Source organism: Marinobacter koreensis (assembly GCF_023156285.1).
Taxonomy (GTDB): Bacteria; Pseudomonadota; Gammaproteobacteria; order Pseudomonadales; family Oleiphilaceae; genus Marinobacter; species Marinobacter koreensis.
On sequence record NZ_JAKZAJ010000005.1, the window covers coordinates 1 to 227,009 of the forward strand.

The 227,009-nt window shown below is 59.2% G+C and carries 220 protein-coding genes, 3 tRNA genes, 1 other RNA gene and 1 pseudogene (1 of these 225 running past the window's edge); 132 read left to right on the forward strand and 93 right to left on the reverse strand.

All coding sequences use genetic code 11. The features are described from left to right. The first annotated feature begins 208 nt into the window (after window positions 1-208). The 12 genes from MLD04_RS13765 to MLD04_RS13820 all read left to right on the forward strand — a co-directional run bounded on the left by MLD04_RS13765 (window position 209) and on the right by MLD04_RS13820 (window position 10,606). On the forward strand, window positions 209-1,759 hold the full coding sequence (locus tag MLD04_RS13765; protein ID WP_248159534.1) for a 2-isopropylmalate synthase: 1,551 nt from the start codon (window positions 209-211) through the stop codon (window positions 1,757-1,759). A 15-nt stretch (window positions 1,760-1,774) separates the two neighbouring features. Continuing rightward, on the forward strand, window positions 1,775-2,575 hold the full coding sequence (locus MLD04_RS13770; RefSeq protein WP_248159536.1) for a hypothetical protein: 801 nt from the start codon (window positions 1,775-1,777) through the stop codon (window positions 2,573-2,575). Next, complete coding sequence (gene rimI, locus MLD04_RS13775; protein ID WP_248159538.1) at window positions 2,575-3,060, forward strand: ribosomal protein S18-alanine N-acetyltransferase; 486 nt, start codon at window positions 2,575-2,577, stop codon at window positions 3,058-3,060. The genes MLD04_RS13770 and rimI overlap by 1 nt, the downstream gene beginning before the upstream one ends. A 97-nt stretch (window positions 3,061-3,157) precedes the next feature. Next, complete coding sequence (gene prfC, locus MLD04_RS13780; protein WP_248159540.1) at window positions 3,158-4,738, forward strand: peptide chain release factor 3; 1,581 nt, start codon at window positions 3,158-3,160, stop codon at window positions 4,736-4,738. Window positions 4,739-4,761: 23 nt separating this feature from the next. Next, complete coding sequence (locus MLD04_RS13785; protein WP_248159542.1) at window positions 4,762-5,547, forward strand: TatD family hydrolase; 786 nt, start codon at window positions 4,762-4,764, stop codon at window positions 5,545-5,547. A 204-nt stretch (window positions 5,548-5,751) separates the two neighbouring features. After that, window positions 5,752-6,180 carry a 50S ribosomal protein L13 gene (rplM, locus tag MLD04_RS13790; RefSeq protein WP_008937175.1) on the forward strand — a complete coding sequence of 143 codons (429 nt, stop codon included), beginning with the start codon at window positions 5,752-5,754 and terminating at the stop codon, window positions 6,178-6,180. 12 nt (window positions 6,181-6,192) lie between these two features. After that, window positions 6,193-6,585: a 30S ribosomal protein S9 gene (gene rpsI / locus MLD04_RS13795; protein ID WP_008937176.1), complete on the forward strand. Its 393-nt coding sequence runs from the start codon at window positions 6,193-6,195 to the stop codon at window positions 6,583-6,585. Window positions 6,586-6,831: 246 nt separating this feature from the next. Beyond that, the gene (petA, locus tag MLD04_RS13800) at window positions 6,832-7,425 is read left to right on the forward strand and encodes a ubiquinol-cytochrome c reductase iron-sulfur subunit (RefSeq protein WP_008937177.1); all 594 of its coding nucleotides are present in this window, start codon (window positions 6,832-6,834) and stop codon (window positions 7,423-7,425) included. Further along, window positions 7,425-8,657: a cytochrome b gene (locus MLD04_RS13805; RefSeq protein WP_248159544.1), complete on the forward strand. Its 1,233-nt coding sequence runs from the start codon at window positions 7,425-7,427 to the stop codon at window positions 8,655-8,657. Before petA ends, MLD04_RS13805 begins: the two co-directional genes overlap by 1 nt. After that, window positions 8,657-9,412, forward strand: a complete 756-nt coding sequence (locus MLD04_RS13810; RefSeq protein WP_248159546.1) for a cytochrome c1 — start codon at window positions 8,657-8,659, stop codon at window positions 9,410-9,412. The genes MLD04_RS13805 and MLD04_RS13810 overlap by 1 nt, the downstream gene beginning before the upstream one ends. Window positions 9,413-9,519: 107 nt before the next feature. Further along, the gene (locus MLD04_RS13815) at window positions 9,520-10,149 is read left to right on the forward strand and encodes a glutathione S-transferase N-terminal domain-containing protein (RefSeq protein ID WP_008937180.1); all 630 of its coding nucleotides are present in this window, start codon (window positions 9,520-9,522) and stop codon (window positions 10,147-10,149) included. 49 nt (window positions 10,150-10,198) lie between these two features. After that, entirely contained in the window at window positions 10,199-10,606 is a 408-nt protein-coding gene (locus tag MLD04_RS13820) for a ClpXP protease specificity-enhancing factor (protein WP_227497915.1), read from the forward strand. Window positions 10,607-10,658: 52 nt separating this feature from the next. On the opposite strand, the gene MLD04_RS13825 is transcribed toward MLD04_RS13820, so the two are convergent. Genes MLD04_RS13825 through MLD04_RS13835 form a run of 3 tightly spaced genes read right to left on the reverse strand, consistent with a single transcriptional unit; the run spans window position 10,659 to window position 13,547 of the window. After that, window positions 10,659-11,249 carry an SIS domain-containing protein gene (locus tag MLD04_RS13825; protein ID WP_008937182.1) on the reverse strand — a complete coding sequence of 197 codons (591 nt, stop codon included), beginning with the start codon at window positions 11,247-11,249 and terminating at the stop codon, window positions 10,659-10,661. Window positions 11,250-11,257: 8 nt separating this feature from the next. Further along, window positions 11,258-11,623 (reverse strand): YraN family protein, encoded by a 366-nt coding sequence (locus MLD04_RS13830; protein ID WP_248159548.1) that lies wholly within the window; start codon window positions 11,621-11,623, stop codon window positions 11,258-11,260. Between the two features lie 28 nt (window positions 11,624-11,651). Next, window positions 11,652-13,547, reverse strand: coding sequence for a penicillin-binding protein activator (locus MLD04_RS13835; protein WP_248159549.1), 1,896 nt, complete (start codon window positions 13,545-13,547; stop codon window positions 11,652-11,654). 131 nt (window positions 13,548-13,678) lie between these two features. Here MLD04_RS13835 and rsmI point away from each other — a divergent pair, with 131 nt between their 5' ends. The 18 genes from rsmI (at window position 13,679) to lpxC (ending at window position 33,388) form a co-directional block, all read left to right on the forward strand. Further along, window positions 13,679-14,575 carry a 16S rRNA (cytidine(1402)-2'-O)-methyltransferase gene (rsmI, locus tag MLD04_RS13840; RefSeq protein ID WP_248159556.1) on the forward strand — a complete coding sequence of 299 codons (897 nt, stop codon included), beginning with the start codon at window positions 13,679-13,681 and terminating at the stop codon, window positions 14,573-14,575. Window positions 14,576-14,635: 60 nt separating this feature from the next. Further along, window positions 14,636-14,985, forward strand: an RNA gene (gene rnpB / locus MLD04_RS13845) — RNase P RNA component class A. Between the two features lie 300 nt (window positions 14,986-15,285). Beyond that, on the forward strand, window positions 15,286-15,738 hold the full coding sequence (gene mraZ, locus MLD04_RS13850; protein WP_008937187.1) for a division/cell wall cluster transcriptional repressor MraZ: 453 nt from the start codon (window positions 15,286-15,288) through the stop codon (window positions 15,736-15,738). Beyond that, a complete protein-coding gene (rsmH, locus tag MLD04_RS13855) occupies window positions 15,735-16,688 on the forward strand; it encodes a 16S rRNA (cytosine(1402)-N(4))-methyltransferase RsmH (protein WP_248159558.1) in 954 nt (317 codons plus the stop codon). Before mraZ ends, rsmH begins: the two co-directional genes overlap by 4 nt. Window positions 16,689-16,707: 19 nt before the next feature. Beyond that, window positions 16,708-17,112 (forward strand): cell division protein FtsL, encoded by a 405-nt coding sequence (ftsL, locus tag MLD04_RS13860; RefSeq protein ID WP_248159560.1) that lies wholly within the window; start codon window positions 16,708-16,710, stop codon window positions 17,110-17,112. Between the two features lie 41 nt (window positions 17,113-17,153). Continuing rightward, window positions 17,154-18,893, forward strand: a complete 1,740-nt coding sequence (locus MLD04_RS13865) for a peptidoglycan D,D-transpeptidase FtsI family protein (protein WP_248159567.1) — start codon at window positions 17,154-17,156, stop codon at window positions 18,891-18,893. A gap of 4 nt (window positions 18,894-18,897) precedes the next feature. Next, window positions 18,898-20,382, forward strand: coding sequence for a UDP-N-acetylmuramoyl-L-alanyl-D-glutamate--2,6-diaminopimelate ligase (locus tag MLD04_RS13870; protein ID WP_248159569.1), 1,485 nt, complete (start codon window positions 18,898-18,900; stop codon window positions 20,380-20,382). After that, complete coding sequence (locus tag MLD04_RS13875; protein ID WP_248159571.1) at window positions 20,379-21,770, forward strand: UDP-N-acetylmuramoyl-tripeptide--D-alanyl-D-alanine ligase; 1,392 nt, start codon at window positions 20,379-20,381, stop codon at window positions 21,768-21,770. The genes MLD04_RS13870 and MLD04_RS13875 overlap by 4 nt, the downstream gene beginning before the upstream one ends. Further along, a complete protein-coding gene (mraY, locus tag MLD04_RS13880) occupies window positions 21,755-22,840 on the forward strand; it encodes a phospho-N-acetylmuramoyl-pentapeptide-transferase (protein ID WP_248159573.1) in 1,086 nt (361 codons plus the stop codon). The genes MLD04_RS13875 and mraY overlap by 16 nt, the downstream gene beginning before the upstream one ends. 15 nt (window positions 22,841-22,855) lie before the next feature. Next, window positions 22,856-24,196, forward strand: coding sequence for a UDP-N-acetylmuramoyl-L-alanine--D-glutamate ligase (gene murD, locus MLD04_RS13885; RefSeq protein ID WP_248159582.1), 1,341 nt, complete (start codon window positions 22,856-22,858; stop codon window positions 24,194-24,196). After that, entirely contained in the window at window positions 24,196-25,395 is a 1,200-nt protein-coding gene (gene ftsW / locus MLD04_RS13890) for a putative lipid II flippase FtsW (RefSeq protein WP_248159584.1), read from the forward strand. The genes murD and ftsW overlap by 1 nt, the downstream gene beginning before the upstream one ends. Continuing rightward, window positions 25,388-26,473 carry an undecaprenyldiphospho-muramoylpentapeptide beta-N-acetylglucosaminyltransferase gene (gene murG / locus MLD04_RS13895; RefSeq protein ID WP_248159586.1) on the forward strand — a complete coding sequence of 362 codons (1,086 nt, stop codon included), beginning with the start codon at window positions 25,388-25,390 and terminating at the stop codon, window positions 26,471-26,473. The genes ftsW and murG overlap by 8 nt, the downstream gene beginning before the upstream one ends. Next, window positions 26,466-27,911 (forward strand): UDP-N-acetylmuramate--L-alanine ligase, encoded by a 1,446-nt coding sequence (murC, locus tag MLD04_RS13900; protein WP_248159595.1) that lies wholly within the window; start codon window positions 26,466-26,468, stop codon window positions 27,909-27,911. The genes murG and murC overlap by 8 nt, the downstream gene beginning before the upstream one ends. Then, entirely contained in the window at window positions 27,904-28,878 is a 975-nt protein-coding gene (locus MLD04_RS13905) for a D-alanine--D-alanine ligase (protein WP_345799623.1), read from the forward strand. The genes murC and MLD04_RS13905 overlap by 8 nt, the downstream gene beginning before the upstream one ends. Beyond that, window positions 28,871-29,710, forward strand: a complete 840-nt coding sequence (locus MLD04_RS13910) for a cell division protein FtsQ/DivIB (RefSeq protein WP_248159597.1) — start codon at window positions 28,871-28,873, stop codon at window positions 29,708-29,710. Before MLD04_RS13905 ends, MLD04_RS13910 begins: the two co-directional genes overlap by 8 nt. 35 nt (window positions 29,711-29,745) lie before the next feature. Further along, window positions 29,746-30,981: a cell division protein FtsA gene (ftsA, locus tag MLD04_RS13915; protein ID WP_248159599.1), complete on the forward strand. Its 1,236-nt coding sequence runs from the start codon at window positions 29,746-29,748 to the stop codon at window positions 30,979-30,981. A gap of 96 nt (window positions 30,982-31,077) precedes the next feature. Then, window positions 31,078-32,238: a cell division protein FtsZ gene (ftsZ, locus tag MLD04_RS13920; protein ID WP_008937201.1), complete on the forward strand. Its 1,161-nt coding sequence runs from the start codon at window positions 31,078-31,080 to the stop codon at window positions 32,236-32,238. Window positions 32,239-32,470: 232 nt separating this feature from the next. After that, the gene (gene lpxC, locus MLD04_RS13925; protein WP_248159601.1) at window positions 32,471-33,388 is read left to right on the forward strand and encodes a UDP-3-O-acyl-N-acetylglucosamine deacetylase; all 918 of its coding nucleotides are present in this window, start codon (window positions 32,471-32,473) and stop codon (window positions 33,386-33,388) included. An 11-nt stretch (window positions 33,389-33,399) separates the two neighbouring features. Here the strand turns inward: lpxC and MLD04_RS13930 are convergent, their stop codons facing one another. Further along, on the reverse strand, window positions 33,400-33,822 hold the full coding sequence (locus tag MLD04_RS13930) for a DciA family protein (RefSeq protein ID WP_248159603.1): 423 nt from the start codon (window positions 33,820-33,822) through the stop codon (window positions 33,400-33,402). 256 nt (window positions 33,823-34,078) lie between these two features. On the opposite strand from MLD04_RS13930, the gene MLD04_RS13935 reads away from it, so the two are divergent. The 6 genes from MLD04_RS13935 to ribA all read left to right on the forward strand — a co-directional run bounded on the left by MLD04_RS13935 (window position 34,079) and on the right by ribA (window position 41,556). Continuing rightward, on the forward strand, window positions 34,079-35,014 hold the full coding sequence (locus tag MLD04_RS13935; protein ID WP_248159605.1) for a M23 family metallopeptidase: 936 nt from the start codon (window positions 34,079-34,081) through the stop codon (window positions 35,012-35,014). A 182-nt stretch (window positions 35,015-35,196) separates the two neighbouring features. After that, complete coding sequence (secA, locus tag MLD04_RS13940) at window positions 35,197-37,938, forward strand: preprotein translocase subunit SecA (RefSeq protein ID WP_248159607.1); 2,742 nt, start codon at window positions 35,197-35,199, stop codon at window positions 37,936-37,938. Window positions 37,939-38,048: 110 nt separating this feature from the next. Then, entirely contained in the window at window positions 38,049-39,266 is a 1,218-nt protein-coding gene (gene argJ / locus MLD04_RS13945) for a bifunctional glutamate N-acetyltransferase/amino-acid acetyltransferase ArgJ (RefSeq protein ID WP_248159609.1), read from the forward strand. A gap of 1 nt (window position 39,267) precedes the next feature. Continuing rightward, on the forward strand, window positions 39,268-40,251 hold the full coding sequence (locus MLD04_RS13950) for a Nudix family hydrolase (RefSeq protein WP_248159611.1): 984 nt from the start codon (window positions 39,268-39,270) through the stop codon (window positions 40,249-40,251). A gap of 79 nt (window positions 40,252-40,330) precedes the next feature. Continuing rightward, window positions 40,331-40,810 (forward strand): cyclic pyranopterin monophosphate synthase MoaC, encoded by a 480-nt coding sequence (moaC, locus tag MLD04_RS13955; protein ID WP_248159613.1) that lies wholly within the window; start codon window positions 40,331-40,333, stop codon window positions 40,808-40,810. A 134-nt stretch (window positions 40,811-40,944) separates the two neighbouring features. Continuing rightward, the gene (gene ribA / locus MLD04_RS13960) at window positions 40,945-41,556 is read left to right on the forward strand and encodes a GTP cyclohydrolase II (RefSeq protein WP_248159615.1); all 612 of its coding nucleotides are present in this window, start codon (window positions 40,945-40,947) and stop codon (window positions 41,554-41,556) included. A 70-nt stretch (window positions 41,557-41,626) separates the two neighbouring features. Here ribA and dxs read toward each other — a convergent pair whose 3' ends face one another. From dxs to MLD04_RS13980, 4 genes are all read right to left on the reverse strand, one after another. Next, complete coding sequence (gene dxs / locus MLD04_RS13965) at window positions 41,627-43,549, reverse strand: 1-deoxy-D-xylulose-5-phosphate synthase (RefSeq protein ID WP_248159617.1); 1,923 nt, start codon at window positions 43,547-43,549, stop codon at window positions 41,627-41,629. Between the two features lie 76 nt (window positions 43,550-43,625). Beyond that, complete coding sequence (locus tag MLD04_RS13970) at window positions 43,626-44,522, reverse strand: polyprenyl synthetase family protein (protein WP_248159619.1); 897 nt, start codon at window positions 44,520-44,522, stop codon at window positions 43,626-43,628. Continuing rightward, window positions 44,522-44,776: an exodeoxyribonuclease VII small subunit gene (locus MLD04_RS13975; RefSeq protein WP_008937212.1), complete on the reverse strand. Its 255-nt coding sequence runs from the start codon at window positions 44,774-44,776 to the stop codon at window positions 44,522-44,524. The genes MLD04_RS13970 and MLD04_RS13975 overlap by 1 nt, the downstream gene beginning before the upstream one ends. A gap of 52 nt (window positions 44,777-44,828) precedes the next feature. Next, a complete protein-coding gene (locus tag MLD04_RS13980) occupies window positions 44,829-45,602 on the reverse strand; it encodes an NRDE family protein (protein WP_248159621.1) in 774 nt (257 codons plus the stop codon). Window positions 45,603-45,700: 98 nt separating this feature from the next. Here MLD04_RS13980 and MLD04_RS13985 point away from each other — a divergent pair, with 98 nt between their 5' ends. The 4 genes from MLD04_RS13985 to MLD04_RS14000 all read left to right on the forward strand — a co-directional run bounded on the left by MLD04_RS13985 (window position 45,701) and on the right by MLD04_RS14000 (window position 48,981). After that, the gene (locus MLD04_RS13985) at window positions 45,701-46,498 is read left to right on the forward strand and encodes a sulfite exporter TauE/SafE family protein (RefSeq protein ID WP_248159622.1); all 798 of its coding nucleotides are present in this window, start codon (window positions 45,701-45,703) and stop codon (window positions 46,496-46,498) included. A 10-nt stretch (window positions 46,499-46,508) separates the two neighbouring features. Beyond that, a complete protein-coding gene (gene lgt / locus MLD04_RS13990; protein ID WP_248159624.1) occupies window positions 46,509-47,297 on the forward strand; it encodes a prolipoprotein diacylglyceryl transferase in 789 nt (262 codons plus the stop codon). Further along, window positions 47,294-48,133 (forward strand): thymidylate synthase, encoded by an 840-nt coding sequence (locus tag MLD04_RS13995; RefSeq protein WP_248159626.1) that lies wholly within the window; start codon window positions 47,294-47,296, stop codon window positions 48,131-48,133. The genes lgt and MLD04_RS13995 overlap by 4 nt, the downstream gene beginning before the upstream one ends. 335 nt (window positions 48,134-48,468) lie before the next feature. Continuing rightward, window positions 48,469-48,981, forward strand: a complete 513-nt coding sequence (locus tag MLD04_RS14000; protein ID WP_248159634.1) for a dihydrofolate reductase — start codon at window positions 48,469-48,471, stop codon at window positions 48,979-48,981. Here the strand turns inward: MLD04_RS14000 and MLD04_RS14005 are convergent. Further along, window positions 48,978-50,489: a DEAD/DEAH box helicase gene (locus MLD04_RS14005; protein ID WP_248159636.1), complete on the reverse strand. Its 1,512-nt coding sequence runs from the start codon at window positions 50,487-50,489 to the stop codon at window positions 48,978-48,980. The genes MLD04_RS14000 and MLD04_RS14005 overlap by 4 nt on opposite strands. 148 nt (window positions 50,490-50,637) lie before the next feature. After that, the gene (locus tag MLD04_RS14010) at window positions 50,638-51,111 is read right to left on the reverse strand and encodes an Lrp/AsnC family transcriptional regulator (protein ID WP_248159638.1); all 474 of its coding nucleotides are present in this window, start codon (window positions 51,109-51,111) and stop codon (window positions 50,638-50,640) included. A 158-nt stretch (window positions 51,112-51,269) separates the two neighbouring features. On the opposite strand from MLD04_RS14010, the gene MLD04_RS14015 reads away from it, so the two are divergent. The 3 genes from MLD04_RS14015 to MLD04_RS14025 are packed head-to-tail and all read left to right on the forward strand — an operon-like array spanning window position 51,270 to window position 57,400. After that, window positions 51,270-54,791 (forward strand): indolepyruvate ferredoxin oxidoreductase family protein, encoded by a 3,522-nt coding sequence (locus tag MLD04_RS14015; RefSeq protein WP_248159641.1) that lies wholly within the window; start codon window positions 51,270-51,272, stop codon window positions 54,789-54,791. Continuing rightward, window positions 54,784-55,965, forward strand: coding sequence for an amino acid aminotransferase (locus MLD04_RS14020; protein WP_248159642.1), 1,182 nt, complete (start codon window positions 54,784-54,786; stop codon window positions 55,963-55,965). The genes MLD04_RS14015 and MLD04_RS14020 overlap by 8 nt, the downstream gene beginning before the upstream one ends. A 49-nt stretch (window positions 55,966-56,014) precedes the next feature. Continuing rightward, a complete protein-coding gene (locus MLD04_RS14025; protein WP_248159644.1) occupies window positions 56,015-57,400 on the forward strand; it encodes a sodium-dependent transporter in 1,386 nt (461 codons plus the stop codon). A gap of 25 nt (window positions 57,401-57,425) precedes the next feature. Here MLD04_RS14025 and paaX read toward each other — a convergent pair whose 3' ends face one another. Next, a complete protein-coding gene (paaX, locus tag MLD04_RS14030; protein WP_248159645.1) occupies window positions 57,426-58,394 on the reverse strand; it encodes a phenylacetic acid degradation operon negative regulatory protein PaaX in 969 nt (322 codons plus the stop codon). Window positions 58,395-58,798: 404 nt separating this feature from the next. Here paaX and MLD04_RS14035 point away from each other — a divergent pair, with 404 nt between their 5' ends. The 6 genes and pseudogenes from MLD04_RS14035 to MLD04_RS17725 all read left to right on the forward strand — a co-directional run bounded on the left by MLD04_RS14035 (window position 58,799) and on the right by MLD04_RS17725 (window position 64,063). After that, window positions 58,799-59,959, forward strand: a complete 1,161-nt coding sequence (locus MLD04_RS14035; RefSeq protein ID WP_248159648.1) for an ABC transporter substrate-binding protein — start codon at window positions 58,799-58,801, stop codon at window positions 59,957-59,959. A gap of 84 nt (window positions 59,960-60,043) precedes the next feature. After that, window positions 60,044-60,919 (forward strand): branched-chain amino acid ABC transporter permease, encoded by an 876-nt coding sequence (locus MLD04_RS14040; RefSeq protein ID WP_008937224.1) that lies wholly within the window; start codon window positions 60,044-60,046, stop codon window positions 60,917-60,919. Next, complete coding sequence (locus MLD04_RS14045; protein WP_248159650.1) at window positions 60,919-61,926, forward strand: branched-chain amino acid ABC transporter permease; 1,008 nt, start codon at window positions 60,919-60,921, stop codon at window positions 61,924-61,926. Before MLD04_RS14040 ends, MLD04_RS14045 begins: the two co-directional genes overlap by 1 nt. Next, window positions 61,923-62,681, forward strand: coding sequence for an ABC transporter ATP-binding protein (locus tag MLD04_RS14050; protein ID WP_008937226.1), 759 nt, complete (start codon window positions 61,923-61,925; stop codon window positions 62,679-62,681). Before MLD04_RS14045 ends, MLD04_RS14050 begins: the two co-directional genes overlap by 4 nt. A 38-nt stretch (window positions 62,682-62,719) precedes the next feature. Beyond that, window positions 62,720-63,148: pseudogene (locus MLD04_RS17720) on the forward strand (hemerythrin domain-containing protein); the annotation flags it as partial. A 210-nt stretch (window positions 63,149-63,358) separates the two neighbouring features. Continuing rightward, window positions 63,359-64,063 carry an ABC transporter ATP-binding protein gene (locus MLD04_RS17725; protein WP_008937227.1) on the forward strand — a complete coding sequence of 235 codons (705 nt, stop codon included), beginning with the start codon at window positions 63,359-63,361 and terminating at the stop codon, window positions 64,061-64,063. A 123-nt stretch (window positions 64,064-64,186) separates the two neighbouring features. Here the strand turns inward: MLD04_RS17725 and paaZ are convergent, their stop codons facing one another. From paaZ to paaG, 11 genes are all read right to left on the reverse strand, one after another. Continuing rightward, entirely contained in the window at window positions 64,187-66,232 is a 2,046-nt protein-coding gene (gene paaZ, locus MLD04_RS14060) for a phenylacetic acid degradation bifunctional protein PaaZ (RefSeq protein WP_248159653.1), read from the reverse strand. A 96-nt stretch (window positions 66,233-66,328) separates the two neighbouring features. Continuing rightward, window positions 66,329-67,408, reverse strand: a complete 1,080-nt coding sequence (gene paaE / locus MLD04_RS14065; protein ID WP_248159655.1) for a 1,2-phenylacetyl-CoA epoxidase subunit PaaE — start codon at window positions 67,406-67,408, stop codon at window positions 66,329-66,331. A 13-nt stretch (window positions 67,409-67,421) separates the two neighbouring features. Further along, a complete protein-coding gene (gene paaD, locus MLD04_RS14070; RefSeq protein ID WP_248159658.1) occupies window positions 67,422-67,991 on the reverse strand; it encodes a 1,2-phenylacetyl-CoA epoxidase subunit PaaD in 570 nt (189 codons plus the stop codon). After that, window positions 67,975-68,739 (reverse strand): 1,2-phenylacetyl-CoA epoxidase subunit PaaC, encoded by a 765-nt coding sequence (paaC, locus tag MLD04_RS14075; RefSeq protein ID WP_248159660.1) that lies wholly within the window; start codon window positions 68,737-68,739, stop codon window positions 67,975-67,977. The genes paaD and paaC overlap by 17 nt, the downstream gene beginning before the upstream one ends. A gap of 11 nt (window positions 68,740-68,750) precedes the next feature. Then, window positions 68,751-69,032: a 1,2-phenylacetyl-CoA epoxidase subunit PaaB gene (gene paaB, locus MLD04_RS14080; RefSeq protein ID WP_008937232.1), complete on the reverse strand. Its 282-nt coding sequence runs from the start codon at window positions 69,030-69,032 to the stop codon at window positions 68,751-68,753. A 17-nt stretch (window positions 69,033-69,049) separates the two neighbouring features. Continuing rightward, window positions 69,050-70,042 carry a 1,2-phenylacetyl-CoA epoxidase subunit PaaA gene (gene paaA / locus MLD04_RS14085; protein WP_248159669.1) on the reverse strand — a complete coding sequence of 331 codons (993 nt, stop codon included), beginning with the start codon at window positions 70,040-70,042 and terminating at the stop codon, window positions 69,050-69,052. Between the two features lie 325 nt (window positions 70,043-70,367). Then, window positions 70,368-71,681 carry a phenylacetate--CoA ligase PaaK gene (paaK, locus tag MLD04_RS14090; RefSeq protein WP_248159671.1) on the reverse strand — a complete coding sequence of 438 codons (1,314 nt, stop codon included), beginning with the start codon at window positions 71,679-71,681 and terminating at the stop codon, window positions 70,368-70,370. Between the two features lie 56 nt (window positions 71,682-71,737). Further along, window positions 71,738-72,985, reverse strand: a complete 1,248-nt coding sequence (pcaF, locus tag MLD04_RS14095) for a 3-oxoadipyl-CoA thiolase (RefSeq protein ID WP_282451936.1) — start codon at window positions 72,983-72,985, stop codon at window positions 71,738-71,740. After that, complete coding sequence (paaI, locus tag MLD04_RS14100; RefSeq protein WP_248159673.1) at window positions 72,982-73,428, reverse strand: hydroxyphenylacetyl-CoA thioesterase PaaI; 447 nt, start codon at window positions 73,426-73,428, stop codon at window positions 72,982-72,984. The genes pcaF and paaI overlap by 4 nt, the downstream gene beginning before the upstream one ends. Further along, a complete protein-coding gene (gene paaH, locus MLD04_RS14105; protein ID WP_248159675.1) occupies window positions 73,425-74,948 on the reverse strand; it encodes a 3-hydroxyacyl-CoA dehydrogenase PaaH in 1,524 nt (507 codons plus the stop codon). The genes paaI and paaH overlap by 4 nt, the downstream gene beginning before the upstream one ends. Window positions 74,949-74,951: 3 nt before the next feature. Further along, window positions 74,952-75,743 carry a 2-(1,2-epoxy-1,2-dihydrophenyl)acetyl-CoA isomerase PaaG gene (gene paaG, locus MLD04_RS14110; protein ID WP_248159677.1) on the reverse strand — a complete coding sequence of 264 codons (792 nt, stop codon included), beginning with the start codon at window positions 75,741-75,743 and terminating at the stop codon, window positions 74,952-74,954. A gap of 411 nt (window positions 75,744-76,154) precedes the next feature. On the opposite strand from paaG, the gene paaY reads away from it, so the two are divergent. Next, window positions 76,155-76,748: a phenylacetic acid degradation protein PaaY gene (gene paaY / locus MLD04_RS14115; protein WP_248159685.1), complete on the forward strand. Its 594-nt coding sequence runs from the start codon at window positions 76,155-76,157 to the stop codon at window positions 76,746-76,748. 42 nt (window positions 76,749-76,790) lie between these two features. Here paaY and MLD04_RS14120 read toward each other — a convergent pair whose 3' ends face one another. From MLD04_RS14120 to MLD04_RS14130, 3 genes are all read right to left on the reverse strand, one after another. Continuing rightward, complete coding sequence (locus MLD04_RS14120) at window positions 76,791-77,690, reverse strand: haloalkane dehalogenase (RefSeq protein ID WP_248159687.1); 900 nt, start codon at window positions 77,688-77,690, stop codon at window positions 76,791-76,793. 123 nt (window positions 77,691-77,813) lie between these two features. Further along, window positions 77,814-78,062: a hypothetical protein gene (locus MLD04_RS14125; RefSeq protein ID WP_248159689.1), complete on the reverse strand. Its 249-nt coding sequence runs from the start codon at window positions 78,060-78,062 to the stop codon at window positions 77,814-77,816. A 76-nt stretch (window positions 78,063-78,138) separates the two neighbouring features. Further along, entirely contained in the window at window positions 78,139-78,492 is a 354-nt protein-coding gene (locus MLD04_RS14130; RefSeq protein ID WP_282451937.1) for a hypothetical protein, read from the reverse strand. A gap of 136 nt (window positions 78,493-78,628) precedes the next feature. On the opposite strand from MLD04_RS14130, the gene MLD04_RS14135 reads away from it, so the two are divergent. Both MLD04_RS14135 and MLD04_RS14140 read left to right on the forward strand, forming a co-directional pair. Next, on the forward strand, window positions 78,629-79,750 hold the full coding sequence (locus tag MLD04_RS14135) for an AI-2E family transporter (protein WP_248159690.1): 1,122 nt from the start codon (window positions 78,629-78,631) through the stop codon (window positions 79,748-79,750). Window positions 79,751-79,834: 84 nt separating this feature from the next. Further along, window positions 79,835-80,266: a peptidoglycan-binding domain-containing protein gene (locus MLD04_RS14140; RefSeq protein ID WP_248160345.1), complete on the forward strand. Its 432-nt coding sequence runs from the start codon at window positions 79,835-79,837 to the stop codon at window positions 80,264-80,266. A gap of 70 nt (window positions 80,267-80,336) precedes the next feature. Here the strand turns inward: MLD04_RS14140 and ilvD are convergent, their stop codons facing one another. Continuing rightward, window positions 80,337-82,172: a dihydroxy-acid dehydratase gene (ilvD, locus tag MLD04_RS14145; RefSeq protein WP_248159692.1), complete on the reverse strand. Its 1,836-nt coding sequence runs from the start codon at window positions 82,170-82,172 to the stop codon at window positions 80,337-80,339. A 157-nt stretch (window positions 82,173-82,329) separates the two neighbouring features. Here ilvD and MLD04_RS14150 point away from each other — a divergent pair, with 157 nt between their 5' ends. Both MLD04_RS14150 and MLD04_RS14155 read left to right on the forward strand, forming a co-directional pair. Then, window positions 82,330-83,583 (forward strand): HDOD domain-containing protein, encoded by a 1,254-nt coding sequence (locus MLD04_RS14150; protein WP_248159694.1) that lies wholly within the window; start codon window positions 82,330-82,332, stop codon window positions 83,581-83,583. Between the two features lie 14 nt (window positions 83,584-83,597). After that, a complete protein-coding gene (locus tag MLD04_RS14155) occupies window positions 83,598-84,176 on the forward strand; it encodes an LON peptidase substrate-binding domain-containing protein (protein WP_345799624.1) in 579 nt (192 codons plus the stop codon). Here MLD04_RS14155 and MLD04_RS14160 read toward each other — a convergent pair. The 3 genes from MLD04_RS14160 to MLD04_RS14170 are packed head-to-tail and all read right to left on the reverse strand — an operon-like array spanning window position 84,133 to window position 87,652. Further along, a complete protein-coding gene (locus MLD04_RS14160) occupies window positions 84,133-85,647 on the reverse strand; it encodes a bifunctional DedA family/phosphatase PAP2 family protein (protein ID WP_248159703.1) in 1,515 nt (504 codons plus the stop codon). The two genes, MLD04_RS14155 and MLD04_RS14160, sit on opposite strands and share 44 nt — an antisense overlap. Then, window positions 85,644-86,642, reverse strand: coding sequence for a GGDEF domain-containing protein (locus MLD04_RS14165; protein ID WP_248159705.1), 999 nt, complete (start codon window positions 86,640-86,642; stop codon window positions 85,644-85,646). Before MLD04_RS14165 ends, MLD04_RS14160 begins: the two co-directional genes overlap by 4 nt. Beyond that, window positions 86,639-87,652, reverse strand: coding sequence for a GGDEF domain-containing protein (locus MLD04_RS14170; RefSeq protein WP_248159707.1), 1,014 nt, complete (start codon window positions 87,650-87,652; stop codon window positions 86,639-86,641). The genes MLD04_RS14165 and MLD04_RS14170 overlap by 4 nt, the downstream gene beginning before the upstream one ends. A 146-nt stretch (window positions 87,653-87,798) precedes the next feature. Between MLD04_RS14170 and MLD04_RS14175 the strand changes: the two genes are divergently transcribed. From MLD04_RS14175 to lipB, 10 genes are all read left to right on the forward strand, one after another. After that, window positions 87,799-89,055 carry a glutamate-5-semialdehyde dehydrogenase gene (locus MLD04_RS14175; RefSeq protein ID WP_248159709.1) on the forward strand — a complete coding sequence of 419 codons (1,257 nt, stop codon included), beginning with the start codon at window positions 87,799-87,801 and terminating at the stop codon, window positions 89,053-89,055. A gap of 5 nt (window positions 89,056-89,060) precedes the next feature. Then, on the forward strand, window positions 89,061-89,711 hold the full coding sequence (nadD, locus tag MLD04_RS14180; protein ID WP_248159711.1) for a nicotinate-nucleotide adenylyltransferase: 651 nt from the start codon (window positions 89,061-89,063) through the stop codon (window positions 89,709-89,711). 70 nt (window positions 89,712-89,781) lie between these two features. Then, window positions 89,782-90,132 carry a ribosome silencing factor gene (rsfS, locus tag MLD04_RS14185; RefSeq protein ID WP_248159713.1) on the forward strand — a complete coding sequence of 117 codons (351 nt, stop codon included), beginning with the start codon at window positions 89,782-89,784 and terminating at the stop codon, window positions 90,130-90,132. 2 nt (window positions 90,133-90,134) lie between these two features. After that, complete coding sequence (gene rlmH / locus MLD04_RS14190) at window positions 90,135-90,605, forward strand: 23S rRNA (pseudouridine(1915)-N(3))-methyltransferase RlmH (protein ID WP_248159720.1); 471 nt, start codon at window positions 90,135-90,137, stop codon at window positions 90,603-90,605. A 9-nt stretch (window positions 90,606-90,614) separates the two neighbouring features. Next, entirely contained in the window at window positions 90,615-92,510 is a 1,896-nt protein-coding gene (gene mrdA / locus MLD04_RS14195) for a penicillin-binding protein 2 (RefSeq protein WP_248159728.1), read from the forward strand. Next, window positions 92,510-93,652 carry a rod shape-determining protein RodA gene (rodA, locus tag MLD04_RS14200; RefSeq protein ID WP_248159730.1) on the forward strand — a complete coding sequence of 381 codons (1,143 nt, stop codon included), beginning with the start codon at window positions 92,510-92,512 and terminating at the stop codon, window positions 93,650-93,652. The genes mrdA and rodA overlap by 1 nt, the downstream gene beginning before the upstream one ends. 63 nt (window positions 93,653-93,715) lie before the next feature. Then, entirely contained in the window at window positions 93,716-94,660 is a 945-nt protein-coding gene (locus tag MLD04_RS14205) for a septal ring lytic transglycosylase RlpA family protein (protein ID WP_282451939.1), read from the forward strand. Between the two features lie 43 nt (window positions 94,661-94,703). Beyond that, window positions 94,704-95,870, forward strand: coding sequence for a D-alanyl-D-alanine carboxypeptidase family protein (locus MLD04_RS14210; RefSeq protein WP_248159732.1), 1,167 nt, complete (start codon window positions 94,704-94,706; stop codon window positions 95,868-95,870). Between the two features lie 30 nt (window positions 95,871-95,900). Next, window positions 95,901-96,170 (forward strand): HP0495 family protein, encoded by a 270-nt coding sequence (locus MLD04_RS14215; RefSeq protein WP_248159734.1) that lies wholly within the window; start codon window positions 95,901-95,903, stop codon window positions 96,168-96,170. 5 nt (window positions 96,171-96,175) lie between these two features. Continuing rightward, complete coding sequence (gene lipB, locus MLD04_RS14220) at window positions 96,176-96,814, forward strand: lipoyl(octanoyl) transferase LipB (RefSeq protein WP_248159736.1); 639 nt, start codon at window positions 96,176-96,178, stop codon at window positions 96,812-96,814. A gap of 5 nt (window positions 96,815-96,819) precedes the next feature. On the opposite strand, the gene MLD04_RS14225 is transcribed toward lipB, so the two are convergent. Further along, complete coding sequence (locus MLD04_RS14225) at window positions 96,820-97,902, reverse strand: GGDEF domain-containing protein (RefSeq protein WP_248159738.1); 1,083 nt, start codon at window positions 97,900-97,902, stop codon at window positions 96,820-96,822. Window positions 97,903-98,153: 251 nt separating this feature from the next. Between MLD04_RS14225 and MLD04_RS14230 the strand changes: the two genes are divergently transcribed. After that, window positions 98,154-99,605, forward strand: a complete 1,452-nt coding sequence (locus MLD04_RS14230; RefSeq protein ID WP_282451940.1) for an ABC1 kinase family protein — start codon at window positions 98,154-98,156, stop codon at window positions 99,603-99,605. Here MLD04_RS14230 and MLD04_RS14235 read toward each other — a convergent pair. Then, window positions 99,539-99,988, reverse strand: a complete 450-nt coding sequence (locus MLD04_RS14235) for a YqaA family protein (protein ID WP_248159742.1) — start codon at window positions 99,986-99,988, stop codon at window positions 99,539-99,541. The two genes, MLD04_RS14230 and MLD04_RS14235, sit on opposite strands and share 67 nt — an antisense overlap. Before the next feature lie 170 nt (window positions 99,989-100,158). Here MLD04_RS14235 and MLD04_RS14240 point away from each other — a divergent pair, with 170 nt between their 5' ends. Continuing rightward, entirely contained in the window at window positions 100,159-100,413 is a 255-nt protein-coding gene (locus MLD04_RS14240) for a GrxA family glutaredoxin (protein ID WP_248159744.1), read from the forward strand. A 79-nt stretch (window positions 100,414-100,492) separates the two neighbouring features. Here MLD04_RS14240 and MLD04_RS14245 read toward each other — a convergent pair whose 3' ends face one another. Next, a complete protein-coding gene (locus MLD04_RS14245; RefSeq protein WP_248159746.1) occupies window positions 100,493-101,755 on the reverse strand; it encodes a 6-phosphofructokinase in 1,263 nt (420 codons plus the stop codon). Window positions 101,756-101,910: 155 nt separating this feature from the next. Between MLD04_RS14245 and mpl the strand changes: the two genes are divergently transcribed. The 3 genes from mpl (at window position 101,911) to MLD04_RS14260 (ending at window position 105,257) form a co-directional block, all read left to right on the forward strand. Then, on the forward strand, window positions 101,911-103,326 hold the full coding sequence (mpl, locus tag MLD04_RS14250) for a UDP-N-acetylmuramate:L-alanyl-gamma-D-glutamyl-meso-diaminopimelate ligase (protein ID WP_248159754.1): 1,416 nt from the start codon (window positions 101,911-101,913) through the stop codon (window positions 103,324-103,326). A gap of 18 nt (window positions 103,327-103,344) precedes the next feature. Next, on the forward strand, window positions 103,345-103,998 hold the full coding sequence (locus MLD04_RS14255; protein WP_248159756.1) for a flavin prenyltransferase UbiX: 654 nt from the start codon (window positions 103,345-103,347) through the stop codon (window positions 103,996-103,998). A gap of 119 nt (window positions 103,999-104,117) precedes the next feature. Further along, the gene (locus MLD04_RS14260; RefSeq protein ID WP_248159758.1) at window positions 104,118-105,257 is read left to right on the forward strand and encodes an acyl-CoA dehydrogenase family protein; all 1,140 of its coding nucleotides are present in this window, start codon (window positions 104,118-104,120) and stop codon (window positions 105,255-105,257) included. Window positions 105,258-105,309: 52 nt separating this feature from the next. Here the strand turns inward: MLD04_RS14260 and MLD04_RS14265 are convergent, their stop codons facing one another. Genes MLD04_RS14265 through atpD form a run of 9 tightly spaced genes read right to left on the reverse strand, consistent with a single transcriptional unit; the run spans window position 105,310 to window position 112,456 of the window. Continuing rightward, entirely contained in the window at window positions 105,310-106,275 is a 966-nt protein-coding gene (locus MLD04_RS14265; protein WP_248159759.1) for an LOG family protein, read from the reverse strand. After that, window positions 106,272-107,150 (reverse strand): F0F1 ATP synthase subunit gamma, encoded by an 879-nt coding sequence (locus MLD04_RS14270; protein WP_248159762.1) that lies wholly within the window; start codon window positions 107,148-107,150, stop codon window positions 106,272-106,274. The genes MLD04_RS14265 and MLD04_RS14270 overlap by 4 nt, the downstream gene beginning before the upstream one ends. Beyond that, window positions 107,134-108,636 carry a F0F1 ATP synthase subunit alpha gene (locus MLD04_RS14275; protein ID WP_248159764.1) on the reverse strand — a complete coding sequence of 501 codons (1,503 nt, stop codon included), beginning with the start codon at window positions 108,634-108,636 and terminating at the stop codon, window positions 107,134-107,136. The genes MLD04_RS14270 and MLD04_RS14275 overlap by 17 nt, the downstream gene beginning before the upstream one ends. Beyond that, window positions 108,629-109,375, reverse strand: coding sequence for a F0F1 ATP synthase subunit delta (locus MLD04_RS14280; protein WP_248159766.1), 747 nt, complete (start codon window positions 109,373-109,375; stop codon window positions 108,629-108,631). Before MLD04_RS14280 ends, MLD04_RS14275 begins: the two co-directional genes overlap by 8 nt. A 28-nt stretch (window positions 109,376-109,403) precedes the next feature. Then, window positions 109,404-109,682, reverse strand: coding sequence for an ATP synthase subunit c family protein (locus MLD04_RS14285; protein ID WP_248159768.1), 279 nt, complete (start codon window positions 109,680-109,682; stop codon window positions 109,404-109,406). A gap of 25 nt (window positions 109,683-109,707) precedes the next feature. After that, on the reverse strand, window positions 109,708-110,373 hold the full coding sequence (locus tag MLD04_RS14290) for a F0F1 ATP synthase subunit A (RefSeq protein WP_248159770.1): 666 nt from the start codon (window positions 110,371-110,373) through the stop codon (window positions 109,708-109,710). 10 nt (window positions 110,374-110,383) lie between these two features. Then, complete coding sequence (locus tag MLD04_RS14295) at window positions 110,384-110,653, reverse strand: AtpZ/AtpI family protein (RefSeq protein ID WP_248159772.1); 270 nt, start codon at window positions 110,651-110,653, stop codon at window positions 110,384-110,386. A 7-nt stretch (window positions 110,654-110,660) separates the two neighbouring features. After that, window positions 110,661-111,065, reverse strand: coding sequence for a F0F1 ATP synthase subunit delta/epsilon (locus MLD04_RS14300; RefSeq protein WP_248159773.1), 405 nt, complete (start codon window positions 111,063-111,065; stop codon window positions 110,661-110,663). Beyond that, on the reverse strand, window positions 111,062-112,456 hold the full coding sequence (gene atpD, locus MLD04_RS14305; protein WP_248159775.1) for a F0F1 ATP synthase subunit beta: 1,395 nt from the start codon (window positions 112,454-112,456) through the stop codon (window positions 111,062-111,064). The genes MLD04_RS14300 and atpD overlap by 4 nt, the downstream gene beginning before the upstream one ends. Before the next feature lie 318 nt (window positions 112,457-112,774). Between atpD and MLD04_RS14310 the strand changes: the two genes are divergently transcribed. Further along, complete coding sequence (locus MLD04_RS14310) at window positions 112,775-114,541, forward strand: hypothetical protein (RefSeq protein WP_248159777.1); 1,767 nt, start codon at window positions 112,775-112,777, stop codon at window positions 114,539-114,541. 147 nt (window positions 114,542-114,688) lie between these two features. Here the strand turns inward: MLD04_RS14310 and MLD04_RS14315 are convergent. Then, a tRNA-Leu gene (locus MLD04_RS14315) sits at window positions 114,689-114,775 on the reverse strand. Between the two features lie 258 nt (window positions 114,776-115,033). Here MLD04_RS14315 and rnr point away from each other — a divergent pair. The 8 genes from rnr (at window position 115,034) to alr (ending at window position 123,212) form a co-directional block, all read left to right on the forward strand. After that, window positions 115,034-117,550, forward strand: a complete 2,517-nt coding sequence (gene rnr, locus MLD04_RS14320) for a ribonuclease R (protein ID WP_248159779.1) — start codon at window positions 115,034-115,036, stop codon at window positions 117,548-117,550. Between the two features lie 23 nt (window positions 117,551-117,573). Next, the gene (gene rlmB / locus MLD04_RS14325; protein ID WP_248159781.1) at window positions 117,574-118,311 is read left to right on the forward strand and encodes a 23S rRNA (guanosine(2251)-2'-O)-methyltransferase RlmB; all 738 of its coding nucleotides are present in this window, start codon (window positions 117,574-117,576) and stop codon (window positions 118,309-118,311) included. Window positions 118,312-118,549: 238 nt separating this feature from the next. Then, the gene (gene rpsF, locus MLD04_RS14330) at window positions 118,550-118,966 is read left to right on the forward strand and encodes a 30S ribosomal protein S6 (protein WP_008937281.1); all 417 of its coding nucleotides are present in this window, start codon (window positions 118,550-118,552) and stop codon (window positions 118,964-118,966) included. A 25-nt stretch (window positions 118,967-118,991) separates the two neighbouring features. Continuing rightward, complete coding sequence (rpsR, locus tag MLD04_RS14335) at window positions 118,992-119,222, forward strand: 30S ribosomal protein S18 (protein WP_008937282.1); 231 nt, start codon at window positions 118,992-118,994, stop codon at window positions 119,220-119,222. Window positions 119,223-119,247: 25 nt separating this feature from the next. Continuing rightward, window positions 119,248-120,114, forward strand: a complete 867-nt coding sequence (locus MLD04_RS14340; protein WP_248159783.1) for a YybS family protein — start codon at window positions 119,248-119,250, stop codon at window positions 120,112-120,114. Between the two features lie 20 nt (window positions 120,115-120,134). Continuing rightward, window positions 120,135-120,581 carry a 50S ribosomal protein L9 gene (gene rplI / locus MLD04_RS14345; protein ID WP_248159785.1) on the forward strand — a complete coding sequence of 149 codons (447 nt, stop codon included), beginning with the start codon at window positions 120,135-120,137 and terminating at the stop codon, window positions 120,579-120,581. 130 nt (window positions 120,582-120,711) lie between these two features. Further along, on the forward strand, window positions 120,712-122,118 hold the full coding sequence (gene dnaB / locus MLD04_RS14350; RefSeq protein WP_008937285.1) for a replicative DNA helicase: 1,407 nt from the start codon (window positions 120,712-120,714) through the stop codon (window positions 122,116-122,118). Next, the gene (alr, locus tag MLD04_RS14355; protein WP_248159787.1) at window positions 122,118-123,212 is read left to right on the forward strand and encodes an alanine racemase; all 1,095 of its coding nucleotides are present in this window, start codon (window positions 122,118-122,120) and stop codon (window positions 123,210-123,212) included. Before dnaB ends, alr begins: the two co-directional genes overlap by 1 nt. On the opposite strand, the gene MLD04_RS14360 is transcribed toward alr, so the two are convergent. After that, window positions 123,187-123,543, reverse strand: a complete 357-nt coding sequence (locus MLD04_RS14360; protein ID WP_008937287.1) for a hypothetical protein — start codon at window positions 123,541-123,543, stop codon at window positions 123,187-123,189. The two genes, alr and MLD04_RS14360, sit on opposite strands and share 26 nt — an antisense overlap. A gap of 162 nt (window positions 123,544-123,705) precedes the next feature. On the opposite strand from MLD04_RS14360, the gene MLD04_RS14365 reads away from it, so the two are divergent. Further along, window positions 123,706-124,587 (forward strand): sugar nucleotide-binding protein, encoded by an 882-nt coding sequence (locus MLD04_RS14365; protein WP_248159789.1) that lies wholly within the window; start codon window positions 123,706-123,708, stop codon window positions 124,585-124,587. 27 nt (window positions 124,588-124,614) lie between these two features. Here MLD04_RS14365 and fnr read toward each other — a convergent pair whose 3' ends face one another. Together fnr and fabB are read right to left on the reverse strand one after the other, a co-directional pair. After that, a complete protein-coding gene (gene fnr / locus MLD04_RS14370; RefSeq protein ID WP_248159791.1) occupies window positions 124,615-125,361 on the reverse strand; it encodes a fumarate/nitrate reduction transcriptional regulator Fnr in 747 nt (248 codons plus the stop codon). A 100-nt stretch (window positions 125,362-125,461) separates the two neighbouring features. After that, window positions 125,462-126,670 carry a beta-ketoacyl-ACP synthase I gene (gene fabB / locus MLD04_RS14375; protein ID WP_248159793.1) on the reverse strand — a complete coding sequence of 403 codons (1,209 nt, stop codon included), beginning with the start codon at window positions 126,668-126,670 and terminating at the stop codon, window positions 125,462-125,464. 191 nt (window positions 126,671-126,861) lie between these two features. On the opposite strand from fabB, the gene MLD04_RS14380 reads away from it, so the two are divergent. After that, on the forward strand, window positions 126,862-127,392 hold the full coding sequence (locus tag MLD04_RS14380) for an Mpo1 family 2-hydroxy fatty acid dioxygenase (protein WP_248159795.1): 531 nt from the start codon (window positions 126,862-126,864) through the stop codon (window positions 127,390-127,392). 66 nt (window positions 127,393-127,458) lie between these two features. Then, a complete protein-coding gene (locus tag MLD04_RS14385) occupies window positions 127,459-128,223 on the forward strand; it encodes a helix-turn-helix domain-containing protein (protein WP_248159797.1) in 765 nt (254 codons plus the stop codon). Here the strand turns inward: MLD04_RS14385 and ylqF are convergent. Next, on the reverse strand, window positions 128,189-129,124 hold the full coding sequence (gene ylqF, locus MLD04_RS14390) for a ribosome biogenesis GTPase YlqF (protein WP_248159799.1): 936 nt from the start codon (window positions 129,122-129,124) through the stop codon (window positions 128,189-128,191). The genes MLD04_RS14385 and ylqF overlap by 35 nt on opposite strands. Before the next feature lie 240 nt (window positions 129,125-129,364). Between ylqF and MLD04_RS14395 the strand changes: the two genes are divergently transcribed. Further along, window positions 129,365-129,826 (forward strand): Spy/CpxP family protein refolding chaperone, encoded by a 462-nt coding sequence (locus tag MLD04_RS14395; RefSeq protein WP_248159808.1) that lies wholly within the window; start codon window positions 129,365-129,367, stop codon window positions 129,824-129,826. An 81-nt stretch (window positions 129,827-129,907) separates the two neighbouring features. Here the strand turns inward: MLD04_RS14395 and MLD04_RS14400 are convergent, their stop codons facing one another. From MLD04_RS14400 to MLD04_RS14430, 7 genes are all read right to left on the reverse strand, one after another. Beyond that, entirely contained in the window at window positions 129,908-131,125 is a 1,218-nt protein-coding gene (locus MLD04_RS14400; RefSeq protein ID WP_248159811.1) for a methyl-accepting chemotaxis protein, read from the reverse strand. Between the two features lie 8 nt (window positions 131,126-131,133). Further along, entirely contained in the window at window positions 131,134-132,180 is a 1,047-nt protein-coding gene (gene lipA / locus MLD04_RS14405; RefSeq protein ID WP_248159818.1) for a lipoyl synthase, read from the reverse strand. 130 nt (window positions 132,181-132,310) lie between these two features. Continuing rightward, a complete protein-coding gene (locus MLD04_RS14410; protein ID WP_248159828.1) occupies window positions 132,311-133,588 on the reverse strand; it encodes an O-acetylhomoserine aminocarboxypropyltransferase/cysteine synthase family protein in 1,278 nt (425 codons plus the stop codon). Window positions 133,589-133,712: 124 nt separating this feature from the next. Then, a complete protein-coding gene (locus MLD04_RS14415; protein ID WP_248159830.1) occupies window positions 133,713-134,927 on the reverse strand; it encodes a serine hydrolase domain-containing protein in 1,215 nt (404 codons plus the stop codon). Between the two features lie 91 nt (window positions 134,928-135,018). Then, a complete protein-coding gene (locus MLD04_RS14420; RefSeq protein WP_248159838.1) occupies window positions 135,019-135,201 on the reverse strand; it encodes a hypothetical protein in 183 nt (60 codons plus the stop codon). A gap of 89 nt (window positions 135,202-135,290) precedes the next feature. After that, window positions 135,291-135,509, reverse strand: a complete 219-nt coding sequence (locus MLD04_RS14425) for a hypothetical protein (RefSeq protein ID WP_248159840.1) — start codon at window positions 135,507-135,509, stop codon at window positions 135,291-135,293. Window positions 135,510-135,664: 155 nt separating this feature from the next. Further along, entirely contained in the window at window positions 135,665-136,063 is a 399-nt protein-coding gene (locus MLD04_RS14430; RefSeq protein WP_248159842.1) for a hypothetical protein, read from the reverse strand. A gap of 231 nt (window positions 136,064-136,294) precedes the next feature. On the opposite strand from MLD04_RS14430, the gene MLD04_RS14435 reads away from it, so the two are divergent. The 3 genes from MLD04_RS14435 to MLD04_RS14445 all read left to right on the forward strand — a co-directional run bounded on the left by MLD04_RS14435 (window position 136,295) and on the right by MLD04_RS14445 (window position 138,943). Then, a complete protein-coding gene (locus tag MLD04_RS14435; protein ID WP_248159844.1) occupies window positions 136,295-137,935 on the forward strand; it encodes a methyl-accepting chemotaxis protein in 1,641 nt (546 codons plus the stop codon). 142 nt (window positions 137,936-138,077) lie between these two features. Next, complete coding sequence (locus tag MLD04_RS14440) at window positions 138,078-138,710, forward strand: type 2 periplasmic-binding domain-containing protein (protein ID WP_248159846.1); 633 nt, start codon at window positions 138,078-138,080, stop codon at window positions 138,708-138,710. 32 nt (window positions 138,711-138,742) lie between these two features. Next, window positions 138,743-138,943 carry a hypothetical protein gene (locus tag MLD04_RS14445; RefSeq protein WP_248159848.1) on the forward strand — a complete coding sequence of 67 codons (201 nt, stop codon included), beginning with the start codon at window positions 138,743-138,745 and terminating at the stop codon, window positions 138,941-138,943. Window positions 138,944-139,498: 555 nt separating this feature from the next. Here MLD04_RS14445 and MLD04_RS14450 read toward each other — a convergent pair. After that, the gene (locus MLD04_RS14450) at window positions 139,499-139,897 is read right to left on the reverse strand and encodes a hypothetical protein (RefSeq protein ID WP_248159850.1); all 399 of its coding nucleotides are present in this window, start codon (window positions 139,895-139,897) and stop codon (window positions 139,499-139,501) included. Window positions 139,898-140,467: 570 nt separating this feature from the next. On the opposite strand from MLD04_RS14450, the gene MLD04_RS14455 reads away from it, so the two are divergent. Then, window positions 140,468-141,609 (forward strand): IS3 family transposase gene (locus MLD04_RS14455; RefSeq protein WP_248159852.1). Its coding sequence is split into 2 segments (ribosomal slippage): window positions 140,468-140,720 and window positions 140,720-141,609, totalling 1,143 coding nucleotides; the frame shifts between segments, so codons are not numbered across the junction. Between the two features lie 330 nt (window positions 141,610-141,939). On the opposite strand, the gene MLD04_RS14460 is transcribed toward MLD04_RS14455, so the two are convergent. From MLD04_RS14460 to MLD04_RS14515, 12 genes are all read right to left on the reverse strand, one after another. After that, window positions 141,940-143,207 (reverse strand): IS3 family transposase gene (locus tag MLD04_RS14460; RefSeq protein WP_248159854.1). Its coding sequence is split into 2 segments (ribosomal slippage): window positions 141,940-142,853 and window positions 142,853-143,207, totalling 1,269 coding nucleotides; the frame shifts between segments, so codons are not numbered across the junction. Between the two features lie 90 nt (window positions 143,208-143,297). Next, complete coding sequence (locus MLD04_RS14465; RefSeq protein WP_248159856.1) at window positions 143,298-143,435, reverse strand: hypothetical protein; 138 nt, start codon at window positions 143,433-143,435, stop codon at window positions 143,298-143,300. Then, window positions 143,432-143,752, reverse strand: a complete 321-nt coding sequence (locus tag MLD04_RS14470; protein WP_248159858.1) for a hypothetical protein — start codon at window positions 143,750-143,752, stop codon at window positions 143,432-143,434. Before MLD04_RS14470 ends, MLD04_RS14465 begins: the two co-directional genes overlap by 4 nt. Before the next feature lie 276 nt (window positions 143,753-144,028). Next, window positions 144,029-144,105 (reverse strand) — tRNA-Met (locus MLD04_RS14475). A gap of 92 nt (window positions 144,106-144,197) precedes the next feature. Continuing rightward, window positions 144,198-145,289 (reverse strand): redox-regulated ATPase YchF, encoded by a 1,092-nt coding sequence (ychF, locus tag MLD04_RS14480; RefSeq protein WP_248159872.1) that lies wholly within the window; start codon window positions 145,287-145,289, stop codon window positions 144,198-144,200. 83 nt (window positions 145,290-145,372) lie between these two features. Continuing rightward, window positions 145,373-145,963 carry an aminoacyl-tRNA hydrolase gene (pth, locus tag MLD04_RS14485; RefSeq protein WP_248159874.1) on the reverse strand — a complete coding sequence of 197 codons (591 nt, stop codon included), beginning with the start codon at window positions 145,961-145,963 and terminating at the stop codon, window positions 145,373-145,375. A 21-nt stretch (window positions 145,964-145,984) separates the two neighbouring features. Beyond that, window positions 145,985-146,629 carry a 50S ribosomal protein L25/general stress protein Ctc gene (locus tag MLD04_RS14490; RefSeq protein WP_248159876.1) on the reverse strand — a complete coding sequence of 215 codons (645 nt, stop codon included), beginning with the start codon at window positions 146,627-146,629 and terminating at the stop codon, window positions 145,985-145,987. Between the two features lie 152 nt (window positions 146,630-146,781). Beyond that, entirely contained in the window at window positions 146,782-147,732 is a 951-nt protein-coding gene (locus MLD04_RS14495; protein ID WP_008937348.1) for a ribose-phosphate diphosphokinase, read from the reverse strand. A gap of 52 nt (window positions 147,733-147,784) precedes the next feature. Beyond that, window positions 147,785-147,859 (reverse strand) — tRNA-Gln (locus MLD04_RS14500). 19 nt (window positions 147,860-147,878) lie between these two features. Continuing rightward, window positions 147,879-148,742 (reverse strand): 4-(cytidine 5'-diphospho)-2-C-methyl-D-erythritol kinase, encoded by an 864-nt coding sequence (gene ispE / locus MLD04_RS14505; RefSeq protein ID WP_248159878.1) that lies wholly within the window; start codon window positions 148,740-148,742, stop codon window positions 147,879-147,881. Then, window positions 148,739-149,380, reverse strand: a complete 642-nt coding sequence (gene lolB, locus MLD04_RS14510) for a lipoprotein insertase outer membrane protein LolB (protein WP_248159880.1) — start codon at window positions 149,378-149,380, stop codon at window positions 148,739-148,741. The genes ispE and lolB overlap by 4 nt, the downstream gene beginning before the upstream one ends. After that, window positions 149,380-151,134 (reverse strand): tetratricopeptide repeat protein, encoded by a 1,755-nt coding sequence (locus MLD04_RS14515; protein ID WP_248159882.1) that lies wholly within the window; start codon window positions 151,132-151,134, stop codon window positions 149,380-149,382. The genes lolB and MLD04_RS14515 overlap by 1 nt, the downstream gene beginning before the upstream one ends. Before the next feature lie 234 nt (window positions 151,135-151,368). Here MLD04_RS14515 and hemA point away from each other — a divergent pair, with 234 nt between their 5' ends. The 4 genes from hemA to MLD04_RS14535 are packed head-to-tail and all read left to right on the forward strand — an operon-like array spanning window position 151,369 to window position 155,373. Then, a complete protein-coding gene (gene hemA, locus MLD04_RS14520) occupies window positions 151,369-152,658 on the forward strand; it encodes a glutamyl-tRNA reductase (protein WP_248159884.1) in 1,290 nt (429 codons plus the stop codon). Further along, on the forward strand, window positions 152,655-153,743 hold the full coding sequence (prfA, locus tag MLD04_RS14525) for a peptide chain release factor 1 (RefSeq protein ID WP_248159886.1): 1,089 nt from the start codon (window positions 152,655-152,657) through the stop codon (window positions 153,741-153,743). Before hemA ends, prfA begins: the two co-directional genes overlap by 4 nt. Continuing rightward, window positions 153,733-154,596, forward strand: coding sequence for a peptide chain release factor N(5)-glutamine methyltransferase (gene prmC, locus MLD04_RS14530; RefSeq protein WP_248159888.1), 864 nt, complete (start codon window positions 153,733-153,735; stop codon window positions 154,594-154,596). Before prfA ends, prmC begins: the two co-directional genes overlap by 11 nt. A 15-nt stretch (window positions 154,597-154,611) precedes the next feature. Further along, window positions 154,612-155,373 (forward strand): molybdopterin-synthase adenylyltransferase MoeB, encoded by a 762-nt coding sequence (locus tag MLD04_RS14535; RefSeq protein ID WP_248159890.1) that lies wholly within the window; start codon window positions 154,612-154,614, stop codon window positions 155,371-155,373. A 1-nt stretch (window position 155,374) separates the two neighbouring features. On the opposite strand, the gene phrB is transcribed toward MLD04_RS14535, so the two are convergent. Next, entirely contained in the window at window positions 155,375-156,778 is a 1,404-nt protein-coding gene (phrB, locus tag MLD04_RS14540; protein ID WP_248159892.1) for a deoxyribodipyrimidine photo-lyase, read from the reverse strand. A gap of 148 nt (window positions 156,779-156,926) precedes the next feature. Between phrB and MLD04_RS14545 the strand changes: the two genes are divergently transcribed. From MLD04_RS14545 to MLD04_RS14590, 10 genes are all read left to right on the forward strand, one after another. After that, a complete protein-coding gene (locus MLD04_RS14545; protein WP_248159894.1) occupies window positions 156,927-157,739 on the forward strand; it encodes a hypothetical protein in 813 nt (270 codons plus the stop codon). 17 nt (window positions 157,740-157,756) lie between these two features. Then, entirely contained in the window at window positions 157,757-158,677 is a 921-nt protein-coding gene (locus MLD04_RS14550; protein WP_248159896.1) for a mechanosensitive ion channel family protein, read from the forward strand. Beyond that, the gene (locus tag MLD04_RS14555) at window positions 158,628-159,125 is read left to right on the forward strand and encodes an ATP-dependent zinc protease family protein (protein WP_248159898.1); all 498 of its coding nucleotides are present in this window, start codon (window positions 158,628-158,630) and stop codon (window positions 159,123-159,125) included. Before MLD04_RS14550 ends, MLD04_RS14555 begins: the two co-directional genes overlap by 50 nt. Continuing rightward, window positions 159,122-160,027: a 30S ribosomal protein S6--L-glutamate ligase gene (gene rimK / locus MLD04_RS14560; protein ID WP_248159900.1), complete on the forward strand. Its 906-nt coding sequence runs from the start codon at window positions 159,122-159,124 to the stop codon at window positions 160,025-160,027. The genes MLD04_RS14555 and rimK overlap by 4 nt, the downstream gene beginning before the upstream one ends. Beyond that, a complete protein-coding gene (locus MLD04_RS14565; protein WP_008937361.1) occupies window positions 160,024-161,094 on the forward strand; it encodes a succinylglutamate desuccinylase/aspartoacylase family protein in 1,071 nt (356 codons plus the stop codon). Before rimK ends, MLD04_RS14565 begins: the two co-directional genes overlap by 4 nt. Before the next feature lie 18 nt (window positions 161,095-161,112). Further along, window positions 161,113-161,538 (forward strand): secondary thiamine-phosphate synthase enzyme YjbQ, encoded by a 426-nt coding sequence (locus MLD04_RS14570; protein ID WP_248159902.1) that lies wholly within the window; start codon window positions 161,113-161,115, stop codon window positions 161,536-161,538. A 249-nt stretch (window positions 161,539-161,787) separates the two neighbouring features. Next, window positions 161,788-162,765, forward strand: coding sequence for a TAXI family TRAP transporter solute-binding subunit (locus MLD04_RS14575; protein WP_248159904.1), 978 nt, complete (start codon window positions 161,788-161,790; stop codon window positions 162,763-162,765). A gap of 84 nt (window positions 162,766-162,849) precedes the next feature. Next, window positions 162,850-165,036, forward strand: a complete 2,187-nt coding sequence (locus MLD04_RS14580) for a TRAP transporter permease (RefSeq protein WP_248159913.1) — start codon at window positions 162,850-162,852, stop codon at window positions 165,034-165,036. A 116-nt stretch (window positions 165,037-165,152) separates the two neighbouring features. Continuing rightward, complete coding sequence (locus MLD04_RS14585) at window positions 165,153-166,931, forward strand: sensor histidine kinase (RefSeq protein WP_248160347.1); 1,779 nt, start codon at window positions 165,153-165,155, stop codon at window positions 166,929-166,931. Next, complete coding sequence (locus tag MLD04_RS14590) at window positions 166,928-168,280, forward strand: sigma-54-dependent transcriptional regulator (RefSeq protein ID WP_248159915.1); 1,353 nt, start codon at window positions 166,928-166,930, stop codon at window positions 168,278-168,280. Before MLD04_RS14585 ends, MLD04_RS14590 begins: the two co-directional genes overlap by 4 nt. A 15-nt stretch (window positions 168,281-168,295) precedes the next feature. Here MLD04_RS14590 and MLD04_RS14595 read toward each other — a convergent pair whose 3' ends face one another. Both MLD04_RS14595 and MLD04_RS14600 read right to left on the reverse strand, forming a co-directional pair. Continuing rightward, entirely contained in the window at window positions 168,296-168,817 is a 522-nt protein-coding gene (locus MLD04_RS14595; protein ID WP_248159921.1) for a cytochrome b, read from the reverse strand. Window positions 168,818-168,829: 12 nt separating this feature from the next. After that, a complete protein-coding gene (locus MLD04_RS14600; RefSeq protein WP_248159923.1) occupies window positions 168,830-169,171 on the reverse strand; it encodes a hypothetical protein in 342 nt (113 codons plus the stop codon). A 253-nt stretch (window positions 169,172-169,424) separates the two neighbouring features. Here MLD04_RS14600 and MLD04_RS14605 point away from each other — a divergent pair, with 253 nt between their 5' ends. From MLD04_RS14605 to MLD04_RS14615, 3 genes are all read left to right on the forward strand, one after another. Continuing rightward, window positions 169,425-170,150: a response regulator gene (locus tag MLD04_RS14605; RefSeq protein ID WP_248160348.1), complete on the forward strand. Its 726-nt coding sequence runs from the start codon at window positions 169,425-169,427 to the stop codon at window positions 170,148-170,150. Beyond that, window positions 170,134-171,585 carry a sensor histidine kinase gene (locus MLD04_RS14610; protein ID WP_248159925.1) on the forward strand — a complete coding sequence of 484 codons (1,452 nt, stop codon included), beginning with the start codon at window positions 170,134-170,136 and terminating at the stop codon, window positions 171,583-171,585. Before MLD04_RS14605 ends, MLD04_RS14610 begins: the two co-directional genes overlap by 17 nt. A gap of 146 nt (window positions 171,586-171,731) precedes the next feature. Next, on the forward strand, window positions 171,732-173,426 hold the full coding sequence (locus tag MLD04_RS14615; RefSeq protein ID WP_248159927.1) for a methyl-accepting chemotaxis protein: 1,695 nt from the start codon (window positions 171,732-171,734) through the stop codon (window positions 173,424-173,426). Here MLD04_RS14615 and MLD04_RS14620 read toward each other — a convergent pair. From MLD04_RS14620 to MLD04_RS14635, 4 genes are all read right to left on the reverse strand, one after another. Then, window positions 173,407-175,359 (reverse strand): alpha/beta hydrolase, encoded by a 1,953-nt coding sequence (locus MLD04_RS14620; protein ID WP_248159929.1) that lies wholly within the window; start codon window positions 175,357-175,359, stop codon window positions 173,407-173,409. The genes MLD04_RS14615 and MLD04_RS14620 overlap by 20 nt on opposite strands. A gap of 130 nt (window positions 175,360-175,489) precedes the next feature. Further along, window positions 175,490-176,875 carry a PhoH family protein gene (locus MLD04_RS14625; RefSeq protein WP_379883517.1) on the reverse strand — a complete coding sequence of 462 codons (1,386 nt, stop codon included), beginning with the start codon at window positions 176,873-176,875 and terminating at the stop codon, window positions 175,490-175,492. Between the two features lie 24 nt (window positions 176,876-176,899). After that, window positions 176,900-177,391, reverse strand: a complete 492-nt coding sequence (locus MLD04_RS14630; RefSeq protein ID WP_248159937.1) for a CBS domain-containing protein — start codon at window positions 177,389-177,391, stop codon at window positions 176,900-176,902. A gap of 39 nt (window positions 177,392-177,430) precedes the next feature. Further along, complete coding sequence (locus MLD04_RS14635; RefSeq protein ID WP_248159939.1) at window positions 177,431-178,198, reverse strand: START domain-containing protein; 768 nt, start codon at window positions 178,196-178,198, stop codon at window positions 177,431-177,433. Between the two features lie 138 nt (window positions 178,199-178,336). On the opposite strand from MLD04_RS14635, the gene MLD04_RS14640 reads away from it, so the two are divergent. Next, entirely contained in the window at window positions 178,337-179,341 is a 1,005-nt protein-coding gene (locus tag MLD04_RS14640; protein WP_248159941.1) for a DUF2804 domain-containing protein, read from the forward strand. A gap of 12 nt (window positions 179,342-179,353) precedes the next feature. Here MLD04_RS14640 and minE read toward each other — a convergent pair whose 3' ends face one another. The 5 genes from minE to MLD04_RS14665 all read right to left on the reverse strand — a co-directional run bounded on the left by minE (window position 179,354) and on the right by MLD04_RS14665 (window position 181,899). After that, window positions 179,354-179,605 (reverse strand): cell division topological specificity factor MinE, encoded by a 252-nt coding sequence (minE, locus tag MLD04_RS14645; protein WP_008937377.1) that lies wholly within the window; start codon window positions 179,603-179,605, stop codon window positions 179,354-179,356. 3 nt (window positions 179,606-179,608) lie between these two features. Further along, window positions 179,609-180,421, reverse strand: a complete 813-nt coding sequence (gene minD, locus MLD04_RS14650) for a septum site-determining protein MinD (protein ID WP_248159943.1) — start codon at window positions 180,419-180,421, stop codon at window positions 179,609-179,611. Between the two features lie 64 nt (window positions 180,422-180,485). Beyond that, a complete protein-coding gene (gene minC, locus MLD04_RS14655; RefSeq protein WP_248159945.1) occupies window positions 180,486-181,241 on the reverse strand; it encodes a septum site-determining protein MinC in 756 nt (251 codons plus the stop codon). After that, a complete protein-coding gene (locus tag MLD04_RS14660) occupies window positions 181,238-181,621 on the reverse strand; it encodes a HopJ type III effector protein (RefSeq protein ID WP_248159947.1) in 384 nt (127 codons plus the stop codon). The genes minC and MLD04_RS14660 overlap by 4 nt, the downstream gene beginning before the upstream one ends. Further along, window positions 181,618-181,899 carry a DUF1244 domain-containing protein gene (locus MLD04_RS14665; RefSeq protein WP_248159954.1) on the reverse strand — a complete coding sequence of 94 codons (282 nt, stop codon included), beginning with the start codon at window positions 181,897-181,899 and terminating at the stop codon, window positions 181,618-181,620. Before MLD04_RS14665 ends, MLD04_RS14660 begins: the two co-directional genes overlap by 4 nt. 111 nt (window positions 181,900-182,010) lie before the next feature. On the opposite strand from MLD04_RS14665, the gene dinB reads away from it, so the two are divergent. Then, complete coding sequence (gene dinB, locus MLD04_RS14670; protein WP_248159961.1) at window positions 182,011-183,075, forward strand: DNA polymerase IV; 1,065 nt, start codon at window positions 182,011-182,013, stop codon at window positions 183,073-183,075. Here dinB and MLD04_RS14675 read toward each other — a convergent pair whose 3' ends face one another. Both MLD04_RS14675 and MLD04_RS14680 read right to left on the reverse strand, forming a co-directional pair. Then, entirely contained in the window at window positions 183,076-183,636 is a 561-nt protein-coding gene (locus MLD04_RS14675; protein ID WP_248159964.1) for a phosphatase PAP2 family protein, read from the reverse strand. Beyond that, on the reverse strand, window positions 183,602-184,837 hold the full coding sequence (locus MLD04_RS14680) for a glycosyltransferase family 4 protein (protein WP_248159966.1): 1,236 nt from the start codon (window positions 184,835-184,837) through the stop codon (window positions 183,602-183,604). Before MLD04_RS14680 ends, MLD04_RS14675 begins: the two co-directional genes overlap by 35 nt. A 98-nt stretch (window positions 184,838-184,935) precedes the next feature. On the opposite strand from MLD04_RS14680, the gene MLD04_RS14685 reads away from it, so the two are divergent. The 4 genes from MLD04_RS14685 to MLD04_RS14700 all read left to right on the forward strand — a co-directional run bounded on the left by MLD04_RS14685 (window position 184,936) and on the right by MLD04_RS14700 (window position 189,352). After that, window positions 184,936-185,973: an NADP(H)-dependent aldo-keto reductase gene (locus MLD04_RS14685; RefSeq protein WP_248159968.1), complete on the forward strand. Its 1,038-nt coding sequence runs from the start codon at window positions 184,936-184,938 to the stop codon at window positions 185,971-185,973. 227 nt (window positions 185,974-186,200) lie between these two features. Further along, complete coding sequence (locus MLD04_RS14690) at window positions 186,201-186,527, forward strand: hypothetical protein (RefSeq protein ID WP_248159970.1); 327 nt, start codon at window positions 186,201-186,203, stop codon at window positions 186,525-186,527. Window positions 186,528-186,674: 147 nt separating this feature from the next. After that, complete coding sequence (locus MLD04_RS14695; RefSeq protein WP_248159972.1) at window positions 186,675-188,882, forward strand: acetyl-CoA hydrolase/transferase C-terminal domain-containing protein; 2,208 nt, start codon at window positions 186,675-186,677, stop codon at window positions 188,880-188,882. Beyond that, on the forward strand, window positions 188,882-189,352 hold the full coding sequence (locus MLD04_RS14700; RefSeq protein WP_008937388.1) for an FKBP-type peptidyl-prolyl cis-trans isomerase: 471 nt from the start codon (window positions 188,882-188,884) through the stop codon (window positions 189,350-189,352). The genes MLD04_RS14695 and MLD04_RS14700 overlap by 1 nt, the downstream gene beginning before the upstream one ends. Here MLD04_RS14700 and MLD04_RS14705 read toward each other — a convergent pair. Together MLD04_RS14705 and MLD04_RS14710 are read right to left on the reverse strand one after the other, a co-directional pair. Then, complete coding sequence (locus MLD04_RS14705; protein WP_248159973.1) at window positions 189,270-190,136, reverse strand: lysophospholipid acyltransferase family protein; 867 nt, start codon at window positions 190,134-190,136, stop codon at window positions 189,270-189,272. The two genes, MLD04_RS14700 and MLD04_RS14705, sit on opposite strands and share 83 nt — an antisense overlap. Before the next feature lie 16 nt (window positions 190,137-190,152). Beyond that, on the reverse strand, window positions 190,153-190,902 hold the full coding sequence (locus tag MLD04_RS14710) for a GNAT family N-acetyltransferase (RefSeq protein ID WP_248159975.1): 750 nt from the start codon (window positions 190,900-190,902) through the stop codon (window positions 190,153-190,155). Between the two features lie 243 nt (window positions 190,903-191,145). Between MLD04_RS14710 and MLD04_RS14715 the strand changes: the two genes are divergently transcribed. From MLD04_RS14715 to glpK, 3 genes are all read left to right on the forward strand, one after another. Next, window positions 191,146-191,883 carry a response regulator gene (locus MLD04_RS14715; protein WP_248160350.1) on the forward strand — a complete coding sequence of 246 codons (738 nt, stop codon included), beginning with the start codon at window positions 191,146-191,148 and terminating at the stop codon, window positions 191,881-191,883. A gap of 68 nt (window positions 191,884-191,951) precedes the next feature. Next, the gene (locus tag MLD04_RS14720) at window positions 191,952-193,526 is read left to right on the forward strand and encodes an ATP-binding protein (protein WP_248159977.1); all 1,575 of its coding nucleotides are present in this window, start codon (window positions 191,952-191,954) and stop codon (window positions 193,524-193,526) included. A gap of 261 nt (window positions 193,527-193,787) precedes the next feature. After that, the gene (gene glpK / locus MLD04_RS14725; protein WP_248159979.1) at window positions 193,788-195,272 is read left to right on the forward strand and encodes a glycerol kinase GlpK; all 1,485 of its coding nucleotides are present in this window, start codon (window positions 193,788-193,790) and stop codon (window positions 195,270-195,272) included. Window positions 195,273-195,278: 6 nt separating this feature from the next. On the opposite strand, the gene MLD04_RS14730 is transcribed toward glpK, so the two are convergent. Together MLD04_RS14730 and argF are read right to left on the reverse strand one after the other, a co-directional pair. Next, window positions 195,279-196,352, reverse strand: a complete 1,074-nt coding sequence (locus tag MLD04_RS14730; RefSeq protein ID WP_248159981.1) for an ABC transporter ATP-binding protein — start codon at window positions 196,350-196,352, stop codon at window positions 195,279-195,281. Between the two features lie 3 nt (window positions 196,353-196,355). After that, window positions 196,356-197,270, reverse strand: a complete 915-nt coding sequence (gene argF / locus MLD04_RS14735) for an ornithine carbamoyltransferase (protein WP_248159983.1) — start codon at window positions 197,268-197,270, stop codon at window positions 196,356-196,358. A gap of 220 nt (window positions 197,271-197,490) precedes the next feature. Here argF and grxD point away from each other — a divergent pair, with 220 nt between their 5' ends. Further along, window positions 197,491-197,817, forward strand: a complete 327-nt coding sequence (grxD, locus tag MLD04_RS14740) for a Grx4 family monothiol glutaredoxin (protein WP_248159985.1) — start codon at window positions 197,491-197,493, stop codon at window positions 197,815-197,817. Window positions 197,818-197,833: 16 nt separating this feature from the next. On the opposite strand, the gene MLD04_RS14745 is transcribed toward grxD, so the two are convergent. The 4 genes from MLD04_RS14745 to MLD04_RS14760 form a co-directional block, all read right to left on the reverse strand. Further along, window positions 197,834-198,268, reverse strand: a complete 435-nt coding sequence (locus MLD04_RS14745; RefSeq protein ID WP_248159987.1) for a TonB family protein — start codon at window positions 198,266-198,268, stop codon at window positions 197,834-197,836. A gap of 377 nt (window positions 198,269-198,645) precedes the next feature. Continuing rightward, window positions 198,646-200,853, reverse strand: coding sequence for a DUF1631 domain-containing protein (locus MLD04_RS14750; RefSeq protein ID WP_248159989.1), 2,208 nt, complete (start codon window positions 200,851-200,853; stop codon window positions 198,646-198,648). 135 nt (window positions 200,854-200,988) lie between these two features. Continuing rightward, window positions 200,989-202,278, reverse strand: coding sequence for an HlyC/CorC family transporter (locus tag MLD04_RS14755; RefSeq protein WP_008937399.1), 1,290 nt, complete (start codon window positions 202,276-202,278; stop codon window positions 200,989-200,991). Between the two features lie 81 nt (window positions 202,279-202,359). Continuing rightward, on the reverse strand, window positions 202,360-203,169 hold the full coding sequence (locus tag MLD04_RS14760) for a cytochrome C assembly family protein (RefSeq protein ID WP_248159997.1): 810 nt from the start codon (window positions 203,167-203,169) through the stop codon (window positions 202,360-202,362). Window positions 203,170-203,349: 180 nt separating this feature from the next. Between MLD04_RS14760 and ffh the strand changes: the two genes are divergently transcribed. The 13 genes from ffh to ung all read left to right on the forward strand — a co-directional run bounded on the left by ffh (window position 203,350) and on the right by ung (window position 216,784). Next, a complete protein-coding gene (ffh, locus tag MLD04_RS14765; RefSeq protein ID WP_248160004.1) occupies window positions 203,350-204,735 on the forward strand; it encodes a signal recognition particle protein in 1,386 nt (461 codons plus the stop codon). Window positions 204,736-204,898: 163 nt separating this feature from the next. Next, on the forward strand, window positions 204,899-205,138 hold the full coding sequence (gene rpsP, locus MLD04_RS14770) for a 30S ribosomal protein S16 (protein WP_248160006.1): 240 nt from the start codon (window positions 204,899-204,901) through the stop codon (window positions 205,136-205,138). 25 nt (window positions 205,139-205,163) lie between these two features. Next, on the forward strand, window positions 205,164-205,691 hold the full coding sequence (gene rimM / locus MLD04_RS14775; RefSeq protein WP_248160016.1) for a ribosome maturation factor RimM: 528 nt from the start codon (window positions 205,164-205,166) through the stop codon (window positions 205,689-205,691). Window positions 205,692-205,694: 3 nt separating this feature from the next. Beyond that, window positions 205,695-206,441, forward strand: a complete 747-nt coding sequence (gene trmD / locus MLD04_RS14780; protein ID WP_008937404.1) for a tRNA (guanosine(37)-N1)-methyltransferase TrmD — start codon at window positions 205,695-205,697, stop codon at window positions 206,439-206,441. Window positions 206,442-206,478: 37 nt separating this feature from the next. Continuing rightward, on the forward strand, window positions 206,479-206,835 hold the full coding sequence (rplS, locus tag MLD04_RS14785) for a 50S ribosomal protein L19 (RefSeq protein ID WP_008937405.1): 357 nt from the start codon (window positions 206,479-206,481) through the stop codon (window positions 206,833-206,835). A 67-nt stretch (window positions 206,836-206,902) separates the two neighbouring features. Then, on the forward strand, window positions 206,903-207,811 hold the full coding sequence (gene xerD, locus MLD04_RS14790; protein WP_248160018.1) for a site-specific tyrosine recombinase XerD: 909 nt from the start codon (window positions 206,903-206,905) through the stop codon (window positions 207,809-207,811). Between the two features lie 106 nt (window positions 207,812-207,917). Beyond that, window positions 207,918-208,664, forward strand: coding sequence for a DsbC family protein (locus tag MLD04_RS14795; RefSeq protein ID WP_248160020.1), 747 nt, complete (start codon window positions 207,918-207,920; stop codon window positions 208,662-208,664). Window positions 208,665-208,813: 149 nt separating this feature from the next. After that, complete coding sequence (locus MLD04_RS14800) at window positions 208,814-210,115, forward strand: homoserine dehydrogenase (RefSeq protein ID WP_248160028.1); 1,302 nt, start codon at window positions 208,814-208,816, stop codon at window positions 210,113-210,115. An 11-nt stretch (window positions 210,116-210,126) separates the two neighbouring features. Next, window positions 210,127-211,527, forward strand: coding sequence for a threonine synthase (gene thrC, locus MLD04_RS14805; RefSeq protein WP_248160030.1), 1,401 nt, complete (start codon window positions 210,127-210,129; stop codon window positions 211,525-211,527). A gap of 6 nt (window positions 211,528-211,533) precedes the next feature. After that, the gene (gene recJ, locus MLD04_RS14810) at window positions 211,534-213,264 is read left to right on the forward strand and encodes a single-stranded-DNA-specific exonuclease RecJ (RefSeq protein WP_248160032.1); all 1,731 of its coding nucleotides are present in this window, start codon (window positions 211,534-211,536) and stop codon (window positions 213,262-213,264) included. Window positions 213,265-213,352: 88 nt separating this feature from the next. Further along, a protein-coding gene (gene prfB, locus MLD04_RS14815) for a peptide chain release factor 2 (RefSeq protein ID WP_248160034.1) occupies window positions 213,353-214,448 on the forward strand; the annotation gives its coding sequence in 2 pieces (ribosomal slippage) (window positions 213,353-213,424 and window positions 213,426-214,448; 1,095 coding nt in all). Between the two features lie 58 nt (window positions 214,449-214,506). Beyond that, entirely contained in the window at window positions 214,507-216,048 is a 1,542-nt protein-coding gene (lysS, locus tag MLD04_RS14820) for a lysine--tRNA ligase (RefSeq protein ID WP_248160036.1), read from the forward strand. A 4-nt stretch (window positions 216,049-216,052) separates the two neighbouring features. Continuing rightward, complete coding sequence (ung, locus tag MLD04_RS14825) at window positions 216,053-216,784, forward strand: uracil-DNA glycosylase (protein ID WP_248160038.1); 732 nt, start codon at window positions 216,053-216,055, stop codon at window positions 216,782-216,784. Window positions 216,785-216,789: 5 nt separating this feature from the next. Here the strand turns inward: ung and MLD04_RS14830 are convergent, their stop codons facing one another. The 5 genes from MLD04_RS14830 to nadB form a co-directional block, all read right to left on the reverse strand. Continuing rightward, complete coding sequence (locus MLD04_RS14830) at window positions 216,790-217,623, reverse strand: HDOD domain-containing protein (protein WP_248160040.1); 834 nt, start codon at window positions 217,621-217,623, stop codon at window positions 216,790-216,792. 108 nt (window positions 217,624-217,731) lie between these two features. Next, window positions 217,732-218,700, reverse strand: a complete 969-nt coding sequence (gene ygfZ / locus MLD04_RS14835) for a CAF17-like 4Fe-4S cluster assembly/insertion protein YgfZ (RefSeq protein ID WP_248160042.1) — start codon at window positions 218,698-218,700, stop codon at window positions 217,732-217,734. Between the two features lie 12 nt (window positions 218,701-218,712). Beyond that, on the reverse strand, window positions 218,713-219,177 hold the full coding sequence (locus tag MLD04_RS14840; protein WP_248160044.1) for a hypothetical protein: 465 nt from the start codon (window positions 219,175-219,177) through the stop codon (window positions 218,713-218,715). Then, the gene (locus MLD04_RS14845; protein WP_282451943.1) at window positions 219,161-219,433 is read right to left on the reverse strand and encodes an FAD assembly factor SdhE; all 273 of its coding nucleotides are present in this window, start codon (window positions 219,431-219,433) and stop codon (window positions 219,161-219,163) included. The genes MLD04_RS14840 and MLD04_RS14845 overlap by 17 nt, the downstream gene beginning before the upstream one ends. 33 nt (window positions 219,434-219,466) lie before the next feature. Beyond that, window positions 219,467-221,074 (reverse strand): L-aspartate oxidase, encoded by a 1,608-nt coding sequence (gene nadB / locus MLD04_RS14850; protein ID WP_248160046.1) that lies wholly within the window; start codon window positions 221,072-221,074, stop codon window positions 219,467-219,469. A gap of 132 nt (window positions 221,075-221,206) precedes the next feature. Here nadB and rpoE point away from each other — a divergent pair, with 132 nt between their 5' ends. The 6 genes from rpoE to MLD04_RS14880 all read left to right on the forward strand — a co-directional run. Next, on the forward strand, window positions 221,207-221,896 hold the full coding sequence (gene rpoE, locus MLD04_RS14855) for an RNA polymerase sigma factor RpoE (RefSeq protein WP_282451944.1): 690 nt from the start codon (window positions 221,207-221,209) through the stop codon (window positions 221,894-221,896). Between the two features lie 11 nt (window positions 221,897-221,907). Next, complete coding sequence (locus tag MLD04_RS14860; RefSeq protein ID WP_248160048.1) at window positions 221,908-222,453, forward strand: sigma-E factor negative regulatory protein; 546 nt, start codon at window positions 221,908-221,910, stop codon at window positions 222,451-222,453. Window positions 222,454-222,473: 20 nt separating this feature from the next. Beyond that, complete coding sequence (locus MLD04_RS14865) at window positions 222,474-223,496, forward strand: MucB/RseB C-terminal domain-containing protein (RefSeq protein ID WP_248160057.1); 1,023 nt, start codon at window positions 222,474-222,476, stop codon at window positions 223,494-223,496. Next, window positions 223,493-223,942, forward strand: coding sequence for a SoxR reducing system RseC family protein (locus MLD04_RS14870; protein ID WP_248160064.1), 450 nt, complete (start codon window positions 223,493-223,495; stop codon window positions 223,940-223,942). The genes MLD04_RS14865 and MLD04_RS14870 overlap by 4 nt, the downstream gene beginning before the upstream one ends. A 148-nt stretch (window positions 223,943-224,090) precedes the next feature. Then, the gene (locus tag MLD04_RS14875; RefSeq protein ID WP_248160353.1) at window positions 224,091-225,503 is read left to right on the forward strand and encodes a DegQ family serine endoprotease; all 1,413 of its coding nucleotides are present in this window, start codon (window positions 224,091-224,093) and stop codon (window positions 225,501-225,503) included. Window positions 225,504-225,625: 122 nt separating this feature from the next. Next, window positions 225,626-227,009, forward strand: partial view of a bifunctional diguanylate cyclase/phosphodiesterase gene (locus tag MLD04_RS14880; protein WP_248160066.1) — the 5' portion only. The gene runs 1,343 nt beyond the window's last position; 1,384 of the gene's 2,727 nt are visible here — the first part of the coding sequence; the start codon lies at window positions 225,626-225,628; its stop codon lies off the right edge, out of view.

The window sequence follows — 227,009 nt, forward strand, 5'->3', positions numbered from 1 at the left end:
CGTGAAACAGACCAGCGCCGATGGTAGTGTGGCATGGCCCATGCGAGAGTAGGTCATCGTCAGGCTCCTAACCCAAAACCCCAGCATCTCCGGTGCTGGGGTTTTTTATTGCCTGAAATTCCGTTAAAAGCCTGCGCCACTACATGCCGGGCATCGGTGATATACTGGCTCAAAATAATCCTCTCCAATGTCTGATGGGAGCGCATCGATGTCGGCAACCGAACACCTTGTGATTTTTGACACAACCCTTCGCGACGGCGAGCAAAGCCCGGGCGCCACCATGAACAAGGCGGAAAAGCTCCGCATTGCCAAGGCCCTGGAGAAGCTTCGCGTCGACGTGATCGAGGCAGGGTTTGCCATCGCGAGCCAGGGTGACTTTGACGCCGTCAAGTCGATCGCAGAAACCATCACCGAATCGACTGTCTGCAGTCTGGCGAGGGCGCTGGATAATGATATCGATCGGGCTGCGGAAGCCATCCGGCCGGCTGAGCGGGGACGGATACATACGTTTATTGCGACGTCGCCGATCCACATGAAGCACAAGCTCCAGATGGAACCTGCCGAGGTGGTCGAGCAGGCGGTTCGCGCGGTCAAGCGGGCTCGAAGTCACGTTGACGACGTCGAATTTTCCTGTGAAGACGCCGGGCGCTCGGAGCTGGATTTTCTTTGCCGGATCATAGAAGCGGCCATCGATGCCGGCGCCCGCACGATCAACATCCCTGATACTGTGGGTTACGCGATTCCGGAACAATTCGGTGAAACCATTCGCCAGATCATGAATCGTGTGCCAAACGCCGATAAGGCCATTTTCTCCGTGCATTGTCACAATGATCTGGGGCTTGCCGTTGCCAACTCCCTGGCAGCCGTTACCCAGGGTGCCCGCCAGGTGGAATGCACCATCAATGGCCTGGGCGAGCGGGCCGGAAACGCCGCGCTCGAAGAAATCGTCATGGCCGTGCGTACCCGACAGGATCTGTTCAACATCGATACCCGCATCGACACCCAGCATATTGTGCCGGCATCAAGGCTGGTGTCGACGATTACCGGGTTCCCGGTCCAGCCCAACAAAGCTATCGTCGGAGCGAATGCGTTCGCACACGAATCAGGTATCCACCAGGATGGCGTGCTGAAACATCGTGAAACCTACGAGATCATGCGGGCGCAGGATGTGGGCTGGCACACCAACAGTCTCGTCCTTGGCAAGCACTCCGGCCGGAATGCGTTCCGGACCCGTCTGCTGGAGCTGGGCATACAGTTCGATACTGAAACGGAGCTGAACGAAGCGTTTACCCGTTTCAAGGCACTGGCTGACCTGAAGCATGAGATCTTTGACGAGGACCTGCAGGCCATTGCCAGTGATACCCGTCAAAAGGAGGAGGAAGGTCCCTATGGCCTGGTCTGCATGCAGGTATGTTCCGAGACCGGCGTTGTGCCCCGGGCCAGCCTGACTATCTCGGTTGAGGGCAAGGAGCACAAGGTCGAGGCAGAGGGTAGCGGGCCGGTGGACGCCACGTTCAAGGCCATCGAATCCCTGGTTGATTCCGGCTGCAATCTCCAGCTGTATTCCGTCAATGCCATCACCAGTGGCACGGACGCACAGGGCGAGGTTACCGTTCGGTTGGAGCGGGGTGGCCGGATCGTCAATGGTGTTGGCTCCGATACCGACGTGATTATCGCCTCAGCAAAAGCCTATATCGAGGCTCTGAATCTGATCAGCCGGGGTGGCATTCGCCAGCACCCTCAGGTTGCGGATGTCTGAGTTGCAGGTAGCCTGATGACGAGAACCGAAGCCGAGCGTCAGTTTTATCTGGGCGTAACGGGCGTGCGACTCTGGTACGCCAGAGAGCCACTGCCCGGAGCTGCACCAAGTCCGGATTTTGATTTTGGCGATACCGCCCCGGCCCCTCAGCCCGCCAGGGATTTGGAGTTTAAGGAGCCGGTGCAGCGTGAGAAGCCGGAAAGCTCTCCGGCCCGCACGGTCAATCTCAGGGCCCTTATGGATGGTGCGCCCCAAGACGCTTCAGAGGTTGGCGGGGGCGAGGCCTCGTCTTTGCCGGTCAACCGTGCTCTGGCTGAGACCACAGTGAGCGAGTCGCCCGCAGAGACCAGTGACGATGAAGGTGTTGAGGCGTCAGCAGATCGGTTGTTGATCCGGCTTGAACTTCAGGTCTGGCTGGGTCGGCAGTTCGCGCTGGTCTCCGATGTTTCGTCGGACGCGAGTCTTCGCCTGCAGGACACCCTGGCCCGGAACATTCTCAGGAGTGTGGGCGATGAGGTTGTCCAGGTCCTCGGTCCTTTACACTGGCCTGTTTTCAATAATCCGGTGGTGCCCGGTAGTCGCATGGAAGAGCTGCTCGAGGTAGCCCGGGCGATGCTTGCCCCGTCTGCGGACCAGCGTCCATTGATTCTGGGAGTGCCCGGGCCAGACGTAGCTGAAGGAGAGGTTCACTGGCTCTCCTCTGCCGCCAGACAGAAGCCGGCACTGGAGTTCTCCCATTCGCTCGCCCAGATCGCCGGCGATCCCGCCCTGAAGCGTCAGCTCTGGTCCTGCCTGAAACCGCTAGTACGAAACTGATGGACGGGACGCGCTCTTACAGGGCAATGCAGGGCATTGATTTCCTGCTCAGGCCGCTGCGGCAAGGGGATCTTCCCGAGGTGCTCGAAATAGAGCGCCAGGGATATGCTCGTCCCTGGTCCGAATCCGTCTTTCTGGACTGCTTCAGGGACAATTACCGGCTGTGGGCGATCTGTCATGGGGACCGGTTGGTCGGCTATGCCATCGTTGCCTATCAGTTCGATGAGGCCCATCTGCTGAACCTCTGCGTGGGGCGGGCATCCCGCGGTCAGGGTGCGGGGCGTGAGCTGCTGAGATACCTGGTGGCGCAGTCCATTCACGATGGCATGCGTCAGGTCCTTCTGGAGGTTCGAAGGAGTAATGAGGGAGCTGCGGCGTTGTATTCGAGCGAAGGGTTCGAGGAAATTGGCGTGCGCCCTGGCTATTACCCGGGTGTTGATGGTGCCGAGGATGCCCGCGTCATGAAGCTCGATCTTCATACCTGAACGCGTTCCCGCGGCCTGCGCCGGTTCACGCAGGCGGTGCTTAACCTTTATACTTGTACGCTTTTCAAATCCTTTTATTCCGGGTGCCATTCAGACTATGTCCAATCTTTCCCAGGAAGTGGCCAAACGCCGTACGTTCGCCATTATTTCACACCCTGATGCCGGTAAAACGACCATCACGGAAAAGGTGTTGCTGTTTGGTCAGGCGATTCAGAAGGCCGGGACCGTCAAGGGCAAGAAATCGGGACAGCACGCAAAATCCGACTGGATGGAAATGGAAAAGGAGCGGGGGATTTCCGTAACGACCTCGGTCATGCAGTTTCCCTACAATGATCGGCTGGTCAATCTGCTGGATACTCCGGGGCACGAGGACTTTTCCGAAGACACCTATCGGACACTGACGGCGGTGGATTCCTGCCTGATGGTTATCGACAGTGCCAAGGGCGTCGAGGAACGGACCATTAAACTGATGGAAGTGACGCGGCTCCGGGATACGCCGATTCTGACCTTCATGAACAAGCTGGACCGGGACACCCGCGATCCGGTCGAATTGATGGATGAGGTGGAGGACGTTCTCAAGATTGCGTGTGCCCCGATCACCTGGCCCATCGGCATGGGCAAGAATTTCAAGGGCGTGTATCACCTCCTGCGTGATGAGGTGATCCTGTACCAGTCGGGCCAGGGCCACACAATCCAGGAGAAGCGGGTAATCAAGGGTCTGGACAATCCGGAACTCGACGAGGTTATCGGAGCCTACGCCTCTGATCTTCGGGATGAGATCGAGCTGGTCAAAGGCGCTTCCCACGAATTCGATATTGACGCCTTTCTGGCCGGCCAGTTGACGCCGGTGTTTTTCGGAACGGCTCTGGGCAATTTCGGCGTCGACCATATGCTGGATGGCCTGGTGGAATGGGCGCCCACGCCCCAGCCCCGCGAGACGGATCAACGCCCGGTTCAGCCTACCGAAGACGGGTTCTCAGGCTTTGTGTTCAAGATCCAGGCAAACATGGATCCCCAGCACCGCGACCGCATTGCCTTCCTTCGCATTGTGTCAGGGAAATATGCCCAGGGAATGAAAGCCCGTCATGTTCGTATCGGCAAGGATGTCCGGTTTTCCGATGCCCTGACTTTCATGGCCGGTGATCGTGAGCACGCCGAAGAAGCATTCGCCGGAGATATCATCGGGCTGCATAACCACGGCACCATCCAGCTTGGCGATACCTTTACCGCCGGTGAGGATATGAAGTTTACCGGGATTCCCAACTTCGCGCCGGAGCTGTTCCGCAGAATCCGCCTCAAGGATCCGCTCAAGGCCAAGCAACTGCAAAAGGGGCTGATTCAACTGTCGGAAGAAGGGGCGGTCCAGGTATTTCGGCCGCTCAAGAACAACGATCTGATCGTGGGCGCGGTTGGCGTACTGCAGTTTGATGTGGTTGTTGCCCGGTTGAAGAGCGAATACAAGGTGGATGCCGTCTACGAGCCCATCAATGTTGCCACGGCACGCTGGGTCGGCTGTGACGATGAGCGGAAACTGGACGAGTTCGAGCGCAAGAACAACGACTATCTGGCCCTCGACGGCAGTGATCGGCTGGCCTACATTGCGCCGACGATGGTCAACCTCAATCTGGCCCAGGAACGTTATCCGGATATACGCTTCCAGAAAACCCGCGAGCACTGAGCCGGTTGCGGGCGGAGGCAGGCATGAGAATGATCGACGCCCATTGCCACTTTGATTTTCCCCGTTTTGATGGGGAGCGCGACGAAGAGTTGCGCCGGGCCCGAGCCCTTGGCGTGCTTGGTGCCGTTATACCCGGAGTTCGCCGGCCCGACTGGGAGCGGGTTCGTCGGGTAGCGAACGCACATCCGGGCCTCTGGTATTGCCTGGGCATCCATCCCTGGTTCGTAGAGGAGCATTCGGAAGGGGATCTTCAGCGACTGGAAAGCCAGCTTGCGTCGAGAGAGTCCGCTTGCGTGGCACTCGGGGAGTGCGGACTTGATCGTTTACACGGATCTCTGGCCGAACAGTTGCCGTGGTTCGAGCAACAGGTGGCCCTGGCAGCCAGGCTGGAGTTGCCCCTCATTGTTCACTCGGTCAGGACCCATGACGAGATCCATGGCGCACTCCGCCGCGCCAACTGGTCCGGGCGTGCGTTGATTCACGGGTTTTCCGGCAGCTATGAACAAGCCGCCAAGCTGGTGGGCCTGGGTTGTTATATCGGTATCGGCGGAGTGATTACCCACGAACGGGCCCGAAAAACCCGTGAGACCGTTGCACGCCTTCCGGCGAGTTGTCTGGTTCTGGAGACGGATGCCCCGGACATGGCCCCGGCCGGGGTCGCATCGGGCCGGAACTCGCCGGTGTATCTGCCACGGATTCTTGAGACGCTCGCGGAACTGCGGGGCGTGGAGACATCGGCGCTCGCGCCGGATCTTCTCGCCAATGTGTGCTCGCTCTATGGTTGGGAGGAGGGGGATCTCCCGTCATAAGGGAATAACGAAACACCGTCGGACGGGGTTGGTTTTCCCTGGGGGTTGGAGTATACTTCGCGCCCTGGCTTTTCAAGGCGATGGTGCTATCTCAGCCCCGAATGGTACCACTGCCAACATTACAGGTACGAACCTCCTCCGGATGCCTTGCATTTACCGGTGGTGGTTTTCAACGTTTCTTTTATAGCGTTCAAGGCGGAATCAATGAAGACTCTGAGTGCGAAACCAGAAACAGTAAAACGTGACTGGTACGTTGTAGACGCAGCCGGCAAGACGCTGGGTCGTCTGTCAACAGAAATCGCCCGTCGTCTGCGGGGCAAGCATAAGCCTGAGTACACCCCTCACGTGGACACTGGCGACTACATTGTTGTGATTAATGCCAGCCAGGTGCAGGTTACCGGCAAGAAAGCATCTGCAAAGATGTACTACAGCCACACCGGCTTTCCGGGTGGAATCAAGTCCATCAATTTCGAGAAGCTGGTAGACAAGGCTCCCGAGCAAATCATTCAGAAGTCTGTCAAAGGCATGCTTCCGAAAGGCCCGCTCGGTCGTGCCATGTTCAAGAAGCTGAAAGTCTACGCAGGCGCTGAGCACCCTCACGCAGCCCAGCAGCCCAAAGAACTCGACATTTAACGGAAGGCGGATATGTCTGTAGCACAAAATTACGGTACTGGTCGCCGCAAGAACTCCACGGCTCGCGTCTTTATCAAGCCGGGTAGCGGTAACATCACCATTAACGGTCGCACCATCGAGCAGTTCTTCGGTCGTGAGACTCTGCGCATGATCGTTCGTCAGCCGCTCGTGGTTGCCGAGTCCACCGATCGTTTTGACATCAACATCACCGTCAAGGGTGGTGGCACCAGTGGCCAGGCCGGCGCAATTCGCCATGGTCTGACCCGTGCACTGATGGATTACGACGAGACCCTGCGTCCGGCATTGCGCAAGGCTGGTTACGTCACTCGCGATGCTCGTGAGGTTGAGCGTAAGAAAGTCGGTCTGCGCAAAGCGCGTAAGCGTCCGCAGTACTCCAAGCGTTAATTCTGCGTCGCAGAAGCGCTCAAAAAACCCGGCCATCGAGCCGGGTTTTTTTGTGTCTCAGAGAATTGTCAGCAAATTGATCTGGAGCAGAGAAGCGCCGCCCCGGGCACCTTTCCGACTTGTAAGGTTCTGGTAATTTCATTACCATTTGGGCGCTTACATTTTTGGGTTGTGAAGTCCTTTTAGATGCCTGCAGTCAGCCTCTTTGAAGCGGTTGGGGGCATCTCCTGATGGGAGAAAACCATAATGAATAATGGCGACGTGAGCCAAGGCCGGCGCCGATTCCTGATCGGTGCCACGTCTGTGGTGGGAGGAGTCGGCGTCGTCGGTGCGGCCGTTCCGTTCGTGGCATCCTGGAATCCCAGTGCCAAGGCCGAAGCTGCCGGTGCACCGGTAACCGTCAATATCAGCAAGATTGAGCCGGGCCAACAAATTACCGTTGAATGGCGCGGTAAGCCGGTGTGGGTCGTCCGTCGTACGCCGGAAATGCTGGAAAACATCAAGAAGATGAATGATGAGGTCAAGGATCCTGAGTCCAAAGAGCCCCAGCAGCCGTCCTATATCGAAGGCATCTACCGCTCGCTGAAGCCCGAAATCGTTGTGCTGGTTGGTATCTGCACCCATCTGGGGTGTGTGCCTACTTACCGTCCGGAAGTTGCCCCTGAAGACCTGGGCGAAGACTGGCTGGGTGGTTTCTTCTGTCCGTGCCACGGTTCTCATTACGATCTGGCCGGTCGGGTATGGCAAGCTCAGCCTGCTCCCCTGAACCTTGAGGTGCCGCCTTATCGTTACGACGATGAGTCGACCCTGACGATTGGTCTTGATCCGGAGGCAGCGTAATGCAAAAGCTAATTCAATGGGTAGACGACCGTCTTCCAATCGTCGACGCCTGGAACAAACACCTTGCCAAGTATTACGCGCCGAAAAACTTTAACGTGTGGTACTTTTTTGGGTCACTCGCGATGCTGGTTCTGGTCAACCAGCTGGTGACCGGTATCTGGCTCACCATGAGCTACAACCCGACCGCTGAAGGTGCCTTCGCGTCCGTTGAATACATCATGCGGGATGTGGAGTGGGGCTGGTTGCTTCGCTATCTGCACTCAACCGGTGCTTCCGCCTTCTTCATTGTCGTATACCTGCACATGTTCCGCGGCCTCATGTACGGTTCGTACCAGAAGCCCCGCGAGCTGATCTGGCTTTTCGGCATGCTGATCTACCTCGTGCTGATGGCCGAGGCTTTCATGGGGTACCTGCTGCCCTGGGGTCAGATGTCCTACTGGGGTGCCCAGGTTATCGTTAACCTGTTTGGTGCTATCCCGGTAATCGGAGACGATCTGTCACTGTGGATTCGCGGCGACTATCTCATTTCAGGTATCACGCTCAACCGATTCTTTGCCCTCCATGTGGTTGCTCTGCCGATCGTGTTGCTTGGTCTGGTGGTACTGCACATCCTTGCGTTGCATGAAGTGGGTTCCAACAACCCCGACGGAATCGATATCAAGAAGAACAAGGACGAAAACGGTATCCCGAAAGATGGTATTCCGTTCCACCCCTACTACAGCGTGCACGACCTGCTCGGTGTTGCTGTTTTCTTCTTCATCTTCTTCGTGGTGGTGTTCTTCTTCCCGGAGATGGGCGGTATCTTCCTTGAGAAGCCCAACTTCGAGCCCGCGAACCCGCTCAAGACGCCAGCCCACATTGCGCCGGTCTGGTATTTCACGCCCTTTTACGCCATGTTGCGGGCGGTTACCGTGGATCTCTTCGGTCTGCCGGCCAAGTTCTGGGGTGTGGTCGTGATGGGCGGTGCCATTGCGATCCTGTTTGTCCTGCCCTGGCTGGACCGGAGCCCGGTTCGCTCCATCCGTTACAAAGGATGGTTGAGCCGGATTGCGCTGGCGATCTTTGCCATCAGCTTCGTTATCCTGGGCTATCTCGGCCTGGTCCCGGCGACAGAGGGGCGCACGACCGTCGCTCAGATTCTGACGGTGTTGTACTTCCTCTATTTCATTCTTATGCCGTTCTACACGCGTATGGAGAAAACCAAGCCAGTTCCAGAGAGGGTGACCGGATAATGAGAAAGCTGATTCTTGCTCTTGTTTTCACAGTCCTGCCGGCTCTCGGGCTGGCAGCTGAAGGAACGGTTCCCATGGATCACATGGAACCGGATCATGCCGACAAGGCATCTCTGCAGCGGGGTGTCACCCTGTTTACGAACTACTGTATGGGGTGTCACTCTATGGAATACTCGCGTTACAAGCGGGTGGCGGAAGATCTGGGTATTCCTGAGGATCTGTACGAGAACAATCTGATCTTCACCGGTGCCAAGATTGGCGAGCTGATGAAGAACTCCATGAAGAAGGATATGGCGGCTGATTGGTTCGGTGCGCCACCGCCCGATCTTACCCTCGAGGCCCGTCTTCGTGGTGAGTCCTGGGTTTATTCCTACCTTCGTGGGTTCTACAAGGATGATACCCGGCCGACAGGTGTCAACAATGTGGTGTTCCCGAACGTTGGTATGCCGCATGTCCTGGTCAGTCTGCAGGGGCTGTGTGGCGTGAAGCCGAACGTGGGTGTCCCGGCCTCGGTCGAGCCGCTCAGTGGCAACATCAACAATGGAGAGCTCTGCCCGAGTTATGTGTCTGAGGGTTCCATGTCCGAAGCAGAGTTTGATCAGGCCATGTACGACCTGACCAACTTCCTGTCTTACACGGCCGACCCGGTGAAGCTGGAGCGTGAGCGTCTGGGGATCTTTGTTCTGATCTTTGTGGCGATCTTCTTCGTCTTCGCTTATCTGCTCAATCGTGAGTACTGGAAGGACGTGCACTGAGAAATAGGGTATAATCCCGTTTCCTGAATTCCAGCGGGCACGTAAGGGTCCGCTGGAATTTTGCATTTTCAGGGTTTTTTCGGTTTGTTTACTCGTGAGGTAGTTCTATGGGCGTTGTGACCAAGCGGTCATCAATGACGTTTTTCTCGGACCCGGCCAGTCATTACAGCCACCGGGTACGCATTGTCCTGGCTGAGAAAGGGGTCACCGTTGATATTGTCGATGTCGATCCCGACAACCCGCCTGCGGAACTCGCAGACCTGAATCCCTACAACGCGCTTCCGACTCTGGTTGACCGGGATCTGGTGCTGTATGAGCCCAACATCATGATGGAATATCTTGATGAGCGCTTCCCGCATCCGCCTCTGCTTCCGGTGTATCCGGTCGCCCGAGCAAACAGTCGACTGATGATTCATCGTATCCAGAAGGACTGGTGCGGGCTGGTGGACCAGATTCTGGCCCAGCCGAATGCCAAGGCTTCTGAAGCGGCCCGCAAGGAACTTCGTGAAAGCCTGTTGGCGGCGGCTCCACTGTTCGGGGAAATGCCGTTTTTCATGTCAGAAGAGTTCACCATTGTGGATTGCTGCATTGCTCCGATCCTGTGGCGGTTGCCGGCACTGGGCATCGAGCTGAATGAGAAGCAGGCCAAGCCATTGTTGAAATATATGGAGAGCATCTTCGGCCGTGAAGGTTTCAAGGCCAGCCTGTCGGATCTGGAAGAAGATATTCGCAGCTGAATTCTCGCCCATCAGCAGGAGTTAGGCAGTGTCGGAAAACAAACCTTCCATGACATCCAGTCGGCCTTATCTGGTCCGGGCTTTCAATGAGTGGATTCTGGATAATGACTGTACGCCCTACATTGTTGTAGATGCAGGGGTTCAGGGAGTTCAGGTTCCGACGGAGCACGTGGCCAATGGCCAGATTGTTCTGAACATCAGCCCGGGCGCCGTAAGAAGTCTTGTCATCGGCAACGGAGCGCTGGAATTCAGCGCCCGTTTTGGAGGAGTGCCGATGCAGGTGTTCATTCCTTTGCAGGCGGTGATGGCGATTTACGCCAAGGAAAATGGTGAGGGGATGGTGTTTGGCAGTGAGCCTGGTACGCCCGATCCGGACGGCCCGGGAGAGGACGGTGATGGTTCCGGCTCTTCTGAAGAGCGGCCATCGGGACGACCGACCCTCAAAGTCGTCAAATAGACGAGATTCGATTGATACTGAAAAAGCCGGCATTTGCTGGCTTTTTTTCTATCTAGCCGCCGAAGATTTTCTGGTCGATCAGGCGACACAGCGTGTTGAGCACGAGCAGCATCAGTGGAGGGGCGTCGACAATCCCAAGATTGTTGAGGGCAATTTCGTGGTCTTCCGGGTGCAGCAGTGAGGTAATGTCTGACTTTTCTCTCGCGCTTACGACCACGACCTGCATTTCCCGGTCGTGGGCTGCCTGGATGGCCTGAATCAGGTTGGCCTTGTGGCCATCCTCGACGATCACCAGAAGGAGGTCCCCGGGCTTCCCGATGGCGCGGACCTGCCGGGAAAAGGTGTCGTTGAACCGGTTGTCCCTGCAGATGGCGGAATAGGTGGTTGCGTCGGCCCCCAGGTTGATAGCCGGCAGGGCCGGGCGGTCGTGCTCCAGGCGATTAAGCAGAGTGGTGCAGAAATACTGGGTGAGAATGTTGGCGCTGCCATTGGCGCAGGCGATCAGCTTGCCGTCCTGCAGCAGGGCATTCACCATCGCGTCCGCCACCGGTTCTATCTGGGGTAGTGCGGTACTTGCCGTCTGCGCGGTCAGCTCCATGTGGGTCGCAAACCATTGGCTGATTTGTTGTTCAGTGTCTGTCATTGCCTGTTTTAACCTGCCTGGATAGCATTTTTGATCCACTGTATCCGATATTTGCTGGTGGTTCCCGGGGTAATGCCGATGACATCGATACGGCTCGCGCAATCCCACAATCCGTGACGGTGCAGATAAAATGCCGTGGCGCGAATCAGCTTCCGTTGCTTGGGGTAAGTAATCGATGTCAGTGGATCGACCAATCGACCCTCCCCACGGAAACGAACCTCGAAAAAGACCAGGGTACTTCCGTCACGGCCAATGAGGTCGATTTCTCCGCCCCGGTTGTATACATTCTGGTCGGTTATGATGACGCCCCTGCTTTTCAGGTATCGGGCAGCGACCCCTTCATAATGACTCCCAATGCCTCTTTTGCCTTCCATGGCTCAGCATCCCGTTTAAAGTGTTTGTTCAGGGAGTGCTTTCCCCGGTGACGCCCCTGGTCACGTCGTTGGGTTGTCCGTCTCCGGCAGGCTGCTCGTCGGATCCGGTTTCCGGCTCGGACAGCACGACAGGCACGCCGTTTTTGAACTGTGCCCAGAGCTGTTCTCGCTGGATGCTGCCCTGGCGGTTCATGGTGAGCGTGCCGGTCTGACCCTGGATGGCCGCGTCGTCCACCTGGCGCAGCAAAGGCAGGCGCTTGCCCAGTTGCCACGCATCGGCGCCCATCGCAAACAGGCGGCCGAGCTGGCCTCGGGTGCCCTTCAGGTATCGGGTTGCCTGATCCCTGAATTCGTCATTGTCGTCGAGGACCCAGGGAATGTCAGTAAAGGTCACATCATTCAGATCCCGGTCGCGCGTTGGGTCCGGCGTGCCCTCGTAGACAATGGAGGGCGAATAGACAGGTAGATCGCCTCCATAGTAGAAGGCGAAGAGGGGTTTGAACTGTCGGGCGATGGTGGGGAGCGCGACCATGACAATGGCGTCGGCATCCTGCCGCCGACGTGGTTCAAACTCCACGTTCAGGCCGATGGTCCGTTCCACCTGAATGGCCCGGTCCCGTGAAGCATTGATGCCCAGAAGTGCAGCGGTGACGGCCCGGAGATTATCCTCCGGAAAAAAGCGCTCAACATCCAGCGCCGTGGCGTCGTTCTTCGACAATCTGTTCAGCAGCGCTTTTTCGACACGGTCACCCCAATCTCCCTGGGGAATGAGCGCGAGAACCTGATTCAGTCCTTTCGCCGCGAGCTGGTCGGCGATCTGTCGGGCTTCGTCCTCTGCTGACAGCCCGAACTGGTAAAGGCCCTCTGGTGCCTTGGCGTCTTCGGGCAGATAATTCAGGCCAAGAACGGGGACCGGCAGCGTGTGCAGTGCACTGAGGCTGGACAGTGCCGATTTTTCAAGTGGGCCAACAATCAGATCGAAGTCCTTGGACGACAGGTCCTGGTAAAGTTGGCTGAAGGACTGTTTGGCCGTGTTGAAGATCCGGATCTCGGTTTTGCTGCGATCAACCGACTGGTCGAGGTAGAAAGCGGACAGGAAGCCGTCACGGATTGCGCGTCCAGCATTGCCCAGGTCGCCGTCCAATGGCAGCGCAAGGGCTATCTTTTCAGGGCGACTGGTGGCGAGCGTGGCGATCAGCTGCAATTCCGAGGGCAGGACCTGGGCTGCAGGGTGCCCGGGCCAGTTGTTCTGCCATCGGCGCACGATCCTGCCCTGTTCGTCCAGGTTGGCACCCGGCGAGCGGAGAAGGGCGGCCAATTCGAGCCAGCCCTGGCTTTCATAACCGATGGATTTGGCGTTTGCCTCATCAAGTGCCTGGTCTGGTACTTTTTTCAACAGTTGCCAGATCCGGTCATGAAGCGTCTGGATGTCTGCGGTGGCATCGGCCTGGGTCAGCAGGATGAGCGTCAGTGCGGCGTCCAATGGCTTGCCTGCGAGCTCGAATGTCTTTGCCTGGAGGTTGGCCGCCCGGGACAAAAGCTCGGCAGAATACCCGGTAAAGCTCTCTGGTGACAGTTGGCCGGCCAGCGTTTGCGCCCAGGGACGGTCGTCCAGAGCGACGGCGCTGTCCATGGCCAGTAATTGCCTCTGTTGCTCCAGTTCCGGGCTCAGCTGGCTTAACTGCTGGCTCTGGAGTATCGTTCGGGCGCCGGTATGATTGCCCTGTTTCTGCAAGTGGTTCGCGCTTTTCAGCAGGAATCGCACCGCCGTGTCGCGATTGTCCTCCTGGCTGGCGAGATTAATGGCCTCGTCTGCCGTTTGCGCAACGCGGGACTGGAGGTTGACGGTGGCGCATCCCGATAAAGCAAGGACGAACAGCAAAACGCTGGCCACGGCGGACTGGTTGATTGACTTCTTGATCATGACAAGCTTGGCTCACTCCGGATCGTTGGGCTTGTGGCGCCGCATTAACGGTGGCAAGTTTAACAGCTCCGGGGGCAATTCACATGACGTTGCTTTCACGGAGCACCGATTCTGCAAGTGGAGTAAGACGATTGAGTAAATCTGTGGCCGAACCATCCTCGCCGAACCCGGACTGTGGTTCCGGTCCTGGCACTCTTTATATCGTGGCGACGCCCATCGGTAATCTTGAAGATCTGTCCCCCCGTGCAGAGCGCGTGCTCTCGACTGTTGATCTGGTCGCGGCTGAAGATACGCGTCATACCGGCCGTCTGCTTCAACACTTCGGAACCCGCAAGCCGATGATTGCTCTTCACGATCACAATGAGCGGGAGCGCTATCAGAGAGTGCTCGATGAGCTGCAAGCGGGTAAGAGTGTGGCTCTGGTGTCTGATGCCGGGACGCCGTTGATTTCGGATCCGGGGTACGTGCTGGTCCGGGAGGCTCGGGCCCTGGGGGTGAAGGTGAGTCCGGTGCCGGGTGCCTGCGCGGCAGTGACGGCGCTCAGCGCTGCTGGCCTGCCAACCGACCGTTTCCTGTTTGGTGGCTTTTTGCCGGCCAAGCGGTCCGCCAGAAAAGCCGGGCTTGAGTCCCTGCGACGTGAGCTGGCCACTCTGGTGTTCTACGAGTCGCCACACCGTATCCTCGAGGCGTTGGCTGATATGGCCGAGGTCCTGGGCGATACTCGAGAGGTCGTTCTCGGGCGGGAGTTGACCAAGACATTCGAAACCTTCTATAGCGGCTCCCTGGCAGAGGTTATCGAAGTGCTGCAATCGGATGCTCATGGGACCCGTGGTGAATTTGTTGTCATGGTGCGTGGCTATGAGCCTTCCGGCGAGCCCCAATCCGAATCCGCGCTGGACGAAAACCGGTTGCTGGAGTTGTTGCTTCGGGAGTTGCCGGTCAAAAAGGCCGCAAGGGTGGTTGCGGACCTGACGGGTGGATCGAAAAACGAGCTTTATCAGCGGGCCCTTTCGCTCAAGGATCGTTGAGGCCTTTCCGCGGATGAGGTTTTCCTTGCAAGCAGTCAGGGGCGGGAGTATCGTCACGCCCGAGCTCGCCAGACAGTCGCCGCCGGTTATCCGGGGGAGGAAAGTCCGGGCTCCGCAGGGCAAGGTGCCAGGTAACGCCTGGGCGGCGCGAGCCGACGGAAAGTGCAACAGAAAGTATACCGCCTAAGCGCCTTCGGGCGCCGGTAAGGGTGAAACGGTGCGGTAAGAGCGCACCGCGTGGCTGGCAACAGTCCACGGCGATGGTAAACCCCACCTGGAGCAAGACCAAATAGGAATCCAATGGCGTGGCCCGCGCTGGATTCGGGTAGGTTGCTTGAGACCTGTGGTGACGCAGGTCCTAGATGAATGACTGTCCAAGACAGAACCCGGCTTATCGGCGAGCTCATTTTTTTCGATCTGTGATAGCCTTCATTATCAGTTCCTTCCTGTTATAGCCAAAAAATCTTAAACCTCATTTCAAGTATTCAGAACTCCCTGCAGGTATTTGATTTTCTTTCTTTTCTTATCTGTAACCTTTCTCTCTGGTCGATCCACCCTCTGTAACCTCTTGTCATAAAAGGAAGTTTTGTCACTGTGGCGCCGTTTGCGGCGCTTGCATTGTGTATTGCGTGTTTCTATAGTGTGCAGAAGTGGGAAAAAGTGGATAGAAGTGGTTTTTTGTGGATTCCAGGCACTTTGAGACGGCGTAAATGAGCAATTTTCTGGGCAGTCATGCCATCAACATGGATGCGAAGGGTCGCCTGGCGATCCCCGCGAAGGTCCGCGAGTCGCTCTCGCAGATCTGCGATGGCCGCATCGTGGTGACTGCCAATGCCGATGAAGAGCGCTGTCTGTTGGTCTATCCCGAGCCCGAGTGGGAAGCGCTCAGGCCCAAAATTGAGGCCTTGCCGAACATGCACAAGGCCGTAAAGCGCCTTCAGCGTCTGTTGCTGGGGAATGCGGCTCCGATGGAGCTGGACTCCGCGGGCCGGATTCTGATTCCGCCCACGCTGAGAAGCTACGCGCACCTCGAGAAAAAGCTGATGTTGATCGGCCAGGGGAAAAAGCTGGAGCTCTGGAGCGAAGAGCGCTGGTTTGCCTGGCTGGATGAGTCCTCCGGGGATGACGATATGCCGCCCGAAATGGAGGCTCTGTCGCTATGACATCCGAAGACAGAAAAGCGTTCGCGCACCGTTCGGTTCTGCTGGATTCGGCCGTGGATTATCTGGTGACCGATCCCCAGGGGCGGTACATCGACGGAACATTCGGGCGGGGAGGTCATAGTCGGCTGATCCTCGGCCGGTTGGGTGATCAGGGTCACCTGCTTGGTTTCGACAAGGATCCCGAGGCCATCAAGGTGGCCGAATCCCTGGCTGCTGAAGATGCCCGCTTTTCCTGGTTTCACGGTTCCTTTGCCGAAGTTGCTTTGGCGATGGCCCGCCGAGACTGGGAGCAGGTGGATGGCGTTCTGCTTGATCTGGGGGTGTCATCTCCGCAGCTGGACGATCCCGCCCGGGGATTCAGTTTCATGCGGGACGGTCCGCTCGATATGCGGATGAATCCGCATCAATCGCCCAGCGCCGCAGAATGGCTCGCGCAGGCGGATGAGCAGGACATTGCCAATGTGATCTGGCGATACGGAGAGGAACGATTTTCCCGCCGTATCGCCCGTTTGGTTGTGGAGCGCCGACAGGAAGCTCCGATCGAGACGACTCGTCAGCTGGCCGAACTGGTCAGTGAGGCGGTGCCAAAAAAGGAAAAGCACAAGCATCCGGCTACCCGGACGTTTCAGGCCATCCGGATCTTCATCAATCGGGAGCTCGAAGACCTTGAGGTCTGCCTGAATGCCGTTGCAGAGAGGCTCGCCCCGGGTGGGAGGCTGGTGGTTATCAGTTTTCATTCCCTGGAGGACCGTCTGGTCAAGCGGTTTATGCGGGATCTGGCACGAGGGCCGAAATTGCCCAAGGGGATACCGGTTACGGCCGATCAGGAACGATCCGCATTTCGCCTGGTTGGTAAGGCGAGCAAGGCGGGCGACGAAGAAGTCAATGAAAACGTTCGGGCTCGCAGTGCAGTGATGCGGGTGCTGGAGCGGATTGACGTTAACGAATGAACGCGAGGAGCGCGTAACCATGGGCGCGGTAGCCATAGAACAGCCAGTCAAAACGGCGAAATCGAATAAACGCAGAGTGCGGGAAAGTGTTGCGACCGCTGTCAGGTTGTCCCGACAGGTCTTCGATGCGCTGGGTCAGAAGCAGGTGATGATTTCCCTGGTTCTGGTGGTCGTGTTGGTGGCGTCGGCGATCGGTGTGGTTGTCAGCGTTCACCAGAACCGGGATCTGTTTAATACATTGGCCCAGTTGCAGAGCAAGCGGGATCAGTATCACCGGGAATGGAGCCAGTTGTTGCTGGAGCAGAGTGCTCTGAGTGCGCACGGACGAGTGGAGAAGCTGGCATCCGAGCGATTCGGGATGGTGGTTCCGGGGCGGGAAGATATCGTCCTGGTACCGATGATGTCTCCGTCTTCCGTGCAGTGAAACGATAACAAGAACATTCACAAACCGTCAGGGTGAACGATTTGTCCGGTCAGGGAGCGAAATCCACACGGAGCCAGAAAGCGGCTGTCAGCCAGAAAGGCTGGCGGTTCGGCGCCGTGCTGGGCGTTTTCCTGGTGGTGATGGCAGCCCTGGTCTGGCGTCTGGTCGATCTGCAGGTCGTTGACCATGAATTCCTTCGCCAACAGGGAGACGTCCGTACCATCCGGGTTGAAAAAATCGACGCCCACCGTGGTGTGATTACTGACCGTCATGGCGAGCCGTTGGCCGTGAGTGCGCCGGTTCAGACGATCTGGGCGAATCCCTCCCAGACCGATCCGGATGAGCCGAGGCTGGCCAATCTCGCCCGTCTGATGGGGACAAGCGAGGCGCGGTTGAGACAGCGTCTTCGGGACTACTCTGGTCGCGAATTCATCTATTTGCGCCGAAAGGTCCAGCCGGACCTGGCCCGGCGGATCATGGATCTGGACATCAACGGCGTCTACAGCCGTCAGGAATATCGGCGTTACTACCCCGCCGGCGAGGTGACGGCCCACGTTGTCGGCTTTACCAATATCGACGAGCAGGGTCAGGAGGGGATGGAACTCTCCTACAACGAATGGCTTTCCGGTAAGCCGGGCAGCAAGCGGGTACTCAAGGACAACCGCGGGCGTGTCATCAAGGACCTTGCACTGATTCAGGACGCGGAACGGGGGCACGATCTGGAGCTCAGTATCGACCTGCGTCTCCAGTACCTTGCCTACCGTGAGTTGAAGGCAATGGTCAGCGCCCAGAACGCAAGGGGCGGCACCCTGGTCATGCTGGATGTCGATACCGGCGAAGTTCTGGCCATGGTGAACCAGGGCTCCTACAACCCGAATGACCGGAGCCAGCTGGATCCTGCCAATCTTCGCAACAAGGCGATCACCGATCTGTTCGAGCCCGGTTCCACCATGAAGCCCATTACCATGGCTGCTGCGCTGGAATCGGGCAAGTATTCGGTCGGTGATGTGGTCGACACCAATCCCGGGTACCGGCGCTTCGGGCGTTTCACGATTCGGGACCACCGGAACTATGGGGTGCTTAGTCTGACGGACATCATTGTGAAGTCCAGCAACGTCGGCATCAGCAAAATCGCCACCGAACTCGGTGGCGATACCATAAGGGATCTATACAGCCGTGTCGGGTTGGGTGAGCCCACCGGCGTCGGCTTCCCCGGCGAGGCGGTCGGTGTTCTGCCGGCCCCGCCGAAATGGCATCCGGTCGATGAAGCAACACTCTCCTATGGATACGGTATGAGCCTGAACGCATTGCAACTTGCACAGGCCTACATGGTGCTGGCGAACGGGGGCATAAAATATCCCCTGAGCCTGCTCAAGGTGGATAAGAAACCGAAAGGGCATCGGGTGTTGTCGGAACACGTCACTGCGGAAATCCGGAAAATGCTGCACGGCGTGGTCGAACGCGGAACCGGCACGCGGGCAGACCCGGGCCTTTATTCCGCGGGCGGCAAGACGGGAACCGTTCACCTGGTTGGCAATCAGGGTTATGAGAACAATCAGTACAAGGGCATTTTTGCCGGCATGGCGCCCATGGATAATCCGCGAATTGTGACTGTTGTGGCCGTTGATGCGCCGCAGTCCGGGGAATACTACGGAGGCGAAGTGGCTGCCCCGGTATTTGCCCGGGTAATGAGTGACGCTCTGCGACTGCTGAATGTGAAGCCAGAACTGGAAGTGTCGGGTTCCCACTCCGGATCCCGGCCGACCGGGGAGCGAGGTTAGACCTATGTGCATCGCATCTCTCAGCACGTTGTTACATGGCATCGTTGAAGTGCCGTCGGTATTTGACGTCACTATCCACGGTCTGCAGACAGACAGCCGAACGGTTCGATCCGGGGACGCGTTCGTGGCGCTGTCCGGTGCCCGAACGCCGGCTGACCACTATGTCGATAAGGCCATCGAGGCCGGTGCGACGGTCGTGTTGCTCGAGTCCGATGACCATTCGCAGTGCTCGGAACACCACGGCGCCCTCATCGTCCCGGTTGTAGGTTTACGTCGTGAGTTGGGCAGAATTGCCGATCGGTTCTTCGAGCATCCGTCACAGCGTCTTCGACTGATCGGTGTGACCGGTACCAACGGCAAAACGTCCGTCTCGCAATATATTTCGCAGTTGCTCAAGGAGACCGGCACCCCGTGCGGTCTGATGGGGACCCTGGGCTATGGCATGCCGGGCGCGCTCCAGCCAGCGACGCATACCACGCCGGATGTGGTTCAGGTCAACCGGGTACTTGCGCAGATTCTGCGCCAGGGCGGTCGGGCAGCGGTCATGGAGGTATCTTCCCATGCCCTGGATCAGGGACGCGTGGATCGGGTTGCCATGACGGGAGCGGTGTTCACCAATCTCACCCGGGATCATCTGGACTATCACGGCACCATGGAAGCCTACGGCGAGGCCAAAGCCAAGCTGTTCTTACGTGAGGGTCTGCACTTTGCCGTGATCAACTTCGACGATCCGTTCGGGCGGCAGCTTTATGAGCAGCTGGAAGGAAAATGCGATCGGGTGCGGTACAGCCTCCACGAAGCGCAGACCGAACTGTGGTTGAAGGAATTCACGCCCACCGACGAAGGGTTCGTTGCATCGGTCGATGGCCAGTGGGGTGCTTTCGAGATTCATGTGCCGATCATGGGCAGCTTCAACGCCAGTAATACGCTGGCCGCCATGGCCACCGTCATGGCCCTGGGCGTTCCTCTGGAGCGGGTCCGGACGGCCGTCAGTCGCCTGCAGCCGCCTCCGGGGCGTCTTGAGTGCTTTTCGGGGGCAGATGGCGTCCGCGTCGTCGTGGATTACGCCCATACCCCCGATGCCTTGTCGAATGCCTTGTCTGCCCTGCGCATGCATGTGGCAGGGCGCCTGATCTGTGTCTTTGGCTGTGGCGGCGATCGGGATAGCGGAAAACGGCCCGAAATGGCCAGGGAGGCCGAAGCCCTCGCCGATCAGGTGATTGTGACCGATGACAATCCCCGGAGCGAAAATCCGGATGCCATTACCCGGGACATTATGGCCGGGTTTGTCCATCCGGAACGGGTACGGGTGATTCACGACCGGGCACAGGCGATTGCAGAGGCTATTGATCTGGCTGGTAAGGACGATCTGGTCCTGATTGCCGGAAAGGGGCATGAGGCCTATCAGGAAGTGGCGGGCCAGAAGTTGCCGTTCAGTGACACCGAACAGGTACGACACCGCTTGAACCTGAATGGGGGTGTGGCATGATGCGCGCCTTTTCACTGGCAGAGGCCAGCGCCTGGACCGGTGCTTCAAGCCATGCAGCGGACCTGTCTGGTATCCGTTATACGGGCGTGTCAACGGATACCCGTTCGTTGTCTCCCGGCGACCTGTTTGTGGCCTTGCGGGGCGAAAATTTTGACGGCCACCGATTCCTGTCAGCGGCCTGTGATGCCGGAGCCGTAGCGGCGATGGTGGATGTCGAGGACAGCAGCGTTGACCTGCCACAGTTGGTGGTCGGTGACACCGTACAAGCCCTGGCTCGTCTGGCTGCCGGCAACCGGGATGCCAGCGCGGCGGAGCTGGTGGCGGTCACGGGCAGCAGTGGCAAGACCACGGTCCGGGAAATGGCCGGTGCCATTCTTTCCGTTATGGGGCCCACGCTGGTTACCGAGGGCAACCTGAATAACCACATCGGGGTGCCGCTCACGCTCTTCCGTCTCGCGCCGGAGCACCGTTACGGCGCCATAGAGCTGGGTGCCAGCGGGCTGGGTGAAATTGCCCACACCGTCGCGATCACCCGCCCCCAGGTCGTGATCCTGACCAATGCGGGGCAGGCGCACCTGGAAGGATTCGGCAGTTACCAGAACATCGTTCTGGCAAAGGGCGAAATCATCGAGGGTGTGACCGAGGGTGGTCTGGTCGTTCTCAATCATGACGATCCGGCCTTTGACCAGTGGCTGAATCGTGCCGGTGATCGTCGAGTTGCCAGTGTCAGTCGGCTGGGTCATCCGGAAGCCGATTACCGTTTGACGGATGTGTCAGTGACGCCCGATGGTCAGGTTCTGACCGTGGCTGGCCCGGACAACTGGGAGTGTCGCCTGACGGTGCCGCTGCCTGGCGACCATAACCAGATCAACGCGCTGCTGGCGATTGCCGCAACCCGGGATCTGGGGGCGAGCGATACGCAGATACGGGAAGGGCTGGAACATGTGCGCCCGGTTTCCGGGCGGTTGCAGAGCCTCGAACTCAGCGATCGTCTGACGGTGATTGATGACAGTTACAACGCCAACCCGGCGTCCATGAAAGCCGCATTGGCGGTGCTCGCGGGCAGGGACGGCCAGCTGGTTGCAGTCTTTGGCGCGATGGCCGAGCTGGGGGCGCAGGCCAGGGAACTGCATGCCGAGGTTGGTGCCTGCGCCAGAGACCTGGGGATTGACCGGTTGCTGGTGGTTGGTCCCGGGTGTGAGGGCTATGCCGACGGGTTTGGACAGAAAACCGAACTATTTGAGGATCACGAAACAGCCGTCAATGCAGTGGTCAAGGGGCTGAACGAGCCGACGACTGTCCTGGTGAAGGGTTCTCGCAGTTCCGCCATGGATCGCGTGGTGGAGGGAATAAAAGAAAAGGTGAATGACGCATGCTGCTCTGGCTGACAGAGGTACTATCCCAATATTTTTCCGAACTGACGGTGTTTCAGTACCTGACGCTGCGCGCGATTCTGGGAATCCTGACGGCGCTGCTGATCTCCCTCGTGATCGGACCGATGATGATCCGCAAGCTCAGCCAATACCAGATCGGCCAGGCAGTGCGTGACGACGGCCCACAGACACATCTGAGCAAGGCCGGAACCCCAACCATGGGTGGTGCACTCATCCTGGTCGCCATCGCTGTCAGCACTCTGCTCTGGGCCGACCTCAGCAATCGCTATGTCTGGATTACCTTGCTGGTCACGTTGCTGTTCGGTGCCATCGGCTGGGTGGATGACTATCGCAAGGTGGTTGAGCGCAACCCGCGTGGTTTGCCCGCGCGCTGGAAATATTTCTGGCAATCCGTCATTGGTGGTGGGGCTGCCGTGTTCCTGTATTTCAGCTCATCGCTGCCACAGGAGACTTCTCTGTACCTGCCCTTCATCAAAAACGTTTCGCTGACGCTCGGGCCCGTTCTGTTCATTCTGCTGACCTACTTCGTCATCGTGGGCAGCAGTAACGCGGTGAATCTGACCGACGGTCTGGATGGGCTCGCCATCATGCCCACGGTGATGGTGGCCGGTGCCCTGGCCATCTTCGCGTATGTGTCTGGCCACGCCCAGTTTGCCAACTACCTGCTGATTCCCCACCTGCCTGGCACCGGGGAGCTGATCATCTTCTGTGGTTCGCTGGTCGGTGCCGGGCTGGGGTTCCTCTGGTTCAACACCTATCCGGCACAGGTGTTCATGGGAGATGTCGGTGCGCTTGCACTGGGCGCTGCGCTGGGCGTGGTGTCGGTCATCGTCCGGCAGGAAATCGTGCTGTTCATCATGGGCGGCGTTTTCGTGATGGAGACGGTCTCGGTCATCCTGCAGGTGGCGTCGTTCCGCCTGACCGGTCGCCGGATTTTCCGGATGGCCCCTCTTCACCACCACTTTGAATTGAAGGGTTGGCCAGAGCCGAGAGTCATCGTGCGGTTCTGGGTCGTTACGGTTGTTCTGGTACTGATTGGCCTGGCCAGTCTGAAGATACGATAGGACTTTGCTTCTGCTATGAGTGTCATCGCATCGGATCGTCGCACATTGGTGGTAGGGCTCGGTAAAACCGGGCTCTCCTGCGTGCGTTACCTGTCGGCTCAGGGCAGGGAGATCGTTGTGGCTGACAGCCGGGACAATCCGCCGGGAATCGACGAACTTCGCACCAGCTATCCCGAGGTGCCGGTGCACCTGGGGCCGTTCAACGCTGAGCAGTTCGCCACATTCAATGAGCTTGTCGTCAGCCCGGGTATTGCAATTGCAGAGCCGGCGATCGCCTACGCCGCGCAGCAGGGGGCCCGCATCCGAGGCGATATCGACCTGTTTGCCGAGGCCGCTGATGCACCGATCATTGCTATCACCGGGTCCAACGGAAAGACCACCGTCACCACGCTTGTGGGCGAAATGGCCCGCGCTGCGGGCCGGAATGTGCAGGTCGGCGGCAATATAGGGACGCCGGCGCTGGATCTTCTGGGCCAGGGCGCGGATCTTTACGTGCTGGAATTGTCCAGTTTCCAGCTTGAAACCACGGAAGAACTCAATGCGCTGGCAGCGACCGTTCTGAATGTCAGTGATGATCACATGGACCGCTATCCGGACAAGATGGCGTATTTCCAGGCCAAGCAGAGAATCTTCCGGGGGGCGAAAAACGCCATCGTCAACCTCGACGATGCGCTCAGTACCCCGATGGCCCGGGATACCCTGAGGTTCCTGTGTTTCGGTTTTCATCGCGTGAACCCGGATACATTCAGCACCCGGGACGACGATCAGGGCACCTGGATTACCTTCGGGCTGGATAACCTGCTGTTGACCAGTGAGCTCAAATTGATGGGCCACCACAACGTCAGCAACGTCATGGCGGCACTGGCCCTGGGCCATGCGGCGGACTTCCCGATGGCCGTGATGCTGGACGTTGTCCGGAACTTCCGGGGGCTACCGAACCGGTGTGAATTTGTCCGTTCGCTGGATGACGTTGACTACATCAACGACTCCAAGGGAACCAACGTCGGCGCGACCGTTGCCGCGATCGAGAGTCTTGTGCCGGATCAGGGCAAGGTGGTGTTGATTGCCGGCGGCGATGGTAAGGGCGCTGATTTCTCTCCGCTGGAGGCGCCAGTCACGCTGCACTGCCGCGCTGTGATCCTGATCGGTCAGGATGCAGAGCGAATCGCCGAGGTCATCGGTTCGTCCGTTCCGGTAAAGCGGGCGACAACCCTGGCCGAAGCGGTGACGGAAGCCCGGGCGGCGGCCCGGCCCGGTGATCGGGTGCTGTTGTCACCGGCCTGTGCCAGTTTCGATATGTTCCGTGATTACAACGATCGCGGAGATCAGTTCCGGCAACTTGTGGAGGGGCTGTGATGTCGCTTGAAGCCAGCCTTCCCATCCAGGACCGGTGGTTTGCCCGGGTGGAACCGTTGCCGATGCTGATGATCAGCGCGATCGCCCTGATGGTGATTGGCATCGTTATGATTTCTTCCGCCTCGATGGATATGGCGGCAGAGACCGTCGGCAACAGTTACCACTATGTGATTCGTCAACTGCTGTTTGCCGTGATGGGCTGTGGCCTGGCTCTCGTGGCCGTGAATGTGCCGGTCAGTTGGTGGGAACGCAGCGGCTGGCTGTTGCTATCGATTGGCCTGGTCGTACTGGTGCTGGTGCTTACGCCGCTTGGGCGCACAGTGAATGGCTCAACGCGCTGGATACCGTTCGGCCTGTTCAATGTCCAGGTGTCCGAAGTGGCCAAACTGTGCCTGATTGCCTATCTGGCGGGATACGTGGTCCGGCGCCGGGAAGAGTTGCTGAACACATGGCCGGGCTTTCTCAAGCCATTGCTCATCCTGGGCGTTGCCTCTTTCCTGCTGGTCACGGAGCCGGACTTCGGGGCCACGGTGGTTCTGGTCTCGGCGTCCGCCGGCATGATTTTTCTCAGCGGCGTCCGTCTCAGCCGGTTCGTGCCCCTGATCATCACGCTGATTGTACTGGGTGCGTTGCTGGTCCTGACCCAGCCCTACCGGATCAAGCGCGTCGTGAGTTACCTGGATCCCTGGAAGGACCAGTTCGACAGTGGCTATCAGTTGACCCAGTCGCTGATTGCCTTCGGTCGTGGCGAGTGGTTCGGGGTCGGCCTGGGCAATTCGATTCAGAAGCTGTTCTATCTGCCCGAGGCCCACACGGATTTTATCTTCGCCATTGTTGCGGAGGAGTTCGGCCTGATCGGATCGCTGATTGTGCTCGGTCTGTTCACGGTTCTGGTGACGTCCGGACTGGTGATCGCCCGTCGCGCGGAGAAGGCGGGGATGCCGTTCGGTGCGTGTTTTTCCTACGGCCTGAGCCTGCTCATTGGATTGCAGGCGGGCATCAATATGGCCGTAAGCACAGGCCTGCTTCCGACCAAGGGTCTGACGCTGCCGCTGGTCAGTTACGGCGGATCAAGCCTCATGGTCAGCTGCATCTGCATCGGGGTCCTGGCTCGGGTCGAGATGGAGCGCCTGGACAGGGTACGGCTGGATCGAGAGAAAACAGGGTCGTCCAAACGGGGAGGTGCGCGCTATGAGTAAGGCCCGGCGCTTCCTGATGATGGCTGGCGGCACTGGTGGTCATGTGTTTCCGGCACTGGCGACGGCCCGCGCGCTCCAGGCCCGCGGACACGAGGTGCATTGGCTTGGAGCCAGGGGGGGAATGGAACAGCGGCTGATCGGTGACACCGAGATTCCCCTGTCCCTCATTCATATTTCCGGACTTCGGGGCAAGGGCAGGCTGGCGCTGTTGCTGGCACCGTTCCGACTGATGCGCGCCCTCGGTGAGGCTTTTACCATCGTTCGGCGGGTAAAGCCGGACTGTGTGGTGGGAATGGGTGGCTTTGTGACTGGCCCGGGCGGTCTGGCGGCCTGGATTACCCGCACGCCCCTGGTGGTTCACGAACAGAACGCCATTGCCGGTATGACCAACCGGATCCTTGTACGGTTCGCGAACACGGTATTGGAGGCCTTTCCAGGGAGCTTTGGTGCCGGCGTCGTTACCCGGTGCACCGGAAACCCGGTGCGTCAGGACCTGGCGGACCTGCCGGCTCCGGAAGCCCGCATGGGCGATCGGAGCGGCCCGCTCCGTGTGTTGGTCGTCGGTGGCAGCCTGGGGGCTCAGGTGTTCAATGAGCGCCTGCCCGAAGCTCTGGCCTTGATTCCGGAGGATCGACGTCCGGAGGTGCGCCACCAGTGTGGCGAGAACAAATACGAAGCTACCGCCGAAGCCTATGAGGCGAGTGGGGTCTCAGCCCGGGTGGATCGGTTCATCAAAGACATGGCGGAAGCCTACAGTTGGGCCGATGTTGTGGTGTGCCGCTCGGGTGCGCTGACGGTGTCGGAGCTGTGTGCCGCGGGGATTGGTGCCGTACTCGTGCCTTTCCCGCACGCAGTCGATGATCACCAGACGGCCAATGCCCGGCAGATGGTTGATGCCGGAGGCGCGATCCTGATACCTCAGCCGAAGCTGACAGCGGCTGTGCTGGCGGAAACCCTTGAAGACCTGGCAGGTAACCGGCCCCGGGTCATGAATATGGCGAAGGCCGCGCGCACGCTGGCCCGCCCGGATGCAACGGAGAGAGTCGTGAATTACTGTCTGGAGGCCGCCAATGGCTGATGCAACGAATCCGCCGCTGGTCTATCAGGTGCCTGAAATGCGCCGGATCCGTCATATCCACTTTGTGGGTATTGGCGGCGCCGGCATGAGCGGCATTGCCGAGGTGCTGAAAAACCAGGGCTACGAGGTTTCCGGTTCGGATTTGAAAGAAGGTCCGGTCACCGATCGCCTCAAGGCTCTGGGTGTCGATGTTCAGATCGGTCATCGAGAGGAAAACAGTGCCCGGGCAGACGTGGTCGTCGTGTCCTCGGCGGTTGCCTCGGACAACCCTGAGGTTGTCTCCGCACGCAGCCGACGGGTACCGATTGTTCCCCGTGCCGAAATGCTGGCGGAGATCATGCGTTACCGCCACGGAATCGCGGTCGCCGGTACCCATGGCAAGACCACGACAACCAGCCTGATTGCCTCGGTCCTGGGCGAGGCAGGTCTGGACCCGACGTTCGTGATCGGTGGCAAGCTCAATAGCGCCGGCACCAATGCGCAGCTGGGAGGTTCTCGCTATCTGGTTGCGGAGGCGGACGAAAGCGATGCGTCATTCCTCCACCTCACGCCTGTGATTTCCGTGGTGACCAACATCGAAGCGGATCACATGGACACCTATGGCGGTGACGTCGAGAAGCTCAAGCAGACGTTTGTGGATTTTCTCCACAACCTGCCTTTCTATGGTGTGGCTGTCATGTGCGTTGACGACGGCTACGTGCAGGAAATCATTCCCCGGATTTCCCGGGCGATCATCACCTACGGCATCGAGAATCCGGCGGCGGACTACCGCGCCGAAGACATTGTTTCCGATGGTCTGAAGACCCGCTTTGTTGTGAAGCGTCCCGGCGGTCGCAGCGACCTGTCGGTGGAACTCAGGATGCCCGGGCGCCACAACGTGCTCAACGCCCTCGCGGCGATTGCGGTGGCGACCGACGAGGGTGTTGATGACGATGCCATCTGTAACGGTTTGTCCGGATTCGCCGGTGTTGGCCGGCGCTTCCAGGTATACGGCGATTATCAGACGCCCAAAGGCACCGTGACGCTCATCGACGATTACGGTCACCATCCCACCGAGGTGGAAGCCGTGATCCGGGCTGCCCACGATGCCTGGCCGGACCGTCGCCTGGTGATGTTGTACCAGCCTCATCGTTATACCCGCACCCGGGACCTCTACGAGGACTTCGTACGGGTCCTGTCCGAGGTGGATGCGCTTTTGCTCATGGATGTGTATCCGGCGGGCGAACCGGCGATTCCGGGTGCCGATGGGCGATCCCTGTGCCGCAGCATCCGGCAACGGGGCAAGGTGGAGCCGGTGTTCATTGAGGACAACCGGGAAATAGAAAGTCTGTTGGCCAATGTGCTTCAGGACGGTGACCTGCTGATTACCCAGGGCGCCGGCGATATTGGTGGTGTAGCTGCGCGTCTGGCCGCAGCGGGAGTCATTTCCGGTGAGTGATACGCACCATAACGACATTGCAGCGTACCAGGCGGATCCTGCCCTGGTGCGTCGATTTGGCAGGGTAGCCGTGTTTATGGGCGGGGACTCGGCCGAGCGGGAGGTATCCCTCAAGAGTGGGAAGGCCGTGCTGTCCGCCCTGCAATCGGCAGGCGTCGATGCCTTTGGCGTGGATGTGCGGGGTTGCCTGCTGAAAACCGTTGAAGATCCCGACTTCGACCGGGTGTTCATCGCGCTGCATGGCCGCGGTGGCGAGGACGGTACGATTCAGGCCATTCTCGCCCAGGCCGGCATTCCCTATACCGGGAGTGAGATGCTGGCATCGGCTCTGGCAATGGACAAGCTTCGCACCAAATACGTTTTTGAAGGTTGCGGCCTGCCAACCCCACGGTTCCGGGCGATGGCGTCGGTTGATGAAGCGAAGAGCATCATCCGTGACCTCCGGGCCCCCCTGAGTGTAAAGCCGGCTCATGAAGGCTCCAGCATCGGGATTCGCAAGGTGAACACGGAGGCGGAACTGGTCGAGGCTTACAACGAGGCCGCTGCCATGGATGATCTGGTGCTGGTGGAGGAGTGGATCGAAGGGCCGGAATTTACCGTCAGCCTGCTGCAGGATCGGGCTTTGCCCGCGATCGGTCTGAGTACCGACCACGTGTTTTACGACTACGACGCAAAATACCTGGCGGACGACACCAATTACCGGATCCCCTGTGGGCTGGCGCCGGACGACGAGGTCCGCCTGCAACAGCTGGCCCTGGATGCGTTTCGGGTGGTGGGATGCCGGACCTGGGGCCGCGTGGACATCATGCAGGATGCCGACGGCCAGTTCTGGTTGCTCGAAGTGAACACCGTGCCGGGCATGACGGACCACAGCCTGGTGCCTATGGCGGCACGTGCTGCTGGCATCAGCTTTGAGGAACTGGTGGTGCGCATACTCCGTGACACCCTGGAGGACGCGAATGATTGAGAACCTGCTGATCCGGAGCCGGGCGATACCGTCCGAGCCGCCTCGGCGTCGGGGCGCGACCTCCGTCGGACCCGAGCGGGACCGGTTTGGCGCGGTTCGGGCGGTTCTGCAGGCGGTACCCTGGCTGCAAGTCGGGCTGGGCGCAGTGATTGTCCTGCTTGCCGGCCTGGTGCCCTGGGGCACCGGCAAGGTTCTGGGTGCGATGGATCAGCAGATCATGGCCATTGATGTGAACGGCGATTTTATCGGCGACAGCCGAACCGCCATCGAGCGTCAGGCGGGAAGGTGGATTGGCAAGAGTTATTTCGCGACGGATCTGTCGGATATCAAGGCGGATCTGGAGCAGCGGCCCTGGGTCGAGTCGGCGGCGGTTCGGCGCGTGTGGCCGGACCGGCTGGTGGTCGATATCCGGGAGAAGAAGCCTCTGGCGTACTGGACGGATGGTCGCCTGGTCAGTCGCAAGGGCGAACTGTTCCGCCCACCCAATCCGGAGGTTGCGGGATCGCTTCCCCGGCTTTCCGGACCGGATGAGCGGGTCCGGGATGTGATCAAGATGGGGCAGACGATCAGTGACCAGCTGGTCGCCCACGGCCTGGGCTTTGCCGGGCTGTCCCTGGAAGCACGCGGCGCCTGGAGCCTGAAGTTGGCCAACGGCATCGACGTCGAGCTCGGTCGCGATCAGGTCAGGGACCGGTTTGATCGGTTCCTGACAGTGTATGAAACCCGACTGGCGTCCCGGTCGGACGAAGTCAGTCGGATTGATGCCCGTTACACCAATGGCGTGGCGGTGCAGTGGAAGCAGGCAAAGGCCGCTTCCGGACCGAATTCTTAGCAACTCAACGACAGACCCTAGGTTTGGTGGAACACATGTCATCGGTTGAAACGGAAAACATGATAGTTGGACTCGACATCGGAACCTCGAAGGTGGTTGCGATCGTGGGCAAGCGCAAGATGGACGGCACCATTGAGGTTGTTGGCATCGGCTCCCACCCTTCGCGGGGGCTCAAGCGCGGCGTCGTGGTGAATATTGAAACCACCGTTCAGGCTATTCAGCGCGCCGTCGAAGAAGCCGAACTGATGGCAGGCTGCCGTATTCACTCGGTCTACGCGGGAATCGCGGGGAGCCACATCAAGAGCCTCAACTCCCATGGGATTGTAGCGATCCGTGATCGGGAAGTGACCCAGGCTGACATCGATCGGGTCATCGACGCGGCCCAGGCGGTGGCGATTCCGGCTGATCAGAAAATCCTGCATATCCTGCCCCAGGAATTTGTCATTGACAGTCAGGAAGGCATCAAGGAACCCATGGGGATGTCCGGGGTCCGGCTGGAAGCCAAGGTGCATCTGGTGACCTGCGCGGTGAATGCTGCCCAGAACATTGAAAAATGCGTGAAGCGCTGTGGCCTGGAGGTCGATGACATCATTCTCGAGCAGCTGGCTTCCAGCCACGCGATTCTCACCGAAGACGAGAAGGAACTCGGGGTCTGTGTCGTGGACATCGGTGGCGGTACCACGGACATCGCCGTGTTTACCGGAGGCGCTATTCGCCATACCGCGGTCATTCCGATCGCCGGCGACCAGGTGACCAACGACATTGCCATGGCGCTGCGTACACCGACCCAGAATGCCGAGGAAATCAAGATCAAATATGCCTGTGCGCTGACCCAGCTTGCAGGCGCCGATGAAACCATCAAGGTGCCCAGTGTCGGGGATCGTGCCCCACGGGATCTGTCCCGGCAGGCGCTCGCCGAAGTTGTCGAGCCCCGTTATGAGGAGCTGTTTACTCTGGTCCAGTCAGAGCTTCGCAGGTCCGGATTCGAGGACATGATTCCCGCAGGCATCGTGATGACCGGCGGCTCCTCCACCATGGAAGGTGTGGTGGAGCTTGCTGAAGAGATCTTCCACATGCCGGTTCGGCTCGCTTCTCCGCAGGCGGTCTCCGGTATGACGGAAGTGGTCAACAACCCGATCTACGCCACTGGCGTCGGGTTGCTGATCCACGGCTTCCGCCAGATGGATCTTGGGCGGGCGCCAGTGCTCAAGGGGGAGGACGCCCCCTCGCTGTTGGAGCGCATGAAGGCCTGGTTTACCGGTCACTTCTGACGGGCCGGGCAGGTAGTACACGAAGGTATCTCGAAAACACAAATCTCGAATAAACGGCCTGTAAAAGGCCGAAAACAGCACGAAGGAGTAGGGGAAATGTTCGAACTAGTCGATAATGTCCAGCAAAATGCTGTCATTAAGGTCGTTGGTGTTGGTGGAGGCGGTGGAAACGCCGTTCGTCACATGCTCAGCAGCGACATTGAAGGCGTGGAATTTATCTGCGCCAACACGGATGCCCAGGCTCTCACCGATATGGATGCTCGCCAGATCATCCAGCTGGGCGGAAATATCACCAAGGGTCTTGGCGCCGGTGCCAACCCGGAAGTGGGTCGTCAGTCGGCTCTCGAAGATCGCGACCGCATCGCCGAAGCTCTGCAGGGTGCTGACATGGTCTTCATTACCGCTGGTATGGGCGGTGGAACCGGGACCGGTGCCGCGCCTATCGTGGCCGAAGTGGCTCGGGAGCTCGGCATCCTGACGGTTGCTGTGGTCACCAAACCCTTCATGTTCGAGGGCGGCAAGCGGATGAGTGTCGCCGAGGCCGGTTTGCAGGAACTCGAGGAAAGCGTCGACTCACTGATCACCATTCCCAACGAGAAGCTGCTGGCGGTGATGGGCAAGAAAACCAGCCTGCTGGATGCTTTCGCAGCCGCCAATGACGTGCTGCTGGGTGCTGTTCAGGGCATCGCTGACCTGATTACCCGCAACGGCATGATCAACGTCGACTTCGCCGACGTGAAAACCGTGATGTCCGAAATGGGCATGGCAATGATGGGTACGGCTCGGGCCACCGGCGAAAACCGTGCGCGCGAAGCGGCCGAAGCCGCGGTACGCAGCCCGCTGCTGGAAGACATCAATTTGCAGGGCGCCAAGGGTATCCTGGTCAATATCACGGCAGGCATGGATCTCAACCTGGGCGAGTTTTCCGAGGTTGGCGATATCGTGCGCGAATTTGCGTCCGATTCCGCGACGGTTGTCGTGGGCACTGTCATTGATCCTGAAATGACCGACGAGCTGAAGGTAACCGTTGTGGCTACCGGCCTCGGTGGTGATCGTGGTGAGAAGCCGACCAAGGTGGTGGACAACACCCGTACCCTGGATGGCAAGACCGATTACAACCAGCTGGATCGGCCGGCAGTGCTGCGTCGTCGTGCAGTGTCGAACGGTAACGTGGCGATCGATCAGAGCAAAGAAAGCGAGGAGCAGGGCGTGGACTATCTCGATATTCCCGCATTCCTTCGTCGCCAGGCTGATTGATAATCTGTCGCACTTGAGGTTTGGCCTGAATAGCGTGGGATCCATTTCGCGATTCTGAGCGAAAAATGGAACCGCACAGGCGAAAACTGCGTGCGCTGAGTGCCGATTGTTGGCTTTGTGTAAATCCGGGGCCGGTGGGTCCTGGTTAAATGGTACTCAGTCTTATTTTCTGGTATTCTCCGGGCGGATTTTTGCCCAGAATATCGCCATTTTGTGACGGAATGATGAACCGATGATCAGACAACGGACACTCAAAAACACCATCCGGGCTACCGGCGTGGGCCTGCATTCGGGGGAAAAGGTGTACCTGACGCTCAAGCCGGCACCGGTTGACTCAGGCATCATCTTCCGCCGTACCGATCTGGACCCGATGGTCGAGATCCGTGCCTGTGCGGAGAATGTGGGTGAGACCATGCTGTCCACGACGCTGGTAAAAGACGGTGTCCGTGTGGCAACAGTAGAGCATCTGCTGTCGGCCATGGCTGGTCTCGGTATCGATAACTGCTTTGTGGAATTGAGCGCTTCTGAAGTGCCGATCATGGATGGCTCCGCCGGACCGTTCGTGTTCCTGCTTCAGTCCGCCGGTATTGCCGAGCAGGAAGCTGCCAAGCGCTTCATTCGCATCAAGCGTGAAGTCAGCGTGGAAGAAGGCGACAAGAAAGCGACGTTCATGCCGTTCGAAGGCTTCAAGGTCAGCTTTGGAATCGACTTCGACCATCCTGTTTTCAAGGGACGGGCGCAGACTGCCACCGTGGACTTTTCCAGCACGTCGTTCGTGAAGGAAGTGTCCCGGGCGCGCACCTTCGGCTTCATGCGCGATATCGAGAAGCTTCGGGCAATGAATCTTGCTCTGGGCGGGTCTGTCGACAATGCCATCGTGGTCGATGACTACAAGATCCTCAATGAGGACGGTCTTCGTTACGACGATGAGTTCGTCAAGCACAAGGTGCTCGACGCCATTGGCGATCTGTACCTGCTGGGCAACAGCCTGATCGGCGAATTCCACGGCGTGAAATCCGGTCACGATCTGAATAACAAGCTGCTTCGCAAACTCAGGGCAGAAGAGGATGCGTGGGAAGTAGTGACCTTCGATGATGAAGCCACAGCTCCCATCTCCTATATGAAGCCCGTCCTTGCGGCGCAGGGCTGAGGCGGGAAGCCTCAGTCCCTGACGTGGCTTGCGAGTTTTTCGAGAACCTCGCGTAAAGCTTTATCCTTCGTGTGCCCGGCTTCTTCCTCTAGGAGCCGGGCATTTTCTTTACTCAAAGGCTGTTTCCTGGCCTTTCGATGCTCCAGGAACCTTGGCGGCGCAACTTTGACCTTGAGTTTCCAGACGAAACGGAACAACTCCTGGTGTCGAACGTTTTCCATGATCTCGTGCTGACGGAAGCGGATCTGGCTCGCCCTTGAACTGTTTTCTGCCGAAAGCACCAGCTCTCCCTCCTCGCAACTCAGAAATCGGACACCGGCTCTCAGGTCCTCCGGCAGTGCCTCCAGAATCTGGCATTCGGCACGGCGATGCAGCTCCGCCCGGGCAAACAGGGATTTGAGAGCAGGGGATCCCTCAAATTTGTCAAAGCTCATTTTTTGCTCACTTTTTGTCCGTCCTGTCGTGTTTTTGCTCGACGCTCAGGTTAACGATTGGTTACACTTCGGCACGGTTTGTGCGTAGTGCCGGTATGTCATTCGTTCTACATTGACAGTATCGTGTATGTCCAGCGGGCGCTACGATCATTTGACACGTAGCTGTTGCCAGGGATCGGCAGCCCTTCGGAGATTCCGGGTCGCAACACTACAGGATCAGGCGTGCGACTCCCCGATGAAAACATCAGAAGACACTATGAACATTATCCTCGTTGGCAAGCACCACGGTAAATCCCGGGTGTTGGCCCTGAACGGTAAACTGGCAGTTGGATTGGGCGGGCTCGCGCTGGGTTTGCTGATCGCTGCCGGCTGGGGAGGGTACCAGGCCGCGGTAAGTCAGGCCGAGGCAGCCCAACCGACGCCCTCCGAGTTGGTCGAGCATTGGCAGTCGAAGCTCAGTGACCAGAAGCAGGAGCTTGCCCGGGTCCGTGAGAACGCCCAACAGCAGATTGATGCGCTGACACTCCGCCTTGGCGAAATGCAGGGGCGTCTGCTGCGCCTGGATGCCCTGGGGCAGAGGTTTGTCGAGTCCGGGCTGGTGGCCAGCGAGGAGTTCGATTTCAGTGAGCCGCCGGCGGTAGGTGGCCCGGAAAGTCCCTCGCTCAAGGATTCCTACTCTATTCCGGCGCTGACCGACATGATCGACCGGCTGGACAACCAGCTTTCCGATCGGGAGCAGCAATTGCGGTTGCTGGACAAACTGGCCTCGCGTAAGAAGATCGAGGACGAACGGTATGTCGAGGGGCGTCCGATCACCTGGGGTTGGCTGTCATCCAACTATGGGTATCGTACCGATCCGTTTAACGGCAAGCGTGCCTGGCACGATGGTGTGGATCTGGCCGGCAAGGAAGGCAGTGACATTATCGCAGTCGCCGCTGGTGTCGTGACCTGGGCGGGTGACCGTTATGGTTACGGCAATCTGGTGGAAATCGACCACGGCGATGGCCTGACCACACGTTATGGGCATTGCAAGGAAGTGGAGGTCAAGGTCGGTGATGTTGTCCAGAAAGGGCAGGTTATCGGTCTGATGGGCAGCACCGGCCGGTCGACAGGCCCCCATGTGCATTTTGAAGTGCGGAAAAACGGTCGTTCCACCGATCCGAGCAAGTATATCGCCCGGGCCGATCACTGATCGGCCCGGCTCCTTCGCCCTCCCGACATTCGCGCGGCACAGGGCAGTTTTGGCCCGTAGATGGGCAAGTCGTTGGCATTCCATGAGTTATAACATCGCACTTGAGATGTGCGCCTTTTGTCCTGTCGGAAAATAAGGTTAGAATGCCGGCTTCCTTCGTTTAATTAAAGAAGCAGTGGTCTATGTTCACAAAGCTTGCAACCAAGATGTTCGGCAGTAAAAATTCCCGTGAAATCAAGAGGATGCGAAAGTCCGTCGCGCGCATCAATGAACTTGAAGAGCAGTTCGGGAATTTCTCCGATACAGAGTTGCAAGGAAAGACCGCTGAGTTTCAGCGTCGAATTGCCGACGGTGAGAACCTGGATGCCATCCTGCCCGAGGCATTCGCCACAGTCCGGGAAGCCAGTCGCCGGGTCATGGGCATGCGGCATTACGATGTCCAGTTAATCGGTGGTATCACCCTGCATGAAGGGCGTATCGCCGAGATGAAGACCGGGGAAGGTAAGACCCTGGTGGCGACCGCTTCGGTTTACCTCAACGCATTGGCGGGGAAAGGCGTCCATGTGGTGACCGTAAACGACTACCTGGCACGCCGTGACGCGGAATGGATGGGCAAACTCTACCGCTTCCTGGGACTCCAGGTGGGTGTGGTGGTCGCCGGGCAGTCGCCCGAAGAGAAACGAGCGGCCTACCAGGCGGATATCACCTACGGTACCAACAACGAATTCGGTTTTGACTACCTTCGCGACAACATGGCGTTCAGCACCGACGACAAGGTGCAGCGCGGTCTGAACTACGCGATCGTGGATGAGGTAGATTCCATCCTGATTGACGAGGCCCGGACTCCGCTGATCATTTCCGGTGCGGCCGAGGACAGCTCCAAACTTTACCAGGCGATCAATGCCCTGGTGCCGAATCTGAACAAGGGCGAGGCTCCGGAGGACGGTGAGCCCACAGGCGACTTCACCATCGATGAGAAAACCCGCCAGGTAGAGCTGACAGAGGCGGGACACGAGAAGGTGGAAGAACTGTTGCTCAGCCGAGGTCTGCTGAATGAGGGCGAGAGCCTTTATTCCGCGTCCAATCTCAGCCTTCTGCATCACGTCCACTCCGCGCTCCGTGCTCACCACCTGTTCCAGAAAGATGTGGATTACATCGTCCAGGGTGATCAGGTGGTCATTGTTGACGAACACACCGGCCGGACCATGCCGGGTCGTCGTTGGAGCGAAGGCCTTCACCAGGCCATCGAGGCCAAAGAGGGTGTGAAGATCCAGGCCGAAAGCCAGACACTGGCTTCCACCACCTTCCAGAACTATTTCCGTCTTTACGACAAGCTGGCGGGCATGACCGGTACCGCGGATACCGAGGCGTTCGAATTCCGGGAAATCTACGGACTGGACGTGGTGGTGATTCCGCCCAACAAGCCGATCCAGCGGATTGATTACAACGACCTGGTCTACCTGACCCAGGAAGAAAAATTCCACGCCATTATTGATGAAATCAAGGATGTGACGGCGGAAGGTCGCCCGATCCTCGTGGGCACAGCCTCGATCGAAGCGTCCGAGCTTTTGTCCATGCTCCTGAAAAAGGCGCGGATTGATCACAAGATCCTGAACGCCAAGCAGCACGAATCGGAAGCTCTGATTGTTGCCCAGGCGGGCCGGCCGGGAGCGGTCACCATTGCCACCAACATGGCGGGACGTGGTACCGATATCGTCCTTGGCGGTAACTGGGAGTTCGAAGCCGCAGCGATGGAGAATCCCTCCGACGAGGACGTTGCACGACTGAAGGCGGAATGGACCGAGCGTCATAATCAGGTCCTCGAAGCGGGCGGCCTGCATATCGTCGGCACCGAGCGCCATGAATCCCGCCGGATCGATAACCAGCTGCGTGGCCGCGCCGGTCGTCAGGGGGATCCGGGTTCTTCACGCTTCTTCCTCTCGCTGGAAGACAACCTCATGCGGATTTTTGCCCCGGACCGGGTGAAGAGCCTCATGCAGGCCATGGGCATGAAGAAGGGCGAAGCCATCGAGCACCGGATGGTGACCAATGCCATCGAAAAGTCGCAGCGTAAGGTCGAGGGTCGCAACTTCGACATGCGTAAGACCCTGCTCGAGTACGATGACGTAGCTAACGACCAGCGTACCGTGATCTACGATCAGCGTAACGAAGTCATGTCGTCTGACGACATTTCCGATATGGTCAAAACCATTCGTGAAGATGTGGTCAATGAGGTGATCAGCGAGTACATCCCGCCCCAGAGCATGCCCGAGCAGTGGGACGTATCCGGCCTGGAAGCCCAGCTGCAGTCCGAAATGGCGATCGACCTGCCGATTCAGCAATGGCTTTCCGAAGACAGCAAGCTCTACGAAGAAAGCCTGCGGGAGAAGATTCTGGCCGAGGTGGTGGCCGCCTACGACGCCAAGGAGGAGATTGCCGGGCCGGAGGCAATGCGCAAGTTCGAGAAGCAGGTCTTCCTGCAGGTTCTCGACACACTCTGGAAAGAGCATCTCTCCAATATGGATCACCTGCGTCGCGGGATCCATCTTCGTGGCTACGCCCAGAAGAACCCCAAGCAGGAATACAAGCGCGAGGCCTTCAACCTGTTTGAGGACATGCTTGAGACCATGAAGCGGGATGTGACCCGTATCCTCTGTCACGTCCGGGTTCAGACTCCGGAAGAGATGGAAGAGGTCGAGCGTCGTCGGAAAGAGGAACTTGAGAGAGAGCTTGCGCGCGCCCGTCTGCGCCATGATGAAACCAGCGCCACGGCGGAAAGCGAGAACGAGCTGGCCGGTGAGGGGCGTGAGCAGGGCGCCACTCCGGAGACCTTCGTTCGCCAGGAGCGCAAGGTCGGACGCAATGAACCCTGTCCCTGCGGGTCCGGCAAGAAGTACAAGCAGTGCTGCGGCAAGGTTAGCTGACGCCAAGGCACGATCAGACAGCTGCATTGGCCCGCAACCCGGTTTCAACCGGGCTGCGGGTTTTTGCGTTATAAACGTTTTGTATCCGTATTCAGAGAAGGAGATGCGCCATGGCGGTAGGTCCAGGTACCCTGCCTGAGTTTTTCCCGGTTGCGGGAGTCCGGTTGGGCATTGCCAGCGCCGGTATCAAAAAGCCGGGCCGAAAGGATCTGGTGGTGTTCGAGCTCGCTCCTGGAAGCCGGGTGGCCGGAATTTTTACCCGTAACCAGTTCTGTGCGGCACCGGTGACCCTCAGCCGTCGTCATCTGTCTCTGGTCTCGCCCCGCTACCTGCTGATCAATACCGGCAATGCCAACGCCGGAACCGGCGCGCAGGGCATGGAAGACGCGATTGCCTGCTGTCAGGCCCTGGCCGATCAGGCCGGCATCAGCCCGGAGGAGGTCCTGCCGTTCTCCACCGGCGTGATTGGTGAACCCCTGCCCGTTACAAAAATCGTCAATGCTCTGCCGCAGGCGATGGAGGGTGTGTCGGAGGATCGCTGGGCGGAAGCGGCCAGCGGCATCATGACAACCGATACCCGTCCGAAAGGGGCAACTCGCCAGGTGGAGGTGAACGGGCACACGGTCACGATCTCCGGAATCAGTAAAGGCGCGGGGATGATTCGTCCGAACATGGCGACCATGCTGGGTTTCATCGCCACAGATGCGCTCATCGCGCCGGATCTCCTGCAGTCCCTGGCTTCTGGCCTTGGCGAGAAATCCTTCAACCGGATCACGATTGATGGCGATACATCCACCAACGATGCCTGTATGTTGATGGCGTCCGGCCAGTATGGCGGCCCGGAAATAACCGCTGACTGCGCGGATCTGCCAGCATTGCGGGATGCGCTGGAGCAGGTTTATCTGGAACTGGCTCATGCGATTGTGCGCGATGGCGAGGGTGCCACCAAGTTCGTGACCATTGATGTGAGCGGTGCGGCCAGTCAGCAGGAGGCGCTGGATGTGGCCTACACGGTTGCCCATTCGCCACTGGTGAAAACGGCCCTTTATGCCTCTGATCCGAACTGGGGCCGGATTCTGGCAGCCGTGGGACGAGCCGGGGTTTCCGGTCTGGATCTCAACGCTCTGGAAATCTATCTGGGCGACGTTTGTCTGGTGCGACATGGCGGCCGGGCCGACGACTATTCCGAGGAGCGGGGGCAGGCGGTGATGGATCGCGAAGAAATTACCATTGCCATCGATCTCAAGCGGGGCGAGGTCCGTGAAACGGTGTGGACCTGCGATTTTTCCCATGATTACGTCACCATCAATGCGGAATACCGGACCTGACATGACGAAAGCCAGTTCGTCCGGGCGCGAGGTCCATGTGGCGGTTGCCGTTATCGAGCGGCGTGGTCGAATACTGATTGCGCGCCGACCGGATCACGCCCACCAGGGCGGTCTGCTGGAGTTTCCCGGGGGGAAGGTCGAGCCAGGAGAGACGGTTCAGACGGCCCTGATCCGGGAAATCGCAGAGGAAACGGGCCTGAAGGTCCCGGAAGACTCCCTGACACCGGTCATCGGGATCCGTCACAACTATGGTGACAAGCGGGTCTTTCTGGACGTGTGGCACACCCGGGATGCCATTGGCGAGGCCGAGGGCCGGGAAGGCCAGCCTGTTGACTGGCTCACTCCCGCGGAACTACGGGATGATCAGTTCCCGGCTGCCAATCGGCCCATTATCCGGGCCCTGCGCCTCCCGCCTTTTCTGGCGATCAGTGGCCCATTCACTGATCCGGGCAACGGGTTGGAGATACTTGAAAACAGTCTGGATAGGTTCAACCCCGGTGGGCCGGCCATGGTGGTGCTGCGTGCGCCCGGTTTGAGCGAGCATGCCTACCTTGCGTTTGCCGAGCAGGCCGTCGGACGTTGTCGTGAACTCGGACACCTGCCACTGCTTCATGGCCCATCCGGACGTTATACCCGAATGCCGTCGGCGGCCGGAATTCACCTTCCCTGGCGGGAGGCTGAGACCCTCGAGTCGCGCCCGGTGCCGGTCTCTGTCTGGTTCGGCGTTTCCTGCCACGACGAAGCGCAGCTGGCTCATGCCGCAGCCCTCGGCGCGGATTTCGCCACCCTTGGCCCGGTCTTGCCGACAGACAGTCATCCTGGCCGGCCGGCCCTTGGCTGGCCCCGGTTCCAGTCACTGGTTGCCAGTGCCACGCTGCCGGTCTACGGACTCGGAGGCCTCGGGCCGGAAGATGTGCTCCGGGCCCGAGAGCTTGGCGGTCAGGGTGTCGCCGGGATCCGGTACTGGTGGCGTGAATCCGATTGATATCAAGGCCTGAACCCCGAGTTCCGTTACACTGGACATCACTGTCCTGTCATTTCCTGAATGCCAATCTGGAGGCACCATGAGTCAACTGACCCATCTCGACGACAAGGGCGAAGCCCGAATGGTGGATGTCACCGATAAGGCTGTTACGGAGCGGGAAGCCCGGGCTGAAGCCACGATTCGTATGGCGCCGGAAACCCTGAGGATGATTATCGAAGGCGAGCACCCCAAGGGTGATGTCTTTGCAACGGCCCGGATCGCCGGCATCATGGCTGCGAAAAAGACCCACGAGCTGATTCCCCTCTGCCACAGCCTGAACCTCACGTCCGTGAAAGTCGAACTGGCGCCTGGCGATGACGGCGCGTCGGTACATATCCTGACCCGCTGCAAACTCTCCGGACAGACGGGGGTGGAGATGGAGGCGTTGACTGCGGCCAGCGTCGCGGCCCTGACGCTCTACGATATGTGCAAGGCGGTCGACCGCGGCATGACGGTGGACGGTGTGCGTTTGCTGGAGAAAAAAGGGGGGCGTAGCGGACATTGGGTCGTCAGTCCGTGATCCGGGATTCCCGATCCCGCGTACCAAGCCCTGCATTGATCGGCGCCGCGGAACTCTACTGGCCGGGACTACGCCAAATTGGCGGCTCCGTGGTAGAATGCGCGCCCCGATTGACTGAACCACGAGGATAGACTGTGGCTGTTCGTTACATCCAGACCTGCCGGCTACCGACCCCGTTCGGGGTGTTTGATATGCACGGTTTCGAGGAACCGGATACCGGTAAGGAGCATATCGCCCTGACCCTGGGCGATCTGGAGAGTGACGAGCCGATGCTGGCCCGGACCCATTCCGAGTGCCTGACCGGCGATGCCCTGTATAGCATGCGATGCGACTGTGGTTATCAACTGGAAGAGGCCTTGCGAAGTATTGCCCGGGAAGGCCGGGGTGTTCTGCTCTACCTTCGCCAGGAAGGTCGCGGTATCGGGTTGCTTAACAAGATCCGGGCCTATCATCTGCAGGATCAGGGGGCCGACACCGTGGAGGCCAATGAGAAACTCGGATTTGCCGCCGACCTGCGAGACTACAGCATGTGTCGGGATATGCTGGAGCATCTCGGGATTCGAAGCCTCAGGCTGATGACGAATAATCCCAGGAAGGTGAAAGCCCTGGAGTCATACGGTATCAATATCGCCCAGCGGGTCCCGCTGCATGTCGGTCGTAACCCGCACAATGAAAATTACCTGAACACCAAACAGAGCAAGCTCGGCCACTGGCTGGAAACGCATCAGGACGATGACCCTGAGTGACCGGGATTGACGGCTCAGACCTTATCAAAAAAGCCCGCACTCAGTGCGGGCTTTTTTGATGGGAGGCTGATTACTTCACGGCCTTGAGCCGGACGTGTTGAAGTCGCTTGGCGATTCGTTCACGGATGCCCTCTGCATCCAGGCCGCAATCCGAGAGCAACTCGGTGTGTTTTCCGTGGTCGATAAACGTGTCCGGCAAGCCCAGTTGCAGAACAGGCTGAGAAACCTCCCGGCTGTTCAGGAACTCGGTCACGGCGCTGCCCGCACCACCGGCGACGACATTTTCCTCGAGCGTCACCAGCAGGTCATGCTGCTCGGCCAGCTCAAGGACCAGTGCTTCGTCCAAGGGTTTGACGAATCGCATGTCCGCTACGGTGGCGTCGAGAGCCTCGGCGGCCTCCAGCGCAGGGGCCAACAGCGTGCCGAAGTTGAGAATGGCAACGGTGGTGCCGTCCCGCACCCGACGGCCCTTGCCCAGCGGGAGAGGGGCAAGGGTCGGTTCTATCTCGGCGCCGGGCCCGGTTCCGCGGGGGTAACGGACAGCGGCTGGACCTTCGAACAACATGCCGGTATGGAGCATCTGCCGGGTTTCATTTTCGTCCGACGGCGTCATGACCACCATGTTCGGAATGCATCGCAGATAGGAAATATCGAATGCGCCGGCATGGGTGGGTCCGTCCTCACCCACCAGGCCCGCACGATCGATTGCAAACAGAACGTCGAGGTTCTGGATCGCCACGTCATGAATCAGCTGGTCGTAGCCGCGCTGGAGGAACGTGGAATAGATGGCAACCACGGGTTTGGCTCCGTCGCAGGCCAGCCCTGCGGCGAGGGTGACCGAGTGTTGCTCGGCGATGGCGACGTCGAAGTAGCGGTCCGGGAAACGCTGTGAAAAGGCCAGCAGATCCGAGCCCTCACACATCGCCGGCGTAATACCGACAATCCGTTCGTCCTGTTCCGCCGCGTCGCAAAGCCACTGGCCAAACACATTGGCGTATTTGGGGCGTGACGGCGTGCTCTTGACCGGCTCTGGCCGGGTTGGTGGCACCGGTTCGATCTTGTTGATGGCATGGTAGCCGATCGGATCGGCTTCGGCCGGAGCAAACCCCTTACCCTTGGTGGTAACCACGTGCAGGAACTGGGGACCATCCAGCTCACGGATGTTTTCCAGCGTTTCCACCAGCAGGGGCAGATCATGACCGTCGATCGGTCCGATGTAGTTGAAACCGAGTTCTTCGAACAGCGTTCCCGGAGCGATCATGCCCTTGAAATGCTCTTCGGTCTTCTTCGCCAGTGCCATCAGGTGCGGCGCACCCTGAAGCACCTTCTTGCTGCCATCCCGAACCTGGTTGTAGGTCCGGCTGGAGAGGAGCTTGGCAAAATAGTTGGACAGCCCGCCCACGTTCCGGGAAATGGACATGTCATTGTCATTGAGTACCACCAGCATATTGGCGTGCAGGTGGCCCGCGTGATTCAACGCTTCGAACGCCATGCCGGCGGTCATGGCGCCATCGCCGATGACGGCTATGCTCTTGCGACCGGTATTCTGCATGCGGGCCGCGATGGCCATGCCCAGGGCTGCGCTGATGGACGTGCTCGAATGCCCCACGCCAAAGGTGTCGTATTCGCTCTCGGCCCTTTTCGGAAAGCCGGCCAGCCCACCTTTCCTGCGGATGGTGCCCATCTGTTCCCGGCGTCCGGTCAGGATCTTGTGAGGATAGGCCTGATGGCCGACGTCCCACACCAGGCGGTCTTCCGGGGTGTTGAATACGTAGTGCAGGGCCACGGTCAGTTCCAGAACGCCGAGTCCCGCACCGAAATGGCCACCGGTCTGGCCGACCGACCAAAGCAGAAAGGCCCGGAGTTCACGGGCCAGCTGGGTCAGCTGCTCTGCCGGCAGCTCACGCAACTGCGCCGGTACCTCGATCCGGTCCAGCAGCGGCGTGTTCGGCCGCTGCAAGGGAATTTCCCTGAATGTGTATGTATCCTGCATTTGCTCGGGTCTTTTGGGGTCGTCCAATGAGTTCAAGAATCAGTACCGCAAGTGTGCGCCTTTGGCGCCGGGTGGTTCAATGGGTTCGTGCCACCACAAAGTCCGCCATCGCTCTCAGTGGGTCCGCCTCCGGCCCGAACGCCCGCAGGCTTTCGTGGGCGTCGGACAGCAGGTCCGCCAGGTGGCGGCGGGCGCCTTCCTGCCCCAGCAGCGCCGGGTAGGTCGGTTTTGCGCGTGCCTCGTCGGAGCCCTGGGGTTTGCCGATGACCTCAGTCGCTCCCTCGATGTCCAGAAGGTCATCCTGAACCTGAAACGCCAGCCCGAGTGATTTCGCGAAGGCGGTGAGGGCGTCGAGCGCTCGCTCGTCCAATTCTGGGGAAACCAGCGCCCCCATGCGAACACTGGCCTGAATAAGCGCTCCGGTCTTGTGGCGATGCATGGTTTCAAGCTGGGCCAGGGTCAGTGTTCGACCCACCGACTCGAGGTCGATCGCCTGGCCGCCAACCATACCCCGGTGACCGGCGGCGGCCGCCAGTTCGCCGATCATGGCTAGCCGAGCGTCGGAGCCCAGCGTGGCGCTCTCTGACAGCATGCCGAACGCCAGGGCCTGCAGGGCGTCACCGGCAAGAATCGCGGTGGCCTCGTCAAAGGCGATATGGGTCGTGGGGCGCCCGCGCCGAAGCTCATCGTCATCCATGGCCGGCAGGTCATCGTGGATCAGCGAGTATGCGTGTATGAGTTCTACCGCACACGCCGGCACCAGCGCCGACTCAAAGGAACCACCAACGGCCTTGGCGGCCGCCAGGCAGAGCGCTGGCCGGATTCGTTTGCCGCCACCAAGCACGCTGTAGCGCATGGCCTCCTGAAGCCGTTCCGATGCGGCATTCCGGTCGATACAGCGATCCAGCTCGGCATCAACCCGGTCACGGCAACTGTCGAGGAAGCGAGTGGCGTCCAGGGTCTGTTCGCTCATCAGTCAGCGTCATCCGCAGAGAAGGGGCGGGTTTCCAGAGTGCCGTCGCTGTTCTCGACCAGCTGATCGACTCGTTGTTCGGCACTTTTCAGCGCCTGCTGGCACTCCCTGGTCAGTTTGACCCCGCGCTCGAAGGCAGTCAGAGACTGCTCCAGCGACAACTCGCCCTGTTCCAGATCCCGGACCAGCTTTTCCAGCTCATCCAGTGATTTTTCGAAGTCGGCAAGGGATGTGGTGTCTTTTTCACCGGCCATCAGGCCCTCCGGTCGGGTGCAGAATTTCGCGGATTATATCAGAGCCGGAACGCTATCGCTGCCAGTCAAAGCGTTGGCAGCCGCCTTTTGCCGCGCCTGGTCCCCAATTCTGTTCGGTCACCCGGATATTCCCGCTGCGGGAGACGGTAACGACGGTCGTGGCCCGGGTGCCGTAGTCGTCGCCCACGATAAACGGGGACGACAGGAAGCGTTCCGTGGCAAGACCAACCCCGGTGTCCGGGAGAAAGCGGTCCGGCGCAGGCTCGGAATCCTGGAGTTGCGCAATCAGTTGCTGATGAAGCGCGTCTGCGTCTTCATTGGCGGTTTCCACAATCCGGTCCACGGCCTGTCGCAGCCTTAGCAGTTTGGGCCAGGGTGTCTGCAGCAGATGATTACTCAGGCCGTAGGTGCCCCGGTGCAGGTGCCGGCCGGGGTGCGCGTCCCGGTTGCTGAAATACCAGCCGCTCTGCGGATTCAGGTGAATCAGGTTGAAGCCGGCATAGCGGTCGGGATCACTTGCCAGCGAGCGGAACAGCTCTGAATGCGGCTCTGCCAGCGCCCTCAGTGGAAGTTCGCCGCGGGTGGATCGCCCCGCCTCCGGCGTGCCCTCACGTACGTTGGTTACCGCCGATACGGCTCCATCCGGGGTAATCGCCAGCCAGGTTCCTCCGGCCTGACGATCGCGCCCGGCAAGAATCCGCAGCCCCGAGTCTGATGTCCACCAGGCCATCGGATCTGTCGGGCGATGAAAGAATTCGTCCCGGTTGGCGGCCACCACGAGTGGAAAATGGGGGCTCTGGCCCAGGCAGAATGCGATCAGACACATGAACGGAGTCGACTCCAGAGAACGTGAGGTTGGGGAATGAACTTGCCACGAACGGTGTGTATCATACCAGCCTTGTTTTCTTCTGGGCGTATATGACGATGACCCTGGTAACCGTATTCGCATTGTACATGGCGCTTGGCGCACTGGCCGGGATCATGGCGGGCCTGTTCGGCATCGGGGGCGGCCTGATTATTGTGCCGGTCCTCATCTTCAGTTTCGGTGTGCAGGGGGTCAGCCCGGACGTTGCAGCGCATCTGGCTGTCGGTACCTCGCTGGCGACCATCGTCTTCACATCGCTCTCGTCAATCCGCTCCCATCACAAGCATGGCGCGGTGCGCTGGGATATCTTCCGGCCCATGACCGTTGGCATCGTTCTGGGTGCGATCGCCGGGGCCTGGACGGCCGCCTTCCTCAGTGGCCGCGCGCTACAGTTGATTATCGGCGTGTTTGCCATCCTGGTGGCGCTGAAAATGTACCTGGAAGTGAACCCGAAGCCCTCCCGCGACATCCCGGGAGCGGGCGGGCTTGGAGCCGCTGGTGTCGGCATCGGCTGGGCCTCTGCCATCTTCGGCATCGGCGGCGGTACGCTGACGGTGCCCTACCTGAGCTGGTGTAACGTGCGTATGCAGAACGCTGTCGGTACCTCTGCTGCCTGTGGGCTGCCGATCGCCCTGTCCGGGGCGCTGGGCAACGTCTGGACCGGCTGGCAGGATCCGAACCTGCCGGACTACAGCGTCGGATTCATTTATCTGCCGGCGCTGGTTGGTATTATCCTCACCAGCGTGCTCTTCGCACGGGTGGGCGCAAATCTTGCCCACCGCCTGAATGCCAGAATTCTCAAACGTATTTTTGCCACCGTGCTCCTGATCGTGGGGCTCCGTTTCCTCCTGAGTTGACAGGTCTCTGATGATCAAATATCCGCAGTTCGATCCCATTGCCGTCTCCATCGGCCCGCTGAAGATCCACTGGTACGGGTTGATGTATCTGCTTGGCTTCCTGGCCGGCTGGTGGCTCGGGCGGTTACGTACCCGAAAGCCCTGGTCTCCGATCAACGAAGAACAGATGGGGGACCTCCTGTTTTATCTGGCACTCGGCGTGATTCTCGGTGGCCGTGTGGGCTATGTCCTGTTCTACAATTTCGACCTGTTCCTCGCGGATCCGCTCTGGTTGTTCCGGGTCTGGGAAGGCGGGATGTCGTTCCACGGCGGGCTGCTCGGGGTGATGCTCGCCATGTGGTGGTATGGCCGCAAGGTCGATGCCGGATTCTGGCGCATTGCCGATTTCGTCGCGCCACTCGTCCCTATCGGCCTCGGCGCGGGCCGGATCGGCAACTTTATCAACGGCGAGCTCTGGGGCAAGCCCACGGATGTACCCTGGGCGATGGTCTTCCCCAAGGCGCCGGACGCCCTGGCAAGACATCCATCCCAGCTCTATCAGTTCGCGCTTGAAGGGGTCGCCCTGTTCCTCATCCTCTGGTGGTTCTCCGCCAAGCCAAGGCCCCGGATGGCGGTATCGGGTCTCTTCCTGCTTTGCTACGGCATCTTCCGTTTTCTCGTGGAGTTCGTCCGGCAGCCGGATCCCCAGCTCGGATACCTGGCCTTCAACTGGCTGACCATGGGGCAGGTACTGTCGTCACCAATGATCCTCGCCGGCGCCATTCTCATTGCTATCGCTTACCGGAGACATTCGGCATGAAAGCCTACCTTGACCTGATGCAAGACGTTGTCGATAACGGTTTCGACAAGGGCGATCGCACCGGTGTGGGGACCCGCTCGGTGTTCGGGCGTCAGCTGCGCTTCAATCTGCAGGAGGGTTTTCCTCTGGTGACGACCAAGAAAGTCCACCTGAGGAGCATCATCTACGAGCTGCTGTGGTTCCTCCGTGGATCGACGGATAACAACTGGCTGAAAGATCGGAAAGTGTCCATCTGGAACGAGTGGGCACTGGAAAACGGAGACCTGGGTCCGATCTACGGCAAACAGTGGCGAAGCTGGCAGTGTCCGGATGGCCGGGTGGTGGATCAGATCAGCGAGGTAATCGACCAGATCCGCAACAAGCCCAATTCCCGGCGCCTGATCGTCTCCGCCTGGAACCCGGCGGAACTGCCGGACGAGTCCATCAGTCCACAGGACAATGTCCGCGAAGGCCGGATGGCACTGGCTCCGTGCCATTGCCTGTTCCAGTTCTACGTGGCCGACGGCAAACTCTCCTGTCAGCTGTACCAGCGCAGTGCCGATCTGTTCCTCGGTGTGCCCTTCAATATTGCCTCCTATGCCTTGCTGACCCACATGATCGCCCAGCAGTGTGACCTTGGTGTGGGGGAATTTGTGCACACCTTTGGCGACTGCCATCTCTACCAGAATCATCTGACCGACGACATCGTCTTCGAGCAGCTCAAGCGCGAGCCGCGGTCGTTGCCGAAACTGATCATCAAGCGCAAGCCCGAGAGCATCTTTGACTACGAACTCGAGGACTTCGAGTTCGAGGGTTATGAGCCGTATCCTGGGATCAAGGCGCCCATTGCGATCTGATGCGGAATGGCGGGAAGTGAACGGGCGGGCAGGGTTTTCCGAAAAACGCCTCAAGACGTCCTGTGCGGCTTGGGCTCCGCCATCCATGGCTCCGCACATTTTCGGAAAACCCTGCCCGCCCGTTCACCCGATCTTTGAGTAATCGCTACCCCGCGGTTTCTGTAAAACTTCAAGAACTACAAACTCCCGGAGTCAGGTTGTGATGGGGGGAGGCAGGCAGCCAAAACTGTGCGGAGCCACGGATGGCTCCGCTCAAGCGTCACATGGACGTGCTCGAGCGGGTTTTGGCTGCCTGCCTCCTCTCATCACAGCCGCCGTAATCTAGAGGACCGGAGATGAGAACAGCTCTGATCGTGGCCATGTCCCGAAACCGGGTCATCGGCCGGAACAACAAGTTGCCATGGTATCTCCCCGGCGACCTGCGTTACTTCAAGCAGGCGACCATGGGCAAACCCATCATCATGGGGCGCAAAACCTGGGATTCCATCGGGCGGCCGCTGCCGGGCCGGATGAATGTGGTGATCTCCCGTAATCCGGACTGGGAGGCCCCGGCTGGTACCGTTGCCGCCGCGTCGCTGGATGACGCGCTGGTGAAAGCGAAAGCCCAGGCTGAGCTGGAAGGGGGAGACGAGGTGATGATCATCGGGGGTGGGCAAATTTACGCCGAGGCGTTGCCGCTGGTCGACCGCATCTACATTACCCAGGTCCACGCTGAGGTGGACGGGGATGCGTTCTTTCCGGAAGTGAACTGGGATGAGTGGGAGGAAATCGGACGGGAGGATTTCTCCGCGTCCGATAACAACCCATACGACTACAGTTTCGTCGTTTATCAGCGCCGCGCCGTTTAGCGGGCGGGACGCTTGCTCGGGGGCTTGCCGCCTTTGCCGGCGGGCTTGCCCTTCGGGCCACCTTTTCGGTGGCCGGGCTTGGCGTCTTTCTTGAACCCCTTGCCGGGGCCCTTGCGGAAGCTCTTCTTGCCCGGAGGCGGGCCCTTGCGATCACGGCGGGGCGCTGTGGAAATCTCCGGCAGGGCTTCCGGTGTTTCCAGCGGCAATGCGCCCGGCTGGGCCATTTCCATCCAGCATGCCATGGCACCGGCGATCATTGCCATGTCCATATCGTTGCGCTCGGCAATCTCATCCAATAATGCCATCGCCTTGGGCAACTTGCCGTCTTCGGCGAACGCCAGCAACTGGGTCTCGAACTGTTGTACCCGCATCTTCTGGAGATCCGCGGGAGAGGGCAGCTGATAGGACTCCATGGGCGAGTTGGTGGCCCGTTCCAGGGTGCGCAGCCAGCTGCGTTCACGCGGTGTTACCAGCAGGATGGCCTTGCCCGTGCGGCCGGCGCGGCCGGTGCGACCGACCCGGTGAATGTAGGCTTCGGTGTCGTAGGGCACATCGTAGTTGATCACGTGGGTGATCCGGGGCACATCGAGGCCGCGGGCGGCGACGTCGGTGGCGATGATGATGTCCTTCTTGCCCCGCTTGAGGTCTTCAACCGTCTGTTCCCGCTGGCGCTGGTTCAGATCGCCATTGAGCGGCGCGACCGCGTGGCCGCGTGCTGACAGCTTTTCAGCCAGCAGTGTGGTCTCCGCCTTGGTGCGTACGAAAATAATCGACGCGTCGAACGGTTCCACTTCCAGGATGCGGGTGAGGGCGTCCAGCTTGCGTTCGGCGTAGACCGGCAGCACAAACTGGGAGATCCGCTCCACAGTGCGGGTCTCGCTCTCGATTCTGACTTCGGCTGCATCCCTCAGATAGGTCTGGGCGACTTTCTTGATCTGCGGCGGCATGGTCGCGGAGAACAGCGCGCGCTGGCAGTTCTCAGGGGTTTTCGCCAGGATTGCTTCGACATCGTCGATAAAACCCATTCGCAGCATTTCGTCGGCTTCGTCCAGCACCAGCGCCTTGAGGCTGTTGAGCTTCAGCGTGCCTTTGCGCAGATGGTCCAGCAAACGACCCGGGGTTCCCACGATCACCTGGGCACCACGACGCAGACCCTTGATCTGGGGGCCGAAGTCCTGGCCGCCATAGATCGGGAGGACATGGAACTGCCGGAATTTGCTGGCGTAGGTTGTGAACGCTTCAGCGACCTGGATGGCCAGCTCCCGCGTTGGGGCCAGCACCAGGATCTGCGGCTCTGCGGTTGAGGCATCGATTCGGCTCAGCAACGGCAGCGCGAAGGCCGCCGTTTTACCGGTGCCGGTCTGGGCAACCCCAAGAAGGTGGCGGCCGGCGAGCAGAGCCGGAATGGATTTCGCCTGGATGGGCGAGGGTGTTTCATAGCCAACGGCGGTGACAGCTTCGAGAACGGCTGCATCCAGCCCCAGGTCGGCAAAGGACGTTTCTGACATTGATTTACTCGGAATTCGGAGGGCAGGGCATCGCGGCGCGATGCATGACAAAGGTCACAGTATAGTCACTTTACAACGCCTTGGATACGCGCAATGGCGATGCGGGGGTATGCAATTCCCCTGACTCGGGCGGTACTGTCCTGATCCATCACTCGCTGACCGGCAGGGTATGGGTATTCTTGATCTCGCGCAGGGCGAAGTTGGAGTTCACCTGGGCAATTCCCTTTAACGTGAAGATCTTTTCGTTCAGGAACTGGTCGTAGCTGGCCATGTCTGGCACCACAACCCGCAACACGAAGTCGGCGTTGCCGGTCACCGCAAAGCACTGCAGGACCTCTGGATAGCTGCTGACCTCACGCTCGATTTCCGCCGTGCTGTCGATGGTGTGGCGTTGAAGCGAGAGATTTACCAGCACGCACAGACCCTGGCCCATGGCTTCCGGGTCCAGCCGGGCGCTGTAGCCGACAATGACGCCGGCTTCTTCCAGGGTCCGTACCCGGCGCCAGCAGGCGGCGGGGGACAATCCGACCTGTTCGGCGAGCATCTGGTTGCTGATGCGTCCATCCTGCTGCAAAACATCCAGAATGCGACGGTCCAGTTTGTCGAGGTTGACCTGTTTCATTTGGTAACACCCCAAAATATCAAAATAATTTTTCTAAATATTGTCATTTATCAAAGAATATTGCACGTGGTCTCGTCTGTCCGCACGAAGAAGCAAGCACCTTTGACGCCCTTCCATCTAGAATATTGATTATAAAATCAACAACCGGAGGGGCGATCATGACCGCCAGTACACCTCAACTCGACGACTACCGGCTCGAGGATCGATATCTTCGGGAAACCGGCCGGGTTTTCCTCACCGGCACCCAGGCACTGGTGCGAATCCCGCTGATGCAGGCCGCCCTGGACAAGAAGCTGGGCCTGAACACCGCCGGGCTGGTCAGTGGCTACCGGGGCTCTCCGCTGGGAGCCTACGACCAGGCACTCTGGCAGGCGAAGGATCTGCTGGACCAGAACCGCATCGACTTCGTACCGGCGATTAACGAAGACCTGGCCGCGACCATCATGTTGGGCACCCAGCAGGTCGAAACCGACGACGATCGCCAGGTCGACGGGGTTTTCGGGCTCTGGTATGGCAAAGGGCCGGGCGTTGACCGGGCCGGTGATGCGCTCAAACACGGCACCACCTATGGTAGCTCCCCTCATGGCGGTGTGCTGGTCGTGGCCGGCGACGACCATGGCTGCGTGTCGTCGTCCATGCCGCATCAATCCGATGTGGCGTTCATGGCGTGGTTCATGCCGACGATCAACCCGGCAAACATTGCCGAGTACCTGGAGTTCGGCCTCTGGGGCTATGCGCTGTCCCGTTACAGTGGTTGCTGGGTTGGTTTCAAAGCTATCTCGGAAACCGTGGAGAGCGCGGCATCCGTTGAGCTGCCGCCGCTGCCCGAGTTCCAGATTCCTGACGACTTCACCCCACCGGCTGACGGTCTTCACTATCGCTGGCCGGACCTGCCCGGTCCCCAGCTGGAGACGCGGATTGAACACAAGCTTGCCGCCGTGCAGGCGTTCGCCCGTGCCAACCCGATTGACCGCTGCCTGTTCAATAACCCGGAGGCCCGCTTTGGCATCGTCACCACCGGCAAGGGACACCTGGACCTGCTGGAGGCGCTGGACCTGCTGGGTATCGATGAAGCCAAAGCGGCTGAGATGGGGCTGGACATCTACAAGGTGGGCATGGTGTGGCCGCTGGAGCGTCGAGGCATCCTGAATTTTGTCCATGGCAAGCAGGAAGTGCTGGTCATCGAGGAAAAGCGGGGCATCATCGAGAGCCAGATCAAGGAATACATGTCCGAACCGGATCGCCCGGGCGAAGTTCTGATCACCGGCAAACAGGACGAATCCGGGCAACCGCTCATTCCGTACGTGGGCGAGCTCAGCCCGAAGCTGGTGGCCGGATACGTCGCGGCACGGCTGGCCCGGTTCTTCGGTGTGGATTTCAGCGATCGTCTGGGCACCATCAACCAGATGACCGATGCCAAGGACCCGGGAGGCGTGAAGCGACTGCCGTATTTCTGCTCCGGCTGTCCCCACAACACCTCCACCAAGGTTCCGGAGGGCAGCAAGGCGCTGGCCGGCATCGGGTGCCACTTCATGGCGTCCTGGATGGGCCGTAACACCGAGTCGCTCATCCAGATGGGCGGTGAAGGTGTCAACTGGATCGGCAAGAGCCGGTACACGGGCAACCCCCACGTGTTCCAGAACCTCGGTGAGGGAACCTATTTCCACTCCGGGTCCATGGCGATTCGCCAGGCCATTGCGGCCGGCATCAACATCACCTACAAGATCCTCTTCAACGACGCAGTGGCGATGACCGGTGGTCAGCCGGTGGACGGTCAGATTACCGTGCCGATGATCGCCCAGCAGGTGAAGGCGGAAGGCGTTCGCCGGGTGGTGGTGCTCAGTGACGAGCCGGAAAAATACAAGGGCCATGAAGCCCTGTTCCCGTCGGATGTCACCTTCCACGACCGTTCCGAGCTGGATCAGGTACAGCGGGAGTTGCGCGACATTCCGGGCTGTACCGTGCTGATCTACGACCAGACCTGCGCCGCCGAGAAGCGTCGGCGCCGCAAGCGTGGTCAGTTCCCGGATCCGGCCAAGCGGGCCTACATCAATCCCCATGTCTGTGAAGGTTGTGGTGATTGTTCGGTACAGTCCAACTGTCTGTCCGTGGTGCCACGTAAGACTGAACTGGGGAGCAAGCGCAAGATCGACCAGTCTTCGTGCAACAAGGACTTCTCCTGCGTGTCCGGTTTCTGTCCGAGCTTCGTGACCGTCGAGGGCGGTCAGCTCCGCAAGTCCCGGGGGATGGATACCGGATCCGTGCTGGCGGACAACCTGTCCAGCCTGCCGGAACCCTCTCTTCCCCCGCTCAATGGCTCCTACGATCTGCTCGTTGGCGGTGTTGGTGGTACGGGGGTGGTCACTGTCGGTCAGGTCATCACCATGGCTGCGCACCTGGAATCCCGCGGTGCTTCGGTTCTGGACTTCATGGGGTTCGCTCAGAAGGGCGGTACTGTCCTCAGCTACGTGCGCATGGCCCCCTCCCCGGATCGGCTCCACCAGGTTCGAATCAGCAACGGCCAGGCCGATGCGGTGATTGCCTGTGACATGGTTGTCGCCTCGTCCCAGAAAGCCCTCAGTGTGCTGCGGCCGAATCACACCCGTGTGGTGGCGAACCAGGCCGAACTGCCCACGGCGGATTATGTGTTGTTCCGGGATGCTGACATGCAGGCGGACAAGCGTCTGGGTGTGATTCGGGATGCCGTTGGTGAGGACCATTTCGCCGCGCTGGACGCCAATGCCCTGGCCGAAAAGCTGATGGGGGATACCGTGTTCTCCAACGTGATGATGCTCGGGTTCGCCTGGCAGAAAGGGCTGCTGCCGCTCTCCAAGGACGCGCTGATGAAGGCGCTTGAGCTCAACGGTGTCGCGGTTGATCGCAACAAGGAAGCCTTCGGCTGGGGGCGGGTTGCCGCCGAGCGCCTGGAGGTCGTTACCCGGCTGGCGGACAGCAACGGTGAACAACCGGACGTGGTGGAAGTAGAGCCCTCCCTGGATGCATTGATCCAGACCCGGTGTGCCCACCTGGAGCAGTACCAGAACCGTCAGTGGGCGGATCGGTATCGGGATCTGGTCGGTCAGGTGCGCCAGGCCGAGGAAGAACTCGGGTCGGACAGTCTGTTGCTCACGCGGGCCGTCGCCCAGCAGCTGTATCGGTTCATGGCCTACAAGGACGAATACGAAGTGGCCAGGCTGTTCACGGAAACCGATTTCATGAAAGAAATCAGCGAAACCTTTGAGGGGGACTACAAGGTTCACTTCCATCTCGCACCGCCGATCCTGAATCGGGGGCTGGATGCCCGTGGCCGTCCGAAGAAGCGGCAGTTCGGGCCCTGGATGTTCCGGGCGTTCAAGCTGCTGGCCAAGCTCCGTGGTTTGCGGGGAACCGCCCTGGATCCGTTCCGCTATTCCGCGGATCGTAAGCTGGATCGGTCTCTGTTGAACGACTATCGCACGCTGGTTGACCGGATCGTTCGGGAGCTGAACTCAGACAACCATGAAACCTTCCTGCAGCTGGCCGAGTTGCCCGCAGAGGTTCGCGGTTTTGGCCCGGTTCGCGAGCAGGCGGCCGAAGCTATCCAGGAGAAGCAGGCACAACTGTTCAAGGCACTGGATACCGGTCGGCCGACATTGATCCGGACCGTCCAGGCCGATGTGAAGGAGGAAAACCATGTTTGAAGGGCTCAAGCCGTTACCTCAGGATCCGATCCTGCAGCTGATGCAGACGTTCCGGGACGATCCCCGTGACGACAAGATTGATCTGGGCATCGGGGTGTACAAGGACGACTCGGGCAATACGCCGATCATGGCGGCGGTTCATGAGGCCGAACGCCGCCTGCTGGAACAGGAAGTGACCAAAAGCTATGTCGGCCCGGCCGGCTCTGCCGGCTTCAACCAGGCCATCGCCGATCTGGTGCTGGGTGCCGACAATGCGCTGATCCGGGATCAACGGGTATCGGTGGTACAGACTCCCGGTGGTTGCGGTGCCCTGCGCATGGCGGCGGAATTTCTGCGCCTGTGCCATTCGGACACCACCGTCTGGGTCAGTACGCCCACCTGGGGCAACCATCTGCCGCTGCTGGGCGGCGCTGGACTGGCCATCCGCGAGTATCCCTACCTTGACCGCCAGACGCTTCAGGTCGATTTCGACGGCATGATGGGCGCTCTGGAGCAGGCCAGCGCCGGTGACGTTGTGCTGCTGCACGGCTGTTGCCACAACCCTTCCGGCGCGGACCTGACCTTCGATCAGTGGCAGCAGGTTACTGATCTGATGCTGAGGAAAGGTCTTCTGCCGTTTGTCGATATGGCCTATCAGGGCCTCGGTGACGGACTGGATGCCGACGCCGCAGGGCTTCGGCACGTGGCAAGCCGCGTTCCCGAAATGGTGGTTGCCTCTTCCTGTTCCAAGAATTTCGGTCTCTATCGGGAGCGCACCGGCGCCCTGATGCTGATCGGGGAAACGGCGGACGCCCAGAAGGCGGCTACCAGTCAGCTCCTGAGTGTGATCCGTTCCCACTACTCCATGCCGCCTGCCCATGGGGCGGCGATCGTCGAGACCATCCTGGGTGACGAAGGGTTGCGCAGCCAGTGGCAGGGCGAACTGAACGGCATGTGTGAGCGGATTCTCCATCTGCGTCACGCCTTTGCCACCGCGCTCGCGCCGGCCGGCGACTTCGGATTCATCGCCCGTCAACGGGGCATGTTTTCGTTCCTCGGTGTTGCCCCGGAGCAGGTCCGTCAGCTCAGGGAAGAGTTTGGTATCTACATGCTCGATTCCAGTCGGGTCAACGTGGCAGGTCTGAATGACCAGTTAATGCCGCGAGTGGCGGAGGCTATCCGGTCCGTGCTGTGACCCCCCTCTGTCCGCGTTTTCCGACAAAAACAACTAACCGGAGATCTCAATGAGTAACCAAGCTGTTCAACCGCACCAGCAGGCGTCGAGCCTCTGGTCGTCGCGCCTCGCCTTCATTCTTGCTGCCGCCGGTTCGGCGGTGGGGTTGGGGAATATCTGGAAATTCCCCTACATCACTGGTGAGAATGGTGGCGGCGCCTTTGTGATTGTCTATTTGATCTGTATCGCCGTCATTGGTGTGCCGGTGTTGATTGCAGAGACGATGATTGGCCGCCGTGGCGGGCAGAGCCCGGTGGGCACCATGCGCTCGCTGACCGATTCCGAGGGCGTGTCCCGTGGCTGGCGTGCCATTGGCTGGAACGGGGTGATCGCTTCCTTCCTGGTGCTGTCCTTCTATTCGGTGATTGGCGGCTGGTCGTTGGTCTACATTGGCAAGGCCGCCGCAGGGGCCTTTGTCGGAGCCGACGCGGATGCCATCGGTGCCCAGTTCGGTGGCCTTCTTGGCAACCCCTGGGAGTTGCTGGCCTGGCACGGTGTCTTTATGGCGATCGTGATCTTTATCGTGGCGAAAGGCATCCGCTCAGGGCTGGAGCGGGCCGTAAACCTGTTGATGCCGTTGTTGTTCGTGCTGCTGATTGCGATGGTGATCTACGCGATGAATACCGACAGTTTCGGTCGCGCCGTCAGTTTCATGTTCTCGCCGGACTTCAGCAAGCTCACGACGCAGGGTGTGTTGACGGCCCTGGGCCACGCGGCGTTCACCCTGAGTATCGGTATTGGTGTCATCATGGCGTACGGCTCCTATCTGCCCAAACGGGTCAATATTGCCGGTACCGCCATGACGATCGCGGTGATCGATACCAGTGTCGCTCTGCTGGCGGGCCTCGCGATCTTCCCGCTGGTGTTTTCCAACGGCCTGGAGCCAGGTGCCGGTCCGGGACTGATCTTTGTCACCTTGCCCCTGGCGTTTGGCAAAATGGGCGGTGGCATCGTTTTCGGGGCCATTTTCTTTACCCTGCTGCTCGTAGCAGCGGTGACTTCGGCGATCTCCATGCTGGAGCCGGTGGTGGAATGGCTGGAAGAGCACAAGGGCGTGAGCCGGGTCAAAGGCGCACTCTTCGGTGGCCTGGCCATCTGGTTCATTGGCCTGGGGACAGTGCTTTCCTTCAATGTGTGGTCCGATGTGCACCCGCTGGGATTCATCGGCTATTTCGAAGGCAAGACGGTTTTCGATCTGCTGGACTTCCTGGTGTCCAATCTCATGATGCCGCTTGGTGGGTTGGCGATTGCGCTGTTTGCCGGCTGGGCAATGAAGCGGGAAGGCCTGTCGGACGACATCGGCCTGAGAGGTGGAATCTACACGACGTTCATGGTGGTTCTGCGCTACCTGACGCCGGCGGGTATCGTTGTCGTGTTCCTGTACAACTTTTTCTGATCCCTCCGTATACCGAACGAAAACCTCACAGCGGTTCCGCCGCTGTGAGGTTTTCTGCATTTGAGGCCGCCTCTTCCAGTCCGCCGAACCGGCGGTAGAACTTGTCATTGGGCCCTGGCAGAGGGCCGGAGGCATTCTCGAGATTGTCATCCAGCCACTGTTCCGCACGGGCGGAAATCTGTCGGTAAAGATTGCGGCAAAGCTGCTTGGCGCTTCGGCCCTCCCAGTCTCCGGGCAGCAGTTCGTCCGGGAGCAGGGGATCACGCAGCAGTATCTTCCGGTACTCGTGAATCAGCAGGATCCGAAGTGTCAGACACTCGGCCGGGGTGAGGTCGTCGGTGTTCTGAAGCTCACGCCAGACTGGTCGGAACTGGGCCAGAAAACGGCGATAACGTCCGCCCAGCTCGTCCAGATTCCAGCTTTCGCGCACCTGAAGCCGCAGTGCCTTTGAACTCTTCTGCTCGATCGGAACGGTTTCCATCACGATGGTGTCGTCCAGGGCGCCCCATTCCTGCAGCAGTGGCAGCAATTCGTTTCGGGTAAAGCGCGGGTGTTCCATGACGCCGGGCGCCATGCTGCCGAAGCTGTGCCATTTGAGTTCTTCCCGAACCTTCTGTTTCAGCTCAGGGGACAGCTGGTTCAGGAATACCAGGCACCAGCTGCCACTCCACTCCTTGGTGGACAGGCTGTAGACGTGCTGGAACGCCTGCTCGAAACGACGCAGGCCGGGGCCTGTGAGACTGTAGTAGCTGCAGCGTCCGACTTTCTCCGTCTGCAGCCAGGATTCCTGGACGAGCCGGTATACCGAGGTGCGAACCAGGCGCTGGCTGATGCCCATGGGCTCCACGAGTTTCATGAGGCTGCCCAGCCAGACGGTACCGCCTCTGGGAACAATGGCGTCGCCGTAGATGGTAATGATCAGAGAGCCGGCGCGCAGCGGCCTTTTCTTCTGGAAATTCGCGACGAGCTCTTCGAGCTGATTTTTTGCGGACATACTTCGAGTGCCAGTTATGAGTGAGCGAAGTCAATAAACGGTATCGTTATTATGCGGTTCCTGAGTGTCAGGTAAAGCGCTCTCTCTGATTGCGCCGTACTGGCGCTTGCAGCCAAAGTCGACTTTACTCTATGAGTGCGTCAGGAAGTCACCTAAAACCGGTTGACAGTCTGGTTATGATACAATAACGTCTTTTGATATTCGTCAACGGTATCGAATTATATCGAAGGCGAAAAGATAGGATGGTTGCAATCACGGATGAGTTCGCAAAAAACAAACTGACAATGAACGAAAGCAAACGTCATATGACACAAGACACATTGACCTGCTTTCGAACGCTGTTTTACTTCTGAGCAATGATCGGGGGTAACTCAGGCCCCACTCAATTCGGGAGAACAAAAACAATGCTTAAGACATTTATGCGTCGAGCTGGAAAATTTGCGGCCATCGCGGCCGCCGGCCTGGTGATGAGCGCCAGCGTCCAGGCTGCCGAGCCGATCAAGATCGGTTCTTTCCTGTCTGTGACCGGTCCCGCCTCATTCCTGGGCGATCCGGAACTGAAAACCCTCCAGATGTATGTTGACAAGATCAACGAAGACGGCGGCGTCCTGGGGCGTCAGCTGGAACTGATTCACTACGATGACGTGGGCAATGCCTCATCCGCCCGTAACTTCGCCAGTCGTCTGATCCGTTCAGACCAGGTGGATATTATCGTTGGCGGCAGCACCACCGGTGCGACCATGGCGGCCGTGCCGCTGGTCGAGCAGGCAAAAGTGCCGTTCATTTCCCTGGCGGGCGCCGTGGTCATCACCACACCGGTCAAAGAGTGGGTCTTCAAGATACCGCAGACCGACCGCATGGCGGCCGAGCGTATCCTGACCGATATGAAGAATCGCGGCTTCACCAAAATCGGTCTGATCTCCGGTACCGGTGGCTTCGGTGCTTCAGGCCGCAAGCAGACGCTGGAAGTTGCGAAAGATATGGGTATTGAGATCGTGGCGGACGAGACCTACAGCGGCTCCGATACCGATATGACGGCCCAGCTCACCAACATCCGCAATACCGACGGTGTCCAGGCTGTCCTGAACTTCGGGTTCGGCCAGGGTCCGGCGATCGTGACCCGGAACTATGCCCAGCTGGGTATCAAGCTGCCGTTTTACCAGTCCCACGGTGTGGCATCTGACAGCTTCCTGAAGCTGGCCGGAGACTCTGCAGAAGGTCTGCGCCTGCCGGCATCGCCGCTGCTGGTTCCGAATGCCCTGCCGGATAATGATCCCCAGAAATCTGTGGTCCAGAACTACAAGTCTGAATACGAAGCCCGTTGGGATTCCAAGGTCTCCACCTTCGGTGGCTATGCGTATGACGGCCTGATGCTGGCGGTGAAAGCCATTGAAGCGGCCGGCAGCACGGATCATGAAGCGGTTCGTGAAGCGCTTGAGAACATCAAGGGCTATGTCGGTGTGACCGGTGAGTTCAACATGTCACCGGAAGACCACAATGGCCTCGAAGCGGATTCCTTCCGCATTCTGGAAGTCCAGAATGGCGACTGGAAACTGATCGACTAAGTTCTCATTTATCTGTTCTATGGCTGACCGTGCTCCCCGGCTCCGGGGAGGACCGTCAGCCAGTGTCTGACCGGTACCACGGCTATGCTCTCTGAATTCTTACAATACCTCTTTACCGGGATTACTATTGGTGCCACTTATGCGCTGATTGCTCTCGGGTTCACCCTGATTTATAACGCGAGCCACGTCATCAACTTTGCCCAGGGCGAATTCCTGATGATTGGCGGTATGACCACCGTATCTCTCACCGCCATGGGCGTCCCCATGTTGCTGGCGATTATCCTGGCGGTCCTGCTCGCGGGCGTCTTCGGCATTCTGCTGCAGCGCTTTGCCATTGCTCCGGCCAAACAGGCGGACGTGGTGACGCTGATCATCATCACCATTGGCGCGTCAATTTTTATCCGTGGTCTGGCCCAGCTGGTCTGGGGCAAGGAATACCATGTCATGCCCAATTTCAGCAGCGACGAACCGATCCGGATTTTCGGGGCGGTGCTGAACAGCCAGAGCCTGTGGGTACTGGGTATTGGTGCCGTTCTGGTCGTGGCGTTGGTGCTGTTTTTTACCCGCACGCTGATCGGCAAGGCCATACTGGCCACCTCTATGAACAAGGAAGCCGCCCGACTCGTCGGTATCCGTACCCAGCTGGTGCTGATGCTGGCCTTCATGGTGTCGGCGTTGCTTGGTTCCATCGCTGGTGTGGTCGTCGCGCCCATCACGTTCACCTCCTATGACATCGGCATCATGCTGGGACTCAAAGGCTTTGTTGCCGCCGCGATCGGTGGTCTGGGCAGCGGCGTGGGCGCTGTTGTGGGTGGCCTTCTGCTGGGTGTCGTCGAGGCGATGACCGCTGGCTACATCTCATCCGATTACAAGGACGCCGTTGCGTTCTCAATGATTCTGGTCGTGCTGTTCTTCATGCCACGCGGCTTGTTCGGCGCCAAGGTAGTGGAGAGGGTCTGATGCTCAACCAGTTCATGCAATCCCGTTTGCGGGGTCTGATTATCCTCGCCGTTATCCTTTATGCGCTTCCGGCGTTTCTGAGCAACCCATTCCATTACGACCTGGCCACCCAGATGGCGATCATTGCCGCCACCGTGGTCGGGTTGAACCTGTTGGTTGGCTTCGCTGGCCAGATCAGCCTGGGACACGCCGGCTTTTTCGGTCTCGGCGCCTACTTCACCGGGATCATGACCGGTAACTATGGCTGGTCCGCCATTCCCGCACTGGTGGTCGGAGGGATCCTGGTGGGCATCCTGGCCTGGGTGGTCGGTCGTCCGATTCTTCGGCTCAAGGGGCACTACCTGTCGATGGCGACCCTGGCCGTCGGTTTCATCATTGCGATCGTCATCAACAACGAAAGTCAGATTACCGGTGGCCCCGATGGCATGCCGGTGCCGCCGTTCGATGTGTTTGGCTGGGAGCTGAGTCCCTTTGGAACCTATTCGCTGTTCGGCATTGAGCTGAACGGAAGTCAGGCCTGGTACCTGTTTGCAGCAGCTGTGCTTCTGGTGGCGGTCTGGCTGGCCCAGAACCTCATCGATTCGCCCATCGGACGCGCACTGCGCTCGGTGCATGGATCTGAAGTGGCGGCTCGGGTGGTGGGCGTGAATACGGCCCGGTACAAAAGCCTCGTGTTCGTGATATCCGCGATCTATGCCAGCGTGATGGGAGGGCTCTATGCCCACTTCCAGGGGTTCATTACCCCGGCCGTGGCCAGTTTCGATTTCTCCATCGTGCTGATCACCATGGTGGTACTCGGTGGCATGGGATCGACCATGGGCGTCATTCTGGGGGCAGTCGTTCTCAAGCTGCTGCCACAGATACTGACCCACTTCCAGGAGATGGAAGCCGTGATGTTCGGCCTGATCCTGATGCTGACCATGATCTTCATGCCGAAAGGCCTGTTACCGACCTTGCAGTTGGCAGTGAGCAAGCGGTTGAAGAAACGGGCAGGAGGTCAGGCATGAGCGCATTGATTGAAGTCAGCGGCCTGGACAAGGCTTTCGGTGGGGTTCACGCGGTCGAGGGCGTCAGCTTCTCGGTGGAAGCGGGGCAGGTTTACTCGGTCATCGGCCCGAACGGTGCCGGGAAAACCACACTGTTCAACCTCATATCCGGTATCTACACGCCCACGAAGGGTGAAATCCGTCTCAATGGCGAGAGTACCGACCGGCTGGAACCGAACCAGCTCGCGGAGCGGGGCATGTGCCGGACGTTCCAGCAGATGCAGATCTGCATGAACATGACGGCCATCGAGAATGTCATGCTCGGTCGTCACCTCAAACTCAAGAGTAACCTGTTCAGCACCCTGTTCCGGTTGCCGTCACTGCTGCGGGACGAAAAGTCCTGTCGTCAGCACGCGCAGGATCTGATGGAGTTTGTCGGTTGTGGCGAGTATCTCGATACCGAGGCATCGGCGATGTCCTACGGCGCCCTCAAGCGGCTGGAAATCGCCCGGGCACTGGCGGCCGAGCCGAAGGTCATCCTGCTGGATGAGCCGGCGGCGGGCCTGAACGGTACAGAGACCGCGGCGCTGGAAGACCTGATCCGCAAGATTGCCGATCAGGGCACCACGGTGATGCTGGTTGAGCACGACATGAAACTGGTCATGGGTATCTCCGATCGATTGCTGGTGCTCAACTACGGTCGAGTGCTCGCCGAAGGTACCCCCGAAGAAATCCGGAACAATCCGGATGTGATCGCTGCCTATCTGGGTGGCTGAGCCAGGAGACATTTCAAATGACAGAGCAACACAACGAAATGGCGCCTGCCCAGTCCCGCAGTGAGCAGGCCATTCGCACCATCGTACAGGAGCATCAGGCCCTGTGGCGGATCCTGGATCTGCTGGACCAGCTCCTGAGCGACATGAACGTCAACGAACAGCGTCCGGATGAGCGGCTGCTCGACCGGATCTTTGACTACATTCAGCATTTTTCCCAGCGGGTGCACAGCACCCCGACCGACATCGAGCTGTACAAGCGCCTGGGAGAGAAATCGCCGGAGACGGTGCCGCTGCTGGAAAAGCTGGCGCGGGGCTACGTGATTGGTCACGAGAAGCTTCTGGAGCTGCGCAGCTTGCTGGCGTTCTGCATGGAAAACTGGCCGCAAGGCCGGGAAGAGTTCAGTCACGCGCTGGCTCGATTCACCGAGGCGCTGCGCAAGCATATCCGCAAGGAAGAGGGTGTGGTGATTCCCCGCGCCCGAAAACTGCTGTCTGCCGAGGATTGGGAGCAGATTGTCGAAGCACGGGACGTGGAGAACGATCCTCTGTTTGGTGAACGGGTCCGCGAGGAATTCCGGGAATTACGTCACCAGATCATCAGTTACACCCCGGAACGTCTCGGCGGCCTGGGCCTGAAGCACGAGGAGCGTGTCAGTGCGCCCCATGCCCGGCAGGAAATGCTGGCGATCAAGGGCCTGGCTACGTCCTACGGCCAGATTGAAGTGCTTCACGACATCGATGTCCACATCAACAGTGGCGAGATCGTATCGCTGGTGGGCGCTAACGGTGCCGGCAAGTCGACCCTGTTGATGAGCATTTCCGGGCTCCAGCCGATGGAGCGCGGCAGCATGGTGTTCGAGGGCAAGGATCTGGGCAAGGTCTCGGCGGACCAGCGGGTAGCGCAGGGGATTGTCCAGGTGCCGGAAGGGCGCCAGGTGTTCAAGGATCTCTCGGTGCAGGATAACCTGCTGCTGGGCGCCTACACCCGCGGCCGCTCCCCCGAGGTGATGGACGATCTGGAGCGGATGTACACCAAGTTTCCGATCCTGCGCCAGAAGCGCCATAATCTGGCGGGTGAGCTGTCCGGCGGTCAGCAGCAGATGCTGGCGATGGGGCGTGCACTGATGGCCCGGCCGCGCCTGCTTCTGCTGGACGAACCGAGCATGGGACTGGCTCCGCTGATCATCGAGGAGATCTTCGATATCATCAAGGAGCTCAAGGAAGAGGGCATCACCATTTTCCTGGTGGAGCAGAATGCCTCTCAGGCCCTGGCGCTGGCGGATCGAGGTTACGTGCTGGAAACCGGTCAGGTGGTGATCGAGGGTACAGGACGCGAGTTGCTGAGCAACGAGAAGGTCCGCGAGGCTTATCTCGGGATGTAGTCGAGCCTCGGAAGGAATCGTCTGGAAGAAAAAAGGGGGACAGGCCAAAAGCCTGTCCCCCTTTAGTTTGCCTCCGCTCCGGCCTCCCGGGTCCAACAGGAGGCAGGCCGGATAAGCCCCGGTTTACTGGGGCTTTTTGGCAACCAGTGTCAGGATGTCGTAGCTCGCGACCAGTTCGTCGTTCTGGTTGTGAACCTGAACATCCCAGACCACCACACCCTGCGGGTGGCCGTCCGGTGATGTCCGACCCTGATCGATCTTGCGCTTGCAGGTCAGGCGAGCCTGGATGGTGTCTCCGGGCGCGACCGGCTCGATGAAACGCAGCGTGTCCAGGCCGTAGTTCGCGAGGACCGGACCTTCGCCCGGCGAAACGAACAGGCCAGCGGCTGCGGACAGCACGAAGTAGCCGTGGGCGATGCGCTTGCCGAACTGGGAATTCCGCGCAGCGATTTCATCGAAATGCATGTAGAAGTGATCGCCGGACAGGCAACCAAAGTTGACGATGTCCGCTTCGGTTACGGTGCGCCGATGCGTCAGCAGGGACTCGTTGATCTGCAGGTCCTCGAAGTGACGACGGAACGGGTGCACTTCGGTCTCGATCACGTCGGCGCCGCGCACGTATTCGCGGGTAACGGCGGCCAGCATGGTCGGGGAGCCCTGGATGGAGGTCCGCTGCAGGTAGTGATGGACCGCACGGATACCACCGAGTTCCTCACCGCCACCAGCGCGGCCCGGGCCACCATGCTTGAGCATGGGCAGGGGCGAACCGTGACCGGTGGATTCCTTCGCAGCTTCAGCGTCCAGCAGATGCAGACGGCCGTGGAAGGCGGCCAGCAGGGGCGCAATCCTGCCGGCAGTGGCCGGATCGCGAGTGGTCAGGGTGGTAACCAGTGAGCCCCGGCCTTTGGAGCAGAGCTCAACGGCATCCTCGATGGTGTCATAGGGAATGACGGTGGCCACCGGGCCGAAGGCCTCGATGTCGTGGGCGCCGCAGCCGTTTTCCGGGTTCCGGCACAGCAGCAGGTGCGGTTCGATGAACGCGCCTTTGTCGGTGCCTTCGCCGGTCGGCTGGAAACTGCCATCACCGCCAACAACCAGCTCACTGGTCTTCAGCAGTTCCTGAATGTTCGCCTTGACGTCTTCCAGCTGATCGATAGAGGCCAGGGCACCCATGCGAACGCCTTCCACCGAAGGATCGCCGACGGTCACTTTCGACAGCCGTTCTTTCAGCTTCTCACAGACCGCCTCCACCCGATCTTTCGGTACCAGTACCCGACGGATAGCGGTACATTTCTGACCGGCCTTGGCCGTCATTTCGCGACCCACTTCCTTCACGAAAATATCGAATTCTTCGTGCTCGGGGGTCACGTCCGGTGCCAGGATGGCGCTGTTCAGCGAGTCCGCTTCCGCATTGAAGGGAATGGACTTGTTGATGATGTTCGGATGGTTGCGCAGTTTGCGTGCCGTGGCTGCAGAACCGGTGAAGGTGACCACGTCCTGCTCTTCGAGGTGATCGAACAGATCGCCTGTGCTGCCGATGATCAGCTGCAGGCTGCCTTCGGGCAGAGCGCCGGAATCCTGCATCAGGCGAACCGCCAGTTCGGTCACATAGCAGGTGGATGTCGCCGGCTTGACGATGGACGGCATGCCCGCCAGGAAGGTCGGCGCGAATTTCTCGAGCATACCCCAGACCGGGAAGTTGTAGGCGTCAATGTGCACGGCGACGCCGCCGCGAGGAACCAGGATGTGGGTTCCGGCAAAGTGGTTGTTCTTGCCCAGCGGCATGACGGGGCCTTCGTGTACCACGTTGCCGGACGGCAGCTCCCGGCGGCCCATGCTGGCGTAGGAGAACAGCGTGCCGATGCCACCGTCGATATCGATGCCGTTATCGCCCTTGCTGGCACCGGTGTGCATGGAGAGGGCGTAAAGTTCCTTCTTGTGTTCCTGCAGGTACAGGGCCATGGCCTTCAGGGCCAGGGCGCGCTCCTGGAAATCCATGGCCATCAGACTCTTGCCGCCAACTTTCCGGCCGTATTCGGCGGCTTTCTTGAAGTCCAGGGTATCGTCGTGGGTGTGAGCCACGATCTCGCCGTTGACGGCGCTGGGCAGGGCCTTGGCGGGTTTTTCACCGACCCACTGGCCGGCAATGAAACTTTTCAGGACTGACATGGGAAACTCCGTTCGTTTCTGAAAACGCTAAGGCAAGTCCTGCGGTAACAGGACTTGCCTTTGTCGGGTCATACTGGGTGGTCGTCAAAAAACGAGTTACATCTCGTCGTAGTCGAGAACCACTTTGTCGCTGATCGGATAGCACTGACAGGAGAGCACGTAGCCGGCTTCGACCTCGTAATCTTCCAGCGCAAAGTTCTGGTCCATCTCCACTTCGCCTTCCACCACCTTGGCGCGGCAGGTCGAGCAGACGCCCGCCTTGCACGAATAGGGCAGGTCTGCACCTTCTTCGTTACCGGCATCCAGGATGCTCTTGGTGTCGCGTACCAGCGGGAAGGTCAGGGAACGGCCATCGGCGATCACAGTCACTTCACTGACGGACTTGGGGTCGACATGGGACGGGTCCCGATCCTTCCGGGGTGCGGGCGCGCCACCAACCGGCGTGAACAGCTCGTAGTGGATCTTGCTCTTGTCCAGACCGTGGCGCTCCAGGGAATCACGCACATCTTCGGTCATCAGCTGGGGGCCGCAGATGAAGGCTGCGGTGAGTTCCTTGGCGTTGATCCAGTGATCAAACAGGGCATCGCACTTGTCGTGGTCAATCCGGCCGTTGTACAGGTCAATGTCCTGTTCTTCGCGGGTGAAGATATAGACCAGGTTCAGGCGGGACATGTACTCGTTCTTGAGATCCTGCAGCTCGTCCCGGAACATGGTGCTGCTGGTGGCCTTGTTACCGTAGAAGAGGGTGACCTCGCTCTTCGGTTCGGTTTCCAGAGTGGTCTTCACGATTGACAGGATCGGGGTGATACCACTGCCGGCGGCAACCGCCAGATAATGGCCTTCACGCTCCGGGTCCAGGTCGATGGAGAAATGGCCCTGCGGGGGCATGACTTCCAGGGTCTGGCCGGGCTTGAGCTGCTCGTTGGCAAAGGTGGAGAACCGGCCTCCGGGCACCTGCTTGATCGCAATGCGCAGTTCCTGATCGTTGACGCTTCGACAGATCGAGTAGGAACGGCGGACTTCTTCACCATTGAGTTTGGTTCTGACAATCAGGTGCTGGCCCTGCTTGTAGCTGAATTTGTCCGCCAGGTCTCCCGGCACGTCAAAAGCAAGTGATACGGCGTTTCTTGTTTCCGGTCTGACCTCTTTGAGGGTCAGTGAGTAAAATTTGTTCATGATCGTATCGGCTCTAGATGCATTTGAAATAGTCGAAGGGCTCGAGGCATTCCTTGCAACGATAAAGGGCTTTGCAGGCGGTGGATCCGAACTCGCTGACCCGTTCGGTATCTTTGCTGCCACAGTGGGGGCAGGCAATGACCTCCGGTTCGCCGAGCAGGCTCATCTTGCTGGAGCTGCCCTCGGGCGGCGCGATGCCGAATGCCCGAAGCTTCTCTTTGCCTTCGTCTGTGATCCAGTCGGTGGTCCAGGCAGGGGTCAGCACCTGATTGATCTTCGGATCGCGAAAGCCCGCAGCGCGCAGGGCTTCGGCAATCAGTTCCTCGATCAGTTCGGTGGCCGGGCACCCGGAGTAGGTCGGGGTCACATCAATGGACAGTTCTTTTCCATCCCAGTGAACCGCCCGGACAATGCCGAGCTCCACGACACTGACTGCCGGCACTTCAGGGTCTTTGACCTCTTCAAGCAGTGCCCAGATGTCGTCCTCTGTCAGCAGATCAGGGCGGGCGTTTGCCGGCACCCGATCGCTGGCGATCAGGATATCGACGGCTGACCGGTTGTCTGAATCACCATGTTGTGGCATCGGGATAGGCCCTCTGCAGAAACTGCATTTCTGCCAGAATGAAACCGAGATGTTCGGTGTGTTCGCCGTGCTTGCCGCCCATGTACATCCAGGCATCGTCCGGCTGCGGCGTCAGTGTGGCTTCCTGAAGAACCTCTTTGACCAGTCCCCGCCAGTCTTCCTTCAGCTGCTCCGGATCCGGGCCAATGCCGGCCTGGGCCATCAGCTGGTCGGTCTCATCCGGTGTGATGAGCTCACCGGTGAAGCGCCAGAGGATATCGACCGCGTCCTGCATCCGACGATGGCTTTCCTCGGTACCGTCACCCAGGCGCTTGACCCACTCGGAGGACCGGCGCAGGTGGTAGGTCACTTCCTTCAATGCCTTTGCGGCAATGCCGGCAACGCGCTCGTCGCTGGCGTTCACAAGGCTTTTCAGGGTGAAGTAGTGCCAGACATCGAAAAAGAACTGGCGACCCATGGTCACGGCGTAGTCCTCGTTCGGCTGCTCGGTCAGCAACAGGTTGCGGTAATCGTGGGCATCCCGGCGATAGGCCAGCTTGTCCGCATCGCGACCGTCATCGATCAGATCGGAGGCATATTCGTACCAGTTACGGGCCTGGCCGACGAGATCCAGTGCCACGTTCATCAGCGCCATTTCTTCTTCGAGCGCCGGCGCCTTGCCGCACAGCTCGCACAGGCGCTGGCCAAGGATCATGTCCGAATCGGCCAGGCGCAGCAGGTATTCCGTGAGTGCTTCTTTCTGATTCATGGAATCACTCCTTACATGTGTCCGACTTCGTCGGGCAGCTCGTAAAAGGACGCGTGGCGGTACACCTTGTCCTCGGACGGATCAAACAGCACCTCTTTCTCGTCGGACGCGGAAGCGGTGATCATGTCGGAAGGAACCACCCAGATGCTCACGCCCTCGTTGCGGCGTGTGTACAGGTCACGGGCGTTTTCCATGGCCATTTCGGCATCGGCAGCGTGAACGCTTCCCACGTGTTTGTGGTTCAGGCCGTGCTTGCTGCGAACAAAAACTTCGTAAAGACGCCATTCAGACATGTTGTATTCCTCCGATATCAGGCAGCTGCTGCGCGCTGCTTTTGTTTTTTGGCATAGGCGACGGCCGCTTCGCGAACCCAGGCGCCTTCTTCAATCGCTTTCTTGCGGGTGTTGATCCGCTCGCGGTTACAGGGGCCGTTGCCCTTGAGAACGTCGTAGAACTCCTGCCAGTTGATTTCACCGAAATCGTAGTGGCCGGTTTCCTCGTTCCATTTCAGATCCGGGTCCGGTGCGGTGCATCCCAGGTACTCAAGCTGCGGAACAGTCTGGTCGATAAACATCTGACGAAGTTCGTCGTTACTCTTGCGCTTGATCTTCCAGGCCATGGACTGCTGGGAGTTCGGGGATTCGTCGTCGTGCGGACCGAACATCATCAGTGCCGGCCACCACAGGCGGTTGATGGCGTCCTGCACCATCTGCTTCTGCTCATCGGTACCTTCACGCATCATGTCCAGCAGGATCTGGTAGCCCTGACGCTGGTGGAAGCTTTCTTCCTTACAGATGCGGATCATGGCGCGGGAGTAGGGGCCATAGGAGGTCCGCTGCAGAACCACCTGGTTCACGATGGCGGCACCGTCTACCAGCCAGCCGACCGCACCCATGTCCGCCCAGTTCAGGGTCGGATAGTTGAAGATGCTGGAGTATTTGGCTTTGCCCTGGTGCAGCTTCTCGATTTCTTCGTCCCGGTCGGCACCCAGGGTTTCCATGGCGCTGTAGAGGTACAGTCCATGACCCGCCTCGTCCTGGATCTTGGCCATCAACTGGAGCTTGCGCTTCAGGGTTGGAGCACGGGTGACCCAGTTGCCTTCCGGCAGCATACCGACCACTTCGGAGTGGGCATGCTGGGAAATCTGGCGAATAAGGGTCTTCCGGTAGCCTTCCGGCATCCAGTTCTTCGGCTCGATTTTGGTTTCTGCATCAATCTTTTCCTGGAACGCGCGCTCTTCGGGCGACATTTCGTCCAGGGATTTGACGCGCTTGGCTCCGGTTTCAACGAGCTGGGCGTACATACAATACCTCCGGTTCGGGCTTGTTGTTCTGTTGGTCTGTGAACAGCCGAGCCCTGACAGTGTTTGTTGGGCTATACACTCAATATTAAATGATACTGAATAAATATCAAGTTTTGGCTTTGTGTGTCATGTTAGTTTTTTCGAATGGCCTTTAATTCATTAACAGACTGATTTAAATGGCCAAAAATATGATACGTGACGAAAAGCTATTGAGATTGGTTTAGAGAGAGTGAAATTAAATCGACATCCGGTACGGCAGCGGATGTCTCCGTTTTAAACGGGCAGCGGACCGGAAAGGGGACCGGCCCGCTGCCAAAACCGGGATTTACTGGTTACGCCGGTCAATGACCCGCTTGGCTTTGCCCTCAGAGCGGGCCAGCCGGTTCGGCTCCACAACCTGAACACGGGTGCTGATGCCAATGTAGGACTTGATGTGGTGAGTCAGTTCCTTCGCGGCATTGGCGCGAACGTCATCGCTGGTGCCGGCTTCCGGCTTCAGCTCGGCGCGGATATCCACGCAATCCAGGTTGCCTTCCTTATAAACCTCGATCTCGTAGTGCGGCGCCAAGGCTTCGCACTTGAGAACCTGTTCCTCGATCTGGCTCGGGAACACGTTGACGCCCCGGATGATCAGCATGTCATCGCTACGACCGGTAATCTTGTCGATACGGCGCATTGGTCGAGCAGTGCCCGGCAGCAGACGGGTGAGATCCCGGGTCCGGTAACGCAGGATCGGCAGGGCCACCTTGGTCAGGGAGGTGAAGACCAGCTCGCCGTACTCGCCATCGGGCAGGACTTCACCGGTGTTGGGATCGATGATTTCCGGATAGAAGTGGTCTTCCCAGATGGTGGGGCCGTCTTTGGTTTCGATGCACTCCATGCCCACGCCGGGGCCCATGACTTCGGACAGGCCATAGATATCCAGTGCCTGGATACCGAGCCGCTCCTCCAGTTCGGTCCGCATGCTGTTGGTCCAGGGCTCAGCACCGAAAATGCCCAGGCGCAGCGGCAGTTTGTGCGGATCGATGCCCTGACGGTCCAGTTCGTCAGCGATATTAAGCATGTAGGACGGGGTCACCATGATGATGTCCGGCTGGAAGTCCTTGATCAGCTGGACCTGCTTCTCGGTCTGTCCACCGGACATGGGGATGACCGTACAGCCGAGCCGTTCGGCACCGTAGTGCGCGCCCAGGCCACCGGTGAACAGGCCGTAGCCATAGGAGACATGGACCTTGTCGCCCCGGTGACCGCCGCCGGCCCGGATGCTGCGGGCTACGATGTCGGCCCAGGTGTTGATGTCACTCTGGGTGTAACCGACAACGGTCGGCTTGCCGGTGGTACCACTGGACGCATGGACGCGGACGACCTGATCCATAGGGGTGGCAAACATGCCGAATGGGTAGTTGTCCCGCAGATCCGCCTTGGTGGTGAAGGGAATCTTGGCAAGGTCCTCCAGCGAATTGATATCCATCGGCTTCAGGCCGATCTCGTCAAAGGCGTTGCGATAGAAAGGGACATTGGTATAGGCATGAACCACACTCCAGCGCAGGCGCTGGAGCTGTTCGTGGCGCAGCTCATCAATGCTGGCGGTTTCCATGCGGTCGAGTTTGCCGATTTTTTGCAGTGGTAAATTGCTCATGATGTTGTCCTGCGTTGTTCTTGTACCGTGTTTTCAGTCTAGATCCTGTTGTGCAATCAGGCGGCGCTATCGGTTCTTTCGATGATCAGGGCAATCCCCTGACCAACACCGATGCACATGGTGCAAAGCGCGTAGCGGGCTTTTTGTCCGGCCTGGTGACGACGTTCGAGTTCGTTCAGCGCGGTGGTGATCAGGCGCGCACCGCTCATGCCGAGCGGATGGCCGAGGGCAATGGCACCGCCGTTCGGGTTGACGTGCTCGGCATCGTCCGGAAGTCCCAGATCCCGGGTGACCGCCAGGGCCTGCGCTGCAAATGCCTCGTTCAGTTCGATCACATCCATGTCGGCCAGTTCCAGCCCGGCGGTCTTGAGGACCTTGCGGGTGGCCGGGGCAGGGCCAAAGCCCATGATGCGCGGCTCAACGCCGGCAGTCGCCATGGCAATCACCCGTGCCCGGGGTTTGAGGCCATACTGGCTCAGGGCCTCGGAGCCGGCCAGCAACAGTGCGCAGGCGCCGTCGTTGACGCCGGAGGCGTTGCCGGCGGTCACACAACCGTTCTCGCGGAATGGCGTGGGAAGTGACGCAAGCTTGTCCAGGCTGGTCTCGCGAGGATGCTCATCGGTGTCGACCACCAGCGGATCCTGCTTGCGCCGGGGAATGGTGACCGGTGTGATTTCATTGGCGAAAAAGCCTGCGGCCTGGGCCGCTGCAGTCCGCTGTTGGCTGCGCAGGGCAAAAGCATCCTGATCTTCCCGGGACACCTTGAACTGCTCGGCCACGTTTTCTGCGGTTTCCGGCATGGAATCGATGCCGTACTGCTTTTTCATCACCGGATTCACGAAACGCCACCCGATGGTGGTATCGAACATTTCCGCTTTGCGGCTGAAGGCGTTTTCCGCCTTGCCCATCACGAAAGGCGCCCGGGACATGGACTCAACGCCGCCAGCGATCATCAGGCCGGCTTCGCCGGTGCGAATGGCGCGGGCAGCACTGCCGACGGCATCCATTCCGGAGCCGCACAGCCGGTTGATGGTGCTGCCCGGTACGTCCACCGGCAGCCCGGCCAACAGCAGGGACATGCGGGCAACGTCCCGATTGTCTTCACCGGCCTGGTTGGCGCAGCCGTACAGGACGTCGTCCACTTTCGACCAGTCCAGGTCGGGGTGGCGTTCCATCAGGGCCTTGATCGGAATGGCGCCGAGATCGTCGGCTCTGACTGCCGAAAGGGCGCCGCCGTAACGGCCAATGGGGGTGCGAATGGCGTCGACGATGTAAGCGTCTTTCAGGCGGATGTCAGTGCTCATGATGCGTTCTCCGAATGGCGGACGGTGCCGCGTACTTCATAGGAACGGCCGCGGAACAGTGCCACGGTGCGTCCGTCCTGGTTGGTCAGGGTGATGTCGTAAACGCCGGTCCGGCCGCCGCGGGAGCGCTCCTCCGCTGTGGCGGTCAGCCGATCGCCCTCCTTGGCACCGGACATGAAGTCGATGCTGCAGCCCGAGGCAACCGTCGCACGGTCGTAGGTGTTGCAGGCGAACGCGAATGCCGAGTCAGCAAGGGTGAACAGATAGCCACCATGGCAGGAGCCGTGGCCCTGGACCATATCGCCGGTGACGGTCATGGTCAGGACCGCCTTGCCCGGCGCGACGGACTCGATTTTCATGCCGAGCTTCTGGCTGGCGCGATCCCGGGCAAACATGTGCTCTGCGCACTGTTCGGCCAGAATCTGTGGGTCGGTGTCAGTCATGCGTAGAACCCCTTGTTGGCGTAATGATTTTTTCTCAGCAGCAGCGCCGGCCGATACCGGTCTTCACCGTAGCTGTTCTGAAGGTTGGTCAGGACCGTGAAGACGCAGCCGGCTCCGAGTCGGTCGCTCCAGCTGAGGGGGCCTTCGGGATAGTTCAGGCCGGCCTTCATGGCCAGGTCGATGTCTGCCACCGTTGCAACACCGTGCAGGTGGGCATCGGCCGCTTCGTTGGCCAGCATGGCGACAGTGCGCATGATGACCAGTCCGGGGCGGTCCGCCAGACGGCTGACCGCGATACCGGCTGCCTGCAACAGGGCACAGGCATCCTTGATGGCTTGTCCGGAGGCCTGATCCGCTGCGGCAATGGCCAGGCGTGTGGTGCTGGCGAAATCGAATGCCAGATCGAACACGATGGTATTGTCGATGCCTTCTGCGGCGGCACGCTCTGACGCCATGCGGCCGTCAGTCAGCACGAGGACTGCATCGCCGAAACGGATCCGGCCGTTGCCGTCACGTTCCTCGATCTCAAGGCCGGCCTCTTGCCAGCGCTGAACCAGCGCTCTGGCCGGGCCCAGGTCGCCCTCTACGGTCACCGTCTTGTGGGTGTTTCCACCCTGTTCGGCTTCGGTTTGCGCTGCGGGACGTTCATCGCCCTCGCCGTAGCGGTAGAAACCCTGACCGCTCTTGCGGCCCAACCGGCCTGCTTCCACCAGTTCCTGCTGGATGAGGGACGGGAGAAACCGGGTGTCCTGGTAATAGGCGTTGAACACGGAATTGGTCACCGCGTAGTTGACGTCGTGCCCGATCAGGTCGGTCAGCTCGAAAGCCCCCATCCGGAAGTTGCCTGCCTCGCGCATCAGGGCGTCGAGGGTGGCCGGATCCGCCGCCTGTTCCTGGACGAGTCTCAGGCTCTCGGCGTAGAAGGGGCGGGCAACGCGATTGACGATGAAGCCAGGCGTGGAGGTCGCGTACACCGGCTTTTTGCCCCACTGGAGTGCGGTTGCATGCACCGTTTCAGCGACCGTGCTGTCGGTAGCCAGACCAGACACCACCTCCACCAGGGCCATCAGAGGCGCCGGATTGAAAAAGTGCATGCCCACCAGCCGCTCTGGCTTCTGCATTTTCGCACCCAGGGCGGTGATGGAGATCGAAGAGGTGTTGGTGGCCAGAATCGTCTGGTCGCTGCACAGAGATTCGAGGTCCGCCAACAGGCCTTGTTTGATCTCGAGGTTCTCGATGATCGCTTCGATGACCAGGCCGGCGTCGGCAATGTCGGACAGTTTGTCGACCGGCTGGATCCGGCCGACGATGGCATCGACGTCCTGCTGGTTCATTTTGCCTTTATCAACACGGCGCTGAAGAATCTTGGCGGTGTTGTCACGACCGGCCGCGGCTGCACCCTCCCGCTGATCGTGGAGGTAGACGGTATGGCCAGCCTGTGCGGCAACCTGGGCGATGCCGGAGCCCATGGCACCCGCACCGATGACGGCTACGTTAATACTGGAATCCAGTGCCGGCATGCTTTATTTCCCCTTGAAATCCGGTGTGCGCTTTTCCATGAACGCGGCGACGCCTTCGCGGTAGTCGTCGGTCTGGCCGGCCTGGCGTTGCAGATCCCGTTCAAGTTCCAGTTGCTCGTCAAAGCTGTTGGTGGTGCTGGCATGCAGGGCCTGCTTGATCAGTGCCAGGCCTTTTGTGGGTTGGACGGCAAAATGGCGGGCCAGTTTCATGGTTTCGTCCATCAGTTGCTCGTCGTCAACACACCGCCAGATCATGCCCCAGCTCTCGGCCTGCTCGGCCTTGATCTTGTCTCCCAGCAGTGCCATGCCCTTGGCCCGGGCCATGCCCGCTACGCGAGGCAGAGTCCAGGTGCCACCGGAATCCGGTACCAGGCCGAGCTTGCAGAAGGCCTGCACAAAGCTGGCCGAGCGGGCAGCGAGCGTAATATCGCAGGCGAGCGCAATGTTGGCACCGGCGCCGGCCGCGACACCGTTGACTGCGCACAGAACCGGCATCGGCAGATCACGAAGGCTGCGCATCAGCGGGTTGTAATAATTCTCCAGGGAAGCACCCAGATCCGGCATTTCCTGATCCGGCGAGACGCTGCGATCGGACAGGTCCTGGCCGGCACAGAAGCCACGGCCGGCACCGGTAATGACCAGAACGCGGACGCTATCGTCGTTGCGGATGGTCGTGATGGCCTCGCGCATGCGTTCGTGCATTTCCACGTTGAAGCTGTTGAGGTTGTTCGGGCGGTTCAGGGTGACTGTGGCAATGCCCTGATCGATCTCCAGAAGGATGCTTGACTGGGTCATGATGTTGTCCCATTTGTTGTAATAACAGGAATGGCCGGGACGACACTGGGTGTCCCGTGACAGAGAATTCTTAGTAGCGCCTTGCTCGGGGCGCAGGGTCGATCGGACTGTGGGCAACCGGTGCCCTCCGATGCAACGTCCGAAATTGAGTATATCTAAGAATTGATACCCGTCAAGGATTCATGGTATCGACTTCTGTATCACTTTATAATTTTGCTTGTTGGCTGATTCGCTAAGGGGATGATTTTTATTGAAAATATGGCTTAAGGCTGGTTCTTCTGGAGCGTTTTAACGGGGTTCTGTGCCGTTTGGTGTTGCCAATTCTCGTGAAATTTCCGGGCGAAAAATATAATGTGATACAAAAAATCGCTAACAAAAAATATTTTGGTCCCATTCCTGCAGGAGAACGTTATGCCCGTTTACAGCATTGAAGGTGTTGTCCCGGTTGTCCACCCGTCCGCCTATGTCCATCCCAGTGCCGTCCTGATCGGCGACGTCTGGGTCGGGCCGGACTGTTACGTCGGCCCTGCCGCCTCGTTACGAGGTGATTTCGGTCGGATTGTCCTCAAGGAAGGTTCCAACATTCAGGACACGTGTGTCATGCATGGGTTTCCCGGAATGGATACGGTGATCGAGAAGAATGGCCATGTCGGCCACGGAGCCATCCTTCACGGGTGTATCGTGGGTGAGGATGCCATGGTGGGGATGAATGCGGTGGTCATGGACGAAGCGCACATTGCACCGAAGTCGATCGTCGGCGCCGGAGCCCTGGTGAAGGCCGGATTTACCTGCGAGCCGGGTTCGCTGATCGTGGGTGCGCCCGCCAAGGTTCTGCGAACCCTGAGTGACAAGGAACTTGCCTGGAAAAAGAAGGGGACCGAGGAGTATCAGCGTCTTACCCGGCGCTCGCTGGCCAGCCTTCAGGAATGCGAGCCGCTTGCCGAGGCGGAGCTGGATCGTCCCCGGGTGGATTCCGGAACCTACCAGCCGAAACATCAATCCTGAATCGCGTCAGGCCGTGTGTTTTTGCTCGGCAGAGATGGTGGCTCAGGCCGCCATCTCTGCTTTCAGGGCGTCGATGATGATCCGTGCGAAGGCCTCGGGTGAATCTTCCTGAAGGAAGTGGCCACCCCTGAGAGTGATGTGGGGTTGCCCGTGCGCGCCGGGAATGCGCCTCTGCATGTAACGGTCACCGCCCCGGGTGATCGGGTCGCCGCTGCTGAAGCAGGTTATGAAAGGCTTGCGCCATTTCTCCAATGCTTTCCAGGTTGCCTGATTGGCAGCGCTGACCGGGTCGTCCGGCGACAGTGGCACCAGTCTCGGGAATGCACGAGCGCCGGCCTTGTAGTCTGTTGAGGGAAACGGCGCCTCATACGCGGCCAGTTCGGCCTTCGAAAGTGTTCGCTCTGTGCCCAGTTGGACAATTCGTGCGACCGGGAACCAGGGGCTATGGGCGGCAAATGTCTTCCACAGCGTAAAGACCGTGGGAACCCGGCTTTCACCCGTGGGAAGCATGCCATTGCCGACGATAATCCGGCTGAACCGGTCTGCATGTTCTGCGGCCAGTCGCAGGCCGAGCAGGGACCCCCAATTCTGGCACACCAGGGTAATGTTCCGGAGGTCGAGCGTATCCAGCCAGGTGGTCAGCCACTCCATGTGCCGGTCGTAGCTGTAATCGTCAGCATCGGCCGGTTTGTCCGATTTCCCGAAGCCGATCAGGTCTGGTGCCAGCACCCGGTGCCCCGCATTGGCCACCATGGGGATCATGTGCCGGTAGAGGAACGACCATGAGGGTTCCCCATGAAGCATGAGCACGGGTGAGGCATCACTCCGCCCTTCGTCGACGTAGTGCATCCTCAGGTTGGGGGCTACGTCGAGATAGTTGGGAGTGAAGGGGTAGTCCGGAAGGTCCCTGAAGCGAGCTTCGTCGGTTCTCAGAATACGCATGCCATCGACTGTCCTGACTGATAGGTTGCGTGATCGTCACTTACGACGATCGTCAAAGTTCAGGATAAATCAGATGGCGATCTGGTGTGTTTGAGTTGCGTAACAGAGCGTTGCCCGTTTGAATCAGCAGGCCAGCCCGAACAGGCGCTCCGGGTTGTCAATGTGACGCATGGCATCATCGCAGCAGTTGACAGCACCGCAATCGTCAGCCGAACACAAGCCAATGGTCCGGCACTCGATGGACTGCTGGTTATCGCCTTCGTTAAGAAAAATGCGCGACCGGGAAAGAATGGAATGACAGTGGCCGCAGAGCAGGGTGGGAACGGCACAGCCCTCGGCAAGAATAGCGTTGTAATGATTTGGTTCTCTCATAGATATCCTCCTGATACGTACAACCTAGGGGCAGTGTGTGACAATAAAAAGTCCTCCTGCGTTCACTGCCCGTGATTTATACGGAATCCTTGTCCGTATCGACCATCGGCCTGCGATTGGAACGTTTGTCCTCCCAGTCGAGTTCTTTGGGATCGTACCAGCCGATGGCGTCCAGCACCCGTTGCCGGGTTCGTGGCGACAGCGTCGGCCACAGTTCCTCGAAATCCTCCAGGCCGGCGTCTCTCTGTCGCTGCTGCTTGCTCTGGAGCCGGTTGATGATTCGGGGAAGGTTCAGCGCCTCACCGAGCTGTCCGGGCACCAGCACCTCCTGCCCCATCACCTTTCGACGATGAGTCCGTGCTGCCAGGACTCTTTGCAGTTCCCGGGCAGCGTCCAGGGCGGTTTCTGTGGTAAAGGTTTCCAGATCCAATACTATGACCCGTTCAAACTGTGATCACCAACCAGCCACTATAACCTGAAGCGGGCGCCAGTGGCCAAACTCCCGTGATAGGCTGGTATTATCCAAAGCCTTCGTTACTGCTCTTTGCGCCGGGATACCCTGACTTATGTACGCAAAACTTGAAACACGGACTTTTCTGGCAATGCTGGTCGGGGTCTCCCTGGCGTTCGTCCTGCTGATGAAGCCCTTCTTCGGGCCGATTTTCTGGGCCGTAGCCATTGCGCTGATTTTCCATCCGGTCCAGAACCTGGTGGCGAAGTGGCTCGGCCCCAGGCCTAATGTGAACGCCCTGGTCACTCTCACGGTCTGCATGGTGATCGTCATTATTCCAGTCCTGCTGCTGGTGACATCGCTGATCGCGCAGGGGGTGGAGCTGTACCAGCAGATCCAGAGCGGCGAGATTCGCCCCGGCGAGTACATCGATCGAGTGAATCAGTCGTTCCCGGCCATCCAGGCTTTTCTCGCGCAATTCGATATCAACTTCGCCGAGATCCGTGACAAAGCCGTCAGCCTGTTTGTTGGCGGCAGCCAGTTCATGGCCAAACAGGCCCTCGGCATCGGGCAGAACACATTCCAGTTCTTCATGGGGCTGGCCCTGATGGTCTACCTGGCGTTTTTCCTGCTTCGTGACGGTAATCAACTGGTGGAATTGCTGATCCGGGCCCTGCCACTGGGGGACGAGCGCGAGCGTCTGCTGTTTGCCAAGTTCGCGGAGGTGACCCGGGCAACGGTCAAGGGCAACCTGCTGATCGCGATTATCCAGGGCGCCCTGGGTGGCCTGATCTTCTGGATTCTCGGCATTTCCGGGGCGTTGCTGTGGGGCGTGGTGATGGCTATTGTCTCGCTGCTTCCGGCCATTGGCGCTGCCATTGTCTGGGTGCCCGTGGCCATCTACCTGGCGGCGGTGGGGCAGCTTGTGTCCGCGACGGTGCTGACGATCTTCGGGGTGCTGGTCATTGGGCTGGCGGACAACCTGCTTCGACCGGTTTTCGTCGGTCGCGACACCAAGCTCCCGGATTACATTGTGTTGTTGTCAACGCTGGGCGGAATTGTCATGTTCGGAGTCAACGGCTTTGTCATGGGGCCTCTGGTGGCGGCCCTGTTCATGGCCTTCTGGGGGATCTTCATCCGGGAGTTCGGACACGAGGCCCAGACGGTTCGCCATCCGGGAACCGGTCCGATGCCGGAGGATGAGAACCGGAGCGGTCCCGTTGATCGCAAAGTGTGATAGTCTTTTCAGTGTTTGCCCCAGCCCGTGGAGATTGGCGCCACATAATAAAAAAGAATCGATGTCGGTTTGGCATCAGGAGTAATGCAGGTGAGTACCATGAAGAACCCGACCAGGAATCTGGGTCGCCTTCTGGCTGCAGCCGGTGCGGCGGCTTTGTTAGGGCTTGCCCCTCTGGCCCAGGCCAATGAGACCGTAGCTCTTAAGAACGCGCTTTATGGAGCGGGCTACGATATTTCCAATGTCAGCCCGGATATGGATGATGCCACCCGTTCGGCGCTGACCAGCTTCCAGAAAGACCACGGATTGCAGGCAACAGGTATTCTGGATGATGAGACCAAGAAAGCCCTTGGTATGATTTCGATGAAGGTTGCTGCGGCAGCGCCGGCAAAGGCCAGTGCGAAGACGGCTGAAAAGGCCGATAAAGCCGCTGCCAAGGCAGATCAGCCGGCCGAGGCCAAGAAAGAGGACAAGACGATCGAAGAGGACGACGACGGTGGTTGGTCGCTCTGGTAAGTGCATCGTATGCCCTGACGCAAAAAAGCCCGCCAGAGTAACCTGGCGGGCTTTTTTTGTGGCCGGATGTTCAGTCCAGCTTGGTCAGGTCACGGACCGCCCCTTTATCCGCACTGGTCGCCAGCAGCGCGTAGGCTTTGAGTGCTGCCGACACCTTGCGGTCGCGGGCGAGTTCGGGCTTCCAGCCCTTGGCGTCCCGTGCCTCCCGGCGCCGGTCCAGCTCTGACTGATCTACCTGGACATTGATCGAGCGGTTCGGAATGTCGATCAGAATCGTATCGCCGTTCTCGATCAGTCCGATAGCGCCGCCTGCTGCAGCCTCCGGCGAGGCGTGGCCGATCGAAAGTCCGGAGGTTCCGCCGGAGAAACGTCCATCCGTAAGCAGGGCGCAGTCCTTGCCCAGGCCCTTGGATTTGAGATAGCTGGTCGGGTAGAGCATTTCCTGCATGCCCGGGCCACCTTTCGGTCCCTCGTAGCGGATAATGACCACCTCTCCCGGTTTTACTTCGTCATTGAGGATGCCCGCCACGGCGGAATCCTGGCTTTCGAAGACGCGGGCCTTGCCCTCGAAGACGTAGATGCTCTCGTCCACACCGGCGGTCTTGACCACACAGCCATCCCGGGCAATATTGCCGTAGAGTACCGCGAGCCCGCCCTCAGAGGAGTAGGCATTCTCGACGGAGCGGATGCAGCCGGCCTCGCGATCGCCGTCCAGGCTGGGCCAACGGGTGTTCTGGCTGAAGGCGGTCTGGGTCGGGATGCCCGCCGGTCCGGCCTTGTAGAATTCCACCACTTCCGGGGTGGGAGACTGCATGATGTCCCAGGTCTCCAGGGCTTCCTTCATGGTCTTGCTGTGAACGGTCGGCAGATCCGTGTTGATCAGGCCGCCGCGCTCCAGTTCCCCAAGGATGCCCATGATGCCACCGGCCCGGTGAACGTCTTCCATGTGGTATTTCGGCGAGTTGGGCGCCACCTTGCACAGCTGAGGCACATGGCGAGACAGTCTGTCGATGTCCGCCATGGCGAAATTAACCCCACCCTCCTGGGCGGCCGCCAGCAGGTGCAGGATGGTGTTGGTCGATCCGCCCATGGCGATATCCATGGTCATGGCGTTTTCGAACGCGGCCAGAGAGCCGATGCTGCGGGGCAGCACGCTGGCATCGTTTTCCTCGTAATAGCGACGGGCGTTCACCACAATCTGTCGACCGGCATCCAGGAAGAGTTGTTTCCGGTCCGCGTGGGTCGCCAGCAGGGAACCGTTGCCGGGCAGCGCCAGGCCGATGGCCTCGGTAAGACAGTTCATGGAGTTGGCGGTGAACATGCCGGAGCATGAACCGCAGGTCGGGCAGGCGCTCCGCTCGTATTCCTCGACCTGTTCGTCGCTGGCATTCGGGTCGGCGGCGATGACCATCGCATCCACCAGGTCCAGCTTGTGTTCGGACAGTTTGGTCTTGCCGGCCTCCATCGGCCCGCCGGACACGAAAATGGTCGGGATGTTGAGGCGCATGGCGGCCATCAGCATTCCCGGTGTGATCTTGTCGCAGTTGGAGATGCACACCAGGGCATCGGCACAGTGGGCGTTGACCATGTATTCCACGGAATCGGCAATGATCTCCCGGGAGGGCAGTGAATACAGCATTCCGTCGTGACCCATGGCAATGCCATCGTCCACGGCAATCGTGTTGAATTCCTTGGCGACACCGCCGGCGGCTTCTATCTCACGACAGACCAGCTGCCCCAGGTCTTTCAGGTGCACGTGACCGGGCACGAACTGGGTAAACGAGTTGGCTACCGCAATGATCGGTTTGCCGAAGTCGTCGTTTTTCATACCGGTGGCGCGCCAGAGGGCGCGGGCGCCGGCCATGTTCCGGCCGGCTGTGGATGTCCGCGAACGATACTGAGGCATGGTGTCTTGGTCTCTCTTGTCTGTTGCCGGGAAAAGTGCAGCCCTAAAGGATACCAGATTAGACCGTAGGCGCATGGTTGTTTTCCAGGGCGGTGGTTACAATACTTAACAGTTATGATCGGACTATCCTAAGGTTCTATGAACAAGGAGTTTGCTTATGGCCGGGCCGGACAGCCTGCCGTTGCGTCGCCTCAAGAGTTTTCAGCCGCTGAATCGCTTAACGGATGATCAGCTGGTGCTATTGGCCAGCCGAGCCGAACGCCGGACCCACGGGCCGGGTCAGCGGGTTGCGGAGAGAGGCGTCCGTGATGGTCTCGATATCTTTCTGGTCTCCGGCGCGGTGGAGTTGCAGGCTGTGGACGGGCGTAAGTCGATTATTGAGGCGGAAACCGACAAGGCGCTCAACCCCATTGCCCGTCTGCAGCCGCGCATGTACGACGTGGTCGCTGTCAAACCGTCGGAATTCCTCGTGATTGAACAGGATGTGCTGAATCAGCTGCTCCGGTCGGCTCCGGTCAACCAGGTGGAAATGGGTTCCGAGGACGGTGTGTCCGGAGGCGACGAGGAACATCAACTGTTGATGGAGTTCTATTCCGAGCTCCGATCGAACCAGGTCAAGTTGCCCAGTGTGCCCGATGTGGCCTGGAAGGTTCGCCGGGCGGTGGATCGCGACGATTCGTCAGCAGAACAGGTGGCGGCTGTTGTGTCTGCGGACCCGGCCATGGCCGCCAAGCTTGTCCGTTCCTGCAACAGCCCCCTCTATCGTGGCTTCAGCGACGTTCGCAATGTTCGTGAGGCGGTGGTTCGGCTGGGTATGCGTACGACGCGCCAACTGGTGTCGGTCTTTGCGTTGCGAGAGGTGTTCAAGACCCGTCAGGCGTCGCTGCAGAAAGAGATGGAGAAGCTCTGGACCCACTCCCGTGAGGTTGCTGCGCTGTGCTGGGTGCTGGCGGACCAGGCGACCCGAATCGACCCCGAAGAGGCCCTTCTGGCGGGACTGTTGCACGATATCGGCGTAGTGCCGGTGCTGGTTCAGGCCGAGCATCACTCGGCACTATTCTCCAATGAAACCAATCTGGGCCACGCCATCCGCGAGTTGCGTGCCGATGTCGGCACCGCGGTGCTGGAGAACTGGGCCTTCCCGGCTGCATTTCTCGAGTCGGTCAGGCATGCCGAAGACTGGCACTATGAATGCCGGGAGACCGAGCCGCAGTTGGTAGACGTGGTGATCGTGGCCCAGTTGCATTCGATGATCGGATCGAGCCAGAACGACAGTCTGCCAGCGTTTGATGAAGTCCCAGCCTACAGGCGCCTGGGAGAACTGGAACTCAATGCCTCCCGCAGTCTTCAGTTGCTTACCGAAGCCCGCGCGAGGGTCCAGGAAGTTCAGCAGTTGTTGTCGATTCGGTGAAGAGCAGCATGACCGTGACCGTGCCCCTGTTTCCGCTCAACTCCATCGTCCTGCCCGGCGGTCGTATCCCGCTTCAGCTGTTCGAACCCCGTTACATCGACATGCTGACCCGGTGCCTGAAAGACGACGAGGGGTTCGTCGTGGTGCTGCTTCGCGAGGGGGCGGAAGCCGGATCGATGGCGAGTTTCTATGAGGTGGGTACCTACGTCCGCATCATTGACTTCCAACAGCTGGAGAATGGCCTGCTCGGCATTACCGTCGAGGGTGAATCGAAAGTGGCCGTTCTCCGGAGCTGGCGTGAGCCGGACGGGCTCAACGTCGGCGATGTCGAGCACCTCGCGGGCGAGACGCAGAGCGCGGTGCCCGCTCAGCACATCGAACTTCAGTCGGTTCTGGAGGCCCTGTTTCGCCATCCGGTCGTTCGCGATCTGAAAATGCAGGTGGACTATGACGACGCCCGCCATGTGGGTTGGCGACTGACAGAGCTTCTGCCGCTCGACAAGCAGGAAAAGCAACGGCTGGTGGAACTGCAGGACCCCCTCGAGCGCCTCAATCGATTGCAGGAACTTCTTGAAGCGCTTGAGCCGGGGTGACGACCCGGGCCGACGCCGAGTGGCTGGCATCGGGCGTATACCGGTAACTGGCCTCCGGCCACTGGTGCAGGATATAGGCGACCGAAAAGACCAGCCACACCGCCACGCCCAGGCAGGTCAGCGCGTCCATCGGGATGGGCGTGCGATCATATCGGCTGTAACTGGCCCGCACGAAACCGGTCACCGCGAGCCCCAGCAGGATGCCTCCGATAATGTCCGAGAACCAGTGTACCTCCAGGTAGAGTCGGCTTACGGCGACAGGCAGTACTGGCAATGAGAGGAATACGTAGGTGCGCCAGCGCCGACGCTGACCGAATTCTGCCGCAACGAAGCTGGCCAGAAGGGTTACCAGCACGGTGATGCCGGCGGCGTGACCGCTGGGAAAGGCGCCGGAGGCCGGAGGCTGGTTGACCACCGCCGGTCGGGGCAGGTCGAGCCCGGTCTTCAGGCCCCATACCAGGCTCCACGTCAACGCCAGCGCCATGGCAATGTGCAGTGCAGCGGCGTAATATCCGCGAAACGCCAGGACCAGGATGGACAGCCCCGCTGCCACGACCAGAACCAGTGGGTCGCCGATCAGGGTCGCCGCCAGAGCGGGACCGTCGATCAGCGGGTGACGGAGTTGTTCGAACCAGAGCAATACGGTCTGATTGAATGGGGCCAGAGCGCCGCTGATGACCAGTTGCTCCCAGATCAGGAACAGACCACAACAGGTGACGGAGAGCATCAGGGAGGCAAGCGGGAATTCGCCAGCGCGGGCCGGTCGCTGGTTGCTGTAAAGTCGCCAGAATCGATGGGACAGTTCGTACCGTGCAACGCGCTCTTCGAGCCATCGGTAAAAACGCCCGCCACCGCCGAGGCCCAGCTGGAACTGCACCAGAACATAGTACACCACCAGCAGCGCCAGCACGCTGACGCCGGTAACCGCGTAGAAATGAGGGGGCAGTTCGATGCCCGTCTGTAGAGCGCTGCCCACCAGGAATCCGGGAATGACGTATGCCGGGGCCCAGGCGATGGCCGACAGGATGTTGATGCCGAGGAAACGCTGCCAGGGCATGTGGAGTGCGCCGGCTACCAGCGGAATGACTGGACGGATTGGTCCGATAAAGCGCCCGATAACCACACTCTTGCCCCCGTGTTTCCGGAAGAAGGTTTCTCCCTTGCCGATCAGGATGGGGTAGCGTTTGAACGGCCAGACGGATGTCAGTCGCCCCTTCAGTGTCTGCCCGATAACGAAACTGATGCCGTCGCCTACGACCGCCCCCAGAAAGGCCCAGGTCAAGGCCTCGGTCAGCGGCATGCCGGTCTTGCCCGCCAGTGCGGCGATGGCAAACAGGATGGCAACACCCGGTACAATCAGGCCGGCAATGGCCAGGGATTCCACGAAAGCAGTGAGGAACAGTGCGAACGCCAGCCATCCGGGGTTCGATGACAGCCAGGCGGTGAGGTCAGAGAGCCAGGCGCCAGTCATGCCTCAATGGTCTCTCCCGGACTGAACCAGATGGAGTCGGCGCCCCGTTTGCGTGCTTCTTCCATCGCGCCGTGGGCCCTTTTGCGGAGGGTGTCCGTTCGGGTATCGCCATTTCCGCGTGTCGTGCAGCCCAGGCTTACGGTGGCCTTGCCGACGACTGGCCACTGATGTTCTCCAATGGTCCTGCGGATGCGCTCGGCAATGACCCGGACGCCTTCCTCCGGCGTAAACGGCAGGATCAGGAAGAATTCGGATTCGTTCAGCGTGTAGAGGGTATCGCCCGCCCGGATAACGCCGAAAAGATGTTGGGTCATGTCCCGAAACAGTGTCTGGAGTGCCGCATTACCATGCAGGTCCTTGGCTTCCGCCGCGTAGTCGATGCCCAGATGCACCACGGACAGGGAATGCCCGGTTGCAATGGCTCGACTGATTTCCTTCTGCAGGGTTTCATCCAGGAACCGGGCGTTATGGGCGCCGGTCACCGGATCTGTGATGGCCAGGTCCTCCGCCGACTGCGCCATGTGGTCGTAATGCCAGGTATACAGAGCGGTTGTGACGAGCAGAATGACCAGTCCTGTGGTGGTGACCATGGCGTCATCGACCGGATGGCTGAGGAACAGAACCACCGACATGGGCGTGATCAGAAGCAGGGACAGCGCCAGCCCCTGGCGCAGCGGGAGGATCAGAAGGTTCAGTATCAGCAGGGGCATCGCCCAGTGGCTGATGCCCGGTCCGTTCATGCTGATCAGTGCCGCCAGCAGCCCGCTGTTGAGCGCAGACAGGATGATCAGGTGCCCCGGGGCCGATAACTGGTGTCGCCGGCAGATGACGGTATAGGCCAGCCCCGCGACGCTCAGTATGGCCATCCCGGAGGCCAGGTAGAACAGATCGTAGAAGCCGTACCTCAGGTTCTGTATGGCCAGGGCAGCGATGAACACGGCCGCCAGGGCGTAGCCTGCACTGTGAGTGATCGTGCGTAGCCTTGTTTCGGTCATGATGCCGGCCCCCCGTGCTCGGTAGTGGATCGAGCCGTATGCGACCAGGCGCTATAGGTCTGGGTACGGTTGCCACCCTGTTGCTGGGCCCGACGCAATGCGTGGGCGGCACTCTGCTGGAGGCTGTCGGCATCGTCGCCGATATTGAGCCCGGCGATGCCTGTGCTCACCGTGAGATTCAAACCGTGTGATTCCAGCAGGGTGCGGAGTCCGCTGCGAATGATATCCGCCCGATTTCCTGCATCACCGGTGGAAATTCCGGGAAGGATGATCAGGAACTGAAGGTCTGCGACCCGGTAATAGGTGTCGAAATCGCGGATCTGGGAGTGCAGGAAACGGCCGATTCGGGGCAGGATTGACCGGATATCTTCGGCCGGTTCATGATCGCTCACATGGGTGTCCAGTCCGACCATGATGACCGACAGGTCGGTGCCTTCCCGTTCGCTGCGCTGGATTTCCTTGTGCAGGTCGGCGGACAGGTATTCGCGGCTGGCGGCCTGGGTCAGCTCGTCCGTGCGTCGAAGGGGGGCCAGCTGCCGGTTCTTGTATTCCCTGAGAAAGACCAGCAATCCGGAGAGCATCAGGGTCAGCAGGAACGCGCTCACCAACTGGTGGCGGTCCGGGAGCCCCGTCATCCATTGGGTTCCTGCCATGACCAGCACGCAGACCGCCAGCGAGAGGCTGGCGGCAATGACTGGCTGAAACAGGGCAAAGGCAATCAGTGGCACCGCATAAAGCCAGTACGTCATTGACCAGGGTCCCAGCAGGAATGCCGACAGGGTCAGCCCGGTCGCGACGACGAAGAAAAGACGCTGAATGGCTGGCCAGGGTTGTTTTTTACGGGCTGGATGGAAGTTCCGGCCGCTGATAACGACGCCTGCTGCAGCCGCCGCCACGGCTGACATGAGCGGGTCACCCAGCAGGGCGCTGGCGATGGCAATGATGATCAGTCCCGCGAAACCGGCCCGTGACAGCCTGCTCAACAAGAATTTTTCGGCCGTCTGGGCCATGGTGTGTCCTTCCTCTCCCGGCGCATCCATTGAGTATTAAGCATAGCGCAGCGGTATAATAATGGTTTGGGGTGCGTACTTGAAACGGGAAAGGTAAAGTTAGGCCCTTATTACGTATTTTGATGTCGAACTGACAAGGTAACAGGATGGATATTGCAGGATACATGGCCGAGGTTGGTCAGCAGGCCCGGGCCGCCGCCACGCTGGTGGCAAAGTCCACCACGGCTGTACGCAACAGGGCACTGCTGGCGACCGCGGACGCACTGGACGCCGCGCGGGGCGAGTTGGCGGTTGCCAACAGCAAGGATCTCGAAAAAGGACGGGAGAATGGTCTGGACGCGGCGATGCTGGATCGTCTGGAGCTCACGCCGGAACGGATCGACGCCATGATCGAGGGCCTGCAGCAGGTTGCCTCCCTTCCGGACCCCATTGGCGAGATTACCGACATGACCTATCGCCCCTCGGGCATCCAGGTCGGAAAGATGCGGGTTCCCCTGGGCGTGATCGGGATCATCTACGAATCCCGTCCGAACGTGACGGTTGAAGCCGCAAGCCTGTGCCTGAAGTCCGGAAATGCCACCATTCTCAGGGGCGGATCCGAAGCCATCCATTCCAACCAGGCGATTGCCCGCTGCCTTGCCATCGGCCTGGCCGAGGCAGGTCTGCCCGAGAATGCCGTACAGGTGATCAAGACCACCGATCGTGCGGCAGTGGGGGAGCTGATCACCATGCCGGCTTACGTTGATGTGATCGTGCCCCGCGGCGGCAAGGGATTGATCGAACGGATCAGCCGGGATGCCCGTGTGCCGGTCATCAAGCACCTGGACGGCGTGTGTCACGTCTACATCGACAGCCACGCGGACCCCGAGAAGGCCCTGCGGGTGGCGGTGAATGCCAAGACCCAGCGGTACGGAACCTGCAATACCATGGAAACCCTTCTGGTGGACCAGGAAATTGCTGAGGATATCCTGCCGCTGCTGGCGGACGCCTTTGAGGAGAAAGGCGTGGAGTTGCGGGGGTGCCCGGCAACCCGTGCGGTGGTCCCCTCGGCCAAAGAGGCGGTGGACGCAGACTGGGAAGCGGAATATCTGGCCCCCATCCTGGCGGTGCGCGTGGTGGACGGTCTGGATGGGGCGATCGCGCATATCAATCGCTACAGCTCCCAGCACACCGACAGCATCGTGACCGAAAACTATACCCGGGCCCGGCGCTTCCTCACGGAAGTGGATTCCAGCTCTGTGATGGTCAATGCCTCGACCCGTTTTGCCGACGGATTCGAGTACGGTCTGGGCGCGGAGATCGGCATCTCTACCGACAAGATCCATGCCCGCGGTCCCGTGGGGCTGGAAGGTCTCACGTCCCAGAAATACGTGGTGTTCGGCGACGGTCACATCCGGACCTGATGTCCATGCATGTGATCTACGGCGGAACTTTCGATCCTGTGCATCATGGGCACCTGAGGCTGGCCATCGAGCTGTGTGATCGGCTGGGTGTGCCGAATGTCAGCCTGGTGCCCTGCCATATCCCGCCGCATCGTGGCGACACCGGCGCCAGTGCCGGGCAGCGGCTGACGCTGCTGGAACTGGCGATTCGCGACGAAGCCGCTCTGCGGATTGATGACCGGGAACTCCGGCGGGCCGGCGCTTCCTATACAGCGGATACCTTGCGCCAGCTCCGGGCCGAGCTGGGCCCGGAGGAGCCGCTCGTAATGGTGGTCGGTACCGATGCCTTTGCCGGCTTTGATCGCTGGCGGGAGTGGCAAATGATTCCCGAGCTGGCCCACATCGTTGTGGTGCAGCGTCCTGGACCGGCTCTGGATCCGGACGGTCAGCCGGCAAAGCTGCTGGCTGAACGCGAAGTCAGTGATCCGGCCCGTCTACGTGAGAGGCCAGCTGGCCTGGTGCTGGCCCTGGACCCGCCGCTGCTGGATATTTCCGCCACCGGTATCCGCGATCGAATTGCCAAGGGGCGTTCTCCCCGATACCTGATCCCGGATGGGGTCTGGGCGGAGATTCGACGGCAGGGGCTTTATGGCGCCTGCCCGGACGGGAACTTTTAGTGCTACAATTCCGTCTCATTGAGACTTTTCGGGCAGGCAATCCGGCCGATGTCCGATTAACAGGGTGATTATGCAGGCAGAAGAACTGAAAGATTTGGTGGTCACGGCACTGGAAGACGTGAAGGCGCAGGACATCAGTGTGATTGATGTGCGCGATCGGACCAGTGTCACGGACTACATGGTGCTGGCATCCGGCACTTCCAACCGTCACGTCAAATCCCTCGCCGATTCGGTGGTGGTTGAAGCCAAAGAGCAGGGAGTTCGGGCCAGCAATGTCGAGGGCGCGACTGCCAGCGACTGGATCCTGGTCGACCTCGGCGATGTTGTTGTTCATGTGATGATGCCCGCTACCCGCGAGTTCTACGATCTGGAGCGACTCTGGCGCGATGCTCCGGATCTTGGTGCCGCGGGCAGCGAATAAGCATGCGGTTACGTCTGATCTGTGTCGGGCAGAAGATGCCCGACTGGGTCAGCAGCGGGTATCAGGAGTATGCCCGTCGGATGCCCCCGGAACTTCCCCTGGAACTGGTTGAAATTCCCATGGCCCACCGTGGGAAGAATCCGGATATTCCCCGACTGATGCAGAAGGAAAGCGATGCGATTCTCGGGGCACTGGGTGCTCGCGATCGCGTTATCGCCCTCGAGGTGGGCGGCCGTCCCTGGTCCACGGAGAAGCTGGCGAGCCAGCTTGAATCCTGGCAGCAGGATGGGAATGACGTGAGTTTCCTGGTGGGAGGGCCGGACGGTCTGGCCGATGCCTGTCGCCAGCGAGCGGATCAGCAGTGGTCCCTGTCGCCTCTGACATTGCCTCATCCGCTGGTGCGTATTCTGCTTGCAGAGCAGCTGTACCGGGCCTGGACGATCACCCGAAACCATCCGTACCATCGCGCCTAGAGGTTGTCCATGCCGTGGGGTGAATTCAAGGATACCGCAGCCGAACGCCGCCTGTTCCAGCGCCGCGCGCTGGTTATGCTGACGGTGGTCGTGCTGGCGCTGGGCGGCCTCATGGCCCGCATGTATCAGCTCCAGATCGTCGAGAACGATACCTACACCACCTTGTCCGACAAAAACCGCGTTCAGGTGCAGTCGGTCCCGCCTCCACGCGGCCTGATCTACGACCGAAACGGTGAGCTTCTGGCCGAAAACCGGCCGGTTTTCAGTGTCACCGTTGTGCCCGAACGGGTGGAGGGTATGGACGAGACCCTCAGCGAACTTGAGGGCATCATCAATGTCTCCGACCAGGATCTGGAACGGTTTGAGCGCAGGCTGCACGAGCCCCGTCGCCCGTATCAGGAAATCCCGCTGCGATACGACCTGACGGAAGAGGAGATCGCCAAGCTCGCGGTTCACCGGCACGAGTTGCCGGGCGTCGAAGTCAAGGCGGAGCTTGTGCGCTATTACCCCCACAGTGTCCTGACATCCCACGTACTCGGGTACGTGGGTCGGATCAACCGAGAAGAACTGCAGAATATCGACGCCGTCAACTATGCCGGTACCAACTACATCGGCAAGTCCGGTATCGAGAAGTTCTACGAGAAGACGCTGCACGGCAAGGTCGGTTACCAGCACGTTGAAACCAATGCCCGAGGGCGAATCCTTCGGGTTCTGGAGCGGGAGAACCCGGTGCCCGGGGAGGACCTCCAGTTGCAGTTGGACCTTCGCTTGCAGAAAAAGGCATATGAACTGCTCGACGGCCGCCGGGGTGCCGTTGTCGCGATCGAACCGAAAACCGGGGGGATACTGGCGCTGGCCAGCGTGCCGGGATTCGATACCAACAAGTTTGTCACCGGTATCAGCGTGGACGATTACCGGGAACTGCGGGAAAGCAAGGACAAGCCACTGTTCAACAGGGCACTTCGGGGCCAGTACCCGCCAGGGTCCACTCTGAAACCCATGCTGGCGGTTGCCGCACTGGACAGTGGTGCGACTACCCGGACCAAGAAAATCTGGGACCCGGGCTACTTCCAGCTCAACGATACCGGGCGGCGCTATCGGGACTGGAAACGCTGGGGACACGGTTGGGTTGATCTGAAAAAGGCCATCGCGCAGTCGTGCGATACCTATTTCTACGGCGTTGCCGTGGATATGGGGGTGGATACCATGTCTGGTTATCTCTCCAGTTTCGGGTTTGGCGAGGATGCCACGCTGGATGTCTCAGGTGCCCTGAGCGGTCTGTTGCCATCGAGGGAGTGGAAGCGTGCCGCGCGCAAGGAACCCTGGTATCCGGGAGACTCTGTAAACCTGGGTATCGGACAGGGATTCATGCTGGCCACGCCGCTGCAACTGGCTACCGCAACCGCCCTGATTGCGAACCGTGGGCAATGGGTTGAACCCCGATTGCTCAAGGATGTCCTGGGTGACGATCCGGTCAATAAAGTCCTGCCTCCGGAAACCCATGAACCGCTGAAACTGAAAAATCCCAGCGATTGGGAGTATGTCGTCGACAGCATGGCGGAGGTGATGGAAGGCGCGCACGGTACTGCCCGTCGTGCCGCCCAGGGGGCACCCTATCGGATGGCCGGGAAAACCGGGACCGCCCAGGTATACAGCCTTGAGGAAGATGAGGAGTACGACGCGAATGAAATCCGTGAACGGCTGCGGGATCACGCACTGTTCGTTGGCTTTGCGCCTGTGGACGACCCCAAGATTGTCGTCTCCGTCATCGTCGAGAATGGCGGTAGCGGAAGTGGAACGGCCGCTCCGGTGGCCCGGGCAATGTTTGATACCTGGCTGCTGGACCTGAAACATGGTGAGGATTCCGGCAAGGTGAGTATGGCCAATACAACGGGGGCAAACTGATGGCCCTGAAAGATCTGATGGACTCCGGTTCTGCCAATCCCCTCGGGCGCCCCCGAAGCATCTGGACGACCCTGCATCTGGATCCGGTGTTGCTGATACTGCTGCTGTTACTGATCTGCAGTGGCCTGTTCGTGCTCTACAGTGGGGCTGACCGCAACATCGAGGTGGTCAAGGCGCAGGGCATCCGGATGACCATTGCCTTTGTGGTGATGCTGGTGTTTGCCCAACTGGATCCGGCCGTGTTCCGTCGCTGGGCGCCCTGGCTGTATGTGGTCGGGCTGATTGCGCTCGCCGCCGTTCTGGTGGCAGGTGTCGGCGCCAAGGGCGCTCAGCGTTGGCTGGCCATTCCGGGATTGCCGCGTTTCCAGCCATCGGAACTGATGAAACTGGTGGTGCCAATGATGGCGGCCTGGTACCTGTCGAGGCATTATCTGCCCCCGAGGTTTTCCCATGTGGTGGTCGGGCTGGGGATCGTGCTGCTACCCATGGGCATGATTATCGAACAGCCGGATCTCGGAACGTCGCTGCTGGTGGGGCTCGCCGGCATCTTCGTAGTGTTTTTCGCCGGAATGAGCTGGAAACTCATTTCTGCGGTTTTTGCCCTGGTGTCGGTCTCCGCGCCACTGATGTGGTTTTTCGTGATGCGGGATTACCAGAAGCAGCGTGTGCTGACGCTGCTGGACCCCCAGAGCGATCCGCTGGGAGCCGGGTGGAACATCATCCAGTCCAAAACAGCCATCGGATCCGGTGGTCTTGAAGGCAAGGGTTGGCTGCTGGGAACCCAGTCGCACCTGGAATTTCTCCCGGAGAGTCACACCGACTTCATTGTCGCGGTTCTGGCCGAAGAGTTCGGCTTTATCGGGATGGCGCTGTTGCTGACCACCTATTTCCTGATCATTTTGCGCTGTCTCTATATTGCGGCCACGGCCCAGGATTCGTTCAGCCGGCTGGTCGCGGGTGCTTTGACCATGACCTTCTTCATTTACGTGTTTGTGAACGTCGGAATGGTCAGCGGTCTGCTGCCAGTGGTAGGCGTGCCCCTGCCGCTGATCAGTTACGGGGGTACGTCCAGCGTGACGCTGATGGCCGCGTTTGGTGTCCTTATGTCGATACACACCCATCGCCGAATGCTGGCTGCCTGACCAACCATGGAAGCCGGGTAATGGTGATTGGGTGAAAGAACCCGTTACAATGAAGAAAAGAATATGTGGTTTTTACGCGGCAAGCGTATGGCAGGGGGATTGCCCACGGTGAACGCAAAACGTCATTGGGCCGCAGGATTGGTCGTCCTGTTGCTTCTGGGACTGGGTGGATGTGCTTCATCCCCCCAGACCAGCAGTTCCCGTTATGCTCTGGCGCAGGACCGTGCGCCGTCGAAAGATATCGATGTGTCTGGTCTGCCAGATGCCCGTCCCCGCTATGAGAAGGGACGGAGTGCGGGTAACAAATCGCCTTACTCGGTCTGGGGCAAAACCTACCGGGTTCTGGATACGAACGATGGCTACGTCGCCCGTGGCACCGCCAGTTGGTACGGTGAAAAGTTCCATGGCCACAGGACGTCCAACGGCGAAACCTTCGACATGTATGAAATGTCGGCCGCCCACAAGACCCTGCGAATCCCGACTTATGCCCGGGTGACCAATCTGGACAACGGGCGGTCGGTCATCGTTCGGGTCAATGATCGTGGGCCCTTTCACAGCGACCGGCTGATTGACCTGTCCTACGCCGCGGCGAAAAAACTGGGATATCAGTCGAAAGGAACGGCACACGTTGAAGTGGCTGCCATCACGGTCCGGCCGGACGGCTCCATGTACCTTGCCGGTCAGCCGTTTCGGCCGGGTCAGCAAAGCGGGCCGGTTGCCGAATCCGGAGAAGCACGGAGTGCTGAAAGCGCATCAAATGGAACCGGTGAAGCGCTGTTTGTCCAACTGGCCTCGTTCAGCAGTCGTGGCCCTGCCGAAGCCCTGTTGAAGCGGGTTCGCAGTGTCCTGCAGAATCCGATGCGGGTTCGGGCGATCGACACCCAGTCCGGCCGCTATCATCGGGTACAGGTCGGTCCTTTCGAGACAGAGGCAGCGGCGAGGAAAACCCAGGGGCTACTCGAGGCCCGTGGCTTTGCACAGACGATTCTGTTGACCGATTCGCGTTGATCAACCAAAACACCGAAAACACACCTGACGAATGAATGGACCCATGGCTTTAAACAACCTTTTGCGTTCCCTTTCCGTGGTACTCATGCTTGTCTTTGCCCTGACCGGCAAAGTGATGGCGCAGTCGGTACTGATTCCCTCGCCACCGCAGATTGCGGGGAGCTCCTACGTACTGATGGACCCCAAGAGCGGCAGCATCATCATGGACGAAAACAGCCACGAACGGCTTCCGCCGGCGAGTCTGACCAAGATGATGACGGCCTACCTCGTGGAACGGGAAATGGCGGAAGGCCGCATTTCCATGGACGATATGGTGCCGATCAGCGTCAAGGCCTGGAAAACACCAGGCTCCCGAACGTTTGTCCGTGAGGGGACGTCGGTACCGGTGGAGACCCTGCTCCACGGTATGATCATCCAGTCCGGAAACGACGCCACGGTGGCACTGGCAGAGTATGTGGCCGGCAGTGAGGACGCCTTTGTCGACATGATGAACCAGCAGGCCAAGATTCTCGGCATGAAGGACACGCATTTCGAGAATGCCACGGGGTTGCCACACGATAACCACTATTCGACCGCCTACGATCTGGCGTTGCTCGCTCGTGCCATCATCAACGATTACCCCGAAAATTATTCGATCTACGCCAAGAAGCACTTCACCTATAACAACATCCGTCAGCCGAACCGAAACAGCCTGCTGTGGCGTGACGATAGCGTGGATGGCCTGAAAACAGGCCATACCGAGGAAGCTGGTTACTGTCTTGTGGCCTCGGCCAAGCGCGATAACACCCGTTTCATCGGGGTGGTGATGGGAACACACAGCGCCGATGCCCGGGCCCAGGAAGTTCAGAAAATGCTGAACTACGGCTTCCGGTATTACCAGAGCGAGCGCCTGTTCCAGGCGGGGCAGGAATTGATGCAGGCACCGGTGTGGGGCGGCAAGGCCGATCAGGTATCGGTCGGTATGAACAAGGATGTCTATGTGACCATTCCCCGGGGCTCCCGCGACCAGCTTGAATCCACCGTGGACCTTGATTCTGTGATCAAAGCCCCCACCAAGGTGGGAGATGAGCTCGGTCGTGTAAAAGTTGCCCTCAATGGCGCGGTACTGGTGGATCAGCCGGTACTGGCCCTGAACGATGTACCCGAGGGCGGATTCTTCAAGCGTATCTGGGATGCGATCAAGCTGTTCTTTGTTCAGTTGTTTCAGTAAGGGCGATCCGAGTCCCGGGAGTAGTGTGGCATGAGTGAACCGAAAGCACCGAAAATAGAGTTCCCCTGTGATTACGTGATCAAGGTGATCGGTAACTCTGCGCCCGATTTCAGCGAATTTGTCGTTGAAGTGGTGGAGCAGCACGCCCCGGGGATCACCGAGGCAGACATCTCGGTCACCGAAAGCAGCAAGGGCCGGTTTTCCTCCGTCCAGCTCAAAATCGTGGCGACCGGCGAAGCACAACTCAAGGCCCTGTTCGAAGAACTCAAGGCCAGTGGTCGTGTTCATATGGTGCTGTGACGTCCATGCCAGACCTTATCGTCCGTCGTCTGGGCGAACAGCCCTACCAGGAAACCTGGGATGCCATGAAACAGTTCACGGCGGATCGGGACGGCGCCACGGCCGACGAAATCTGGTGCCTGGAGCACCCCAGGGTGTTTACCCAGGGGCAGGCCGGCAAGGCCGAGCACCTGTTGTTCCCGGGCGACATTCCGGTGATCAAGGTTGATCGAGGTGGCCAGGTGACCTATCACGGGCCCGGTCAGCTCGTGGTCTACCTGATGCTGGATTTGCCGCGGAAAAAAATGGGTGTTCGATCCCTGGTGGATACCATCGAGCAGGGAATTGTCGGCACCCTTGGCGATCTGGGTGTCGAAGCCGCTGCCCGCCCCGATGCGCCGGGCGTCTATGTCGGTGATGCCAAGATCGCTTCACTGGGTCTGCGGGTGCGCCGGGGATGCTCGTTCCATGGACTTGCCCTGAACGTGGCCATGGACATGGAGCCGTTCAGCCGGATCAATCCGTGTGGCTATGCCGGCATGGCCATGTGCCAGGTGACGGACTTCGTTCCCGGGAAGACCGTCGCCGACCTCGAAACACTTCTCGTCCGACACCTGGTCGATGCCTTGTCGTATTCGTCGGTCAGTTACCGGGACGGTTGGTAAGTCCCTCAGTTTCCCGCCGGGAGGGCCAGGTTCCTGCCCCCTTCCTTGGCTCTGTAGAGTGCCTCGTCGGTTCTTTGCAGAAGTCGGTCGATAGATTCGTCGCCCTGGATAGTGCCGACACCAATGCTGACTGTGGCGCCGACAGTGCGATTATCCACTGTGACCGAGGCCGATTCGATCGCGCAGCGGATCCGGTTTGCGGTCTGTAATGCGTCTGTGCTCCCGGTTTCCGGGAGCAACACCAGAAACTCCTCGCCACCCCACCGGGCCGGCGTATCCACCCGCCGACACTGTTCCCGCAAACACTGCGCAACCAGCACGATCAGCTCGTCGCCCGCCTGGTGGCCATAGGTATCGTTGATGCTCTTGAACAGGTCGATGTCCATCAGCAGCACTGAAAACGGTCGCTGGGTCCGCCGATACCGTTGAAATTCGTTTTCCAGTTGTTCGACTGCTTCCCGACGGTTGGCCAGGCCCGTCAGTGCATCGTGCTTGGCGGCGTGCTCGAATTCTGCAGCGAGTCTGAGCAGTCCCAGTTTGCTGCGGCGACGGCTCTGGTCAAGGATGTAGCAGGACACCATCTCGAAACTCAGGACGATGATCATGGATATTCGAAAACTGGTGCTGTAGGGGGAATTGAACAGCGCATCGCCGAGGGGGCTGAATAGCAGGATGAGGCCGGCGATGCCGCCGACGCAGGCGATCACACCCACCCGGGCCTGGCTGATGTAGAAGATGATCGGCGGGTAGGCAAACAGCCAGATGATGGCCGAGCCGTCTTCCACCGCTCTTATCGCAAGAAAGGTGAACAGGGCGATAATCAGGACAATAAAACCGCGGCGCTGCAGCGTCTGGTTGCCAAGCACGAAATAGAGCAGGGCATTGACGCCGAGAAGCACGGCGGAGATCGTCAGGAACGTGGGGACCAGAGCTGCGCTGTCCTGTCTGACGGCGCGCCAGGCAAAGAACGTCAGCAAGGGGATGGCCGCAGCCGTCAGCCAGTTGATCAGGACCGGAACCGGGATTTCACCCCGGACGCGAAACTGGGACAGTTCCTCATCGGGTGTGCGTGTGCCTGCGTGACTCATTGTAGGATCTTGTTATTGTGTTCAGATCAAGGAAGCCGTTCAGAGTTCCATACTAGTCCGTTATGCGATCACGGACTGTGTAAAATCGTAAACGGTCAAGGAAGACAGGTTTAAACCGGACGCTCACGGCAGACATTGGCCCTCAGGCCTCAAAATCGGGGTCGAATCGGTGAGGTTAGGTCGCTAGAGTATCCGTATAATGGATTCATCAGTGGGCGAAAGCCCGAATTCTCTGCACTCACAGGTTGTCCATGTCATCAAGACGTTCAGGATCCACAGTGTCCCGCATCAAAACCGGCAGTTTCGAGCGTCGCCTCAGTCTGACCCGGGCAGGCCTGACGGCAGGAACGCGCATGGCCTCCCACATGGCGACCAACTGGTTCAGCAGCCGGGAAAAGCGCGAGGAGCGCCATCGGGCCATGCTATCGAGCCAGGCGCGTTTTCTGGTCGATGAGCTGGGACGACTGAAAGGCAGCGTGGTGAAAATTGGCCAGGTCATGGCGCTCTACGGTGAGCATTTCCTGCCGGAAGAGGTAACCGAGGCGCTGCATACACTTGAGGACCAGACTACGTCGCTGGAGTGGTCAGCCATCGAGCGGGTATTGAAGGACGAGCTGGGCGCCGACCGGCTCACCGAGCTGGAGGTTGACCCGGAGCCCATCGGCGCTGCCTCGCTCGGGCAGGTTCACAGGGCGGTGCGCCGCAGTGACGGGCTGGAACTGGTGCTCAAAGTCCAGTATCCGGGAGTGGCCGATGCCGTGGACAGCGATCTGAACGCGGTGGCCCAATTGCTCAAGGTGGCGCGCCTGGTGAGCTTTGGCCCGGAATTCAACGACTGGCTGGAAGAAGTCCGTCAGATGATGCATCGGGAGGTGGACTATCGCCTTGAAGCCCGGACCACCGAGAAATTCCGGACCATGCTGGCGGACGATCCGCGGTTCATCGTTCCCCGTGTTCTAAAGGAGTATTCGTCCGAGCACGTGATCGCATCCACCTACGAACATGGGCATTCGGTCGGCTCGTCGGCGGTCCGGGAACTTCCCCAGGATCGCCGGAGTGCGCTGGGCAAAGCGGCCCTGGAACTGTTTTTCCGGGAACTGTTCGTCTGGGGAGAGATCCAGACCGATCCGAACTTCGGCAATTACCGGATCCGGATTGCCGGTGAAGAGGGTGAGGATCCTGGCTATGACCGGATTGTGCTGCTGGATTTCGGGGCCGTACAGTCATACTCCGACGAGTTTCTCCAGCCGGTTATCCAGATGATACGGGCGTCGTACGAGGATGATCTGGACGCGGTCATCGATGGCGGGGTGGCCCTGCGATTCATGAGCATGGACTGGCCGCAGGAGGTGCGCGAAAAGTTCGGCCGGGTCTGCATGTCGGTGCTGGAGCCGCTGGCCCGGGAGCAGGGACAATGGCCGGATTACGCGGTCAACAGCGCCGGCCAGTACCGGTGGAAGCAGAGCGATCTGCCATCCCGAGTCGCTCGACAGGCAGCCCGCTCTGCCATCAGCCGCTATTTCCGGGTGCCGCCGAAAGAATTTGTGTTCCTTAACCGGAAGCTGATCGGCGTGTACACCTTTATTGCCGTGTTGCACTCGGAGTTCAACGGCGAACCGCTCCTTCGGAAGTATCTTTATGGTGCCGGAGAAGGCCCTGACACGCCCGATGCTTCTGCCACCAGCCAGAGTACAAAGGCGTAGCGCAGGCCCTTGCCAATGGCAACCAGAACGACAAAGTTCAGCCAGGGCACGCGCATGATTCCGCCGACCAGTGTCAGTGCGTCTCCGCCGAGTGGCAGCCAGCCCAGTAACAGTGACCATTGACCGTATCGATTGAACCGGTTGCGGGCTTTGTGGAGCTGCATGTCACTGATCGGGAACCATCGCTTGTGCTTGAACCGATCGACCTGCCGGCCAAGGATCCCGTTGACGACGGAACCCAGGGTGTTGCCTGCGGTTGCCCAGAACCAGAGCCACCACAGGCTGAACCCCTGGGTGACCATCCCGCCAAGCAGAACTTCCGAGTAGGCGGGAAGCAATGTTGCTGCGGCAAATGCAGTCAAAAACAGCGTCAGGTATGCCACGGTTTCTCCGGTCTTGATCGATTGCAAGGTCGGGGGCTGCCCATGTCAGTATGGTCACCTACTATGGTTGCCATTCAAAGCATCAATTTTTGTCGGCGGCCCTCTTTCCAGTATCCTGTTCACCAAACAGGTTCACAACACGGTGCGGTGCGCCGTTTCAGGAGGTAATAATGGATCAGGTCACCATCTACGGCCGTTCTTCCTGCGGATTCTGCATGCGGGCCAAAATGCTGTGTGAGTCCATGCAACTGCCCTACACCTGGGTCGATATGGTGGCGGAAGGGATGTCCAAGGCGGATGTTGCGGAAAAGATCGGCAAGCCGGTTCATACGGTTCCCCAGATTCTCGTCGGGCAGCAGTACATTGGCGGCTACGACGAGTTTTCTGTCTATGTCCGGGAACACGCGGCGGAGCTTGCCCGCTGATCACTCCGTCGTTGCGGGCATAAAAAAACCGCCGAGCTCCCTCCCGGGGGCCGGCGGTTTTTTATTTGCTGCCAAAAAGTCAGAGACTGAACTCGGTTTTCAGCTTCTTGTCCACCAGTTCGTTCTTCAGTTTTGCCACCTTTGGCAGTCCGTTCTCGAACGGCGGGAAGCTCTCACCATTGATCAGCGGTGACAGGTAGTCGCGACAGTCCTGGGTGATGCCGAAACCATCATCGGTGATGTAGTGGATCGGCATTTTCTTTTCCTGGTTGGCCACTTCGCTGAGCTGGGCTTCGCCGATCGACCACTGGTAGGGCTTGGCTTGCTCGCGGACGATGGTTGGCATGAGGGCCTGCTTGCCTGCAATGGCCATTTCCACCGCAGCCTTACCCACCGCATAAGCCTGCTCTACGTCAGTCGCAGAGGCGATGTGGCGCGCGCTTCGCTGGAGATAGTCGGCGACCGCCCAGTGGTATTTGTGACCCAGCGCCTGTTTGACCATGTTGGCCAGCGCCGGAGCCACACCGCCGAGCTGGGTGTGGCCGAAGGCATCCTTGGCACCGGCATCTGCCAGGAATCGACCGTCTTCGTACTGGGCGCCCTCGGACGCGACCACGACGCAATAGCCGTAGTCCTTCACGCACTGATCCACCCGGGCAAGGAATGCTTCGCGATCGAACGGAATCTCCGGGAACAGGATAATATGCGGCGGTTCGCCTTCTCCTTGGCCGGCCAGTCCGCCAGACGCCGCGATCCAGCCGGCGTGGCGGCCCATAACCTCAAGGATGAAGACCTTGGTTGAGCTCTCACACATGGACTTGATGTCGAGGCTCGCCTCAAGGGTGGAGGTGGCGATGTACTTGGCAACCGACCCGAAGCCAGGGCAACAGTCCGTGAAGGGGAGATCGTTGTCGACGGTCTTGGGAACCCCGATACAGGTAATGGGGTAGCCCATCTTGTCGCCAATCTGGGACACCTTGTAGGCCGTGTCCTGGGAATCACCGCCGCCATTGTAGAAGAAGTAGCCGATGTCGTGGGCCCGGAACACTTCGATCAGTCGCTCGTACTCGCGACGGTTCTCGGAGATGTTCTTGAGCTTGTGGCGGCAGGATCCAAAGGCGCCACCCGGGGTGTGGATCAGCGCCTGGATGGCGTCGTCAGTTTCAAGGCTGGTATCGATCAGTTCCTCTTTCAGCGCCCCGATAATGCCGTTGCGACCGGCGAATACCTTGCCGATCTTGTCCGGGTGCTTGCGGGCCGTCTGGATGACGCCGCAGGCGCTGGCATTGATGACGGCGGTAACACCGCCGGACTGGGCGTAAAAAGCGTTCTTGATGGCCATCTTGGGCTGGAGCCTCCTGCTGGTTCGACAATGGCGCAGATGATACGCCAAACGTCCCGGATTTTCATGAGCAGGATTGCGGATGGGCCGGGCCTTGACGCCTTCCAGCGTATAGGGGAGGCTTGGCAGGTTTCAACGGAGAGGTCGAATCCAGAATGCACATTCACATCCTCGGAATCTGTGGCACGTTCATGGGCAGTCTCGCGGTACTGGCCCGAGAACTCGGGCACACGGTAACCGGGTCGGATCAGGGCGTGTATCCGCCCATGAGCACCCAGCTGGAGCGTCAGGGCATCAGCCTGATGGAGGGATACCATGAATCGCACCTGGAGCCGGCGCCGGATCTGGTTCTGATTGGCAATGCCATGTCCCGGGGAAATCCCGAAGTCGAAGCGGTGCTCAATCGCAATATCGACTATATGTCAGGCCCTGAATGGCTTTCCCGAGAAGTGCTCCGGCATCGCTGGGTCATGGCGGTTGCCGGCACTCACGGTAAAACCACAACCACCTCCATTCTTCTGTGGATTCTGGATCAGGCCGGTTTCGACCCCGGTTATCTGGTCGGCGGCGTGCCGCTGGATTTCCCCGTATCGGCCAGGTTGGGCAGCAGTGATTTCTTCGTGATCGAGGCCGATGAGTACGACAGTGCGTTTTTCGACAAACGGTCGAAGTTTGTTCACTACCGGCCGCACACGCTGATCCTGAACAACCTGGAGTTCGATCATGCCGATATATTCGATTCGGTCGAGGCCATCGAACGGCAGTTCCATCATCTGGTCCGCACCGTCCCCTCCCAGGGCCTGATTATCCGTCCGGCAGTGGACGCCCACCTCGACACGGCGCTCGCCATGGGCTGCTGGAGTCCGGTTCAGGATACGGCCATCGGCAGTGAGGTGGCACGTATGGCCGACTGGCGTGCAGAACTGCTCGCGGAGGATGGCAGCCGGTTCATGGTGATCCACCATGAGCAGCCGGTGGCCACCCTCACCTGGGATCTGACCGGCCTCCACAACGTGCGCAATGCCCTGTCGGCGATCGCCGCGGCCCGCCATGTTGGCGTTACGCCGGATCATGCCGTCGCTGCGTTGTGTCGGTTCTCCGGGGTAAAGCGGCGGATGGAGTTGCTGGCAGATATTGATGGCGTCCGGGTTTACGATGATTTTGCGCATCACCCGACCGCCATCGAGACAACCCTGCAGGGGCTGCGCAACCGGGTGGGCGAGGAGCCGATCCTGGCCCTGATCGAGCCCCGTTCCAATACCATGAAGCAGGGCGTCCACCGGGACCGCCTGCTGGAGAGTGCCGAGCTGGCAGATCGGGTGCTGTGGGCCAATCTCAATGACATGGAGTGGCTGGAGTCGCTGATCGCCGAATGGCAGGCAGGCCACCAGCACAGCGGACACCATGGTATCGCGGCTTCCGTCGAGGACCTGATTCACACCACGCTGACGGATCTGCCTCGCCCCTGCCATATTGTGTTGATGAGCAATGGCGGCTTCGGCGGCCTTTCCAGCAAACTGGTGGCTGAACTCGAGCGTATCAGTTCCGGTCCGGCGCAACCGGATCAATGACTGACGGGAAACTTCTCCATGACTGACCCAGTATCGACCGGAAAAACCATAAATCTGGCCTTCACTGGCGCCTCCGGAGCTCAATACGGCCTTCGGCTCTTGCAGTGCCTGGTGGCGTCCGAGTGCCGTGTGCATGTGATGATCAGTCGGGCGGCCCAGGTGGTGATCGCGACAGAAACCGATCTGAAGCTGCCTGGATCGCCGCCGGCGATGGAGCAATGCCTGTCGGACTTTGCCAATGCTGAACCGGGGCAGGTGCGCGTGTTCGGTCGTGAGGACTGGTTTGCGCCGCCGGCGTCCGGCTCGGGAGAGAAAGCCCCGCTCGTGGTCTGTCCGTGCAGCACCGGAACCCTGTCGGCTCTGGCGACCGGCGCCAGCAATAATCTGATTGAACGGGCGGGGGATGTTGCCCTCAAGGAGCGACGGCCCCTGATCCTGGTAACCCGGGAGGCGCCGCTCTCCGAAGTCCATCTTGAAAACATGCTGCGTCTGACCCGTATGGGCGCGGTGGTCATGCCGGCCAGTCCGGGGTTTTATCACGACCCGAAAACCATCGACGACCTGGTGGACTTTATTGTTGCCCGCATCCTGGATCATCTGGATCTGCCCCAGCGACTGATGCCCCGGTGGGGGGAAGCACGAGCGGGCAGGAAAGGCCAATCCGGAGACTGATCCCTCGCCCGATGGTTTTGGCCAGCGCGTTTGATGGTTTTCATCATTGAGCGAGGGCGGGCATCGACAGAGACTGGGTGAACGACAACCACAACCGATGTCATTCACCGAGGTTCACCATGATTCCACGCACCCTTTTCGATGCCGACCTGGAAGGATTCCGCGACTCCGTGCGCAAATTCCTGGAGCAGGAAGCGGCACCCTACCACGACCAATGGGAAAAAGACGGCCAGGTCAGCCGCGAACTCTGGACCAAAGCCGGTGAGCTTGGCTTTCTGTGCCCCACCATGCCGGAGGAATACGGCGGTGTCGGGGCGGACTTCCGTTACAGTGCCGTTGTGATCGAGGAGATATCCCGGGCAGGGCTATCCGGGATCGGCTGGGGGCTGCATTCGGACATCGTGGCACCCTATATCCTGAACTACGGTTCTGAAGAACAGAAACAGACCTACCTTCCGAAACTGGCGTCCGGCGAAATGATCGGGGCCATCGCCATGACCGAACCGGGAGCCGGTTCCGACCTGCAGGGCGTGAAGACTACCGCCGTCAAAAAGGACGATCACTATCTGCTGAACGGTTCCAAGACGTTTATCACCAACGGTCAGTTGGCGGATCTGGTGATCGTGGTTGCCAAGACCGATCCCCGGGAAGGCGCCAAGGGGACCAGCCTGCTGTTGGTGGAAACCGCATCGGAGGGGTTTGAGAAGGGTCAGAACCTGAACAAGGTGGGCATGAAGGCCCAGGATACTTCCGAACTCTTCTTCCAGGACGTCAAGGTGCCGGTTGGCAACCTGCTCGGCTCGCTCGAGGGGCAGGGGTTCTTCCAGCTGATGCAGGAACTTCCGGCGGAACGTCTGCAGGTAGCCCTGGCTGCCGTGGCTGCGGCCGAATCCGCCTGGCAGTGGACGCTGGACTATGTCAAAGAACGCAAGGCTTTTGGCAAACCAGTGATCTCCTTCCAGAATACCCGCTTCAAGCTGGCGGAAATGAAGGCGGAAATCACTGCAGCCCGGGTGTTCTGTGATCGATGCCTGGAACTGCACCTCGACAAGAAACTGGATATCCCCACTGCCGCGATGCTCAAGCAGTGGACCACGGACCTCCAGTGCAAGGTCATGGATGAATGCGTTCAGCTCCACGGCGGCTACGGCTACATGTGGGAATACCCGATTGCCCGGGCCTGGGCCGATTCCCGGGTACAGCGGATCTACGCGGGCACCAACGAGATCATGAAAGAGATCGTTGCCCGGTCATTCTGATGGGGAGTGCCAGCGGGGAGACCTCGTTTCCCCGCTGGCAGGACGCCCGCGCTCAGTCTGCGAACAGATCCGAACCGTTGGACTGGTGCCACTGGATAATCCCGTTCCAGATGTCGTCGGCGGTCTCTGCATACCAGAAAAGATCCCGATCCTCCTCGTCGATCACACCCTCATCTACCAGAAAATCCACGTCAAACACACGGCGCCAGTATTGCTCGCCCACCAGGATCACCGGAATTGGCTGGATCTTCCGGGTCTGCGCCAGTGTGAGAGTCTCGAACAGCTCGTCCAGGGTGCCATAGCCGCCGGGGAACACGACCAGGGCCCGGGTGCGCAGCAGGAAGTGCAGCTTGCGGAGCGCGAAGTAGTGAAACCGGAAACAGAGGTTCGGAGTGATATAGGGGTTCGGATACTGCTCGTGGGGCAGGGTGATGTTGAGCCCGATGGACTTGCCCTGGACGTCAAAGGCGCCCCGGTTGGCGGCTTCCATGATGCCCGGACCGCCGCCGGTCATGATCACCAGCTCGCCATCGCCAAGCGTCTTCCCGGCCTTTCCGACTCGCTGCCCGAACGCCCGCGCTACTTCGTAGTAGTGGCTTTTGGCAAGAATGCGCTCGGCAACCCGCAGGTGCCGAACCAGCTCCGGATCGTCCGGTGAGGCCGCCAGCTCCTCCTTGAGGGCCCTGACCCTCTGGCGGGCGGTTGCCGGTTCCGTGATCCGGGTGCTGCCGAACACCACGATCGTGTGGGAAATGTTGTGTTGCTCCAGCAGGAATTCCGGCTTCTGGTAGTCAATCTGAAGGCGGACCCCCCGGGTTTCATCCAGATTCAGGTAGTCGATGTCCTGATCGGCCTGGCGATAGCCGGGACTTTCCGTCAGTATCCGGATCCGTTCCGGTGCCGAGAGATCCTCGCTTGCCGCCTTGGGCTGACACTCGGGCAAAGGCTGTCGCCGGAAATGGGGGTGCGGAGGCGTCGGAATTCCGGGCACTGCGGTCGTGGACTTTTTTTCTGTCATGACGGGGCCTTCTTCGCGAATGGGTGGTCATCGCCGGTGTCGCCCTTCACGGCGGAGGCGTTGAGCAGGATGACCTCAATTTCTTCGATGATTTCTTCCTGCCGAAGTGCATTGGCGCGGCGGGTCAGTTCCGAGGCTTTCTCGTCGAGTTTCCTGACCGCCCCGTCCAGGTGCGTTACCCGGTTCAGGTTCTCGGCGTTGAGGGACGTCGAGAAAATTTCGTGCAGCTCCGAAAGAAGATACTGCTCGGAGAGTTCTTTCAGAAGTGCTTCTGGCTCCATGTGGATCAGGGGTTCGCCGGTGTTATCGGGCGCTGAGGGGGCCAGCTCACGGAATGACGGCAGAAGCTGCCGCAGATCGATCTTATCCGGTTCCGTGTGGTAGAGGCAGGAAAGGTTCAACGCACCGTGCTTTGCCTGCAACGCTGTCAGGTGTTCAACCAGTCGATTCAGTAATTCCGGGATATCCTCACTGACGGTTGCGCCAGCCAGGGAAACTTCCACTCCGGGGTGGTTGCCCATCGGAGTCAGCAGTTTGTGACCAATAATCACCAGGAGTGGTGCCGGAGCGTCGGCCTCCATCATGGAATCGATGTGGCGCGCAAGTTTCTGGTTGAAGTTGCCGCAAAAACCACGCTCAGTGCCAACCACGACCAGCACGCTCTTCGCACGGTGGTCTGCCGGCAGAAGGTCGGGAAAATGGGCCAGAAGGTCTGCCGCCGCCTCCTCGATGTTGCGACTCAGCGCCTGCTGGGAGGCGAGAAGGCGTGCCAGCTTTCGATTCTCCATGTAGGCCAGTGTCTTCATGGAATTCATGATATTCCGGATGTCCGCAAGGCTTTCCCGGTGAAGCTCGAGATCATGCCGGTTGCTCATTGTCTGCCTCCCCGGTATCAGGTAACAGCCACTGGGCAACGGCCGAACTCCAGTCCTCCCTCGGGCTTTGCAGGTCCAGAGCCGATTCTGTTGCGGCTCGATCAAGGTACTCCAGCCTGGTGGCAATCCTGTCGAGTTCAATGTGTTCGAAGCAACGGTCGTTGAAGGCGATCAGCCAGGCCAACTGGGCCTTTTCATTCAGTGGGCTCAGGCGATCCTGCTTGAGGATTTCCCGCAGTACCTGGCCACGACGGATGGCCGCTTCCATGGTCGCCTCCAGCCGCGCGCCGAACCGGGTGAAAACCTCCAGTTCCAGAAATTGGAGGTAGTCCAGTTTCATCCGTTTTGCCTCGTCCTTGATACAGCTGTGTTGGGCCTGACCGCCAATCCGTGACACAGATCGACCGATGTCGATCGCGGGTCGAAAGCCACTGGCGAACAGAGTGCGGTCGAGATAGATCTGGCCATCGGTGATCGAGATCAGATTGGTGGGTATGTAAGAGGCGATTTCCCCCTGTTGGGTCTCTACGATGGGAAGCGCCGTCATGCTGCCGCCCCCCAGAGTGCCCTGCAGACAGGTGGCACGTTCCAGCAACCGCGCGTGCATCGAGAAAATGTCGCCTGGGTAGGCCTCTCGCCCCGGCGGTCGACGGAGCAGCAGTGACAGCTCGCGATAGGTTTTCGCGTGAGTCGAGAGATCGTCGTAGATTACCAGGACGTCGTGGCCCTGCTGCATCCAGAACTCGGCAACCGCGCATCCGGCAAAAGGCGCCAGATGCTGCAAGCCGGGGAGGCCGCTGGCTTCGGCCACCACAACAGTGGTGTAGTCCAGGGCCTGATATCGTTGGAGCGTTTCGATGGTATTGACGACCGTGGATCGTTTCTGGCCGATCAGCACATACACGCAGTAGACGTGCCTATCACGCTGGTTGATCACCGTGTCGATAGCAATGGAGCTGCGCCCCAGCCCTTCATCACCGATCAGGAGCTGCCGCTGGCCCTTGCCGATGGGGATCATGGTGTCGATGGTTCTTATGCCCGAATACAACGGCTCTTGAACGAAGTCCCTCGAGGTAATTGGCGGCGAGGGCGCTTCCAAAGGCTGGTAACTGCTTGGGATGGGCGGCGGTGCATCGTCCAGGGGAATGCCCAGTGGATCGATGACCCGGCCAAGAAGGGCGTCGCCCACCGGTACCGACAAGCCCCGTCCGGTACGGTGGACCGAGGTGCCAGCCGTCAGGCGATCGGTGTCGTGGAGCAGTATTGCGCCAAGAAGATCTTCGTTGATGTCAAAAACCATGGCCCGGCTGCCATCGTCGAACTCCAGCACATCGTCCATCGCGGCTGAGGGCAGGCCGGCAATCCAGGCGATGCCGTCGCCTACGGAAATGACGGTTCCCCGTTCGCGGATACGCAGGGTGGGTTGATAGTGGTCCAGCCAGCGTGACTGCTCGGCCAGAGGACCCGGTTTTTCCGTTTCAGACATCGCTATGAAATTCCGTGAAGCCTTTCAGTTCATCTTGCACATTGGCAGCCAGCGTCCAGGCCCCGAGTGTCACCCGGATCCCGGCAACCAGATCCGGATCAACCCGGAACTCGGGCGGTTTATCCGATCCCGATATCCTGGCCAGGTGATCTGTCAGGTGCTCCTGCGTCTGTTCATTGAGTGGATAGGCTGAAAGCACCGTCACGGCCGGTGTCGCGTTGGCCTGTTGACGATGGATGCTTTCGAGTTTTTCCGGAGGCAATTGCGACAGCTGCGTCGTGAACAGGTCGATCAGACGGGACTCGAGCTCCGGCCCGGCTGCCTGCTCAAGAAGGTGCGTGGCGAAACGGGCCCCTTGTTCCAGTGCGGCTGATTCCATCGCCCTGGTTGCCACTGCCTGCCGGTTTTCCTCCGTTGCCCGCAGTTTTTCCCGGGCCTGCCCGAGTTCCTGCTTCAATGCGTCCAGACGACGGGCCCGCTCGGTCTCCAGTTCCCTGGACAGTGCATCCCTTGCCTGCTGCCGCTCCTCTCGCCAGGCACTAATACGGCCCTCGTACTGTTCGCGCAGATGCTCGGCTTTCTCTTCCAGGGCCCTGGCATCGGTCATGGTTTTTTCGATCTCGGCCCGGCGCTGGGCGATTACCTGCATAACCGGCCGGTAAAAGAAACGCTTGAGGACCCAGACCAGGACCAGAAAATTGATGACTTCGAGAATGAACGTGCTCCAGTTCAGTTCCACGCCGGGATCCTTTTCTTCGGTTCAATAATCAGCTTGAGGTGCCAGGCAACAGATATTCGAGAAGGGGGTTCCGGAACAGCACAATCAGCACGATGACCAGTACATAGATCGCCAGCGATTCGATCATTGCCAACCCGATAAACAGGGTGCGCATGATTGAACGTTCCGCCTCAGGTTGACGGGACAGCGCTTCCATCGCACGGCTGATCGCCCAGCCCATGGCAACGGCGGGCAGCATCACGCCAAGAGAGATACCCAGCACAGCCACCACAGTGGAAGCCAGAGCAAAGGTGGAAAGATCCGACATAGCGTTACTCCTTGTCAGGCAAAGCTCAATGTTGTGACTGGATGCCTCCAGCCACGTAAATCAGGGCCAGCATTCCGAAAATATAAGCCTGAACCAGCGCTTCCACGATATGCAGCATCAGTATGGGTACCGGTGCGAGAAAACCGGCCACCACAAGGATCAACAGTGCCGCCATCTCCAGACTCATCATGTTGCCGAAGAGCCGGATCGCGAGTGCGACGGTTCTTGTGATTTCGCTGATCAGGTTGAAGGGGAGGAGTATGGGGCTCGGGCTGAGATAATGCTTCAGATAGCCTCGGAAGCCCCGAACCCGGATGCCGAACCAATGGGTCGATAGAAATACCAGCAACGCCAGCGCGGCGGTTGCTGAGAGATCCCGGGTGGGGGAGTGAAAGCCTGGAACCAGACCCGCAAGGTTGGCGATCACCAGAAAAATCCAGAGGCTGCCGACAAATGGCAGTAGCTGGCGGGCATGTTGTGGCGCGACTTCGGCGACTGCACGCTCAATGGTCAGGACAACGCCCTCGGCGGCGGTTTGCAGAGGCCCGGGATCCAGTTTGAGTCGTCTGGACAGTAGCCATCCGCATACTGCCAATGCCAGTGTGATCACCCAGGAAGTGACGACCGTACTGGTGATGTCCAGGGGGCCAAGCGAAAACACCGGGGCGATGGTCAATGATTGGTCCGCCATGATTGCCCTTCTACTCCCGCAGAAACAGATATACGTTGATTGCCCCGACCATGACCCCGACCAGAATAAGACTGATGGTCCATCGGGTGGAGTAGCCCGCCAGCTGACTGTCGAGCCAATGCCCGAGGTAGGCGCCTCCTACGGTGGGAAGCACGAACAGCAGTCCGAGGGTGCCAATGTAGATGGTTTGCGCCATGAGCGTGGGTTTGTCCGCTTCTGCCTGTCGCATTCGACGGGCCTGGCGTTCGACCTGCTTCTTCAGATTGTTTTGCCGTGTCATGGTGCCGTCATCCGATCTCTTTTCGTCCCAACTCCCACAAGCGCCGGAACACCGCGTTTTCCATGTTGTGCAGGCTTTCCTTTACTGAGTGTAGTTTCTCTTCTTCCTCCACGAGTTGTTGCTGCAACGCCTCACTGATTCGATCGTAATCGTCATCGACGATAAAACGTCGGGTGCTGATGGTCAGTTGGTCTTGATGGAAGTAGAGCACGGCTGCGGGCATGGCGACATACCGCCAGTTCTGGTCCTGTATCCGAAAACGGGCGAGGCCGATCGTCAACACAGAGATTGTCCGGCAGTGTCCCGCCATGATGCCGAAACTGCCGGACACGTCCTCGCCGACAAAGGACCGCACTCCGGAAATCGTCTCTGCGTGGGTGGCATCCTGAAGCCGCAACTGAAAGGTTTTCATGATACCCCTCCGGACATGGTGCCCCGCATATAGCAGTGGTCCTCGGGTACCTCGTCAAAGCGACCGGTCAGGAACCCGTCGCAGTCGGTCAGGGTCTGCTCCACCGGTACCGAAACGCCGGTCATACCGGTGTGTGAGGCGGTTGCCCAGAAGGGTTGGGTCAGATATCGCTGAAGCTTCCTGGCCCGCATCACGATTTTCTGATCGTTCGCGGAGAGTTCCTCGATGCCCAGCATGGTGATGATATCTTCCAGTTCCTGATAGCGCGCCAGATGTTCCCGGACGCCCTCGGCGATTTCGAAATGTCGCCGCCCCAGGGTCTGTCGATCCATGAAGCGGCTGCTCGACTGCAGGGGGTCGACGGCCGGGTAGATGCCCTTGCCGGCCTGGGTGCGGGACAGTATGACCGTGGTATCGAGATGGCTGAGGATGGCTCCCACGGCCGGGTCGGTCATATCGTCGGCAGGCACGTACACCGCCTGGACCGAGGTGATGGCACCCTCGGATGTGGAGAGGATCCGATCCTCCATTTCCGCCACTTCGGTGGTCAGTGTGGGTTGGTATCCCACGGTGGCCGGCATTCTGCCCAGCAGGCTGGACACTTCACTGCCGGCTTGCACGAAGCGGAAGATGTTGTCCATGACGAAAAGGACTTCTTTCTGGAGGCTGTCCCTGAGGTATTCCGCATAGGTAAGGGCCGAGAGCCCGACACGGAAGCGAACGCCCGGCGATTCGTCCATCTGGCCAAACACCATGAGTGTTTGCGGAAGAACACCGGCATTGCGGATTTCATGCCATAGCTCGTGGCCCTCGCGGATCCGTTCGCCCACGCCTGCAAATACGGAGACTCCCTGGTGCAGGGTGGCAACGGCGTGCATGAACTCCATGATCAGCACGGTTTTCCCGACACCGGCGCCTCCGAACAGGCCTGTCTTCCCGCCGCGGAAGAACGGGCAGAGCAGGTCTATCACCTTGATGCCGGTCGGCAGGACCTCGCCGGCTCCGACCGACTGGTGTAGCGGTGGGATGCGGCTGTGGATGTTGCGAAAATCACTGGCGGGTAACGGCGGGCCATCATCCAGGGGCGCGCCAAAAATATTCAGCAGGCGCCCGAGACACCCGGGCGCCACCGGAACATGCAATGGGGCTCCTGTGTCGAATACCGGCATGCCCCGGTAGAGCCCGCTGGTACGGTGCATGGTGATGGCTCGAAGATGTCGCTCGTCCAGATGCTGATGCACCTCGAACAGGTAGTGCTCGTGGTCCACCCGGGCCTTTAACGCCTGTCGAAGCGGCGGAAGGCGGTTAGTGGCAATAATGACCACGGGACCGTGTACTTCCGTAATGAAGCCGATCGGAGACGCATCTGTCGGGGCTGCAGTTTCTGTCATCGCCAAACTCACCGGAACCCGGGCAAAGCCTGCCCGGCTATCCCGATAGTAGAACAACCCGGGGCTTTCCGCTCCGATCGCCCTGTGTTCTCTTGATCTGGCTCAGCGAGCGTTACCTAACTTTACAATTTGCCAAGCCTATCAAGGTTCAGTCTCGCCACATCCCATAAAGTAACTGATCAGATTCCACGATGACGGACCACGGTTACCGACATGATGCGACGACTCGCTGTTTCCCTTTCTCTGCTGCCAGTCATTCTTTCCGGATGTGGCAAGGACTCCACCGAGTTGCCTGTCGATGGTCGGGATTTCGATGGAGTGGCCTACAGTGAACCCGCGCCGTACATGGGGCGGGTGATCGACGGCTACCTGGAAAACGCCCGGGTCTGGCTGGACATGGATGGGGACGGGCAGTATACGGCAGGCCCGCTGAGCCTGGAGTTGAGCAACGGAAACACCGCGGTGCTGGATTCCGGCGAACCGACCGCCATGACGGGGGCAGGCGGGCGATTCTCTCTCGACATATCCGAACTGGCGTTGCCCGCAGAGATCGGGCCCGATCTGGACCCGGGTGATTATCCGCTGTATGCCGTCGCGTTGCCGGGAAAGACGCTTGAGCAGACTCCCGGTGGCCCGGTTGCGGTCGAGCACGCTTACCTGCTGTCCGCGCCTCCCGGCGTTCGGAATGTGACGCCGCTGACCATGCTGGCCCGTTATCGCACGCTGGCTGGGTTAGGATCATTCCTGGAAGTCTCGGAGAAACTTTCCTCCAGCCTGGATAACATCAATTTGCTTCGGGACTATGTGCTGGCAGGGGATGAGCGCGCCCATGCTTATGCGCGAGCTCTGGCTAGATTTACTGCTAGTCAAATGCCGACTAAGTACAACAGCTTGCTTTCCAAGGCCGATAGTGATGGAACTGAGCGTTATCCCAAAACTGGTCTTAATACTCAGGCAATTTTCATGCTCGGTGTTTCTCTGGTCCAGAATGCCGCTGACGTTATCGCAGTGGTAGATCAGGCGGCCCCCGGTGATTACGGCAGTGTGGATGTCGACAGCCTGAATCTTCCGTATGTACCGCTGAAGTTCGAGAATCCCAAACTCCTCACCAATCAGCGCATCTACGCTCAGGCCGATACTTTGCCAACAAATAGATCGAACCTTGTTCTATCGGCCGAGCTGCATTTTGACTACGCGGAGGACGGCCGGTTGATCGGCATCTCGTCTGATGGTTGCATGAACCCCTCCATGCCGGAACTGGCCCGCCTGATTGACGTGAACGGTGACATGAGCTTGCTCGATGCCCAGTGGCTGCCGTCGGTGTCACTCTCCGTGCAAAGCCGCAATTTCTATGAGAGCCCGGGCATCGATGAGCGCCTGATCTTTGACTGGGACAACGCGCGCATCTATTTCGAAACGGCCACCACCTGCCATGAAGCGGAGGGGATTTCTGCAGGTTCCTCCGAGCTGTCTGGCAGTCCTGAAGTGACCTATCGCTGGACCCGGAGTGGTGGGGAGTTGTCCGAGCTGATTGCGGAAATCCCGCAGAGTGGTTCCACTCTGATGAGGACGCTGGTTCCGCGAGCTGTGCAATCCAATCTTTCTCATTTTCGTGGCTATACGTTGAAAGAGAACGGCAATGTCATCGCCGACCTCTCATTCGATGGAACAGAAGTGCCCCTGGATCTCTGCAGTTCTTCTTCGGCAGATGCTGGACAGGTTTCGACTACCCAGTTCCCTTACGCCTATTCCGGTGATATCAGCGGTGATTACTCAGACGTGCTGCAGGTTGAGGCGGAGTATGACAGGCGAGTTTCTGGTGGAATCGCTCTGAATCGCTTGTTGCATTACGCGTTCAGGGACACGTCCATGGCAGATCTGGCGTCGGGATTTGAGTGGGTAATGTTCTATCCGTCTGTGCTTGATCCCGAGAATCCGAACCTGATTGCAGATGCCTACCTCAAGGCTTATGACGGTACCCGAACTTGCGGCCTCAGTTACGATGAGCCGCCATATTCCGTGTATGCTCGAGTCCAATACAACTATCAGACACTGTCGGATTATCTGGTGGGATTGCTGAACTGATGCGGGGCGTGTCGGGTCTGCAAGCGCGGGCCCGGCGACAGGTCTGTCAGATCGTCAGCGTGGCTTGGGCGAACGTAGTTTGATCGCGGGTTATGGGGCGAACGATTTAAGAGGGGATTCGATAATGCCATTTCCTGGGGGAGGAAATGGTGCCGAGGAGAGGACTTGAACCTCCACGGGGTTGCCCCCACTAGCACCTGAAGCTAGCGTGTCTACCAATTTCACCACCTCGGCAGGTGATATGCAGTGATCTTATCTTGATGAATTCTAAAGCGAATTCAGTCTGATCATTGCTGGCTGAGGGGTGCCCCTCAACCGATGGCGCGTACTTTAATAATTCCCGTTGGGGCTGTCAAACATTTTTTGCAAAAAAGTGTCGGCGGTAATTGTGCCTATTATAAGCCCCTTGTTAGGCAGGTTAGCCGCACCAACGTTATACTGCAGCAAATCACACATTCCGCACGCCAGTGCGGCGATGAGACAAGGATCCGAATGGCTTCCAGAAAAAAAGGCAATGTTGATCCTCACGCTACCCGTGAGGCTCAAAAGTACGAAAACCCTATTCAGAGCCGGGAGTTCATCCTCAAGCACCTGAAAGACCGAGGTGCGCCTGCCACGCATGAAACTCTCTGCCAGGAACTCGGGCAGACTGAACCCGAGGGTATCGAGGCGCTCCGCCGCCGCTTGATTGCGATGTGCCGCGACGGCCAGCTCATCTGCAACCGGCGTAACGCGTTCCTCCCGATCGACGAAGCCCAGCTCGTTACCGGAAAGGTGACCGGTCATAAGGACGGCTTCGGCTTCCTGATTCCGGACGACGGCAGTTCCGATCTGTTCCTCACGGCGCGGCAAATGCGCCAGGTCTTCCACGGCGACCGTGTTGCCGCCCGGGTCGACCGGATCGATGACCGGGGGCGTCGGGAAGGCAAGATCGTGGAGGTTCTTGAGCACAACACCCATCAGACGGTAGGTCGGTTTTTCCGCGAGAGCGGCATCAGCTTTGTGGTGCCTGAGAATGCGCGGATAAACCACGAAATCCTGGTGCCCGAAGAGCACGCCGGCGAGGCCAGTCATGGTCAGTACGTGGTCGTGGACATCATTCGTCAGCCGACGGTCCGGACCCAGCCCACGGGGCGGGTTGTCGAGATTCTGGGCGAACACATGGCTCCGGGAATGGAAATCGACGTGGCCATCCGCTCCTATGATATTCCCCACAGCTGGCCCGACGAAGTCGGGGAGCAAACGGCCGCGATCGCCGAGGAGGTCCGGGAAGCGGACAAACAGAATCGTGTCGATATCCGGGATCTGCCGCTGGTAACGATCGACGGCGAGGACGCCCGGGATTTTGACGACGCCATCTACTGTGAGCCGCGGTCCAGGGGCGGATATCGTCTGCTGGTTGCCATCGCGGACGTATCGCATTACGTAAGGCCCGGAACGCCTCTGGACGAGGAAGCGCTCAAACGGGGCAACTCGGTGTACTTTCCGGACCACGTGGTGCCCATGCTGCCGGAAAAGCTGTCCAACGGGTTGTGCTCCCTGAATCCGGGCGTGGACCGCCTGTGCATGGTGGCCGACATGACGATCAGTGCGAACGGTCGCATCAGTGGCTACACATTCTACCAGGCCGTCATGCACAGCCATGCACGGCTGACCTACAACAAGGTCAGTGACATCCTGGAGCGTCCGGACTCGGAGCCCGGATATCGGCTGAGTCAGCAGTATTCGGCGGTTCTGCCGCAGCTTTACAACCTGTATGAACTCTATAAGTTGTTGCGCTGGGCGCGCACGGAGCGCGGGGCGATTGATTTTGAAACCACCGAGACCCGCATCATCTTTGATGCGAACCGGAAGATTGAGGAAATCGTTCCGGTCCACCGTAACGACGCCCACAAGATCGTTGAAGAGTGCATGCTGTGCGCCAATGTGGCGACGGCCCGCTTCCTGAAGAAGCACAATACGCCGGCGCTCTATCGGGTCCATGAAGGGCCATCCGAAGAGCGCCTCGCAGCGCTCCGCCTGTTCCTCGGCGAGCTTGGCCTGCAATTGCGTGGCGGAGATTCGCCCACCTCGGCCGACTACCAGGAGCTGCTCTCCCAGGTGTCTGACAGGCCGGATGCGGATGTCATCCAGACTGTCATGCTGCGATCACTCAGCCAGGCTGTCTATAGTCCGAAGGAGAGCGGCCATTTCGGGCTGGGCTTCGCCAGTTATGCCCATTTCACGTCGCCGATACGCCGCTACCCGGACCTGATCGTGCACCGGGCCATCAAGTCCCGGATACATAAAACGGAGGTCCAGAACGATGTGGTCACGCCACCGGCTCCGGACCAGGAGCTGGCTGAGTATCCCTATGACTATGCCCGGCTTGAAGAACTGGGCGAGCACACCTCCATAACCGAGCGTCGGGCTGACGACGCGACCCGCGATGTGATGGCCTGGCTCAAGTGCGAATTCCTGAAAGATCACGTGGGCGAGGAATACGGAGGCGTCATTGCGGCCGTCGTGCCGTTCGGTTTCTTTGTGGAGCTGGCGGATATCTATATTGAGGGCCTGGTTCACGTGTCCACCCTCAGTGGAGACTATTTCCACCACGATGCGGCCAAGCATCGGCTGATCGGCGAGCGCACCGCCATCAGCTTCCGACTCGGTGATGAGGTTCGGGTGCGGGTTGCCCGGGTGGGGCTGGAAGATCGGAAGATCGATCTGGAACTGGTCAGTCAGCCCCGGCGTCGGAAAGCCGATCGGGAGGCTCTGGAGGTGTCCCGGCATGACCGTGGTGACAAGCCGCGGGGCCGCAAGGATCGAGGCGGTAATAAAGGCGGTCGCGACAAGGCGCGCTCCGGCAACCGCAAGGCCGGCGCCGGAAGCACCGGTTCGGGCAAGCGCGGCAGTGCCAAGGCCGAACTGGTGGCCGAAGCGGCCCGTGAGGCGGCCCGCAAGCCTGGTAAGAAGGGCGGCAAGGGTTCGGCGACCGACCGCAAACCAAAGCGAAAGTCTCGCAAATAATCCATTGAACAGGGTAGGAATCCGTGTCCCAGGAGTATGTATTCGGGTGGCATGCGGTTGAGGCTGTCCTCAAGCGCGAGCCGGAGAGGTTGCAGCAGGTCTGGATTCAGACCGGTCGCCAGGATAAACGCGTCCGTTCCATTACCGATGCGCTGGATGGGCTTGGTGTTCGCTGGCAGGTTGTGCATCGCCGCGAGCTGGATAGTCGGGTGTCTGGCGTTCATCAGGGGGTTGTGGCTGCGGTCAGTGAAAGTCGGGAGTGGAGTGAGAGCGATCTGCTTGCGGAGCTGGACCGGTCAGGAAAGCCCGCTTTTCTACTGGTCCTCGACGGCGTAACCGATCCCCATAACCTGGGTGCCTGCATGCGCACGGCAGATGCGGTTGGCGTGCAGGCTGTAGTGGTTCCGAAGGATAAGTCGGCCTCCCTGACTCCGGTGGCCCGGAAGGTTGCCTGTGGTGCTGCGGAGACAGTGCCGTTCGTGCGGGTGACCAATCTCGCCCGGTTCCTGCGTTCTCTGCAGGATCAAGGGGTCTGGCTGATCGGCGCGGCCGGAGAGGCGTCGGGAACCCTGTATCAGGCCGATTTCAAGGGGCCTGTTGCGCTGGTCATGGGCGCCGAAGGGAAGGGATTGCGCCGATTGACCCGAGAACACTGCGATCAGTTGATCAATATTCCCATGCTTGGGCATGTGGACAGCCTGAATGTTTCCGTGGCAACCGGGGTCTGCCTTTATGAGGCCCTGCGTCAACGGCTTGCGTAGCGCTTGCACAGACGACCTTACCCGCCTAGAATACGTCACCCCTTTTTTAAGGGGCGGTTTTCTATTGCCTGGAAAATGGCAACAGCGGCCGTGCTTTTTGATCAGGCCTGTGCGCAGGCTTTTAATGAAAAAGCAAAAAAGAAACCGATAGCCACTGGCTGTCACCTCCTTGCTTTCATGTTCCGCGGTCGTATTCGGTCCGTTGAAAAGAAAGCTGTTTAAACCGTAGGGAGAACTCATGCGTCACTACGAAATCGTATTTATGGTACATCCGGATCAGAGCGAGCAGGTGCCCGCAATGATCGAGCGTTATACCGGCGTCATCACCGAAGATGGCGGCAAGGTACATCGCCTGGAAGATTGGGGCCGTCGTCACCTGGCTTACCCGATCAACAAGATCCACAAGGCTCACTACGTCCTGATGAACGTTGAATGTTCCCAGGCCGCACTGGACGAGCTGACTCACAACTTCCGGTTCAACGATGCCATCATCCGTGACCTGATCCTGCGTCGCGACGAGGCTGTTACCGACCTGTCTCCGATGAAAGCGGCTGAGTCCCGTGAAGATCGTCGTTCCGGCGGTGAAGACCGTCCGCGTCGTTCTGCTGACTCTGACGCCGGCCAGAAGGCCAAGTCACAGGACGAAGAAGAGTAATTAACCGGAGTTGAGGAGTTAAGTTATGGCTCGTTTTTTCAGACGTCGTAAGTTCTGTCGCTTCACGGCAGAAGGTGTTAAAGAGATCGATTACAAGGATCTGGACACCCTGAAAGGCTACATCACTGAAACCGGCAAGATCGTGCCCAGCCGCATCACCGGCACCAAAGCACGTTATCAGCGTCAGCTGGCTACCGCTATCAAGCGTGCCCGCTACCTGGCACTGCTGCCGTATACGGACAGCCACGACCACTAAAGACAGATAAACAGGATTTGGGACCATGCGTGCACTGGCACAGTTCGTAATGCGCGGTCCCCTGCAGGCTGGCGGGGTAGCAGCAGTCACGACTGCCATACCCTTGCTGTTCTGGGTAGGCGCGGCGGTTATCGGGTTGGTCATTCTCCGGCTCGGTATCCAGCAAGGTCTGAATATCGGCCTCTGGGCATTGTTGCCAGCGATTGGCTGGAGCTGGTTCGGGCACGACCCGACGGCCCTGGCGGTATTGCTGCAGACCATGCTGATGGCGTCTGTCCTGAGAGCAACGCTGTCCTGGGAGAAAGCCCTCCTCGGAGGGAGTTTTCTGGCGATTGTCACAGGTCTGATGTTGCCTGTGCTGTTCCCCGGATTGCTGGACGATCTGGTCCGCACCGGGGTGAATTTTTACGAACAATACAACGCGGAAGTGGCCCGGGCACTCGGGGATGACCTTGAGACTGTGATTCGGGACACGATGAACGCCAGCATGGCCGGTACCTACCTGGCAACTGCCATTGGTATGACGATGCTGTCGCGAGCGTGGCAGGCGGGGTTGTACAACCCCGGCGGATTCCGTAAGGAGTTTCACGCTCTCCGGCTCTCGCCAGTTGTGGCTGTGCTGTGTGGGGTGACCATGGTTCTTGGTCCCGTACTGGGGCTCAATTCCATGTTGTTGGCCTGGGCAGCAGGCACACCGTTGTTCCTGGCGGGTGTGGCACTGGTTCATGGCGCGATTGGTCGTAAAAATCTGAGCGGGAACTGGCTGGTTATGTTTTACATTGCCCTGTTCCTGTTGGGACCAAGCCTGATGATTCTGTTAGTGGTAATGGCTTTTGTGGATAGCTGGCTGGATATCCGGGGGAGAATCAAACCTGCCGGGCCGGCTGAATAAAGCACGAAGAGGTTAACGAGATGGAAGTTATTCTGCTCGAGAAAGTTGCAAACCTTGGCTCCCTGGGCGACAAGGTAAAGGTTAAGGCCGGTTACGGTCGTAATTTCCTGCTTCCTTATGGCAAGGCTGTTCCTGCCACAGAAGCGAATGTGAAAGCATTTGAAGAGCGTCGCGCAGAGCTGGAAAAAGCAGCAGCCGAGAAGCTGGCTGCGGCCCAGAGCCGCGCCGAGACGCTGGAAGGTGCATCCTTCACCATCACCTCCAAGGCCGGTGAAGAAGGCAAGCTGTTTGGCTCCATCGGTGTCCGTGACATCGCTGATGCCATCACTGCCGGTGGCACTGAGGTGGAGAAGAGCGAAGTTCGTCTGCCGGAAGGTCCGATCCGGGTGACCGGCGAGTACGACATCGAGCTTCAGCTGCACACTGACGTAGCTGCGACCGTCAAGCTGGCGGTGGTTGCGGAGTAATCCGCGATTGCCGACAGGGTCGGATCCGTCCGACCTGGTCAAACAAACGGGCCCGAACCGGAGACGGTTTCGGGCCCGTTTGTTTCTGGTATTCTTAACACTTCCTGATTTTCCAGTCTGAAGCGTTCCTATGGCCAAGCCCAACCTGAAACCCGCCAGTACCGATCTTGAAACCAGCCGGATCAAAGTGCCTCCTCACTCGGTTGAGGCCGAGCAGGCTGTGCTGGGCGGTCTGATGCTCGATAATCGTCGTTTCGACGAAGTTTCCGAGATCATCTCGGCTGCAGATTTCTATCGCCAGGATCACCGGCTTATTTTCGGGGCGGTGGAGCGGCTGGCCAGTGAGAGTGAGCCGCTGGATGTCGTGACCCTTGCCGAATTCCTGGAGCGGGCCGGGGATATTGAAGATGCCGGTGGTTTGTCCTACCTGGCAGAGTTGGCTGAGAAAACCCCGGGGGCCGCCAACATCCGTGCCTATGCCGACATCGTCAGGGAGCGTTCGATCCTTCGTCAGTTGGTGGAGGTGTCCGGCAAGATTTCCGATTCTGCGTTCAATCCCCAGGGGCGAAACAGCAACGAAATCCTCGACGAAGCCGAGCGGCATGTCTTCCAGATTGCCGAGTCCCGAACCAAGGAGGGATCCGGTCCGAAGGCGATCAATCCCATCCTGACCCAGACACTCAGCCGGATTGAAGAGTTGTTCGAGTCTGGTGAGCAGACCACGGGTCTGACGACCGGTTTCCGGGATCTTGACGACAAGACATCGGGGATGCAGCCGGCAGACCTGATCATCGTGGCGGGTCGCCCTTCCATGGGTAAGACCACCTTCGCCATGAATATCGTCGAGAACGCATTGATCAGCACCGGAACTCCCGTGCTGGTGTTCAGTATGGAGATGCCCGCCGACGCACTGGCGATGCGGATGATTTCCTCGCTGGGCCGTATCGACCAGACCAAGGTTCGTGGCGGCAAGCTTGAAGAAGACGACTGGCCGCGACTGACCTCGGCCGTCAGCCTGCTGAAGGACAAGCCGCTTTACATCGATGATACCCCGGGGCTGAGCCCGACGGAGATGCGATCCCGCGCCCGCCGGATTGCTCGCGAGAACGACGGCAAGATCGGGCTGATCATGGTGGATTACCTTCAGCTGATGCGTGTGCCCGGCAACAACGAGGGCCGGACGGCCGAGATATCCGAGATTTCCCGGTCGCTCAAGGGTATCGCCAAAGAACTGAATTGCCCGGTTGTCGCGCTGTCCCAGCTGAACCGGAGCCTGGAGCAACGGCCCAACAAGCGGCCGGTCAACTCGGACCTGCGGGAATCGGGTGCGATCGAGCAGGACGCGGACGTCATCATGTTTGTCTACCGGGACGAGGTCTACAACGAGGACACGCCTGACAAGGGTATTGCCGAGATCATCATCGGTAAGCAGCGGAACGGTCCGATTGGTACCGTCCGTCTGGCCTTCATCGGCAAGTACACCAAGTTTGAGGACCTCGCTCATGGTGACTACAGCGATTACGGTGACGATTACTGATGCCCAGGCAAACCCTTGCCCGAATTGATCTTGAGGCGCTGAGGCATAATTACGCCACGGCCCGCTCGCTGGCCGGAGACGCCCGTGCCATGGCGGTGGTCAAGGCCGACGGTTATGGGCATGGTATCCGGGCGGTGGCAACGGCACTGGCGGATATCGCACCCAAATACGCCGTTGCCTGTCTGGAAGAAGCCTTTGCCATCCGTGAAGCGGGGCTCAGCCAGCCTGTGGTGCTGCTGCAGGGGGTGCATGACTCTGGCGATCTGGCCGACTGCGCCAGGCAGGGGTTTGAGCCGGTTTTGCACAGCGAGAATCAGCTCGACGGGTTGATCCGGTCAGAGCACCGTCCGGCCTTCTGGTTGAAGGTTAATTCCGGGATGAACCGGCTAGGCTTCCATCCGGACCAGATGGCCACCGTTATCGAACGGTTGCAGAACAGCGCATGCTATCCGGAACTCCTGGGATTCGTCACACACTTCGCCTGCGCCGATGATCCCGACAGTCCGATGACGGCCGATCAGACCGCCCGATTCGTGGCCGCCACCGAGCGTTGGCCGGACCGGATGCGGTCGGTGGCCAATTCCGCGGCTCACTTCCTGCCGGGGCAGCAACGGTTCGACTGGACCCGGCCCGGCATCATGCTTTACGGAGGTTCGCCGGTTCTCGGGAAAACCGGGCCGGAACTGGGCCTGAAGCCGGTCATGCATCTCGAGGCTCCGCTGATTAACCGACGACTGGTCCGGGCCGGGGAATCCGTTGGCTACGGCGCAGCCTGGGTGGCGGATCGTGATACCTGGATGGGCATGGTGGCGATCGGCTACGGGGACGGCTACCCGCGCCATGCCGGCACCAATACGCCGGCGGCTATCGGCGGCCATCGAATCCGGCTGATTGGCCGCGTTTCCATGGATATGCTGGCGGTGGACCTGTCCGGGGCACCGGATGCCAGGGTTGGCGACAGCGTGGAGTTGTGGGGCGGAACGGTCGGTGTGGATGAAGTTGCCGCCTGCGCCGGCACTATCTCCTATGAACTGATGACCGGCATTACCGCCCGGGTACCCAGGGAGATCAGCCCGCTTCCGGTTCGTGAATGATTTCCTCGATGAAATCCAGGATGGCTGCAAGGCTTCGGTCGTCAAGCTTCTTCAGAACCTTGTGAATGACCATCTTGCTGCCCTTGAGCATGCTGCTGATCCCGACCTTGGCCATGCCCATCATCATGCTGCTGGCCTTGAGCCGCCGCAACGGTTCCAGGAAAAAGAAATCCAGGCCCTGTTCGGTCATCTCGATGATCAGGTCGTACAGTTTGTCGGTGGCTTCGCGATCGGCTTTGCCGCGTTCCCGGAGTTCGCCCACGGTGTACAGGGCTCGGGTCCGCAGTTCGTCGGGGATCGGGGCAACAATGTGGCTGTGTTGTTTCAGCATAAAGGTTCCTGTTGTTGTATGCTCTTGAAAGCGGTGGCAAAGGTATAGGACGCTGGCGTCACCGGCCGAGTGTTATTCTAGACAGCCCGGCGAACAAACCATTGGCCTTACCGTTTCTGGCCGTCCGTCACCCAAGTGAAAACCTGGAGGCTTTGATCCCCCGTGCATGTGCTTGTTGTCCATGACTATGGTCCCCTCGGAAAGGTGTTGCTGGAAAAGTTGCGGGACACGCACCTGCACATCAGCCCACTGCTGGTCAGCGATCCGGCCAGTGCCGATCTCAATGCCCTTGAGAACTGGATTCCCGAGGATACGGACCTGATCGTCAATGCACTCTGGCTGGCGGATCCGGAGGTGGCGGAGGAGGACCCTGAGGGCATTCACAAAGCGGCCTTCTCACTACCGGTGGCCATGGCCGAATACGCCAGGGAACGGGGTATTGCGCTGTTCCAGCTGTCCTCCTGTTATGTGTTCGACGGCCGGAAGCAAAGCGGATACATCACCTCGAATCCGGGGCAGCCCGTCAATGAGCTCGGAAACTGGCAGTGGGAGTGCGAGCAGGCGCTTCGATCGCTCCTGCCGCGACACATCATCCTGAGAACCGGCTGGAGCCTGTCCCGCTTCATCCGGAAGATCCGTGCCAACACGTCCTCCGGACAGGTTCTGACCTTGCCCGGTCGTTGCCGGGGGCAGCCCGTTACCGTCAAGGATCTCGCCCGGGTGATGACGGCTGTCATCCTGCAGCTCGACTGTGGAGCCGAAGTCTGGGGCACATACCAGTATGCGGGGGCCGAGGAAATCAACCTCTATGAACTGGGGCTCGCCATTGCGGGCTTACCAGGTATTCCCGAAGACCTGAAGGTTGTAGACGATATGCCGGAATGGGGCCATCTGGAGCCTGCGAATACCACGATGATCTGTACCAAGATACGGAACACCTTCGGTATCAAGCAGGTTCCCTGGAGATCAGGGCTGGTTGAAGAGTTGGCCAGCGTAAAGGACGTGGAGAGTGGCCACCACGCGGAAGAGCCGGCGGCCCCGTAGAGACGGTGCCGCCATTTCCAGAGAAGGTTAGCAGCCCTGGCGGGCGGAGTCGCGGGTCACCAGCTGGAGTGCTTCTACATCCAAGAGTTCTACTTCCCGGCCTCTGGCACGGATCAGGCCCTGGTTCTGGAACCGCGTGAACACTCGGCTAACGGTTTCCACCGCAAGGCCGAGGAAATTCGCGATGTCATTTCTGGCCATCGGCAGGCTGAAATTGGTCGGTGACAACCGGCGCCGCTGGAACCGGCTGGAGAGGGAAAGCAGCAGGGCCGCAATCCGCTCCTCGGCGGTGTTCTTGCTCAGCAGCATGGCCAGTTGATGGCCGTTCTGGATTTCCTGACTCATCAGGTGATACATGTGGTGCTGGAGTTCCGGCAGCTTGCCGGTCAGATCCTCCAGCTTTTCAACCGGAAACTCGCAGACACTCGTGCGCTCGAGCGCTTTGGCCGTACACGCGTAGGTACTGCTGCTCATGCTGTCCAGGCCAACCAGTTCGCCCGGCATGAAGAATCCGGTTACCTGCTCCTCACCACTCTCCGTGATAATCGAGGTTTTTACGGAGCCGCTCTTTACCGCAAAGCAGGAACGGAACGGAGTGCTCTGGTCGAAAATGTGTTCGCCCCGGTTGAAGATGCGACCCTGTTGCACGATGTCTTCGAGACGGTCGAGCTCATTCTCTTCAATGGCCAGGGGCAAACAGAGGTTGCTCAGGCTGCATTGATGGCAGGAGGCCTTCAGTGGGGAGTGCTTGTGGATGGGAATAGGTTGCGCCATAGCAGGTACGCCGTCCGGATTGATCCATATCAAAGTTGTACTTTAAAGGCTATGGCGCAGTTTGCCAATAATCAGAAACACTCAATTATCGAAAAAATCATCAGATTTTCTCGAAGATAAGAGAAGCATTTGTCCCGCCGAAGCCGAAGCTGTTGGACATGACGCAGTCGAGCTCCATATCACGGGCACTTGGCCCCACGATGGGCAGGTCGCTGATCTTCTCATCCACGTCCTGTAGATTTGCAGTGCCCGCCGCGAAACCATGTTGGAGCATCAGAAGCGAGTAAATGGCTTCCTGAACCCCGGCCGCGCCGAGAGAGTGGCCGGAGAGGGACTTGGTCGAGGAAATGGCCGGGATGCTGTCGCCAAAGGTGTTCTTGACCGCGCCCATCTCGGCCACATCCCCCACCGGTGTGCTGGTTCCGTGGGCGTTGATGTACTGCACTTTGCCCCGGATGGTCGCCATGGCCTGTTCCATGCAACGTTGAGCGCCTTCGCCGGAGGGAGCGACCATGTCATACCCGTCAGAGGTGGCGCCGTAGCCGGTAAGCTCCGCGATGATTGTGGCGCCGCGTTTTTTCGCGTGTTCAAGTTCCTCAAGGACCATCATGCCGCCGCCGCCGGCGATTACGAAGCCGTCACGGCCGCTGTCGAACGGGCGGGAGGCGGTTTCGGGGGCCTCGTTGTATTTGGTGGAAAGGGCGCCCATGGCGTCGAACATCATGGTGAGGCTCCAGTCCTCCTCCTCGCCACCCCCGGCGAAAACGATGTCCTGCTTACCGGACTGGATCTGTTCCATGGCATGGCCAATACAGTGCGCGCTGGTGGCGCAGGCGGATGACATGGAATAGTTCACGCCGCGAATCTTGTAAGCGGTGGCGAGACAGGCGGATACCGTGCTGGTCATGATGCGCGGGACCATATACGGCCCAATGCGTTTGACGCCTTTTTCCCGCATGATGTCGGTGGCTTCCACCTGGCTTGAGCAGGAAGCACCGCCGGAGCCGGCAATCAGACCGGTGCGATCATTGGAAACCTGTGATTCGGTCAGCCCTGCCTGGGCAATGGCCTGCTCCATTGACAGATAACCATACATTGCCGCCGGGCCCATGAAGCGCCGGATCTTCCGGTCGATCACGGTGGTGTCTACATCAGGTGATCCCGCCACCTGACTGCGGAATCCCTTGTCTTTGTAAGTTTCGTTGAAGCGGATGCCGGACTTGCCGTTTTTCAGGCTGTCCAGAACCTCGTCCAGGGAATTGCCGAGGCAGGAAACAATGCCCATACCAGTGACGACGACCCGTCTCATGTCTTCCTCCTTTGGGGGCATACCGCTGCGGCACGCCCTTGCGTTCGATAACAATGTTTCACAGTTTAGGCGGTTTGTCGGCGCAGCGATATTTGACCTTGGTAAGGGGAGGGCAGCCATTACGTACAAGGCATCCCGGGTCGGCGTTGCTAAACTTCGTCAAAATGACACAACAACAAGGAGATACCCCCATGCGCAGCCTGGAGCAGTTCCTGAACGATTACGGCGAAAGTCATCGGAATCCCTTCAACCAGTGGGTCCACATTGTCTGTGTCCCCGCCATCCTGATCTCAACGCTGGGCCTGCTGTGGCTGGTGCCTCTGGGACGTTGGCTGGGCCTGGAGGGAGGCGCTGCGGAATGGGTCAACGGCGCCACACTCCTGGCGGCGTTGTCGGCCATTGTCTATGTCAGGCTGTCGATTGGCGTTCTGGTTCTGATGGCGGGTTGGTTTGCGCTGTCCGCCTGGGTGATTCAGACCGTGTTGGCGGCCGGTTGGTCTTTGTTGTGGACCAGTCTTGGCGTGTTCGTGGTCGCCTGGATCATCCAGGTGTATGGCCACAAGGTGGAGGGCAAAAAACCGTCCTTTGTTGAGGATCTGGTTTTTCTGCTGATCGGGCCAATTTTTGTCAGTGTCGAATTTGCGGCCAAGCTGGGGCTGCCTGTGCCCTATGCCCAGAACCATCGCCAGGATGGTCACGGAGGCCAGCCGCAGGGGCATTGAGGGTTCGTTCGTAGCTGTCAGACTGGGGTATGCTGGTGGGCACGAGGAACCGTTGAGGAATTGTGTGTGTCCCTCCAGTCGCTACCCCAAGGCAGTCTGTTTGTATGGCCCGACCACTGGCAGGTGATCGGGCGGCTTTACCCCAACCGTCCGCATCGACACATCAGTGCTTCCTGGCTGGTTGGACTGGATGGCCCGTTCAGGCTGGAAGTGGATGGCCAATGGCGGGAAAGCCGGGCGGCGATTGTCGCACCGGACGTGGTCCAGGCGCTGGATCCGGGTTCGACCCGCATGTGGTGTGCGCAACTCGATCCGGACTGCCCTCTCTGGCTGAATCTCAGGTCCGGCCTTCAGCATCGTACTTCCAGCGATATCACGCTGAATCCGGACCACCTGCCGGCGTTGACCTCGCCCGACTGTAACGAGGCTGCTCAGGCGCTGGTCCGTGCCGTCCAGGCTCTCGGGTTTCCGGCGACCGCCCTGGATCCCCGGGTAATGCAGGTGTGTGAAGCCCTTCGCAGGGACATGCCGGAAAGGGTGGATGTGGCCGCCTTGGCAGGGCTGGTGGGGTTGTCGGCTTCCCGCCTCTCTCATCTGTTCCGTGAGCAGGTGGGCGTGCCGTTGCGCCGTTTCCTGCTGCACCTGAAGATCAACCGGGTGCTTGCCGGCTGGGAGCCCGGCAGGTCCATGTCCGAGCTGGCCACCGAGGCCGGCTTCTACGATCAGCCCCACCTCGTTCGCACGGCCCGGAACATGTTTGATGCCCTGCCGTCCGACTATGTCTCGGGCGGGCGTTTCAGTGTCTGTCGCTGCGGCCTCGCTTCCCCTTAGTGGTGCCCCTGGCTTCCTTCTCGGCAGCCTTGCGGGCCTCCTGCTCGGCTGCTTCCCGGGCCTCGGCTTCAACCATGTCCGGTGTTTCCAGAGAAATGCGGCCCAGTTTGCCGGACCGGAATTCGTTCAACAGAACTTCTGACACCTTGTGCAGGTCGGGCACGCCGCCACGACCAAAGAAACGGCGTTTTTCGGCGATGGCGTCCATCAGCCCGATGCCATCGTTCGGGAGCGACTCCAGGCCATAGCGGGTACGTACGGCTTCCGGATAGGCTTGCAGGAGGTAATCCGCCTCAAATAGGGCCACGTCTTCGAAATCCAGCACGGCGCTGCGGATGGCGCCGGTGATCGCCAGGCGATAGCCGCAGGCTTCCGGCGACAGTTTGGGCCAGAGGAAGCCGGGCGTGTCATACAGCAGGATGTTATCTGGCAGTTTGATCGCCTGCTGAGCGCGGGTCACGGCGGGCTCATTGCCCGTTTTTGCCACCGGCCGCCCTGCGAGGGTATTGATGATCGTGGACTTGCCCACATTGGGGATGCCCAGAATCATTACCCGCAACGCACTTTTCTGGCGATCATGACCCGGCGTCATCTCTTCGGCGAGCCGGAGGATGTCCAGGGCCTCATTACGCTGGTTATGGGTGAGGGTAATGGCGCGCACTCCCCGTTCTTTTTCGAACCACGCTTGCCATAGTCCGGTAATCTCAGGATCGGCCAGGTCGCGCTTGTTGAGGACCTTGATCAGGGGCGTATCACCCCGAAGGTTCGGAACCAGGGGATTTTCGCTACTGAAAGGAATGCGGGCGTCCAGGACCTCGATGATCAGGTCCATCTGGGGCATTACCTTTTTGATCTCCTTGCGGGCCTTGTGCATGTGCCCTGGAAACCAGTTGATTGCCATGTTTCCTGCTCCGGCTGTTGAAACCGCGCCATTATGCAGGGGAATGGATAAAGTTTCACATTTCCCTGAATGCGCTGGTGTGGCGGAATGTCGTGCCCTCGAATGAGATGTATGTACAAAAAGAAGGGAGATCGGGGTGAAATCCGGGGGCAGGTTGTTTTAGGGTGTAGGACCTGACAACTGAGTTAAATGAAACACGGCGGTGGTCTGACAGGCATCGCCATAACTACGGAGATCTTTATGAAGCTCGCAAAAATCCTTGGAACTGCTCTTGTGGCACTGTCTCTGTCTGCGCCGGTTATGGCCCAGGCACCCCAGGGTGGTCAGCCGGACCAGGTGGACCAGTTGGCCAAGATGGTAGGCCTCTCGGAGGATCAGCAAGCGGACATTCGTGCCATTCTTGATGAGATGCAGACCAAAATCGGCGAGTTGCGCAAGGAAGCCCGCACCATCCAGCAGGAGATGCAGTCACAGATCAAGGCCGACTACGACGAATCCGCGATTCGTGACAACGCCGAGAAGCTGGGTGACCTGACCGGTGAAATCGCCGCACTTTCAACGCTGATGCAAGCGAAAGTGGATGGCATTTTTACCCAGGAGCAGCGTGACGAACTGGACAAGCGCATGAAGCAGATGCAGCAGCAGATGCAACAACAGCGTCAGATGCAGCAGCAGATGCAACAGCAGCAGAAGCAGCAGTAAGAGCCACTCGCTGCCTGACGAAAAAAGCCGCATTCCGATGCGGCTTTTTTGTATCTGTGGGTTTGGTGACGTCCTGACAGCTCAGACGGAGACTTTTGCCGATGCTTCCTCGAGGCTGTCGATGAGGTGTTTGAGCCGCCGGCTCATGTCAGCGCTCTCACCCAGCTGGGTGACCATGTTCTGGGTGGTTTCCCGGATGCCCTGAACGTTGGCCAGCATCGCATCCGTGCCATCCGTCTGGTCGGCGGACAGGCCTGCGATTTCCTGGTTGGTGCGGTCAATCCGTCCCACCACTTCATTGATGGCTTCCAGTGCTTTGCGCCCTTCCTCGGATTCGGCAACGCATCGGTCGGCGTCTTCGGAGCTGCCATTCATGCGGGTTACCGCAATGTTCATGGCCGACAGAAGGCGATCAATTGTCGTCTGGATCTGTTCAGTCGAATCCTGGACCCGCTGCGCAAGATTACGGACTTCTTCTGCCACCACGGCGAAGCCGCGCCCCTGCTCGCCGGCGCGGGCAGCTTCAATGGCGGCATTCAGTGCCAGGAGGTTGGTCTGCTCGGCGATGCCTTTGATTTCGGCGACCGCCTGGCTGATTTCGTGGCTGTTCTCGGCCAGCGCTTCGACGCTGCCGGCTGAGTCCCGAACCACATCAGCCAGTTTCCGGATGCTGTCTGCGCTTCTGGCGACGCGCTCACCACCGCCAATCGCGGTCTCCCGGGCTTCATTGGAGAGCGTTTTGGCAATGCCCGCCTGTTCGGCAATGCCCAGGAAACTCTGGAGCATGGCTTCGATCATCTCGGCGGACCGGTCGGCTCCGGACTGCTGGCGGGCCAGGTCATCCCGTCGAGCCTCGGCAGCATCGGTCAGTTCCCGAACCTCCTGGTGCAGACGATCGATGGCCTGTTTCATGCTTTTCACCACCGCCATGGTGCGGTCCTGCATCGCATTGAAGGCCGTCGCCATTTCGCCGATTTCGTCGGTAGAGTCGACCGGTGCCCGGGTACTCAGGTTGCCGCTGCCCTGAACCGAAACCATGGTGTCCTTGAGGCGGTTGATGTGACGCTCGATGAACGAGATCAGCAGCTGGGATCCGGCCATCTCCAGGGCCATGAGTATCGCGACCACCAGGGCGAACCCGGGTGCGGTATCGACAAAGACGTCTCCAAACGACTGACCGCTCCTCTCGGCCATGCTGCCCATGGCATAGAGCACCAACAGGCCAAGTACTGCGAAAACAACAATGTTCAGCAACCAGAATTTGTACTTCAGCCGAATGTTCCGCAGGAAGGTCAGCATTGGGTTCCTCAGTCGATGGTTTTTACCGGGATCTGCATGGCTGCATCCGTTTGTGGCACATCCGGCACGGCCAGCCCGAGATTGTTCTTGTCGAAGACCTTGTCGGCCCGATAGCTTGAGCGCACCATGGGCCCGGAGGGCACCTCCATGAAACCTTTCTCCAGACCGATTTCCCGGTAACGGTTAAACTCTTCCGGGGTCACGTAGCGTTCGACGGGAAGGTGATTGGGCGTCGGGCGCAGGTATTGCCCCAGTGTGAGGATATCCACGCCGATGGCCCGCAGGTCGTCCATGGTTTTCAGGATTTCTTCTTCGGTTTCACCGAGGCCCAACATCAGACTGGTTTTGGTGAGCACATCCGGATTGTGTTTCTTCGCATGCGCCAGAACGCTCAGGGTTTTCTGGTAGCCGGCCCGGGGGTCACGTACACGCTGGGTCAGGCGTTCCACGGTTTCCACGTTCTGGGCGAATACATCAAGCCCGGAGTCCACGACCTTTTCCACATCGCTCATCACCGCATCGAAATCCGGTGTCAGGGCCTCGACGGCGACTTCCGGTGTTCTGGCCTTGATGGCGCTGACGCAGGCGGCGTAGTGGGCAGCGCCACCGTCCGGGAGATCGTCGCGATCCACGGACGTCAGGACGATGTAGCGAAGGCCCATGAGTTCCACGGATTTGGCGGTATTCTCGGGCTCCTCGGCGTCGAGCCAGCCTTTCGGGTTGCCGGTGTCCACCGCGCAGAATTTACAGGCGCGAGTGCACACGGAGCCCATCACCATGATGGTGGCCGTACCATTGGTCCAGCACTCCCCGATGTTGGGGCAGTGGGACTCCTGGCACACCGTACTGAGCCGGTGCTCGGTGACGTTTCGCTTTACCGCGTCGTAGCGTTCACCGCCGGGCATGCGGGCTCTGAGCCATTTGGGTTTGCGCTCCGTCGTTCGGCCTTCGGCACTGGAAGAGGAACGTTTGACGCCGTCCTTGATGGCGGAGAATCCGTGCTCGTTGCGGAACTTGGTGCCACTGGTAATGCGGGGCTTAGCGCTGTCGCTCATTGACCGGAAACTCTCAAATGAAGGGTATGAAGAACATTTAAGGTTAATCGCCGGCGGGCACAGTTACAAGGCGGGTAAGGGCAATCACGGGGGGATCGGGTACGACCTTGGTCGTACCCGATTGATCAGTTTACGCCTGGGATTTTTCCAGAGCCTGGCTGATATCGGCAATGATGTCGTCGACGTGTTCGATACCGATGGACAGCCGTACCAGATCCTCACTGACGCCAGCGCTCTTCAGTTCTTCCGGATTGAGTTGCCGGTGAGTCGTAGTGGCCGGGTGGCAGGCCAGGGACTTGGCATCCCCGATGTTCACCAGCCGCAGGACCATATCCAGGGCATCGATGAATTTGGCGCCGGCGTCGCGGCCGCCCTTGATGCCAAAGCTCAGGATGCCAGAGGCCTTGCCGCCACAGATTTTGTCGCAGGTGGCTTTGTATGGACTGTTCGCGAGCGCCGCGTAGTTCACCCACTCCACCGCCGGATGATCCTGCAGGAACTGGGCGACCTTTTCCGAGTTTTCGCAATGACGCTCCATGCGCAGCGCCAGGGTCTCAAGGCCCTGCATGATCAGGAACGAGTTGAACGGAGACAGGGCGGAGCCGGTGTTCCGCAGCGGAACGACCCGGCACCGGCCGATGAACGCGGCCGGCCCGAGGGCTTCGGTGTAGACCACGCCGTGATAGGACGGATCCGGTTCGTTCAGCATCGGGAACTTGTCGGCGCTGGCCTTCCAGTCGAATTTCCCGGAATCCACCACGATGCCGGCAACCGTTGTGCCGTGCCCACCGATGTACTTGGTAAGCGAGTGAATGACGATGTCCGCGCCATGTTCAAAGGGACGGCACAGGAACGGTGTGGCTACGGTGTTGTCGACAATCAGGGGAATGCCATGCTTGTGGGCGATTTCGGCCCAGCGCTGGAGATCCACCACGTTGCCGGCCGGGTTGCCGATGGACTCGCAGAACAGCGCGCGGGTCTGGTCGTCGATGGCTTTCTCGACGGCATCGAAATCGTCGTGGGGCACCATGCGGCAGTCGATGCCCTGGTTCGGCAGGGAGTGGGCAAACAGGTTGTAGGTGCCACCATAGAGCTGACTGGTGCTGACGATGTTGTTGCCAACCTTACAGATGGTCTGGAGGGCATAGGTGATCGCAGCCATGCCGGACGCAACGGCCAGCGCGCCCACGCCACCTTCGAGCGCGGTCATGCGCTCTTCGAGCACGCTGTTGGTCGGATTCATGATCCGTGTGTAGATATTGCCCTGAACCTTCAGGTCGAACAGGTCGGCCCCGTGCTGGGTATCGTCGAAGGTGTAGGACGTGGTCTGGTAGATCGGGGTTGTCGCGGCCTTTGTGGTCGGGTCGCTCTTGAACCCGGCGTGAAGCGCGAGAGTTTCCGGTTTCATCGAGACATTCCTTGCTGATGGTTATTGGTTTTGGAGTGCAGGAAGCCGAGTATGCCACAGAGATTTGGCCCCAGGCACAGTTCGAAGCGTCATATGCTTATAAAGGTGATGCCGATCCGATTTCTCAGACCAGGGCACCGTTTACCATCGCGCGCAATTCCTGCCGAATCGGATAGGTGGACGACGGAATCAGCTGCGTCATGAAGATCACCACCAGATCCTCCACCGGATCGACAAAGAAACTGGTGCTGGCCAGGCCGCCCCAGCCGAACTCGCCCTCGGAGCCGTTGGTTTGCGATTTGGCGACGTCGGTCCGCACCGAAAAGCCCAGACCGAAGCCATTGCCTTCGTAGGGAGTTTCGCTGAAGGCGCCGATTGAAAGGCCCGGTAGGTCCTGATTGCCCGGCAGGTGGTTCCGGCGCATGAATTCGAGGGTTTTCCGGCCGATGATCCGGTTGCCCTGATAGGCGCCGCCCTGACACAGGGCCTGGGCAAACTTGTGGTAATCGTCGATGGTCGAGACCAATCCGCCACCTCCGGAGAGAAACGTGGGGGTCTTCTGGTAGCGGGAACGCATCGGATCGTCCTGCAGCTTCATACGATCCCCGGGCTGGTAGAGATAGCACGCCGAGAACCGGTCCAGCTGATCCGGATGTACCTGAAAACCTGTGTCGTCCATCCCCAGGGGCGCAAAAATATGCTCCCGGAAATACTCGTCCAGCGATTGTCCGGACAGCAACTGCACGAGATAGCCAACCACGTCGGTGGAGACTGAATAGTTCCAGGCGGTGCCCGGCGAGAACTCGAGCGGCAATTCCGCCAGTTGCTCCACCAGGGTCTCCAGTGTCAGCGTGGCACTTCCATCCAGTTTCAGCTGCCGGTAGGCCGCATCCACGTTGCTGCGTTCCATGAAACCGTAAGTCAGTCCCGACATGTGGGTCAGGAGATCCCGTATCGTCATGGTGGTGGCTGCCGGTTCGGTCTTGAAGTGAGGGTAGGTGCCTCCGTTGTAGACCCGCAGGTTGCGCCAGGCAGGAATGTATTTGTGGACCGGATCGTCCAGCAGAAACATGCCCTTCTCGTAGAGCTGCATCAAGGCAATGGAGGTGACCGGCTTGGTCATGGAATAGATTCGAAAAATGGTGTCCCGCTGCACCGGCTTCTGCCGCTCGACATCCATCATTCCCTGGGCTTTCACCCAGGCGACTTCGCCGTGTCGGGCGACCAGGGTCAGCGTGCCCGGAAGACGGCCAGGCTCAATATATTTCCGGTCCAGATGCTGGGTGATGGCGTCGAGGCGGTCGAGGGACAGCCCTGCAACAACGTTCGATTTCGACATGGACAGATCCTCGGGTCAAAACCCGCAGCTTAGTCGATTTCGCTGTGCGATAGAAGGGACCGCAGAATTGCGGAAGTGAGCGGGAGCTGTTTCAGAAACGCCAGCGCTGATCCTGGTTTCGGCTCGCCGGACGGATGGACAGGAAGACAATGCCATAGGCAATCACGAGGGTGGCGCACAGGAAAACGGTCTGCGCTGCCTGATCGGTAATCATCAGAACCGCAGGCAACGTAATCAGTAGAACGGCTGCCAGCTCCAGGAGGATCTTTTTCATCGGGTCACGAGGGGTCAATCAGTTGAACAGGCGTCAATTGTAGCCGTTCACAACGAACCGGAATGTGCGACTTTGGCATGAAACCACGGTTATCTTTCGTCGGGTTGACGACGGGAACGTTGGGTTGTGCGGTCACGAAGCCAGCGCGAGAGGTGAAAACGGATAGGCTCGAAAAACAGAATCAGGATATAGAGCAGAAACAGCCCCAGAGCCGTGAGGATCATCTTCAGGTTGAAACCCGACAGCACCAGCAGTACGGGCACCAGGATAATGACGACCAGCGCCATGTCGGCAGGTTTCAGGTTCATCGGTTCACACGCTCATCGGGAACATCGGGGAGAGGTTATAGCGTACGCTGTTTCCGTCTTTCCGACTGTCAAAGGTTGTTTAATCCGCGTGTTCAAACTGTAAAGAAAGGTACAACCTCATAACCCTGCGGGTGCGGGCATGCCAAGGGCCGTTACTAGAACTGGTTGAACAGGGCGTCGATCAGCGACCAGTAAACGGTGTAAAGAATGACCAGCGCTGCGCCGCTGAGCGATGCTACGCCGAGAGACGAATTCGTTAACACCAACACCAGTGACGTGAACGCCAGAAAAGCGACCAGTTCGAACCCCGCCAGGTCCATCAACCTGTCTCCCCAGCGTGTGCCGGTGCCTGCGGTCTGGCTGTCTTCCAGCATGCCCCACTTCCAGTCGTAGATAATGGCCCATACACGGGCGATCAGCGTTGCCAGAATCCCGAAATAGAACGCATAGGTGGGCGGCCGGTCGAACAGGACCAGGGCAAAACCGGCGATGGGAAGAATTCCGATGACATCAAACGTGGCAATGACGAATGTTTTTGTTGTTTTATCGGCCATCTGCGTAAACCTGTTCGTACTGCCAACAGGTGAACCGTAAATCATTTCTTCTGGGGTTATTTGATCAGTGTCAGGTTTTTGGCCGATCCGGAATCTGTCTAAATAGGTGCATATTATTACAAGTAGAGAGTGCAACGGTTTCGCGATGTCTTTAAACTGTCGCCGTTAACTTCATATGGGTGGTAGCCCAGAAGTGAACGGGAAGGGAGTGCCCGCTAATGGAGTGTGTTTATGAAGGCACTGAATCATGTCTCTCTGAAGTGGCGCATGGCGGTTCTCGTTCTGGTCCCACTTTCGGCCATTGCCGGTCTTTCGATATACGCCGTTGTGGTGTTCTCGGAAATCAACCGGGGCGTTTCCAGTATCTACAACGATCGGGTGGTTCCGCTCAAAGACCTCAAAATCATATCCGATGACTATGCGGTACTGGTGGTAGATGCGATCAACAAGGCTAACGCTGGTCTGATGACCGCCGAGCAGGCCCGGGGCCAGCTGGTTGAAGCTCAGGCCATCATTTCTGAAAAATGGCAGAAGTTCACGGCCACGCGTTTGACGGAGAGAGAGCAGGCACTGGTCGCTGAGGTGGAAGCCCTGTTTTCGGATGCGGATGCCGCCATTGCCGATGCGGTCGCGATACTTGGACAGTCTTCCGGCAATGTGCAGGGCCAGCTGGATACCCTGGATGGTCCTCTCTATGGGGTGATTGATCCGGTGGCGGCAAAAATCGCCGAGCTGATCGATCTGCAGCTGGACGTTGCGGCCTCGGAAAGGGCATCGGTGGGGCAGCTATACGACCAGAGCAAAATTCTCTATCCGGCCGTTGCCGCAGCGGCAGGTGTTCTGACCCTGGGGGCGAGTGCACTGATCGTTCTGTCCATTACCTCGCCCATTCATGCCATGCGCCGGGTGATGGGAGAGGTGGCGGATCGTTCGGATCTTTCGCGCCGAATTGATGTTGAGGGATCCGATGAGCTGGCGGAGCTGGCAGGGGCGCTTAATCACATGCTGGAACAATTCGACCAGGTGATCCGACAGCTTTCATCGGTGTCGGATGAAGTTGCCACAGCATCGGAGGAGCTGTCCGCGATCAACGCCAGCGCCGAAAAGAATATTGAAGCACAGTCGGAACAGACCGACCAGGTGGCCACCGCCATGAACCAGATGAGCGCGGCATCCTCCGATGTGGCCCGCAGCGCCGATGAAGCCCAGTCCGCGGCTCGCACCGCGAAAGAGCTTGGGGTCAAGGGGCGGGTCAACGGTGAAAAGGGCCGGGAAGCCCTGCATCGCCTCGCGGAAGAGATCCGGAGGGTTGCCGACAGGATCCATTCCCTGGAAAGCAAGAGCGCGGAAATCCGCAAAGTCACCCAGGTGATCAACGAGATTGCCGAGCAGACCAACCTCCTGGCGCTGAATGCTGCTATCGAAGCGGCAAGAGCGGGCGAGCATGGCCGGGGCTTTTCCGTCGTGGCCGATGAAGTCCGGTCGTTGGCTCAGCGAACCCAGTCGTCCACCGCGGAAATCGCCGGTGTTGTTGAGAGCCTGATTGAGGAGAACAAGGCGACGGTTGCCGTCATGCAGTCCAGCCTGGAAAAGGTGGAGGATAACCGAACATTGAGCGAAGAGGTGGCCGAAACCATCAACGCCATCGGCGATGCCATCGACCATATCTTCCAGATGGGCGAGCAGATCGCCAGCGCCTCGGAGCAGCAGTCCGTGGCGGCGGAGCAGGTCAGCGGCAATCTGACCCACATTGTTGACCTGTCCAGCCAGAATCTCTCGGGCGCGCAGCAGTCCTCTGCCGCGAGTGGTGAGCTGGCCCGTTTGGCGGCCGCCATGAAGGATCAGGTCTCTGCTTTCCGTACCAGCGCATAACGGGCTGCAGGACCGGGGTTGATGTACTAGGCTTGGTGAATGGGCCGGAGTGCCCGTTTACCGAGCCGATGCCATGGACAGGAAATCGTCACCCTATCGTTCTCTACTGATTTTTGCTCTCACAATCCTTCTTTGCCCAATTTTGGCTGCGGCCGATCAGGTGGTTCGGGTTGGCGTGGTTGAGGGCATTCCCCGGGAAATTGCGGTCGACCAGGATCATCTGGTGGGGCGGTTTTCCCCATTTTACCACTGCGTTTTCGAAAGCCTCGACCAGCAATTCAGTTTCCGGCAGATGCCGCTTGCACAGATCCTGTATCAGTTGAAAAAGGGGCGCCTCGATGTCGGATTGCCGCTGGTGCAGACCGAAGAACGGGATCAGTATGCGGATTTCGGTGGACGCCTGTTCCAGACTGAATATGTCTATCTGTTACTTGAGGATCTACCGCCTCTGGAGCAGACTTTCGGCCTGACCTATTCCTTCATCAGACGTTTTGTGGGCGAGCAACTGCTGCTGGGAGAGGGCGCAAAGATGCTGGCGGTTTCTGGCTGGAAGCAGGCCGTGGACATGCTGAAACTGGGCCGGGCCGACGTGGTGATCCTTCCCTGGGTGTTGCTGGATCCCTTGATGGCGGACTTCGAGGGGCAGTACTTTGTACGGTCTGCGTCATGGGTCGATATCTCCCTTTATGTGTCGCACTCGACCGAAGAGAAAGGCCTGGCCGAAAAACTGAGAGCCAGCGTGAGGCGGTGTCGGTACAGGAACGATCAGAACTGACAGGCCGGGATCCCTGAGCGGAGGTGTCAGAAATGGCGAAGAAACTTACCTTGACTTTCGTTGAAGAGGCGGCTGATCCCGCTTTGCTGCAGAAGAAAGAAGAGGTGGCTTTTCTGGTCGAGGCTGCGATTCGTGATGATGAACAGCACATCCGGTCCTTGATCTCAGACTTCAGCATTCAGGAACTGATTCTCATAGACGAGTGCCTGCAAAAGGCCCGGCGTTTCAGCTAGCCGGTCTTCGAAATTGTCCTTCCATCACTAATTCCAGCCGCTCTGATTGTCGAAATGCACTGAAAGTAGGGGGTGAAGATAGGCAAGGGAGGTATTGATCACAGGATTCAGGGCTGCAGTCGATTTGCAGTCAGCCAATAAAAAAAGGTCACGACATGAGTCGCAACCCTTTGAATCTTGGTAGCAAGGGGCGGAGTCGAACCGCCAACCCCAGCGTTATGAGGGCTCCCATAAATTATAATTATCTGATTTAACAGATTTCTTTCCGGCCGTCTCCGCCTGGACAGTTCTATGGGTGCCGATCTTGGTCCATCGGGTGGCCACAAAATGCCCACATAGTAACTACGAAGCATGCTTTGGAACCTAACAAAAAAGGAACTGATCGCAAGATGGAATCAAGAAGGTTGGAGTTTTCCTGATAGTTGACTGAGCGGGTGCAGATTTCCCACGGGCGTAATCTTGTTCTGAGTTCGGCTTAAAGCTGAATTCCGCACTGGAGTTATTCCAATATGCACATGCTCAAGGCTACGTGCCCAAGTGTGTATTCGGAGAAAATTATCTACACGGAAAGACTTCTGGTAATCCCCAGATCGCTAAGGACGAGGCCATCAAAACGTCAAATTTATCTGCTTTTGGCGTGTCTTTCATTTGGAAGATCTGGCTTTCTAAGCTGTTTTTAATGACATCGGGTGACAAAGCATTTAGTGATGGAAAGCATGCCTTCCCGTAAGGTCCTAGGTCCAGCTCCCGGGAGCTTTCGCTCGCCATCGCGATAGTGAGTACAGACTCGAAAATTGCCTGAAAATAAGCTTTCATAAGGAGGTTAACTTTACCGCTAGAGTCGCGAACTTGTGCTTCATTTAGTCTCTGGTAGTCCGCCACCGTCAGTGCGTGAGTTGAGCTTGATAGAAGTATCACAAAACATGCGGCTAAGACCTTCAGTGTTGTTTTCATTGAGGGTTCCATTCCTGCAGACGAAAGTCATACGAGGATAGCAAAAATTCATTCGGCAAAAACGTTTGGTTTTAAATTTAAACCCGACAGGTGAAACACTTTAGGGTAAAAATATGGATATACTTATTCTCATTTTTTTAGCTTTGATCTTAATCACCTTGATAGTCATCGCCAAAAAACTGAACAATATCAGTGAGACTCTTCTCGGGCACGCAGATAGCTCAATCGATAACGCAGATGCAGTAATCAGAAATCTCGAAGCCGCGAATAGCGTTTTAGTTGAAATGCAGAAAAAATCTTAAGCTAAGGTTTACCATTGGACTATATCCTTGAGTTTGGTGGATTATCGCTAGGACCCATCCACTGATAGCATCATTTATCGATATCAAAAAATCCAAATTACTCATCATTTGATGAGTTGGTTCGTTTATTTACGCCATAAACGATAGCAGCCTGACTCTGTACTTCCTGTAATCTGCGACGCTACTCCAGTTGACCCTACCCCAGAATTTAGGTCCATTTAAAACTGGAAAATCCGGCATGATAGAGCCCTGAGCAGGAGATCATGCCATGAAGCGGTCCCGTTACACCGAAGAGCAGATTGCCTTCGCCCTGAAGCAAGCCGAATTGGGGACACCGGTCCCGGAGGTCTGTCGCAAGATGGGCATCTCCGATGCCACGTTCTACACCTGGCGCAAGAAGTACGGTGGTCTTGGGCCATCCGAGCTGAAACGTCTGAAACAGCTGGAAGAGGAGAATCAGCGCCTCAAGAAGCTAGTGGCCGACCTGAGTTTGGACAAGGCCATGCTTCAGGATGTGGTGGCAAAAAAGCTCTGAGACCGCCTCGTAAACGCCAACTGGTGGCTGACCTGCAAAAGCGATACGGGGTCAGCGAGCGCCAGGCGTGTGCGGTCTTGCAGTTTTCCCGGGCATCTTGTCGATACCAATCGGTGGCAAGAGATTCGTCGGCATTATCGATGAGGATCCGTGAGATCACTCTCACACGGCTTCACTACGGTTACCGACGCGTGCATGTCCAACTGCAACGAGAGGGCTGGCGTGACAATCACAAACGGGTTTACCGGCTGTATCGGGACCAGGGATTGTCACTTCGTCTAAAGCGTCCTAAACGCAACAAGGCGGCCAAGAACCGTCAGCCACTTCAACGAGCCACCCATCCCAATCACATCTGGGGCATGGACTTTGTCTCAGATGCGCTGTTTGATGGTCGGCGACTGCGCTTGCTGACCATCATTGATCTGTTCACCAGGGAGTGCCTCGGCATCGTGGTTGGACAGAGCCTGAGGGGCCACGATGTTCAAGAAGCCCTAACGGCGATTGCACGGTTTCGAGGTAATCCTGAAGTTCTCAAGACCGACAACGGTTCGGAGTTTGCCGGAAAGGTCATGGATCGCTGGGCCTATGAGCGGAACATCGAAATCGACTTCTCGCGGCCTGGAAAACCTACCGACAACGCAACGGTAGAATCGTTCAATGGACGACTCCGGCAGGAATGTCTGAATGAAAATTGGTTCTTGTCACTGGCCGACGCCAGGGAGAAAATCGAAGCGTGGCGAGCGTTTTATAACCAAGTCCGACCCCATTCCGCATTGGAGTGGTGCACGCCCTCTGACTACGCCAGAAAACATGCGGTTTCACGAAGAAAACAGGAACAATCGGAGCCGGATTTTTCCAACTCTGGGTGGACCTAATACGGGGTCAGGGTCAGGAGCCGGATTTTTCCAACTCTGGGTGGACCTAATACGGGGTCAGGGTCATTGACAGCGCGGGATCTTCCTTGGACCAGAGCGAGGGCCCCCAAGGAGGCTGGGAACAAAAAGTTCGAAGTTGTCTGAGTTGTGACCCTTAAGTCAGTGCTAAGTTGAGTTCCTGAAGCTGTAGACTCGGAATGTTGTAGCAAAGCATTCTTTGGGCGCAAAGGAAGTTGGTCGCAAGCTGACTAGTCTGCTTTGAAATAAAATTTTTGGACCCCCGGTGGAGCCCTGTTGAACGCAGAGGTTTCTTTGGTCTCAACCACATGACTAGTTGCACTGACCCGTCCTAAAATACGTTGACAGTTTTGATGAAGCCAGCACCTCTCGGTTGCTGGCTTTTTCATGCACTTCTTGAGGTGTTTTCATGTTCAGGCTGAGATGCGGTCTCAAGGTATTATAGGCCTCCACCGACTCCTCAATGAGCATGCTCAGCTCTGCGAAGGTTCGACAACGATAGAGCAAGAACTCCTGCTTCAGGATACCGTTGATTCGTTCTGCCAACACATTTTGATAGCAGTCATAGCCATCCGTCATGGACGGCTGGATTTGATGTTTCTGTAAAACGCCCTGATACAGGGAGGAACAATATTGAAGTCCTCTGTCGGAGTGGTGTAACAGAGGCTGACTGCTAAGCCGGTTGCGAATCGCCTGTTTCAAGGCAACAATCGCATCGGCAGCCTTCATCTCATGGCTGAGTTTATGGCCCACGATCTTGCGTGAGAATGCGTCGGTAACAAGGGATAAATAGTGGGCGCCCTCGTCCGTTTCCACATAGGTAATATCGCTCACGAAGGCCTGTTCAGGCCGATGCAGGGCGCAGTCGGCAAACCGGTTGGGATGCTTTCGCATCCAATGGCGACTGTTGGTGGTTTTCGTGTAGTTCTTTTTCGGGCGAATCAGCAACTGCTGTTGCCGGAGATAATCAAACAGGCCATCTCGGCCAAGCTTAATGCCCAGGTTCCGGAGTTCCTCATGGAGCAGGTGATAGAGCTTGCGTGTCCTCAGTCTCGGCAGTCGCTTTCGGACGCACTGGACGAGATCTTTGACAGGCGCCAGCTCAACCTGACGCATACGACGGCGCTTTAGGCGCTGGTAAACCCCCTGGCGGGATAGCCCAAAGAGTGCACAGCTTCTGCTGAGGCTTACTTTGCCTTGCCCCTGAAGAGTGCGCGCTCCTTGGATAAATACTTTTTTCGCAGGCCCGCTCCGTACTCACGGTCCATGATATCGACCATTTCATTAAGCAGGAGATTGCGCAGACGCTCATCTTCCGGCTCTCGTTCCAGGCGTTTGATCTTCTGCTCGGGTGTTTCTTGCGATGGGTTCATGGGTGAGATCCTCGATCGGGACCAGTCCAATTTACCATGTTTTCGAAGCCACCGGAGAACCGTGCTGCGGCCCTGGATACCATATATCTTTTGGGCTTGCTTATAAGTGAGCTCGCCCTTTTCGACCTGGTCGACAACGGCCAATTTAAAGCCTAGGTTGTAATCTCGCTGAGTGCGCTTCTTACGGGTGGGAGTAACGTTGTCCATCTGTTTATTCTCCAGATGACAACGTATTTCAGGACGGGACATTGCTCAAAAAAAGCCCTGCATATGCAGGGCTCTGGAGTCTCTCTTAGCTTAGGCAGCTTTGTCTTCGGAATATCCGGCTGCCTTGCAGTGCGCCTCATAGCAAGCCTGCAGCTTTTCGCTGACACTTGCTGCGATAGCTTCTGCTTCTCGCAAAAGATTTAATTTTTCCATTTCTGTCATTTTCATAAGAAAGATCTCCTATCGAGTTCTTCAACGTGTCGGCTGAGGGACTCCTCATCCTCGACCTCTATTGCTGCTGCTATCAGTCTAACGTGGTCTGCGTATTCGTGAGCTTTCAACACTTTCATATCTGGATCGTCTGTTTGAAGTTTGTCCAGAATGTCACACAGACCTTTTAATTGATTCGCGATCTCTGCATAAGTTGGATCCTCAAGCTTCAGGATCTCGATGGAAAACAATTTGCAGTTTCGCAACACTGTGTTAGCTGACTGTAGTATATGATCGTAGACCCTGGCAACAAGTTCCTGATGTATTGAATTCATCTACTTTCTCTGTTTCGCGACTCCGTCCGCAAAATCACTTTTATTCTTGAGGACTTAGAGTTAGTGTTTCAATTGTGTAAAAAATGGGCTACGTATTGTACTTACGGCAAACAAATGCGTCAAACGAGGCCATTTTAGGTGCTGCTTTGATTTTGCCATTTGTTTGTTAGGAGTTACGTGGCATTCCCGCAAGATTGCTTTATCGGGGCTCTGTAGTCAATCTGTAGTCAACCAACAAAAAAAGGGTCACGACATGAGTCGCAACCCTTTGAATCTTGGTAGCAAGGGGCGGAGTCGAACCGCCGACCCCAGCATTATGAGTGCTGTGCTCTAACCAACTGAGCTACCTTGCCATTTCGCCTTGGGCAACGCCCCAAACGAGGCGCGTATTTTCAGTATTTGGGCTCATCCTGTCAAGGCTTTGGGCCCAAATTTCCGATAAAAATTATACGTTAAACCGGAAATGAATGACGTCGCCGTCCTGCACGATGTAGTCCTTGCCTTCCAGGCGCCATTTGCCGGCATCCTTGGCGCCGGCTTCGCCGTTGTACTGGACGAAATCGTCGTAGCTGACCACCTCCGCACGGATGAACCCGCGCTCGAAGTCGGTATGGATGACAGCGGCCGCCTGGGGCGCTGTGGCGCCAATCTTGACGGTCCAGGCGCGCACTTCCTTGACGCCGGCGGTGAAGTACGTCTGCAGGCCCAGGAGGCTGTAGCCGGCGCGGATGACGCGATCCAGTCCGGGCTCTTCCATGCCCATTTCTTCCAGGAACATGGATTTCTCTTCGTCTTCCAGTTCGGAGATTTCGGCTTCCAGCTTGTTGCAGATGGGCACCACTACCGCGTTCTCGGAAGCGGCGATTTCCTTCACCGTATCCAGGTGCGGGTTGTTCTCGAATCCGTCTTCGTTGACGTTGGCGATGTACATGGTGGGCTTGACCGTCAGCAGGCACAGCTCTCGGATCAGGGCCATCTGGTCCTTGTCCAGGCCCATACTGCGGACCGGCTTGCCTTCGTTCAGGACCGGCAGGAGCTTCTCGAACATTTCCAGCTGGGCCTTGGCTTCCTTGTCGCCGCTCTTGGCAACGCGTTGAACCCGCTTGATGGCCTTTTCCACGGTTTCCAGATCGGCCAGGGCCAGCTCGGTGTTGATGACCTCGATGTCCGCCGCGGGGTCCACCTTGTTGGCTACGTGAATGACGTTGCCGTCTTCAAAGCAACGTACGACGTGGGCAATGGCATCGGTCTGGCGGATGTTGGCCAGGAACTGGTTGCCCAGGCCTTCACCCTTGGAGGCGCCAGCCACGAGGCCGGCAATGTCGACGAACTCCATGGTGGTTGGCACGACGCGTTCGGGCTTTACGATCTCCGCCAGTTTGTTGAGGCGAGGGTCGGGCATGGCCACCACACCGGCGTTCGGCTCAATGGTACAGAACGGGAAGTTTTCCGCGCCAATGCCGGACTTGGTCAGTGCGTTGAACAGGGTGGATTTGCCGACGTTGGGAAGGCCGACGATGCCGCAGTTAAATCCCATGGGTTGCCTCTGCTGGTACTGAAAATTTGTCGCGGATTATACCGGTGTATCGGTATGGGTGCGAGTAAGGGGTAATGCCGTGTTCAGGGCGTTGGCTTGAAGCTGTGCAGGCGGTTCATGGCCGCAGCCAGTTTGCCTCCCGCGGCGTCTGGCAAGACGCGCATGACCTCGTCGAAAACGGCTTCAAGTTGCTCGGATTCCTGTTTGCCGAGACGGCCAAGAACGTAGCCGGTGACCTTGCGGCTGTCGCCGGGGTGACCGATGCCGAGTCGCAGACGCTGGAACTCCCGGGTGCCCAGGTGGGCAATGGTGTCGCGAAGCCCGTTGTGGCCGCCATGACCACCACCTTTTTTGAGTTTGGCGGTGCCCGGAGGCAGGTCCAGTTCGTCGTGGGCGACGAGAATCTGTTCGGGTGCAATCTTGAAGAAGTCCGCCAGCGCCTTTATGGCAAGGCCGCTACGGTTCATGAATGTGGTGGGGTTCAGCAAGTGCAGGTCGAGACCCTGCCACTGAATGCGGGCATAAAGCCCGTGGTATTTCTTTTCAGGACGGAGCGTCTGGCCCGCATCGCGGGCCAGCGCTTCGACGAACAGGGCGCCGGCGTTGTGGCGGGTATTCTCGTAGTCGGATCCGGGATTTCCCAGACCCACCACCATGACAATATCCTGTGCCATTGACCGTTGCCCCGGGAGTGCTTACTCCTCGCCGCCTTCTTCGCCTTCCTCGGAACCTTCCTCGGAATCGTCAACCTTGGCGCCGCGCGGCTTGTGAATAGCCACAACCGGCAGGTCGTGATCTTCGCCCTGCTGCAGGGCTGCAATCTTGACGCCCTCCGGCAGTTTCAGGTCGCTCAGGTGAACCACCTGGTCCATGTCCACTTCGGTCATGTCGACTTCGATGAACTCGGGCAGGTTCTGCGGCAGACAGATAACTTCCACTTCGTTGATCTGGTGGTTGGCAACGCCGCCCTGAAGCTTGATAGCCGGAGCTGTCTCTTCGTTAATGAAGTGCAGCGGCACGTTTACGTGGATCTCATGATCCTTGTCGACGCGCTGGAAGTCGGCGTGGGTCAGGATCGGCTTGTACGGGTGACGCTGCAGATCCTTCAGGATAACGCTCTCTTTCTTACCCTGGATATCAACGGTCAGGATGTGGGAGAAGAACGCTTCGTTTTCCAGAGCCTTTTTCAGCTCGTTGTGCCAGATCGCAACCGGAGTGGCATCTTTGTCGCCACCGTAGATGATGGCCGGGATCTTGCGCTCCTCACGACGCAGGCGGCGGCTCGCACCTTTGCCCTGATCGTCGCGAGGAAATGCTTCAATAACAAATTCCTGAGACATGGTTTCTTACCTCAATCGTCATCTGAACGGCCCGCGACCAGGCTTGGAACAGATGATGTTTTTGAAAAACCGGAGTTTTCTCCGGCTGACGAAAAGAGTCGGGAGCCCACGCGGACTCCCGACTCGGAAACTGTACTGCTGGGCTTTTCGACTCAGTCGTGCCCGAACATGGCGCTGATGGACTCTTCGTTGCTGACGCGACGAATGGATTCCGCGAGCAGGCCTGCCATGTTGAGGGGGCGGATTCTATCACAATTCCGGGCTTTGTCACCAAGCGGAATGGTGTCGCACACCACCAGTTCGTCGAGCTCAGACGCTTCGATATTCTCGATGGCAGGACCGGACAGGACCGGGTGCGTGATGTAGGCGACAACCCGTGCCGCGCCGCGCTCTTTCAGGGCGTTGGCTGCCTTGCAGAGGGTTCCAGCGGTATCCACGATGTCGTCCACCAGGATGCAGGTCTTGTCCTGAACGTCACCGATGATATGCATGACCTGGGATACATTGGCCTTGGGGCGACGCTTGTCGATGATCGCCAGGTCGGCGTCGTCGAGGCGCTTGGCCACGGCGCGGGCGCGCACAACGCCACCCACGTCCGGGGATACCACGACAAAGTTGTCAAAGCGCTGCTTCTCGATATCTTCGAGCATGACCGGTGTGGCGTAGATGTTGTCTACCGGGATGTCGAAGAAGCCCTGGATCTGATCCGCGTGCAGGTCGACAGTGAGTACGCGATCCACGCCGATGCTGGAGATCATGTCTGCGACGACCTTGGCGCTGATTGCTACCCGGGTTGAACGTACCCGGCGATCCTGACGGGCATAGCCATAGTAGGGAATAACTGCGGTGATCCGTGTGGCGGAAGCGCGACGAAGGGCGTCGGCCATCACGATCAGTTCCATCAGGTTGTCGTTGGTGGGGTAGCAGGTGGGCTGGATAATGAAGACGTCATGACCCCGGACGTTTTCATTGATCTCGACGGTGGTTTCGCCGTCGCTGAAGCGGCCGACGGTGGCCTGGCCCATTGGAATATGGAGTTTCTTGGCAATGTCCTGGGCAAGGGCCGGATTGGCATTGCCAGCGAAAATCATCAGTTTGGACACGACAGCATCCTTCTCAGTATCGGCGTTTGATTCAGAAGAAGCGGGAGAAAGGTGGCTGGGGTGGCAGGATTCGAACCTGCGCATGACGGGATCAAAACCCGTTGCCTTACCACTTGGCGACACCCCAGTATCGTGCTTTTTTGGCATCATTTCAGCTCTGTCAGCTTTTTGTGTAGAGGTGATATGTTCACCCCTTTAGCTACGAACCCCGTGATGCCGGAGGGTTTGCTTTCCCAGATAATCCGGGCTGCGGATTCTGTCGGGAAACGTCCAAAAATGCAAGCCCCGGTTCCGGTTAATCTTGCAGGTCCGAATTGTGAAAGCCATTCCAGGCTTTTATGAACCTCTGGATACAGTTGACGAACTACATCCTCACAGTCGTTTCGGTACCTCGAGGCGTCTCCCTCAAAAGCGGGCGCTATTTTGATTTTTGGGGTGTCCCTTGTCAACCCTTCCTCGGAAAAAATCTTTCCGGTGTTGATGTTGCAGGCGGGTTTCAGAACCAGGAACCAGTCTTCGGGTGGGTTGACCGGGGTAAGGCGTTCACCCACGCCTTCGCCGAAGGCGGCATGGCCCCGAACGAATACCGGCACATCGGCGCCGAGTCCGAGACCGATCTCTGCCAGCTGATCCAGCGAAAGTCCCAGTTGCCAAAGGTGGTTGAGCCCCACCAGGGTGGTGGCGGCATTGGAGCTGCCGCCGCCCAGGCCCCCGCCCATAGGCAGGCGTTTCTCGATGTCGATAACGACGCCGGGAAGGGAGTGGCGGCTATGGGTCGCCAACGCCCGCGCGGCGCGAATGATCAGGTTGTCGTCGTCCGGTACGCCCGGTATTGGCCGGGCGAGGCGAATGTCCGGTTGGTCCGGGGTCAGGGTAAAGGTGATGTCGTCGCCGTAATCCAGGAACTGAAAGACCGTCTGAAGTTCGTGATAGCCATCGTGGCGCCGTCCCACGATATGGAGGAACAGGTTGAGCTTCGCGGGTGAGGGGAGTGTCAGTGAGTGGCTCACGGGCGATCCTCCAGCGACTCCCATTGCGCAACAACCATGCGTACCCGCTTTTCACCCTTGACCGCGGTGATTCGTGCGGGCAACGCCGGCAGGTCCGGCAGGAAGCGTTTCCAGCGATCGTAACGTATTTCCCAGCCAGACTGGCGAATCAGCGCCAGTTGCTGCTCTGCGTTGAAGAGAAGCCGGGCATTGCCATCGGGCGCCGGTAGTCCGCGAATCCACCAGGACAGGCTCTGCAGGGGAAGCTGCCACCCGGTGGCTGCGCTGACCAGGCTTTCAGGGTCTGATGAGCGATAGGTGTCACCGCCGGGTAGTGTGAGTTCCATGTAGTCCGGGTGACCTTTCAGCAGGGTGCTGCCCATGCCCAGAAACGATGAGGACAAAGCCAGGTCGTAGGATTCGCCCGACTGGATCCAGTGGTTGATGAGCGCCGTTCCACTGTCGGAGGGCTGGCGCACGGCCAGCTTGCCGGTCAGGCGCCACTGGTCGAATCCGGACACCTGCCGGGCCCGCGCGTCCCAGTCGGCGGGCGTCTGGTCGGTCATGCCATCGGGGAGGGGCTCCAGCCGAATGGTGGTACAGGCCTGGATCAGGATGACAAGCGCCAGTACCGGAAGTAACCGGAGGTGCCGCCACATTACAGGGTTCCTTCACCCGTCAGGCGTTTGATGGTCTCGAGCAGGATCTCGTGATCCTTATTGTTCTCCAGACCCTTTCTCCAGACGATGCGAGCCTGCTCTTCCTCGCCCGCCATCCAGAGCGCTTCACCATAATGTGCGGCCACTTCCGGGTCCGGGTAGGCTTCCCACGCTTTTTTCAGGTATTGCAGGGCGGGCTGCAGCCGGCCTTCCTGGTAGAGCACCCAGCCCATGCTGTCGAGGATGGCGGGGTTCTCCGGATCCAGTTGCAGGGCGCGACCGATATACTGCCTCGCCTCTTCCAGTCTGTCGGAACGGGTGGTGAGAATGTAGCCGAGGGCGTTCAGGGCCACCGCATTATTGGGTTCGGTCTCGATGATCCGGCGCAAATCGGCTTCGGCCTTTTCCGGCTGGTCCATGCTGTCGTAAAGCATGCCTCGTGCGTAGCGGATCTGGGCATTGTCCGGGAAAGCCTCCAGTGCCTGCGTCGCGCTGTCGAGTGCGGCTTGCTGCCGGTTTTCGTCCAGAAGCAGGTTGACTTCCAGAAGCCAGAAATTCTCGGCCTGGGCGGGATGGCTCTCCCGCATGGTACGGATCCGGGTCAGCGCCTCGTCCACCTTGCCCTGTTCGGCAAGCAGTGCGCTCGCCCGGGCCAGTGCGGGAAAATAGTAGTTGCCCTGGCGCACACCGTCATAGAATCCGATTGCCTGGTCGGTATTGCCGTCCTCTTCCTCGATCCTGCCGAGATAGTAGTTGGCCTCGTTGGTATGATGCCCCTGCTCAAGCAGTTGGGTCAGTTCATCCTTGGCCAGATCTTTCTGGTTGTTCTCCAGAGCGACAAGGGCGTGTGAAAGCAGCAGTCCCGAGTTGTCCGGGTACAGGTCCACCAGGCGTTTGAATTCGTCCTGGGCTGCCTGCAGGTCGCCCTCGTTGATCAGCATGCGGCCATAAAGCGTGCCCATCTGGCGGCTGTTGGGGAACTTGCGGGTGTTCCGCATCAGGTAGTCCAGCGCCTCCCGTTTCTCGCCGGTCTCGTACAGGAGATCTCCGCGCAGCACGATGGCAGGCTGGAAGTTTTCATGCTCTTCGAGCAACGGGTCCAGCTGTTTGAGTGCCTGGTCTGGCTTGCGGTTGATCTTAAGGAGCAGGGCAATGCTGTAGTCCAGTTCCGGTGTGTCCGGGTGGCGCGTGGCCAGGCGCTGGTACAGCGAAAGCAGTTCTTGCTGTTGCTCGGCCGGTAGGCTGGCGGCCATGGCGGCAAGACTGTCGAAGTCCGCATCGCCACCCTGGTTCATGATCTGCTCCATGTGATCCAGGGCCGTCTGAAGGTCGTTGCGTTTGACCGCCTGAATGGCTGCGATCCGATGGGCCTGCAGGTTTTCCGGGTCTACCTCCAGCCAGAGTTCGGCAAGCTGGGTCTGGGCGTTGTCGCCGTTGAGCGATTGGGCAATGCGCATGGCCCGCTCAATGACGCCTTCATCCCGGGACTGTTTGGCCGCTTTCAGGTAGTTCACCAGGGTGACGTCGTAACGCCCGCGCTGGGCGGCGATCTCGGCGCTCATCAGAAGATAGAGGACGTCCGGCTCAAAGTCCGCATACTCGATCGGCTTTTCCGGTGTGTCCTTGGTGCTGTCTGAGGCAGATGAATCGGAAGCGGGTTGCTCCGATGAGCCGGTCAGGCTGGCGCAGCCCGGCAGGCCGGCGAGGGTGACACCCAGAATGAAGGTGGCCAAAAACGGTGCGGATTTGTGCATGCAACTTCCCGTTACTTGTCAGCGACGCTTGATAATGACCCGGGCTTTACCCGCGAAATTGAGGTAGATCGGGTACCGGCCGTGGCCGAGCCCCTATAATGGCATAAGCGTATGATCTTGCCCAATCGGTCCGCACTTGCCGAAGGTCCGCGGTTTTTGGGTGGCAGGCAGCGGCCCGCGTCGTTAAAATGTCGGTAATTTAACCTTTATAAGAGTAGGGTTTTCAGGTCCGAAATGGCACTGGTTACACTGGGAATCAATCATCGAACCGCCCCGGTCGAGCTTAGGGAGCGTATTGCGTTCACGCCCGAGCGAATGGCCGAGGCGTTCGCCGAGTTGCGGGCAGCTTCTGGTGCCAGTGAGGCGGCCATCCTGTCCACGTGTAATCGGACGGAGCTCTACCTCGCCGGAGACGATGACTGTGCGCCGGCGGTCCTGCGTTGGCTGGCGGGTTTTCACAACCTCGATGCGGCTGACCTGGAGGAGGCGCTTTACGTCCATCGGGATGCCGAGGCGGTTCGTCATATGATGCGGGTGGCGGCAGGCCTGGACTCCATGGTTCTGGGCGAGCCGCAGATCTTCGGACAGCTGAAGGACGCCTACGCCCTTGCCAGGGAAAACGGTGCGACGGGCTCGTTCCTCTCCCGGCTGTTCGAGCATACCTTTTCGGTTGCCAAACGTATCCGGACCCATACCGCAATCGGCGAAAACCCCGTATCCGTCGCCTATGCGGCGGTCAGCATGGCGCATCATATTTTCGCGGACATGTCCCGTAACCGAGCCCTGCTGGTTGGTGCGGGCAAGACCATTGAGCTGGTCGCCCAGCATCTCGCCGAAGCCGGCGTGAAGGATTTCCTGGTGGCCAACCGAACGCTGGAGCGCGCCCAGGTGTTGGCCGAGGCCTACGGTGGCAAGGGTATTGTTCTCTCCGAGATTCCGGGCCACCTGACCGATGTCGATATTGTTATTTCCTCCACCGCCAGCCCGCTGCCCATCCTCGGGAAAGGCGCGGTGGAACGGGCGCTGAAGAAACGCAAGCGTCGTCCCTATTTCATGGTTGATATTGCCGTTCCCAGGGACATCGAGCCGGAGGTGGCGTCGCTGGACGACGTCTATCTGTACACCGTTGATGATCTTCGTCACGTGATCGAGGAAAACATCCGTTCCCGGGAGGGCGCTGCCCGGGAAGCCGAGAACCTCGTTCTGGACGGCGTTCAGGACTTTTTGCGCCAACTGCGTGCTCTCGACGCGGTGTCCACCCTCAAGCAGTTTCGGCAACGGGCCGAGACCCTTCGTGACAACGAAACCGAGAAAGCCCTTCGGGCCCTTCGCAATGGTGCCGATCCCGAAACCGTTTTGCGCGGTCTCGCCCGGGGCCTGACCAACAAGCTTCTCCACGAACCGTCCGTGCAGGTGCGCAAGGCCACGACCGAGGGCCGCACGGAGGTGACCGAGTGGCTGCGTGAGTTGCATCAGCTTGATGCGTTGGACGCCGACACAGTCACCACACCGGAAAAACTATGAAGCCATCCATTCAGTCCCGCCTCGAACAGTTGGTTGACCGGTTCGAGGAGGTCAGCGCGTTGCTGAGCGATTCCGCCACTATTGCCAATCAGGACCGGTTCCGGGACCTTTCCCGGGAATTCGCTGAAATCGAGCCCGTCGTCCATTGTTTCCAGGCCTGGCAACAGTCTCTGTCGGACATCGATGCCGCGCAGGAGCTGACCCGCGATGCCGATGCCGACATGCGGGAAATGGCAGAAGAAGAGCTGAAAAGTGCTCGGCTGAAGAGTGAAGAGCTGGATGAAGAACTGCAGCGGCTGATGCTGCCGAAGGACCCGAACGACCGGAAGAACGTATTTCTCGAAATCCGGGCCGGCACCGGCGGTGATGAGGCTGCCATTTTTGCCGGGGATCTGTTCCGGATGTATTCCCGTTACGCCGAGCGCCGCCGCTGGCAGGTGGAAGTGCTCAGTGAGAATGAGGGTGAGCACGGTGGCTTCAAGGAAGTCATTGCGAGAGTCGCTGGCGAGGGTGTGTACGGTGCTCTGAAGTTTGAATCCGGGGCCCACCGGGTTCAGCGCGTACCGGAAACCGAGTCCCAGGGCCGCATCCATACCTCGGCCTGTACCGTGGCCGTGATGCCGGAGGCGGACGAAGCGGAGGCGGTCCAGCTCAACAAATCGGATCTGCGGGTGGATACCTTCCGGGCCTCGGGCGCCGGTGGTCAGCACGTCAACAAGACCGATTCCGCCATCCGGATCACCCACCTGCCCACCGGTATCGTGGTGGAATGCCAGGAGGAGCGATCCCAGCACAAAAACCGGGCCAAGGCGATGAGCCTGCTTGCCTCCCGTCTGCAGAATGCCGAGACCGAGCGGCAGCAGAAAACCATGGCCGAAACCCGAAAGAGCCTGGTGGGGAGCGGCGACCGCTCCGAGCGGATCCGGACCTACAACTTTCCCCAGGGCCGTGTCACGGATCATCGGATCAACCTCACCCTCTACAAGCTGGACGAAGTGATCACCGGGGACCTGGATGCCGTGATCGTTCCGCTGCAGCAGGAACATCAGGCCGAACTGCTGGCCGCGCTGGCCGATGACCAGTAACCCCTCGCTGGCCTGCGAGCGTCTGATTCGAGAAGCCGCAGGTCGTATTGCCAGCGACACGCCACGACTGGATGCCGAACTTCTTCTCAGTCACGTGACCGGCTGGAGCCGCACCCGATTCCGGGCCTGGCCGGAGCAGGACGTGTCTCCGGAGCAGGCCGACGCATTTCGAGCCCTGGTGGACGCCCGTGTTGAAGGAACCCCCATTGCCTATCTTCTCGGACACCAGGAGTTCTGGTCGTTGTCACTCAGGGTCTCCAGGGCGACCTTGATTCCTCGTCCGGACACCGAGTGCGTGGTGGAAGCGGCCCTTTCATTGCCATTACCCGGCTCTGCGCGGGTGCTGGACCTGGGCACCGGAACCGGCGCCATTGCCCTGGCGCTTGCGTCAGAACGCTCCGGCTGGTCGGTTCGTGCCTGCGATTGCGTGCCCGAAGCGGTCGAGCTCGCCCGGGAAAATGCGCGTTCGCTGGGATTGCCGGTGTCTGTCGAGCTCAGTAACTGGTTTGAGGGCCTGACGCCGGGAACCTTTGATCTGATTGTGTCCAATCCGCCTTATATAGAAGAGAGTGATCAACACCTCGGTCAGGGGGATGTGCGTTTCGAACCATCCAGCGCCCTGGTGTCGGGCGTGGACGGTCTGGACGATATCCGAACCATTCTGGACCATGCGCCCAGGTGGCTCTCGCCCGGTGGTTGGTTGCTGATGGAGCATGGGTTTGACCAGGCCGAGGCGGTGCGGGCATTGTTCAGGGCCAGAGGATTTGACGCCGTCGAGAGTCGCCGGGACTATGGCCAGCGGGACCGAATGACGCTGGGGCAATGGCCGGGCGACTCGGACACAACTCAATAGAATGGGGAGACGGGCATGCTCAGCGATGAAGAGCTGCTGCGCTACAGTCGACAGATTCTGATGCCGCGGTTTGATATCGCCGGACAGGAAGCGCTCAAATCGGCGCGGGTCCTGGTGATCGGTGCGGGTGGTCTGGGGTGTCCGGTGGCCCTGTATCTGGGGGCCGCAGGGGTTGGCCACCTGACCCTTGTGGACGACGATGAGATCGAGCTGGCCAACCTGCAGCGTCAGATTGGCTTTGAGCAGGATCAGTTGGGCGAATCCAAGGCGGAGAGCCTGGCGGATCGGGTCCGGCGTATCAATCCGCTCGTGTCGGTGACTGCCATTAACGACCGGCTGTCTGGCGATGCGCTCAAACGTCAGGTAGAGGAAAGCAGCCTGGTGCTCGACTGCAGTGACAATTTCGCCACCCGCTTTGCGCTGAATCGGGCCTGCGTGGCAGCCCGGATTCCGCTGGTGTCCGGTGCCGCCATTCGCGGCGAAGGCCAGTTGTCCGTCTATGACCGTCGGGTAGAGGATAGCCCCTGTTACCACTGCCTGTACCCGGAGCAGGGCAACGAGGATCTGACCTGTTCCCAGGCCGGGGTGATTGCGCCGCTGGTGGGTATGATCGGCGCGGCGCAGGCGATGGAGGCGATCAAGGTGATCAGCGGTGCCGGCAAGCCGCTCATTGGCCGTTTGCTGGTGCTGGATGCCTGGCAGATGCAGTGGCGGGAGATGAAGCTGGCCCGCGATCAGGAATGTCCCGTCTGCTCTAACCCTGTCTCTGGCTCCTGACCTAGTCTTTTAACGCCTGGAACCTGGCGATCGCTTCCTTCCGGCTTTCCTTCAGATCGACAATGGGTCTGGGGTAGCCCTTCGGGATGACTCCCCCTTTGGCCCCCGGGTCATGAATGCGCTTGGCATCGAGTTTTGACAGCTCCGGCACCCACCTTCGGATGAACTCGCCGCTGGGGTCGAACCGTTCACTCTGGGTGACCGGATTGAATACCCGGAAGTACGGCGCGGCGTCGGTTCCGGTCGAGGCGCTCCATTGCCAGCCGCCGTTATTGGACGCCAGGAATCCGTCCACGAGCTTCGACATGAAATAGGCTTCCCCCAGGCGCCAGTCGATGAACAGGTTCTTGGTCAGGAACATGGCGGTGATCATTCGCAGGCGGTTGTGCATCCAGCCTGTCGCGTTGAGCTGACGCATGGCGGCGTCGACAACTGGGACGCCGGTCCGCCCTTCCTTCCATGCATCAAAATGGTCTCCGGGCGGGTTCCACTCCAGCGCCTCCGTTTCCGGTTTGAAGGCCCGGTGCATACTGACCCGCGGATAGTGATACAGGATGTGGATGTAGAAATCCCGCCAGGCGATCTCGTTGATCCAGGTAATCAGTCCTTCCTGATTGCCCCCGCGGCCCTGGACCTCCCGTGCTGCAAGCAGGCACTGGCGACCCGACAGTACGCCGTTGGCCAGGTAAGGCGAGAGCTGACTCGTGCCATCCACGGCGGGAAAATCCCGCTGCTCCTTGTAGGCTCCAGCCCGGGTTTCAAGAAAGCGTTCCAGCTGGTCGTGCGCGGCATTTTCGCCGGTTTCTACCAGGGCGGGCGGTGCCTCCCTGAATGGGGCGGGAATGGCGTCGATCTGGCTGGGACGGATGGCATCGCCGCAGGCAGAGGGAGACGGAAAAGCCGTGGGTGCGGTTTCGTCAATCCAGCTCTGCCAGCGCCGCGAGAAGGGTGTGAACACCGAATAGGGCTCGTTCTGTTGCGTCAGGATCTCGCCAACTGGCGCGACCGTCTGGTCCCGGTACTTGCAGATGGTTACCCCGAGACCATCCGCCTTCTGTTTGAGGCTTTTGTCCCGGCGTCTCTCGTTGATGCCATACTCTTCGTTGAAATGGATGTGCGTGATCCTGTGTTCCCGACAAACGTTGAGAAGAGCGTCCTGGCTCTGGGTGAAGTCGTCTGCATCCAGGAAAACCATTGGGATGCCCAGCGCTGCCAGCTCCCTTGCCAGGGCGTTTGCGTGGTCGATGACGAACTTTACCCGCGCCGGGGACCAGTCATGGGTTTGCCATTGCCCGGGGGTCACGATATAGCATGCCGTGACCGGCTCTCGGGTTTGACAGGCGGCGGTGAGCGCCGGGTTGTCGGCGACGCGCAGATCGTTTCTGAACCAGACCAGTTGAGTCATTGATTTCCCTGTTTTCCCGGGCTGACCCGCATACGGGTAATTACAGCCACTGTTGCAATAAAATCACCAACTTGTGTATTCGCTGGGGCGGCGGGTTTGGATTATAGTTAAGCCCGATCAACGGCGCTTGAACGGGAGTAAGGAACGGATGATTCAGGAATCCGAAAATCGGCGGGATGGCGCCTGGCGGCAACCCTACAGACTGGAATCCGGTCAGACTCAATATCACGAACTGGGCCACGTCCAGCTCTGGGTAACGCTTCTGGATCTCGAGTGGCAGGTGCGCCTGAGGACCCTTGAAGCGCAGGGTGACCCCTCGGCATGGACCGAGCGTGTAGGGCATGTGTTGCCGTCTCTTGATGTGCCGCTCCAGCGATTTATTCGCCCGGAAAACGACGGCGGTACCATCACGTTCATGCCGGCGGTTGCCAGTCTGCCAACCGTAATACGGCCGTTTCAGCCGATGACGATTCCGGCAGGTGGGCGTTGTGTCATCTATGTTGGCACCATGGTCTGGATGAAGGTCTGCGTGGGGCCGAACGAGACGCCGCTGACGGAAATCCCGCTTTCTACGCCCCTGATGACCTGGGTGGGCCGGAACACCATGGAGGGTGAATTGTGTTATTCCTCGTCAACGTTTGCCCGGCTGGTACTGGAGGCTGTTCCCAAACGCCCCTGGCGGGCGGTGACGCCGGTGACGATCATCAACCGGCGGTCAGAGCCTTTGCTGCTGGAACGATTCAGCCTGCCGACGCCATTGTTGTCGTTGCATCAGAATGAGCGAGCGCAACTGTGGACGCCGGGGGTGACCGTGGAGTGTGAAACCGATATGAATTCCGCAAGCCTTCGTGTCGACACGACATTGCTGCCGGCTGCTGGCAATTGCCGCAAGGTTGGCGACGCCCGTGAGAAAAGTTCCCGGGGCCGGCTGGTGCGGGCGTTTGATCGAATGTTTGGCTAATCGCAGGAGCGTTCACTTTGCTGGAGGATATCAAGACAGGCCTGTTGTCTGTGATCGATGGCGTTGCCTGGGCCCAGTGGTTCAGTGCACTGTTCCTGCTCGTCCTGGGCCTGGTGGTGGGGGCGGCTGTTGCCCGCAGCGTTGCCAGTGTGATGGCGGAGCGCACATCGCGGCATCATGCGCTGATGGTCCGGCGGCTGGTGTTTTATCTGATCGTCACGCTGTTTGCGATTGCGGCGTTGAGAGAGGCCGGGTTTTCCCTGGATGTTGTGCTGGGCGCTGCGGGTATCCTCACAGTCGCCATCGGCTTTGCCTCCCAGACGTCGGCGTCCAATATGATCAGTGGGCTGTTCCTGCTGGTGGAAAAACCTTTTGAAGTCGGCGACGTGATTGAAGTGGACACGACCATCGGAGAGGTGGTCGGTATCGACATGCTCAGCGTAAAGCTGCGGACGCCCGACAACCTGTATGTACGGATTCCGAATGAAACGCTGATCAAGACCCAGGTCATCAACCGCTCCCGTTTTCCGATCCGTCGTCTCGACCTGGTGGTGGGTATTGCCTACGCTGAAGATGTGGAGCGGGTGGAATCCCTCTTGTTGGCCCTCGCGGAACAGGAACCACTTTGCCTTGAGGAGCCAAGGCCTTTCGTGCTCGTGACAGCGTTCGGTCCGTCCTCCGTGGATCTGCAGTTCTCTGTCTGGGTCCCCCTTGACAAGGTTCTCGAGGGGCGTAGCAGAATGATGGTTGCGATCAAGGGCATGCTTGATCGAGAGGGTGTCGAGATACCTTTCCCGCATACCAGCGTGTATGCGGGCACTCACTCCGAACCTTTCCGGGTACAGCTGCTCAGCCCGGAAGCAAGCCCCGAACAAAAGGAAACATCGGATGCCGAAAGTGCCCAGCGAGTCAGCCCCGAAGGACAAGCCGGAAAATAGCGAGAACAGGATATGCCTTGGTTGGCGGGAATGGGTGTCCTTGCCGGATCTGGATATTGCCCGGATCAAGGCCAAGATCGATACCGGCGCCCGGACTTCCTGCCTGCACACGTTTCGTACCGAGCCCTACACCGAAAACGGTGAGCGGCGCGTCCGTTTCTGGGTGCATCCGGTTCAGAACGATCTGCATCAGGTTGTCGAGTGCGACGCAAGAATCCTCGATGAGCGGAATGTTTCGGATTCCGGAGGACACAAGGAATTGCGTTTGGTGATCGAGACGACCGTGGTGGTGGGCAACCAGAGCTGGCCCATTGAAATGACGCTGACCAATCGGGACTCAATGCGGTTCCGGATGTTGCTGGGCCGAACCGCCATGGCGGGTCGCTCGGCGGTTTACCCCGAATCTTCCTATCTTGCCGGCGAGCCGGTTATAAGGACTGACACATGAAAGTTGCGGTACTGTCGCGAAACAAGAATCTGTATTCCACCCGGAGACTGGTGGAGGAGGGAATCAATCGCGGCCACGAGGTGCATGTGATTGATTGCCTTCACTGTTCCATGAATATCACCTCGGCGGATCCAAGGATCAGTTACCACGAGGAGGATATTGAAGGCTTTGACGTGGTGATTCCACGAATCGGTGCCTCGGTCACGTTCTATGGTACAGCCGTGCTCCGTCAGTTCGAAATGATGGGGGTGTTCCCGGTCAACGAATCGGTGGCTATCACCCGCTCGCGGGACAAGCTCCGGTCGCTGCAGTTGCTGGCCCGGAAAGGCGTTGGCATGCCGGTAACCGGCTTCGCGAACAAGCCTGACAACGTGCCTGAGCTTCTGAAAATGGTGGGCGGTGCCCCGGTGGTCATCAAGCTGTTGCAGGGGACCCAGGGTATTGGTGTGGTCCTGGCTGAAACCCGCAAGGCTGCGGAGAGCGTGATCGAGGCCTTTATGGGCCTGAAGGCGGACATCCTGGTGCAGGAGTTCATCAAGGAAGCCGGCGGCGCCGATATTCGGTGTTTCGTACTCGGCGATAAGGTCATCGCGGCCATGAAGCGGCAAGGGGCCGAAGGCGAGTTCCGTTCCAACCTGCACCGTGGCGGTACCGCCTCCCTGGTCCGGATCACGCCCCAGGAACGTCGTACCGCGATTGCCGCTGCCAAGGCCATGGGGCTGAATGTGGCCGGCGTGGACCTGTTGCGTTCGAGTCGTGGCCCCCTCGTGATGGAAGTGAATTCGTCGCCGGGACTGGAAGGCATCGAGAACGCGACCGGCAAGAATGTCGCGGGCATGATCATCAACTGGACCGAGAAGAACCAGAAGCCCTGGAAGACACGGACCAAGGGGCAGGGATGAGCAAGGCGCGAGCACCCTTCGAAATCGCCGGTGTACAGATCAAACCCGGCACCCGGCAGACGGTTGAAGTACCGGTTGCCAAACTCTATACCCACACGCCGCTTCATATTCCGGTCGAGGTCATTCATGGTCGCCGGGACGGCCCCGTACTCATGGTGTGCGGGGCGATCCACGGTGATGAGATCAACGGGGTGGAAATCGTACGCCGGGTGTTGACCAATTCGGCACTCCGGCACCTGCGGGGCACCCTGGTGGCGGTTCCCATCGTGAATATTTTCGGGTTCGTGCAGCGCACCCGCTACCTGCCAGACCGGCGTGACCTGAACCGGTGTTTTCCGGGCAGTGAGACCGGGTCGCTCGGTGGGCGCATTGCCTACCTGCTACGCACCCAGATCATGGAGAATGTGACCCACATTATCGACCTTCATACCGGTGCGATTCATCGATTCAACCTGCCCCAGATACGGGCCGAGCTCAAGAATCCGGAGACCATCCGCATGGCGGAGGCCTTCGGCGCGCCGATCATTATCAATGCCGGCTTGAGGGAAGGCAGTCTCCGGGCCTACGCCGATTCGCTGGATATACCGGTCATCACGTTTGAGGGCGGTGAGGCCCTCCGTTTCGATGACGTAGTGATCACCAGTGGCGTCAAGGGCGTGATCCGGGTCATGCGCGAGCTCGCGATGGTGCCGGCGAAAAAGGGTCCCAAGGCTCCCAGGAAACGGTCGGAAACGGCAGCGAACTCCCAATGGGTGAGAGCTGACATCGACGGCATCATGCGGCCGGTTGCCCATCTGGGCCAGAAAGTCCGGAAAGGGCAGCGGCTTGCCATGGTCGCCGACCCGTTTGGTGAATCGGAAACGGCGGTGACGTCACCCTGTTCCGGCATCGTGATCTGTGTGAACAATCTGCCGCTGGTCAACGAAGGCGAGGCCATCTATCACGTTGCCCGTTTCGACGAGCTCAGCGAAGCGGAGAAAGCCATGGATTATTTTCGCAGTTCCTTTGAGGCCGAAACGACCGAAGCGGTGGTTCCGGTCCATCCCTGGGACGATTTGCAGAAGTAGTGACGAGGAGACACCGAAATGATCTGGGATCAGGCGCTGATTGAACTGGCTCCGCTACCCCGGGGATTCCACCTGGTCACCAACGAAGTGCTGGCCCAGGCGCCCGGTCTTGCGAATTGCGAGGTCGGGCTGCTGCATCTGTTCATCCAGCACACCTCCGCGTCCCTGGCCGTCAATGAAAACGCCGATCCGGATGTGCGTGGCGACCTTGAGCGGCACTTCAATGTGATGGTGCCGGAGCATTCCCCTCACTTTGTGCACACCATGGAGGGGCCCGATGATATGCCGGCCCATATCAAGAGCGTGATGATCGGTCCGTCGCTCACCCTTCCCGTCAGTCACGGTCATCTGGCTCTGGGCACCTGGCAGGGAATCTATCTCTGCGAACACCGGGACCGGGCCGGCAGTCGCCGAATCATGGCAACGCTTCAGGGGCGTTGGTGATCGCAACGTCTTTTCCGAACGCGTTCCGTTTCTGATATTGCCAATGGGTGGGATTCCACCCATTGGCGCCTTCCCGGTGGGTGGGTATCCACCCGTTTTCTGCACTATTTTTCCCTTTAAATTCAGTAACCTTCCGTTTTATAAGTAAATTCCGAAACTGGTCTGCCCTTTGCTCCCTGACTGGCAGCGTCGTCCTTCGCGGCGTGTAACGCACCCGATAACCAACACAATGATTCAGGGAGCCTTTCTATGAAATTCAAAGTGATTCTCGCTGCTGTTGCTGCTACTGCCGTCATGAGTGGCCCTGTCAGTGCCCAGGACAAATCCGACTGGCCCGAAAGTTTCACGGTGGGTACCGCCAGTCAGGGTGGGACCTATTTCGCGTACGGTTCTGGTTGGGCCAACTACATGGCCGAAAAGCTGGGTATCTCCGGTGGAGCGGAGATTACCGGTGGACCGATGCAGAACATGGCGCTGGTCCATACCGGTGACCTCAACTTCGGCCTGACGACGCTTGGTCCGGCCCGTGAATCCATGGAAGGCAACAGCCCGCTGGCTCCGGGTATGAAGATGGACAATGTCTGTGCCATGTTCCCGATGTATCAGACACCCTTCTCTATTACGGCGCTCAGCGGTTCCGGCATCAAGACCATCGACGATATCCCGGATGGCGCAACCATCGGTTTCGGTCCGGCGGGTTCCACCTCCGATACCTATTTCCCCAAGATGATGGACACGCTCGGCGTGAAGTATGAGCGCCGTAATGGCAGCTGGTCCGATCTCGCCGGTCAGCTTCAGGACGGCCTGATTGATGTCGTGGCCTTTGCAGCGGGAATCCCGATTCCGGCGGTGAGCCAGCTGGAAGTCCAGACCGATATCAACATCATCGGCATGAATGAGGCTCAGCTGAAAAAAGTGACTGATGCATTCCCGGTTGCGCCCTTCACCATTCCGAAGACCACCTACAAGTCTCTCGAGCAGCCTTCACAGGTGGTGTCCATGTGGAACTTTGCCGTTGCCAATTGCGACGTGTCGGACGACCTGGTCTACCAGATGGTCAAGCTGACCATGGAGCACAACGACAAAATGACGTCCATTCACAAGGCGGCCCGTTCCTCTGTTCCTGAGAATTACAGCAAAAACAACGTCCTGCCCTGGCACCCGGGCGCTGCGCGCTGGTTCAACGAAAACGGCTATGAGATTCCGGCTGACCGGATCCATCCGTAAATGTCGCCGGAGGGGCCCGACGGGTCCCTCCGACAGGCCGGCACAGTGCCGGCCGGGCCTTTCCGCTTGCAGGGTGTATCTACCATGACAACCGAACACGAGATCCAACACGCGCCCCGGGTAACCGAGGACGAAGACCATATCCTGGCCCATAACGTGGATGAGGAGCCTGTCGAGCCCAATCGCCGACTGTTTGAGGGGTGGTTGCTCAAACTGGTCACCGTGATGACCATTGGCTATTCGTCTTTCCACCTGTATTCATTGAACATCGAACCCATGGAGACCTGGTCGTTCCGCATTGTCCATGTGGCCGGCGCCCTGGTGCTCGGATTCATGCTGTACGCCGGAGCTCGGTTTGCTTCTGAAGACGATCGGGTTGTCCGTCACCGTTGGACCAGCTGGGCCGCAGGGGTAATGATGCTGCCGGCGCTTTACGCGCTTTACCAGGGTTTTGCCTTCTACCAGATGCTGCAGGGCGCAGCCATGCGGATCGAGCCGGAAGTGGAGGCGTGGCATTTCGGTTGGCCGCTGATTGCCGCGACGGCTGGCGGTATTCTGATCAGCTGGTTCCATCAGCGCGGCCGGGCAAGGTTCAGTGCACCGGATCTCGTGCTGATGGTCTGCTCGCTGGCGGTCGCCACCTATTTGCTGGTGATTTACAACACCCCTCTGCGCATGTCCACCGGCACATCGTTTGCGCCCATCGGCATTTCGTTCGCGGCGGTTGCCGGTACGGCTCTGATTCTGGAAATGACCCGTCGGGTTGCCGGCATGGCGCTGGTTATCATCGGGCTCGTTTTCCTGGTGTATGTGTTCACGGGTGAGTATCTGCCGGGATTTCTCGGTTACCCCGGACTGACGGTTCAGCGCTTCTTCAGCCAGGTCTACACCGATGCGGGTATCCTCGGGCCGACCACGGCGGTGTCGTCCACCTATATCATCCTGTTCATTATCTTTGCGGCGTTTCTGCAGGCATCGAAAGTCGGGGACTACTTCGTTAATTTCGCGTTTGCCTGCGCAGGCCGCTCCCGCGGGGGACCCGCGAAGGTCGCCATCTTCGCTTCTGGTCTGATGGGCATGATCAATGGTACGAGCGCCGGAAATGTCGTTTCGACCGGCTCGCTGACCATTCCGTTGATGAAAAAAGTGGGCTACAAGAAGCAGACCGCGGGTGCCGTTGAGGCTGCTGCGTCAACCGGTGGGCAGATTATGCCGCCGATCATGGGCGCGGGCGCGTTCATCATGGCCGAGATCACCGGTATTCCCTATACCGACATTGCGGTGGCGGCCATCATTCCTGCCATTCTGTATTTTGCGTCTGTCTACTTCATGGTGGACTTCGAAGCGGCCAAGACCGGAATGCGGGGAATGCGGGAAGATGAACTGCCGAAGCTGTCGCGGCTGGTGAAGCAGTGCTATCTGTTTATCCCGATTATCATACTCGTGGTCGCCCTGTTCCTCGGGTATTCGGTGATACGGTCGGGCACCCTGGCCATGGTGGCGGCTGCCATGGTGAGCTGGCTGTCTCCGAACAAGATGGGCCCCCGTCAGATCCTGCATGCGCTGGATATTGCCTCGGTCATGGCGATCCAGATCATCGTGGTTTGTGCCGCAGCCGGTGTGATTGTAGGCGTCATCTCCCTGACCGGCGTGGGCGCACGCTTCTCGTCCATGCTGCTGGATATTGCTGCCCACAGCGATCTGCTCGCGCTTATTTTTGCCATGTTCATCTCAATCCTTCTTGGCATGGGCATGCCCACAACCGCTGCCTATGCGGTTGCCGCGTCCGTTGTGGCGCCGGGCCTGGTTGAGCTTGGTATTGAGCCACTGACTGCCCACTTCTTCGTGTTCTATTTTGCGGTGGTGTCCGCGATCACGCCGCCAGTGGCCCTGGCCTCCTATGCGGCAGCGGGTATTTCCGGAGCCAATGCAATGCAAACGTCCGTGGCGTCTTTCCGGGTTGGCATTGCCGCGTTCATTGTGCCGTTCATGTTCTTCTACAACAGTGCACTGCTGATGGACGCCCCCTGGTTTGAGGTGGCTCGGGCGCTGGTGACAGCCACCATTGGTGTCTACCTGTTGTCCGGTGGCGTCATGGGATGGTTTGGTCAGATTGCCGCCAACTGGATGATCCGGCTGGTTCTGATCGCCGCCGCCTTGCTGATGATCGAGGGCGGTGGCTGGACCGACCTGGTCGGAATTGTCATGGGCATGGCGGTCCTTCTGGTTCAGCGCAAGCGTCGGGAGCCAGAGGTTTCCATCGCCTCCTGATAAGCACGCGTCCGGCCGGCGGGACCGATTGTCCCTGACCGGCCGGAACGTTACGCTAGACATTTTCCACTCGGCGAAACCTATCTGTGCGACTCGGAATCCTTCTCGCTTTCCTGATGACCCTGGGGCTGTCCTGGCTGCTCGGTGACTGGTTCGGTTATCGCCAGGTGGAGCAGGAAAGTCTCGAGCAGTCGTTCCGTTATCGACAACTGGTTGCCAACGAACTCAACCGTTACCTGCCCATTCCCGAACTCATGGCCCAGCATCCGTTGATGGTCCGCGCACTGCAGCATCCGGACCAGCCGGAGCTGATCCTCGAAGCCAATCAGAAAATGCAACGGATGGCGGGTATCGTGGGCAGTTCCGATGTCTACCTGATGGACGATACCGGGTTGACCGTGGCCGCCAGTAATTTCAGTCGACGGGACAGCTTCGTCGGCCGACGTTTCGCCTACCGTCCGTATTTCAGTGACGCGATAAAGAGCGGAGACTCCGCGATCTACTTTGCGCTCGGTTCTACCTCCGGTGTCCGGGGCCTGTATTTTTCACATCCGCTGCGAGGTGACAACGGCGTGATGCTCGGCGTATTGGCCATGAAAGTGCAGGTGGATGACCTGGAATCCCAGTGGCACCGACCGGTCAATCGCGATGGTGCGCAGATGGTGGTGCTGGACAGCGCGGGCATCAGCTTTCTGGCCAGCCGGCAGGACTGGCTGTACCGGGATTTTTCGGGGCGGCGCGAGGAGCAGCAGGCCCTCGAGATCAGGCAACGTTATCCCGGTCGCCAGCTTCGGGCCATGAAGATTCATGACCTTGGTCGCCCCTGGGGGGTATCCGAGAAGTCCCGCAAGCTCAGTATCCAGACCGGTGAGGGAACAGAGGAGTACCTCAGTGTGACAACTCCGTTGCCAAGACTGGACTGGTCGTTGAGAGTCATGGTCTCCACCGCCAGGGTTCTGTGGACGCGGATTGCATTTGTGATTGGCGGTCTCGCCCTTTACCTGGCCATCCTGCTCGCCTGGCTGTATGTGAGAGAGCGATACCGTCGGGAGGCAGAGCTGGCCCAGAGAGGGGAACAGCTTGAACAGAGCGTTGCCGAGCGAACCGCAGACCTCGAACGGTCCAACCGGCAACTGCGGGAAGAAGTGTCGGAGCGGGAGCGGGCCCAGCAGGAGCTCAGGGAAACCCAGCAGGAGCTGATTCAGGCTGCCAAGCTGGCAGTGCTCGGGCAAATGTCGGCAGGGCTGAATCACGAGATGAATCAGCCGCTGACGGCGATCCAGACATACGCGAGAAACAGCCGGCGCTTTCTGCAGAAGGGGGCGCCGGATATGGTTGACGCCAATCTCGCCGAGATCATAACCCTGTGCGACAAGATGGCCGAGCTGACCCGTCAGTTCAAAGTGTTTGCCCGCAAGTCCGAAGGGCCGCCTACGAGTGTCGACGTTCGCCTGGCGGTGGACGCAGCGCTCAAGATCGTTTCTGCCCAGCGGGGTGAGGGAACCCCCCGGATACGCTGGCACCGTCCGGAGAGCCCCATCATGTGCCACGGAGACCTGATACGCATCGAACAGGTCATGGTCAATCTGCTGGCGAATGCCGTCCAGGCCGTGGACGGGGTTGACGGTCCGCTGGTCTCCGTCGACATTGAAGAGGACGACGGAAACTGGCGGTGTGTGGTCCGCGATAATGGAACCGGGCTGCCCGCCAACTCGGAGCAGGTTTTCGAACCCTTCTTTACCACCAAGTCGGTCAAGCAGGGGCTGGGCCTGGGGCTGTCGATTTCGCGCCAGATTGTCGATGCCCTCGGCGGGACGCTGACCGGCTCCAATCGTCAGGACGGCCCCGGAGCCGAATTTGTTGTCACTCTGCCAAAGCGGGAGGTCATCGAATGAGTCAACCCTCGGTTATTTTCGTGGACGATGATCCCCACATCCTTCAGGCCATGGCCCAGACGCTGGCGCTGGAGGATATACCGGTGACCTGTCATGCGGATGCGCCATCCGCCTTGCCCGCGATAACCCCTGACTTCGAAGGCATTGTCCTGTGCGATTACAACATGCCGGGCATGGATGGCCTGCAGATGCTGGAGAAAGTGCGGGCGGTGGATGACAGCATTCCGGTGATCATCCTGACGGGACAGGGCGATATCAGTACCGCGGTGTCTGCCATGCAGCAAGGCGCCTACGATTTTATTGAAAAGCCGTTCGATCACGAGGAGCTGATCGAGCTGTTACGCCATGCGATGGAAAAACGCCAGCTGGCGCTCGAAAACCGGCGGTTGAAGGCCCAGTTGCGGCACATGGCGAAGCCCGGCCCCCGTATTCTCGGAGATTCCCCGGCGATGCAGAGGGTGCTGGCATTGGTTAACCCGATTCTCGAGATCTCGGCCAACATCCTGCTGCATGGTGAAACCGGCTCGGGCAAGGATGCATTGGCTCGATATATTCACGAGAGCAGTGCACGGGGCGCCCATAACTTTGTCGCGATCAATTGCGGGGCGGTTCCGGAAAACCTGATTGAAAGCGAACTCTTCGGCCACGAGGCCGGAGCCTTCACGGGGGCGGATAAGCGGCGGATCGGCAAGATCGAGCATGCCCATGGGGGTACTCTGTTCCTGGATGAGGTGGAGAGCATGCCCCTCCCGCTTCAGGTGAAGCTGCTGCGGGTACTGGAAGAACAACGGGTGGAGCGGCTCGGCAGCAATGAGGTAAGGGACGTCGATGTCCGTATCATCGCAGCGACAAAAGAGGACCTGAAGGCGCTGAGTGACACGGGCCAGTTCCGATCAGACCTCTATTACCGGCTGAACGTGGTCAAGGTGGATATTCCGCCGCTTCGGGACCGGAAAGAAGATATACCGCTTCTGTTCCATCACTTCGTACTGATTGCGGCAGCCCGGTATGACCGGGAAAGTGTGCCCCTCGATGCCGGTCAGGCCGCAGGGCTGATGCAGAGGTCCTGGCCGGGAAACGTGCGGGAACTTCGCAATCTCGCCGAGCGCTACGTGCTGCTCGGACCGGCCGCACTGGATGACAGTGGGGCCGCCGGAGAGGCCAACATCACGGGGCGCCAGACGCTCTCTGAAATGGTTGACGGGTTTGAGCGTTCCGCCATTATCAGCGCTCTGAATGCCTGTCATGGTAGTATCAAGGACACCATGGTGCATCTCGGTGTTGCCCGCAAGACCTTGTATGACAAGATGAAAAAACACGGTCTGGACAAGGCCCAGTTCAAGGACTGAGCCTGTCCGGACGAATCAGGCCATTTTGCGCAGGGTATTATCGCCGACGACATGATGGTGGAGCAGTGCGGCAAGTACGTGGCCGGCCAGCACGAACCAGAGCAGATTGGCCATCACTTCGTGGGCGTCTTCACCAATCTCCTCCATCCACTCGATTTCCGGTCCGCGTTCGATCAGCGTCAGGCCGAAGGGATGAAGCCCGTGCCCGCTTCCCAGGGTGGTAAACAGGCCTGTCAGTGGCAGGGCGAGCATCAGGCCATAGAGTGCTATATGTCCCAGTTTGGCCGCCATTCGCCAGCGCTCGGGCGGACGGATCTGCCCCCAGTTGACGAGTCGCCAGAATAGCCGGAGTACCAGAAGCGCTCCCAGTGCGAGACCGATTCCCTGGTGAAGCGGCATGCCGGAGCCTCCGCCGATCTCCTCGAAGGCCTCCATCCATACCTCGCTCAACAGCATGAAGATCAGAAGGGCGGCCATCAGCCAGTGAATGGCCCTGGAGACGAGACCGTATCGATTGTCAGAGTCCAGCCAGGTCATGCTCAGTCTCCTTTACTGCTGCTCGGCGTTTGCGTCGTTGCCCACGAGCGATACGTCCTGCTCACGGACAACGTTGTCGTTGCTGTCCCGTAGCTGGATTCGGTAACCGTCATTCTGCTCGGAGATGGTGGCGGTTGAGCCAGGGCCGAAGCGTTTCAGGGCAGTGGCCTCGGCCATTACCCGGATCTCCTCCGGTGAGTAGTTCTTTTCCATGCTCGCCGGCGCCCAGGCCTGGCGGGAATACTCATCGTCATCATCATCCGCGAAACTGTATGTGGGCGTCAGGCCGACCAGCAGGGTGGCGGCGAGCAGTGCGGACAGCGAATACCGTTTACTGTGTTGTGATATGGCCATGATCAATTCTCTCCTTTGCCGTTTGTGTCAGGATCAGTCGCCGGATGAGCCGGAGACCGGGTCTTGGTCGCGTCGGAATTGCACACAGTAAAGCGGGCCTTTGTCGTGAAAGTGTGTCGGAGCGGCGGGTTTTTTGTCGCAAATTGTCGCAACCCCGCTTGCCGACAAAACCTGCGACAAAGTCAGCACCCAAGATCAGCGGCGATACCCCTATAATCAGGCTGTCAGAGGTTTGGACAAGTTGAAACGAGTGATGAATGACGAGCAGGCGCCACAAATTCTGGTGGTGGACGATCATCGGGAAATCAGGGATCTGCTGAGCCGTTATCTGAGTGACCACGGGTTTCGGGTCCTTCAGGCGGAGGATGGGGTTGCCATGAAGCAGTGTCTGAACTCTCACCGGGTCAGCCTGGTGCTGCTGGATATCATGATGCCGGGGGACGACGGCCTGGTGCTCTGCCGATATCTGCGGGAGCACACCACATTGCCCGTTATTCTGCTGACCGCAATGGGCGAAGACACGGACCGGATCATCGGTCTGGAGATGGGCGCGGACGATTACGTCACCAAACCGTTCAATCCGAGGGAGGTCCTGGCGCGCATCAAGGCGGTGCTCCGCCGTGTCGATGCTTTGCCACCGCCGGCCAGTCAGGCCGCCGGGCGGCAGCTGCGATTCGAAGGCTGGCACCTGGATGTGGACCGTCGGCGACTCGTGGACCCGGAGGGTGTCGAAGTGGCGCTGAGCACCGGTGAATTCAATCTGTTGCTGGTTTTTCTCAACCACGCGGGGCGGGTGCTGTCCCGGGATCATCTGCTGGATCTTGCAGAGGGACGTGAGGCTGCCCCGTTTGATCGAAGCATCGACAATCGGGTGAGCCGGCTGAGGAAAAAGCTGGAGCAGGATCCGCGAAACCCCGAGCTGATCAAAACGGTCTGGGGCGGAGGGTACCAGTGGACCGCCGATGTGGAGGCCGACTGAGATGCGCCTGTTCCCGAGGCGGGCTGCCAGCCAACTGGTGCTGCTGGTCATTGTGGTGATGCTGCTGGCGCAGGGGATCACCTTCTGGATGATGGTTGGCGAACGCCAGGGTGCGTTACAGACTGCGGGTCTGAATAACCTTCTGAACCGGGTGGGCAACGCCTATTCCCTGATCAACAGTATGCAGCCGGACGGCCGGAAGCGAGCGCTGGCCGCGCTCAGCGATTCTCTGCTGGAGTTGTCCGAGGGTTCCGAACCACTGCTCAAGGGGGACGCCTCGCCCCCATTTTCGGTATGGCTGCTGTCCGAGGGGCCACTGTCCGATCTCACGTCCGCCAGTCACGATGTCCGGACCCGGATCCTTGTTGACGATGATCGTTGCAAGCGGGAGAAGGATGATCACCATGAACACTACGAACATCACGACGAGCACGACAACCTGATCGAGGAATATCAGGAAGACTGGCACAAACGCCTCCGGAAAATGGATTGCCCGCCGGTGCTGGAGTTGTCGCTCGACCTCAAGGATGGCCAGTGGCTGAACGCCGTGGCCCTGCCACCGCGGCCCTCCTGGCTCTGGTTGAAGGCTGCGCTGATCGGTGCTGGCGTTACGGCGATTCTTCTGATTGCGGCGGTGTTGCTGGCGGTGCGGTATATCCTGGCGCCCGTCCGCAACCTCCGTGAAGCGGCCGTAGCCTTTTCACAGGGGAATCCCCGGTATCTGGAAGAGCGGGGCCCGGAAGACATTCGCGACGTGATCCGGGCGTTCAATGATATGCAGCATCAGGTGGGTCGATCCCAGGACGAAAAAGCGCGCTTGCTTGCGGCCCTGGCCCATGACCTGCGTACACCGCTGACGGCGATGCGCCTGCGGGTTGAAATGCTGCCAGATGGCGAGGACAGAAGCCGGTTACTGGATAATCTGGCGGAGATGCAAGGACTGGCCGAGGACACCCTGGATTTTATCCGGGGCAGCGCGTCGGAGCTGACCCGCCGATTCGATCTGGGCGCTTTGCTCGAGAGCCTGTGTGACGATCTTGCCGAGATCGGGATGGCGGTGACCTGTGATGAGATGCCTCGCTGCATCATGCAGGGACGGCCGGAAGCCGTTCGCCGGGCGACGCGCAATCTGATCGAGAATGCAGTCAGTTATGGTGACGAGGCGCGGGTATCGATGGTCGTCAATACTGATTCCATCGCCATCGACATTGTTGATCGAGGGCCGGGGATTCCGGCCGAGCTGCGGGAGAAAGTCTTCGAACCGTTTTTCCGGGTGGAAGCCTCACGCAGCCGGGACAGTGGCGGCGCCGGCCTTGGCCTGGCCATTGCCCGGACGCTGGTGTTGGGTATGGGGGGAAGCATTGCCATCGAGGATCGGGCGGATGGCCCGGGCACGCGAGTACGGGTAACCCTGCCGAATTCCGGGCACTCATGAGCCGGCATGAAAGTGTCCGGTTACAGACCGTATAAAAACGTCGCGTTTCGTCCAATGATATTGGTACCGCCTTTTGGGTAGTATCGGCGTCCTTCTCCGGGGCCGCACCACCGGCCGATGTCCCACCCAACCAACATTGGAACGCAATGAAAAATCTGACCATTCAGGCGCGTGTGTTATTGCTGGCACTGGTGCCTGTGATTGTCCTGACAGCCTTTCTGACAACGTACAACCTCAACCAGGCGCAACAGATTGGCGATGCCGCCGTGCAGAGTTTCGCCAGCGATATGGAAGCCAGCAAGCGGGAGGAACTCAAGAATTACGTCCAGCTCGCCAAAACCTCCATCGCCACCCTGTATAACCAGCCCGGTTCGGCCGATGACCCGGAAATCCGCAAGCAGGCCATGGACATCCTCCGCGGTCTCCGCTTCAACGATTCCGGCAGCGCCGGCTACATTTTTGGCTACGACCCGAAGGGCAATGTGGTCATGCACGGCTCCAAGCCGTCGCTGGAAGGCAAAAACCTGTGGGATCTGCAGGACCCCAATGGTGTCTACCTGATCCGTGGACTGGTGAAGGCCGCCCAGAATGGAGGCGGGTATGTGTCCTACGGCTGGAAAAATACCGAGACGGGCAAGGTGGAACCGAAGCTCGGTTATGCGGAGATGTTGCCCAAGTGGAACCTCATGATCGGTACCGGCTTCTGGGTCAATGGTCTGGATGAGCAGGTTGCCGGAATGCGGCAGGAAGTGGAGGGTTCCCTCGACAGGAGTGTCATAGGTTCTGTGACGACTTCGGTGATTGCCCTGGTGCTGATCGTTCTGTTGGCATTGTTTGTGGTCCGCAGCATTATCCGGCCGCTGAAGAGTGCGGTGTCTGCCATGAACGATATCGCCGGTGGCGATGGCGACCTGACTCGCCGCCTTGAGGTCGACTCCCGGGACGAGCTTGGCCAGTTGGCCGCCGCGTTCAACAGCTTTGCCGATCAGGTTCACGGGCTGGTGGAGCGGGTTCTGTCATCGACCCGAACACTGAACGAGGCCACCGAAGAACTGAACCAGGTGATGAGTGAGGCCGAACGTGGTGTTGAGCGCCAGACGTCGGAGAGCGACCAGGTGGCCACGGCGATGAATGAGATGACTGCAGCAGCCCAGGAAGTCGCGGGCAATGCCAGTGAGGCATCCGATGCGGCTGGTCACGCCAATGCACAGGTCTGCGACGCGCAGGGTCTGGTGCAGCAGGCCGTCGACAGCATGGCCGGCCTTTCAGACCAGGTGGTTCGGGGTGTCAGTGTCATTGAACGCCTCGGTACGGATTCCCGGAAGATTGACAGCGTTCTCGATGTGATTCGCGAGATCGCGGACCAGACCAATCTGCTTGCGTTGAACGCGGCCATCGAAGCGGCTCGCGCCGGCGAGGCGGGACGAGGCTTTGCGGTGGTGGCGGATGAGGTTCGCACGCTGGCCAGCCGGACCCAGCAGAGCACCCAGGAAATCCAGCAAACCATCGAAGGGCTCCAGTCGGGCGCTGGCGACGCCGTCCGGATCATCGGGGCCATCAGTGAGCGCAGCGAAGCGACGGTGGAAGAAACCCGCCAGGTCAATGAAGCGCTCAGGAAGATCGGGGAAGCGGTAAGTACCATCACCGAGATGAACACCCAGATCGCCAGTGCCGCCGAGGAGCAGACCAGCGTCTCCGAGGCGATCAACCAGAACGTTCATGAGATCGTGGCGATCACGGAACAGACGGCGGGTGGCACCCGCCGGGCCGGTGATGCGACCCAGCGGATGCAAGAGCTGGCTTCCCAGTTGTCAGAGGAGGTCAGCCGTTATCGGGTGTAGTCAGAGAGGCCTGGCCGTCTGATGTCAGCAGCGGCAATGAAACGGTACCGGACACCTGGACTGCGGGCACCACGAGATCCCGTGAGAAGGCGCCGGCGAACGTCGGGTGCTGGCCATAGAGCATCAGCACCAGGCGATCACCCGCGTGCAACCGTTCGGCAATGCCGGTGAGATCGAAGTCATGGTTGCCGAGCCCGCGGACCGGCTGAACCTGCTCGTCAATCAGTTCCGGAGTTGGCTGATCCTGGCGGATGATGCCCACGCCGACAAACATGATGGCGTCACAGGTGCCGATATGAAGAATCGGGTCGCTCTGTTCCAGGCATTGCGAATCGATCTCCGGGAACCCGGTGCTGACATTGAGCGTGGCCGTGGGGATGCCGGCAATGACCCCGTCTTCGGTCAGTGTGTCCAGCGGCACAATCACCGGGAGCGTGCCCGCGGCGCCGATGGGAACTGAGACCGGAGTGGTGGTGCCAAGGACGTCCAGTCCAACCGGGAAAGATTCGCCACCCCGGGTGATGGCCGGTGCCGAAACGGAATCCCCTGGTGCCAGGGTGTAACAGATCTGCTGACCGGTGGTGATCACGTTGTCCGCATCGCCCTTGCCAAGCAGCTTTTCATTGAACCAGGCAACGGTCGCCCGGGTTACATTGATGTCACCACAGTTGGTCAGGCCATTGAGATCCCCGGTGGCCAACTGCGGAAGTTCACCGCTGTAGAAGGTCAGGTTGGAAAGTGTTTCCTGGATCAGGCCGACGTTCGGGGCCAGGTAATGATGGCCATACGGGTAGGTGAGTAACCGGACATCGCCGCCTGCCTGCTTCAGGATCCGGTAGTTCTCCGCCGCTTCGTTAAACGGGAACAGGTTGTCGCGCATCCCCTGGAACATCAGTACGTCCACCGGATACGGCTGGCGGGTCGGAGTCTTGACGATAAACCGTCCATCGCTGGTGAGCGGAAACTTCCCGGTAACCGGATCCAGCAGATAGTCGCTGGTGTTGCCACTGTCCAGCAAGGCGAGGCCCAGTTCGTTCTGCCAGAAGTAACTCGGGCTGTGGTAATGCAGGAAGGCGAGGGCGCCGGGCGGGAAGTAACCGGTGGCTATGCCCTCCAGCAGCGACGACCGCAAATAGGGGTCCATGGAGAAATCGGTCTGGCTGTCTCCCATGACGGACAGGAAGGCCAACCAGTAGTTCTTGGTCACATCGCCGGGGTCCAGGCTGGAATCCAGATCGTGCCAGGTGATCTGGGGCACCATGGCGTCCATGCGCCGGTCCGGGTCGACGTTGTAGAGCATGTATTGATAGCCGCCGCCATAACTGCCGCCAACGGCCCCAAGCAGGAGGTTGTTGTTTTCGTACTTCAGGTAATCCAGATTGGCTTCTGCCCAGTCCACGATCTGGACCAGATCCTTCCCTTCGAAATCCGGATCCATCACGCGAATAGTGCCGCCACTCTCGCCATGACCCCGCTGGTCAATACTGATGACCGCATAGCCGGCATCCACCAGCGGCTTGATGGGCGACAGCGGATCATTGCCTGCTTCGGTGGTTCTCGAGCCACTGAAACCGTGCCCCTGGAGAATCAAGGGGTGATGGGCCTGGCAATCGAACAGTGTCGGTTCGAACACCTGGAACACGATCGCTGCCCCGTCTACCCGAGACGGCATTTCGACCCGATAGCTCCGACCGCCGGAGAGATTCGTGCCCTGATCGCAGGAGGCTGCCGCAAGCTCATCGGTGCTGGCAGGGAGTGGCCGGGCTGTCTGGGTATCGCCCTCGACGACGCCGGGCGACGGTGTCGGGCTCTGCGCGACCGCGGTCTCGGTTCTGGTAGAGGGGGTGCTGGATGAGTCGGTGCTGCCGCCGCCGCAGCCAGCGAGTGACAGGGCGCATACTCCAGATACCAGGAGCAGGTTGAGTTTCTGCATGGTTCTTCGCCTGTTTTGTTGTTGTTGAGTAACGTTTTGTGACGCGGTTCACATTAAACGTCGCTGCGACAACAGGCGATGGCAGAGTCGACCCCGGGGATTGTCGCCAGGGTCAACTCGTCGGCGGGAGCTACAGGTTGGCTTCGGCGAACTCGGCAAGGGGAGAGCGGGGGACGCCCTGCAAATGCACGTGTGCCCCGTGGCGGAAGCTCTTGAAACGTTCGGTCATGTAGGTGAGGCCCGAGCTCAGGGCACTGAGATAGGGCGTGTCAATCTGGGCCAGGTTGCCCAGGCAGATCACCTTCGAGCCATTGCCCGCCCGGGTAATGATCGTCTTGATCTGGTGGGGCGTCAGGTTCTGGCACTCGTCAATGATGATCAGGCTGTGCTGGAAGCTCCGCCCGCGGATGTAGTTCATCGATTTGAAGTGGAGGGGGACCTTGCTGAGGATGTAATCGACCGATGCGGTCATGTTTTCATCGTCTTCATGCAGTGCCTCGAGATTGTCCACAATGGCGCCCAGCCAGGGCTCCATTTTCTCCGCCTCGGTGCCGGGCAGAAAGCCAATATCCTCGTCCAGTCCCTGGGTTGAGCGGGTGGCGATGATTCGCTTGTAGAGCTTGCTGGCGACGGTCATCTCGATGCAGGCAGCGAGGGCGAGGATGGTTTTGCCGGAGCCGGCGGAGCCGGTCAGGTTGACCAGATGCACGTCCGGGTCGAGCAGCAGGTTCAGGGCGATGGCCTGGTAGATGTCCCGCGGTACGAGGCCCCAGACTTCCTCGTTCATCAGGTCGTGCTGGTGCAGGTCGCGGATCACAATGCGGGTCTCGTCGAGGTCGACGACCTTGCCGACGAACCCCAGTTCGTCAATGACGAATTCGTTGATGTTCACACGCGCCAGCACGCCCTCCCGGCGCAGGATATGTTCTGTTGCCCCTTCACGCTGAACGGTCTCGACCTTTTCGATATTGTCCCAGAAAGAATTGCTGAATTCGTGATACCCCGTCGGCAGAAGGTCGATGTCGTCCAGTAGCTGGTCGTTATGGTAATCCTGCGCTTCCACCCCGAAGCCCCGGGCCTTCAGGCGCATGTTGATATCTTTGCTCACCAGGATGATGTCCCGGGACTTGTGGCGATTCTGAAGCGCTGCGAGCGTATTGATGATCTTGTTGTCGTTCAGGTGTTCCGGTAGCGAATGGGTATCGGGAAGCTCGGTACTCATCAGGATCTGCAGTCGGCCCAGGGGATCTGCCTTCTTGCCCCGCACGATGGGCACGCCTTTTTCAATCTGCTTGGGGGTGGCATCGCCGAGAACCCGGTCGATATTGCGGATGGCCTGACGGCAATCGGCGGCTACAGACTGCTTGCCGGACTTGAGGCTATCGAGTTCTTCCAGGACCGTCATCGGGATGATGACATCGTGTTCTTCAAAGTTGAGGAGGGCGTTGGGATCGTGGATCAGGACGTTGGTGTCGAGGACGTACATCTTCTTGCGAGCTTGCGGTGCTCTGGGCATAGGGGGCGCTACCTCTCTGGTGGCTCAGTCGTTCTCGGCGCAGCGTTGCGTGAGTTCCCTGTTGGAAATCAGTTTGAGCATGTCATAGGTTGTGATGATGCCGGTAATTCGGGCGTCTTTGGTCACGAAGATGCGGTGGAGGTGTTCGCGCATCATGATATCGGCGATGTCCCGTACCGGCGTTTGTTCGTCAACCGACAGCACGATGGGGGTCATGATGTCACGAACCTCCACGGGGACCTTCCCCATTTCCTCGAAGATCGCCATGCGAAGCCGGCGGGCTTCGGCGGCCTCTTCAGTGGTCAACTGGTCATCGGGCTTGGAACGCGAGGCATTCCAGCGGAATTCGGTGATGTCCTTGAGGGTGGCGATGCCGACAATTTCCCCCTGATCATCCGTGACCGGGCTGCCGGTGATTTCGTTGTCTGTCAGGAAACGTGCGAGACGCTCCATGGTCCAGTTCTGGGGGACGGCCTTGACGCTGGGGGTCATGATCTCGTGAGCGAGAACGGTCATCAGGCTGGGCTGACCTCTGTGCGTGAATTTACCCAAAGCTTAGCGCGAGTTGTCGGAGCCGTCACCCCCTTGCGGAACGGATTTCTCCACACCAGCCAGATGTCCCTGTTTGTCCCAGACAAGCCGGAAACCCTGGTAACGTGGTTTTTGAGCGACCTCTTCCAGCGCTTCCATGGAGCGCACGGGAATATCCACCAGCAGGGAATTGACGAGCCAGCCCGGCAGGGCGCCATTCGGATTGGTGTGCTGGATCCAGATCATCCGGGTTTTCCCGCCCTCGGGAATAAACCGGTAAAGGGTGTCCGACTGATCGACGCGAACCCGCCCGCTGCTTTCCGCGCGCTGGTCGGGTGTGGCGTTCAGATCCATGACGATTTCGCCACTGTCGTGGTCACCCCGGGTTCGGATACGGAGCACGTAATCCCGGTCCGTGACGGGCCAGGGCATGTCGTTGACGGAATAGGCAAACCGGTCGTGAAAATCACCCTCGCCGAAACCATAGGACTCGCTGCAGTTGTAAACCCATTCCACGCATGAACGAGGGTTGATCATGACCGCCATCAGGTTTTCGATGGGGGCATCCAGGACGGCAACGGCCTTGAAGGCTTCGAACGTCGATCCCGGCTGTTTGGTGGTGTAGATCCGGATGTTGTCCGTCTCGGTCTGCAGTTGCCAGTCGGCCTGGTTTTCATCGGGCAATGGCGACTGAGCGAGGGCCGCGGAAGATGCGGAGAGGAGTGTCAGGGTGACCAGCATCACGTGCCTGAATATCTGGCCTGTCCATCCGCGGGCTGTTGAGCGCATCATCGATTACACTTCCTTGACTATGATGCCGCCGAGTCTAGCATGTCGCTGCCCTGGACCAAGCCGTGAACGCGGGGATTGTGAACCAGGTAGCCCCTTGAAAGCCCGGTCATCTCCATTGGCCTTTTCTGACGGACTATCATGACTTCCAGACTGATCAATGAACGGGGGCAGGTGGCCCCCGGCATACTGAAAGCGCCAGTCGATCACATCAATTACCTTGATTATGATCTTCGCACCGTGATGGATCGCCGCCGTTCACGGTTTGCCCGCCACTGGCGTTTCAACCAGTTCCAGTTTGTCAGTGTCATGGCTCCGGGGTGGATTTTCGGCATGGCGCTGGTGGATCTGAAACTCGTGGGTAACGGCTTTTTTTACCTGTACGACTTCGAGTCCGGTGTCATGCTGGAGCGGTCTCTGCTTCAACCGCTGGCAAGGAATGTGTCGCTGGAACCCCGGCCCGAACATGGAAATGCGTTTTTCCGGAAAGGGGGGACGGAACTGGCGATCCAGCCTGCGGCCGGGGGGCGCAATGTTTCCGTGAACGCACCGGATGGCATCCGTATCGACCTGGAGTTTCGGGACGACCTTGATCCGTTACGGCTGGTGTCGCAGGCTGGTTACAATGGGTGGGTGTTCACACGAAAGTCCGCCGGCCTTCCCGTGGACGGAGAAATCCGCTGGGGGGACCAGGTCTGGCGCTGCGACGAAACCAGCCGGGCGGCCATCGACTGGAGCTGTGGCTTTATGCGGCGGGAGACCGCCTGGAACTGGGCGAGTATCTCCGGTGTGTTGCCGGATGGCCGATCGGTGGGTCTGAATCTGGCAGCCGGCGTGAACGAGACCGGATTGACGGAAAACGCGCTCTGGTTCGATGGTGTCTGCTCGCGGGTAGGGCCCACGCGGTTCGTCTTCGATCGTTATCGGCCGGACACTGAATGGCGGGTTGTGACGGAAGACGGGCGGGTGGATCTCCGGTTTGTACCGGCCGGAGTGCGCAAGGAAAAACTCAATGTCGGTGTCCTGGCGTCGAATTTTCGCCAGTTCGCGGGAACTTTCGAGGGTACGGTGGTGGATTCGGAGGGCCGATCAATCCCCGTAGACGGGCTACGGGGATTGATGGAAGATCACTTCGCGCGATGGTAAGGCTGCACCCGGCTATTTTTCGGGTAGGGTTACGTTCAGTTCCAGAACCGAGCAGCTGTCGTTCCTGTCCACTTCGACCTGAACCATGTCGTCGGAAATCTGGACGTACTTGCGGATGACTGCAAGCAGTTCCTGCTGAAGCTGCGGCAGATAGTCCGGCTGTTCCCGCTGACCACGTTCGTGCGCCACAATGATCTGCAGGCGTTCCTTGGCGACATTGGCGCTGGTGTTTTTCTTGCTCCGGAAATAGTCAAGAAAACTCATGCCTTAGCCCCCCTTGAACATCCGCGAGAAGAAACCTTTCTTCTGTGCGGTCATGAATCGATGTTCGCGCTCTTCGCCCAGCAGGCGGCCCACGGCATCGTCATAGGCCTGTCCCGCGTCGCTCTGTTCCTCGAGGATGACGGGCATGCCCTGGTTGGAGGAATTGAGAACCACCTGGCTTTCAGGGATGACGCCGAGCAGGGGGATGGCAAGGATTTCCTCGACATCGGCGACCGAGAGCATTTCTCCCTTCTCTACCCGATCTGGATTGTACCGGGTGAGCAGCAGGTGTTCGCGAACCGGATCCTGGCCCATTTCCGCGCGGCGGGATTTGCTCTGGAGAATGCCGAGAATTCGATCCGAGTCCCGGACCGAGGAGACTTCGGGGTTGGTCACCACGATGGCTTCGTCAGCATAGTACAGGGCCATCAGGGCACCGTGTTCGATACCGGCGGGGGAGTCGCACACAATGTAGTCGAAGGTGTCCGACAGCTCGTTGATGACCTTTTCGACCCCTTCCTTGGTGAGGGCTTCTTTCTCACGGGTCTGGGAGGCCGGCAGAATGTAGAGGCTCTCGACCCGCTTGTCCCGGATGAGCGCCTGGTTGAGCGTCGCCTCGCCCTGAATCACATTGACGAAGTCATACACCACCCGACGCTCACAGTTCATGATGAGGTCGAGGTTGCGCAGGCCCACGTCAAAATCGATCACGACGGTTTTGTGACCACGCTTGGCAAGGCCGGTACTGATTGAGGCGCTGGTAGTCGTCTTGCCAACGCCGCCTTTTCCTGAGGTTACGACAATGATTCTAGCCAAGGTTCAATTCCTGTTTCGCAATGGATTCGTCGTGTCTTCCGGATCTTTGTCTTTGTTGTGAATATCAGGCCTTGTTCAGTGGCGTCACCACCAGAAGGTCGTCCCTGAGCTGGATCTGCACAGCGCTCTTCCAGCCGTTGTCCTGAAGATCTTCGGAGATTTTATAGTGTCCCGCGACGGACACAAGCTCTGCTTCGAGGGACTGGCAGAAAATTCTCGCCGCCTCGTTGCCATGAATCCCGGCGAGGGCTCTGCCGCGGAGCGGGCCATAGACATGAATGTTGCCCGCCGCCAGTATTTCGGCGCCGGCCTGGACGGGGCCCAGCACCACGATATCACCCTCCGGCGCGTGGATCTGTTGGCCCGAGCGGACAGGCTGGCTGATGATTTTTGCAGGAGCGGGACCGTCTGATGTGGCCGCCTCCGGGGTTTGTGGTGATTCCTCCTGAGACTGTTCGGCTTCGGGTTCTGCCGGCTTCTCTCGCTGCCCCGAGCCGGGGAGCAGGGCGAGGGCGGCGCCCCGCGCCAGTCGCCTCTGGTCGTCATTACCGCCACGAACCCCGATCACATGAATCTGATGACGACGACAGGTACCGATGATCTTGAAAAAATCCAGTTCGCTGTCGATACCTTCGTATTTTTCCAGGCTGATGATCAGAGGGATGTCCCTGAAGAAGCCAGGGGCCTGATTGATCTTTTCGCGCAGGGCGTTTTCGAAGTCGTCCTGGTCGAAGTAGTAGAGTTCGAGCGCCGTCAGGGACACATTTGCGCTCTTGAGCTGGAAGCTGTGGGCTAGCCCGGTGCTGGCGGTGTCTGTCATGTACGGTTCTCTTCTTCGGGGATGTCTGACAGGGGGCGGAGTGTCAGGGGTTCTGCCTCAAACTGGATGCCTGACCAGCCGGTGCTGATAAACTGACGGATGTTGCCATGGCTCTCGCCCGCCGGATCGCTCAGTACCTGATCGTAGTGCTGGCCAAAGAGTCGTAACGTGTCCGCTTCGTTGAGATTGCAGAAACGGGCCATCGCAAAGGTCCGGCATGACCCCGCATTCTCCCCGGGGGCATTGGTCAGCGGGCCGTTACGAAACCCGGTCGGCCGGTAGTCGAAATAGCGCTCTATCAGTTCGAGGGTATCCTCGAAGGTACTCCGGCCGGCACTGAGTGCGGCGAGGTGGATCCGAACCGCGTCATTGACAGTCATCCGTGGTGTTCCTTTTTGGGGCCGGCCTGGTAGCGTTCTTTCCAGTCTTCGTAGGGCATGCCGTAGATTTCTTCCCGGGCTTGCGGGTCTGACAGGTCAAAGCCACGCTCCTGGGCTTCTGCCCGATACCACTTGGACAGGCAGTTGCGACAGAAGCCGGCCAGGTTCATCAGATCGATGTTCTGGACGTCGGTACGGCCGCGCAGGTGGTCGACCAGACGGCGGAAGGCCGCCGCCTCGATTTCAGTGCGTTCGGATTCGGGAATCGGGTTACTCATGAGGGCTCGCAATGATCCTGACGATGATGTTGGAATTCCTGACATTCTCGGCATGTTAGCGTAAGATACAAGGCTGTATATATGTACAGATTTTCGACGTGAGCAGCTGACATGTCCCAGCGCAAGATCATCCATGTGGATTGCGACTGCTTCTATGCAGCGGTGGAAATGCGGGACGATCCGACACTTCGCGACGTGCCTCTGGCTGTTGGCGGTGCCGGCGGTCGGGGCGTGGTCACCACCTGTAATTACCGGGCCCGCGCCTTCGGTGTTCGTTCGGCGATGCCCGGCAGTGAGGCCCGGCGCCTGTGTCCGGGATTGGTGACCGTGCCGCCAGATATGTCGAAATATCGCGCGGTATCCCGCCAGGTGATGGACATCCTCCGGGAACTGACCGATCTGGTGGAGCCCCTCTCCCTGGATGAAGCCTTCCTGGATGTGACCGACGTTACCGATTGCCGTGGCAGCGGTACGCTCATGGCGAAACGTCTCCGGGAACGCATCCAGCGGGAAGTGGGGATTACGGTCTCGGCGGGCGTCGCGCCCAACAAGTTCCTCGCCAAGATCGCCAGTGACTGGGAGAAACCGGACGGTTTGTTTGTCATCACGCCGGAGCAGGTGCCGGAGTTTGTGCGTGCGCTACCGGTTGAAAAACTGTTTGGAGTTGGTCGGGTGACTGCCTCGAAACTGCATAATCTGGGGGTGACCACCTGTGGCGATATGCAGGGGCTGGGTGCCGACAGACTCGTGGAGCGTTTCGGCAAGCAGGGGTACCGCTTGCATGAAATGGCACACGGCCGTGACGACCGGCCGGTGGTCGTGTCGCGTATTGCCAAATCGGTCAGTGTGGAGCGGACCTTTTCCCAGGACCTTCCGGATAAAACCGCTTGTCAGACGGTCATGCCCGCGCTGGTGGAGGACCTGAAAGTCCGGCTCAGCCGGAAAACCGGCCGCAAACCCATTCACAAGCTCTTCATCAAGATCCGCTACAGCGACTTTTCCACCCACACCCTCGAGCGGGTACGCGATCAGATTGCCGAGCCGACGGTTTCGGATTACCAGCCCCTGCTGGATGAGCTGGTTACCGATGTTGAGCGGCCAGTAAGGCTTCTGGGCGTCGGGGTCCGGTTCCGCAACGACGAATCACCCGTGACCCAGTTGCGACTGTTCGAGTGATCAGAGCGCTACGGTAACGGGAAAGCCGCAAAGCGACAGGTAACCCATCAGGCTGCCGAGGACGGCGCCGGCCAGAACATCGCTCGGGTAGTGAAGCCCAAGCACCACCCGGGATAGTGCAACGCTGATCGTGAACGGCAGTACCGCCAGGGCCAGGTCCGGAGTGGTCAGGCACAGCATCGTCTGGAAGCATGCGGCGTGAAGTGTGTGGCCGGATGGGAAACTGTAGCGATCCAGGGGGGGCGTCGCGCAACTGATCGCCGGAAAGGAAATAAACGGTCGCTCCCGGATCAGCCAGCGCTTCAGGCCCTTGTAGGTGAGCGTGCAGGCCAGACCGGTGAGTGCCATGGCAAGGGCCAGGCGAGGTCCGCCTTCGGCGTGGAGCAGGGGCAGCGACAGGATCAGCGCGTACCAGAACCAGCCGTCTCCCAGGCGACTGACGGTACGGAAATAGGCGAGTACGGGGCGGAACTGCACTGAGCGGTTGATGGCCTGGCAGAAGAGGTATTCCCGCTGGTCGGCCCGTTCAAAGAATCGTGAGGCTTTGCTTGTTGAGGCCATGGTATCGCACCTTTATGTCGGTATTCAGAACCAGTTGTTCGAACTGCTCGATTTGTGACGGCCAGGTCAGTTCGAGTGCATCAAGCCGAGCCTGGGCACTCAGGCGGGCCAGCAGCGTGGGTTGGTCTGCCAGCCTGAGCGCTGCGTCAACGAAGGCTTCGTCGTCGTCGAGCGGGGCCTTCATGCCGTTTTCCTCGGTCCGTATGTGTTCGGCAGCGGCACCATCGTTGAACGCCACCACCGGCAGTCCGCTGGCCATGGCTTCCAGCACCACGTTGCCGAACGTGTCCGTCTTGCTGGGAAACAGAAAAAGATCCCCGGAGGCATAATGGCGGGCAAGCTCCTCGCCACGGAGGACGCCGCAGAACACATAATCCGGATGTCGCTCGGCCAGCTCTCGCCGAAGCGGGCCATCGCCCGCCAGGATGAACCGGGACTGGGGATGCAGGGCGCGAATCCGTTCAAAGCAGGCAACGGCCATTCGCAGATTTTTTTCGGGGGCCAGCCTGCCGACGTAAAGGATGGCGCGATCACTCGCGGCCAGTCCCCACTGGCTTCTCAATGCCGGGTCCCGCTTGTGGGGAGAAAATCGGTGGCAGTCGACGCCCCGGCTCCAGAGCGCGGTATCCGTTATTCCCATGGTCTGCGTCAGGTTTTGCACTTTCCGTGTCGGCACCAGAGTGCGGTCGGTCTGGTTGTGGAACCAGCGTCCATAACTTCGAAGCAGGTTCTCCAGGCCTCCAACGCCGTAGTAACGGCTGTACTGGTGGAAGTTGGTGTGGAACCCCGAGGTTACCGGAATGGCAAGACGCCTTGCTGCTCTGGCGGCGGCCAGGCCGAGAGGTCCCTGGGTGGCAATGTATATGGCATCGGGGGGACTTTGCTGCCAGAGGCGGCGGAGTGACCGGCTGCTGGCCAGGCCAAACCGGAGGTCGGCATAGCCCGGCAGGGGGAGGCCGGTGACGACATGTTCGTCACTGAACAGGCCATCGCCCGCCGCCAGAACGCTGCCTTTGCGTTCATGGCGTTGGCGGGGGCGAATCACTGTCACCCGGTGGCCGCGCTGCATCAAACCCTGGCAAAGATGCCGGAGGGTATTGGCCACCCCGTTGATTTCCGGCGGAAAGGTCTCGGAAACAATGGTAATGTGTTGGCGGCGCCGGTTGGCCTGGATGGTTTCGATCACGGTGATTCCTGTCATTGCTCACACCTGACTCCACTATGGAAAGTCGCTGTGACAGTTATGCGACACTGCTGTGACATTCCTCTTACCCGTTCACACACTGAAGCGGAGACACTATGCAAACGCGAAAGCTTGGAAAGACAGACATTGATGTCACCCTCATCTGCCTGGGCACCATGACCTGGGGCGAGCAGAATTCAGAGCAGGAAGCTTTCGAACAACTGGATTACGCAATGGACCAGGGCATCAATTTCATTGATGCGGCGGAGATGTATCCCGTACCCCCCAGGGCGGAGACGCAGGGCCGGACGGAGACATACCTTGGCAACTGGCTGGCCCGCCGCGGTAAGCGTGACGACCTGGTGATTGCCTCCAAGGTGGCCGGGCCGGGCAATGGTCTGGGCTATCTCCGGGGTGGGCCGAGACTGACGCGCGATCATATCCGCCAGGCCTGCGAAGACAGCCTCAAGCGTTTGCAGACAGACTATATCGACCTGTACCAGGTTCATTGGCCGGACAGGAACACCAACTTCTTTGGCAAACTCGGTTATGTGCACAGCGCCGATGAGGATGCCACGCCCGTTGAGGAAACGCTGTCTGCACTGGATGAGTTGGTCCGTGAGGGCAAGGTCCGGCACATCGGGCTGTCCAACGAAACCCCGTGGGGGACCTCGCAGTATCTGCACCTTGCACAAAGCCGGGGCTGGCCCCGACCGGTCAGTATCCAGAACCCCTACAACCTCCTGAACCGCTCCTTCGAAGTGGGGCTGGCGGAGTTTGCCCATCGTGAACAGACAGGATTGCTGGCCTATTCGCCGTTGGCATTCGGCATGCTGTCCGGCAAATACCTGGGCGACAAATGGCCGGAAAAGGGCCGGATGACCCTGTATGAGCGTTTCAGCCGGTATACCGGTGCCCGTGGAATGGAGGCTACCCGGGCCTATGTTGAACTGGCGCGCCAGCATGGACTGTCGCCGAGCCAGATGGCCCTGGCGTACGTTAACAGCCGCAGCTTCGTGACCAGCAATATCATCGGAGCCACCACCATGGAGCAGCTGAAAGAAAACATTGCCTCTGCGGATATCACGCTGGACGAGTCGGTGATGGAGGGTATTGAGGCCATTCACCGGGATTTCACTTATCCATGCCCCTAAGCATCTGATAATCGATAAAAATTGGCGGAGCTGAGCCGTCAGCTCCGCCGCTTCCGGTTACAATCTGAAACCGTCCGGATTATTTTTTTGACATAAAAGTGGTCAAAAAATGACAACAAACGGACGCCAGTGTGTGCAAATTCACATCTTTTCCTGCACCATTCATTAGACTTTGGCATTAGACGGTTAGTTATTCATTTTGAGACGTCAAAGTCCCGGTAAGCGCCATGATTATTCGACTCTTTATTGTTCTGCTCGCACTCAATTTCCTGGCTTTTGTGGTCCGTGCCGACGCGGCGGAACGACCCATGGGTGAGAGTTCGATCGCGATGAATACGGCGCAGGAAATCTACCAGGTCCAGCAAAGGGTCCGGGGAGAACTCGGGCAGGACAGTTCCGAGGCCGCTGCGGAAATCGGATCAAGGTTGCTCAGCCTTACGCTGACCCGCTCCCGGGAAGACCGGAAGCATTACGTCTCGGAACCGGCCCAGGCCGATCACAGCATTGCTCTGCTGAACAATGGGGCGTGTCTCAATCTGAAGTGGAATTTCTGACCGCTTCGTTCTCTCCAACAAATATCCTCCTGCTCTCCCCGTTTCCGTCATCCTGACCTGGCGCATTGTTTGAACTATCTCGCCGTGTGATCATCGGACTTCGATAATCATCCCGGTCGGGACGGACATGCTGAAAGGAGCTTGGTGATGTCGGGAAACAGTCTGCGTTTGAACGACGCTGAAGCCTGCGTTGATGAAGTTATCCGAAGGGTGGGTAAGGACATTACCCTTGGTTTGCCCCTGGGGCTTGGCAAGCCGGTTCGTTTCGTCAATGCGCTCTATGAGCGGGCCCGGCAGGACCCGGAGATTCGCCTGCACATCATGACGGCGCTGTCTCTTCTGGCTCCCAGAGGAGCATCGTCCCTTGAACAGCGGTTCATGAAGCCTTTTGCCGAGCGGCTGTATGGCGACATCCCGGAACTGGCCTATGCCCGTGACGTGTCCGCCAATCGACTGCCGCCGAATGTGACGGTTTCCGAATTTTTCTTCAAAGCGGGCTCCTATCTCAATAACCGCTCCCAGCAACGGCATTACGTCTCGACCAACTACACTCATGCCGTGCGGGATTTGATGGCGCTGGGGGTCAATGTGCTGGCGCAGATGGTGTCTCCCGGTGAAGCGGTGGGTGCTCCGGGCAAGATCAGCCTGAGCTGTAATCCCGACCTGACACTGGATCTGTTGCTGTTGATGCGGGAGCGGGAAGCGGCCGGCACCCCGGTTGCCATGGTCGCCGAGCTTAACCGTCCGCTTCCGTTCATGGGGCACCATGCAGCGATCGACGAAAACCGGTTTGATGTGGTGCTGGACCAGCCAAACACCGATTACCCCTTGTTCTCGGCCCCGCAAATGTCGGTAAGCCCTGAAGATCACCTGATCGGATTCTATGCCAGTTGCCTGTTGCGCGACGGCGGTACGCTTCAGGTAGGAATCGGCTCGTTGGGCGCGGCACTCGTTCACAGCACGATCCTGCGACACCGTTCGAACGAGGATTGGCGAGCTGTTTTCGACCATCTGCGGGTTGCAGAACACTTTCCGGTGGTTGATGAGGTCGGCGGCACGGATCCGTTCGACGCGGGGCTTTACGGCTGTAGCGAGATGATGGTCGACGGTTTCCTGTATCTCATGGAGGCGGGAATCCTCTCCCGGGAAGTCTACGATCACGCGGGACTGCAGGATCTGATCAACCGGGAGAAAATCGGGCCGACGCCGTCGCTGTCTGACCTGGATACGCTCCGGGAGGCTGGCATCATCGACTCGCCATTGCGGGCCCGCGACGTCCAATGGCTGGTCACCTACGGATTCTTCCGGTCGGAGGTGGCGTTCAAAGGCGGGCGCCTGGCACTGGGCGAGCAGTCGCTGGACGGGGATCTTGATCAGCCCGAGGCTCGGGAAGCGATTGAAACGTTGATTCTCGGCGACCATCTGAAAGGCGGGATTGCCATGCACGGTGGCTTCTACGTAGGGCCCGAGCAGTTCTACCAGTCCCTGAGGGATATGTCGCCCGAGCGCCATGACCGGATTTGCATGACCAGCGTCAACTTTATCAACCACCTCTACGATCACCGGTTCGGCGATCAGAAACTCAAGGTGGCGCAGCGCCAGCACGGCCGTTTTGTCAATTCGGCAATGATGTATACCCTGAGTGGTGCCGCGGTATCCGACGGTCTGGACGACGGCCGCGTGGTCAGTGGCGTGGGGGGGCAGTACAATTTCGTTGCCATGGCCCATGAGTTGCCGGGTGCACGGTCGATCCTGACGATGAGGGCGGTCCGTCACTCGAAGGGTAAGGCGCTGTCCAATATCGTGTTCAACTATGCCCACTGCACGATTCCGCGTCATCTGCGGGATATTGTCATCACCGAATACGGGATCGCAGATTTGCGGGGCCAATCCGATGAGCAGGTCTATCTCCGGCTCATCCGCATTGCCGATTCCCGTTTCCAGGAGTCCCTGCTTCGTCAGGCACAGAAGGCGGGCAAGGTGGATAGCAAGTTCCGTTTACCGGCGTCCTGGAAAAACAACACGCCCCAGGCGATTCGTAAGGCGGTGTTGGTGACAGGAAACCCCGATCTGTTCCCTCCGTTCCCGTTTGGGCGGGACTTTACCGACGAAGAGCTGACGTTAGGGAAAGCCCTTAAAGGCCTGAAGGCTGCAACGGCTACGCGTCGTGGTAAACTCTCGACTCTTTGGCAAGCGGCGCGCGCCGGTGACGATGAGGGGCGTTACGAACCCTACCTGAAGCGTATGGGGTTGCAGGACGCTCGTGGCTTCCGGGATAAACTCGACCGGAAGCTGGTCATCCACGGTTTGCGTCAGCTTGAAACTCCTCCGACCACAGGACATTCAGAAACCTGATGCAAGAGTCTGACAACAAGCCCGACGTCTTTACCGTTCATTATGTGCTCAAGAACAAGGCCGGAGAGCTCGTCGATACTTCCGAGGGGAGCGAGCCCCTGCACTTCGTCTACGGCAGCCCGGAAATCATCAAGGGCATTCAGGAAGCGGTGAAGGATCGCAATGTCGGGGACTGCCTGGAGGTGACAATTCCTCCGGCGATGGCGTATGGCGAGCACCGGGAAGATCTGGTCCGGAAGGTGCCGAGGTCACTGTTCGAAGGCGTCGAGAATCTTCAGGTCGGCATGAAATTCCAGACCAATACCGGTGATGAAGCGCAGATCGTCCAGGTGGTCGGCATTGACGGAAACCTTGTGCGGGTTGACGCCAATCATCCCCTGGCTGGCTTCACGCTGTACTTTGACCTTGAGATTGTGGGGCGCCGGGAGGCGACGGAGGATGAGATCGCTCAGGGACGTCCTCTCTTCTGAAATCGCCCGATGCTGGCGCCTGGTCCATCTCTCCCCGATAAATCCGCTCCAGACCGTTATGGACCGTCGACCGGAGCTCCGCTGCCGCCTCTTGCGCGGTGGCCGTCTCCGGGAGCTCCATTGGTTGATGAAACAACACGTCCACGTCGGCTGAAGGCTGCTTCAGCAGAGCTGTCAGGTGATGATGGAACTCGTCGTCACCAATGAACGGTGCGACATGGTCGGGTCTGCCATTTCGACGGTAGGCGATGGTGACCGGCTGTACCGGAACATCGGCGGCGGTCGCCGCCTTCAACAGCAGGCCATGGAATGGCAGCACGGTGATGCCGGCGCTGGTCGTTCCTTCGGGGAATATCGTCACCGATTCACCACGCTTCAGAGCCTCTTCGATGCCTGTCCTGACTCTTCTGGCCTGACCGCTGCCCCGCTGTATGAACAGTGTGCCGGCCTGTCGGGCAAGCCAGCCGATCAGGGGCCATTGTCCGACCTCCGCTTTCGACAGGAAGCGTGCAGGAGCGAAGGCGCCGAGAATAGGAATGTCACACCAGCTGATGTGATTACTGACGATCAGAACGTTCTGCGCAGGCTCTGCGCCGTGGTGACGGATCCTCAGACCCAGACACCGACACCCCACACTGAAACAGCGTCCGGCCCAGGGCGTCCGATCGATCGTTGAGCCGGTCAGGTAATCCATGGCCCTCAATGCGAGGGCGAGTAGTGTGGTTCCTGCCAGAAACAGCAGGAATCCCGTCAGTCGCACGCACAATCGCAGCCAGCCGGCCATGGTGTCTGTCTCCCGCTCAGGATGCCTTGCCGAGGTAATGCCGGCTGTACCGGGCTGCCAGCTTGTCCACTTCCAGAAGCACCAGAAGATCCGCGCACCGGAACTCCGGGTCCCAGCAGGGTGCACCGCAGACCCGGGCGCCCAGACGCATGTAGGTACGAATCAGGGGCGGGATGGCGGCCGGGCGCTCCGCCGAAACGCTGTGGGTAAGATGGGGCAGTGCCTTCAGCGGAGACACCCTGAACGCTTCCTCGGCCAGATAGGTCTGCTGGAGCTGATTGGCGATTCGCCAGGCCCGGTGTCCGCCGTCCGCCATGCTGATGCTGGCACAGCCAATGATGTAATCGATCCGGTGTTCCTGGAGGTAGGACGCAAGTGTCGACCACAGCAGGCTGATGGTCGCCCCGTTGCGATAATCGGGGTGCACACAGGTCCGTCCAAGTTCCGCGAGTGTTCCGGGCAGCTGGGCAAGGGCGGAAAGGTCGAACTCGCCAGCGGAGTAAAAGTGTTCTACGCCATCGACTTCCCGCTGATGCAGAATGCGGGTGGTGGCAACCAGGTTTCCGCTTTCGGCATCCCTGACGGTCAGGTGGTCGCAGAGGTTATCGAAGGTATCGGCATCCAGTCCGGGTGTGGTGGCGCCGAGGTCACTGCCGTACTCGGCGGAGAACACGTCGTAGCGTAATCTCTGGGCCTCTTCAATTACGTCCGGGTCCCGGGTAATGCCAGTGGTCAGCTGTCGCGCTCGGGCGGTCATTGCGGTCATGGCTCTTTCTCTTTGTGTCCATTTCCCGACAAGCCTATGAAGTGGCTGTGACATTGAGGTGAACGGGAAATGACCGCTGAATGACAGCGGGTGTCAGTTCGGGCCAGCGGAGGGAATTGTCACAGGCTGTAACACTGGAGCGCTTCCATGTATATTTCTGAATGGCATGTATAATTGCTGTTACAAGAGGTTGCCTGTATTGTCAGTGGCAATGACCCTGAAACCGGAATAACAAAACCAGAGATGGATGGCGTGGAACAGACGAACGAAAGTTGGCGAATTCTGATCGTTGAAGATGATGAGCGGCTCGCGGAACTGACCCGCGAGTATCTGGAGAGCAATGGTCTGACGGTAACCGTTGAGGGTAACGGTTCTGTTGCCGTGGACCGGATCCGGGAGGAACAGCCTGACCTGGTCGTGCTCGACCTGATGCTGCCCGGGGAAGACGGCCTGTCGATCTGTCGGCGCGTTCGTCCCGCCTACAATGGGCCGATTATCATGCTGACAGCCCGGACGGACGACCTGGATCAGGTGCTGGGGCTCGAGATGGGCGCTGACGATTACATCAGCAAGCCGGTCAAACCGCGCGTTCTGCTGGCGCGCATCCGGGCCATGTTGCGCCGTATCACCGATGCCGCGGGCGCGGGCGGGGATGACACGTCGGGCGAAGAGCCGGTGCGACTCCAGTTCAATGATCTGGTGGTAGACCGGTCCATGCGGGAGGCCTGGCTGAATGACCAGAGCATCGATCTGACCAGCGCCGAGTTCGATCTGCTGTGGCTGCTTGCCAGTAATGCCGGTCGCGTACTCAGCCGGGAAGAGATCTTTACGGCGCTTCGTGGCATCGAATATGACGGCCAGGATCGCTCCATCGATGTCCGGGTTTCCCGGATCCGGCCGAAGATCGGCGACGATCCGATTCATCCGCGGCGGATCAAGACCGTCCGCAGTAAAGGCTATCTGTTCGTAAAAGAAGCCTGACGTTCCCTTTGCCGGTCCGGTGATTCCTGGATGCAGGATGCGCCGGATCGGCCAGGCAGGGTCCCGAGATGCCCCCCAGATTTCTCCTGAAATTGTATGGCCGACTTGCCGGTGCCTCGGCACTGGTCCTTCTGTTGTGCCTCCTTGTATTCAATGGTCTGAATTCGGTACGCCACCAGTTCTGGCTGGAGCGTTTTCCGGAGCCGCTGATGCGGTGGTTGGCTGCCGCACCGGCCCCCGAGGAACAGTATCACTGGTTGACTCCGATGTATGGGCTCAGGACGCTGTCTCCGGCGGAACTTGACCTTTCGCCGGTTGAGCAGGAGCGCCTGGACTATGGCCAGGTCGTGGCTGTTGAGTCGGCGGTGGGGTACCGCCTGATGAGTCAGACGCACACTGGCCAGATCCTGCAGGTTCGGTTTCAGGATCCCTACCGCGCGGTTGTCAGGGCGACTTCACTGATTGTTCGCTGGCACCTCGATACCGCATCGCTGGGGGATCAGGATCGGGTAGTGTCTGAACTCGCCGGCCGTCTGGGCGTGTCGATCACCCCGTTGATTGAATCGCATCAATTGCCGGGTTCTGACGTCCTGCAGGCGGTTGCCGATCAGGGGCTGGTTACCTTCCGCAGTGACAGCCATGAATTTGAAAATGCACTTATCCGGTTGTCCGACGGCACGCTTGTAAAGCTTGGTTTCCCTGCCCCGTTTTCTCCCTGGGGTTGGCCTGTGGTGACGCTGCTGGTGGTGTTGGTGGGGGGAGTGCTCGCCGTGGCACTGTTTCTCGCTGTCAGGGAAACCGACAACAGTCTTCGCCAGGTGGAGTCGGTTGCGGTGCGCATCGCCCGGGGTGAGATGGGCGCGCGGGTCGACGCCGGTAAAAGCACCCTTGTCGGTCGTCTTGCAGCCGCTTTCAATGGCATGGCCGAGCACATACAGCGCCTGGTGCAGGTGCAAAGGGAAATGATTCACGCTGTGTCACACGAGCTTCGGACACCGGTAGCCCGGATCCGTTTCGGTGTGCAGATGATTGAGGACTGTGAAGACCAGCAGATGCTGAAAAAGCAGTTGGATGGCATCGATGGAGACATCCAGGAACTGGATGAACTGATTGATGAGATCCTCACGTACGCCAGATTGGAGCAGGGTGGCCCGGTTTTCTCTCTGACCGAAACCTCGGTCACCGACATCATCCGGCAGGTGGTGTCTGAACAGCAGGTATTGCGTCCCAACCTGACGATCTCCAGCGACATCGACGAGACCTCGGAGCGTTGGGCCCTGTCTGATATCGAGCCCCGGTACATTCACCGTGCAATCCAGAACCTCGTGGGTAACGCCGGTCGTTATGCCGGCAGCCAGGTGCGGGTGCGTTGCCGGATCGACGAGGATAATTGCCGGGTTGACGTTGAAGATGATGGCCCGGGTATTCCTGAAGAAGACTGGGAAAAGGTCTTTACCGCCTTCGCCCGCCTGGATGATAGCCGGACCCGGACTTCGGGCGGCTATGGTCTGGGGCTATCTATCGTCCGCCGGATCCTGTACTGGCATGGTGGTCAGGCATTCGTCTCACGCAGCGACACCCTCGGAGGCGCCAGATTCAGTCTGGTCTGGCCCCGGAAGAAGCCTCAGGACTCGAATTTGTGAACTGCGCCTCAGCTCCTAACCTGATGTAACAAAGGGGCTACACAACGGCTACTGAAGCGCGGCCCCGTCATGGCCATAATGCAAAGCGTAAGGGATGACTTTTGAGGTTGTAGTTCTTACGAACTTTCCTTGTTTCATTCGTCATTTGAGGGCCGGAATTTCCGGCCCTTTTTTTTGCCCTGTTTCCCGTTTCCGCCCTTTGCAACTCTCCCGCCTCCCGATCTGCTGGTACACTGGCCTGACAACAACAGGAGGCCGTTGATGACCCGTTATTTGCTTGCCATTGATCAGGGAACGACCAGCTCCCGAGCCATCGTTTTTGACGAAACCGGGACCAGTGTCGGTTCAGACCAGCAGGAATTTCACCAGTATTTCCCGAAAGATGGCTGGGTTGAGCACGACGCCAGAGAAATCTGGGAGACCACGCTGGGGGTTTGTCGGTCGGCGCTGAAAAAGGCAGCAATTGAAGGCAGCGATATCGCCGGGATCGGTATCACCAATCAGCGTGAAACCACAGTGATCTGGGATCGTGCGACAGGCGAACCCCTACACCACGCCATTGTCTGGCAGGATCGGCGTACCGCGGCGGTTTGCTCCAAGCTCAAGTCCGACGGCTACGAGGATATGGTGGTCGAGCGTACGGGGCTCCTGATCGACCCTTACTTCTCGGCCACGAAAATAGCCTGGATTCTGGATCACACGGAGGGCGCCCGCGATCGCGCTGAACGCGGCGAGCTGGCGTTCGGCACCGTGGACAGCTGGTTGTTGTGGAATCTGACGGGAGGCCGTTCCCATGCCACAGATGCAACCAATGCCTCCCGGACGGCCCTGTTCAATATCCATACGCAGTCCTGGGACGAGGATCTCCTGGCGTTGTTCCGCGTACCCCGTGCTCTGCTGCCCGAGGTTATGGACAGTGCTGCGGACTATGGTCACACCGATACCGAATGGCTCGGGGCGCAAGTCCCGGTGGCGGGCATTGCCGGGGACCAGCACGCGGCGTTGGTGGGGCAGGCGTGTTTCGAACCGGGAATGGCCAAGAGTACCTACGGTACCGGGTGTTTCCTGATCCTCAATACCGGGCAAAAGGCGCTGCGATCGGAAAACCGTCTTCTCACTACCATGGCCTATCGCCTCAACGGTGTTCCCACCTACGCCATGGAGGGCAGCATTTTCGTTGCCGGCGCGGCCATGCAATGGCTCAGGGATGGCCTTGGGCTGATCAGTCACGCGGGAGAGTCCCTTGAACTGGCCCAAACCGTGGGCGTCGACAATCCCGTGTATCTGGTTCCCGCGTTCACCGGTCTGGGCGCACCGCATTGGGATCCCCATGCCCGTGGCGCCATCATGGGCCTCACCCGTGATACCGGCATTGCCGAAATTGTTACGGCTGGGCTCCAGTCGGTCTGCTATCAGACCAAAGATCTGGTACGTGCAATCCAGAACGATGGTGCCAGCCTGGCATCTCTGCGGGTGGATGGCGGTATGGCGGTCAATGACTGGGTCATGCAGTTCCTGGCCGACATCCTCAATGTCGATGTCGATCGACCGACGATTACGGAAACAACCGCCCTCGGGGCGGCCTATCTTGCTGGTCTGCAGGTGGGGATCTGGTCAAGCCTCGAGCAGATCAGTCAGCTCTGGGGATGCGAGCGCCAGTTTCGTCCCGATATGAAGCCCGCCATGAGAGAGTCACTCTATGCGGGTTGGCTGGACGCTGTAGAGCGGGTTTGCAATCACCATTAAGGATAGTCAGGCGGTGCGCTCGAAGGCGATCAGATGGTCTGCCTCGACGCGCACCGGCACATGCTCGCCCAGATGGAAGTCCAGGTGGCTGCGAAACAGGGCTTCGAACTCGGTGTCCTCGGAACAGCGAAACCGATAGAGCGTTGATGTGCCCGCGAAGGTTTTCTCGATGACCTTTGGCCGGAGATCGGACGAGGGATCGTAGACGATGTCGTCCGGTCGGATAAGAACGTCCACGAGGGTTCCGGGCTGCCACTTGTAAGCCCGGTTGCCCTGGATCAGCCCCAGCTCGGATTCAATGGCATCGGGTCCCAGAGCCTTGCCCGGAATAAAGCCTCCCTGACCCACGAAGCGGGCGACGAAGCGATTGGCCGGCTCGTGGTAGAGGTTGTAGGGAACATCCCACTGCTGGAGAGCGCCCGCTTTCAATACGGCGACCTGGTCGCACATGGCGAAGGCTTCCTGCTGGTCGTGAGTGACCAGGATGGCGCTGATGCCAAGTTTTTTCAGTATGTCGCGGACATCCAGGCTCAGGCGTCGACGCAGATCGGCATCAAGGTTTGAAAACGGTTCGTCCAACAGAATCAGCGTTGGTTCCGGTGCCAGAGCCCGGGCCAGGGCGACCCGCTGTTGCTGGCCGCCAGAGAGTTCGTGAGGATAGTTGTTTGCCAGATCCTGGAGGTGGACCACATCCAGCAGCTCCTCGACCTTCTTCCGGCGCTCGGCTTTTTCCAGGCTCGTCAGGCCGAAGCCGACATTTTCGGCAATGGTCATGTGGGGAAAAAGCGCGTAGTCCTGAAAGACCATTCCGATCCGGCGTTTCTCCGGCGCCAGCGTGCGCCCGGGCAGACTGATGGATCGGGACTGCAGCCTTATTTCACCGCTGTTGATCGGCAGGAACCCGGCGAGCGCCCGAAGTATCGTGCTTTTACCGCAACCGCTGGGGCCGAGGAGACAGCCGATATCACCTCGGCTCAGGGCGAAGCTGATGTCCGAAACAACAGACTCTCCACCATAGCCGCAGGCGAGGTTAGTGACTTCCAGGAGCCAGTCTTCAGCGGGCATCTCGTGCCGTGCCATTGCTCAATCCAGTCTGTTGAGAATCAGGAATTCCAGCAGGGCTTTCTGGGCATGCAGGCGGTTTTCCGCTTCGTCCCAGACCACCGATCCCGGGTGCTCCATCATGTCGACAGAGATTTCTTCGCCCCGGTGGGCTGGCAGGCAGTGCATGAAAAGGGCATCCCTCGAGGCAAGGTTCATCAGCTCCGGGTTGATCTGGTAGCTACGGAAGGCGTGTTCCCGGGCTTTTTGTTCATCTTCCTGGCCCATGGAAGCCCAGACATCTGTCACCAGCAGATCGGCATCCCGGGCCGCGTCGGCTGGATCCCGTACCACAGTAACCCTGTCCTTGTGTGCGTCAAGAATCCTGGCATCCGGTTCGTAACCTTCCGGGCAGGCGACGTTCAGATGGAAATCGAACTGTGAGGCGGCATTGATGTAGGAGTGGCACATGTTGTTGCCATCACCGATCCAGGCTACCGTGCCGCCACGGATACTGCCGCGGTGCTCCCGGTAGGTCTGCATGTCTGCCAGGAGCTGGCAGGGGTGGAAGTCGTCTGTCAGGGCATTGATAACCGGGACCCGGGAGGCCGCCGCGAACGATTCCACGGTCTTGTGGGCAAAGGTCCGGATCATGACGGCGTCCACCATGCTGGAGATCACGATGGCCGAATCTTCGATCGGTTCGCCCCGGCCGAGCTGGGTGTCCCGGGGAGACAGGAACATGGCGGAACCACCGAGCTGTGTCATGCCCGCCTCAAACGAGACACGGGTCCGTGTGGAAGACTTTTCAAAAATCATGGCGAGTACACGGTTTTTGAGCGTGTCCCGTACCTTGCCCTGCCGCCACTCATTCCTGAGTTTGGTGGCGTGATCCAGCAGATCTTCGAGTTCGCCGGTGGTCAGGTCGTTCAGTGTCAGAAAATGTCTTGCCGCCATGAAATAGGCCTTACCTTTGTGAAACCGCGACTTGCGGGGTTCCCGATCGATGTTTGATGGAAATTTTGTGTCAGAAAAGGGGAAGAAGTCTAGCCCGTCGGGGAGGTTAAGACAATGTCGTCCGTGGTGCGCCGGTTTGGTCGGCCGCCGGGGAGGCGTGTACAATGATGGCATCCGGTTGCCGATTGGCAAATCCGTTTTCAATCAGAGGTGAATGTTCATGGACATCAACGAAACCATCAAGAGCCAGCTCGAAGAAAATCCCATCATTCTGTACATGAAGGGGACTCCGCAGGCGCCACAATGCGGGTTTTCCGCCAAGACCGTTCAGGCGCTGATGGCCTGCGGTGAGCGATTTGCGTTCGTGAATATCCTGGACAACCAGGAATTGCGCGAAGGGCTGAAGGTCTACTCCAGCTGGCCCACCTATCCGCAGCTGTATATCAATGGCGAGCTGGTAGGTGGCTGTGACATTGTGCTGGAAATGTCCGAAAGCGGTGAGCTTGCCAAAGTGGTAAAAGACGCTGCGAAACAGGCCGAAGCCTGAGTCCTGCCCGTCTGAGTCAGAGCCGCTTGGGGGAGAACACCAGTTCGACCTCGAAGCGGTCCTGGCTTTCATTGTCTGGTGGTGGCTCCGGGTAGGGGCTTGCTGCCAGGGCCGCACGATAGGCGGCCTCGTCAATCCGTTTTATTCCCGTCGATTTCGTCACTCTTGCCCGGGTCAGGGTTCCGTTTTTCATCAGGTATAACTCGATCTCCATTCGTGTTTTGTTACTCAGCTGGCCGATCGCCGGAATTTTAAGTCGTTCCAACTCATGGGCCAGGTGAACGGCGAGCTGGACCAGGTAGGGGTCCTGTTCGCTGGGAGACTGGCTGATGCGTGTGACATCTGCGGGCGTGGCATCCGCAACCCTGTCGCTGGGCGGAGCGCCGGCTTTGCTGTCTTCGCTGGCGGTGGTCGGGGCGGTTTCCGCCGTCTTCGGCGGTGTCCTGGTCACCGGTTCGGGGGTGGCGGGTTGTGTTGGGCGCTGCTGCGATTCCCTGTCGGGTCGCGATACGGGGGAGTCGCTCGCTGTGACGGTGTCAGGGGGTGAGGCAGGTGCTGGTTCGGCGGCGGGCACCGTGAAATCCATGTGTCTCGGAGCGGGAGGCGTTGTTGAGGTCTTGGGGGGAGCTGGTTGGCTCGGCTCTGAGGGTTCGGCACCGATCGGCAGGAGCCTGACGGTCAGCCTTGAATGAGGCATGTCCGGCTCATCAATGCGAAACTGAAGGCCGGACAGCAATAATACGTGCAGCAACAGCGCTATGGACCCGGCGAGGGCAAACCGATAGGGAGCGGCAAGTCTTGGGCTGGGAGAAGGGCCTGTCATCGAACTCAGGCAGTCGTGCTCCGCAAGGATCCCACCACGGCATCCAGGGCCCGGTCAATCAGCGCGCCCTGCTCAAGCAGGGTCAACCGGCCGCGCCTCATTTCGTGGGCGAGCTCGACTCTCGTTTTCTCGATAACCTTCAGTCCCATCCGGTTTACGAAGACGAAAGAATCGGCTTCATCAATAATGGCCGACAGCTTGCACCGGAAGCTGGCGCCGTTCACCAGGCGGAATTCGACCCAACCACCGATTTCCATGGCGTCGATCTGTGCTACGTATTCGGCTATGGCGGCGTCTTCCGACTGGCTGCTATCTGAGGTCGTTTCCTCGGCCTCGGGTGGTTCTGCGGCCGCCGGTTCTTCCTGGATTTCCCCGCCGCTCTGGCTGTTGCGGAACGCTTCGGCCAGCTCATGCTTGAGCGAGCCCATCATCTCGTCCAGGCGGGATGCGTTGTAGGACACTTCCTCAAGGCCTGCCCGGAGGGTTTTCAGCAGACCGGGTACGACTCTGACCCACTGATCGCGCTCGGCATCTTCCTGATGGGGATGGAGGCACCAGATCAGGTCGTCGACTACTTTCACGGTTTCCTGCCAGCGATGCTCGACATCGTCCCGGAGGTAGGCCAGAAACATGACCCGGCTCCAGCCGTTGGTCAGGATGCTGTGTACGGTTTCAGGGAGACGATAGCGCTGAAGCTTCTCCCGGAGAATGCGATCGACGGTTTCCTGCGCCTTCTGGGACTTGATTCGCCCGCGTTCGGATTCGCGAGTTCTTTGCTCAACCAGGGACGCTTTACGGTTTTCCTTGGCGAGGAATTGTTCAAAGTCGGCGTTCAGCGTTTCAAACAGTGAAATGTCGCCGTCAAACTCTTCGAGAATCCGCTGTACGATGCTGTGGATTTTCTCGTAAAGCTTGTCGCGCCCCTTGTCGTCGCTCTTGCTCCAGCCTATGCCCGCCCGGGCCAGCGAGTTCAGTAGGCGCCGGGCTGGATGGGTGGACTTGCTGAAGAACGACTTGTCCTTGATGACAACCTTGAGAATCGGGATCTGCAGGCGACTGATCAGGACCTGCACCGGCGGCGAAAGGTTGTAATCGTCGAGAATGAACTCAAAGAGCATGGAGACCAGGTTGATGAGGTCTTCGTCCATCTCGTCGAGAGCAGGCTTCTTACCTTCGCGCGTATCGACCTGGGCAAGCACCTGTTGTACGACCGCAGACAGGTCGATTGCCACAGGCTCTCCCTCGCTCAGGTTCTGGCCTGGGTCGGGAGGTGTTGCGGCCGGGAGGGCGCTAAGCAGGTTCAACAGTTCCCGGTCACCTACGATCTGGACATTGGGATCGCTCATGCGAGGCGGTATGCCGGCATTGGCCCTCTGCAACGCCAGCAGTTGGTGAATCTGCTCAAGAACAGCGCTGCTGTCGGCGGCGACGCGCTCGGTTCGGGAGTGCGTCTGGGTCTCTTGATCCGGTTGCTCGGACGTGGATCCGGATGAACCGCCATGCTGCTGGCCGGTTTTTCCATGGTAACGGAAGTTGGGGATCACGCCGGCCTGAATCAGGATGCGGTTGGCTTCATCCAGCAGCATGCCCAGATTCGAGACCACGTAGCGGTCGAACTGTTTGAGCAGAATCAGACGTTCGCGGATCTGGATCTCGAGGACCTGGATGGCTTCGGTGAAGGCGCTGCAGAGATGCTCGGGCGCCATCGGATTGACCGGCGATTCCTCGGTGGCCTCGGGGTAGACCTGGCTGAAACGGGTCTGCAGCTGTAGCAGCGGGCCCTGGAAATGTGCCTTTGCCTTGGTGATCATGGCATTGAGGGCAACCTGTTCTTCCAGGTCATCATTGCCGACGAGTGACAGCGAGTCTGCACTTGCAGCCTGCTGGCTCTGGGAATCGTCGTGAAGCTTGCCGGCGTGAGGCGGTGTGGCAAAGAGTTGTGCGACGGCGTTCTGGAAATGCCGCTCTACGCCTTTCCGCTTGATGCGGATTTCGCGCATTGCCTCAAAATACCGGTTCTGTTCGTTGTTGGACCGGGCATTGTTGGCAAGTTCGAACAGGGAATCGTCTACGGCATCGAATGCGCCCTGCAGCAAGTCGCCGAGGCCGGCAACCACGGTTTCCCGAATACGGGAAACCTCCGCAGGAACCGGTTTACTGCTGGCAGCTTCCCTGTGTTCGCGGAGGTAATGTATACCGGACTGCTTGTTCATGGCCGTCTCCTGTCTTCGCCTCAACCGGATACATGACCGAGCTTTGGATCCCTGATTCTCGTTATTGGTCAAATTTACCGCATTTTTGGCTACGTTAACATGAATAAATGCTAACCTGAGAGTCCTTTCAAAAAATCAGGCCTGGCTGATCTTCAGGGAACGCCGTTTCCGCTTGCGCGGGTGGACGATCGCCGCCTTGACCACGTTATCCTTGATCTGAAGTACCTCCACGCGATGTCCGTCAACCTTCAGGCAGACGTTGGTCTCCGGAATGTTTTCGAGGGTTTCGGTGATCAGGCCGTTCAGTGTCTTCGGGCCATCGGTCGGCAGTTTCCAGCCGAGCGTCTTGTTGATGGTTCGCACGGCAGCCGTTCCGTCGATGATAAAGGTTCCGTCGTCCTGGGGGATGATGTCCGGGCTGGTGGCGGCGTAATCGGTTGTGAATTCGCCCACAATCTCTTCAAGGATGTCCTCAAGAGTGGCCAGGCCAAGCACATCTCCGTATTCGTCCACCACGATGCCAAACCGGCGTTTGCCTTTCTGGAAATTGATCAGCTGGGTGTTGAGCGGGGTGCTCTCCGGAATGAAGTAGGGTTCCTGGCAGAGCTGCATGATCATGGCCTTGTTGATCTCTTCCTGTTGCAGAAGCTTGGTCGCGCTCCGGAGATGCAGGATGCCCTGGATGTTGTTGATGTCGCCCTTGTAAACCGGCAGGCGGGTATGCTGGCTGCTCTTGAGTTGCCTGAGAATGGTGTCGGTGTCGTCCTCGAGGTCGATCCCCACAATCTCGTTCCGGGGCACCATGATGTCGTTCACGGTCACATTCTCAAGGTCGAGGATGCTGACCAGCATGTCCTTGTGTTTGGCCGGGATCAGGGCGCCTGCCTCGTTCACCAGGGTCCGGAGCTCTTCCCGGCTGAGGTGATCGCTGGCGGCATCCTCTGGTGAGATTCTCAGCAGTTTGAGTATCGCGCCGGTGAACAGGTTGACGGACCAGACGATCGGATACAGGATTTTGAGCAGCGGGCCCAGTATATGACTGGCAGGAAAGGCGATTTTCTCGGGAAAAAGGGCCGCCAGGGTTTTCGGTGTCACCTCGGCGAAAATCAGGATAACGATGGTGAGCAGCAGGGTGGCAATGGCGATGCCGGCATCGCCCCAGATGCGTATGGCGATGACCGTTGCGATCGACGACGCCAGGATGTTCACAAAATTGTTGCCGATCAGTATGACGCCAATCAGCTGGTCGGTCCGTTGAAGAAGCCCCTGGGCACGACGGGCTCCCTTGTGGCCGGTCTTCGCCATGTGTTTCAACCGATAGCGGTTGAGCGACATCATTCCGGTTTCAGAACTGGAGAAGAATGCAGAGAGCAGGATCAGTGCGAAAAGGAGTGTGAACAGCGCGGTCAGCGATGTTTCGTTCAACGGGGGTGTCCTTATGTTGCCGACAAGGTGCGAAAATAGGATGTGAGTCGGTCGGGTGTCAAGCGACGATGACGAGCACCCTTAATAGCCACCACGATGGTACAGCAGTTCCAGGACAAACTTGGTGCCATAGAACGCCAGCATCAGCAGCACGCAGCCCGCCAGGGTCCAGCGGCTGGCCGTGATGCCCCGCCAGCCCTGGGTGTATCGGCCAATCAGAAGCGCCACGAAGACCATGAGTGAGAGCAGCGAGAAGACGGTCTTGTGGGCAAGATCCTGAGCGAACAGGTCTTTAATGAACAGTGCACCCGTGACGATCGCGAGAATCAGGAGGACCACGCCGGCCCAGACCATTTCAAACAGCACTGACTCCATGGTTTGCAAAGGCGGCAGATTGCGCACCAGCAGGCTGTTGTAGTTGTGCTTGAGCTGGCGGTTCTGGAAATACAGCAGAATCGCCTGTATGCCGGCCAGGCTGAACAGGCTATAGGCGGTCACGGAAAGTGCGATGTGGGCGAGCATGCCATAGCTCTCCTCGGACACCAGCCGGGACGGGGTGTGGGTAATCAGGGCGAGAACGATGGTCAGGATCGCCAGTGGATAGACCACAAGGAAGAGACTTTGGACCGGCTTCCGCAGGTTGAGGCCGATGAGGAGAAAGGCAATCAGCCAGGAAATGACCAGGGAGCTCTTGAAAAAGCTGAAATCAATGTTGCCGTTATGGAAGACGGTCTGGAAAATCAGCAGCCCGTGGCCGGTCAGTGCGAGAATGCCGATCAGGGTTGTCACGGCCGGGTTGGGTTGTATCTTGCCACGGAAATTGAGCGCCTGCAGCGCGGTACCAACGCTGTAAAGAAAGAGAGAGGTGACCGCGAGAATCAGCGTTCCCATGATGTCCTTATTAACATTCAACTGGCTGGATATCGGGCTGACTTTCAGCCGATTTGACCGGGCTGGTCGTTTCAGGGCGATAGTCTGGTTATAATGTCGCGATTATGCAACAGGAATCAAGGTGCCGCAGTGGTTCCCTGATTCGGTATACATTTTATCTCCCGGATACGGAAGAGACGCATGTTTGAAAATCTCCAGGACCGGCTTTCCGGCAGTCTGCGCAAGATTACCGGTCAGGCGCGGCTGACTGACGACAATATCAAAGAGACCTTGCGTGAAGTGCGCATGGCGCTGCTGGAGGCGGATGTAGCGCTTCCCGTGGTGAAGGATTTCGTGGAAGGTGTCCGCAAACGGGCAATCGGACAGGAAGTCCAGCGGAGCCTGACGCCGGGTCAGGTATTCGTGAAAGTGGTCCAGCAGGAGCTGGAACGCGTCATGGGCGCGGGCAACGAGTCTCTGAATCTGGCCGTCCAACCGCCCGCCGTAATCATGATGGCAGGCTTGCAGGGTGCGGGTAAGACCACGACGGTCGCCAAGCTGTCCCGATTCCTGAAGGAACGGCAGAAGAAATCGGTCATGGTTGTCAGTGCGGACGTCTACCGTCCGGCAGCGATCAAGCAGCTTGAAACCCTCGCCGGAGAAGTGGGCGTCGAGTTCTTTCCGAGCACCGCCGATCAGGATCCGGTCGACATTGCCGAAGGCGCCATCGGTGCTGCGCGCAAAAAGCACATAGATGTCGTGATTCTCGATACTGCGGGTCGTCTGCATGTCGACGAGCAGATGATGGATGAGATCGGGCGTCTGCATAAATCCGTGAAGCCTGTCGAAACACTGTTCGTGGTTGACGCCATGACCGGTCAGGATGCGGCCAATACGGCCAAGGCCTTTAACGATGCCTTGCCATTGACGGGCGTTGTGTTGACCAAGACCGATGGTGATGCCCGGGGCGGGGCGGCGCTGTCGGTTCGCCATATTACCGGCAAGCCGATCAAGTTCCTCGGGGTCGGGGAAAAGAGCGATGCTCTCGAGCCTTTCTATCCGGATCGGGTCGCCTCCCGGATTCTCGGGATGGGCGACGTCCTGTCGCTGATTGAGGAGGCGGAACGCAAGCTCGACCAGAAAAAGGCGCAGAAACTCACCAAGAAGATCAAGAAAGGCAAGAGCTTTGATCTTGAGGACTTTCGCGATCAGCTGCAGCAGATGAAAAACATGGGTGGGATCGGCGGTCTTCTCGACAAGCTTCCCGGTATGGGGCAGATGGCCCAGGTAGCCCAGCAGCAGGTCAATGACAAATCCCTCGGCCAGATGGAGGCGATCATCTGCTCCATGACGCCGAAGGAGCGACGCTATCCGGACACCATCAACAACTCCCGGAAGCGGCGTATCGCCACCGGCTCGGGAACCCAGATCCAGGACGTGAATCGCCTGCTCAAGCAACACAAGCAGATGTCGAAGATGATGAAGAAGTTCGGCAAGAAAGGCGGCATGGCCAATATGATGCGCGGCATGGGTGGGATGATGCCCCCCGGCGGTGGCGGTGGAATGCCTCCATTCGGCCGTATGTAAAAAGCCGTATGTGGAAAACGGGGAAACCGCAGGTTTTCCTGTTTTCTTTGGCGTTTATTTAGCATAGAATAGCGCCCCTTTCGAGTATGGGTCTTCGCGTCAGCCTTGGTTGGCGGGCGTGAATCGTACAAAGTTCGTACAACAGAACAGGATATTGGTCGAAATGGTAACAATCCGTTTGGCTCGTGGCGGCTCCAAGAAGCGCCCGTTCTACCATCTGACAGTCACTGACAGCCGCAAATCACGCGACGGTCGTTTCATTGAGCGCGTTGGTTTCTTCAACCCGGTGGCCCGTGGTCAGGAAGAGCGTCTGCGTGTAGATCGCGATCGCGTGAACTTCTGGCTGGAGCAGGGTGCTCAGACATCCGAGCGCGTCGCCCAGTTGCTGAAGGCTGCTGAGTAATAACGCACGACCCGGGGTTGGTGGCATGACGCAGACTTCGCAGGAAACTGTGATCGGCCGGATTACCTCGGTGTTTGGGGTCAAGGGATGGCTAAAGGTCTATTCCTACACTGACCCTAAAGAAGGAATTCTGGGTTACCCGGACTGGACTCTGGTCCTTAACGGTAAACGGATTTCCGCAAAGCTTGAGGAGGGTCGCCGCCAGGGGCAGGGGATCGTCGTCAGGCTTAAAGGTATTGATGACCGTGAAGTTGCCCGGAGCTATGCCGGAGCAGATATTCTGGTATCTACAGCTGAGTTGCCCGAGTTGCCCAGTGGCGAATACTACTGGTACCAGCTGGAAGGTCTCGATGTTTTCACGGTGTCCGGTGAGTTCCTGGGTAAGGTGCATCACCTGATGGAAACGGGATCCAACGATGTCCTGGTCGTTCGTGCCACCTCAGGCTCCATCGATCAGCGAGAGCGCCTGATCCCCTATCTGCCAGACCAGGTGGTTCAACAGGTAGCACTGGATCAGGGCCGTATGGTCGTTGACTGGGATCCGGAGTTCTGACGGGTGTGGATTGGCGCTGTCAGTCTGTTCCCGGATATGTTTCGTGCGGTTACGGATTATGGGATCACCGGTAGGGCGGTTCGGGATGGTCTTCTGACCTTCCAGAGCTGGAATCCCCGGGACTTTACCCATGATCGTCACCGCACGGTTGATGACCGGCCCTATGGTGGTGGCCCTGGCATGCTGATGAAAATCCAGCCGCTGAGGGATGCCATTCATGCGGCTCGGGAGGCGGCACCCGGTAAGGCCTGTGTGGTTTACCTGTCGCCCCAGGGAGAACCCCTGACTCAGTCGGTTGTCGAGTCCCTTGCGGACGCGCAGCGACTGATTCTGGTCTCGGGGCGTTATGAGGGTGTTGATGAGCGCCTGATCTCGACGGAAGTCGATCGGGAAGTGTCGCTGGGCGATTTTGTCCTGTCCGGTGGCGAGTTGGCAGCCATGGCTGTCGTTGATGCGGTTACACGCCTCATCCCCGGAGCGCTGGGTCATGCGCAGTCAGCGGAGCAGGATTCCTTTGCTGACGGTTTGCTGGATTGTCCGCACTACACCCGGCCCGAGGTTTACGAAGGTCTGGCGGTGCCGGAAGTTCTTTTGGGCGGTCACCATGAACAGATCCGGCGTTGGCGACTCAAAGAGTCGCTGCGGCGAACCCGGGAGCGACGCCCCGACCTGTTGGAACAGCGGGTGTTAACGGAAGAAGAGCGTGAGCTGCTGGAAGAAATTTTGAATGAACCGGGTGTCTCTGAGTGATCAGGGCATTGAGAGATTGGGTATCAGGAGCATTACGATGAGCGGCAAGAACAACATCATCAGTCAACTTGAAGCAGAACAGATGACCAAGGAAATCCCTGCGTTCGCGCCGGGTGATACCGTGGTCGTTCAGGTTCGTGTTACCGAGGGCAACCGTGAGCGTCTGCAGGCGTTCGAAGGTGTTGTCATCGGGAAGCGTAACCGTGGCATGAACTCCTCCTTCACCGTACGTAAGATTTCCTACGGTGTGGGTGTTGAACGTACCTTCCAGACTTACTCCAAGCTGATCGACAGCATCAGCGTGAAGCGTCGTGGTGACGTTCGTCAGGCCAAGCTGTACTACCTGCGTGACCTGTCTGGTAAGGCAGCTCGCATCAAGGAAAAGCTGGGCTGATTGACGATTCGTCAGAAAGCCGGTTAAAAAGGGCAGCCCTTGGGCTGCCTTTTTTTATATGCGGAGAATGTCTTTGAGAGCTGAAGACGACGCCATCATCCGTCGATTTACCGATGCGCTGTGGCTGGAAGACGGGCTCGGGGAAAAAACCCGGGAAGCCTATCGCGGTGATTTGCAGCGTTTGTCGGAATGGTTGGCGGACCAGCCGGGCCGGCCCGGTCTTTTGCAGGCAAAGCGCACGGACCTGCTCGGTTGGATGTCCCGCGGCCTGGCTGAGGGTATAAAATCCTCGACGGCGGCCAGGCGGCTGTCCGGCGTTCGGCGGTTCTACCGTTTTCTGATCCGTGAAGGTCTGCTCGAAGAGGATCCGACGCTGCGGATCGATAGCCCCCGGCTGCCCCGGCGGTTGCCCGATTCGTTGACCGAAGAAGACGTTGAGTCGTTGTTGAGTGCGCCCGATCCGTCCCTACCTATCGAGTTGAGGGACAGGGCAATGCTCGAGATCCTCTACGGCTGTGGGCTGCGGGTGTCGGAGTTGACCGGTCTCCGGGTTGACCAGGTTAATGTGCGGCAGGGGGTGGTTCGGATTACCGGCAAGGGTGACAAAGAGCGATTGGTCCCTCTGGGCGAGGAGGCGGTGGACTGGTTGCTCCGGTACATGCGTGAAGGGCGCGGTGAGCTGCTCAAGGGGCGATCCAGCGATGCGCTCTTCCCGGGGAATCGCGCCAGTGCCATGACGCGGCAGACTTTCTGGCACCGGATTCGCCATTACGCCATTCGGGTGGGGATTCGCAAACACCTTTCCCCCCATACCCTCAGGCACGCCTTTGCCACTCATTTGCTGAATCATGGCGCGGACTTGCGCGTCGTTCAGATGTTGCTCGGCCATGCCGACCTTTCTACTACCCAGATTTACACCCATGTGGCCCGCCAGCGTCTCCAGTCGCTCCATCGGGAGCATCACCCACGTGGATGATGCCTGTGGTATCCTCACTGAACTTTTGCCCCGGTCCGCTGTCGCAGCAGGAGCCCGGAGCTCCCGCCATCCGGGCGGTCGCAACGCAATCTGACGGATGTTATTCATGAGAGATTTCAAGACCATCAAGCAGTTGGCCCTGGCTACCAGTCTGGTTGCCGGCTTTTTTGTCACCGCTGTCGCCACGGCGGGTGAGGTTGAAGACAGCATCGCCCAGCGTCTCACCAATGCGGTTCCCGGACTCAAGATTTCGTCAGTCCGTGAATCCGAAGCAACAGGGCTCTATGAGGTTCAGAGCAATAACGGCGATACCATCTATACCACCCGCGATGGTCAGTATCTTCTGACCGGAGATCTGCTGAAGGTCACGGATTCGGGTATTTCCAACGTTTCCGAGCAGGCGCGTGCCGCCGAACGGAAACGGGCCATAGAGGAATACGGTTCCGACAGTGCCATCACGTTCCCCGCCTCTGGCGAGGAGAAGGCCGTCATCAGTGTGTTTACCGATATCGACTGCCCCTATTGCCGGAAACTGCACCATGAAATCGCGCAGATCAATGACTACGGCATTACCGTGCATTACTACGCCTTTCCCCGTTCCGGTCCCGGCACGCCTTCCTTCCGAAAGTATGTTTCGGTCTGGTGTTCGGACGACCAGCGGGCAGCGATGACCGCGGCGAAGTCGGGTAAGCCGGTTTCCGATGCCACCTGCGATAACCCGGTTCTTGCGCAGTATCAGCTCGGTGGCAAGATCGGTGTCTCCGGCACCCCGGCCATCGTGCTCGAAGACGGCAATATGATTCGCGGCTATGTCCCTGCGAAAAGCCTTGCCAAAGGCCTTGGCCTGCTCTGATCCACTCCGGCGGAGGCGATCGTCTCCGCCTTTTGTTCTCCCCGTCACAGCAAACCGCCTCCGGGGCTTATTCCCTGCCGGTTGAATCGGTATACTATGCCCCCTTATCAGTAATCCATCAGCACCCCTTCGGGATCAGAGGTGAGAGCTTGAAAGACGTCAGTGTCGGAATCTGCGGATTGGGAACCGTTGGCGGCGGTACATTCAATGTGTTGACCCGTAACGCCGCACTTATTGCGGGTCGTGCCGGCTGCAACATCCGAATTACCCGGGTCGCCAGCCGCCGGAGTCGCGACGACCTCGATCTCGGGTCCGTGCCGTTCAGTACCGACATTTTTGACGTCGTCAACGACCCTGCCGTCGATGTGGTGGTCGAACTGATCGGCGGTTACGACACCGCCAAGGAACTGGTGCTGGCCGCTATCCGTAATGGCAAGCATGTGGTCACCGCCAACAAGGCGCTGATCGCCGTTCACGGCAATGAAATCTTTGAAGCGGCAGAGAAAGCCGGCGTTGTCGTGGCCTATGAAGCCGGTGTTGCTGGCGGCATTCCGGTGATCAAGGCGGTTCGTGAAGGCCTGGCAGCCAACCGTATCGACTGGATCGCAGGCATCATCAATGGCACCGGAAACTACATTCTGACCGAGATGCGTGCCGGCCGGGAGTTTTCCGAGGTACTCAAGGAAGCCCAGGAACTGGGTTATGCCGAGGCCGATCCGACCTTCGATGTGGAAGGTATCGATGCCGCCCATAAACTGGCCATCCTTGCATCGTCCGGTTTCGGGGTGCCTCTGCAGTTCGAGAAAGGGTTTACCGAGGGAATCTCGACCATTACGCCCTATGACATTGCCCACGCGGAACTGTTGGGCTATCGGGTGAAGCACCTGGGTATTGCCCGGCGTCGCGAAGAGGGCATTGAACTCCGCGTTCACCCGACGCTGGTGCCCAAGAGCCACCTGATTGCTCAGGTAGACGGGGTTCTGAATGCGGTTCTGGTCGATGGCGATGCCGTGGGACAGACCATGTACTACGGTCCGGGTGCGGGCGACGAGGCGACAGCCTCTGCCGTGATTGCCGACATTGTGGATGTCGCGCGGGCGGTTTCCACCGAAAGTACCCTCCGTATTCCGTACCTCGGCTTCCAGCCGAATGCGATGGAAGACCTCGACGTGCTGCCGATGGAAGATATCCACTCCGCCTACTATCTGCGTATCCAGGCGTTTGACCACCCCGGTGTGCTTGCCAAGATTGCGTCGATCCTGAGTGAACACGGCATCAATATCGAGTCCATCATGCAGAAGGAATCCGAGTTCAAGGACGGTCGCATTCCGGTGATCATCCTGACCCATACGGTCCAGGAGCGGCAGATGAACCTCGCCATCGAAGATATGGAGGCCTTGTCCGACGTCGATGGCAAAGTGGTTCGCATCCGCGCCGAAAACTTTAACTGACAGGTACGCACGTGAGATACATCAGTACACGGGGCGAAGCACCCGCTCTGGGCTTCGAAGACGTTCTTCTGACCGGGCTGGCCAGTGACGGCGGGCTCTATGTGCCGGAATCGCTCCCGCATTTCAGTCTTGAGGAAATCCGCAGTTGGCGCGGACTGTCCTACAGTGAACTCGCCTTCAGGGTAATGCATCCATTCGTCGACGATGCCATTCCGGCCGACGATTTCCGCGCCATGCTGGAAGAGACCTACGATGTCTTTGCGCACCAGGCCGTCGCCCCGCTGGTTCAGCTCGACACCAATGAATGGGTACTGGAGCTGTTCCGTGGCCCCACCCTGGCGTTCAAGGACTTTGCACTGCAGCTGCTCGGCCGTCTGCTCGACTACGTACTCGAGAAGCGCAAGCAGCACGTGGTCATCATGGGCGCCACGTCCGGTGACACCGGGTCAGCCGCGATTGAGGGCTGTCGTCGTTGCGAGCACGTGGATATTTTCATTCTGCATCCGTATCAGCGCGTGTCGGAAGTACAGCGTCGCCAGATGACGACCGTATTGGGTGATAACATCCATAACATCGCTGTGAAAGGCAATTTCGACGACTGCCAGCGGATGGTGAAAGAGAGCTTTGGAGATCAGTCGTTCCTGGGCGGTAAAACCCAGTTGGCGGCGGTCAATTCGATCAACTGGGCGCGGATCATGGCCCAGATCGTCTACTACTTCCAGGCGTCTCTCGCATTGGGTGGCCCGGATCGCAGCATGGCCTTCTCGGTCCCCACCGGGAACTTTGGTGATATTTTTGCCGGCTATCTGGCGAAGAAAATGGGGCTGCCCATTTCCCAGCTGGTAATCGCCACCAACCGGAACGATATCCTTCATCGCTTCATGAGTGGCAACCGGTATGAGCAGCACAAGCTGGAACATACCCTGTCTCCGAGCATGGATATCATGGTCTCCAGCAACTTCGAACGGCTCCTGTTTGATTTGCACGGCCGTGATGGTGCCGCCGTTAAATCGCTCCTCGAGAACGCGTCCAAGGGCCCTGTCAGTATCGAGGACTACCGATGGCGCCATGCGCGCAAGCTGTTCGACAGCGATGCTGTGGACGACAAGACCACGTGCGACACCATCCGGGAGATATACGAGCAGAACGAATACCTGCTGGATCCCCATACCGCGATTGGTGTGCGGGCCGCCCGAAACTGCCGTCGTGACATGGCCATCCCGATGATCACGCTTGGTACTGCGCATCCTGCCAAATTCCCCGATGCCATCGCCGAATCCGGGCTGTCCGTCGAGCCTCAGCTTCCGCCTCACATGGCCGATCTGTTCGAGCGAGAGGAGCGTTACACGGTACTCGATAATGACGTTCAAGGGGTTCAGGACTTCATTGCAAAGCACTGGAAAAATGCCTGATCCGGTATGACACCCAAAAAGATCCTGCGTCGCCCCCAGCCAGACGTCGGGCCGGAGTGGGGAGGGGATCTTCCGCCTCTCCTGCGCCGGCTCTATGCCGCCAGGGGCGTGACGTCTGACGAACAGCTCAGTTATACCCTCAAGCACCTGGCGCCGCCGGGCACGCTGCGGGGTATCGAGCGGGCGGTGGAGCTCCTGTCAGAGGCCATCGAAAAGCAGCAGAAGGTGCTCGTTTTAGGGGATTTTGACGCCGACGGGGCGACCAGCACCGCCGTCGCCATGCTTGGTCTGTCCATGCTCGGGCTGGGCGATGTCGATTTCCGTGTACCCAGCCGGTTTTCGGATGGATACGGTCTGACCCCCGGCATCATCGACCGGTTGAAGGAGGAAGGGCAGCTGCCAGACCTCCTGGTAACCGTCGATAATGGCATCTCCGCCATTGAGGGCGTGCGTGCGGCGCGCGACCTCGGGATCCGGGTCGTCATCACCGATCACCACCTCGCCGGCGAAACGCTTCCCGAAGCCGACGCCATCGTTAACCCCAACCAGCCCGGCTGCCCGTTCCTGAGCAAGAATGCGGCAGGCGTCGGCGTCATGTTCTATGTCCTGACCGCGCTGCGGAAGCACCTCCGGGAAACCGGTCGGCTGCCCACGCCGGAGCCCAACCTGGGCAGTCTGCTTGACCTGGTGGCACTGGGGACGGTGGCGGACGTGGTGCCGTTGGATCATAACAATCGCATTTTTGTCGAGCAGGGGCTGCGCCGCATTCGTCAGGGCGAAGCTCGTCCGGGCATCCTGGCGTTGCTGGAAGTGGCTGGACGCGATCCCGGTCGAATCAGCTCTACGGACCTCGGTTTTGTTGTGGGACCGCGGCTGAATGCAGCCGGGCGTCTTGATGACATGAGTGTCGGAATTGCCTGTCTTCTGGCCGACTCGCCGGAGGAAGCCCGCCGCCTTGCCGGCGAGCTGGACTCATTCAACCGGGAGCGCCGCACCATCGAGCGCGAGATGAAGGGGCAGGCTCAGGAGTTGCTTGCCTCCATGTCTCTGGATATCGAGGGGTTGCCATGGGGGCTTGCCCTGTTTGACCCGGATTGGCACCAGGGTGTCATCGGCATCCTCGCCGCACGGATCCGGGAGCAGACCCATCGGCCCACCATCGCATTTGCGCCGGACGACGACGGGGTTCACCTTAAAGGCTCGGCCCGCTCTATTCCGGGGCTCCATATTCGGGATGCCCTGGCGGTGGTCGATGCGCGCCGGCCGGGGCTGATGAAAAAATTTGGCGGGCACGCCATGGCGGCGGGCATGACCATCGCCCGGGAGGACCTGGATGACTTCTGCGAAGCCTTTGACCAGGCTGTACGGGATGCCATTGCCAAAGAGGATCTCGAGGCGGCGATTGTCACCGATGGCCCGCTGAATGCGGCCGAGCTCAGTCTGGAAACCGCAAACCTGCTGAAGCGGGCCGGGCCCTGGGGGCAGCATTTCCCGGAACCCCTGTTCGACGGTGAGTTCCGTGTGGTCAGCCAGCGTATCGTTGGCGAAAACCACCTGAAGCTGGTGCTGCAACCGGTGGATGGCGAAGCCATTGTCGACGGAATTGCCTTCAATACGGGGCCTGAAGTGCCGGATTACACGCGAACCGGCGCTCGTGTCGTGTACAAGCCGGATGCCAATACCTTCCGCGGACGAACCAACCTGCAGTTGCTCGTAGACTACATCGAAGCGCTCTGAGTATATCCGCCGGCTGATTTAGCAGCGGAATTCCGGTAGAATTCCGCCTCTGTTTTACACCCCATTTGCCAAAGCGAGAAAGGGTTTCATGGAAATCAATCCCATAGTGACGAAGATCAAAGAGCTTCGCGAGCGCACTGAAGCGCTGAGGGGGTATCTTTGACTATGATCAGCGTAGTGAACGTCTGGTCGAAGTAGAGCGCGAACTCGAGCAACCCTCCGTCTGGGACGATCCCGAGCGCGCCCAGGCCCTGGGCAAGGAACGGTCGGATCTTGAGCTGATCGTGCACACCATTGATAACCTCACCAACGGTCTCAGTGACGCGGAAAGTCTGCTGGAGATGGCCGTGGAAGAGGACGACGAGGGCACCGTCGAGGACATCCAGGGCGATCTGGATGGACTTGATGGCGAGCTGCAGAAGCTTGAGTTCCGGCGCATGTTCTCGGGCGAGATGGATGCCAACAATGCCTACCTGGATATCCAGGCTGGTTCCGGCGGTACCGAAGCCCAGGACTGGGCCAACATGTTGTTGCGCATGTACCTTCGTTGGGCTGAGCGACGCGGATTCAAGGCCGAAATCGTCGAGTTGCAGGAAGGTGAAGTAGCCGGTATCAAGAGCGCGACCATCCATATCCAGGGCGATTACGCTTACGGCTGGCTGCGTACTGAAACCGGTGTCCACCGCCTGGTCCGGAAATCACCGTTTGATTCCGGAAACCGTCGCCACACCTCGTTCTCGTCGGTGTTTGTATCACCGGAAGTGGATGACAGCTTCGAGATCGAAATCAATCCTGCGGATCTGCGTGTGGATGTGTATCGCGCCTCCGGGGCTGGTGGTCAGCACGTTAACCGGACCGAGTCCGCGGTGCGTCTGACTCACAATCCGACCGGGATCGTTGTCGCCTGTCAGGCTGGCCGTAGTCAGCACCAGAACAAAGACCAGGCGATGAAGCAGCTCAAGGCCAAGCTCTTTGAGCGTGAGATGCAGCTGCGTAACGCTGAGAAGCAGAAGCAGGAAGACGCCAAATCCGACATCGGATGGGGTAGCCAGATTCGCTCCTATGTGCTGGACGACAGCCGGATCAAGGATCTGCGCACCAAGGTTGAAACCAGCAACACCCAATCCGTTCTGGACGGCGACATCGACAAGTTCATTGAAGCCAGTCTGAAAATGGCGCTTTGATCGGCGCCATGCGTACCGAACCGATAAACCCGGATAATCTCAATCCTAGCGAGCCAACATGACTGAACACACCCCACACGCCGCACAGCACGAGGACAACAAGCTGATTGCCGAGCGTCGCGCCAAGCTGGCGGAGATGCGTCGAGACGGCAATCCGTTCCCCAACGACTTCCGCCGGGATGCCACCGCTGCCGAGCTGCAGGAAAAATACGGTGAGAAGAGCAAGGAAGAGCTTGAGAAACTCAGTATCAAGGTGGCCATTGCGGGCCGCATGATGCTGGACCGCAAGGCGTTCAAGGTGGTTCAGGACATGACCGGGCGTATTCAGGTATATGCCACCAAGGATGTCCAGAAGGACACCAAGCACTGGGACCTGGGCGACATTATTGGGGTTCGCGGTACTCTCTCGAAATCTGGCAAAGGCGACCTCTACGTCACGATGGACGAGTATGTCCTGCTGACCAAGTCCCTGCGCCCACTGCCCGAGAAGCACAAGGGCCTGACCGATATGGAGGCCCGCTACCGGCACCGGTACGTGGATCTGATGGTCAACGAGGAAACCCGCAAGACCTTCATGGTCCGGACCCGTCTGATCAACAGCATGCGGAACTACTTCAATACCCGCGGGTTTATGGAAGTAGAAACCCCCATGCTGCAGGTGATTCCGGGCGGTGCGACGGCGCGTCCCTTTGTGACGCACCACAATGCGCTTGATATCGATATGTACCTGCGGATTGCCCCGGAACTGTTCCTCAAGCGGCTGGTCGTAGGTGGTTTCGAGCGAGTGTTCGAGATCAACCGCAATTTCCGGAACGAAGGGCTTTCCACCCGGCATAATCCGGAGTTCACCATGGTGGAGTTCTATCAGGCCTATGCCGATTACAACGATCTGATGGATCTCACCGAAGACATGTTGCGCCAGATGACCCGGGAAGTGCTGGGGACGACCACCGTGGTCAACACCCGTGAGCTTGCCAATGGCGAGACGGAATCGGTCGAGTACGATTTCGGAAAGCCGTTCCGTCGCATGACCGTTGTCGAGGCCATTCTTGAGCACAACCCGGACATTCAGGCCGGACAGCTCGGCGACGAAGCCAGTGCCCGCCGGGTGGCTGAAGGTCTCGGTATCCAGCTCAAGGACACCTGGGGACTGGGCAAGGTGCAGATTGAGATTTTTGAGGCGACTGCCGAACATCTTCTGATTCAGCCGACCTTTATCACGGATTACCCGAAAGAAGTCTCCCCGTTGGCGCGCTGCAAAGACAGCGATCCGTTTGTTACCGAGCGGTTCGAATTCTTTGTTGGTGGCCGGGAGCTGGCCAATGGCTTCTCGGAGCTCAATGATGCCGAGGACCAGGCCGAGCGCTTCCGGGCCCAGGTAGCCGAGAAGGATGCCGGGGACGACGAAGCCATGTTCTACGACGAAGACTATGTGATGGCGCTGGAATATGGCTTGCCGCCCACCGCCGGTGAGGGTATCGGCATCGATCGTCTGGCCATGTTGCTGACCAATTCACCTTCCATCCGCGATGTCATCCTGTTCCCGCATATGCGACCGGAGCACAAGGCTGACTCTCACCAGGCGGAAGACGGGGAGTGATGCCATGCATCCGGCCGAGGGCCTGTTGCAACAACTGAAGCCCGACCGGGGGTGGGATCAGCACCTTGCCGGCGAGTTCAGCCAGCCGTATATGAGGCAGCTGGCTGAGTTCCTGGCCGCCGAGGAGGCGGCCGGTAAGGTTCTGTACCCTCCCAGCGCCCGCTGCTTCAATGCGCTGAACAGCACACCTCTTGACCGGGTATCGGTGGTGATTCTCGGTCAGGATCCCTACCATGGTCCGGGACAGGCTCACGGACTCTGCTTTTCGGTTCGGCCGAACGTACCGCCGCCCCCCTCCCTGGTTAATATCTTCAAGGAAATTCAGGACGACCTGGGTATCACGCCGCCGGATCATGGCTGCTTGCAGCCGTGGGCAGAGCAGGGCGTGCTGCTGCTCAACAGTGTTCTGACCGTGGTCCAGGGACAAGCTGGTGCCCATCAGGGCAAAGGCTGGGAAACCTTTACCGACAAGGTAATCGAGACCGTCAACCGGGAGCGGGAAGGCGTGGTTTTTCTGCTTTGGGGGAGCTATGCGCGGAAGAAGGGGCGCCACATTGATCGCACCAGGCATCTCGTCCTGGAAGGACCGCACCCGTCGCCATTGAGCGCCTATCGAGGCTTCTTTGGCTGTAAACACTTCTCCCGGGCCAATGAATGGCTGAACGGGCACGGGCAGTCGCCCATCGATTGGGCGCTGCCCTCCAAAAACGAGCTGATTGCTCGTTATCAGAAATAACCGTATTACTTCAGCAGCGCCATCGCGGCTTCCATCTGGGCGTTGAGGTCTTCCTCTTCGCTCATGTCCACGTTGGGGTCCAGTCCCAGTCGCTGGAAGGCGGAAATCTGATTCCAGTCCATCTCGGTCCAGGGATGATCCGAACCCGCGACCAGTTGAAGGTTCGCCACCATCACCAGGTCGGCATAGTCGGGTGCAGGTACCTCTCGCTGGAAGTTGGCGTATTCCAGTGGCACGTTTTGCAGCTCTTTCGGGAAGTCCCATTTCTCCAGAATCATCGAACCGATCCGCGGGTGCAGTTCGTCAATGACGTTGTCGAGCATGATGCTGCTGATCTGGATTTCCCTGTCCTCGACGTACCGCAGGATAGGCAACACACCGATCAGGTGGACCAGACCGGCCAGCGTCGCCTGATCCGGCTTGAGCCGTGTGTAATTCTGGGCCAGGACGTGGCAGACACCTGCCACTTCTGTGCTGGTTTGCCAGGTGGCCCGAAGACGCTTGTCGATCATGTCAGATGTGGCCTGGAACATCTGCTCCATGGCCAGGCCCATGGCCAGGTTGCTGGTGTAGGCCATGCCGAGCCGGCTGACCGCCATATTCAGGTTTTCGATGGCCCGACTGCCGCGGAACAGGGGGCTGTTGCAGACCCGGATGATACGGGCTGAAAGGGCGGTGTCGTTGCTGATGACTTTAACCAGGTCGGCGATGGCGGAATCTTCCGATTCGGCGATTTCACGCACCTGTAATGCCACTTCCGGAAGTGTCGGCAGGACGAGTTTATCCGCCTCGATGGCGCCAATCAGGTCATTCTTGATGGTTTCGACAATATTTGACATGGTCTGTCTGGATCCGCTTGTCTGGCTGGCGAGCCCAGGGGGCGCCAGTATCCTGAAATTAGGTTTCGGTTCCCTTTATACCAAATTTCACGGGAATTGCCTGTCAACTTATGTATCAGATGCCGACTCTCGTTCCGGCACGGAGTATGGCAAAGGCAGGATTTCCAGTGTCTGACCATCGACCGTTAGAGGGCCGGAGGTGGCGTCGTGGCGGATGACGGCCAGCTGCTCGGCCTGGCCGTTTTCAAAGACCACCTGACTGATGATGTCGCCGGCATTGCGGTCGCCGCCAGTGATGGCTGCGCCTACGGATACCGGATTATCGGTTGCGACGCGGAACAGGCTTTTTTTGAGTTGCCCCAGGAAATGCATCCTGGCGATGACTTCCTGGCCGGTGTAACAGCCCTTCTTGAAGTGTATGCCGCCGAGGTGTTGCCAATTGAGCATTTGGGGAACGTAGGCTTCCTGGCTACTGGCATCCAGTTCAGGAATCCCCGCAGCGATCTCGCTGGCCCGCCAGTCGGCGCGCGTAAGCTCCGGCGCATCGTCCCAATCCGGTTGCTCCGAACCAAGTTGCCAGAATTGATATCGCGGGGTGGCCCGGTCGTCGGGCTCAAGGCGGATCAGGATTCCGGTGTCCAGCGACAGGGCATCCCCGGGGGTCTGCAGTTTCGAGAGGTCTGAGCCGGCGAGGGTTTCCGCAATGCCGGAACCGATAATTCCCCACACAACGCCCTCCTGGACGGCGTCCATGGAAGTGCCGCGGAATAGCATGAGGTATTTCCGAAGCTGCGTCAGGATGCTTTCGGACAGATCGGTGGGCAGGTCCATGAGAACATCCTGTCCAGCCCTGGCCAGACGGGTCAGGCAGTACGTGCGGCCTTTGGGCGTGCATGCTGCGGCACGGAGTGCGCGATCTGCGGTCACGTCGTCCAGATTCTGACTGAATTGACCCTGAAGGAATTTGTCGGTGCCGGGGCCGGATATCCGGACAAGCATCCGATGCGTGAGTCGGCAGTATCCGCTTTCCGGACGAGGCAGGGAGGCCGTTTCGGGCGCAGTCTCAGAGTCGGTCATGGAAACTCCAGGTCAGTTATCGGTTGAACGGCGGGGCTTGCCCAGCCGTAGCCACTGGCGCAACCTCCGGAACTGGTCGGGCGCGACAACGTTGCCTTTCGACCAGCGTGAAGGGGCCAGCAGTATCACATGATATGCCTTGAATCTGGTGCCATCGGGGTGGAGTTTCAAGAGGGTGAGTCCGGCACCCAGCCGGCTGGCCGGACCGGGCCTCACGGGAACCTCACTCTCATCCCGGAATATTGCGAACAGTTGTCCGGCACGGACGCGGAGGCCTGTAATGGCGTGACCTCCTGCGATTTGCCCGAGGCGGCGGAAATCCCGGATGGTCATTGCCAGGGCAAAGGCCAGGCCCGCAATCGCCTGCCCCGGGGTAAACGCGACCAGGACGAAAGCGACGAACGCCAGCCAGGGCAGGCTGGCAATCAGACCGACGGTTGTGCAGGGAGAGAGGCTGAGGTCAATCCGGCTGGACACGGTTCAGGATCATATCGACGATCCGCTGCAGATCCGGATCTTCCGGTCGGCTGCGTTGCATAAACCACTCGAACATGTCGGTATCCTCGCAGGAAAGCAGCTTTTGGTACCGAGCCTGGTCTTCCGGATCAAGATCCTTGTATGCCTGTTCGACAAAGGGGACCAGAAGGACGTCGAGTTCCAGCATGCCGCGGCGGCTATGCCACCAAAGGCGTTTGAATTCGGGATCGTCGGAGATGGTTGGGGTAGAGGACATAGTGTATTCGCCAATTGTTCCAGAGAAGATGTATCAGGGAGACGGTGTACGATACGTGGTCGGCACCAGAATGGTATCACGGGCGTCGTGCATCAGCCCCGGGTAGTCCAGGGTGTAATGCAGCCCCCGGCTTTCTTTGCGCTGCAGGGCCGAGCAGATGATCAGGTCGGACACGGTCACCAGGTTGCGCAGTTCCAGCAGGTCATTGGAAACCCGGTAATTGCTGTAGAACTCACCGATTTCCCGTTCCAGCAAGTCCACGCGGTGTTTGGCCCGCTGCAGTCGCTTGGTGGTGCGGACGATGCCGACATAGTCCCACATGAAGTGCCGCAGTTCATCCCAGTTGTGGGAAATAACGACGTCCTCATCCGAGTCCCTGACCTGGCTTTCGTCCCATTCCGGCGCTTCGGGAGGAGCGGGAATATCGGATTCACGACGGGTAATGTCCGCCGCAGCGGCCCGGCCGTATACGAGGCATTCAAGCAGTGAGTTGCTGGCCATCCGGTTGGCGCCGTGCAAGCCCGTGAAGGCAGCCTCGCCCACCGCATAGAGCTGGTTGATGTCTGTCCGGGCCCGTTCATCACTGATGATGCCGCCGCAGGTGTAGTGGGCTGCCGGTACCACAGGTATCGGTTCGCGGGTAATGTCGATACCGTATTCCAGGCATTTCTCGTAAATGGTCGGGAAGTGGTGACGGACGAAATCCGCCGGCTTGTGGCTGATGTCGAGATAGACGTGATCCACACCCAGACGTTTCATTTCGTGGTCAATCGCGCGTGCCACGATGTCCCTGGGAGCCAGCTCCGCCCGATCGTCAAAACGGTCCATGAACCGGCTTCCGTCCGGCAGCTTGAGCAGACCGCCTTCGCCGCGAACCGCTTCGGTGATCAGGAAGGACTTCGCGTGCGGGTGATAGAGGCAGGTCGGGTGGAACTGGTTGAATTCCATGTTGGCGACACGGCAGCCTGCCCGCCATGCCATGGCGATGCCGTCTCCGGATGCGCCATCGGGGTTGGTGGTGTACCGGTAAGCCTTGGATGCGCCGCCGGTGGCGATCACCGTAAAGCGGGCCCGGAAAAGCTCTACATGATTGTCTTCCAGGTTGAGTATGTAGGCGCCCACGCATCGGTTACCGGGAAGTGCCAGTTTCCGGTTGGTGATCAGGTCAACGGCGACCCGTTTCGACATCAGGTGAATGTTGGGTCGCGCCTGCGCCTGGCGGGTCAGGGTGGTGGACACCGCATACCCGGTGGCGTCAGCAGCATGAATGATCCGGCGGTGGCTGTGGCCACCTTCCCGGGTGAGGTGGTACTGTTCACTGTCGTCCTCCCGGGTGAAATCCACCCCGGAGCGAATGAGCCAGTCGATGCTGTCCGTGCTGTGTTCGACGGTAAAGCGCACCGCGTCCTCGTGACAGAGCCCGGCTCCGGCCGACAGCGTATCCTGGATGTGGTTCTCGATGGAATCGTCGTCGTCAAGTACCGCCGCAATGCCGCCCTGTGCCCACAATGTTGCACCGCTGCTGATGTCGGCCTTGCTGATCACACAGATCTGCAGGTGGGGGGGAAGATTCAACGCAACGGTCAGTCCGGCCGCCCCGCTTCCGATGATGAGAACGTCGTATTCGTAAGACTGTGGCATTGAGTGGATATCGCGGGCCATAATGTGGACCTGTATTGAACTAAACTTTGCGTCCGCTGTCTATTTGGCCTGATGGTGGTGCCCGCTCGGGCGCCGGATTATCGGGCTGAATAAGGACGTCGGACAGCAGGTATGACGCAATCAAACCTCGCGCAGGCCACCCGGGTGGCCAAAGAACCAGAGAAAGCCGGCCAATCGTCCATGACGCCTGAAAAGACGCAGACACATGGTGACCAGCCCGACAGCCAGACGGACCTCCAGCTTGTTCGCAAGGTCCGCAATGGAGATCGGGCTGCCTTTGACTTGCTGGTCATCAAGTACCAGTCCCGTGTGGCCGCTATCATCAGCCGATACGTCTACGACTCCCAGGAAGTGATGGATCTGACCCAGGAAACCTTCGTCAAGGCCTATCGGGCCATCGACCGGTTTCGCGGTGACAGCGCGTTCTACACCTGGCTGTACCGGATTGCGGTCAACACCGCCAAGAATTTTCTGGAAGCCCGTGGGCGAAGGCCCCAGGGCAGCGCCGATGTATCCGAGGCGGAAAACTTCGACGACGGGATTCGGCTGCGGGATCCGGCGTCACCGGAGCGGCTGCTTCAGCGGGAGCAGTTGCAGGAAGCGCTGTCCCGAGTCATCGCGGGCTTGCCGGAAGAGCTCCGGTCGGCGTTTTTGCTGCGCGAATACGATGGCCTGAGTTACGAAGATATTGCCCGAATACTTGAATGCCCGATCGGTACGGTGCGTTCCCGCATTTTTCGAGCCCGGGATGCGGTTGACCGGCACCTCGGGCCATTGCTCAACCACACCGAAACGACGTGAGGTTGCATCCGATGGATGATCGTCTCAGAGAAACATTGTCGGCCATGATGGATGACGAAGCGGATGAATTGTCCGTTCGGCGGTTGCTGTCCCATCATGACCAGAATCGTGTACGCGAACAGTGGCAGCGCTGGCAGGAGGTGCGTGACCTGATGCACTCCAGTCAGGTGCCGATGGAGAGTATTGATGTGACGTCCGGTGTGCGAGAGGCTCTGGATGGGCGCCCTGAGAGGGTGTCGGCCGGAGATGCCTCGTCGGCCGGTCGTCGGATCCGGTGGCGATGGTCCGCCGTTGCCATGACGGCTCTGGCGCTTGTCGTCGGGTTCGGGGCCGGCGCTGGCTGGGAATCCACGGACGCGGCTTCGTCGACGCTGGCCAGATCTGAGGTTGCCGACAAACAGCCGGTTCGTGAGGTTGCGCTGAAGCGACTGGACGAGAAGCAGTGGGAGCAGGTGAGCCGTTACCTCCTGGAACATGCCCAGCATAACAGTGTGGGCGCCGGGCAGGGCTCTGTTGGTTATGCCCGGGTCGTCAGCGCAGCTGACCACGGTTACTGAAAACAAGGATCATTGTCGGCATGAAACGCCTGTTTCCGGACCTGAGAAAAAAACATCTGGCCGCCCTGCTGGCGCTGTTGTTTTCGCTGGTTCTGCTTCCTGTTTCCGCATTGGCAGAAACGTCCGGGAAGGTCGAGCAGTGGCTTGAGCGCCTGGGGCCTGCCCTGAACGCCACCTCTTATCGGGGCGTGTTTGTCTATGCCCGTGGGGATCAGGTTCACTCCATGCGAATTATTCATCGTTTCCGTGACGGGGTCGTGGACGAGCGTCTGGTGATGCAGGATGGGGGGGCTGGCGAGATTGTCCGGAAGGGATCGGACGTGGTCTGTGTGTTGCCGGATCAGGGGCGCTTCAAACTCGAACAGGTGATTCCATCCGGCCCGTTTGCCGACGTTTTCAATCGCAAGTTCATGCCGGTCGGGCGCTGGTATGACGCCCATGTGATGGGAGAGGACCGGGTTGCGGGCTACGATGCGGTCCGAATCGCACTGACCGCGAAAGACAACAACCGTTACAGCTATCAGCTCTGGCTTGAAAAGCGCTCCGGATTGCTGGTCAAGAGTCAGGTTCAGGGCGCGTCCGGGCAGGTCCTTGAACACTTCCAGTTCACCAGTCTCGAGATCACGGACGATATTCACGATGACGAATTCAAAATCCACACCGAAGGTCCGGAAATTACCGGAAAGCTCGGGCCGCAGGGCGTCCGCGTCGGAGCGGAATCGAAGCACCGGATGAACGACTGGGAGCTGGGCTGGCGCCCGGCGGGATTTATTGCGTCTGCTATTCCGCAGGCGCCCAAGGGCCATGCGGTTGCCTACTCCGATGGTCTGGCAACCTTTTCGGTGTTTGTCGAGCCCGCCGGGCAACTCAAGATGCCCCAGGGCGCCTCTCGGATTGGCGCGACGACCGTCTACACGCACGATCTGACATCGGGCGGAAAGCAGTTCCTGGTGACGGTTGTCGGGGAAATTCCCCCGGAAGCGGCCCGCAGGGTTGCTGAATCGGTTCGCATGCAGAAAGGCACGCAGGCGGGGGCGTCATGATTACTGAGAACGGAAAAGTGATTGCCGTCAACGGGGACCGGGTCTGGGTGCAAACCATCAGCGCCAGCGCCTGCCAGCAGTGTTCAGCGAAAAAAGGTTGTGGTCAGAAAGCGCTGGCACAGATGTCAGGGGGCAGGGCGAATCAGGTGTTGGTCGCCAACACCATCAACGCGAAAGTTGGCGACGAGGTGACTCTCGGTATTGAAGAATCTGCTCTGCTGGGCGCTTCGGTTCTGGTTTATGCCGTTCCGTTGGTTACGATGTTGTTAGCAACGATTGCCGGGCACAATCTCTCTGGCGGTCAGGATATCGGCGCCATTCTGGGTGCGGCAACGGGGCTGGGTGCGGGGTTGCTGGCTACGAGATTTCTGCAGGGTCGTCGCGGCGAGGCCTACGAGCCGAAGCTGTTGCGGGTGAATCATATCGCGTCTGTAACCTGTCTATAAATCCTACCGTTTTGTAAGTTGAAAACCCCTCATACGACCTGAAGACTAGTTTTACGAGCTGAAATAAAACAGGGGGTTGAACATGTCGAGAACACTGAACGAGGTATCCCGTCCTTTGCCGGCGCTACGTCCGGACAAGGTCGTCGGGATGCTCCTCATGCTATCGGTAATGGTGGTGGTTTTCTGGAGCCAGAATGTTGCGGCCCGCAGCCTTCCGGATTTCACCGACCTTGTCGAAGAAAATTCCGATGCGGTGGTCAACATCAGTACCACCACGGAGCCCAAGCAGGGCAACGCGGGTATGGGGCAGATGCCGTTCGATCAGGGCCAGCTTGATCAGATGCCTGAGTTTTTCAAGCGTTTCTTCCAGGGGCCCCAGTCGCCGTTTGGCGGTGCGCCGGGTCATGCCCAACCGCGTCGATCCATGGGGTCCGGCTTTATCGTATCCAGCGATGGCTACGTGTTAACCAATAACCACGTGGTGGAAGGCGCCGATGAAATCATGGTTCGCCTCAGTGACCGTCGCGAACTGCCGGCCAAGCTGATTGGTACCGATGCCCGTTCAGACATCGCTGTGCTGAAGATCGACGACGGTAACGACCTTCCGGTGGTGGACATTGGCAAATCCCGGGACCTGAAAGTGGGTGAGTGGGTCTTTGCCATCGGTTCGCCCTTTGGCTTTGATCACACCGTGACAGCCGGTATCGTCAGCGCGCTGGGCCGCTCTCTGCCGACAGAAAACTATGTGCCGTTCATTCAGACCGATGTCGCCATCAATCCCGGTAATTCCGGCGGTCCGCTGTTCAACATGGATGGCGAGGTCGTGGGTATCAACTCCCAGATTTATACCCGGTCCGGTGGTTTCATGGGTGTGTCCTTCTCGATTCCCATCGACAATGCCATCAATGTCTTCCACCAGATTCGCGACAAGGGAACCGTCTCCCGGGGCTGGCTGGGTGTCCTGATCCAGGAGGTCAATCGCGATCTGGCCGAGTCGTTCGGTTTGAAGCGGCCTCGTGGTGCGCTGGTTGCAGAGGTGATGGATGGATCTCCGGCACAGAAGGCCGGTCTGCAGTCCGGGGACATCGTGCTCTCCTACGATGGTGAAGACATCCAGTTTTCTTCGGATCTCCCGCCAATGGTTGGCCGGACGCCCGTCGGGGACACCGCCAAACTGAAAATTCTCCGTGGCGGCGAAGAGAAGACCCTGGAGGTGACCATCGGTCAGTTGCCGTCCCAGGACGAAGATCAGGGGCAGGCCGCGCCGGATACCAATAACGGTTCTTCGTCTGCACCACTGGGTTTGTCCGTTGAACCGCTGCCATCGGATATGGCCGATTCGCTCGGGCTCAAAGGCGGGGTTGTGGTAACCGGTATCAGCCGGGGACCCGCGTTCAATGCCGGTATCCGCCCCCGGGATGTGATTACTGAAATCAATAGACAGAAAATCACGTCCGTGAAGGATTTCGAGGACGTGGTTTCATCCCTGCCGAAAGGCAAGGCTGTCTCCGCCAGGGTGGTCAGACAGGGGCGGGCGCTCTACCTTGTGATCAAGCCCTGATCTGATCCGGAAACGAAAGGAATCGTTCCACCGAAGCCCCCTGACGTGCGCAGACACGTCAGGGGGCTTTTGCTATACTTTCCCGACGTTGAGTGATACGGCCACGGACTGGACCCAATCGAATGATGGACAAGAAGGATCTTTCCCTCCGCGAACTCCTGAAGTTTCGCAACGGCTGGCTGGCCTGGCTGATTTTCGCGGTCTCGGTCGCTGCCACCGTGATTCTCTGGCAAGTCTCGATTCGTTTGGTAGAGGACCGCACCGAAGCCCGCTTCCGTTCTCAATCCCTGCAACTGAAAACCGCCATCGAGGAGCGCTTGCTCAACTACGAGCAGGTCCTGGCGGGCAGTGCCGGCCTGTTTTCTGTTGCCGGCGAGGTGTCCCGGGACGAATGGCGGCAGTATGTCGACAAGGTCGACATCAATCGTTACTACCCCGGCATTCAGGGCATCGGATTCGTAAAGCGGATCGGTGTCCGGCAAATGGCGGATCACATTGCTTCGGTCCGGGCCGAGGGCATTCACAACTATCTGGTCAATCCGCTGGGTATCGGGCCTTACTATTACCCCATCGTCTATCTTGAGCCCGGTACCGACCGCAATCGACGGGCGTTGGGCTACGATGCGTTCAGCGATCCGGTACATCGCCGGGCCATGGAGCACGCCAGGGATGAAGCCGTGCCCACGGTCACCGGCAAGGTCGTGCTGGTACAGGAAGAGGTGGACGAGGACCAGGCCAGCTTCCTGATGTACTACCCGGTCTATCAGGGCGGAGTGGTACCGGAAATTCGTGCCGAGCGCAGGATGATGCTCGCCGGATACGTGTTCAGCGCGTTCCGGATGAATAATCTGATTGATGGCATTGTGGGGCTTATTGCGCCGTTTCTGGATGTCCGCATCTACGATGAAGGTGCCGTGAACCGGGACAACCTGATGTATGGTTCGAATCTGGGATCGCTGGACAACGATTTCAGTTTCGACATGAGTCAGACCATCTCTCACGGCGGTCGTGACTGGCTGCTCCAGACCCGGTCCACTCCGGCTTTTGACTATCTCGCCTCCGATCCAAGGCCCCCCATCGTCCTGGGCAGTGGCCTGCTGGTCAGTGTGCTGTTGTTCCTGTTTGTCCTCGCCATGATTCGATCCCGTCTGATGGCCCAGATTACGGCGGGCCATTACCGGGCAATTACAGAAGGTGCCGCCAACGTGACGTTGGTGATGAATCGGGCCGGCAAGGCGCTTTATGCGAGTCCCTCAAGCTACGACATTCTGGGGTTCGACCCGGACAAGGTGTCTCAGCTCGACTTTCAACAGCTGGTGCATGGCGATGACTGGCCGGCCCTCGAAAGTGGCTTCAGGGATGCGGTCGGCTCACCTGGCAAGCAAATGCCCATGATTCGTGCGCGGATTCGGGACGCCGAAGGTCAGTGGCGCGATATGGAAGGCACCTTTACCGCAATGCTGTCGGTCCCGGGCGTAAACGGGGTTGTCCTCAGCCTTCGGGATC

Bases quoted from the DNA above. Each gene is read 5' to 3' on its own strand.
- MLD04_RS13765 (WP_248159534.1), top strand. From the start codon at position 209: ATGTCGGCAACCGAACACCTTGTGATTTTTGACACAACCCTTCGCGAC.
- MLD04_RS13770 (WP_248159536.1), top strand. From the start codon at position 1,775: ATGACGAGAACCGAAGCCGAGCGTCAGTTTTATCTGGGCGTAACGGGC.
- rimI (WP_248159538.1), top strand. From the start codon at position 2,575: ATGGACGGGACGCGCTCTTACAGGGCAATGCAGGGCATTGATTTCCTG.
- prfC (WP_248159540.1), top strand. From the start codon at position 3,158: ATGTCCAATCTTTCCCAGGAAGTGGCCAAACGCCGTACGTTCGCCATT.
- MLD04_RS13785 (WP_248159542.1), top strand. From the start codon at position 4,762: ATGAGAATGATCGACGCCCATTGCCACTTTGATTTTCCCCGTTTTGAT.
- rplM (WP_008937175.1), top strand. From the start codon at position 5,752: ATGAAGACTCTGAGTGCGAAACCAGAAACAGTAAAACGTGACTGGTAC.
- rpsI (WP_008937176.1), top strand. From the start codon at position 6,193: ATGTCTGTAGCACAAAATTACGGTACTGGTCGCCGCAAGAACTCCACG.
- petA (WP_008937177.1), top strand. From the start codon at position 6,832: ATGAATAATGGCGACGTGAGCCAAGGCCGGCGCCGATTCCTGATCGGT.
- MLD04_RS13805 (WP_248159544.1), top strand. From the start codon at position 7,425: ATGCAAAAGCTAATTCAATGGGTAGACGACCGTCTTCCAATCGTCGAC.
- MLD04_RS13810 (WP_248159546.1), top strand. From the start codon at position 8,657: ATGAGAAAGCTGATTCTTGCTCTTGTTTTCACAGTCCTGCCGGCTCTC.
- MLD04_RS13815 (WP_008937180.1), top strand. From the start codon at position 9,520: ATGGGCGTTGTGACCAAGCGGTCATCAATGACGTTTTTCTCGGACCCG.
- MLD04_RS13820 (WP_227497915.1), top strand. From the start codon at position 10,199: ATGACATCCAGTCGGCCTTATCTGGTCCGGGCTTTCAATGAGTGGATT.
- MLD04_RS13825 (WP_008937182.1), bottom strand. From the start codon at position 11,249: ATGACAGACACTGAACAACAAATCAGCCAATGGTTTGCGACCCACATG.
- MLD04_RS13830 (WP_248159548.1), bottom strand. From the start codon at position 11,623: ATGGAAGGCAAAAGAGGCATTGGGAGTCATTATGAAGGGGTCGCTGCC.
- MLD04_RS13835 (WP_248159549.1), bottom strand. From the start codon at position 13,547: ATGATCAAGAAGTCAATCAACCAGTCCGCCGTGGCCAGCGTTTTGCTG.
- mraZ (WP_008937187.1), top strand. From the start codon at position 15,286: ATGAGCAATTTTCTGGGCAGTCATGCCATCAACATGGATGCGAAGGGT.
- rsmH (WP_248159558.1), top strand. From the start codon at position 15,735: ATGACATCCGAAGACAGAAAAGCGTTCGCGCACCGTTCGGTTCTGCTG.
- ftsL (WP_248159560.1), top strand. From the start codon at position 16,708: ATGGGCGCGGTAGCCATAGAACAGCCAGTCAAAACGGCGAAATCGAAT.
- MLD04_RS13870 (WP_248159569.1), top strand. From the start codon at position 18,898: ATGTGCATCGCATCTCTCAGCACGTTGTTACATGGCATCGTTGAAGTG.
- MLD04_RS13875 (WP_248159571.1), top strand. From the start codon at position 20,379: ATGATGCGCGCCTTTTCACTGGCAGAGGCCAGCGCCTGGACCGGTGCT.
- mraY (WP_248159573.1), top strand. From the start codon at position 21,755: ATGCTGCTCTGGCTGACAGAGGTACTATCCCAATATTTTTCCGAACTG.
- murD (WP_248159582.1), top strand. From the start codon at position 22,856: ATGAGTGTCATCGCATCGGATCGTCGCACATTGGTGGTAGGGCTCGGT.
- ftsW (WP_248159584.1), top strand. From the start codon at position 24,196: ATGTCGCTTGAAGCCAGCCTTCCCATCCAGGACCGGTGGTTTGCCCGG.
- murG (WP_248159586.1), top strand. From the start codon at position 25,388: ATGAGTAAGGCCCGGCGCTTCCTGATGATGGCTGGCGGCACTGGTGGT.
- murC (WP_248159595.1), top strand. From the start codon at position 26,466: ATGGCTGATGCAACGAATCCGCCGCTGGTCTATCAGGTGCCTGAAATG.
- MLD04_RS13910 (WP_248159597.1), top strand. From the start codon at position 28,871: ATGATTGAGAACCTGCTGATCCGGAGCCGGGCGATACCGTCCGAGCCG.
- ftsA (WP_248159599.1), top strand. From the start codon at position 29,746: ATGTCATCGGTTGAAACGGAAAACATGATAGTTGGACTCGACATCGGA.
- ftsZ (WP_008937201.1), top strand. From the start codon at position 31,078: ATGTTCGAACTAGTCGATAATGTCCAGCAAAATGCTGTCATTAAGGTC.
- lpxC (WP_248159601.1), top strand. From the start codon at position 32,471: ATGATCAGACAACGGACACTCAAAAACACCATCCGGGCTACCGGCGTG.
- MLD04_RS13930 (WP_248159603.1), bottom strand. From the start codon at position 33,822: ATGAGCTTTGACAAATTTGAGGGATCCCCTGCTCTCAAATCCCTGTTT.
- MLD04_RS13935 (WP_248159605.1), top strand. From the start codon at position 34,079: ATGAACATTATCCTCGTTGGCAAGCACCACGGTAAATCCCGGGTGTTG.
- secA (WP_248159607.1), top strand. From the start codon at position 35,197: ATGTTCACAAAGCTTGCAACCAAGATGTTCGGCAGTAAAAATTCCCGT.
- argJ (WP_248159609.1), top strand. From the start codon at position 38,049: ATGGCGGTAGGTCCAGGTACCCTGCCTGAGTTTTTCCCGGTTGCGGGA.
- MLD04_RS13950 (WP_248159611.1), top strand. From the start codon at position 39,268: ATGACGAAAGCCAGTTCGTCCGGGCGCGAGGTCCATGTGGCGGTTGCC.
- moaC (WP_248159613.1), top strand. From the start codon at position 40,331: ATGAGTCAACTGACCCATCTCGACGACAAGGGCGAAGCCCGAATGGTG.
- dxs (WP_248159617.1), bottom strand. From the start codon at position 43,549: ATGCAGGATACATACACATTCAGGGAAATTCCCTTGCAGCGGCCGAAC.
- MLD04_RS13970 (WP_248159619.1), bottom strand. From the start codon at position 44,522: ATGAGCGAACAGACCCTGGACGCCACTCGCTTCCTCGACAGTTGCCGT.
- MLD04_RS13975 (WP_008937212.1), bottom strand. From the start codon at position 44,776: ATGGCCGGTGAAAAAGACACCACATCCCTTGCCGACTTCGAAAAATCA.
- MLD04_RS13980 (WP_248159621.1), bottom strand. From the start codon at position 45,602: ATGTGTCTGATCGCATTCTGCCTGGGCCAGAGCCCCCATTTTCCACTC.
- MLD04_RS13985 (WP_248159622.1), top strand. From the start codon at position 45,701: ATGACCCTGGTAACCGTATTCGCATTGTACATGGCGCTTGGCGCACTG.
- lgt (WP_248159624.1), top strand. From the start codon at position 46,509: ATGATCAAATATCCGCAGTTCGATCCCATTGCCGTCTCCATCGGCCCG.
- MLD04_RS13995 (WP_248159626.1), top strand. From the start codon at position 47,294: ATGAAAGCCTACCTTGACCTGATGCAAGACGTTGTCGATAACGGTTTC.
- MLD04_RS14000 (WP_248159634.1), top strand. From the start codon at position 48,469: ATGAGAACAGCTCTGATCGTGGCCATGTCCCGAAACCGGGTCATCGGC.
- MLD04_RS14005 (WP_248159636.1), bottom strand. From the start codon at position 50,489: ATGTCAGAAACGTCCTTTGCCGACCTGGGGCTGGATGCAGCCGTTCTC.
- MLD04_RS14010 (WP_248159638.1), bottom strand. From the start codon at position 51,111: ATGAAACAGGTCAACCTCGACAAACTGGACCGTCGCATTCTGGATGTT.
- MLD04_RS14015 (WP_248159641.1), top strand. From the start codon at position 51,270: ATGACCGCCAGTACACCTCAACTCGACGACTACCGGCTCGAGGATCGA.
- MLD04_RS14020 (WP_248159642.1), top strand. From the start codon at position 54,784: ATGTTTGAAGGGCTCAAGCCGTTACCTCAGGATCCGATCCTGCAGCTG.
- MLD04_RS14025 (WP_248159644.1), top strand. From the start codon at position 56,015: ATGAGTAACCAAGCTGTTCAACCGCACCAGCAGGCGTCGAGCCTCTGG.
- paaX (WP_248159645.1), bottom strand. From the start codon at position 58,394: ATGTCCGCAAAAAATCAGCTCGAAGAGCTCGTCGCGAATTTCCAGAAG.
- MLD04_RS14035 (WP_248159648.1), top strand. From the start codon at position 58,799: ATGCTTAAGACATTTATGCGTCGAGCTGGAAAATTTGCGGCCATCGCG.
- MLD04_RS14040 (WP_008937224.1), top strand. From the start codon at position 60,044: ATGCTCTCTGAATTCTTACAATACCTCTTTACCGGGATTACTATTGGT.
- MLD04_RS14045 (WP_248159650.1), top strand. From the start codon at position 60,919: ATGCTCAACCAGTTCATGCAATCCCGTTTGCGGGGTCTGATTATCCTC.
- MLD04_RS14050 (WP_008937226.1), top strand. From the start codon at position 61,923: ATGAGCGCATTGATTGAAGTCAGCGGCCTGGACAAGGCTTTCGGTGGG.
- MLD04_RS17725 (WP_008937227.1), top strand. From the start codon at position 63,359: ATGCTGGCGATCAAGGGCCTGGCTACGTCCTACGGCCAGATTGAAGTG.
- paaZ (WP_248159653.1), bottom strand. From the start codon at position 66,232: ATGTCAGTCCTGAAAAGTTTCATTGCCGGCCAGTGGGTCGGTGAAAAA.
- paaE (WP_248159655.1), bottom strand. From the start codon at position 67,408: ATGAACAAATTTTACTCACTGACCCTCAAAGAGGTCAGACCGGAAACA.
- paaD (WP_248159658.1), bottom strand. From the start codon at position 67,991: ATGCCACAACATGGTGATTCAGACAACCGGTCAGCCGTCGATATCCTG.
- paaC (WP_248159660.1), bottom strand. From the start codon at position 68,739: ATGAATCAGAAAGAAGCACTCACGGAATACCTGCTGCGCCTGGCCGAT.
- paaB (WP_008937232.1), bottom strand. From the start codon at position 69,032: ATGTCTGAATGGCGTCTTTACGAAGTTTTTGTTCGCAGCAAGCACGGC.
- paaA (WP_248159669.1), bottom strand. From the start codon at position 70,042: ATGTACGCCCAGCTCGTTGAAACCGGAGCCAAGCGCGTCAAATCCCTG.
- paaK (WP_248159671.1), bottom strand. From the start codon at position 71,681: ATGAGCAATTTACCACTGCAAAAAATCGGCAAACTCGACCGCATGGAA.
- pcaF (WP_282451936.1), bottom strand. From the start codon at position 72,985: ATGAGCACTGACATCCGCCTGAAAGACGCTTACATCGTCGACGCCATT.
- paaI (WP_248159673.1), bottom strand. From the start codon at position 73,428: ATGACTGACACCGACCCACAGATTCTGGCCGAACAGTGCGCAGAGCAC.
- paaH (WP_248159675.1), bottom strand. From the start codon at position 74,948: ATGCCGGCACTGGATTCCAGTATTAACGTAGCCGTCATCGGTGCGGGT.
- paaG (WP_248159677.1), bottom strand. From the start codon at position 75,743: ATGACCCAGTCAAGCATCCTTCTGGAGATCGATCAGGGCATTGCCACA.
- paaY (WP_248159685.1), top strand. From the start codon at position 76,155: ATGCCCGTTTACAGCATTGAAGGTGTTGTCCCGGTTGTCCACCCGTCC.
- MLD04_RS14120 (WP_248159687.1), bottom strand. From the start codon at position 77,690: ATGCGTATTCTGAGAACCGACGAAGCTCGCTTCAGGGACCTTCCGGAC.
- MLD04_RS14125 (WP_248159689.1), bottom strand. From the start codon at position 78,062: ATGAGAGAACCAAATCATTACAACGCTATTCTTGCCGAGGGCTGTGCC.
- MLD04_RS14135 (WP_248159690.1), top strand. From the start codon at position 78,629: ATGTACGCAAAACTTGAAACACGGACTTTTCTGGCAATGCTGGTCGGG.
- MLD04_RS14140 (WP_248160345.1), top strand. From the start codon at position 79,835: ATGCAGGTGAGTACCATGAAGAACCCGACCAGGAATCTGGGTCGCCTT.
- ilvD (WP_248159692.1), bottom strand. From the start codon at position 82,172: ATGCCTCAGTATCGTTCGCGGACATCCACAGCCGGCCGGAACATGGCC.
- MLD04_RS14150 (WP_248159694.1), top strand. From the start codon at position 82,330: ATGGCCGGGCCGGACAGCCTGCCGTTGCGTCGCCTCAAGAGTTTTCAG.
- MLD04_RS14160 (WP_248159703.1), bottom strand. From the start codon at position 85,647: ATGACTGGCGCCTGGCTCTCTGACCTCACCGCCTGGCTGTCATCGAAC.
- MLD04_RS14165 (WP_248159705.1), bottom strand. From the start codon at position 86,642: ATGACCGAAACAAGGCTACGCACGATCACTCACAGTGCAGGCTACGCC.
- MLD04_RS14170 (WP_248159707.1), bottom strand. From the start codon at position 87,652: ATGGCCCAGACGGCCGAAAAATTCTTGTTGAGCAGGCTGTCACGGGCC.
- MLD04_RS14175 (WP_248159709.1), top strand. From the start codon at position 87,799: ATGGATATTGCAGGATACATGGCCGAGGTTGGTCAGCAGGCCCGGGCC.
- nadD (WP_248159711.1), top strand. From the start codon at position 89,061: ATGCATGTGATCTACGGCGGAACTTTCGATCCTGTGCATCATGGGCAC.
- rsfS (WP_248159713.1), top strand. From the start codon at position 89,782: ATGCAGGCAGAAGAACTGAAAGATTTGGTGGTCACGGCACTGGAAGAC.
- rlmH (WP_248159720.1), top strand. From the start codon at position 90,135: ATGCGGTTACGTCTGATCTGTGTCGGGCAGAAGATGCCCGACTGGGTC.
- mrdA (WP_248159728.1), top strand. From the start codon at position 90,615: ATGCCGTGGGGTGAATTCAAGGATACCGCAGCCGAACGCCGCCTGTTC.
- rodA (WP_248159730.1), top strand. From the start codon at position 92,510: ATGGCCCTGAAAGATCTGATGGACTCCGGTTCTGCCAATCCCCTCGGG.
- MLD04_RS14205 (WP_282451939.1), top strand. From the start codon at position 93,716: ATGTGGTTTTTACGCGGCAAGCGTATGGCAGGGGGATTGCCCACGGTG.
- MLD04_RS14210 (WP_248159732.1), top strand. From the start codon at position 94,704: ATGGCTTTAAACAACCTTTTGCGTTCCCTTTCCGTGGTACTCATGCTT.
- MLD04_RS14215 (WP_248159734.1), top strand. From the start codon at position 95,901: ATGAGTGAACCGAAAGCACCGAAAATAGAGTTCCCCTGTGATTACGTG.
- lipB (WP_248159736.1), top strand. From the start codon at position 96,176: ATGCCAGACCTTATCGTCCGTCGTCTGGGCGAACAGCCCTACCAGGAA.
- MLD04_RS14225 (WP_248159738.1), bottom strand. From the start codon at position 97,902: ATGAGTCACGCAGGCACACGCACACCCGATGAGGAACTGTCCCAGTTT.
- MLD04_RS14230 (WP_282451940.1), top strand. From the start codon at position 98,154: ATGTCATCAAGACGTTCAGGATCCACAGTGTCCCGCATCAAAACCGGC.
- MLD04_RS14240 (WP_248159744.1), top strand. From the start codon at position 100,159: ATGGATCAGGTCACCATCTACGGCCGTTCTTCCTGCGGATTCTGCATG.
- MLD04_RS14245 (WP_248159746.1), bottom strand. From the start codon at position 101,755: ATGGCCATCAAGAACGCTTTTTACGCCCAGTCCGGCGGTGTTACCGCC.
- mpl (WP_248159754.1), top strand. From the start codon at position 101,911: ATGCACATTCACATCCTCGGAATCTGTGGCACGTTCATGGGCAGTCTC.
- MLD04_RS14255 (WP_248159756.1), top strand. From the start codon at position 103,345: ATGACTGACCCAGTATCGACCGGAAAAACCATAAATCTGGCCTTCACT.
- MLD04_RS14260 (WP_248159758.1), top strand. From the start codon at position 104,118: ATGATTCCACGCACCCTTTTCGATGCCGACCTGGAAGGATTCCGCGAC.
- MLD04_RS14265 (WP_248159759.1), bottom strand. From the start codon at position 106,275: ATGACAGAAAAAAAGTCCACGACCGCAGTGCCCGGAATTCCGACGCCT.
- MLD04_RS14270 (WP_248159762.1), bottom strand. From the start codon at position 107,150: ATGAGCAACCGGCATGATCTCGAGCTTCACCGGGAAAGCCTTGCGGAC.
- MLD04_RS14275 (WP_248159764.1), bottom strand. From the start codon at position 108,636: ATGTCTGAAACGGAAAAACCGGGTCCTCTGGCCGAGCAGTCACGCTGG.
- MLD04_RS14285 (WP_248159768.1), bottom strand. From the start codon at position 109,682: ATGTCGGATCTTTCCACCTTTGCTCTGGCTTCCACTGTGGTGGCTGTG.
- MLD04_RS14290 (WP_248159770.1), bottom strand. From the start codon at position 110,373: ATGGCGGACCAATCATTGACCATCGCCCCGGTGTTTTCGCTTGGCCCC.
- MLD04_RS14295 (WP_248159772.1), bottom strand. From the start codon at position 110,653: ATGACACGGCAAAACAATCTGAAGAAGCAGGTCGAACGCCAGGCCCGT.
- MLD04_RS14300 (WP_248159773.1), bottom strand. From the start codon at position 111,065: ATGAAAACCTTTCAGTTGCGGCTTCAGGATGCCACCCACGCAGAGACG.
- atpD (WP_248159775.1), bottom strand. From the start codon at position 112,456: ATGACAGAAACTGCAGCCCCGACAGATGCGTCTCCGATCGGCTTCATT.
- rnr (WP_248159779.1), top strand. From the start codon at position 115,034: ATGGCTTCCAGAAAAAAAGGCAATGTTGATCCTCACGCTACCCGTGAG.
- rpsF (WP_008937281.1), top strand. From the start codon at position 118,550: ATGCGTCACTACGAAATCGTATTTATGGTACATCCGGATCAGAGCGAG.
- rpsR (WP_008937282.1), top strand. From the start codon at position 118,992: ATGGCTCGTTTTTTCAGACGTCGTAAGTTCTGTCGCTTCACGGCAGAA.
- MLD04_RS14340 (WP_248159783.1), top strand. From the start codon at position 119,248: ATGCGTGCACTGGCACAGTTCGTAATGCGCGGTCCCCTGCAGGCTGGC.
- rplI (WP_248159785.1), top strand. From the start codon at position 120,135: ATGGAAGTTATTCTGCTCGAGAAAGTTGCAAACCTTGGCTCCCTGGGC.
- dnaB (WP_008937285.1), top strand. From the start codon at position 120,712: ATGGCCAAGCCCAACCTGAAACCCGCCAGTACCGATCTTGAAACCAGC.
- alr (WP_248159787.1), top strand. From the start codon at position 122,118: ATGCCCAGGCAAACCCTTGCCCGAATTGATCTTGAGGCGCTGAGGCAT.
- MLD04_RS14360 (WP_008937287.1), bottom strand. From the start codon at position 123,543: ATGCTGAAACAACACAGCCACATTGTTGCCCCGATCCCCGACGAACTG.
- fnr (WP_248159791.1), bottom strand. From the start codon at position 125,361: ATGGCGCAACCTATTCCCATCCACAAGCACTCCCCACTGAAGGCCTCC.
- fabB (WP_248159793.1), bottom strand. From the start codon at position 126,670: ATGAGACGGGTCGTCGTCACTGGTATGGGCATTGTTTCCTGCCTCGGC.
- MLD04_RS14380 (WP_248159795.1), top strand. From the start codon at position 126,862: ATGCGCAGCCTGGAGCAGTTCCTGAACGATTACGGCGAAAGTCATCGG.
- ylqF (WP_248159799.1), bottom strand. From the start codon at position 129,124: ATGGCAATCAACTGGTTTCCAGGGCACATGCACAAGGCCCGCAAGGAG.
- MLD04_RS14395 (WP_248159808.1), top strand. From the start codon at position 129,365: ATGAAGCTCGCAAAAATCCTTGGAACTGCTCTTGTGGCACTGTCTCTG.
- MLD04_RS14400 (WP_248159811.1), bottom strand. From the start codon at position 131,125: ATGCTGACCTTCCTGCGGAACATTCGGCTGAAGTACAAATTCTGGTTG.
- lipA (WP_248159818.1), bottom strand. From the start codon at position 132,180: ATGAGCGACAGCGCTAAGCCCCGCATTACCAGTGGCACCAAGTTCCGC.
- MLD04_RS14410 (WP_248159828.1), bottom strand. From the start codon at position 133,588: ATGAAACCGGAAACTCTCGCGCTTCACGCCGGGTTCAAGAGCGACCCG.
- MLD04_RS14415 (WP_248159830.1), bottom strand. From the start codon at position 134,927: ATGTCGAAATCGAACGTTGTTGCAGGGCTGTCCCTCGACCGCCTCGAC.
- MLD04_RS14420 (WP_248159838.1), bottom strand. From the start codon at position 135,201: ATGAAAAAGATCCTCCTGGAGCTGGCAGCCGTTCTACTGATTACGTTG.
- MLD04_RS14425 (WP_248159840.1), bottom strand. From the start codon at position 135,509: ATGAACCTGAAACCTGCCGACATGGCGCTGGTCGTCATTATCCTGGTG.
- MLD04_RS14430 (WP_248159842.1), bottom strand. From the start codon at position 136,063: ATGGCCGATAAAACAACAAAAACATTCGTCATTGCCACGTTTGATGTC.
- MLD04_RS14435 (WP_248159844.1), top strand. From the start codon at position 136,295: ATGAAGGCACTGAATCATGTCTCTCTGAAGTGGCGCATGGCGGTTCTC.
- MLD04_RS14445 (WP_248159848.1), top strand. From the start codon at position 138,743: ATGGCGAAGAAACTTACCTTGACTTTCGTTGAAGAGGCGGCTGATCCC.
- MLD04_RS14450 (WP_248159850.1), bottom strand. From the start codon at position 139,897: ATGAAAACAACACTGAAGGTCTTAGCCGCATGTTTTGTGATACTTCTA.
- MLD04_RS14465 (WP_248159856.1), bottom strand. From the start codon at position 143,435: ATGAAAATGACAGAAATGGAAAAATTAAATCTTTTGCGAGAAGCAGAA.
- MLD04_RS14470 (WP_248159858.1), bottom strand. From the start codon at position 143,752: ATGAATTCAATACATCAGGAACTTGTTGCCAGGGTCTACGATCATATA.
- ychF (WP_248159872.1), bottom strand. From the start codon at position 145,289: ATGGGATTTAACTGCGGCATCGTCGGCCTTCCCAACGTCGGCAAATCC.
- pth (WP_248159874.1), bottom strand. From the start codon at position 145,963: ATGGCACAGGATATTGTCATGGTGGTGGGTCTGGGAAATCCCGGATCC.
- MLD04_RS14490 (WP_248159876.1), bottom strand. From the start codon at position 146,629: ATGTCTCAGGAATTTGTTATTGAAGCATTTCCTCGCGACGATCAGGGC.
- lolB (WP_248159880.1), bottom strand. From the start codon at position 149,380: ATGTGGCGGCACCTCCGGTTACTTCCGGTACTGGCGCTTGTCATCCTG.
- MLD04_RS14515 (WP_248159882.1), bottom strand. From the start codon at position 151,134: ATGCACAAATCCGCACCGTTTTTGGCCACCTTCATTCTGGGTGTCACC.
- hemA (WP_248159884.1), top strand. From the start codon at position 151,369: ATGGCACTGGTTACACTGGGAATCAATCATCGAACCGCCCCGGTCGAG.
- prfA (WP_248159886.1), top strand. From the start codon at position 152,655: ATGAAGCCATCCATTCAGTCCCGCCTCGAACAGTTGGTTGACCGGTTC.
- prmC (WP_248159888.1), top strand. From the start codon at position 153,733: ATGACCAGTAACCCCTCGCTGGCCTGCGAGCGTCTGATTCGAGAAGCC.
- MLD04_RS14535 (WP_248159890.1), top strand. From the start codon at position 154,612: ATGCTCAGCGATGAAGAGCTGCTGCGCTACAGTCGACAGATTCTGATG.
- phrB (WP_248159892.1), bottom strand. From the start codon at position 156,778: ATGACTCAACTGGTCTGGTTCAGAAACGATCTGCGCGTCGCCGACAAC.
- MLD04_RS14545 (WP_248159894.1), top strand. From the start codon at position 156,927: ATGATTCAGGAATCCGAAAATCGGCGGGATGGCGCCTGGCGGCAACCC.
- MLD04_RS14555 (WP_248159898.1), top strand. From the start codon at position 158,628: ATGCCGAAAGTGCCCAGCGAGTCAGCCCCGAAGGACAAGCCGGAAAAT.
- rimK (WP_248159900.1), top strand. From the start codon at position 159,122: ATGAAAGTTGCGGTACTGTCGCGAAACAAGAATCTGTATTCCACCCGG.
- MLD04_RS14565 (WP_008937361.1), top strand. From the start codon at position 160,024: ATGAGCAAGGCGCGAGCACCCTTCGAAATCGCCGGTGTACAGATCAAA.
- MLD04_RS14570 (WP_248159902.1), top strand. From the start codon at position 161,113: ATGATCTGGGATCAGGCGCTGATTGAACTGGCTCCGCTACCCCGGGGA.
- MLD04_RS14575 (WP_248159904.1), top strand. From the start codon at position 161,788: ATGAAATTCAAAGTGATTCTCGCTGCTGTTGCTGCTACTGCCGTCATG.
- MLD04_RS14580 (WP_248159913.1), top strand. From the start codon at position 162,850: ATGACAACCGAACACGAGATCCAACACGCGCCCCGGGTAACCGAGGAC.
- MLD04_RS14585 (WP_248160347.1), top strand. From the start codon at position 165,153: ATGACCCTGGGGCTGTCCTGGCTGCTCGGTGACTGGTTCGGTTATCGC.
- MLD04_RS14590 (WP_248159915.1), top strand. From the start codon at position 166,928: ATGAGTCAACCCTCGGTTATTTTCGTGGACGATGATCCCCACATCCTT.
- MLD04_RS14595 (WP_248159921.1), bottom strand. From the start codon at position 168,817: ATGACCTGGCTGGACTCTGACAATCGATACGGTCTCGTCTCCAGGGCC.
- MLD04_RS14600 (WP_248159923.1), bottom strand. From the start codon at position 169,171: ATGGCCATATCACAACACAGTAAACGGTATTCGCTGTCCGCACTGCTC.
- MLD04_RS14605 (WP_248160348.1), top strand. From the start codon at position 169,425: ATGAATGACGAGCAGGCGCCACAAATTCTGGTGGTGGACGATCATCGG.
- MLD04_RS14610 (WP_248159925.1), top strand. From the start codon at position 170,134: ATGTGGAGGCCGACTGAGATGCGCCTGTTCCCGAGGCGGGCTGCCAGC.
- MLD04_RS14615 (WP_248159927.1), top strand. From the start codon at position 171,732: ATGAAAAATCTGACCATTCAGGCGCGTGTGTTATTGCTGGCACTGGTG.
- MLD04_RS14620 (WP_248159929.1), bottom strand. From the start codon at position 175,359: ATGCAGAAACTCAACCTGCTCCTGGTATCTGGAGTATGCGCCCTGTCA.
- MLD04_RS14625 (WP_379883517.1), bottom strand. From the start codon at position 176,875: ATGCCCAGAGCACCGCAAGCTCGCAAGAAGATGTACGTCCTCGACACC.
- MLD04_RS14630 (WP_248159937.1), bottom strand. From the start codon at position 177,391: ATGACCGTTCTCGCTCACGAGATCATGACCCCCAGCGTCAAGGCCGTC.
- MLD04_RS14635 (WP_248159939.1), bottom strand. From the start codon at position 178,198: ATGATGCGCTCAACAGCCCGCGGATGGACAGGCCAGATATTCAGGCAC.
- MLD04_RS14640 (WP_248159941.1), top strand. From the start codon at position 178,337: ATGACTTCCAGACTGATCAATGAACGGGGGCAGGTGGCCCCCGGCATA.
- minE (WP_008937377.1), bottom strand. From the start codon at position 179,605: ATGAGTTTTCTTGACTATTTCCGGAGCAAGAAAAACACCAGCGCCAAT.
- minC (WP_248159945.1), bottom strand. From the start codon at position 181,241: ATGACAGACACCGCCAGCACCGGGCTAGCCCACAGCTTCCAGCTCAAG.
- MLD04_RS14660 (WP_248159947.1), bottom strand. From the start codon at position 181,621: ATGACTGTCAATGACGCGGTTCGGATCCACCTCGCCGCACTCAGTGCC.
- MLD04_RS14665 (WP_248159954.1), bottom strand. From the start codon at position 181,899: ATGAGTAACCCGATTCCCGAATCCGAACGCACTGAAATCGAGGCGGCG.
- dinB (WP_248159961.1), top strand. From the start codon at position 182,011: ATGTCCCAGCGCAAGATCATCCATGTGGATTGCGACTGCTTCTATGCA.
- MLD04_RS14675 (WP_248159964.1), bottom strand. From the start codon at position 183,636: ATGGCCTCAACAAGCAAAGCCTCACGATTCTTTGAACGGGCCGACCAG.
- MLD04_RS14680 (WP_248159966.1), bottom strand. From the start codon at position 184,837: ATGACAGGAATCACCGTGATCGAAACCATCCAGGCCAACCGGCGCCGC.
- MLD04_RS14685 (WP_248159968.1), top strand. From the start codon at position 184,936: ATGCAAACGCGAAAGCTTGGAAAGACAGACATTGATGTCACCCTCATC.
- MLD04_RS14690 (WP_248159970.1), top strand. From the start codon at position 186,201: ATGATTATTCGACTCTTTATTGTTCTGCTCGCACTCAATTTCCTGGCT.
- MLD04_RS14695 (WP_248159972.1), top strand. From the start codon at position 186,675: ATGTCGGGAAACAGTCTGCGTTTGAACGACGCTGAAGCCTGCGTTGAT.
- MLD04_RS14700 (WP_008937388.1), top strand. From the start codon at position 188,882: ATGCAAGAGTCTGACAACAAGCCCGACGTCTTTACCGTTCATTATGTG.
- MLD04_RS14705 (WP_248159973.1), bottom strand. From the start codon at position 190,136: ATGGCCGGCTGGCTGCGATTGTGCGTGCGACTGACGGGATTCCTGCTG.
- MLD04_RS14710 (WP_248159975.1), bottom strand. From the start codon at position 190,902: ATGACCGCAATGACCGCCCGAGCGCGACAGCTGACCACTGGCATTACC.
- MLD04_RS14715 (WP_248160350.1), top strand. From the start codon at position 191,146: ATGGATGGCGTGGAACAGACGAACGAAAGTTGGCGAATTCTGATCGTT.
- MLD04_RS14720 (WP_248159977.1), top strand. From the start codon at position 191,952: ATGCCCCCCAGATTTCTCCTGAAATTGTATGGCCGACTTGCCGGTGCC.
- glpK (WP_248159979.1), top strand. From the start codon at position 193,788: ATGACCCGTTATTTGCTTGCCATTGATCAGGGAACGACCAGCTCCCGA.
- MLD04_RS14730 (WP_248159981.1), bottom strand. From the start codon at position 196,352: ATGGCACGGCACGAGATGCCCGCTGAAGACTGGCTCCTGGAAGTCACT.
- argF (WP_248159983.1), bottom strand. From the start codon at position 197,270: ATGGCGGCAAGACATTTTCTGACACTGAACGACCTGACCACCGGCGAA.
- grxD (WP_248159985.1), top strand. From the start codon at position 197,491: ATGGACATCAACGAAACCATCAAGAGCCAGCTCGAAGAAAATCCCATC.
- MLD04_RS14750 (WP_248159989.1), bottom strand. From the start codon at position 200,853: ATGAACAAGCAGTCCGGTATACATTACCTCCGCGAACACAGGGAAGCT.
- MLD04_RS14760 (WP_248159997.1), bottom strand. From the start codon at position 203,169: ATGGGAACGCTGATTCTCGCGGTCACCTCTCTCTTTCTTTACAGCGTT.
- ffh (WP_248160004.1), top strand. From the start codon at position 203,350: ATGTTTGAAAATCTCCAGGACCGGCTTTCCGGCAGTCTGCGCAAGATT.
- rpsP (WP_248160006.1), top strand. From the start codon at position 204,899: ATGGTAACAATCCGTTTGGCTCGTGGCGGCTCCAAGAAGCGCCCGTTC.
- rimM (WP_248160016.1), top strand. From the start codon at position 205,164: ATGACGCAGACTTCGCAGGAAACTGTGATCGGCCGGATTACCTCGGTG.
- rplS (WP_008937405.1), top strand. From the start codon at position 206,479: ATGAGCGGCAAGAACAACATCATCAGTCAACTTGAAGCAGAACAGATG.
- xerD (WP_248160018.1), top strand. From the start codon at position 206,903: ATGTCTTTGAGAGCTGAAGACGACGCCATCATCCGTCGATTTACCGAT.
- MLD04_RS14795 (WP_248160020.1), top strand. From the start codon at position 207,918: ATGAGAGATTTCAAGACCATCAAGCAGTTGGCCCTGGCTACCAGTCTG.
- recJ (WP_248160032.1), top strand. From the start codon at position 211,534: ATGACACCCAAAAAGATCCTGCGTCGCCCCCAGCCAGACGTCGGGCCG.
- lysS (WP_248160036.1), top strand. From the start codon at position 214,507: ATGACTGAACACACCCCACACGCCGCACAGCACGAGGACAACAAGCTG.
- ung (WP_248160038.1), top strand. From the start codon at position 216,053: ATGCATCCGGCCGAGGGCCTGTTGCAACAACTGAAGCCCGACCGGGGG.
- MLD04_RS14830 (WP_248160040.1), bottom strand. From the start codon at position 217,623: ATGTCAAATATTGTCGAAACCATCAAGAATGACCTGATTGGCGCCATC.
- ygfZ (WP_248160042.1), bottom strand. From the start codon at position 218,700: ATGACCGACTCTGAGACTGCGCCCGAAACGGCCTCCCTGCCTCGTCCG.
- MLD04_RS14845 (WP_282451943.1), bottom strand. From the start codon at position 219,433: ATGTCCTCTACCCCAACCATCTCCGACGATCCCGAATTCAAACGCCTT.
- nadB (WP_248160046.1), bottom strand. From the start codon at position 221,074: ATGCCACAGTCTTACGAATACGACGTTCTCATCATCGGAAGCGGGGCG.
- rpoE (WP_282451944.1), top strand. From the start codon at position 221,207: ATGACGCAATCAAACCTCGCGCAGGCCACCCGGGTGGCCAAAGAACCA.
- MLD04_RS14860 (WP_248160048.1), top strand. From the start codon at position 221,908: ATGGATGATCGTCTCAGAGAAACATTGTCGGCCATGATGGATGACGAA.
- MLD04_RS14865 (WP_248160057.1), top strand. From the start codon at position 222,474: ATGAAACGCCTGTTTCCGGACCTGAGAAAAAAACATCTGGCCGCCCTG.
- MLD04_RS14870 (WP_248160064.1), top strand. From the start codon at position 223,493: ATGATTACTGAGAACGGAAAAGTGATTGCCGTCAACGGGGACCGGGTC.
- MLD04_RS14875 (WP_248160353.1), top strand. From the start codon at position 224,091: ATGCTCCTCATGCTATCGGTAATGGTGGTGGTTTTCTGGAGCCAGAAT.